At 66.0% G+C, this 219,293-nt stretch carries 231 protein-coding genes, 7 tRNA genes and 1 pseudogene (2 of these 239 only partly in view); 116 read left to right on the top strand and 123 right to left on the bottom strand.

Translation table 11 applies throughout. The features are described 5' to 3' along the window. Positions 1 to 542, top strand: the 3' portion of a protein-coding gene (locus tag NF616_RS01685) for a glutathione S-transferase family protein (RefSeq protein ID WP_252271307.1). The gene continues 196 nt to the left of window position 1, outside the view; only the last 542 of its 738 coding nucleotides appear in the window; the start codon falls outside the window, past its left edge; its stop codon occupies positions 540 to 542. A gap of 8 nt (positions 543 to 550) precedes the next feature. On the opposite strand, the gene NF616_RS01680 is transcribed toward NF616_RS01685, so the two are convergent. Together NF616_RS01680 and grxD are read right to left on the bottom strand one after the other, a co-directional pair. Continuing rightward, positions 551 to 1,039 carry a hypothetical protein gene (locus NF616_RS01680; protein WP_252271306.1) on the bottom strand — a complete coding sequence of 163 codons (489 nt, stop codon included), beginning with the start codon at positions 1,037 to 1,039 and terminating at the stop codon, positions 551 to 553. A 63-nt stretch (positions 1,040 to 1,102) separates the two neighbouring features. Continuing rightward, the gene (grxD, locus tag NF616_RS01675; protein WP_252271305.1) at positions 1,103 to 1,432 is read right to left on the bottom strand and encodes a Grx4 family monothiol glutaredoxin; all 330 of its coding nucleotides are present in this window, start codon (positions 1,430 to 1,432) and stop codon (positions 1,103 to 1,105) included. Positions 1,433 to 1,577: 145 nt separating this feature from the next. Here grxD and NF616_RS01670 point away from each other — a divergent pair, with 145 nt between their 5' ends. Then, positions 1,578 to 2,318: a substrate-binding periplasmic protein gene (locus tag NF616_RS01670; RefSeq protein WP_252271304.1), complete on the top strand. Its 741-nt coding sequence runs from the start codon at positions 1,578 to 1,580 to the stop codon at positions 2,316 to 2,318. 28 nt (positions 2,319 to 2,346) lie between these two features. Here NF616_RS01670 and NF616_RS01665 read toward each other — a convergent pair whose 3' ends face one another. Continuing rightward, on the bottom strand, positions 2,347 to 4,452 hold the full coding sequence (locus tag NF616_RS01665) for a molybdopterin oxidoreductase family protein (protein ID WP_252271303.1): 2,106 nt from the start codon (positions 4,450 to 4,452) through the stop codon (positions 2,347 to 2,349). A gap of 319 nt (positions 4,453 to 4,771) precedes the next feature. On the opposite strand from NF616_RS01665, the gene argF reads away from it, so the two are divergent. Beyond that, complete coding sequence (gene argF, locus NF616_RS01660; RefSeq protein WP_252271302.1) at positions 4,772 to 5,692, top strand: ornithine carbamoyltransferase; 921 nt, start codon at positions 4,772 to 4,774, stop codon at positions 5,690 to 5,692. Next, on the top strand, positions 5,689 to 6,792 hold the full coding sequence (locus tag NF616_RS01655; RefSeq protein WP_252271301.1) for an ABC transporter ATP-binding protein: 1,104 nt from the start codon (positions 5,689 to 5,691) through the stop codon (positions 6,790 to 6,792). Before argF ends, NF616_RS01655 begins: the two co-directional genes overlap by 4 nt. Positions 6,793 to 7,052: 260 nt before the next feature. On the opposite strand, the gene NF616_RS01650 is transcribed toward NF616_RS01655, so the two are convergent. The 4 genes from NF616_RS01650 to ybaK all read right to left on the bottom strand — a co-directional run bounded on the left by NF616_RS01650 (position 7,053) and on the right by ybaK (position 10,760). Next, positions 7,053 to 7,832, bottom strand: coding sequence for a PhzF family phenazine biosynthesis protein (locus tag NF616_RS01650; protein WP_252271300.1), 780 nt, complete (start codon positions 7,830 to 7,832; stop codon positions 7,053 to 7,055). A gap of 103 nt (positions 7,833 to 7,935) precedes the next feature. Beyond that, the gene (locus NF616_RS01645) at positions 7,936 to 8,715 is read right to left on the bottom strand and encodes a substrate-binding periplasmic protein (protein ID WP_252271296.1); all 780 of its coding nucleotides are present in this window, start codon (positions 8,713 to 8,715) and stop codon (positions 7,936 to 7,938) included. A gap of 40 nt (positions 8,716 to 8,755) precedes the next feature. Continuing rightward, positions 8,756 to 10,243 (bottom strand): glycerol kinase GlpK, encoded by a 1,488-nt coding sequence (gene glpK, locus NF616_RS01640; RefSeq protein ID WP_252271294.1) that lies wholly within the window; start codon positions 10,241 to 10,243, stop codon positions 8,756 to 8,758. Between the two features lie 31 nt (positions 10,244 to 10,274). Then, positions 10,275 to 10,760, bottom strand: coding sequence for a Cys-tRNA(Pro) deacylase (ybaK, locus tag NF616_RS01635; RefSeq protein ID WP_252271291.1), 486 nt, complete (start codon positions 10,758 to 10,760; stop codon positions 10,275 to 10,277). A 175-nt stretch (positions 10,761 to 10,935) separates the two neighbouring features. Between ybaK and NF616_RS01630 the strand changes: the two genes are divergently transcribed. Then, positions 10,936 to 11,694: a DeoR/GlpR family DNA-binding transcription regulator gene (locus NF616_RS01630; RefSeq protein ID WP_252271288.1), complete on the top strand. Its 759-nt coding sequence runs from the start codon at positions 10,936 to 10,938 to the stop codon at positions 11,692 to 11,694. 260 nt (positions 11,695 to 11,954) lie between these two features. Continuing rightward, positions 11,955 to 13,481 carry a glycerol-3-phosphate dehydrogenase gene (gene glpD / locus NF616_RS01625; RefSeq protein WP_252271286.1) on the top strand — a complete coding sequence of 509 codons (1,527 nt, stop codon included), beginning with the start codon at positions 11,955 to 11,957 and terminating at the stop codon, positions 13,479 to 13,481. A 290-nt stretch (positions 13,482 to 13,771) separates the two neighbouring features. On the opposite strand, the gene NF616_RS01620 is transcribed toward glpD, so the two are convergent. From NF616_RS01620 to NF616_RS01610, 3 genes are all read right to left on the bottom strand, one after another. Beyond that, entirely contained in the window at positions 13,772 to 14,794 is a 1,023-nt protein-coding gene (locus tag NF616_RS01620; protein WP_252271285.1) for an alpha/beta fold hydrolase, read from the bottom strand. 170 nt (positions 14,795 to 14,964) lie between these two features. Continuing rightward, on the bottom strand, positions 14,965 to 16,578 hold the full coding sequence (locus tag NF616_RS01615) for an ATP-binding protein (protein WP_252271284.1): 1,614 nt from the start codon (positions 16,576 to 16,578) through the stop codon (positions 14,965 to 14,967). Continuing rightward, complete coding sequence (locus NF616_RS01610; RefSeq protein WP_252271281.1) at positions 16,575 to 17,294, bottom strand: response regulator; 720 nt, start codon at positions 17,292 to 17,294, stop codon at positions 16,575 to 16,577. The genes NF616_RS01615 and NF616_RS01610 overlap by 4 nt, the downstream gene beginning before the upstream one ends. A 642-nt stretch (positions 17,295 to 17,936) precedes the next feature. Between NF616_RS01610 and NF616_RS01605 the strand changes: the two genes are divergently transcribed. The 4 genes from NF616_RS01605 (at position 17,937) to NF616_RS01590 (ending at position 24,982) form a co-directional block, all read left to right on the top strand. Then, a complete protein-coding gene (locus NF616_RS01605) occupies positions 17,937 to 20,816 on the top strand; it encodes a ribonucleoside-diphosphate reductase subunit alpha (protein ID WP_252271276.1) in 2,880 nt (959 codons plus the stop codon). A 325-nt stretch (positions 20,817 to 21,141) separates the two neighbouring features. Continuing rightward, a complete protein-coding gene (locus NF616_RS01600) occupies positions 21,142 to 22,386 on the top strand; it encodes a ribonucleotide-diphosphate reductase subunit beta (protein WP_252271275.1) in 1,245 nt (414 codons plus the stop codon). Positions 22,387 to 22,506: 120 nt separating this feature from the next. Then, complete coding sequence (locus NF616_RS01595) at positions 22,507 to 23,532, top strand: hypothetical protein (protein WP_252271274.1); 1,026 nt, start codon at positions 22,507 to 22,509, stop codon at positions 23,530 to 23,532. A gap of 916 nt (positions 23,533 to 24,448) precedes the next feature. After that, positions 24,449 to 24,982, top strand: a complete 534-nt coding sequence (locus NF616_RS01590; RefSeq protein ID WP_252271273.1) for an REP-associated tyrosine transposase — start codon at positions 24,449 to 24,451, stop codon at positions 24,980 to 24,982. A 208-nt stretch (positions 24,983 to 25,190) separates the two neighbouring features. Here NF616_RS01590 and NF616_RS01585 read toward each other — a convergent pair whose 3' ends face one another. Then, on the bottom strand, positions 25,191 to 25,919 hold the full coding sequence (locus NF616_RS01585) for a substrate-binding periplasmic protein (protein WP_252271272.1): 729 nt from the start codon (positions 25,917 to 25,919) through the stop codon (positions 25,191 to 25,193). Positions 25,920 to 26,550: 631 nt separating this feature from the next. Here NF616_RS01585 and NF616_RS01580 point away from each other — a divergent pair. From NF616_RS01580 to NF616_RS01560, 5 genes are all read left to right on the top strand, one after another. Then, positions 26,551 to 27,447: a crotonase/enoyl-CoA hydratase family protein gene (locus NF616_RS01580; RefSeq protein WP_252271271.1), complete on the top strand. Its 897-nt coding sequence runs from the start codon at positions 26,551 to 26,553 to the stop codon at positions 27,445 to 27,447. A gap of 132 nt (positions 27,448 to 27,579) precedes the next feature. Continuing rightward, positions 27,580 to 28,272: a GNAT family N-acetyltransferase gene (locus NF616_RS01575; RefSeq protein WP_252271270.1), complete on the top strand. Its 693-nt coding sequence runs from the start codon at positions 27,580 to 27,582 to the stop codon at positions 28,270 to 28,272. Positions 28,273 to 28,399: 127 nt separating this feature from the next. Then, positions 28,400 to 28,840 carry a DUF2846 domain-containing protein gene (locus tag NF616_RS01570; protein ID WP_252271269.1) on the top strand — a complete coding sequence of 147 codons (441 nt, stop codon included), beginning with the start codon at positions 28,400 to 28,402 and terminating at the stop codon, positions 28,838 to 28,840. 80 nt (positions 28,841 to 28,920) lie between these two features. Beyond that, a complete protein-coding gene (locus tag NF616_RS01565) occupies positions 28,921 to 29,538 on the top strand; it encodes a hypothetical protein (protein ID WP_252271268.1) in 618 nt (205 codons plus the stop codon). Positions 29,539 to 29,642: 104 nt separating this feature from the next. Continuing rightward, positions 29,643 to 31,658, top strand: a complete 2,016-nt coding sequence (locus NF616_RS01560; RefSeq protein WP_252271267.1) for a peptidase U32 family protein — start codon at positions 29,643 to 29,645, stop codon at positions 31,656 to 31,658. A gap of 191 nt (positions 31,659 to 31,849) precedes the next feature. Here the strand turns inward: NF616_RS01560 and NF616_RS01555 are convergent, their stop codons facing one another. Continuing rightward, positions 31,850 to 32,338 carry a DUF2938 domain-containing protein gene (locus NF616_RS01555; RefSeq protein WP_252271266.1) on the bottom strand — a complete coding sequence of 163 codons (489 nt, stop codon included), beginning with the start codon at positions 32,336 to 32,338 and terminating at the stop codon, positions 31,850 to 31,852. A 73-nt stretch (positions 32,339 to 32,411) separates the two neighbouring features. Here NF616_RS01555 and NF616_RS01550 point away from each other — a divergent pair, with 73 nt between their 5' ends. Continuing rightward, on the top strand, positions 32,412 to 32,846 hold the full coding sequence (locus NF616_RS01550) for a helix-turn-helix domain-containing protein (protein WP_252271265.1): 435 nt from the start codon (positions 32,412 to 32,414) through the stop codon (positions 32,844 to 32,846). On the opposite strand, the gene NF616_RS01545 is transcribed toward NF616_RS01550, so the two are convergent. After that, the gene (locus NF616_RS01545; protein WP_252271264.1) at positions 32,843 to 33,133 is read right to left on the bottom strand and encodes a putative quinol monooxygenase; all 291 of its coding nucleotides are present in this window, start codon (positions 33,131 to 33,133) and stop codon (positions 32,843 to 32,845) included. The genes NF616_RS01550 and NF616_RS01545 overlap by 4 nt on opposite strands. Before the next feature lie 153 nt (positions 33,134 to 33,286). Between NF616_RS01545 and mdaB the strand changes: the two genes are divergently transcribed. Together mdaB and NF616_RS01535 are read left to right on the top strand one after the other, a co-directional pair. Beyond that, positions 33,287 to 33,874 carry an NADPH:quinone oxidoreductase MdaB gene (gene mdaB, locus NF616_RS01540; RefSeq protein WP_252271263.1) on the top strand — a complete coding sequence of 196 codons (588 nt, stop codon included), beginning with the start codon at positions 33,287 to 33,289 and terminating at the stop codon, positions 33,872 to 33,874. Positions 33,875 to 33,971: 97 nt separating this feature from the next. Beyond that, a complete protein-coding gene (locus NF616_RS01535; protein WP_252271262.1) occupies positions 33,972 to 34,583 on the top strand; it encodes a hypothetical protein in 612 nt (203 codons plus the stop codon). Here the strand turns inward: NF616_RS01535 and NF616_RS01530 are convergent. After that, positions 34,553 to 35,401, bottom strand: coding sequence for a CAP domain-containing protein (locus NF616_RS01530; RefSeq protein ID WP_252271261.1), 849 nt, complete (start codon positions 35,399 to 35,401; stop codon positions 34,553 to 34,555). The genes NF616_RS01535 and NF616_RS01530 overlap by 31 nt on opposite strands. 120 nt (positions 35,402 to 35,521) lie before the next feature. On the opposite strand from NF616_RS01530, the gene NF616_RS01525 reads away from it, so the two are divergent. Then, positions 35,522 to 36,346, top strand: a complete 825-nt coding sequence (locus NF616_RS01525) for a class I SAM-dependent methyltransferase (protein WP_252271260.1) — start codon at positions 35,522 to 35,524, stop codon at positions 36,344 to 36,346. Between the two features lie 110 nt (positions 36,347 to 36,456). On the opposite strand, the gene NF616_RS01520 is transcribed toward NF616_RS01525, so the two are convergent. The 4 genes from NF616_RS01520 to NF616_RS01505 all read right to left on the bottom strand — a co-directional run bounded on the left by NF616_RS01520 (position 36,457) and on the right by NF616_RS01505 (position 39,518). After that, positions 36,457 to 36,912: a hypothetical protein gene (locus tag NF616_RS01520; protein WP_252271259.1), complete on the bottom strand. Its 456-nt coding sequence runs from the start codon at positions 36,910 to 36,912 to the stop codon at positions 36,457 to 36,459. Positions 36,913 to 37,077: 165 nt separating this feature from the next. After that, positions 37,078 to 38,262, bottom strand: coding sequence for an NnrS family protein (locus NF616_RS01515; RefSeq protein WP_252271258.1), 1,185 nt, complete (start codon positions 38,260 to 38,262; stop codon positions 37,078 to 37,080). Next, the gene (locus NF616_RS01510) at positions 38,249 to 38,506 is read right to left on the bottom strand and encodes a transmembrane sensor/regulator PpyR (protein WP_252271257.1); all 258 of its coding nucleotides are present in this window, start codon (positions 38,504 to 38,506) and stop codon (positions 38,249 to 38,251) included. The genes NF616_RS01515 and NF616_RS01510 overlap by 14 nt, the downstream gene beginning before the upstream one ends. Positions 38,507 to 38,672: 166 nt before the next feature. Continuing rightward, positions 38,673 to 39,518 (bottom strand): hypothetical protein, encoded by an 846-nt coding sequence (locus tag NF616_RS01505; RefSeq protein ID WP_252271256.1) that lies wholly within the window; start codon positions 39,516 to 39,518, stop codon positions 38,673 to 38,675. Positions 39,519 to 39,629: 111 nt separating this feature from the next. Between NF616_RS01505 and NF616_RS01500 the strand changes: the two genes are divergently transcribed. The 11 genes from NF616_RS01500 to NF616_RS01455 all read left to right on the top strand — a co-directional run bounded on the left by NF616_RS01500 (position 39,630) and on the right by NF616_RS01455 (position 47,626). After that, positions 39,630 to 39,770: a hypothetical protein gene (locus NF616_RS01500; RefSeq protein WP_252271255.1), complete on the top strand. Its 141-nt coding sequence runs from the start codon at positions 39,630 to 39,632 to the stop codon at positions 39,768 to 39,770. Positions 39,771 to 40,063: 293 nt separating this feature from the next. Next, entirely contained in the window at positions 40,064 to 42,013 is a 1,950-nt protein-coding gene (locus tag NF616_RS01495) for an AAA family ATPase (protein WP_252271254.1), read from the top strand. Between the two features lie 73 nt (positions 42,014 to 42,086). After that, entirely contained in the window at positions 42,087 to 42,368 is a 282-nt protein-coding gene (locus NF616_RS01490; RefSeq protein ID WP_252271253.1) for a peptidylprolyl isomerase, read from the top strand. Between the two features lie 250 nt (positions 42,369 to 42,618). Next, complete coding sequence (locus NF616_RS01485) at positions 42,619 to 43,464, top strand: class I SAM-dependent methyltransferase (protein ID WP_252271252.1); 846 nt, start codon at positions 42,619 to 42,621, stop codon at positions 43,462 to 43,464. Between the two features lie 350 nt (positions 43,465 to 43,814). Next, on the top strand, positions 43,815 to 44,516 hold the full coding sequence (locus NF616_RS01480) for a YebC/PmpR family DNA-binding transcriptional regulator (protein WP_252271251.1): 702 nt from the start codon (positions 43,815 to 43,817) through the stop codon (positions 44,514 to 44,516). A 9-nt stretch (positions 44,517 to 44,525) separates the two neighbouring features. Further along, positions 44,526 to 44,714 (top strand): hypothetical protein, encoded by a 189-nt coding sequence (locus NF616_RS01475; protein WP_252271250.1) that lies wholly within the window; start codon positions 44,526 to 44,528, stop codon positions 44,712 to 44,714. Further along, complete coding sequence (locus tag NF616_RS01470; RefSeq protein WP_252271249.1) at positions 44,711 to 45,109, top strand: NUDIX hydrolase; 399 nt, start codon at positions 44,711 to 44,713, stop codon at positions 45,107 to 45,109. The genes NF616_RS01475 and NF616_RS01470 overlap by 4 nt, the downstream gene beginning before the upstream one ends. A gap of 113 nt (positions 45,110 to 45,222) precedes the next feature. After that, complete coding sequence (locus NF616_RS21195) at positions 45,223 to 45,348, top strand: hypothetical protein (RefSeq protein ID WP_286674865.1); 126 nt, start codon at positions 45,223 to 45,225, stop codon at positions 45,346 to 45,348. 161 nt (positions 45,349 to 45,509) lie between these two features. Further along, positions 45,510 to 46,205, top strand: a complete 696-nt coding sequence (locus tag NF616_RS01465) for a polysaccharide lyase family 7 protein (RefSeq protein ID WP_252271248.1) — start codon at positions 45,510 to 45,512, stop codon at positions 46,203 to 46,205. A gap of 111 nt (positions 46,206 to 46,316) precedes the next feature. Continuing rightward, positions 46,317 to 46,637, top strand: coding sequence for a DUF2025 family protein (locus NF616_RS01460; RefSeq protein ID WP_252271247.1), 321 nt, complete (start codon positions 46,317 to 46,319; stop codon positions 46,635 to 46,637). A gap of 137 nt (positions 46,638 to 46,774) precedes the next feature. After that, complete coding sequence (locus NF616_RS01455; RefSeq protein WP_252271246.1) at positions 46,775 to 47,626, top strand: substrate-binding periplasmic protein; 852 nt, start codon at positions 46,775 to 46,777, stop codon at positions 47,624 to 47,626. Positions 47,627 to 47,638: 12 nt separating this feature from the next. Here the strand turns inward: NF616_RS01455 and NF616_RS01450 are convergent, their stop codons facing one another. The 5 genes from NF616_RS01450 to NF616_RS01430 form a co-directional block, all read right to left on the bottom strand. Next, positions 47,639 to 48,880, bottom strand: a complete 1,242-nt coding sequence (locus NF616_RS01450; protein ID WP_252271592.1) for a phospholipase C/P1 nuclease family protein — start codon at positions 48,878 to 48,880, stop codon at positions 47,639 to 47,641. A 156-nt stretch (positions 48,881 to 49,036) separates the two neighbouring features. Further along, the gene (locus NF616_RS01445; RefSeq protein ID WP_252271245.1) at positions 49,037 to 49,888 is read right to left on the bottom strand and encodes an FHA domain-containing protein; all 852 of its coding nucleotides are present in this window, start codon (positions 49,886 to 49,888) and stop codon (positions 49,037 to 49,039) included. 9 nt (positions 49,889 to 49,897) lie between these two features. Beyond that, entirely contained in the window at positions 49,898 to 51,586 is a 1,689-nt protein-coding gene (locus tag NF616_RS01440; protein WP_252271244.1) for a serine/threonine-protein kinase, read from the bottom strand. Then, positions 51,583 to 52,383: a PP2C family protein-serine/threonine phosphatase gene (locus NF616_RS01435; RefSeq protein ID WP_252271243.1), complete on the bottom strand. Its 801-nt coding sequence runs from the start codon at positions 52,381 to 52,383 to the stop codon at positions 51,583 to 51,585. The genes NF616_RS01440 and NF616_RS01435 overlap by 4 nt, the downstream gene beginning before the upstream one ends. A gap of 93 nt (positions 52,384 to 52,476) precedes the next feature. Continuing rightward, positions 52,477 to 52,800 carry a hypothetical protein gene (locus tag NF616_RS01430; protein WP_252271242.1) on the bottom strand — a complete coding sequence of 108 codons (324 nt, stop codon included), beginning with the start codon at positions 52,798 to 52,800 and terminating at the stop codon, positions 52,477 to 52,479. A gap of 131 nt (positions 52,801 to 52,931) precedes the next feature. Here NF616_RS01430 and NF616_RS01425 point away from each other — a divergent pair, with 131 nt between their 5' ends. The 6 genes from NF616_RS01425 (at position 52,932) to NF616_RS01400 (ending at position 56,893) form a co-directional block, all read left to right on the top strand. After that, complete coding sequence (locus NF616_RS01425) at positions 52,932 to 53,651, top strand: endonuclease (protein WP_252271241.1); 720 nt, start codon at positions 52,932 to 52,934, stop codon at positions 53,649 to 53,651. A gap of 154 nt (positions 53,652 to 53,805) precedes the next feature. Continuing rightward, positions 53,806 to 54,015, top strand: coding sequence for a cold-shock protein (locus NF616_RS01420; RefSeq protein WP_021699263.1), 210 nt, complete (start codon positions 53,806 to 53,808; stop codon positions 54,013 to 54,015). Between the two features lie 66 nt (positions 54,016 to 54,081). Then, positions 54,082 to 54,264 carry a PFL_1563 family small protein gene (locus NF616_RS01415; protein ID WP_252271240.1) on the top strand — a complete coding sequence of 61 codons (183 nt, stop codon included), beginning with the start codon at positions 54,082 to 54,084 and terminating at the stop codon, positions 54,262 to 54,264. 116 nt (positions 54,265 to 54,380) lie between these two features. Then, the gene (locus NF616_RS01410) at positions 54,381 to 55,400 is read left to right on the top strand and encodes a GGDEF domain-containing protein (RefSeq protein ID WP_252271239.1); all 1,020 of its coding nucleotides are present in this window, start codon (positions 54,381 to 54,383) and stop codon (positions 55,398 to 55,400) included. 77 nt (positions 55,401 to 55,477) lie between these two features. Next, a complete protein-coding gene (locus NF616_RS01405; RefSeq protein WP_252271238.1) occupies positions 55,478 to 56,035 on the top strand; it encodes a magnesium transporter in 558 nt (185 codons plus the stop codon). 96 nt (positions 56,036 to 56,131) lie between these two features. Then, entirely contained in the window at positions 56,132 to 56,893 is a 762-nt protein-coding gene (locus tag NF616_RS01400) for a substrate-binding periplasmic protein (protein WP_252271237.1), read from the top strand. A 2-nt stretch (positions 56,894 to 56,895) separates the two neighbouring features. Here the strand turns inward: NF616_RS01400 and pdxJ are convergent, their stop codons facing one another. The 11 genes from pdxJ to rpoE all read right to left on the bottom strand — a co-directional run bounded on the left by pdxJ (position 56,896) and on the right by rpoE (position 67,001). Continuing rightward, a complete protein-coding gene (gene pdxJ, locus NF616_RS01395; protein WP_252271236.1) occupies positions 56,896 to 57,642 on the bottom strand; it encodes a pyridoxine 5'-phosphate synthase in 747 nt (248 codons plus the stop codon). After that, positions 57,635 to 58,333 (bottom strand): DNA repair protein RecO, encoded by a 699-nt coding sequence (gene recO, locus NF616_RS01390; protein WP_252271235.1) that lies wholly within the window; start codon positions 58,331 to 58,333, stop codon positions 57,635 to 57,637. Before recO ends, pdxJ begins: the two co-directional genes overlap by 8 nt. A gap of 154 nt (positions 58,334 to 58,487) precedes the next feature. Continuing rightward, the gene (gene era / locus NF616_RS01385; RefSeq protein WP_252271234.1) at positions 58,488 to 59,390 is read right to left on the bottom strand and encodes a GTPase Era; all 903 of its coding nucleotides are present in this window, start codon (positions 59,388 to 59,390) and stop codon (positions 58,488 to 58,490) included. After that, positions 59,383 to 60,072: a ribonuclease III gene (gene rnc / locus NF616_RS01380; protein ID WP_252271233.1), complete on the bottom strand. Its 690-nt coding sequence runs from the start codon at positions 60,070 to 60,072 to the stop codon at positions 59,383 to 59,385. The genes era and rnc overlap by 8 nt, the downstream gene beginning before the upstream one ends. Next, positions 60,069 to 60,446 (bottom strand): DUF4845 domain-containing protein, encoded by a 378-nt coding sequence (locus NF616_RS01375; protein ID WP_252271232.1) that lies wholly within the window; start codon positions 60,444 to 60,446, stop codon positions 60,069 to 60,071. The genes rnc and NF616_RS01375 overlap by 4 nt, the downstream gene beginning before the upstream one ends. Positions 60,447 to 60,538: 92 nt before the next feature. Next, on the bottom strand, positions 60,539 to 61,390 hold the full coding sequence (lepB, locus tag NF616_RS01370; RefSeq protein ID WP_252271231.1) for a signal peptidase I: 852 nt from the start codon (positions 61,388 to 61,390) through the stop codon (positions 60,539 to 60,541). A 5-nt stretch (positions 61,391 to 61,395) separates the two neighbouring features. After that, the gene (gene lepA / locus NF616_RS01365) at positions 61,396 to 63,195 is read right to left on the bottom strand and encodes a translation elongation factor 4 (RefSeq protein ID WP_252271230.1); all 1,800 of its coding nucleotides are present in this window, start codon (positions 63,193 to 63,195) and stop codon (positions 61,396 to 61,398) included. 130 nt (positions 63,196 to 63,325) lie between these two features. After that, complete coding sequence (locus tag NF616_RS01360; protein WP_252271229.1) at positions 63,326 to 64,753, bottom strand: DegQ family serine endoprotease; 1,428 nt, start codon at positions 64,751 to 64,753, stop codon at positions 63,326 to 63,328. A gap of 100 nt (positions 64,754 to 64,853) precedes the next feature. Next, positions 64,854 to 65,795, bottom strand: coding sequence for a MucB/RseB C-terminal domain-containing protein (locus NF616_RS01355; protein ID WP_252271228.1), 942 nt, complete (start codon positions 65,793 to 65,795; stop codon positions 64,854 to 64,856). An 8-nt stretch (positions 65,796 to 65,803) separates the two neighbouring features. Then, the gene (locus NF616_RS01350) at positions 65,804 to 66,382 is read right to left on the bottom strand and encodes a sigma-E factor negative regulatory protein (protein ID WP_252271227.1); all 579 of its coding nucleotides are present in this window, start codon (positions 66,380 to 66,382) and stop codon (positions 65,804 to 65,806) included. A 37-nt stretch (positions 66,383 to 66,419) separates the two neighbouring features. Beyond that, positions 66,420 to 67,001 (bottom strand): RNA polymerase sigma factor RpoE/AlgU, encoded by a 582-nt coding sequence (rpoE, locus tag NF616_RS01345; protein WP_252271226.1) that lies wholly within the window; start codon positions 66,999 to 67,001, stop codon positions 66,420 to 66,422. A 337-nt stretch (positions 67,002 to 67,338) separates the two neighbouring features. Here rpoE and nadB point away from each other — a divergent pair, with 337 nt between their 5' ends. Then, entirely contained in the window at positions 67,339 to 68,955 is a 1,617-nt protein-coding gene (gene nadB / locus NF616_RS01340; protein ID WP_252271225.1) for an L-aspartate oxidase, read from the top strand. Here the strand turns inward: nadB and NF616_RS01335 are convergent. Then, entirely contained in the window at positions 68,924 to 69,376 is a 453-nt protein-coding gene (locus tag NF616_RS01335; protein ID WP_252271224.1) for a protein YgfX, read from the bottom strand. The two genes, nadB and NF616_RS01335, sit on opposite strands and share 32 nt — an antisense overlap. Then, entirely contained in the window at positions 69,360 to 69,614 is a 255-nt protein-coding gene (locus tag NF616_RS01330; RefSeq protein ID WP_021699280.1) for an FAD assembly factor SdhE, read from the bottom strand. The genes NF616_RS01335 and NF616_RS01330 overlap by 17 nt, the downstream gene beginning before the upstream one ends. 119 nt (positions 69,615 to 69,733) lie before the next feature. Between NF616_RS01330 and ygfZ the strand changes: the two genes are divergently transcribed. The 3 genes from ygfZ (at position 69,734) to NF616_RS01315 (ending at position 72,522) form a co-directional block, all read left to right on the top strand. Next, the gene (gene ygfZ, locus NF616_RS01325) at positions 69,734 to 70,675 is read left to right on the top strand and encodes a CAF17-like 4Fe-4S cluster assembly/insertion protein YgfZ (RefSeq protein WP_252271223.1); all 942 of its coding nucleotides are present in this window, start codon (positions 69,734 to 69,736) and stop codon (positions 70,673 to 70,675) included. A 110-nt stretch (positions 70,676 to 70,785) separates the two neighbouring features. After that, positions 70,786 to 71,622, top strand: a complete 837-nt coding sequence (locus NF616_RS01320; RefSeq protein ID WP_252271222.1) for an HDOD domain-containing protein — start codon at positions 70,786 to 70,788, stop codon at positions 71,620 to 71,622. A gap of 144 nt (positions 71,623 to 71,766) precedes the next feature. Beyond that, entirely contained in the window at positions 71,767 to 72,522 is a 756-nt protein-coding gene (locus tag NF616_RS01315; RefSeq protein WP_252271221.1) for a substrate-binding periplasmic protein, read from the top strand. Between the two features lie 40 nt (positions 72,523 to 72,562). Here NF616_RS01315 and NF616_RS01310 read toward each other — a convergent pair whose 3' ends face one another. Together NF616_RS01310 and NF616_RS01305 are read right to left on the bottom strand one after the other, a co-directional pair. Continuing rightward, entirely contained in the window at positions 72,563 to 73,951 is a 1,389-nt protein-coding gene (locus tag NF616_RS01310) for a sensor histidine kinase (RefSeq protein ID WP_252271220.1), read from the bottom strand. Then, positions 73,944 to 74,615: a response regulator gene (locus NF616_RS01305; protein WP_252271219.1), complete on the bottom strand. Its 672-nt coding sequence runs from the start codon at positions 74,613 to 74,615 to the stop codon at positions 73,944 to 73,946. The genes NF616_RS01310 and NF616_RS01305 overlap by 8 nt, the downstream gene beginning before the upstream one ends. Positions 74,616 to 74,824: 209 nt before the next feature. Between NF616_RS01305 and NF616_RS01300 the strand changes: the two genes are divergently transcribed. From NF616_RS01300 to NF616_RS01280, 5 genes are all read left to right on the top strand, one after another. Further along, positions 74,825 to 76,075 carry an OprD family porin gene (locus NF616_RS01300; protein ID WP_252271218.1) on the top strand — a complete coding sequence of 417 codons (1,251 nt, stop codon included), beginning with the start codon at positions 74,825 to 74,827 and terminating at the stop codon, positions 76,073 to 76,075. Positions 76,076 to 76,105: 30 nt separating this feature from the next. After that, positions 76,106 to 77,080: a Bug family tripartite tricarboxylate transporter substrate binding protein gene (locus NF616_RS01295; RefSeq protein ID WP_252271217.1), complete on the top strand. Its 975-nt coding sequence runs from the start codon at positions 76,106 to 76,108 to the stop codon at positions 77,078 to 77,080. 142 nt (positions 77,081 to 77,222) lie between these two features. Further along, positions 77,223 to 77,663 (top strand): tripartite tricarboxylate transporter TctB family protein, encoded by a 441-nt coding sequence (locus tag NF616_RS01290; RefSeq protein ID WP_252271216.1) that lies wholly within the window; start codon positions 77,223 to 77,225, stop codon positions 77,661 to 77,663. A 4-nt stretch (positions 77,664 to 77,667) separates the two neighbouring features. After that, positions 77,668 to 79,176 carry a tripartite tricarboxylate transporter permease gene (locus tag NF616_RS01285; protein WP_252271215.1) on the top strand — a complete coding sequence of 503 codons (1,509 nt, stop codon included), beginning with the start codon at positions 77,668 to 77,670 and terminating at the stop codon, positions 79,174 to 79,176. Continuing rightward, positions 79,169 to 80,185 carry an AbrB family transcriptional regulator gene (locus NF616_RS01280; RefSeq protein WP_252271214.1) on the top strand — a complete coding sequence of 339 codons (1,017 nt, stop codon included), beginning with the start codon at positions 79,169 to 79,171 and terminating at the stop codon, positions 80,183 to 80,185. The genes NF616_RS01285 and NF616_RS01280 overlap by 8 nt, the downstream gene beginning before the upstream one ends. Before the next feature lie 102 nt (positions 80,186 to 80,287). Here NF616_RS01280 and ccoM read toward each other — a convergent pair whose 3' ends face one another. The 4 genes from ccoM to NF616_RS01265 all read right to left on the bottom strand — a co-directional run bounded on the left by ccoM (position 80,288) and on the right by NF616_RS01265 (position 81,604). Then, a complete protein-coding gene (ccoM, locus tag NF616_RS21190) occupies positions 80,288 to 80,419 on the bottom strand; it encodes a cytochrome c oxidase subunit CcoM (protein WP_286674863.1) in 132 nt (43 codons plus the stop codon). Between the two features lie 122 nt (positions 80,420 to 80,541). Further along, the gene (locus NF616_RS01275; RefSeq protein ID WP_252271213.1) at positions 80,542 to 80,697 is read right to left on the bottom strand and encodes a hypothetical protein; all 156 of its coding nucleotides are present in this window, start codon (positions 80,695 to 80,697) and stop codon (positions 80,542 to 80,544) included. Next, positions 80,694 to 81,296 (bottom strand): alpha-ketoglutarate-dependent dioxygenase AlkB family protein, encoded by a 603-nt coding sequence (locus tag NF616_RS01270; protein WP_252271212.1) that lies wholly within the window; start codon positions 81,294 to 81,296, stop codon positions 80,694 to 80,696. Before NF616_RS01270 ends, NF616_RS01275 begins: the two co-directional genes overlap by 4 nt. 8 nt (positions 81,297 to 81,304) lie before the next feature. Further along, positions 81,305 to 81,604, bottom strand: a complete 300-nt coding sequence (locus tag NF616_RS01265; RefSeq protein ID WP_252271211.1) for an aspartate-semialdehyde dehydrogenase — start codon at positions 81,602 to 81,604, stop codon at positions 81,305 to 81,307. Between the two features lie 161 nt (positions 81,605 to 81,765). Between NF616_RS01265 and rapA the strand changes: the two genes are divergently transcribed. Then, positions 81,766 to 84,621 (top strand): RNA polymerase-associated protein RapA, encoded by a 2,856-nt coding sequence (gene rapA, locus NF616_RS01260; RefSeq protein WP_252271210.1) that lies wholly within the window; start codon positions 81,766 to 81,768, stop codon positions 84,619 to 84,621. A gap of 181 nt (positions 84,622 to 84,802) precedes the next feature. Here rapA and NF616_RS01255 read toward each other — a convergent pair whose 3' ends face one another. Continuing rightward, positions 84,803 to 85,612, bottom strand: a complete 810-nt coding sequence (locus NF616_RS01255; RefSeq protein WP_252271209.1) for an SDR family oxidoreductase — start codon at positions 85,610 to 85,612, stop codon at positions 84,803 to 84,805. Positions 85,613 to 85,714: 102 nt separating this feature from the next. Beyond that, entirely contained in the window at positions 85,715 to 86,080 is a 366-nt protein-coding gene (locus NF616_RS01250) for a DUF2784 domain-containing protein (RefSeq protein ID WP_252271208.1), read from the bottom strand. 237 nt (positions 86,081 to 86,317) lie between these two features. Here NF616_RS01250 and bfr point away from each other — a divergent pair, with 237 nt between their 5' ends. Further along, a complete protein-coding gene (gene bfr / locus NF616_RS01245; RefSeq protein ID WP_252271207.1) occupies positions 86,318 to 86,788 on the top strand; it encodes a bacterioferritin in 471 nt (156 codons plus the stop codon). Positions 86,789 to 86,836: 48 nt separating this feature from the next. Here bfr and NF616_RS01240 read toward each other — a convergent pair whose 3' ends face one another. The 3 genes from NF616_RS01240 to NF616_RS01230 form a co-directional block, all read right to left on the bottom strand. Continuing rightward, positions 86,837 to 87,367 carry an RBBP9/YdeN family alpha/beta hydrolase gene (locus NF616_RS01240; protein WP_252271206.1) on the bottom strand — a complete coding sequence of 177 codons (531 nt, stop codon included), beginning with the start codon at positions 87,365 to 87,367 and terminating at the stop codon, positions 86,837 to 86,839. A 156-nt stretch (positions 87,368 to 87,523) separates the two neighbouring features. Further along, a complete protein-coding gene (locus NF616_RS01235) occupies positions 87,524 to 89,182 on the bottom strand; it encodes a cation acetate symporter (RefSeq protein WP_252271205.1) in 1,659 nt (552 codons plus the stop codon). Next, entirely contained in the window at positions 89,179 to 89,490 is a 312-nt protein-coding gene (locus NF616_RS01230) for a DUF485 domain-containing protein (protein WP_252271204.1), read from the bottom strand. The genes NF616_RS01235 and NF616_RS01230 overlap by 4 nt, the downstream gene beginning before the upstream one ends. Before the next feature lie 202 nt (positions 89,491 to 89,692). Here NF616_RS01230 and NF616_RS01225 point away from each other — a divergent pair, with 202 nt between their 5' ends. The 4 genes from NF616_RS01225 (at position 89,693) to NF616_RS01210 (ending at position 94,281) form a co-directional block, all read left to right on the top strand. Beyond that, positions 89,693 to 91,915, top strand: a complete 2,223-nt coding sequence (locus tag NF616_RS01225) for a putative bifunctional diguanylate cyclase/phosphodiesterase (RefSeq protein ID WP_252271203.1) — start codon at positions 89,693 to 89,695, stop codon at positions 91,913 to 91,915. A 101-nt stretch (positions 91,916 to 92,016) separates the two neighbouring features. Further along, a complete protein-coding gene (locus NF616_RS01220) occupies positions 92,017 to 92,238 on the top strand; it encodes a DUF2061 domain-containing protein (protein ID WP_252271202.1) in 222 nt (73 codons plus the stop codon). A 67-nt stretch (positions 92,239 to 92,305) separates the two neighbouring features. After that, positions 92,306 to 93,859 carry a glycoside hydrolase family 17 protein gene (locus NF616_RS01215; RefSeq protein WP_252271201.1) on the top strand — a complete coding sequence of 518 codons (1,554 nt, stop codon included), beginning with the start codon at positions 92,306 to 92,308 and terminating at the stop codon, positions 93,857 to 93,859. A gap of 23 nt (positions 93,860 to 93,882) precedes the next feature. Beyond that, positions 93,883 to 94,281, top strand: a complete 399-nt coding sequence (locus tag NF616_RS01210) for a carboxypeptidase-like regulatory domain-containing protein (RefSeq protein ID WP_252271200.1) — start codon at positions 93,883 to 93,885, stop codon at positions 94,279 to 94,281. 7 nt (positions 94,282 to 94,288) lie between these two features. Here the strand turns inward: NF616_RS01210 and NF616_RS01205 are convergent, their stop codons facing one another. Then, positions 94,289 to 94,657: a hypothetical protein gene (locus NF616_RS01205; protein ID WP_252271199.1), complete on the bottom strand. Its 369-nt coding sequence runs from the start codon at positions 94,655 to 94,657 to the stop codon at positions 94,289 to 94,291. Positions 94,658 to 94,829: 172 nt separating this feature from the next. Here NF616_RS01205 and NF616_RS01200 point away from each other — a divergent pair, with 172 nt between their 5' ends. The 3 genes from NF616_RS01200 (at position 94,830) to NF616_RS01190 (ending at position 97,828) form a co-directional block, all read left to right on the top strand. Then, positions 94,830 to 96,128 (top strand): alpha/beta fold hydrolase family protein, encoded by a 1,299-nt coding sequence (locus NF616_RS01200; protein ID WP_252271198.1) that lies wholly within the window; start codon positions 94,830 to 94,832, stop codon positions 96,126 to 96,128. Between the two features lie 4 nt (positions 96,129 to 96,132). Beyond that, positions 96,133 to 96,888, top strand: coding sequence for an MlaA family lipoprotein (locus NF616_RS01195; RefSeq protein ID WP_434091847.1), 756 nt, complete (start codon positions 96,133 to 96,135; stop codon positions 96,886 to 96,888). A 91-nt stretch (positions 96,889 to 96,979) separates the two neighbouring features. Beyond that, positions 96,980 to 97,828, top strand: a complete 849-nt coding sequence (locus tag NF616_RS01190) for a pirin family protein (protein WP_252271196.1) — start codon at positions 96,980 to 96,982, stop codon at positions 97,826 to 97,828. Positions 97,829 to 97,831: 3 nt separating this feature from the next. Here the strand turns inward: NF616_RS01190 and NF616_RS01185 are convergent, their stop codons facing one another. Further along, positions 97,832 to 99,037 carry a patatin-like phospholipase family protein gene (locus NF616_RS01185; RefSeq protein WP_252271195.1) on the bottom strand — a complete coding sequence of 402 codons (1,206 nt, stop codon included), beginning with the start codon at positions 99,035 to 99,037 and terminating at the stop codon, positions 97,832 to 97,834. 76 nt (positions 99,038 to 99,113) lie between these two features. Beyond that, on the bottom strand, positions 99,114 to 100,043 hold the full coding sequence (locus NF616_RS01180) for a lipid A biosynthesis lauroyl acyltransferase (protein ID WP_252271194.1): 930 nt from the start codon (positions 100,041 to 100,043) through the stop codon (positions 99,114 to 99,116). A 110-nt stretch (positions 100,044 to 100,153) separates the two neighbouring features. On the opposite strand from NF616_RS01180, the gene minC reads away from it, so the two are divergent. From minC to NF616_RS01155, 5 genes are all read left to right on the top strand, one after another. After that, positions 100,154 to 100,885: a septum site-determining protein MinC gene (minC, locus tag NF616_RS01175; RefSeq protein WP_252271193.1), complete on the top strand. Its 732-nt coding sequence runs from the start codon at positions 100,154 to 100,156 to the stop codon at positions 100,883 to 100,885. 101 nt (positions 100,886 to 100,986) lie between these two features. Beyond that, a complete protein-coding gene (gene minD / locus NF616_RS01170) occupies positions 100,987 to 101,802 on the top strand; it encodes a septum site-determining protein MinD (protein ID WP_252271192.1) in 816 nt (271 codons plus the stop codon). Then, positions 101,799 to 102,053 (top strand): cell division topological specificity factor MinE, encoded by a 255-nt coding sequence (gene minE, locus NF616_RS01165; RefSeq protein WP_021701941.1) that lies wholly within the window; start codon positions 101,799 to 101,801, stop codon positions 102,051 to 102,053. Before minD ends, minE begins: the two co-directional genes overlap by 4 nt. 81 nt (positions 102,054 to 102,134) lie before the next feature. After that, positions 102,135 to 102,770, top strand: a complete 636-nt coding sequence (locus NF616_RS01160) for an RluA family pseudouridine synthase (protein ID WP_252271191.1) — start codon at positions 102,135 to 102,137, stop codon at positions 102,768 to 102,770. 272 nt (positions 102,771 to 103,042) lie between these two features. Beyond that, entirely contained in the window at positions 103,043 to 104,332 is a 1,290-nt protein-coding gene (locus tag NF616_RS01155) for a M18 family aminopeptidase (RefSeq protein WP_252271190.1), read from the top strand. Between the two features lie 9 nt (positions 104,333 to 104,341). Here the strand turns inward: NF616_RS01155 and NF616_RS01150 are convergent, their stop codons facing one another. Further along, positions 104,342 to 105,304 (bottom strand): GlxA family transcriptional regulator, encoded by a 963-nt coding sequence (locus NF616_RS01150; protein ID WP_252271186.1) that lies wholly within the window; start codon positions 105,302 to 105,304, stop codon positions 104,342 to 104,344. A gap of 57 nt (positions 105,305 to 105,361) precedes the next feature. Between NF616_RS01150 and NF616_RS01145 the strand changes: the two genes are divergently transcribed. Continuing rightward, on the top strand, positions 105,362 to 106,189 hold the full coding sequence (locus NF616_RS01145) for an MBL fold metallo-hydrolase (RefSeq protein WP_252271185.1): 828 nt from the start codon (positions 105,362 to 105,364) through the stop codon (positions 106,187 to 106,189). Position 106,190: 1 nt separating this feature from the next. Here the strand turns inward: NF616_RS01145 and NF616_RS01140 are convergent, their stop codons facing one another. Then, positions 106,191 to 106,907, bottom strand: coding sequence for a UTRA domain-containing protein (locus tag NF616_RS01140; protein ID WP_252271184.1), 717 nt, complete (start codon positions 106,905 to 106,907; stop codon positions 106,191 to 106,193). 291 nt (positions 106,908 to 107,198) lie between these two features. Between NF616_RS01140 and NF616_RS01135 the strand changes: the two genes are divergently transcribed. The 6 genes from NF616_RS01135 to NF616_RS01110 all read left to right on the top strand — a co-directional run bounded on the left by NF616_RS01135 (position 107,199) and on the right by NF616_RS01110 (position 112,515). Continuing rightward, positions 107,199 to 108,254 (top strand): ABC transporter substrate-binding protein, encoded by a 1,056-nt coding sequence (locus NF616_RS01135; RefSeq protein WP_252271183.1) that lies wholly within the window; start codon positions 107,199 to 107,201, stop codon positions 108,252 to 108,254. 147 nt (positions 108,255 to 108,401) lie between these two features. Next, on the top strand, positions 108,402 to 109,208 hold the full coding sequence (locus NF616_RS01130) for an alkaline phosphatase family protein (RefSeq protein ID WP_252271181.1): 807 nt from the start codon (positions 108,402 to 108,404) through the stop codon (positions 109,206 to 109,208). Beyond that, positions 109,205 to 110,044, top strand: coding sequence for an ABC transporter permease (locus tag NF616_RS01125; RefSeq protein ID WP_252271180.1), 840 nt, complete (start codon positions 109,205 to 109,207; stop codon positions 110,042 to 110,044). Before NF616_RS01130 ends, NF616_RS01125 begins: the two co-directional genes overlap by 4 nt. Then, complete coding sequence (locus tag NF616_RS01120) at positions 110,034 to 110,828, top strand: ABC transporter permease (RefSeq protein ID WP_252271179.1); 795 nt, start codon at positions 110,034 to 110,036, stop codon at positions 110,826 to 110,828. The genes NF616_RS01125 and NF616_RS01120 overlap by 11 nt, the downstream gene beginning before the upstream one ends. 44 nt (positions 110,829 to 110,872) lie before the next feature. Next, positions 110,873 to 111,862, top strand: coding sequence for an ABC transporter ATP-binding protein (locus NF616_RS01115; protein WP_252271178.1), 990 nt, complete (start codon positions 110,873 to 110,875; stop codon positions 111,860 to 111,862). Continuing rightward, positions 111,862 to 112,515, top strand: a complete 654-nt coding sequence (locus NF616_RS01110) for an HAD family hydrolase (protein ID WP_252271177.1) — start codon at positions 111,862 to 111,864, stop codon at positions 112,513 to 112,515. The genes NF616_RS01115 and NF616_RS01110 overlap by 1 nt, the downstream gene beginning before the upstream one ends. Positions 112,516 to 112,601: 86 nt before the next feature. On the opposite strand, the gene NF616_RS01105 is transcribed toward NF616_RS01110, so the two are convergent. Beyond that, positions 112,602 to 113,564, bottom strand: coding sequence for an NAD(P)H-quinone oxidoreductase (locus NF616_RS01105; RefSeq protein ID WP_252271176.1), 963 nt, complete (start codon positions 113,562 to 113,564; stop codon positions 112,602 to 112,604). 140 nt (positions 113,565 to 113,704) lie between these two features. On the opposite strand from NF616_RS01105, the gene NF616_RS01100 reads away from it, so the two are divergent. Both NF616_RS01100 and NF616_RS01095 read left to right on the top strand, forming a co-directional pair. Further along, positions 113,705 to 115,783, top strand: coding sequence for a carboxy terminal-processing peptidase (locus NF616_RS01100; protein WP_252271175.1), 2,079 nt, complete (start codon positions 113,705 to 113,707; stop codon positions 115,781 to 115,783). An 84-nt stretch (positions 115,784 to 115,867) separates the two neighbouring features. Then, a complete protein-coding gene (locus NF616_RS01095; RefSeq protein WP_252271174.1) occupies positions 115,868 to 117,628 on the top strand; it encodes a bifunctional diguanylate cyclase/phosphodiesterase in 1,761 nt (586 codons plus the stop codon). Here the strand turns inward: NF616_RS01095 and NF616_RS01090 are convergent. The 7 genes from NF616_RS01090 to NF616_RS01060 form a co-directional block, all read right to left on the bottom strand. Next, the gene (locus tag NF616_RS01090) at positions 117,612 to 118,091 is read right to left on the bottom strand and encodes an SEL1-like repeat protein (protein WP_252271173.1); all 480 of its coding nucleotides are present in this window, start codon (positions 118,089 to 118,091) and stop codon (positions 117,612 to 117,614) included. The two genes, NF616_RS01095 and NF616_RS01090, sit on opposite strands and share 17 nt — an antisense overlap. After that, positions 118,091 to 118,456 (bottom strand): hypothetical protein, encoded by a 366-nt coding sequence (locus tag NF616_RS01085; RefSeq protein ID WP_252271172.1) that lies wholly within the window; start codon positions 118,454 to 118,456, stop codon positions 118,091 to 118,093. Before NF616_RS01085 ends, NF616_RS01090 begins: the two co-directional genes overlap by 1 nt. After that, positions 118,453 to 118,773 (bottom strand): helix-turn-helix transcriptional regulator, encoded by a 321-nt coding sequence (locus tag NF616_RS01080; protein WP_252271171.1) that lies wholly within the window; start codon positions 118,771 to 118,773, stop codon positions 118,453 to 118,455. The genes NF616_RS01085 and NF616_RS01080 overlap by 4 nt, the downstream gene beginning before the upstream one ends. A 185-nt stretch (positions 118,774 to 118,958) precedes the next feature. Beyond that, complete coding sequence (locus NF616_RS01075; protein WP_252271170.1) at positions 118,959 to 119,390, bottom strand: YkvA family protein; 432 nt, start codon at positions 119,388 to 119,390, stop codon at positions 118,959 to 118,961. A 353-nt stretch (positions 119,391 to 119,743) separates the two neighbouring features. Then, positions 119,744 to 120,457: a BamJ family beta-barrel-assembly machinery protein gene (gene bamJ / locus NF616_RS01070; RefSeq protein ID WP_252271169.1), complete on the bottom strand. Its 714-nt coding sequence runs from the start codon at positions 120,455 to 120,457 to the stop codon at positions 119,744 to 119,746. Between the two features lie 207 nt (positions 120,458 to 120,664). Further along, positions 120,665 to 120,741, bottom strand: a tRNA-Asp gene (locus NF616_RS01065). A gap of 20 nt (positions 120,742 to 120,761) precedes the next feature. Beyond that, positions 120,762 to 120,837, bottom strand: a tRNA-Val gene (locus NF616_RS01060). 160 nt (positions 120,838 to 120,997) lie between these two features. Here NF616_RS01060 and rdgC point away from each other — a divergent pair. Together rdgC and sugE are read left to right on the top strand one after the other, a co-directional pair. Beyond that, positions 120,998 to 121,918: a recombination-associated protein RdgC gene (rdgC, locus tag NF616_RS01055; RefSeq protein WP_252271168.1), complete on the top strand. Its 921-nt coding sequence runs from the start codon at positions 120,998 to 121,000 to the stop codon at positions 121,916 to 121,918. Between the two features lie 164 nt (positions 121,919 to 122,082). After that, positions 122,083 to 122,397 (top strand): quaternary ammonium compound efflux SMR transporter SugE, encoded by a 315-nt coding sequence (gene sugE, locus NF616_RS01050; protein WP_043309964.1) that lies wholly within the window; start codon positions 122,083 to 122,085, stop codon positions 122,395 to 122,397. Positions 122,398 to 122,521: 124 nt separating this feature from the next. Here sugE and NF616_RS01045 read toward each other — a convergent pair whose 3' ends face one another. The 5 genes from NF616_RS01045 to NF616_RS01020 form a co-directional block, all read right to left on the bottom strand. Then, positions 122,522 to 124,393 (bottom strand): MFS transporter, encoded by a 1,872-nt coding sequence (locus NF616_RS01045; protein ID WP_252271167.1) that lies wholly within the window; start codon positions 124,391 to 124,393, stop codon positions 122,522 to 122,524. A gap of 399 nt (positions 124,394 to 124,792) precedes the next feature. Beyond that, entirely contained in the window at positions 124,793 to 125,122 is a 330-nt protein-coding gene (locus NF616_RS01035; protein WP_252271166.1) for an AzlD domain-containing protein, read from the bottom strand. Next, the gene (locus NF616_RS01030; protein ID WP_252271165.1) at positions 125,122 to 125,832 is read right to left on the bottom strand and encodes an AzlC family ABC transporter permease; all 711 of its coding nucleotides are present in this window, start codon (positions 125,830 to 125,832) and stop codon (positions 125,122 to 125,124) included. Before NF616_RS01030 ends, NF616_RS01035 begins: the two co-directional genes overlap by 1 nt. A 23-nt stretch (positions 125,833 to 125,855) precedes the next feature. Further along, positions 125,856 to 126,734 carry an AraC family transcriptional regulator gene (locus NF616_RS01025; RefSeq protein ID WP_252271164.1) on the bottom strand — a complete coding sequence of 293 codons (879 nt, stop codon included), beginning with the start codon at positions 126,732 to 126,734 and terminating at the stop codon, positions 125,856 to 125,858. Continuing rightward, on the bottom strand, positions 126,727 to 127,296 hold the full coding sequence (locus NF616_RS01020) for a GNAT family N-acetyltransferase (protein WP_252271163.1): 570 nt from the start codon (positions 127,294 to 127,296) through the stop codon (positions 126,727 to 126,729). Before NF616_RS01020 ends, NF616_RS01025 begins: the two co-directional genes overlap by 8 nt. A gap of 164 nt (positions 127,297 to 127,460) precedes the next feature. Between NF616_RS01020 and NF616_RS01015 the strand changes: the two genes are divergently transcribed. Next, positions 127,461 to 130,928, top strand: a complete 3,468-nt coding sequence (locus NF616_RS01015; protein WP_252271162.1) for a hybrid sensor histidine kinase/response regulator — start codon at positions 127,461 to 127,463, stop codon at positions 130,926 to 130,928. Positions 130,929 to 131,116: 188 nt separating this feature from the next. Continuing rightward, the gene (locus NF616_RS01010) at positions 131,117 to 131,815 is read left to right on the top strand and encodes a pirin family protein (protein WP_252271161.1); all 699 of its coding nucleotides are present in this window, start codon (positions 131,117 to 131,119) and stop codon (positions 131,813 to 131,815) included. A gap of 178 nt (positions 131,816 to 131,993) precedes the next feature. Here the strand turns inward: NF616_RS01010 and NF616_RS01005 are convergent, their stop codons facing one another. From NF616_RS01005 to ycaC, 6 genes are all read right to left on the bottom strand, one after another. After that, positions 131,994 to 133,355 carry a DNA recombination protein RmuC gene (locus NF616_RS01005; protein WP_252271591.1) on the bottom strand — a complete coding sequence of 454 codons (1,362 nt, stop codon included), beginning with the start codon at positions 133,353 to 133,355 and terminating at the stop codon, positions 131,994 to 131,996. 178 nt (positions 133,356 to 133,533) lie between these two features. After that, on the bottom strand, positions 133,534 to 133,944 hold the full coding sequence (locus tag NF616_RS01000; RefSeq protein WP_252271160.1) for a tetratricopeptide repeat protein: 411 nt from the start codon (positions 133,942 to 133,944) through the stop codon (positions 133,534 to 133,536). 364 nt (positions 133,945 to 134,308) lie between these two features. Further along, on the bottom strand, positions 134,309 to 135,061 hold the full coding sequence (locus NF616_RS00995) for an RES family NAD+ phosphorylase (RefSeq protein WP_252271159.1): 753 nt from the start codon (positions 135,059 to 135,061) through the stop codon (positions 134,309 to 134,311). Between the two features lie 47 nt (positions 135,062 to 135,108). Beyond that, complete coding sequence (locus NF616_RS00990; RefSeq protein ID WP_252271158.1) at positions 135,109 to 135,480, bottom strand: antitoxin Xre/MbcA/ParS toxin-binding domain-containing protein; 372 nt, start codon at positions 135,478 to 135,480, stop codon at positions 135,109 to 135,111. An 86-nt stretch (positions 135,481 to 135,566) separates the two neighbouring features. Further along, a complete protein-coding gene (locus tag NF616_RS00985) occupies positions 135,567 to 135,842 on the bottom strand; it encodes a hypothetical protein (protein ID WP_252271157.1) in 276 nt (91 codons plus the stop codon). 522 nt (positions 135,843 to 136,364) lie between these two features. Beyond that, the gene (gene ycaC / locus NF616_RS00980; protein WP_252271156.1) at positions 136,365 to 136,994 is read right to left on the bottom strand and encodes an isochorismate family cysteine hydrolase YcaC; all 630 of its coding nucleotides are present in this window, start codon (positions 136,992 to 136,994) and stop codon (positions 136,365 to 136,367) included. Positions 136,995 to 137,152: 158 nt separating this feature from the next. Here ycaC and NF616_RS00975 point away from each other — a divergent pair, with 158 nt between their 5' ends. The 3 genes from NF616_RS00975 to NF616_RS00965 all read left to right on the top strand — a co-directional run bounded on the left by NF616_RS00975 (position 137,153) and on the right by NF616_RS00965 (position 140,338). Then, positions 137,153 to 138,058 carry a LysR substrate-binding domain-containing protein gene (locus tag NF616_RS00975; protein WP_252271155.1) on the top strand — a complete coding sequence of 302 codons (906 nt, stop codon included), beginning with the start codon at positions 137,153 to 137,155 and terminating at the stop codon, positions 138,056 to 138,058. 110 nt (positions 138,059 to 138,168) lie between these two features. Further along, positions 138,169 to 139,374 (top strand): MFS transporter, encoded by a 1,206-nt coding sequence (locus tag NF616_RS00970; RefSeq protein WP_252271154.1) that lies wholly within the window; start codon positions 138,169 to 138,171, stop codon positions 139,372 to 139,374. Positions 139,375 to 139,438: 64 nt separating this feature from the next. After that, entirely contained in the window at positions 139,439 to 140,338 is a 900-nt protein-coding gene (locus NF616_RS00965; RefSeq protein WP_252271153.1) for a LysR family transcriptional regulator, read from the top strand. Positions 140,339 to 140,570: 232 nt separating this feature from the next. On the opposite strand, the gene NF616_RS00960 is transcribed toward NF616_RS00965, so the two are convergent. The 4 genes from NF616_RS00960 to dapA all read right to left on the bottom strand — a co-directional run bounded on the left by NF616_RS00960 (position 140,571) and on the right by dapA (position 143,762). Further along, positions 140,571 to 140,660 (bottom strand) — tRNA-Ser (locus NF616_RS00960). A gap of 124 nt (positions 140,661 to 140,784) precedes the next feature. Then, positions 140,785 to 141,654, bottom strand: a complete 870-nt coding sequence (locus NF616_RS00955; RefSeq protein ID WP_252271152.1) for a phosphoribosylaminoimidazolesuccinocarboxamide synthase — start codon at positions 141,652 to 141,654, stop codon at positions 140,785 to 140,787. A gap of 93 nt (positions 141,655 to 141,747) precedes the next feature. Continuing rightward, the gene (gene bamC / locus NF616_RS00950; protein ID WP_252271151.1) at positions 141,748 to 142,866 is read right to left on the bottom strand and encodes an NlpB/DapX family lipoprotein; all 1,119 of its coding nucleotides are present in this window, start codon (positions 142,864 to 142,866) and stop codon (positions 141,748 to 141,750) included. A gap of 17 nt (positions 142,867 to 142,883) precedes the next feature. Continuing rightward, positions 142,884 to 143,762 carry a 4-hydroxy-tetrahydrodipicolinate synthase gene (dapA, locus tag NF616_RS00945; RefSeq protein WP_252271150.1) on the bottom strand — a complete coding sequence of 293 codons (879 nt, stop codon included), beginning with the start codon at positions 143,760 to 143,762 and terminating at the stop codon, positions 142,884 to 142,886. Positions 143,763 to 143,926: 164 nt separating this feature from the next. Between dapA and NF616_RS00940 the strand changes: the two genes are divergently transcribed. Further along, complete coding sequence (locus NF616_RS00940) at positions 143,927 to 144,484, top strand: glycine cleavage system transcriptional repressor (RefSeq protein ID WP_252271149.1); 558 nt, start codon at positions 143,927 to 143,929, stop codon at positions 144,482 to 144,484. 10 nt (positions 144,485 to 144,494) lie between these two features. Then, positions 144,495 to 144,968, top strand: coding sequence for a peroxiredoxin (locus tag NF616_RS00935; RefSeq protein ID WP_252271148.1), 474 nt, complete (start codon positions 144,495 to 144,497; stop codon positions 144,966 to 144,968). A gap of 51 nt (positions 144,969 to 145,019) precedes the next feature. On the opposite strand, the gene NF616_RS00930 is transcribed toward NF616_RS00935, so the two are convergent. Continuing rightward, complete coding sequence (locus NF616_RS00930; protein WP_252271147.1) at positions 145,020 to 145,259, bottom strand: sulfurtransferase TusA family protein; 240 nt, start codon at positions 145,257 to 145,259, stop codon at positions 145,020 to 145,022. Between the two features lie 100 nt (positions 145,260 to 145,359). Here NF616_RS00930 and NF616_RS00925 point away from each other — a divergent pair, with 100 nt between their 5' ends. Beyond that, on the top strand, positions 145,360 to 146,790 hold the full coding sequence (locus NF616_RS00925) for a M48 family metalloprotease (RefSeq protein ID WP_252271146.1): 1,431 nt from the start codon (positions 145,360 to 145,362) through the stop codon (positions 146,788 to 146,790). Positions 146,791 to 146,845: 55 nt separating this feature from the next. Here the strand turns inward: NF616_RS00925 and nadA are convergent, their stop codons facing one another. Next, complete coding sequence (gene nadA / locus NF616_RS00920) at positions 146,846 to 147,904, bottom strand: quinolinate synthase NadA (RefSeq protein WP_252271145.1); 1,059 nt, start codon at positions 147,902 to 147,904, stop codon at positions 146,846 to 146,848. Positions 147,905 to 148,146: 242 nt separating this feature from the next. Here nadA and NF616_RS00915 point away from each other — a divergent pair, with 242 nt between their 5' ends. Then, positions 148,147 to 148,767, top strand: coding sequence for a LuxR C-terminal-related transcriptional regulator (locus NF616_RS00915; protein ID WP_252271144.1), 621 nt, complete (start codon positions 148,147 to 148,149; stop codon positions 148,765 to 148,767). Here NF616_RS00915 and NF616_RS00910 read toward each other — a convergent pair. After that, positions 148,764 to 150,404, bottom strand: coding sequence for an ATP-binding response regulator (locus NF616_RS00910; RefSeq protein ID WP_252271143.1), 1,641 nt, complete (start codon positions 150,402 to 150,404; stop codon positions 148,764 to 148,766). The genes NF616_RS00915 and NF616_RS00910 overlap by 4 nt on opposite strands. A 208-nt stretch (positions 150,405 to 150,612) precedes the next feature. Here NF616_RS00910 and NF616_RS00905 point away from each other — a divergent pair, with 208 nt between their 5' ends. Next, entirely contained in the window at positions 150,613 to 150,963 is a 351-nt protein-coding gene (locus NF616_RS00905; RefSeq protein WP_252271142.1) for a hypothetical protein, read from the top strand. A gap of 72 nt (positions 150,964 to 151,035) precedes the next feature. Here the strand turns inward: NF616_RS00905 and NF616_RS00900 are convergent. From NF616_RS00900 to aspS, 15 genes are all read right to left on the bottom strand, one after another. Further along, positions 151,036 to 151,111 (bottom strand) — tRNA-Lys (locus NF616_RS00900). 58 nt (positions 151,112 to 151,169) lie between these two features. Further along, entirely contained in the window at positions 151,170 to 151,844 is a 675-nt protein-coding gene (gene queC / locus NF616_RS00895; RefSeq protein ID WP_252271141.1) for a 7-cyano-7-deazaguanine synthase QueC, read from the bottom strand. Between the two features lie 13 nt (positions 151,845 to 151,857). Beyond that, on the bottom strand, positions 151,858 to 152,505 hold the full coding sequence (gene queE, locus NF616_RS00890; RefSeq protein WP_252271140.1) for a 7-carboxy-7-deazaguanine synthase QueE: 648 nt from the start codon (positions 152,503 to 152,505) through the stop codon (positions 151,858 to 151,860). 192 nt (positions 152,506 to 152,697) lie between these two features. Further along, positions 152,698 to 153,510 carry a tol-pal system protein YbgF gene (gene ybgF, locus NF616_RS00885; protein ID WP_252271139.1) on the bottom strand — a complete coding sequence of 271 codons (813 nt, stop codon included), beginning with the start codon at positions 153,508 to 153,510 and terminating at the stop codon, positions 152,698 to 152,700. A 6-nt stretch (positions 153,511 to 153,516) separates the two neighbouring features. After that, entirely contained in the window at positions 153,517 to 154,014 is a 498-nt protein-coding gene (gene pal / locus NF616_RS00880) for a peptidoglycan-associated lipoprotein Pal (protein WP_252271138.1), read from the bottom strand. Between the two features lie 60 nt (positions 154,015 to 154,074). Beyond that, complete coding sequence (tolB, locus tag NF616_RS00875; protein ID WP_252271137.1) at positions 154,075 to 155,373, bottom strand: Tol-Pal system beta propeller repeat protein TolB; 1,299 nt, start codon at positions 155,371 to 155,373, stop codon at positions 154,075 to 154,077. Beyond that, positions 155,370 to 156,323, bottom strand: coding sequence for a cell envelope integrity protein TolA (gene tolA / locus NF616_RS00870; protein WP_252271136.1), 954 nt, complete (start codon positions 156,321 to 156,323; stop codon positions 155,370 to 155,372). The genes tolB and tolA overlap by 4 nt, the downstream gene beginning before the upstream one ends. Next, positions 156,323 to 156,781 (bottom strand): protein TolR, encoded by a 459-nt coding sequence (tolR, locus tag NF616_RS00865; RefSeq protein WP_252271135.1) that lies wholly within the window; start codon positions 156,779 to 156,781, stop codon positions 156,323 to 156,325. Before tolR ends, tolA begins: the two co-directional genes overlap by 1 nt. A gap of 10 nt (positions 156,782 to 156,791) precedes the next feature. Beyond that, positions 156,792 to 157,463 (bottom strand): protein TolQ, encoded by a 672-nt coding sequence (gene tolQ, locus NF616_RS00860; RefSeq protein ID WP_252271590.1) that lies wholly within the window; start codon positions 157,461 to 157,463, stop codon positions 156,792 to 156,794. Positions 157,464 to 157,494: 31 nt separating this feature from the next. Next, the gene (ybgC, locus tag NF616_RS00855) at positions 157,495 to 157,950 is read right to left on the bottom strand and encodes a tol-pal system-associated acyl-CoA thioesterase (RefSeq protein WP_252271134.1); all 456 of its coding nucleotides are present in this window, start codon (positions 157,948 to 157,950) and stop codon (positions 157,495 to 157,497) included. A gap of 53 nt (positions 157,951 to 158,003) precedes the next feature. Continuing rightward, the gene (gene ruvB, locus NF616_RS00850) at positions 158,004 to 159,053 is read right to left on the bottom strand and encodes a Holliday junction branch migration DNA helicase RuvB (RefSeq protein WP_252271133.1); all 1,050 of its coding nucleotides are present in this window, start codon (positions 159,051 to 159,053) and stop codon (positions 158,004 to 158,006) included. 3 nt (positions 159,054 to 159,056) lie between these two features. Next, positions 159,057 to 159,662 carry a Holliday junction branch migration protein RuvA gene (ruvA, locus tag NF616_RS00845; protein ID WP_252271132.1) on the bottom strand — a complete coding sequence of 202 codons (606 nt, stop codon included), beginning with the start codon at positions 159,660 to 159,662 and terminating at the stop codon, positions 159,057 to 159,059. Positions 159,663 to 159,679: 17 nt separating this feature from the next. Then, positions 159,680 to 160,204 (bottom strand): crossover junction endodeoxyribonuclease RuvC, encoded by a 525-nt coding sequence (gene ruvC / locus NF616_RS00840; protein WP_252271131.1) that lies wholly within the window; start codon positions 160,202 to 160,204, stop codon positions 159,680 to 159,682. A 138-nt stretch (positions 160,205 to 160,342) separates the two neighbouring features. Then, complete coding sequence (locus NF616_RS00835) at positions 160,343 to 161,092, bottom strand: YebC/PmpR family DNA-binding transcriptional regulator (RefSeq protein WP_252271130.1); 750 nt, start codon at positions 161,090 to 161,092, stop codon at positions 160,343 to 160,345. 108 nt (positions 161,093 to 161,200) lie between these two features. After that, positions 161,201 to 162,976 (bottom strand): aspartate--tRNA ligase, encoded by a 1,776-nt coding sequence (gene aspS / locus NF616_RS00830; RefSeq protein ID WP_252271129.1) that lies wholly within the window; start codon positions 162,974 to 162,976, stop codon positions 161,201 to 161,203. A gap of 418 nt (positions 162,977 to 163,394) precedes the next feature. Here aspS and NF616_RS00825 point away from each other — a divergent pair, with 418 nt between their 5' ends. The 4 genes and pseudogenes from NF616_RS00825 (at position 163,395) to NF616_RS00815 (ending at position 165,772) form a co-directional block, all read left to right on the top strand. Next, a complete protein-coding gene (locus NF616_RS00825; RefSeq protein ID WP_252271128.1) occupies positions 163,395 to 163,865 on the top strand; it encodes a Dps family protein in 471 nt (156 codons plus the stop codon). Between the two features lie 107 nt (positions 163,866 to 163,972). Further along, positions 163,973 to 165,040: a GGDEF domain-containing protein gene (locus tag NF616_RS00820; RefSeq protein WP_252271127.1), complete on the top strand. Its 1,068-nt coding sequence runs from the start codon at positions 163,973 to 163,975 to the stop codon at positions 165,038 to 165,040. Positions 165,041 to 165,169: 129 nt separating this feature from the next. Next, positions 165,170 to 165,493: pseudogene (locus NF616_RS21185) on the top strand (cold shock domain-containing protein membrane protein); the annotation flags it as partial. 27 nt (positions 165,494 to 165,520) lie between these two features. Continuing rightward, positions 165,521 to 165,772 carry a cold-shock protein gene (locus NF616_RS00815; protein ID WP_252271589.1) on the top strand — a complete coding sequence of 84 codons (252 nt, stop codon included), beginning with the start codon at positions 165,521 to 165,523 and terminating at the stop codon, positions 165,770 to 165,772. 48 nt (positions 165,773 to 165,820) lie between these two features. Here the strand turns inward: NF616_RS00815 and NF616_RS00810 are convergent, their stop codons facing one another. Then, positions 165,821 to 166,027 (bottom strand): SlyX family protein, encoded by a 207-nt coding sequence (locus tag NF616_RS00810; RefSeq protein ID WP_252271126.1) that lies wholly within the window; start codon positions 166,025 to 166,027, stop codon positions 165,821 to 165,823. A 5-nt stretch (positions 166,028 to 166,032) separates the two neighbouring features. Next, on the bottom strand, positions 166,033 to 166,458 hold the full coding sequence (locus NF616_RS00805) for an HIT family protein (protein WP_252271125.1): 426 nt from the start codon (positions 166,456 to 166,458) through the stop codon (positions 166,033 to 166,035). Positions 166,459 to 167,152: 694 nt separating this feature from the next. Between NF616_RS00805 and NF616_RS00800 the strand changes: the two genes are divergently transcribed. Continuing rightward, positions 167,153 to 168,436, top strand: a complete 1,284-nt coding sequence (locus tag NF616_RS00800; protein ID WP_252271124.1) for an OprD family porin — start codon at positions 167,153 to 167,155, stop codon at positions 168,434 to 168,436. Between the two features lie 71 nt (positions 168,437 to 168,507). On the opposite strand, the gene NF616_RS00795 is transcribed toward NF616_RS00800, so the two are convergent. Beyond that, positions 168,508 to 168,915, bottom strand: a complete 408-nt coding sequence (locus tag NF616_RS00795; protein ID WP_252271588.1) for a PaaI family thioesterase — start codon at positions 168,913 to 168,915, stop codon at positions 168,508 to 168,510. 101 nt (positions 168,916 to 169,016) lie between these two features. On the opposite strand from NF616_RS00795, the gene NF616_RS00790 reads away from it, so the two are divergent. Together NF616_RS00790 and NF616_RS00785 are read left to right on the top strand one after the other, a co-directional pair. After that, a complete protein-coding gene (locus NF616_RS00790; RefSeq protein ID WP_252271123.1) occupies positions 169,017 to 170,732 on the top strand; it encodes a proline--tRNA ligase in 1,716 nt (571 codons plus the stop codon). A gap of 19 nt (positions 170,733 to 170,751) precedes the next feature. Next, positions 170,752 to 171,702 (top strand): hypothetical protein, encoded by a 951-nt coding sequence (locus tag NF616_RS00785; RefSeq protein WP_252271122.1) that lies wholly within the window; start codon positions 170,752 to 170,754, stop codon positions 171,700 to 171,702. Here the strand turns inward: NF616_RS00785 and NF616_RS00780 are convergent, their stop codons facing one another. Together NF616_RS00780 and NF616_RS00775 are read right to left on the bottom strand one after the other, a co-directional pair. Then, on the bottom strand, positions 171,703 to 171,975 hold the full coding sequence (locus NF616_RS00780) for an acylphosphatase (RefSeq protein WP_252271121.1): 273 nt from the start codon (positions 171,973 to 171,975) through the stop codon (positions 171,703 to 171,705). 5 nt (positions 171,976 to 171,980) lie between these two features. After that, on the bottom strand, positions 171,981 to 172,448 hold the full coding sequence (locus NF616_RS00775) for a TlpA disulfide reductase family protein (protein WP_252271120.1): 468 nt from the start codon (positions 172,446 to 172,448) through the stop codon (positions 171,981 to 171,983). A 30-nt stretch (positions 172,449 to 172,478) separates the two neighbouring features. Here NF616_RS00775 and NF616_RS00770 point away from each other — a divergent pair, with 30 nt between their 5' ends. Then, entirely contained in the window at positions 172,479 to 173,888 is a 1,410-nt protein-coding gene (locus NF616_RS00770) for a PilZ domain-containing protein (RefSeq protein ID WP_252271119.1), read from the top strand. A gap of 204 nt (positions 173,889 to 174,092) precedes the next feature. Then, complete coding sequence (locus tag NF616_RS00765; protein WP_252271118.1) at positions 174,093 to 174,485, top strand: hypothetical protein; 393 nt, start codon at positions 174,093 to 174,095, stop codon at positions 174,483 to 174,485. 53 nt (positions 174,486 to 174,538) lie between these two features. Here the strand turns inward: NF616_RS00765 and NF616_RS00760 are convergent, their stop codons facing one another. Together NF616_RS00760 and NF616_RS00755 are read right to left on the bottom strand one after the other, a co-directional pair. Beyond that, complete coding sequence (locus NF616_RS00760) at positions 174,539 to 174,730, bottom strand: hypothetical protein (protein ID WP_252271117.1); 192 nt, start codon at positions 174,728 to 174,730, stop codon at positions 174,539 to 174,541. Between the two features lie 179 nt (positions 174,731 to 174,909). Continuing rightward, positions 174,910 to 176,127, bottom strand: a complete 1,218-nt coding sequence (locus tag NF616_RS00755; protein ID WP_252271116.1) for a YihY family inner membrane protein — start codon at positions 176,125 to 176,127, stop codon at positions 174,910 to 174,912. Positions 176,128 to 176,197: 70 nt separating this feature from the next. Here NF616_RS00755 and arsC point away from each other — a divergent pair, with 70 nt between their 5' ends. The 3 genes from arsC to NF616_RS00740 are packed head-to-tail and all read left to right on the top strand — an operon-like array spanning position 176,198 to position 177,553. After that, positions 176,198 to 176,551 (top strand): arsenate reductase (glutaredoxin), encoded by a 354-nt coding sequence (gene arsC, locus NF616_RS00750; RefSeq protein ID WP_252271115.1) that lies wholly within the window; start codon positions 176,198 to 176,200, stop codon positions 176,549 to 176,551. Further along, positions 176,548 to 177,153, top strand: a complete 606-nt coding sequence (gene wrbA / locus NF616_RS00745; RefSeq protein WP_252271114.1) for an NAD(P)H:quinone oxidoreductase — start codon at positions 176,548 to 176,550, stop codon at positions 177,151 to 177,153. Before arsC ends, wrbA begins: the two co-directional genes overlap by 4 nt. Beyond that, on the top strand, positions 177,146 to 177,553 hold the full coding sequence (locus NF616_RS00740; RefSeq protein ID WP_252271113.1) for a DUF2069 domain-containing protein: 408 nt from the start codon (positions 177,146 to 177,148) through the stop codon (positions 177,551 to 177,553). Before wrbA ends, NF616_RS00740 begins: the two co-directional genes overlap by 8 nt. A gap of 15 nt (positions 177,554 to 177,568) precedes the next feature. Here the strand turns inward: NF616_RS00740 and hda are convergent, their stop codons facing one another. From hda to NF616_RS00725, 3 genes are all read right to left on the bottom strand, one after another. Then, entirely contained in the window at positions 177,569 to 178,273 is a 705-nt protein-coding gene (gene hda, locus NF616_RS00735; RefSeq protein ID WP_252271112.1) for a DnaA regulatory inactivator Hda, read from the bottom strand. After that, entirely contained in the window at positions 178,270 to 179,364 is a 1,095-nt protein-coding gene (locus NF616_RS00730; RefSeq protein WP_252271111.1) for an AI-2E family transporter, read from the bottom strand. The genes hda and NF616_RS00730 overlap by 4 nt, the downstream gene beginning before the upstream one ends. Positions 179,365 to 179,450: 86 nt before the next feature. Next, complete coding sequence (locus tag NF616_RS00725; protein ID WP_252271110.1) at positions 179,451 to 180,476, bottom strand: DUF2066 domain-containing protein; 1,026 nt, start codon at positions 180,474 to 180,476, stop codon at positions 179,451 to 179,453. Between the two features lie 197 nt (positions 180,477 to 180,673). Here NF616_RS00725 and purM point away from each other — a divergent pair, with 197 nt between their 5' ends. The 4 genes from purM (at position 180,674) to NF616_RS00705 (ending at position 183,471) form a co-directional block, all read left to right on the top strand. Further along, positions 180,674 to 181,732, top strand: coding sequence for a phosphoribosylformylglycinamidine cyclo-ligase (gene purM / locus NF616_RS00720; RefSeq protein ID WP_252271109.1), 1,059 nt, complete (start codon positions 180,674 to 180,676; stop codon positions 181,730 to 181,732). Continuing rightward, positions 181,732 to 182,376, top strand: a complete 645-nt coding sequence (gene purN, locus NF616_RS00715; protein ID WP_252271108.1) for a phosphoribosylglycinamide formyltransferase — start codon at positions 181,732 to 181,734, stop codon at positions 182,374 to 182,376. The genes purM and purN overlap by 1 nt, the downstream gene beginning before the upstream one ends. Before the next feature lie 8 nt (positions 182,377 to 182,384). Next, the gene (locus tag NF616_RS00710) at positions 182,385 to 183,101 is read left to right on the top strand and encodes a DUF3108 domain-containing protein (RefSeq protein ID WP_252271107.1); all 717 of its coding nucleotides are present in this window, start codon (positions 182,385 to 182,387) and stop codon (positions 183,099 to 183,101) included. A 91-nt stretch (positions 183,102 to 183,192) separates the two neighbouring features. Then, positions 183,193 to 183,471 carry a Rho-binding antiterminator gene (locus tag NF616_RS00705; protein ID WP_252271106.1) on the top strand — a complete coding sequence of 93 codons (279 nt, stop codon included), beginning with the start codon at positions 183,193 to 183,195 and terminating at the stop codon, positions 183,469 to 183,471. Positions 183,472 to 183,510: 39 nt separating this feature from the next. Here NF616_RS00705 and NF616_RS00700 read toward each other — a convergent pair whose 3' ends face one another. The 12 genes from NF616_RS00700 to NF616_RS00645 all read right to left on the bottom strand — a co-directional run bounded on the left by NF616_RS00700 (position 183,511) and on the right by NF616_RS00645 (position 197,349). After that, entirely contained in the window at positions 183,511 to 184,050 is a 540-nt protein-coding gene (locus NF616_RS00700; RefSeq protein WP_252271105.1) for a DUF2058 domain-containing protein, read from the bottom strand. A 20-nt stretch (positions 184,051 to 184,070) separates the two neighbouring features. Then, positions 184,071 to 184,910, bottom strand: a complete 840-nt coding sequence (mazG, locus tag NF616_RS00695; RefSeq protein WP_252271104.1) for a nucleoside triphosphate pyrophosphohydrolase — start codon at positions 184,908 to 184,910, stop codon at positions 184,071 to 184,073. A 58-nt stretch (positions 184,911 to 184,968) separates the two neighbouring features. Beyond that, positions 184,969 to 187,215, bottom strand: a complete 2,247-nt coding sequence (relA, locus tag NF616_RS00690) for a GTP diphosphokinase (protein WP_252271100.1) — start codon at positions 187,213 to 187,215, stop codon at positions 184,969 to 184,971. Positions 187,216 to 187,296: 81 nt separating this feature from the next. After that, on the bottom strand, positions 187,297 to 188,664 hold the full coding sequence (gene rlmD, locus NF616_RS00685) for a 23S rRNA (uracil(1939)-C(5))-methyltransferase RlmD (RefSeq protein ID WP_252271098.1): 1,368 nt from the start codon (positions 188,662 to 188,664) through the stop codon (positions 187,297 to 187,299). A 49-nt stretch (positions 188,665 to 188,713) separates the two neighbouring features. After that, positions 188,714 to 189,616, bottom strand: a complete 903-nt coding sequence (cysM, locus tag NF616_RS00680; protein WP_252271068.1) for a cysteine synthase CysM — start codon at positions 189,614 to 189,616, stop codon at positions 188,714 to 188,716. 114 nt (positions 189,617 to 189,730) lie between these two features. Continuing rightward, positions 189,731 to 190,066, bottom strand: a complete 336-nt coding sequence (locus NF616_RS00675; protein ID WP_252271058.1) for a DUF3325 domain-containing protein — start codon at positions 190,064 to 190,066, stop codon at positions 189,731 to 189,733. Between the two features lies 1 nt (position 190,067). Next, a complete protein-coding gene (locus NF616_RS00670; protein ID WP_252271056.1) occupies positions 190,068 to 191,606 on the bottom strand; it encodes a PepSY-associated TM helix domain-containing protein in 1,539 nt (512 codons plus the stop codon). Further along, on the bottom strand, positions 191,603 to 191,872 hold the full coding sequence (locus tag NF616_RS00665; RefSeq protein ID WP_252271053.1) for a DUF3649 domain-containing protein: 270 nt from the start codon (positions 191,870 to 191,872) through the stop codon (positions 191,603 to 191,605). Before NF616_RS00665 ends, NF616_RS00670 begins: the two co-directional genes overlap by 4 nt. Continuing rightward, positions 191,869 to 192,816: an alpha/beta hydrolase gene (locus NF616_RS00660; RefSeq protein ID WP_252271048.1), complete on the bottom strand. Its 948-nt coding sequence runs from the start codon at positions 192,814 to 192,816 to the stop codon at positions 191,869 to 191,871. Before NF616_RS00660 ends, NF616_RS00665 begins: the two co-directional genes overlap by 4 nt. An 88-nt stretch (positions 192,817 to 192,904) precedes the next feature. Then, positions 192,905 to 195,172: a TonB-dependent siderophore receptor gene (locus tag NF616_RS00655; RefSeq protein ID WP_252271037.1), complete on the bottom strand. Its 2,268-nt coding sequence runs from the start codon at positions 195,170 to 195,172 to the stop codon at positions 192,905 to 192,907. A gap of 135 nt (positions 195,173 to 195,307) precedes the next feature. Continuing rightward, positions 195,308 to 196,651, bottom strand: coding sequence for a HAMP domain-containing sensor histidine kinase (locus NF616_RS00650; protein ID WP_434091838.1), 1,344 nt, complete (start codon positions 196,649 to 196,651; stop codon positions 195,308 to 195,310). Then, positions 196,648 to 197,349: a response regulator transcription factor gene (locus NF616_RS00645; RefSeq protein WP_252271034.1), complete on the bottom strand. Its 702-nt coding sequence runs from the start codon at positions 197,347 to 197,349 to the stop codon at positions 196,648 to 196,650. Before NF616_RS00645 ends, NF616_RS00650 begins: the two co-directional genes overlap by 4 nt. 109 nt (positions 197,350 to 197,458) lie before the next feature. On the opposite strand from NF616_RS00645, the gene NF616_RS00640 reads away from it, so the two are divergent. The 4 genes from NF616_RS00640 to NF616_RS00625 are packed head-to-tail and all read left to right on the top strand — an operon-like array spanning position 197,459 to position 202,108. Next, positions 197,459 to 200,209 carry a response regulator gene (locus NF616_RS00640; protein WP_252271032.1) on the top strand — a complete coding sequence of 917 codons (2,751 nt, stop codon included), beginning with the start codon at positions 197,459 to 197,461 and terminating at the stop codon, positions 200,207 to 200,209. Positions 200,210 to 200,245: 36 nt separating this feature from the next. Then, entirely contained in the window at positions 200,246 to 201,241 is a 996-nt protein-coding gene (locus NF616_RS00635) for a 2-hydroxyacid dehydrogenase (RefSeq protein ID WP_252271029.1), read from the top strand. Between the two features lie 28 nt (positions 201,242 to 201,269). Further along, positions 201,270 to 201,707, top strand: a complete 438-nt coding sequence (locus tag NF616_RS00630) for a hypothetical protein (protein WP_252271023.1) — start codon at positions 201,270 to 201,272, stop codon at positions 201,705 to 201,707. After that, positions 201,704 to 202,108 (top strand): META domain-containing protein, encoded by a 405-nt coding sequence (locus NF616_RS00625; protein WP_252271021.1) that lies wholly within the window; start codon positions 201,704 to 201,706, stop codon positions 202,106 to 202,108. Before NF616_RS00630 ends, NF616_RS00625 begins: the two co-directional genes overlap by 4 nt. A 361-nt stretch (positions 202,109 to 202,469) precedes the next feature. On the opposite strand, the gene dinB is transcribed toward NF616_RS00625, so the two are convergent. Next, positions 202,470 to 203,522: a DNA polymerase IV gene (gene dinB / locus NF616_RS00620; RefSeq protein ID WP_252271019.1), complete on the bottom strand. Its 1,053-nt coding sequence runs from the start codon at positions 203,520 to 203,522 to the stop codon at positions 202,470 to 202,472. Between the two features lie 128 nt (positions 203,523 to 203,650). Here dinB and NF616_RS00615 point away from each other — a divergent pair. The 7 genes from NF616_RS00615 (at position 203,651) to tcyN (ending at position 207,547) form a co-directional block, all read left to right on the top strand. After that, a tRNA-Met gene (locus NF616_RS00615) sits at positions 203,651 to 203,727 on the top strand. Positions 203,728 to 203,841: 114 nt separating this feature from the next. Beyond that, positions 203,842 to 203,918: transfer RNA gene (locus tag NF616_RS00610), tRNA-Met, on the top strand. Between the two features lie 114 nt (positions 203,919 to 204,032). Beyond that, positions 204,033 to 204,109, top strand: a tRNA-Met gene (locus NF616_RS00605). 118 nt (positions 204,110 to 204,227) lie between these two features. Continuing rightward, entirely contained in the window at positions 204,228 to 205,226 is a 999-nt protein-coding gene (locus tag NF616_RS00600; protein WP_252271013.1) for a D-cysteine desulfhydrase, read from the top strand. A gap of 109 nt (positions 205,227 to 205,335) precedes the next feature. After that, on the top strand, positions 205,336 to 206,133 hold the full coding sequence (tcyJ, locus tag NF616_RS00595; RefSeq protein ID WP_252271008.1) for a cystine ABC transporter substrate-binding protein: 798 nt from the start codon (positions 205,336 to 205,338) through the stop codon (positions 206,131 to 206,133). After that, positions 206,130 to 206,798, top strand: coding sequence for a cystine ABC transporter permease (tcyL, locus tag NF616_RS00590; protein WP_252271004.1), 669 nt, complete (start codon positions 206,130 to 206,132; stop codon positions 206,796 to 206,798). The genes tcyJ and tcyL overlap by 4 nt, the downstream gene beginning before the upstream one ends. After that, positions 206,798 to 207,547 carry an L-cystine ABC transporter ATP-binding protein TcyN gene (tcyN, locus tag NF616_RS00585; protein WP_252271002.1) on the top strand — a complete coding sequence of 250 codons (750 nt, stop codon included), beginning with the start codon at positions 206,798 to 206,800 and terminating at the stop codon, positions 207,545 to 207,547. Before tcyL ends, tcyN begins: the two co-directional genes overlap by 1 nt. Before the next feature lie 19 nt (positions 207,548 to 207,566). On the opposite strand, the gene NF616_RS00580 is transcribed toward tcyN, so the two are convergent. After that, positions 207,567 to 209,465: a potassium transporter Kup gene (locus NF616_RS00580; protein WP_252271000.1), complete on the bottom strand. Its 1,899-nt coding sequence runs from the start codon at positions 209,463 to 209,465 to the stop codon at positions 207,567 to 207,569. Between the two features lie 203 nt (positions 209,466 to 209,668). On the opposite strand from NF616_RS00580, the gene rimO reads away from it, so the two are divergent. Continuing rightward, positions 209,669 to 210,991, top strand: a complete 1,323-nt coding sequence (rimO, locus tag NF616_RS00575) for a 30S ribosomal protein S12 methylthiotransferase RimO (protein WP_252270996.1) — start codon at positions 209,669 to 209,671, stop codon at positions 210,989 to 210,991. Between the two features lie 224 nt (positions 210,992 to 211,215). Here the strand turns inward: rimO and NF616_RS00570 are convergent, their stop codons facing one another. After that, on the bottom strand, positions 211,216 to 212,181 hold the full coding sequence (locus NF616_RS00570; RefSeq protein ID WP_252270991.1) for an integron integrase: 966 nt from the start codon (positions 212,179 to 212,181) through the stop codon (positions 211,216 to 211,218). Between the two features lie 146 nt (positions 212,182 to 212,327). Between NF616_RS00570 and NF616_RS00565 the strand changes: the two genes are divergently transcribed. From NF616_RS00565 to NF616_RS00555, 3 genes are all read left to right on the top strand, one after another. Further along, positions 212,328 to 212,615 carry a hypothetical protein gene (locus tag NF616_RS00565; RefSeq protein ID WP_252270987.1) on the top strand — a complete coding sequence of 96 codons (288 nt, stop codon included), beginning with the start codon at positions 212,328 to 212,330 and terminating at the stop codon, positions 212,613 to 212,615. 95 nt (positions 212,616 to 212,710) lie between these two features. Then, positions 212,711 to 213,169: a hypothetical protein gene (locus NF616_RS00560; protein WP_252270986.1), complete on the top strand. Its 459-nt coding sequence runs from the start codon at positions 212,711 to 212,713 to the stop codon at positions 213,167 to 213,169. A gap of 100 nt (positions 213,170 to 213,269) precedes the next feature. Then, a complete protein-coding gene (locus NF616_RS00555) occupies positions 213,270 to 213,743 on the top strand; it encodes a hypothetical protein (protein WP_252270984.1) in 474 nt (157 codons plus the stop codon). A 247-nt stretch (positions 213,744 to 213,990) separates the two neighbouring features. On the opposite strand, the gene NF616_RS21180 is transcribed toward NF616_RS00555, so the two are convergent. Next, positions 213,991 to 214,122, bottom strand: coding sequence for a hypothetical protein (locus tag NF616_RS21180; protein WP_286674862.1), 132 nt, complete (start codon positions 214,120 to 214,122; stop codon positions 213,991 to 213,993). An 81-nt stretch (positions 214,123 to 214,203) separates the two neighbouring features. Here NF616_RS21180 and NF616_RS00550 point away from each other — a divergent pair, with 81 nt between their 5' ends. The 4 genes from NF616_RS00550 to tsaA all read left to right on the top strand — a co-directional run bounded on the left by NF616_RS00550 (position 214,204) and on the right by tsaA (position 216,140). Next, on the top strand, positions 214,204 to 214,461 hold the full coding sequence (locus tag NF616_RS00550; protein WP_252270981.1) for a hypothetical protein: 258 nt from the start codon (positions 214,204 to 214,206) through the stop codon (positions 214,459 to 214,461). Positions 214,462 to 214,613: 152 nt separating this feature from the next. After that, positions 214,614 to 214,934: a hypothetical protein gene (locus tag NF616_RS00545; RefSeq protein ID WP_252270979.1), complete on the top strand. Its 321-nt coding sequence runs from the start codon at positions 214,614 to 214,616 to the stop codon at positions 214,932 to 214,934. A 55-nt stretch (positions 214,935 to 214,989) separates the two neighbouring features. Further along, entirely contained in the window at positions 214,990 to 215,400 is a 411-nt protein-coding gene (locus tag NF616_RS00540; RefSeq protein ID WP_252270977.1) for a VOC family protein, read from the top strand. Between the two features lie 47 nt (positions 215,401 to 215,447). Then, complete coding sequence (tsaA, locus tag NF616_RS00535) at positions 215,448 to 216,140, top strand: tRNA (N6-threonylcarbamoyladenosine(37)-N6)-methyltransferase TrmO (RefSeq protein ID WP_252270973.1); 693 nt, start codon at positions 215,448 to 215,450, stop codon at positions 216,138 to 216,140. Between the two features lie 145 nt (positions 216,141 to 216,285). Here the strand turns inward: tsaA and fpr are convergent, their stop codons facing one another. After that, positions 216,286 to 217,065 (bottom strand): ferredoxin-NADP reductase, encoded by a 780-nt coding sequence (fpr, locus tag NF616_RS00530; RefSeq protein WP_252270966.1) that lies wholly within the window; start codon positions 217,063 to 217,065, stop codon positions 216,286 to 216,288. A 170-nt stretch (positions 217,066 to 217,235) separates the two neighbouring features. On the opposite strand from fpr, the gene NF616_RS00525 reads away from it, so the two are divergent. Next, positions 217,236 to 218,162, top strand: coding sequence for a LysR family transcriptional regulator (locus NF616_RS00525; protein WP_252270959.1), 927 nt, complete (start codon positions 217,236 to 217,238; stop codon positions 218,160 to 218,162). A gap of 26 nt (positions 218,163 to 218,188) precedes the next feature. On the opposite strand, the gene NF616_RS00520 is transcribed toward NF616_RS00525, so the two are convergent. The 3 genes in view from NF616_RS00520 to NF616_RS00510 are tightly spaced (at most 60 nt apart) and all read right to left on the bottom strand, a layout consistent with a single transcriptional unit that may run on beyond the window. Next, positions 218,189 to 218,548, bottom strand: coding sequence for a PilZ domain-containing protein (locus NF616_RS00520; protein WP_252270956.1), 360 nt, complete (start codon positions 218,546 to 218,548; stop codon positions 218,189 to 218,191). Positions 218,549 to 218,608: 60 nt separating this feature from the next. After that, on the bottom strand, positions 218,609 to 219,034 hold the full coding sequence (locus NF616_RS00515) for a DUF4124 domain-containing protein (protein ID WP_252270952.1): 426 nt from the start codon (positions 219,032 to 219,034) through the stop codon (positions 218,609 to 218,611). 56 nt (positions 219,035 to 219,090) lie between these two features. Next, positions 219,091 to 219,293 carry the 3' portion of a tetratricopeptide repeat protein gene (locus NF616_RS00510; protein WP_252270950.1) on the bottom strand. 172 nt of this gene lie beyond the right edge of the window, so only the last 203 of its 375 coding nucleotides appear in the window; its start codon lies off the right edge, out of view — the gene reads right to left on this strand; it ends in the stop codon at positions 219,091 to 219,093.

Raw genomic sequence — 219,293 nt, 5'->3', positions numbered from 1 at the left:
TCGCCCTGCACCTGGAACAGCGCTATCCGCAGGCGCCGCTGCTGCCGGAAGACGCCGAGCAGCGCGCGCGCATCCTCGAACTGGAAGAGCGCTTCGACCGCCTGGGCGTGCATGTGCGGCGCTGGCTGTACGGCCAGATCGAGGACTGGAGCACGGTGATGCACGCCATGCTCAAGGTCTACCGCCCCTGGTTCGGCCTGCGCGACCGCATGCGTCCGCTGCTGATCGACGGGGTGAAGAAGCTGTACGGCATTCGCCCCGACCGGGTGGCGAAGTCACGCGAGGAGCTGCTGGCCGGGCTGGACCTGATCGAGGAGCTGACCGGAGGCGATCCGGCGCGCTACCTGGTGGGCGATCGCCTGAGCCTGGCCGACGTGGCCGCCGCCTCGCTCTACGGCCCGCTGTTCACCCCCGCCGGCACGCCCTGGGAGCACATCGCCGGGCACGGCGTAGAGACCCAGGCTTTCCTCGACCAGCTGTTCGCCCGCCCTGCCGGGCAATGGGTGCTGCGCCGCTACGCCGAGGATCGCCGCCCCGCCTGAAGCCGGGCTCAGCGCGGCAGGCAGCGCTCGTCCAGCACGTGGACATCGCGCGCCGCGCAGCCGGCGATGCCTTCGCCGGCGCACTGGCGGCCGACCAGCAACCGCTCGCCGTCCAGGGCCCAGCGTCCCTCCGGCAGGTAGACGCGGCTCAGTTCCGCGCAGTTGCCGGTGTCGTAGAGGCTGAGCTCGCCGCCGGAGCCGCTGAAGCTCTGCACCAGCAGGCGTCTCTCCGCCGCGTCCAGGTAAACGCCGTCGCGCAGCCAGATGCCACCGTCCACCCGGCAGGAAACGCCGCCCTGGCGGATGCGCATCGGCGGCTCGGGGAAACGGTCCACGTCGCCATCCAGGCGGTAGTTGTCGAACTCGACCTGGACGCGCTTGCCGGCGCCGACATAGAGCGCGGGGGTCTCGGCCTCGACGGCCAGGGCGCGGTAGCCGCATTCGGCATGGGCGGTGGAGGCCAGCAGGGCCAGGCCCAGCAGCAGGGTAGTCTTCATCCATGAATCCTCGTCAAACGAAAAAGCCGATGCGCGGGCATCGGCTTTCGGGTGTCGCGGGGCTTATTCGGCCTTGGCTTTCTCGGCGGCGTCCTTGATCAGGCTCTGCAGCTCGCCCTTCTCGAACATCTCGATGAGGATGTCGCTGCCGCCGACCAGTTCGCCACCGACCCACAGTTGCGGGAAGGTAGGCCAGTTGGCGTAGGTGGGCAGGTTGGCGCGGATTTCCGGGTTCTGCAGGATGTCCACGTAGGCGAACTTCTCGCCGCAGGCCATCACCACCTGGGCGGCGCGGGCCGAGAAGCCGCACTGCGGCGCGTTGGGCGAGCCTTTCATGTACAGCAGGATGGTGTTGTTGGCGATCTGCTCTTTGATGGTATCGATAATATCCACGACTCACCTCATCTGAACTTTCCCGGACCTGGGCCGGGCGCGGTGCGGCGATTGTACACGAAAGACCCAGCGGCGGGCTCGGGATGGGCATTCCGGCCGCCACGGAGACTAGACTGTCGGAAGGTGACGGCGGGAGTCGGGGACGATGCGGTGGAAGTGGCTGATCAAGGCGGCGAGCGCGCTCTGTCTCTGGACGGCGGCACAGGCCAGCCTCGCCGAGACCTTCGAGGTGGGTTTCTACAACTACCCGCCGATGATGATCGAGGACGGCCGGCGCGGCATCTACCAGGACATCCTCGACGAACTGGCCGAGCTCACCGGTGATCGCTTCGACGTGCAGTACCTGCCCTACCCGCGCATCGGCCTGCTGTTCGAGGATGGCCAGCTGGATATCGAACCCGGCGTCTATCCCGGCTGGACCCAGGGCCGGGCGACGCCGGGGCTGTTCTCCGCGCCGTTCGGCAAGGTGGTCGACGTGCTGGTGTTCGCCCCGGACAAGGCCTTTCCGGTCAGGGAGCCGGAGGACCTGCGCGGCAAATCGGTGGGCATGGTGCGCGGCTACGCCTATCCCGAACTGGCGCCGCTGATCGAGTCCGGCCAGCTGGACCGACGCAACGGCCTCAACGAACAGCAGCTGCTGAGCATGCTGGCCCGGTCGCGCTTCGACCAGATCATCGTCAACAAGGCCGTCGCCCAGTACAACCTGATGGCAATTCCCGAATACAAGCGGCTGCAGATCGGCGACGTGATCAGCTCCTACGACGTGAGCATGCGCGTCCATCCGCGGCACGCGGCCTGGCTGGAGCGCCTGGACGAGGCGATCATGCAGCTCAAGCAGCAGGGCGTCATCGACCGGATCTACGCCCGCTACGGCGTGCACCTCTGAGCCGGCCCAAAGACCGGCTCACTCTCCCTCAAGCCGCCTCGACCCGCACCGGCACGCCGTTCAGCGCGGCGTTGCCGGATACCGCGTCGAGCTGACGGTCATCGGTCAGGTCGTTGGCGCTGGCGCCCGGCTGGGCGCTGGCGATGCCCATCTGCACACCCGGCCGGGCATGCCCCCAGCCGTGCGGCAGGCTGACCACGCCAGGCATCATCTCGTCGCTGGCCACGGCCTCCACCTCGATCTCGCCGACCCGCGACTGCACACGCACGCGCTGGCCGTCACTCAGCCCTCTGCCGGCCATATCCTGCGGGTGCATCAGCAGCTGATGCCGCGGTTTGCCCTTCACCAGGCGCTGGTAGTTGTGCATCCACGAGTTGTTGCTGCGCACATGACGCCGGCCGATCAGCACCAGCTCGCCCTCGGCCGGCAGCGGCTCGGCGGCGAAGCGCGCCAGGTCGGCGACCAGCAGCTCCGGCGCGGCCTCGATGGCCTTGGACTCGGTCTTCAGCCGCGCCGCCAGGTTCGGCTGCAGCGGCCCCAGGTCGATGCCATGGGGGGCGTCGCGCAGCGCCGCCAGGCTGAGCTTGTGTTCGGACTTGTCGCCATAGGGACCGAAGCGCAGGCCCATGTCGATCATCTGCTGCGGCGGCATGGTCGGCTTGAGCTCGGTGCCGTTCTTGGCGGCGAAGGCCTTGGCCAGGCCAACGAAGATCTCCCAGTCGTCCAGCGCGCCTTCCGGCTTGGCCAGCACCGGCTCGTTGAAGCGAGTGACGTTGCGCACGGCGAACACGTTGAAGGTGGTGTCGTAGTGGTCGTGTTCCAGCGGCGCGGTGGGCGGCAGGATCAGGTCGGCGTGGCGGGTGGTCTCGTTGATGTAGAGGTCGACCGAGACCATGAAGTCCAGCCCGTCCAGCGCCTGCTCCAGCTGGCGGCCATTGGGCGTGGACAGCACCGGATTGCCGGCCACCGTGACCAGCGCGCGGATCTGCCCCTCGCCGGGGGTGAGCATTTCCTCGGCCAGCGCCGCCACCGGCAGCTCGCCGCCGTATTCCGGCAGGCCGGAGACGCGGCTCTGCCAGACATTGAAATGACCGCCAGAGGTGCTCGCCACCAGGTCCAGCGCGGGGCTGGTGCACAGGGTGCCGCCGACCCGGTCGAGGTTACCGGTGACAAGGTTGATCAGCTGGATCAGCCAGTGGCACAGGCTGCCGTATGCCTGGGTGGACACGCCCATGCGCCCGTAGCACACCGCCGACTCGGCGGCGGCGAAGTCGCGGGCCAGCTGGCGGATCTCCTCGGCCGGCACGCCGCAGCGGGAGCTCATGACTTCGGCGGTAAATGGGGCCACGGCCTCCTTCACCTGATCCAGACCATTGACCGGCAACGGGCCCTCACGGGTCAGGCCCTCGTCGAACAGGGTGTTGAGCAGGCCGAGCAGCAGCGCCGCGTCGTTACCCGGGCGCACGAAGATGTGCTGGTCGGCCATCGCCGCCGTCTCACTGCGCCGCGGGTCGACCACCACCAGCTTGCCGCCGCGAGCCTTGAGCGCCTTCAGGCGCTTCTCCACGTCCGGCACGGTCATGATGCTGCCGTTGGAGGCCAGCGGGTTGCCGCCGAGGATCAGCATGAACTGGGTATGGTCGATGTCCGGGATCGGCAGCAGCAGGCCGTGGCCGTACATCAGGTAGCTGGTCAGGTGATGCGGCAGCTGGTCCACCGAGGTGGCGGAGAAGCGGTTGCGCGTCTTCAGCTGACCGAGGAAGTAGTTGCTGTGGGTCATCAGCCCGTAGTTGTGCACGCTGGGATTGCCCTGGTACACGGCCACGGCATTCTTGCCGTGCTCGGCCTGGATCGCCGCGAAGCGCTCGGCGACCAGCTCGAAGGCCTCGTCCCAGCCGATCGGCTGCCACTGGCCGGCGACCTTGCGCAGCGGCTGACGCACGCGATCCGGGTCGTTCTGGATGTCCTGCAGCGCCACGGCTTTCGGGCAGATATGGCCGCGACTGAAGCTGTCCAGGGCATCGCCCTTGATCGACAGGATGTGGCGACCGTCGTCGCGGTCCTCGGTTTCGATGGTCAGGCCGCAGATGGCCTCGCACAGGTGACAGGCACGGTGATGGAGGGTCTTGGTCATGGCCTAGCCTCTATTGTTCTGGTCGAGACGACCGGTCTAGTCGTCGAGACTCGACTATGGCCGTAGCCGCAGGGCTTGGCCAGCGGCCTTTATCGCGTGAATCGGCGGGCATCATGGCCGCCGATGCGCCGCATCGGGCCCGCCATGTGCCCTGGGCCGGCGTCGCTCGACCGGTGCTCATTTGCTCCAATGCGTCGTTTGCTTATAAGATCCGGCCTCCCCATTTGTCGCCCGATCGCGGCTCAAGCCGTTGTGTGGGCTGCTTTTTCCCCTGAAAAACGGGGCTGCGACAGTTGTCGAAACCAAGGTAGTGAACAAGATGAGCGCCAGGCACTTTCTCTCGTTGATGGACTTCAGCCCGCAAGAACTGAGCGGCCTGATCTGTCGAGCCATCGAGCTGAAGGATCTGCGCCAGCGAGGCATCGCCCCCGAGCCGCTGAAGGGCCGCGTGCTGGGCATGATCTTCGAGAAGGCCTCGACCCGCACCCGCCTGTCCTTCGAGGCCGGCATGATCCAGCTCGGCGGCCAGGCCATCTTCCTCTCCCCGCGCGACACCCAGCTGGGCCGCGGCGAACCGATCGGCGACACCGCCATCGTCATGTCGAGCATGCTCGACGTAGTCATGATCCGCACCTACGCCCACAGCACCCTCACCGAGTTCGCCGCGCGCAGCACGGTGCCGGTGATCAACGGCCTGTCCGACGACCTGCACCCCTGCCAGCTGCTGGCCGACATGCAGACCTTCGAGGAGGCCCGCGGCAGCATCCAGGGCAAGACCGTGGCCTGGATCGGCGATGGCAACAACATGTGCAACACCTACCTGGAGGCGGCCGTGCAGTTCGACTTCCAGCTGCGCATCGCCTGCCCCGAGGGCTACGAGCCCAAGGCCGAATTCATCAAGGCCGCCGGCGACCGGGTGCGCATCGTCCGCGATCCGAAGGAAGCCGTGGCCGGCGCCCATCTGGTGAGCACCGACGTGTGGACCTCCATGGGCCAGGAAGAGGAAAGCGCCAAGCGCCTCGCCCTGTTCGCGCCCTACCAGGTCAACCGTGCCCTGCTCGATGCCGCCGACCCGGCCGTGATCTTCCTGCACTGCCTGCCCGCCCACCGCGGCGAGGAAATCAGCGACGACCTGCTCGACGACCCACGTTCTCTGGCCTGGCAGCAGGCCGAGAACCGCCTGCACGCACAGAAGGCGCTGATGGAGCTGCTGGTCGCTCCGGGCCTGCGCAGCGCATGAGCCAGTTGCTGCTGTCCCTGCGCGATCTGGCCTGCGGCTACCAGGGCCAGCGCATCGTGCAGACGCTCAACCTGCACCTGAACGCCGGCGATATCGGCTGCCTGCTCGGCCCGTCCGGCTGCGGCAAGACCACTACCCTGCGCGCCATCGCCGGTTTCGAGCCGGTGCAGGAAGGCGAGATCGAGCTGGGCGGCGAGGTGATCTCCCGCGCCGGCTTCACCCTGGCGCCGGAGAAGCGCCGCATCGGCATGGTATTCCAGGACTACGCCCTGTTCCCTCACCTCAACGTGGCGGACAACGTGGCCTTCGGCATCCGCAAGCATCCGCAGCGCGACAAGATCACCGCCGAGCTGCTGGAGCTGGTCAAGCTGGGCCACCTGGGCAAGCGCTTTCCCCACGAGCTGTCCGGCGGCCAGCAGCAGCGCGTGTCGCTGGCCCGCGCGCTGGCGCCGGAGCCGCAGCTGCTGCTGCTCGACGAGCCCTTCTCCAACCTCGACGGCGAGCTGCGCCGGCGCCTCAGCCACGAGGTGCGCGACATCCTCAAGGCGCGCGGCACCAGCGCCATCCTGGTCACCCATGACCAGGAAGAGGCCTTCGCCGTCAGCGACCACGTCGGCGTGTTCAACAAGGGCCGCCTGGAACAGTGGGACACGCCCTACAACCTCTACCACGAGCCGCTGACGCCCTTCGTCGCCAGCTTCGTCGGCCAGGGTTACTTCATCCGCGGCCAGCTGCAGAGCCCGGACACGGTGCAGACCGAACTCGGTGTGATCCGCGGCAACCGCGCCTACACCCTGCCGGCCGGCAGCGCGGTGGACGTGCTGCTGCGCCCGGACGACATCGTCCCCGCGCCGGACGCCGACCTGCAGGCGCAGATCGTCGGCAAGACCTTCCTCGGCGCCGCCACCTTGTACCGCCTGCAACTGCCGACCGGCACCCAGCTGGAGGCGATCTTCCCCAGCCACGCCGACCACCTGCCGGGCCAGCAGGTAGGCATCCGCATCGCCGCCGATCACCTGGTGGTATTCGCCGCCCAGGGCAGCGTGGCCGCCCAGGTCAACCTCCCGGAATCCGGCGTGCGCCGCTACAGCGGCAGCTGACACACAATCCACGACCTCACCGCCACGCGAGCACACCCTACAGCGGCACCGCCGACCTGACGTAGGGCGGCCTCGCCGCGCAGCGGCAGCCCGCCATTGCCTCACGCCACGGCCAACGGGCCCCCACCTAACGGTTCAATCCGCTACCCCACCGCCACCCAGCGGTGCACTGCCCTGCGGCCGAGCACACCAAGCACCCGCCGAACCGACCGTAGGGCGGCCTCGCAGCAACGCGGCAGCCCGCCATCACCCGGCACGACTCACAGGTGCAACGTACCGCTGGCCACCAGCACCGCCTGGCCGGCGATCTTCACCCGCTCGCCTTCCAGCCGGCAGTGCAGCTCGCCGCCGCGGGCGGAACACTGGTAGGCGCTCAGATCATGCTTGCTCAGGCGCTCGGCCCAATAGGGCGTGAGGATGCAGTGGGTGGAACCCGTCACCGGGTCCTCGTCGATGCCGATGCCCGGGGCGAAGTAGCGCGAGACGAAGTCGTGCCGCACGCCCGGCGCGGTGACGATCACACCCAGCCCCGGCAGCTTCGCCAGTGCCGCCAGGTCCGGCTCGCAGTCGCGCACCGCCTGCTCCGACTCCAGCACCGCCAGCAGCTCTTTGCCGGCCCGCACCTCCAGCACCCGCTGACCGAGGATGGCAGCGACCTGCTCCGCCAGTGGCGCGGGCTCCAGCCACATGGCCGGGAAGTCCAGCACCAGCCGGCCATTCTCGCGCGCCACCGCCAGGGCGCCGGACAGGCAGACGAAGTCCAGGCGCTCGCCCGGCTCGCCATATAGATCGAACAGCGCATGGGCGGTGGCCAGGGTCGCGTGGCCGCACAGCGGCACCTCGCACGCCGGGGTGAACCAACGGATACGCCAACCGTCGCCCTCACGCACGGTGAAGGCGGTCTCGGCCTGGTTGTGCTCGGCGGCGATGCGCTGCATCAGCTCGTCGTCCAGCCAGGCGTCGAGCCGGTAGACCACGGCCGGATTGCCGCGAAACGGCTGGTCGGTGAAAGCGTCGATCTGATGGAATTCGAGTGGCATGCCCTGCTCCCTGGGGACGTTCAATGACCCACCAGCATGCCGCCACCCGCGCTTGGCAGCCCGGTACAGTCGCCGTCGATTGCGACGTTACAGCCGCGCGACGCTATCGCTCGCTGACGCCATAGGCCTCGAGCAGCACCCGTAGCCGGCCATCCGCGCGATAGCGCAGCAGGCCCTGCTCGAACAGCTCGACGTAGCGGGCGCTGTCCGCCCGTGCCGGCGAGAAGGCCAGGTAGATCGGCACATCCGGCTGGCGACAGCCCGCCTCGCGCAGCTCGCCGCTGCGCCCCAGGGCGGCCAGTCGCGTCTGCAGCACCCAGCGGTTTTCCAACACCGCGTCCAGGCGGCCGCGGGCCAGCTTGCTCAGGTTGATGTCCAGCGCGGTGCTACCGGCGGCCACCTGCACCCGATCGCCCGGGCGCGCCGCGATGTAGGCGTTGAGCAGCTCGCCGTAGCTGTAGTCGTTGATCACGCCGAGCCGCACCGCCTTCAGCGACTCGATGCCGGTGAAAAGCCACTGCGACTCCCGAAGGGTGTAGAAACAATTGCGCGACATGGCCACCGGGGTATCGGTGAACAGGAAATCCGGCGCATCCGCGCGGCCGGCCCCGACCGCGGCATTGATCTCGCCACGGCGCACCTCGCGCAGCACCCGCGCCCAGTTGCGCGTCTCGTAGCGCACGGCGATGCCGTGTTCGGCGAAGATGTCCCGCGCCAACTCGACCAGGATGCCCGGCCTGGGCGCGTCGGCCGCGCAGTTGATCGGGCACCAGGGATCGGCGGCGATGACCAGCGTTTCGCCATGCGCCTGGCCCGCCGTGGCCAGACAGGCAAGCAGCGTCAGGAGGGGAGAAAGGAGCGGCAGGCGACGGCGCGGCTGCATGCGACGAACTCGGCGAAGAACTCGCGCCGTTGTATCACCTTCAGCCTTCGCTGCGTACCCTCTTCACCGCATCCAGCCAGCCGGCGTAGAGCTTGCCGCGGTGGGCGTCGGCCATGCGCGGGGCGAAGCGCTGCTGGCGGTGCCAGTGGCTGGCGATCTCGTCCAGGTCGCGGTACAGCCCGGCCTGCAGGCCGGCCAGGTAGGCTACGCCCAGCGCCGTGGTTTCGGTCACTACCGGACGCTCCACCGGCACGCCGAGGATGTCGGCGAGGAACTGCATGACCCAGTTGTTCACCACCATGCCGCCGTCCACCCGCAGCGCGCTGGGCTCGGCGGCGCCGTCCTGGCGCATCGCCTCGAGCAGGTCGCGAGTCTGGTAGCACACCGACTGCAGGCCGGCGGTGACGATCTCCTTGATCCCGGTGTCGCGGGTCAGGCCGAAGATGGCGCCGCGCGCCTTGGGGTCCCAGTACGGCGCGCCGAGGCCGGTGAACGCCGGCACCAGGTACACGCCGCAGGTGTCGCCGGTCTGCTCGGCCAGGGACTCGGTGTCGCGGGCATCGCTGATCAGCTTGATGCCGTCGCGCAGCCACTGCACCGCGGCGCCGGCGACGAAGATGCTGCCCTCCACCGCATAGGTGACTTTGCCGTTCAGGCGGTAGCCCACGGTGGTCAGCAGGCGGTTCTTCGACACCACCGGCGTGGCGCCGGTGTTCTGGATCATGAAGCAGCCGGTGCCGTAGGTGCTCTTGACCATGCCGGCGTTGAAGCAGGCCTGGCCGATCAGCGCGGCCTGCTGGTCGCCGGCCATGCCCAGCACCGGGATGCCCGCGCCGAGCAGCGCCGGTTCGGTGGTGCCGAAGTCGGCGGCGCAGTCCAGCACCTCCGGCAGCAGGCTGCGCGGGATGTCGAACAGCCCGAGCAGTTCTTCATCCCACTGCTGGGTGTGGATGTTGAACAGCAGCGTGCGCGAGGCGTTGCTGGCGTCGGTACGGTGCGACTTGCCGCCGGTCAGGCGCCACAGCAGGAAGCAGTCGACGGTGCCGAAGCGCAGCTCGCCACGCTCGGCGCGCTCGCGGGCACCGGGCACGCTGTCGAGAATCCAGCGCAGCTTGGTGGCGGAGAAGTAGGGATCGATCAGCAGGCCGGTGCGCTCGCTCACCAGGGCCTCGTGGCCCTCGGCCTTGAGCCCGGCGCAATAGTCGGCGGTGCGACGGTCCTGCCAGACGATGGCCGGGTGGATCGGCGTGCCGGTGGCGGCATCCCACACCACGGCGGTCTCGCGCTGGTTGGTGATACCGATGGCGAGCACCTCGCTGGCCTTCAGGCCCTTGCTGGCGAGGGCCTCGCGGCAGACCTTGAGGGTGGTCAGCCAGATCTCTTCGGCGTCATGCTCGACCCAGCCGTCCTTCGGGAAATACTGCTTGAACTCCTGCTGGGCGCTGGCCAGTGGCAACCCCTGGGCACTGAAGACGATGGCGCGGGAACTGGTGGTGCCCTGGTCGATGGCAAGCAGGTATTGGGACATGCGCGTTTTCCTTGTTGTTATGCGGGCGGGGTCATTCCCTGCCGATGGCGGTGCGCCCTATGGCGGCGAAGCTGCCCTGGGTGTGCTGGGCCAGGACCTCGGCCGCCAGCTCCACTTCCAGGCCGCGGCGGCCGGCGCTGACATGGATGGTCGGGTGCTGGCGTGCGGATTCGTCGATGAAGGTGCGCAGGCGCTTCTTCTGCCCCAGGGGGCTGATACCGCCGACCAGGTAGCCGGTGCTGCGCTGGGCCTGCTGCGGGTCGGCCATGTCGGCCTTCTTCGCCCCGGCAGCGTGGGCCAGGGCCTTGAGGTCGAGCGTGCCGACCACCGGCACCACGGCCACCAGCAGCTCGCCCTTCTCGGTGGTGGCGAGCAGCGTCTTGAACACCCGGGCCGGGTCCAGATTGAGCTTATCCGCAGCCTCCAGACCGTAGGACGGCGCCTTGGGGTCGTGCTGGTAGCTGAGCACCTTGTGTTCGGCCTTGGCCTTCTTCAACAGATCGATGGCAGGAGTCATGTTCGAATGTGAAAATCCCTGACGGAAGCGCGTACCTTAGCGGAAAAAATCGCCGCGAGCAGTTTTTAACGTCACGCCGCGGCGGCCGGCAAGCGGCCCGGCCGGATCGGCGCCACGACAGTCGCCAGTCGGCAACGCCCCGCTATAATCCGCCGGCCCATAAAAAGGAAAGCCCATGAGCCTCCCGCCCCGCCAGCAGAGCATCCTCGAACGCGCCCGCGAGCGCGGCTACGTCAGCATCGACGAGCTGGCCCAGGCCTTCGCCGTCACCCCGCAGACCATCCGCCGCGACATCAACCAGCTGGCCGAGCAGGGCCTGCTGCGGCGCACCCACGGCGGCGCGGCCAGCGAGGCTTCGAGCATCCAGAACACCGCCTATGCCATGCGCGCCGGGCAGATGCGCGACGAGAAACAGCGCATTGCCGAGACTATCGCCGCCAGCATTCCCGACTACGCCTCGCTGTTCATCAGCATCGGCACCACCACCGAAGCCATCGCCCGCGCCCTGCTCGGCCACAAGCATCTCAAGGTGATCACCAACAACCTGCACGTGGCCGCCACCCTGGCGGACAAGGCCGACTTCGAGGTGCTGGTGGCCGGCGGCAGCGTGCGCAGCGACGGCGGCGTGGTCGGCCAGGCAGCAGCCGACTTCATCCAGCAGTTCAAGGTCGACTTCGCCGTGATGGGCATCAGCGGCATCGACGAGGACGGCAGCCTGCTCGATTTCGACTACCAGGAAGTGCGGGTTTCCCAGGCCATCATCGACAACGCCCGCCAGGTGCTGCTGGCCGCCGACTCCAGCAAGTTCGGCCGCAATGCAGTGGTGCGCCTGGGCTCCATCGCCCTGGTCGACCACATCTACACCGACGCCCCACCCGCCCCCGGCCTGGCCCGTCTGCTGGCCGAGCAGAAGATCCAGCTGCACGTCGTCTGATTCCGCAACGCGCGTCTTGGCGCTGGTAGCCCGGATGCAATCCGGGTCCTGATTCGCCTGCTTCCCGGATTGCATCCGGGCTACGCCTGAGCGCCGCGCCGCGCCGCGCCCCGCTGGATCGCGCCCCGGACTGCGTGCGGCCCTTTCCCCTTTCTGATGACCGGACCGCCCATGGGGTGGCGGAAGCGATCACGCTCGGCTAGCATATTTTCGAATTCGAACATCATAACGTTCACATTACAACGAAACGGTGCCTTGCCATGCCGCTCACCCAGACGCCTCCCCTCGCCGAAATCTATGACCTGGCCGTGGTCGGCGGCGGCATCAACGGTGTCGGCATCGCCGCCGACGCCGCCGGCCGCGGGCTCTCGGTGTTCCTTTGCGAACGCGACGACCTGGCCCAGCACACCTCGTCGGCCAGCAGCAAACTGATTCATGGCGGCCTGCGCTATCTCGAACACTACGAGTTCCGCCTGGTGCGCGAGGCACTCGCCGAGCGCGAGGTGCTGCTGGCCAAGGCACCGCACATCGTCAAGCCGATGCGTTTCGTCCTGCCGCACCGCCCGCACCTGCGTCCGGCCTGGATGATCCGCGCCGGCCTGTTCCTCTACGACCATCTGGGCAAGCGCGAGAAGCTGCCGGGCTCGCACGGCGTGCGCTTCGGCATCGGCAGTCCGCTCAAGCCCGAGATGACACGCGGCTTCGAATACTCCGACTGCTGGGTGGACGATGCGCGCCTGGTGGTGCTCAACGCCATGGCCGCCCGCGAGCGCCACGCGCATATCCACACCCGCACCCGCTGCGTCAGCGCGCGGCGCAGCAAGGGCCTGTGGCACCTGCACCTGGAGCGCGCCGACGGCAGCCTGTTCTCGATCCGCGCCCGCGCGCTGGTCAACGCCGCCGGCCCCTGGGTGGCGCGCTTCCTCCAGGACGATCTGAAGCAGAAGACGCCCTACGGCATCCGCCTGATCCAGGGCAGCCACATCGTCGTGCCGCGCCTGCACGACGCCGACCACGCCTACATCCTGCAGAACGAAGACCAGCGCATCGTCTTCGTCATCCCCTGGCTGGACCGCTTCAGCCTGATCGGCACCACCGACCGCGAGTACCAGGGCGACCCGGCCCAGGTGCGCATCAGCGAGGAAGAGACCGACTACGTGCTGCAGGTGGTCAACGCCCACTTCAAGCAGCAGCTGTCGCGCGACGACATCCTGCACACCTATTCCGGCGTGCGTCCGCTGTGCGACGACGAGTCCGACCAGCCCTCGGCGATCACCCGCGACTACACCCTGTCGCTGTCCGGCACGCCGGGCGAGGCTCCGCTGCTGTCGGTGTTCGGCGGCAAGCTGACCACCTACCGCAAGCTGGCCGAGTCGGCCATGGAGTTGCTGGCGCCGAGCTTCCCCCACCTGTGCCCGGCGTGGACCGCCAAGGCGCCGCTGCCCGGCGGCGAGAACATGGACAGCCGCGATGCGCTGGTGGACAAGCTGATCGCCCGCTTCGGCTGGCTCGACCGCGAGCTGGCCCGGCGCTGGGCCAGCACCTACGGCAGCCGCACCTGGCAGCTGCTGGACGGCGTGCAGCGACAGAGCCAACTGGGCGACCACCTGGGCGCCGGCCTCTACACCCGCGAGGTGGATTACCTGCGCCGCGAGGAATGGGCAATGGAGGCGGACGACATCCTCTGGCGCCGCACCAAGCTCGGCCTGTTTATGACGCCGGGCCAGCAGGCGCGCCTGCGCGACTACCTGAGCGATCACCCGCAGGCGTTGCCGGCCAGCGCCTGACGCCCAGCCGTGCGGGTGGGCGTGCGACATCCATGGAGTGCCACTGTGCCGCTTGGTTGGCGGGCGACATGCGGAGTGCCACGGTGCGCGCGGCGCACCCTACTGGGTTCGCGGGTATCGATGGTGCGGTGGAAAGACCTGCGCCCGATGGGCGGGAAAGTACGGACATGTGGGGCGGCATGGTGCGCATGGCGCACCCTACATGCATGATCCAGTAGGGTGCGCCGCGCGCACCTAGCTCAGCACACCTAACTCAGCAAACCTGCTCCAGCCCACACCCTTCGCGCCGACTAGAGCGGCTGCTCCCCTGCTCCCTCCATCTGCTGCGCCAGCTGCTGCTCGCCCTCCAGACGATGGGCGCGCAGGTGCGGCAGCACGGCGGCCAGCAGCGGTTCCTTGTAGGCCGACTGGAAGCGATGGGCCAGGCCCGGGATCAGCCGCAGCTCGCTACCCTTTATATGGGCGGCCACGTGCACGCCATGCATCACCGGCAGCAGAGGATCGGCGGTGCCGTGTACCACCAGGGTCGGCACCTTCAGGCGGTTGAGCAGCTCCACCCGGCTCGGCTCGGCCAGTATCGCCAGGATCTGCCGCTGCACACCCAGGGGATTGAACGCGCGGTCGTAGCTGAGCTCCGCCTCGGCCAGCAGCTGCGCGCGGTCCACGGCCAGGCTGGGGTTGCCGAGGGCGGCCAGCAGATCGGCCTGCTGCTCGATGGCACCGGCACGGTCCGGTGCCTCGCGCCGCGCCAGCTGGTGCAGCAGACGCGGGTCCGGCGCCGGCAGGCCCGGCGCGCTGGAGCTGGTCATCACCAGTGTCAGGCTCTCCACCCGCCGCGGCGCCAGGTCCGCCATGTGCTGGGCGATCATCCCGCCCATGCTGGCGCCGAGCACGTGGAACTGGCGGATGCCGAGCGTATCCATCAGGCCCAGCGCGTCGCCGGCCATGTCACGCAACGTATAAGGAGCGCTGGCGCCCAGGCCGAGCTGGTAGCTGAGCAGTTCGTAGCTCATGTTCACCGACGGCGCCTCGCCGCTCCAGGCGGAGAGACCGACGTCGCGATTGTCGAAGCGGATCACCCGAAAGCCCTGCTCGCACAGGCTGGCGACCACCTCGTCCGGCCAGTGGATCAGTTGGCCACCGAGGCCCATCACCAGCAGCAGGGCCGGGTCGTCGGTGCGACCGATGCTCTGGTAGGCCAGGCGCACCTCGCCCAGATCCGCCGTGGCGGTCGGCACCTGAACGTCGCATCGATTCGCCGCCATAGACGGCATGCCGCACACGAGCGCGGCGAGGAAGAGAAAAACTCGCATCGCAATATCCGAAAAACGCAAAACCCCAGTGGTACGCGAGTCTGCGGACATTCGTTCGCGGGCGCTGCCACAACTCGATGACAATTTGATGAAGGGCGCCGAACGGTTGTGACCCGTCGGCTCGTTGCCGCTTCGCCTGTGCCGACTCGCCAGGTTTCGACCGGCGAACCTCAGCCGACGTTCGACTCTTGTCGCCGCGGCCAGACCAGGCTGAAGCGCGCCCCGCCCAGCTGCTCGCTGCGGCCGATGTGCGCCCGGCCGGCGTGCCAGTAGATGATGCGACGCACGATGGACAGGCCCAGGCCGTGGCCGCCCGAGGCGCGGGTGCGGCTGTCGTCCAGGCGCAGGAAGGGCGTGAAGATGCGCTCCCAGGCTTCTTCGGGCACGCCGGGGCCGTCGTCCTCCACGTCCACCCGGCAGCGCTCCGGGCCAATGCTGTAGGTCAGACGCACCCGCGACTCGGCGTGGCGCATGGCGTTGCTCACCAGGTTCTGCAGGGCCCGGTGCAGATAGCGCGGCTCGGCCTCGACCAGCACGCCGCCATCCGGTGCGTCGCGGCACTGGCCGCGCTCGACGCGGATGGCCGCGCGCAGCGGCGCCAGCTCGCCGATCACCTGATCGAGCAGCGCGCGCAGGTCCACCCGCTGGTAGATCAGCTCCGGCGAGCCCTGCTCCAGGCGGGCGTAGACCAGCATCTCGTCGACCAGCTTGTCGAGTTCCTGGATGTCGCCGTCCATGCCTTCCATGTACTTGTGCCGCGCCTCGTCGCTGCCGGCATCGCCGATCATCTCCAGGCCGAAGCGCAGACGCGCCACCGGCGTGCGCAGCTCGTGGGACACGGCGCGGACCATCTCGCGCTGCACGTTGAGCAGGCGCTGCAGTTGCTCGGCCATGGCATTGAAGGTGGCGGCCAGGCGCCCCACCGAGTCGGCGCTCTGGGTGGGCGCGCGGGCATCCAGGCGGCCGCTGGCCAGTTTGACGGCGACGTTCTCCAGCGCCTGCAGGCGACGCTCCAGGCGGCGCACCAGCAGATAAAGGATGAGCCCGGTGAGCGTCAGGCCGAGCACGCCGATCAGCACGAGCAACTCGGTGGGATAGGGGTTCATCTGGTAGATCGGGCCGACCTCCAGCACCCAGGGCGTGCCGACCATGCCGGCGATCACCCGGATCGAGTCGCCGCCCTTGCCCAGGGCCAGCACGGTGTCGCCCTCGTCCACCCGGCGCTGCTGGTCCTCGTCCAGGTCGACCTTCTCCAATGTGACCAGGCGCAGGTCGAAGCCGAACCGCTTCTCCTCCTTGAGCGCTGCCAGCCGCTTGGGCTGCTCGACGATGGGGTAGCGCACCAGCTCGTCCATCAGCAGGAACACGGTGGCGCGCGCCAGCTGCTCGCTGATCTGCTCCACTCCTGTGGTCAGCACCAGCCGCTCCTCGGCGCTGACCAGCGCGTAGACCTGCGCCGCATGCGGGCCGGTCTGCTCGACCAGCACCTGGCCGCGCAGCAGGCGGCCCTGGGTGCGGCCGTCCAGCCTGCCGGCGGCCAGGTCCTGCAGCTCCAGCGACACCCCGAGCAGGCGGCTCCAGGTGGCCAGGGCGCGGCGCCGGTCCACCTCTTCCATCGGTTGCAGGTTGTCCGCCATCAGGCGGAAGGTGCCGCGCGCCAGTTGCTCGCGGTACTGGTCGCTGCGCACCTCGTTGGTCAGCTGCAGGGCGCCGACGCCGAGCAGTGCAACCAACACCAGGGCGGCGATGATGCCGCCGTAGATGCGCAGGAAGATGCTGTTCATTGCAGGGCGCTGGCGGCCTCGGCGACGAACAGGTAGCCCTTGCTGCGCACCGTCTTGATCAGGCGCGGGTGCATCGGGTCGTCGCCGATCTTCGGGCGGATGCGCGAGATGCGCACGTCGATGGAACGGTCCTGGCCGTCGTACTCGATGCCGCGCAGGGCGGTGAAGATCTCCTCGCGGGACAGGATACGCCCGGCGTTGGCCGCCAGCAGCCAGAGCAGGTCGAACTCGGCGCTGGTCAGCTCGATGCTCGCATCGCGCAGCCAGGCCTCGCGCAGGGCGCTGTCGATCACCAGAGGGCCGAATTCCAGGCGGCGCTGGCTCTCGTTCGGCACCTCGCCGCCCTCGCTGCGCCGCAACAGGGCACGAATGCGCGCCAGCAGCACGCGCGGGCGCACCGGTTTGCACACGTAGTCGTCGGCGCCCATCTCCAGGCCCAGCACCTCGTCCATGTCGTCGGTGCGCGCGGTGAGCATCAGGATCGGGCCCGGGTACTGGCCACGCACCTTGCGGCAGATGGAGAGACCGTCCTCGCCCGGCAGCATCAGATCCAGCACCACCAGGTCCGGCTGCTCCTTGAGAATACGCGCCGCGGCGAGGGCACCATCCGATTCGATTGCCACCTGCAGGCCATTGCTCTGCAGGTATTCCTGGGTCAGCTCCGCCAACCGCTGATCGTCCTCGACGATCAGGATCTGCCAGGCCTCTTGTTCCACGACTTCTCTCCAGCGGAAGCGCCATAGGTGGCGGCATTGTAACAACCGAAACCGGTTAGCACAGCGCATGCCAGAAACACTACATATTGTGTTAGCGTCGCGGCGTCACGCGCGCTCGAAAGCCCTCGCCAGGGTCGACGAACGGTAGGAGCCAGGCGGTTCGCGGGCTGCGCCGCGTTGCGGTGAAAAGACCCACAATTCACCCACAAGTTATCCACAGAAACAGCCTCGTCGCGTCCCTTGCAAAGGCCCGGATAGCGCATTATCTTGTACCCCCATCGCGCCTCACCCCAACATGTAGTGGGTCATTCGAGGCCAGGGACACTAAAAAGAAAGAATGCAGAGGGGCCCGATCCACGCGCTACCGTTAGCATTTCAGCTCAGCCGCCACCGCCGCGACTGAAGACAGCACGGACCGCGCGACACCCTTCCCCTGCATTCACAGATCGACCGCGAAGTCGCGGATCTCGACCACTACAGGTTGTGGTCGTGTCAAGCGTCTTCCGCAGCCAGGACGGCCCCAGCCTGCCCTGTACTGCCGTTTCCCGATGTCTGGCCGGACCGCCGGATATCGCGACGTTTTGCAATGGAATGAACACAAGGCACCCCCGGTGTCCAAACCAATTACAAGTGGAGAAACTCATGCATACCGATACCACTCGCGAGAACCCGCAGGCCGTGGCGCCGCAGGCAGCCGAATCCAGTCAGGATCTGGCCGCCACCGCCCCGGGCCAGCTGCGTGTGATCAAGCGCAACGGTACCGTCGTCCCCTACACCGACGACAAGATCACCGTCGCCATCACCAAGGCGTTCCTCGCAGTGGAAGGCGGCAATGCCGCCGCCTCGTCGCGTATCCATGAAACCGTCGCGCGCCTGACCGAGCAGGTCACCGCCACCTTCAAGCGCCGCATGCCGTCCGGCGGCACCATCCACATCGAAGAGATCCAGGACCAGGTCGAACTGTCGCTGATGCGCGCCGGCGAGCAGAAGGTCGCCCGCGACTACGTGATCTACCGCGAAGCCCGCGCCAACGAGCGCAAGAGCAGCAGCGCTGATGTCGCCCAGCCGCACCCGAGCATCCGCGTCACCAAGGCCGACGGCAGTGTGCAGCCGCTGGACATGGGCCGCCTGCAGACCATCATCCGCGAGGCCTGCGAAGGCCTGGCCGAAGTCGACGGCTCGCTGATCGAAGCCGAGACCCTGAAGAACCTGTACGACGGCGTGGCCGAGAAGGACGTCAACACCGCCCTGGTGATGACCGCCCGTACCCTGGTCGAGCGCGAGCCGAACTACTCCTACGTCACCGCCCGCCTGCTGATGGACAACATCCGCGCCGAGGCCCTGAGCTTCCTCGATATCGCCAGCAGCGCCACTCACCACGAGATGGCCGACCTCTACGCCAAGGCCCTGCCGGCGTACGTGGAAAAAGGCAGCGAGTTCGAGCTGATCGACTCCAAGCTCAAGCAGTACGACCTGGAGAAACTGGGCCGCGCCATCAACCACGAGCGCGACCAGCAGTTCACCTACCTGGGCCTGCAGACCCTGTACGACCGCTACTTCATTCACAAGGACGGCATCCGCTTCGAACTGCCGCAGGTATTCTTCATGCGCGTGGCCATGGGCCTGGCCATCGAAGAGCCGCAGAAGGAAGAGCGCGCCATCGAGTTCTACAACCTGCTGTCCTCGTTCGACTACATGGCGTCGACCCCGACCCTGTTCAACGCCGGCACCCTGCGTCCGCAGCTGTCCTCGTGCTACCTGACCACCGTGCCGGACGACCTGTCGGGCATCTACCAGGCCATCCACGACAACGCCATGCTGTCCAAATTCGCCGGCGGCCTGGGCAACGACTGGACCCCGGTGCGCGCGCTGGGCTCCTACATCAAGGGCACCAACGGCAAATCCCAGGGCGTCGTGCCCTTCCTGAAAGTGGTCAACGACACCGCCGTGGCCGTGAACCAGGGTGGCAAGCGCAAGGGCGCCGTCTGCGCCTACCTGGAAACCTGGCACCTGGACATCGAGGAATTCCTCGAGCTGCGCAAGAACACCGGTGACGACCGCCGCCGCACCCACGACATGAACACCGCGAACTGGATTCCGGACCTGTTCATGAAGCGCGTGTTCGACGACGGCCAGTGGACCCTGTTCTCCCCGTCCGAAGTACCGGACCTGCACGACCTGACCGGCAAGGCCTTCGAAGAGCGCTACGAGTACTACGAAGCCCTGACCCAGTACGGCAAGATCAAGGTCTTCAAGACCATCGCCGCCAAGGACCTGTGGCGCAAGATGCTGTCCATGCTGTTCGAAACCGGCCACCCGTGGCTGACCTTCAAGGACCCGTGCAACCTGCGCAGCCCGCAGCAGCACGTGGGCGTGGTCCATAGCTCCAACCTGTGCACCGAGATCACCCTGAACACCAACAAGGACGAGATCGCGGTCTGCAACCTGGGCTCGATCAACCTAGTCAACCACATCGTCGACGGCAAGCTGGACGTCGAGAAGCTCGGCCGCACCGTGAAGACCGCCGTGCGCATGCTCGATAACGTCATCGACATCAACTACTACTCGGTACCGCAGGCGCGCAACTCCAACCTCAAGCACCGTCCGGTCGGCCTCGGCCTGATGGGCTTCCAGGACGCCCTGTACCTGCAGCACATCGCCTACGGCTCGGACGCGGCCATCGAGTTCGCCGACAAGTCCATGGAAGCGATCAGCTACTACGCGATCCAGGCTTCCTGTGACCTGGCCGACGAGCGCGGCAGCTACTCCACCTTCGACGGCTCGCTGTGGTCCAAGGGCATCCTGCCGCTGGATTCCCAGCAGATCCTCATCGAGGCCCGTGGCCAGAAGTACATCGACGTCGACCTGTCCGAGTCGCTGGACTGGGCCCCGATCCGCGAGCGCGTGAAGAAAGGCATCCGTAACTCCAACATCATGGCCATCGCGCCGACCGCGACCATCTCCAACATCATTGGCGTGTCGCAGTCGATCGAACCGACCTACCAGAACCTGTACGTGAAATCGAACCTCTCCGGCGAGTTCACCGTGATCAACCCCTACCTGGTTCGCGACCTGAAGAACCGCGGCCTGTGGGACAGCGTCATGGTCAACGACCTGAAGTACTACGACGGCTCCGTACAGCAGATCGAGCGCATCCCGCAGGACCTCAAGGACCTGTACGCCACCGCGTTCGAAGTGGAAACCAAGTGGATCGTCGACGCGGCCAGCCGCCGCCAGAAGTGGATCGACCAGGCCCAGTCGCTGAACCTGTACATCGCCGGCGCCTCGGGCAAGAAGCTGGACGTGACCTACCGCATGGCCTGGTTCCGTGGCCTGAAAACCACCTACTACCTCCGTGCCCTGGCCGCCACCAGCACCGAGAAGTCCACCATCAACACCGGCAAGCTCAACGCCGTGTCCAGCGGTGCGATCGACGAGGGCAACTTCGCCGCACCGGCCGGTCCGGCGCCAGTGCCGAAGGCGTGCTCCATCGACAACCCCGACTGCGAAGCTTGCCAATAAGGGAAGGCGCGCGAATCTGAGCGGCGCCCGCGTTGTTGCCCGGCAGGTCCGCCCCCATCACGTGCACCAGCACGCTCAGGGGCTCGAACCTGCCAGGCGCCTAGCGCTCACTCGCTCAGCTTCGCGCTCGCATCGAGTGGCCTGGTAAAGCCACAAGCCACTCAGACGGCTGTTTCCCTCTCCCCTCGCCCGCCACGCGGGCCTGGGCGTCACCTCGGTGACACGATCAACCCTTGCGTGCAGATCGCAACGGACATAATCAGAACGACTGAACATTCATACTGGCCGCCACGCCGCGGTCATGAGAACCAAGCAGGAGACCACCATGCTCAGCTGGGACGAATTCGATAAGGAAGACGCCGCCGAAGCGGCCGCCAAGCCCGCCGCTCCCGTAGTCGGCACCACCATCGACAAACTGGACGACGAAGCCGCCGGCTCCGTGGAAGACGCCCGCGCCGTATCGGCCGACGACTCCGACGCCGTCGCCCGCGCCAAAAAGGCCCTGAACGACCTGGACATCCAGGAAGGCCTGGACGATCTGGAAGGCGCCAGCGCCCGCGTACACGTCGGCGACAAGCAGATGATCAACGCCCGCGCCGATCTCAACCAGCTCGTACCCTTCAAGTACGACTGGGCCTGGCAGAAGTATCTGGATGGTTGCGCCAACCACTGGATGCCGCAGGAAGTGAACATGAACGCCGACATCGCTCTGTGGAAGAGCAAGGACGGCCTCAGCGACGACGAGCGCCGCATCGTCATGCGCAACCTCGGCTTCTTCTCCACCGCCGACAGCCTGGTTGCCAACAACCTGGTGCTGGCCGTGTACCGCCTGATCACCAACCCCGAGTGCCGCCAGTACATCCTGCGCCAGGCCTTCGAGGAAGCGATCCACACCCACGCCTACCAGTACTGCATCGAGTCGCTGGGCATGGATGAAGGCGAGATCTTCAACATGTACCACGAGATCCCGAGCGTCGCGAAGAAGGCCTCCTGGGGCCTCAAGTACACCCGCTCGATCTCCGACCCGCAGTTCCAGACCGGCACCCCGGAGACGGACCGCCAGTTCCTGCGCAACCTGATTGCCTACTACTGCGTGCTGGAAGGCATCTTCTTCTACTGCGGCTTCACCCAGATCCTCTCCATGGGCCGCCGCAACAAGATGACCGGCACCGCCGAGCAGTTCCAGTACATCCTGCGCGACGAGTCCATGCACCTGAACTTCGGTATCGACGTGATCAACCAGATCAAGATCGAGAACCCGCATCTGTGGGACGCCCAGATGAAGGACGAAGCGACCCAGATGATCCTGCAGGGCACCCAGCTGGAGATCGAATACGCGCGTGACACCATGCCGCGCGGCGTACTGGGCATGAACGCGGCCATGATGGAGGACTACCTCAAGTTCATCGCCAACCGCCGCCTGACCCAGATCGGCCTGAAAGAGGAATACCCGGGCACCAGCAACCCCTTCCCGTGGATGAGCGAGATCATGGACCTGAAGAAGGAGAAGAACTTCTTCGAGACTCGTGTGATCGAGTACCAGACGGGTGGTGCGTTGAGCTGGGATTAAGCAACAATTACCTTAGTTTCTCTAAGCAACAATGCATGAATAACAAAAAGCCCCGTATCTCGGGGCTTTTTTGTTCCAGTTGACCTCATACATCTCCTGAACCGATTATCGGAGTAGTGCATGACCAACTTTCAGACAGATATTCGTGAATACAAATCCATTACTGAGATCGAATCAATAGATGGTTTCATTCCAAACGAGCCATTTGAGAAATCCGAATACGAAAGCATCATCGGCGACTATCACCTCACTCATACAGTGAAGTGCTGTCTACTAAAGGTGAATTCCGCCTGCGCAAAAGAGCACAACTACGGTTTTGTCATTCGCTTAAAAAATGGCCGAGCCACCATAATTGGAAACTCCTGCGCAAACGCAAACTTTGATGCAGCCACAACGCTTCAAAAAGACATGCGCACCTTTAATGCCGCAAAAATTAGAAAGCAAAAACTTGAACTAATTAGAAGCTCAACCCTAGCAGAGGGTGAGTTTTACAAAATTCTAGAAACTGCAGATCTAGCACTCAGAAAAATCCAGATTACCGTTTCAACCATCTCAAGAGATATCGGAAGCGAAACTGCTCGCAAGCTCCGTGAAATGGCGTCGACCCAAAATAACGCAGTACAAATATCTCTATCAAAAACCAAAATATCACTTAACAAAGAGACCAAGAAAGAAGAGAAAGAAACAACAAAATTCAACGCAACAATTGGCCACATTTCAGGCTATCAAATTTTCAACCCATCATACTGGAGCACATTACAGACAAGCATGAAAAAGCTGCAAGAATCACTCATCGCAGCAAAGGCTATTGTAGAAAACCCAGAGTCCTTTTCTAACGCCAAAATCTCCTCCATATCTTTAAAACTAAACGAAAAAGCAAATCTAGAGCAACTAAATCATAAGCTCTCGGAAGAACTACAGGCATTCGAGAGCAACAATCATCTACTACTGAGTTATCTAACCGAAAGCAAGTCAGAGAAAATAAACTCTGCGCAATATCACTTGAAACAAGAGGGGAAGCTTTCAGGAAAGAACCAGGCGAAACATCTCCTAGAAACCTTCGAAGCCGAGATTAAAGCAAAATACAACGCAGACCGAATCACCCCCATGAGTTCCATATACGGCAAAAGCAAAGCGTTTGGATAACACTAAAGCTAAGGGGCACCTTCACCATATCTGCGACCATAACTTTTGATTTCGCCCTTACGGCGAGTTACTTTCTCTTGCGTGCCCAAGAGAAAGTAACCAAAGAGAAGGGCACCCCGGCATCCGGGTTTCGCTGCGCGAAACTTCCCTCCCTCCGGTGCCGCTCCGGGGGCCGGCTTACAAGGGCCGTCCCTGGCCCTTTAAGCCTCTCGCCGCATCCATGCGGCTCGTCCCCCTGCGCAACACCTCCACTCGGCCTTCTGACGGGGCCTCGCGCTCCGAGTTGCCTGATGGTTTCTCTGAGCGCTGCGCGCCCTAATGAGTTCGCAGGAATTGCTTTCGTAGGGTGGTCTCGCCGCAGGCAGCCCACCACACCGGAACGGTGTAATGCCCTTCGGGCGAGTACACCCTACCCGCCTCCACCAAGCCGTCAGGCAACGCCAAACGCCCCTTCAGGAGGGTGAGCGGAATCGTTGTGTAGAGGGATGAGCCGCATGGATGCGGCGAAAGGCTTAAAGGGCCATGGATGGCTCTTGTAAGCCGACCCTCGGAGCGACGATGTAGCGAACGAACCCGGAGCGAAGCGCAGGGCCGGATGGCGGGGCAAGCGTTTTTGGTTACTTTTTCCGCGACTGGAAAAAGTGACCCGCCCAGCAGGGCGGAACTGATGCCGCAGCCAACACGAAAACAAGCAGCGGCACGAAAAGCTCCAGCAGCGAAGATTTGATCGTTCCCACGCTCCGCGTGGGAATGCAGCCCTCGACGCTCTGCGTCCACCTGAGCTACTTCGCACACTCAACCTCGTAGCGACGCGGAGCGTCACGGGCTAGGCTCCCACGCGGAGCGTGGGAGCCATCAGTCCGGGAAGGAGAGAGGCTGGCACGCATATCAGCCAACCGATTCACGGACGAATCCCATGGGCCGCAGCCGCTACGTCATTATTGATCCCGCACAGCCGCACTTCCTCACCTGTACGGTCATAGAGTGGCTGCCGCTGTTCACCCGCCCTGCCCTGGTCGACATTCTGTTCGACTGCTGGCGCTACCAGCAGGCTAACCAAGGGCTAAAGCTGTACGGCTATGTGGTACTGGAAAACCATCTGCACTACCTCGCCCAAGCTCCCGACCTGGCCAGATGCGTCAGCAGCTTCAAGTCCTACACCGCCCGCCAGATGCTCGATCATCTGGAACAACGCGGCGCGGACTCCACACTGCAGCGTCTGAGCTTTGCCAAACGCGCGCACAAGCAGGATCGGGAGCATCAACTCTGGCAGGAAGGCAGCCATGCCGAGCTGGTCTGCAGCGCTGAGGTCATGAGGCAGAAGCTCGATTACATCCACATGAATCCGGTATGGCGCGGCTATGTGGATTTGCCTGAGCACTGGCGCTACTCCAGTGCCCGCAACTATCTGGGGCAGCCGGGGCTGATCGAAGTAGACCGCTGGATGTGAGTGGACGCGGAGCGTCGAGGGCGGCATTCCCACGCGGAGCGTGGGAACGATCAACTGGGGAGGCAACTCTGGATTCTTGTGAAAGCGGACTCGAACTTTCAGGCAACGCCAAACGCCCCTTCAGGAGGGTGAGCGGAATCGATCGCTCCCACGCTGCGAGCAGGAAAGACCGTTTGCAAAGCGCGCCGGTCCGTGAAACCCGACGCGGCTATGGCAGCTGCATATCCTCGCCATCGGCCTGCATCCGATCAAACACCTCATCCAGCCGCTGCAACAGCAGCGGCGCGTTGGCGCTTTTGCGGGAAACGATCAGGCGAATGGGCAGACTCTCGACGGTGACATACGGCAACGGGGGCCGCCCTGCCTCCTCGAGCAGTTGTTCGATCGGCAGTTGGTAGTCCAGCAGATAGTCGCCGCGCTGGCGGCGAAGCAGCTCCAGCGCCGACGCGCGATGATGGGTACGCAGCTGAATGATCTCGCGATCCGGATCGAGCAGCAGCTCACGTGTATGCGGCCAGTAGCTGTAGCCGCTGAGCATGATCATGACCTTGCCGGCCAGGTCTTCCGGCACTCTGGGCGCGGGGGTGTCGGGGCGGTGATACAGGTTGAGCCTGACTTCGGCCAGCGGCCGGTCCGACTCCAGGACGTGGCCCCTGAGCTCCTGCTTGTTGGGTGCTCCGGCCCACAGGTCGACACGCCCCTCACGCAGCTCGTTGTATAGCCGCGCGATAGGCATGCTGCGGAACTCTGCCGTATAGCCACCGCGCTGCAGCATGCGCGTCAGCAGATCGCGCAGCGGGCCCTCCGTGCGACCGTCAGGGGTGGTGTAGATGGACGGCGGGAAATCGTAGTAACCCACGGTCACCAAGGGCAGATCGGCACGACAAAAGCCGCTGAGCAAAGCAAGCAGCAGCACTGAACATCTGAGTATCAACATACGTCCCGCGCTTTGTTGTAGGTCTTGTTTTCAGGGGAGTATCGAACAGGTACTTCAACAACCTGCCCCCGCTGGTGCGAGCAGCGAGCATTTTTGATCCTCCCACAAGTCGCCGGAGCCGGCTACTCGATGGAATGCACCAGCACTCTTGCGCGCCAGACTCCAGCACCTGGCAAGCGAATGCCATCCTCCACCCAGCCTTCTACGAAACAGCCCCCATGATGAGCGACTGCGGCTTCTTGATTCGCGCCCGCGCTACCTGACTGCCGCCGCCATTCGTCCTGGGCCACCGCTACTAGCGGATCACCAGCGATCTTATTCGCCGGCGTTGCGCTGCCCGCAGTGAGCTACGCCACAGGCCAGGCGCACCGGGAAATGCTGGAGGCGTCACTCTTCACGCGGGAGCCCAGCATGCTGCGAAAGGTGGGTTACTACCGAGCGAGATACCCGCTCGCCACCCCTGGAAATACTCGCCGATTCACCACACGAAGCGTCGGAACGGGCGGTACCTCGACGCTGCCCCACGTGCTATATCAGATCGGCCATCGCGCGCTGCCAGCCGAGAGCGCCTGTCATCCCTCACGCAACGCAGTCGCGCCCGCCCGCGAGCCGAACGACAAGGACCTAGCAGATGAACTACTCCACGCTGGATTGGCAGGTCGACAACGGCCTGCTGAAGCTGACCCTCAACCGCCCCGAGCAGATGAACGCCTTCACCGTCGAAATGGCTAACGAGCTGGAGCACGCCTTCAACCGTGCCAGTCTGGATGACGAGGTGCGCGTCATCCTGGTGACGGGCGCGGGCCGCGCGTTCTGCGCGGGCATGGATCTGTCGAAGGAAGGCAACGTCTTCGGCCTGGATGAATCTCTCTCCCCCAGCCTCGCCGACCTACACGAGCGCTTCGCTGCCCCGGAAATCCATGACGGCGTGCGCGACACAGGAGGCCGGGTGACCCTCGCCATCCAGGCCTGCCGCAAACCGATGGTGGCAGCCATCAACGGCGCCGCGGTCGGCATCGGCGCGACCATGACCCTAGCCATGGACTTTCGCCTGGCCTCGGAAAAGGCCCGCTTCGGCTTCGTGTTCGGCCGCCTGGGCATCGTTCCCGAGGCCTGTTCGAGCTGGTTCCTGCCGCGCATCGTCGGCCTGCAGCAGGCGCTGGAATGGGTCTATACCGCCGACATCTTCGATGCCCAGGAAGCCCTGCGCGGCCGCCTGGTGCGCTCGGTTCACTCGCCGGAAAGCCTGCTGGAAGAAGCAGAAGCCTTCGCCCGCCGCCTGGTACAGGATCGCTCGCCAGCCGCCATCGCCCTCAGCCGCCAGATGCTCTATCGCAACAGCGCGCAGGCGCACCCACTGGAGGCGCACCGTATCGAATCGCTGGCGATGTTCTACACCAGCATCGGCGACGGCAAGGAAGGCGTGGCCGCCTTTCGCGAGAAACGCCCCGCGCAGTTCAGCGGCAAGGCCTCCCGCCTACCGGCCTTCTATGACGAGTGGACGGCTGGCCCGGCGCAACAGGAATAGCAGATCGTGCGGAAACCACCGCGCACCCTGCCGTGCCGGCATTTCCAGGCAGCGCCTGCGGCTGATTGATGAGGCGGCGGTACAATGCCGTCCTATCGATTCCCCAGCGGCATGCCCCGGAGCCCTCTTCCGATGTTCACCCTCACCCACCTCACCACCCCGCCACCCGAGTCGCTGAAGAGCCAGGTGCTGCAGATGGTGGTCGACCATTTCAGCGACATCAGCCCCGCCCCGCTGACGCCCAGCAACCCGCTGTACCAGCTGTACCAGTACGTCATCGGCTTCGAGGTGCACCTGTATCTGCAGGCCATGGGCGGCGAGGAAGGCGGCGGTGCGCGGTTGATCCTCGCCCTCGATGACCAGGACCCGTCCCGCGTGCTGGGTTTCGCCCTGTACCTGCCGAGCCCGGACGATGCCGAGGCCTGCACCCTGGTCTATCTGGCGGTACAGGCCGACCGTCGTCGCCATGGCATCGCCCGCGCCATGCTGCAGCAGATGCTGACGCTCCACCCGCACGCCGCGCTGGCCTGCGTAGCGAGCCGGGTGCCGACCTTCGAGACCCTGGGCTTCCGGGTGCTGGGCGCGCGTGGCCCGCAGGTGCTGATGAACACCCGCGACCACGCCTCGGACGGCCTGGTCGCGGTGCAGGACCTGGCGCCGATCTTCCAGTCCAAGGAAGTCCGGCAGATCCACAGCTATCTGGTCAAGAAACACGGCGAGAAGGCCCTGCGCGACGCCGAGAAACAGCGCGACCGCCTGCTCGACCAGCTGGCCCGCCAGGCCGAGGCGGTGGTCGAGGAACGTCGCAGCGCGCGCCTGCACTGAGCGGCCGGTCTGCCGACCCTGCGGTCAGCCTTTGCGCTTGCATTGCGAGTGTGCGCCGTTAAGGTAGCGCCTGCTGGCACATTGATAGCGTGCCGGTCATTACCAACACTCAGGAACGAGTAAATCCATGTCCAAGAAAATGATGTGTGCAGCGGCGCTCGGCGTGGCGCTGCTGTCGGGCTGTGCATCCGTACCGATGGAATCCTCCGAGAAGGATCAAGCGCTCAAGGCCTTCCCCACACCGCCCCAGGACCAGGCCGGCCTCTACATCTTCCGCGACTCGTCGCTCGGCCCGGTGCTGAAGAAGACGGTCAAGGTCGACGGCGAAGTGATCGGCGAAACGGCGATCAACACCTACTTCTACCGCACCGTCACCCCGGGCGAGCACGTGCTGGCGACCGAGTCCGAATTCGGCGACAACACCCTCACCCTGAATGCCGAAGCCGGCAAGAACCACTTCGTGCGCCAGTACATCAAGTTCGGCGTGTTCGTCGGTGGCGCCAACCTGGAGCAGGTCTCCGAAGCCGAAGGCCGCAAGGGCGTGTCGGAAACCGAGCTGGCGCAGTAAGCGCACAAGCGACTTTCGCGCTTCGCCATGGCCTGGAGCTTCGGCCGTCCGAACTCCAGGCCCATCGACAAGGATGCCCGATGCCCCCGCCCCGTCAGCTCATGAGGATCGCCCTGGTCCTGCTGTTCAAGCTCCTGCTACTAGCGCTCATTGCGCCCTTCATCGTGCTGTCGAGCTTCGTATTCGTTTCCCCCTTTCTCAAGCTGGGATTCAGCTGGCCGCCGTTCCTCATGGCGAGCGCGGCGTGGATCGCCTGCAGTGCCCTGATCGCCTATCGTCGGCGCGACTGGGGCCCCGTCGCCATGAGCCTCGCGACCATCGCCACCGCCGGCGTCATCTATCTGCATGGCCCGGCAACACTGGGCAACGGCGCCCAATGGGTACTCGCCGCCTTCGCGGTGCCGGCGGCGATCAGCTTCGTCTACCGCAACCGGTTCACGGAGCCGATGCTGGTGTTCCCGGCGCTGATCGTCCTGAGCGCCATCCTGACCGATATTTTCTTCCCCGCCGCGCTGCTGTTATGGGCCCACTTCGCCGCCGACTATCCGCTGGGCCTGAAGGATGTCGTGACCACCCTCGAGAGCCTGGGCAGCCTGCTCGTCGTGGCGCCCACCGCCCTGCTCTATTGGCTCGGCAAGCACGGCTACGCGCCCTGGATGGATCGGCTACGGATGCTGTGGCCACGCCGCCCGACGTAGGCACAATCGACCGGGCGCGGACCGCTAGGCACCTCGGGGTGCCACCCTCCCCTCACCCCGCTACAATGCGCGCCTTGCCGTGCCACGCCTAAAGAAGAAACACCATGTCCCTGCCCAAGAACCATCTGGAACTGCTCAGCCCTGCCCGCGATGTGACCATCGCCCGGGAGGCCATCCTGCATGGAGCCGATGCCATCTATATCGGCGGGCCGAGCTTCGGCGCGCGGCACAATGCCTGCAACGAGGTCAGCGATATTGCCGAGCTGGTGAAGTTCGCCCGCCGCTATCACGCGCGGGTGTTCACCACCCTCAACACCATCTTCCACGACGACGAGCTGGAGCAGGTGCGCACGCTGATCCACCAGCTCTACGACGCCGGCGTCGATGCGCTGATCGTGCAGGACATGGGTGTGATGGAGCTGGATATTCCGCCGATCGAGCTGCATGCCAGCACCCAGACCGATATCCGCACCCTGGACCGGGCCAAGTTCCTCGACCAGGCCGGTTTCTCCCAGCTGGTGCTGGCGCGCGAGCTGAACCTGCAGGAAATCCGCGCCATCGCCGATGCCACCGACGCCTCCATCGAGTTCTTCATCCACGGCGCGCTGTGCGTAGCTTTCTCCGGCCAGTGCAACATCTCCCACGCGCAGACCGGGCGCAGCGCCAACCGTGGCGACTGCTCACAGGCCTGCCGCCTGCCGTACACCCTGAAGGACGACCAGGGCCGCGTGGTGGCCTTCGAGAAGCACCTGCTGTCGATGAAGGACAACAACCAGAGCGCCAACCTGCGTGCCCTGGTCGAGGCCGGCGTGCGCTCGTTCAAGATCGAGGGGCGCTACAAGGACATGGGCTACGTGAAGAACATCACCGCCCACTACCGCAAGGAACTCGACGCCATCCTCGAAGACCGCCCAGACCTGGCCCGCGCCTCCAGCGGCCGCACCGCGCACTTCTTCCTGCCCGATCCGGACAAGACTTTCCACCGCGGCAGCACCGACTACTTCGTCACCGACCGCAAGGTCGACATCGGCGCCTTCGACTCGCCGACCTTCACCGGTCTGGCTGTCGGCAATGTGGAAAAGGTCAACAAGCGCGACCTGATCGCCGTCACCCACGAGCCACTGTCCAACGGCGACGGCCTCAACGTGCTGGTCAAGCGCGAGGTGGTGGGCTTCCGCGCCAACATCGCCGAGCTGAAGAATGAATTCGAGGAAGACGGCGAGAAGCGCTACCGCTACCGCGTCGAGCCCAACGAGATGCCCGAGGGCCTGTTCCGCCTGCGCCCCAACCATCCGCTCTCGCGCAACCTCGACCACAACTGGCAGCAGGCGCTGCTCAAAACCTCCGCCGAGCGCCGCATCGGCGTGAGCTGGAAGGCCGAGCTGCGCGAGGAAAATCTCAAGCTGACCGCCACCAGCGAGGAAGGTATCAGCGCCCAGGCGGAGCTGCCCGGCCCGTTCGGCGTGGCGCAAAAGCCTGCGCAGGCGCTCGACGGCCTGCGCGACCTGCTGACCCAGCTCGGCACCACCGAATACCACGCGCTGGACGTGGCGCTGGATGCCCCGCAGGCATTCTTCGTGCCCAACTCGCAGCTCAAGGCGCTGCGTCGCGAGGCCATCGAGAAGCTCACCGAGGCGCGCGTCGCCGCCCACCCGCGCGGCAGCCGCAAGGCCGAGACCAGCCCGCCGCCGGTGTACCCGGAATCACACCTGAGTTTCCTGGCCAACGTCTACAACCAGAAGGCCCGCGACTTCTACCACCGCCACGGTGTGCAGCTGATCGACGCAGCCTACGAGGCCCACGAGGAAGAAGGCGAAGTGCCGGTGATGATCACCAAGCACTGCCTGCGCTTCTCCTTCAACCTCTGCCCCAAGCAGGCCAAGGGCGTCACCGGCGTGCGCACCAAAGTCGCGCCGATGCAGCTGATCCAGGGCGACGAGGTGCTGACCCTGAAGTTCGACTGCAAGCCGTGCGAGATGCACATCATCGGCAAGATGAAGGGCCATATCCTCAATCAGCCGCAACCGGGCAGCGCGGCCCACAGCAAGCTGGTCGCCAGCATCAGCCCGGAAGACCTGCTGAAGACCATCCGCAACAAGCCGACCGGCTACAGCCACTAGACCGCGGCAGCCCGGATGCAATCGGGGCTACAACTGAGCCATTAGCCCGCCCATCAGCGGTAGCCCGGATGCAATCCGGGAAATGCTCTGCCCCGGATTGCATCCGGGCTACGACAGCCAGCTCCCGCGCCGCGCGGCATCTGGCGTAGGGAGGGTCACGCTTCATCGACCCACCAGGCACAACACCTGCGCTAGAACAGCACCAGCACCCAGCCCGTCAGGTACAGGCCCAAGCCGAATACCAGGTGGGTGAGCAGCGCCCTCAAGCGAACCTGCCAAGGGTTCGCCGTGCGCACCGCGGCGATGCCCATGCCGAACGCCGGCTGCATCAGCAGCAGCGGCGCCGCCACGGTAAGCGCACCGAACGCCAGCGCCGGCCATAGCGTCGGCCGCCGCAGCCATTCGCCGCCCACAACTGCCAGGAACGCCCCGGCGAAGGCCAGCCCGGTCACATAGTGAAAGGCCCAGCCCATCGCCCGCTCGCCGCGTACCGACGGCGCCTTGCCGATGGCCGCATGGTGAAACTGGCCGTGACGCATATGCCCCAGCCAACGCCCGACCAGCCCATAGTCCAGCGCGGGCACGCCGAAGAAGCGTTTGCGCGCCAGCGCCCACAGGTCCATCACCAGCGTCGCGCCAATACCCAGAACGATTGCCTGCACGATCATCTCGACTGCCATACCCACCTCCATCTACCCTGTCTGAAAGCCTGCAAAGCAAGGCTGCCAGTTGAAGTCGACTTGAGGTCAAGCGATGAAAGAGATGGATATCGGCAAGGTCGCACGCTGGTCCGGCTTGCCGGCCTCGACCCTGCGCTACTACGAGGAAAAGGGACTGATCCGCTCCATCGGCCGCAATGGCTTGAAGCGGGTGTTCGGCGAGTCGGTGCTGCAGCGTCTGTTGCTGATCGCCCTGGGCCGCACGGCCGGGTTCTCGCTGGACGATATCGCCGAGATGCTGGCGGCCGAGAACGGCCCGGCCATCGACCGGCAGTTACTGGAAGACAAGGCCGATCAGCTGGACCTGACGATCAGGCGGCTGTCCGCCATTCGCGATGGCCTGCGTCACGCCGCAGTCTGCCCGGCCGAGAATCACCTGGCCTGCCCCAAGTTCCAGCGCCTGATGGGCATCGCTGCCAAGCAGGCGGCGAAGAGCAAGCACGCGCCCACGCCGCCGGAGAAAAGTTAGGCGCTGAGCATCTCGATCTCGCGGATCTCGAAGTCGCGGCGCAGGTAGTCCATGCGCCGCTCGCTGAACTCGCGCATATGCGGCAGGGCCGTGTGCTCGGCGAAGGCCTCTCGCGATGCCCACACCTCGAAGAAGATGAACAGCGTTGGATCGGCCGCATCGCGTAGCATGTGGTACTGCACGCAGCCGGCCTCGGCGCGGCTGGGCTCGACATAGGCGCGGAACAGCCGCTCGAAGGCTTCGGCCTGCTCGGGTTGGGTATGGGCGTGAAGGATGAAGCCGTACATGGTGCGCTCCTGGGCGAGTGATGGGCACACCCTAGCGCAAGAGCGCCCTCGGTATTTTTGACTTTCCAGCAACAATCATTTGCCCGGGAGCGGCTGTTTCCAGCGGGAGCGCCTGCGTAATCTGCCGGCCATTCGATATGCCCGGAGGCTCCCATGAAAAAGATCCTGCTCCTCAACGGCGGCAAGCAGTTCGCCCATTCCGACGGCCGCTACAACGCCACCCTGCACGACGCCGCCGTGGCCTACCTCGACCGCGCCGGCTTCGACGTGAAGACCACCTTCATCGACGCCGGCTACGACGCCGAAGAGGAAGTGCAGAAGATCCTCTGGGCCGACGTGGTGATCTACCAGATGCCCGGCTGGTGGATGGGCGCGCCCTGGACCGTGAAGAAATACCTCGACGAGGTGTTCACCGCCGGCCACGGCAGCCTCTACGCCAACGACGGCCGCACCCGTTCGGACGCCTCGCAGAAATACGGCAGCGGCGGCCTGATCCACGGCAAGCAGTACATGCTGTCGCTGACCTGGAACGCCCCGCAACAGGCCTTCGACGACCCCACCGACTTCTTCGAGGCCGAGGGCGTGGACGCGGTGTACTTCCCCTTCCACAAGGCCAACCAGTTCCTCGGCATGACCGGCCTGCCGACCTTCCTCTGCACCGACGTGATGAAGATGCCGAACATCGAGCGCGACGTAGCGCGCTACGAGCAGCATCTGGCCGAGGTGTTTAAGACCGCCTGAGCCTGTATGAGCAGCGCCTATTCAGGGCGCTGCTCCGCTTCACGCCCCGTACCGCGTTGCGATAGCCTTGCCGCCACCTACCCGCAAGGACGCTCTCATGTCGCAGGAACTGCAGCCCCATCCTCTCGCCAAGCCCATTCGCCGCCTGACCATTGCCGTGTGGGTAACGGCTGCTGCGCTGATCTTCAGCACAGTGGCGCCGTACGTCGTCATGCTGTTCCCACAGTTCTACGCCGCTCAGATGACAAGAATTGAAGAGTCACTCGACAAGCAGCTAGGTAACGCGGAGCTCAGCGTAAGTACCAAACCCGTCGCTGAGAAACAAAAATTCAGCACCATCCCGGAAGGACAGTTCCATGCCATGTCATTGGACGAACGGATCAAACACGCCAGCGCGATAGCACTGACTCGTATTGAAATGACCGACGATGGCAAGCAGCGCCAGGTTATCCAGGAATTTCTGAAAAAGGCCCCTGGCGTAACTGTCTACAACGAGGTCGGCAGCGAGTTCCAGAGCCGCTATGTCAGCGGCGATGACATGGACTACGGCGACGGTGCCATCGTCTTCTTTCTAGGCTCACCAGCCCGCGCAACCTCCTGGTCCTACTTCCGTGGCGACCGCGTCGATAGCCTCGAAGGCATCCCTCTCGCTCTGCTGCGCGAAAAGTGCAAACAGGCTCAGGGCGAACCGAACACCGCCGTCCAGTAGATGCCCGCGTCGCTCTTCGGGTCCACTGCGTAGGCGGCGCCCAGTTCGCTGAATTGCGGGCCCATCAGGTTGGCGCAGTGGCCGGGGCTGGCCAGCCAGCCGGCGACCACCTTCTGCGCAGTGTCCAGGCCGGCGGCGATGTTCTCGCCGATGTTCAGGCCCGCGTAGCCGGCCAGTTCGGCGCGGTCGCCCGGTGTGCGGCCGTCGCGGTCGCGGTGATCGAAGAAGTTGCCGTTGGCCATGGCGCGGCTGTGCGCCTCGGCCGTACCGGCCAGGGTGGCGTTCCAGGCCAGCGGCGCGGCGGCGGCGAAGGCCTTGTCGCCGCACTGGCGAGCCTGGCCGCGGGCCACGTTGATCTCCTGCATCAGCTTGTTGCCCTCGGCCTGCCAGTCACCCAGGCGCCCGCCGAGCAGCGGCCGCGCCAGCACGATGCGCCAGTCGCGGTCGGCGCGGCTCACGCCGACATCGACGAACTGCGGGTCTAGCAGCACCTGGCAGAAACTCTCCTGCAGCGCCTGCATGGCCGCCGTCGCGTCACGCGGGCCGGACAGGCTGATCGCCTGCACGTTGACCATGGGGTAGCCGGCGCGCGCCAGGGAATCCTGCAGGTCGGCGCTGCCGCTGGCCGGCAGCACCAGGCGGATGTCGGCGGTCAGCGGCGGCAATTCGGGCGAGGCCTGTTCCGCGCACCGCTGCACCTGGCTGCGATAGGCGTTGATCGACTCGATCAGCTCGGCTTCGTCGGCGGCCTGCGCGGTGGCGGCGAACAGGCCGAGCGCGAGAAGAGCGGAGCGCAGTAAGGTCGGCGTCGATTGCATTGGAGTCCCCCCTGGTTCTTGTGGCCCCATCATGCCGCGTCTGGCGGCGGCAGGAAATGCCGGGCTTGCCGGCTGAAGACCCGCGAGGCTACCGTCTCGTTCCCGCAACGGAGTGCCGCCATGGATGAATCCTTCGAGCTGAACAGGGCCAACTGGGACGACCGCGCCGATCTTCACGCCGCCTCGCCGGACTACCAGGCCGAGATCTTCGTCGCCGCCCCCGACCACCTCTCCGCCGTGGTGCGCTTCGACCAACCGCGCCTGGGCGACATCGCCGGACTGCGCGCCGTGCACCTGCAGTGCCATATCGGCACCGACACGCTGTCGCTGGCGCGCCTGGGTGCGCGGATGACCGGCCTGGACTTCTCCGGCGCCTCGCTGGCCCAAGCGCGCCGGCTGGCGCAGCGCTGCGACGTGGCCATCGAGTACGTGGAGTCGCCGGTCTACGACGCCGCCGAGGCGCTCGCGTCGGGCGGCTTCGACCTGGTCTACACCGGCATCGGCGCGCTGAACTGGCTGCCACGCATCGACGACTGGGCGCGCAATGTCGCCGCCCTGCTCAAGCCGGGCGGGCGCCTGTTCCTGCGTGAGGGCCATCCGTTGCTGTTCGCCCTGGACGAGGAGCGCCGCGACGAGCTGGTGATCCGCCACCCCTACTTCGAGCACGCGCAACCGATGGTCTGGGACGACGACAGCACCTACGTGCAGACCGAACGGACGCTGACGGCCACCATCACCCACGAGTGGAATCACGGGCTCGGCGAGATCGTCTCCGCCCTGTTGCGCCATGGGATGGAGATCGCCGCGCTGGAAGAGCACGACTGCATTCCCTGGGAGGCCCTGCCCGGCCAGATGGAGGTGGGCGACGACGAGGAGTGGCGCCTGCGCAGCGGGCGCGAGCGAGTGCCGCTGAGTTATACGCTGCAGGCGAGGAAACCGGTTTAAGGCCCCCTGAATAAGGGCCAGACAACGCTGCGCAGCTACGAGCGGCAAATGAGCAGCCGATGCCGCTTTAACGCGGTCTGGCCGACGGTCAGGAGAGCCTGAACAGCTTTTCAGACGTAGATGCTGATGCCGCCCTTCTCCTGCAGCCAGTCGCGGTAAGCGGCCAGCGAGTCGGTCTGCTTGTCGCCGTTGCTGCCGGAGAAACGGGTGCTCTCGGCCAGGCCCGAGTCCAGCAGCTTCTCCACCTGCGGCAGCAGCCGTGCCGCTTCGTCGCGATCCAGGCGGGAGACGTCCGGCAGCGCGATCTTGCCACTGGCGCTGTGGCTCTCTTCGCTCGGCGCGGTGTGCTGGCTAGCCAGCGATACCTGGCCGCCGCCGTTGAGGGCGCGCAGCAGGCCGCCCTCGCTGCGGGCGATCATCTGCCGGGCCAGGCTGCGCAGCTCCGCGATGGGGTCCTTGGTGCTCTCGGCGGGCTTTTCCTGACTGCTGCCCGAGGCGGCCGGGGTGGCCTTGCCGGCACTGGCGAGATAGCTGGCCAGCGGCGATTGGGTGTTGATGGTGGTCATGGCGGTTCCCTGCTGAGTCCGTTGCCCCCGTTCGTTTGCAGAATGCGGGCCAGACCGCCGAAAGGCCCGTGGTTGGCGGGGTCAGCTATTTCCTAGAGGGTTCGGGCAGGAAAGACCTTGCCGGCCGGGGCAAGGCCTTGCCGCCGAAGCGAGGCGCGAAACGGGCTAGCCCGGATGGCCGTCGACCCGGGCGCGCCAGAACATCGGTGCGTAGTGGCGCAGGAAGATGGCGAAGGCCAGGCACCAGCCGGCGGCCGCCAGCCACAGGCCGTAGACGCTGATGCCGGCCAGCAGCACGCGGCAGAGCGTGGCGCCGTGCAGCAGGGCGAAGGCCCATGCCATGGCGCGCGGCGGTGTCAGCGGGCGGCCCGTATGGCCGAGGCTGACCCGCGCCAGCATGGCCAGGATTAACCCACCCATCGCCCCCACCGCCAGCGCGTGGCTGGCCAGGCTCGGCTGTTGCAGCAGGCCCAGGTGCCAGGCGGCCATGCCCAGCGCCGCCAAGGCCATCCAGGCATAGGCCAGGTGCAGCGACCAGAGCAGCGGCACGCGCCAGATGTCGGCGTGGTACCACAGGCGCAGGCGCAGCCCATGCAAAGTGGCCACCAGCAGAAACAGCGGCGCCAGCAGCGGCAAGGGGCGCTGGTTGAAGCCGGCGGCCGTCAGCACAGCAATGGCCAGCGAGCCGCCGAGCAGGCTCCACATCAGCCAGGGCTTGGCCGGCGCCTGGCTGGCCAGTCCCAGGCCGCGCTGGGTGAAGAACGGAATCACCCGGCCGCCGATGATGCCCATCAACGCCGCCACCAGCCACAGCGCGGCCAGCGTACCGCGGCGCTGCAGGTCGTCGTCGGCCTGGCCGACGCCGTACAGCGCCAGCGCCTGGCAGGCGCCGAGCAGGCCGAGTACCACCACGATGGGCGCGTTGTGTTTTTGCCGTGCCTTGACGATCAAACGGCCGAAGGCCAGGACCAGCGCCACGGCGAAGGCCAGCTCGACCAGCGCCAGGACAGCCCAGGGCAACGGCACGAACCAGACCAGGCGCCCGGCCGCCCAGACGGCGAACAGCGCGGCCAGCGGACGCCCGGAAAGGCTGGGCTGGCCGGTCCAGGTCTGCACCGCGGTGAGCAGGAAGCCGGCGATGATCGCCAGGCCGAAGCCGAACAGCATCTCGTGGCGATGCCAGGCCAGCAGGCCGCCGTGCGGCTGCAGGCTGGCGTGGCCGGCCAGCGCGGCGCCCCACAGGGCGACCGCGATCAGGGCGAACAGCGCGCCGCCGAGAAAGAACGGGCGAAAGCCTAGGCGCCAGATCGGCGCGATGGCCAGCGCCGCGCCGCGATCAAGCAACTGCACAGCCAGCCTCCCCGCCCTCTTTGCGCATGTAATGCTGGGCGATCAGGCGCATCACGTAGCCGATCTTCAACAGCGTCGGCCCGACCACCACGCCGGCGTGGGCGAACACCAGCGCCGGAATGCTCAGCTGGCCCTCGAGCCCGTAGCCGGCGCCGATACCGGCCAGCAGCATCAGCATGCCGACGATCAGCAGGTGCGTGGACACATTGAGGACGTTCTTCGGGCAGCTCAGGAACTCGATCATGACGGCGTCTCCCTTTGAGGTGGGGCGAAAGGCCCTTTGCCCTTACTGCATCAGGAAACGTGCCAAGTGAATTTCCATTGAATATCAGGTACTTGCGAATAAAGAGTCGTAATGACACTGCACCATATGCTGTCTCATTAACAGCAAGCTGTTGATATGACTACAGTCAGATCGCCACTCCCGGCGCCTGCTGTCTCTGCTCGCCGAGAAGCCCGCGGGCCTTGAGGAAGTCCAGGATTTCCAGGCTGAGGCTCTGCAGGTGGGCGTCGATCAGTTGCATCGCCGCCGGGCTGGCGGCGCCCTCGGTGCCCTGATCGAGGGGCAGCGGCACGTTGATGCCGAAACCGTAGCCGCCCACATAGCGCATGCGGGCCAGATCGATCAGCTCGACCCGGCCCCGCAACAGCGCCCGCGGCGCCTCGCACGTCTGGTAGGTGCGCTCGCACTTGAGGTAGTAGCCATAGCTGTTGAGGATGCGCCGGTCGGAGCCCGCCTTCGAGTCCGGGTCCGCCACCTGGGGCAGCTGGCGCAGCAGCACCAGGTACTGGTAGCCGGCGCTCTTCATCGCCTCGTACTCCACGCCGAACACCTGCCGCAGGTTGCTCTCCAGCGGCGGGCTGGCGAACGCCAGCATGGTCGGGTTGGTCATCGCCCTGGGCAGGGTGATGTAGCCCTCCGCGGTGCCGCCCTCGACCCGCCGCTTGATCACCAGGCCGAGACCGGCGATAGGGCGGATGTCGTAGCCGCGCCGGTCCCGCGCCAGGCTCTGCAGCAGGGGCTTGCCCAGCTTGTTCAGCAGGTCCCATCCCGGTTGCTCGGCCGTCTTGATGTTCTCGTGCATGAAGGCGTTGCCGATCCACATGGTGCGGCTGCTCCTGTCGAAATCGATCATCACGGCCACCTTGCTGCCGACCGCGGGAGATACGGTCGCCTGTTCGCCACGCTCGGGCGAGGCGGCGCAACCGGCCAGCAGGGTCAGAGTCGTCAGCAGGAAGAAAGTACGGGCGCGCATGCTCAGTCCTTTGAGATGTTGGGGCGCGCGACTATACAGGCCAATCGCCACCTGCCCAAGGCTGAAACTTTCCGCCAGCACCGGCCACCAAATCGTTGGAGGAGACGCGCCATGCCCGATCCCGAACAGCCAGACAGCCCCGAGCAGCCGAACGTGGTCGACGACCTGCCCGAGGAAGTGGTGGAGAACCTCGAAGAGGTCGCCCCGCTGCCGCCTCCGGTGCCCGATCCCGGCCCGATGCTGCCGCGCTAGCCACTTCGCTGAGCCCATTTCGCCGCTTCGCTAGAGCGACCGACGGTAGTCCCGTTCGTCCCTCCTCCCTGAATCCCGCCCTGTCGATGCCGATAATCCGCTCGCGTGCCGAATCGCTGCCGGCGCGCTGCCACGCGGGTCGCGACCCGCCGGCGACGCTGGCCAATTCGGCATGGCGCTCCCGGCTCGCACACCTGCGCGGCAGCCTGCTCGGCAGCGGCCCCTCGCGAGCGGAGCCTCGATGCCGCCTGGATTCGCCCTCAGGGCGCTGTACAACGAATTCCGGGATCACCATGACCAAGCCATTCTTCACCCGCCATCGACGCCTGTTGGGCGTTGCCTCCCTCTGCCTGGCCCTGCTGGCCGCCGCTGCCGGCTACGGGTTCGCCCAGCGACCGCAACCGGTGCCGGCCGGCGACGCCTCGGCCGCGATGCTGGCCGAGCTGCGCCGCGACACCAGCCCCTGGACTGCGCACCGCGCCGACCTCTCGACCCTGGTCGGCGACATGCGCGACGGCCGCATCAGCAGCGCCGCGCTGAGCGACGAGGCGGTCTACGTCAGCACCGGTGACGGCCGCCGCTACTGGCTGGCCGACCAGTCCGGCCGCGTCGGCGAGATGATCCTGCGCGACTACGGCAACGGCGCCGCGCTGTTCCCGGTCAGCCTGTTCGACACCGATGGCGAGGCGCCCTGGTACCGCGAACTGCAGGCCCAGTGGCCGTTCCTGATGCTGCTGGTGCTCGGCGCCGGCCTGGCCTGGTGGAAGCTGCGCCCGCACACCCGCCTCAAGCACCGCACCGGCGTGACCTTCGCCGACGTGGTGGGCGCCGCCGAGGCCAAGCAGGCCCTGAGCGACGTGGTCGGCTACCTGCGCGCACCCGCCGCCTTCACCAAGCTCGGCGCGCGGCCGCCGCGCGGCGTGCTGCTCACCGGCGATCCCGGCACCGGCAAGACCCAGCTGGCCCGCGCCCTGGCCGGCGAGTGCGGCGCGCACTTCATCCAGGTCACCGGCAGCGACTTCTCCTCCATGTACTTCGGCGTCGGCATCCACAAGGTCAAGACGTTGTTCCGCACGGCCCGCGAGAACGCGCCGTGCATCCTGTTCATCGACGAGATCGACGGCATCGGCCGACGCGGCGAGCAGAGCCGCGCCAGCGACGCCGAGGCCAACCGCATCGTCAACCAGTTCCTCACCGAGATGGACGGCTTCGCCGCCGACAGCGGCGTGCTGGTGCTCGGCGCCACCAACTTCCCCAACTCGCTCGACCCGGCGCTGCTGCGCGAGGGCCGCTTCGACCGCAGCATAGCGGTCGGTCTGCCGACCCCGTCCGAGCGCGAGCAGCTGTTCCACCTCTACTGCGCCAAGGTGCGCGCCGGTGCGGACATCGACCACGCCCTGCTCGCCCGCAACAGCGTCGGCCTGACCCCGGCGGCCATCGCCAGCATCGTCAACCAGGCCGCGCTGCTCGCCGCCCGTGACAGCAGCGCCGAGGTGGGCATGCAGCACTTCGTCGACGCCCTGGAAACCTGCCGCATCGGCGAGCAGCCGATCGGCGCCAGCGCGCTGTCCGAGACCGAGCGCACGCGCATCGCCGTGCACGAGGCCGGCCACGCGCTGGTGGCCGCCGCCCTGGGCTGTGGCCGGGTGGAAAAGGTCACCATCCTGCCGCGCGGCCAGGCGCTGGGCGTGACGCTGGTGACGCCGACCGAGGACAAGCGCCTGCACCTGGAGTCCGAGCTGCGTGCACGCATCCAGATGCTGCTGGCCGGTCGCGGCGCCGAGCGCCTGCATTTCTCCGAGGTCTCTTCGGGCGCCGGGCAGGACCTGCACGAGGCGAGCAAGCTGGCGCTGTCCATGGTCGGCACCCTGGGCATGGGCCCCAGCGGCTCGCTGCTGAGCCTGCAGGCGGTGCGCGAGGCGCACCTGGACAGCGACCCGCACGAGGCGCTGCAGGCTGCCGACCAGTTGCTGCAACAGCTGGACCGTGAGTGCCTGGCCCTGCTGCAGCGCCTGCGCCCGGCCCTGGAGCTGATCACCCGGCGCCTGCTGGAAGACGAGACCGTACCCGGCGAGGAAGTGCAGGCGGCGGTGCGCGCCCTGCTCGGCGAGTCCGCCGGCGTGCCGCGTCAGGCCCGCGCCTGCCATCTGGAGCGCGTGGCGGCCAGCCCGCTGGCCAACTTCGATCCGCTGTTCGACCTGGCGGTGGACGACCTCCCGGACTACGGCCCGGGCATGGCCTGAGTCGACCAGGCGGGCCTGCCATGCAGGCCCGCTTTGCGCTAGGCTTCGTCCCTTTCCCACCGGAGGTACTCCCATGGCCCGAGCCACTGCCCGCCACATCCTGGTTTCCAGCGAAGCCAAGTGCAACGAACTGAAAGCTGCCATCGAAGGCGGCGCCGATTTCGCCCAGATCGCCAAGGAGAACTCCTCCTGCCCGTCCAGCCGCGACGGCGGCAACCTCGGTTCCTTCGGCCCCGGCCAGATGGTCCGCGAATTCGACCAGGTGGTGTTTAGCGCCCCCGTCGGCGAAGTCCAGGGCCCGGTGAAGACCCAGTTCGGCTACCACCTGGTGGAAGTCACCAGCCGCCAGGACTGACTGCTCTCGGCGGGGGTTCTGCTCCCGCCACCTTCCCTTCCGCCAACGGCGCTTCCGCCGCCAGGCGATCCGCTCCGTGTTCACCCCGCTCGCTCGTTAGGCCTCCCCCGTTCCTCCCGCTCGCACCTGGCGAACCCTCGCGCCAGAGGCCTCGCCGTGCCTGACGCAGCGTCGTCGGCGAAATCAGATTGAGCGTTCCGGCGCTTCGCCGGTCGCAACTACATGAGCTCGCCACGGAGGAAAACGCCCGATGAACAGCCGTCGACTGCCCTGCCTGACCGCCCTTCTGCTCGCCGTCAGCCTGCCGCTGCAGGCCGCCGACGAGCCCCTCGACCGCACCGGCCAGATCAAGGATGACGCCTACAATGCCGTGCTGGCCGGCGAATGGCGCTCTTCCGAGAACCAGCTGCGCGACCCCGAGCGGCGCCCAATGGAGACGCTGCGCTTCTTCGACCTGTCGCCCACCCAGACGGTGATCGAGATCAGCCCCGACGATGGCTGGTACAGCGAGATCCTCGCTCCGCTGCTGCGCGACCAGGGCCAGTACATCGCCGCGGTGCGCAGTAGCGACGATCCGCAGCAGCGTGAGCGGGCCGATGCGCTGCGCGCCAAGCTGAAAGGCGATCCGGCACGCTACGACAAGGCGCGGATCATCGAGCTGGATCCCAAGTCGCCCAAGCTGGGCGAGGCGGAATCGGCGGATCTGGTACTGAGCTTCGACGACCTGCACAACTGGGAAGAGGCCGGCAGCGAGGAATCCATGTTCAAGGCCATCTACGCCGTGCTCAAGCCGGGCGGCAAGCTGGGCGTGACCGCCTTCCGCGCGGCCAAGGGCGATACCTTGGAGGCCGTGCGCGGCAGCGGCTACCTGCCCACCGACCATGTGGTCGAGCGTGCCAAGGCCGCCGGCTTCGTGCTGGCCACCATGGAGCAGATGCACTCCAACCCGCGCGATGACCACGACCACCCGCAGGGCGTCTGGTCGCTGCCGCCCTTCTATGCCGAAGGCGAAAAGGACCGCAAGGACTACGAGGCCGTCGGCGAACCCGACCGCATGACCCTGTTGTTCGTCAAACCCAGCGCTCCGCGGCCGTAAACGAAGGCCTAGGAGAGGGTTCGATTCCTAGGATGTAATTCGCCCTCGTAGGTGTCAGGCCTTGTAGGGTGCCCTCGCCGAAGGCAGTGCACCAGCCCGGCAGCACCGGGCATCGAGCCAGCTCCGGCCCCCGCCTGGTGGGCTGTCGCTGCGCTCCGAGACCACCCTACGGGCGCTTCGAGGCAACCTTGGCCAAATACTGGCTACAGGCATTTGCCCTGGCCATACCTGCCGCGAGCGACTCTTCCTGCCTTGCCATCGCCCTCTCAGGGCGAAGCCGTTAGAATCTGCGCCTTCAGTTCGCCCCGCGTCGCGGGGCTTCCGTCAGACGCAACCCGCGAGAACACGTCATGGGCGCACAGTGGAAAGCCAAACCTAAAGAAGCCGCAGCCAACGCCAGGGGCAAGATCTTCGGTCGCCTGGTCAAGGAGATCATGGTCGCCGCCCGTAACGGCGCCGATCCGGACACCAACGCCAAGCTGCGCGTCGCCGTCCATGCGGCCAAGAAGGCCTCGATGCCCAAGGACACCCTGGAGCGCGCGATCAAGAAGGGCGCCGGCCTGCTCGGTGAGACCGTCAACTTCGAGCGCACCACCTACGAAGGCTTCGCCCCGCATCAGGTGCCGGTGGTCGTCGAGTGCCTGACCGACAACCTGAACCGCACCGTGGCGGAAATCCGCGTGCTGTTCCGCAAGGGCCAGATGGGCGCTTCCGGTTCGGTGACCTGGGACTTCAGCCACGTCGGCATGATCGAAGCCTCCACCGACAGCGGCGCCGACCCCGAACTGGCTGCCATCGAAGCCGGTGCCCAGGACTTCGAGCCGGCCGAGGAAGGCGACACCCTGTTCATCACCGAGATGACCGACCTCGACGCCGTGTGCAAGGCGCTGCCGGAGCATGGTTTCACCGTCAACTCGGCAAAAATCGGCTACATCCCGAAGAACCCGGTCAGCGGCCTGAGCGACGCGCAGATGGAAGAAGTTGAAGCCTTCCTCGAAGCCCTCGACAACCACGACGACGTGCAGAACGTCTACGTCGGCCTCGCCGGCTGATCGCCGCGCGTGAACCGCAGCCAGTTCCACCAGCAACACGCTGCGCGCGCCGAGGCCGAGGCCCGGCGCCTGCTGCTGCAGCGCGTCGAGCTCGGCGCGCGCTGGCTGGACTGGGTGGCCGCCGAGCTGTACCGCCTCACCCCGCCCGAATACGCGGCCATGGTGCGCCGTGAGCTGCAGCGCCTGAACCACGCATGAGGCTGCTGCACATCGCCGCCGCCTGCCTGCTGGACGAGCACGGCCGCCTGCTGCTGGTGCGCAAGCGCGACACCCGCGCCTTCATGCTGCCCGGTGGCAAGATCGAAGCCGCCGAGACGCCGCTTGCCACCCTGCGCCGCGAGCTGCGCGAAGAACTGCAGCTGGAGATCGACGAGGCCACACTCGTCCCGCTTGGGCAGTTCCGTGCCCCGGCCGCCAACGAGGCCGACACCGAGATCGAGGCACGCATCTACCGCGCCCGCCTGCCGCACCCGGTCCGCCCCGCAGCCGAACTGGAGGCGCTGCGCTGGCATGCCCTCGATGCCCCGGAAGGCAACGACCTGGCGCCGCTGCTGCGCCTGCACGTGCTGCCGGCCCTGCGCCGACACCCCTGAACGGCCGGCCCGTTCGGGGCTATGCTCAAGACATCGCATGGGCAGGCTGGCGCAGCCTGGGAGGTGGCAATTCGCATTGTTCGCACTGTCCGCCCCTTACGGAGGAATCCACCATGAGCAAAGGTCTCGACAGGCACAAGGAGGCGAAGAAGAAGCCTCTGAAGTCCGCCCAGGAAAAACGCCTGGCCAAGCGCGGCAAGAAATCCGGCAGCACACTGCTGGGTAGCCATACCTCCTGATCCACCCCGCACCCGGCGCTCGCCGGGTGCTTCGTTTCCTCCCCTCGCGAATGCCCTGGCCAGGCGCCAGTACCCATTCGTCCAGAACCGAGCGCAACGCTGAACTTCCCGAGGCAGACGGGTCGGAACCCCACCGTTACGTTTACCCGAGGAGGATGCCGATGCTTGACCTGACCACCTGGAACCTGACCGTTCCCGCCACCGAATCCGCCACGCTGATCAGCACCGAACGCCTGAACAAGGGCTACAGCAGCCAGTACTTTCGCCCGCAGAGCAGCAGCGTGCGCTTCTGGGTGCCGGTCACCGGCTCCTCTACCGAGAACTCCCGCTATCCACGCAGCGAACTGCGCGAAACCTGGCCGAACGGCGAGCTGCGCAACTGGTACCACGGCGACGCGGACAACCTGCTCAGCGCCGTGCTGACGGTCAACCAGGTGCCGAGCAAGAACAAGCTGGTGATCGGCCAGATCCACAGCATCAACCGCCCCGGCGATGTCGGCGAGCCGCTGGTGAAGCTGCAGTACCACTACCGTCCCGAGCTCAACAGCGGGCGCATCGAGGCCCTGGTGCGCAAGCATCCCGATGACAAGAAGGTGCAGAACATCGCCCTGATCAACGACGTGACCCTCGACGAGCGCTTCGCCTACCAGCTGCGACTGACCGCCAGCGGGCGGCTGGGCATCACCGTCTACAGCGACGACGACAACGGCGCCTACTACCGCAAGATCGCCTCCGGCTGGAGCCGCCAGCAGCTCTACTTCAAGGCCGGCGCCTACGCCCAGGATAACTACGGCGGCAGCGCCGAGGGCGGCCGGGCCACCTTCTACCACCTCAACACCGAGCACCGCCGGCCCTGAGCCGCGAACTTGATCCAAAGCAATGCGCGGCGCCGGCCATCGCCTAGGATGGCCGGCAAAAAGCATCCGCCTGCCCTGTGTGCGAACCCCGATCAACGACAGGAGGTTTGCATGAGCATCACATCATCCACCATCTGCTCCGCCGCCGAAGCCCTGCAGGGCCTGGTCGGCTTCAACGCCAAGACCGGCCTGCACATCGTGCGCTTCAGCGAGGATTCCTTCGGCCTCGATGTCACCGAAGACAGCATCCAGCCCTGCGCCGAATTCGTCTGGCAGCCGCTCAAGGGGGCGCTAATGACGCTGAGCCGCGAACGCCTGGGCATGCTTCTGGAGCAGCGCATCGACGAGCGCCTGAACATCTCCGAACCACTGCGCCTGTACCTGCGCCGCAGCGATTTGCCGGAAATCATCGCCGAGCGTCGCAAGGCCTGATGCGGGCGCCGCGCACCGCCGGTGCGCTTCGTCGCCTGCCTCGACGGGTCGGAGTCCAGAAACCGCATCGGCTGGCATAATGCGCGCTCGCCGATGCGCAGCCGCATCGCCCACCGACCGGAAAAGGATTGCCGTTGATGCCGACAAGGCGTCTGTCCTGGCTGCTGGCCCTGCTGCTGAGCGCCCCGCCCTGCCTGGCCGCGGACGGCGTGCTGCGCTACCCGCGCGCCAGCGTCGGCGAGGAATTCCGTCCCGTCTACCCGCTGGCCCAGCTGCAGCTGGCCCTGGACAAGGCCGGCAGTTCGCTGCGCATCGTCCCCTCGGACCAGCCCATGGAACAGCAACGCGCCCTGCTCGGTCTGGAGCATGGCGAGTCGGTGGACGTGGTCTGGACCATGACCAGCATCGAGCGGGAGCGGCGCCTGCTGCCGGTGCGCATCCCGCTCGACAAGGGCCTGTTCGGCTGGCGCCTGGCCCTGGTGCGAGCGGATCGGCCGCAGCTGCTAGGCGAGGTACGCACCCTGGCCGACCTGCGGCACCTGAGCGCGGGCCAGGGCCACGACTGGCCGGATACCCAGATCCTGCGCAGCCTGGGCCTGCCGGTGGAAACCAGCTCCAGCTACGACAGCCTGTTCCTCATGCTGCACGCCGGCCGCTTCGACTACTTCCCGCGCTCCGTGCTGGAGATCGACGCCGAGCTGCAACACCCCAACGCCGCCGGCCTGGCGGTGGACCGACACCTGGTGCTGCACTATCCCACCGCGCTGTATTTCTTCTTCTCGCCAGACGATCCGCAATTGGCGGAAACCGTGCGCCAGGGCCTGGAGCTGGCCATCGCCGACGGCTCCTTCGAGCGCCTGTTCCGCCAGTACCACGGCGCCGACCTGGCGCGCGCCGGGCTCGAACGGCGACACATCATCGCGCTGGACAACGCCCTGCTGCCGGCGCAGACACCGCTGCAACGGCGCGAGCTGTGGTATCGCCCCTAGGCGCCGCTCGCCTCATTTTCCGGCGGCGGGCAGCGTGCCCTTCAGCGCATTGCGGCTGTGCGCGCCGAAGTGGCGGAACAGCTCGACCAGCAGCTTTTCCAGCGCTGGGTCGGGCTGCACGGCCTGCAACTGGTTGCCATCGCTGAAGCCCTTGGCCGCCGCGCCGCGCGCCATCCACTCGCCGATCAGCGCGTCGAACTCGTCCGCACGCGCGTGGGATTCGGCCGCCACCACCTGGGCCGCGTAGTCCACATCGAATGCCGGATAGTCGCCGTCCAGCGCGCGCTCGCCATAGGCCGCCAGCAGCGGCTGCTCGAAGCGCTTCTCGGCGAGCAGCCCCTGCATGCGGTCGAACTGGTACTGCTCGATGGCGGTGTGACGGTCCGCCACGCGCTGGATCGCCGCCTCACGGTCCTCGGGAAAGCCCGCCTCGGCCTTCGCCGCGATCAGCACCATGCCGGCGGTATCCACCCCCGGCAGCACGCTGGCGTGGTACGGCTGGGTGAGGTCCTGCAGGTAGTGCATGGCCCAACCGAGGAAGCGGTAGCCCCAGTACGGATGATCGCTGGCGAAGGCCAGCCGGGCCAGGCCGCTGTACTGGTAAACGCGCCAGTGCGGCAGGGTCTGCCCCAGATAGGGCGCGGCGGCGAAGATCAGCGCCGACTCGTGGTAGTAGCCGATATGGAACGGCGCCTGGGAGGAATACTCGAAGCGCGCGTCGCCGAACGGCTGCGGGCCGAAGTTGTAGCGCTGGCCGGCGGCGCCTGGGTTGTTGCTGAACAGGTTGATGTCGTGGCCGTAGTCCGGCTCGTCCGCCGCGCTGGCCAGCACCTGCAGCGCGCTCACCCGCTCGCCGTTCTTCAGCGCCAGGTAGCGCCAGTGGGTCCAGGGCCCGACCTTGTGGAACACCAGCACGTCCTCGCCACGCAGCAGCGGCCGGCCGCCGGCGTCCTGGCCCGGCAGCTGCTGGACGAAGCTCGCCAGCTTGATCTGCGGATTGATGCGCAGGGCCTGGAAGAATGCCGTACGGCGGTCGCCAGCGGCATCGGCCCGCCAGCGTAGTTCGTCGGGCCGCGCCGGGTAATAGGAGAAGTGCGCGCGGGCGTATGCCTCCTGCTCGTCCAGCAGCCGCTCGATGGCCGGTGCCTGATCGGCGAGGAACACCTCCAGCGGCTCGACCATGACCGCCTCGTGCAGCGCCGGCTCTTCACGTAAGGCCAGCAGGCTGCCCAGCGCATGGTTGGACCAGGCCATGGCGTGGTTGCACAGGCCGGTCAGCAAAGCGGCGAACAACAGCGGGACGAGTGACTTCACGGCGACTCCGATGCGTGAGGTTAGGCCGCAGAGGCTAACCCCGCCGGCGCGCGCCGACACTGTCGAGGCGCGACATCGTCACTCACCGATCGGGCATCAGAACAGGAACGCGAACGACACCCCGACAGCCACCAGAATCGCCACCACCGTCAGGCCGATCCCCAGCGCCGAACCGCCGGACCTGGCCGGCGCCGGCGCGGCCTGGGCCTGGGCGGCGGCGCGCAGCGGGTTGATGGTCGCCGTGCCGGCGGTGGCCGGCCGGGTCTTGGGCGCCGGTTTGGGCAGGTCGACGGCGCGCACGAACAGGGTCGCGTCCTCGCCCTCCTCCGCCGTCACCGGGGTGACGACCTTGGGACCGATCACCAGCAGCACCACCGAGCCCATGCGCACCTGGTCGCCAGGCTTGAGCACGGCGGCGGCGGTCTTCTCGCCATTGACCAGCACGCCGTTGGCCGAGGCCAGATCCTTGACCTCCAGCCCGTCGTCGCGCAGGAAGAATTCGCAGTGGCGGCGCGACAGCTGGGCGTCGCTGAAACACAGCTCGCACTTGACCGAGCGGCCGAAGGTCATCGAGCCACCGACGTGGAATTTCTTGCCCTCATGCTCGCCCTGGATGACCTGGAGGAACCAGCGCTGCGCCGCCTCGACGTGCGCCCGGGTCTTGTTCGGGTCGGTGAGCAGCAGCTCCACCTCGCCGAGGCGCAGACGGTCCTCGGAACGCAGCTGGTAGCGCGTGGCGATGCGCTCGTCGTTGACGAAGGTGCCCAGCTCGCTGTCGCAATCGCTGAGGTAGTAGAGGCCGTTCTCCCGGCGGATCTCGGCGTGGAAGGCGCTGATGCCGGCATCCTCCAGCACCAGGTCGTTGCGCCTGTCCTGGCCGATGGTGAAGCGTTCGTCCACCAGCCAGAGGGGGGCCTGACGGCCGTCCTTGAAATGCAGCTTGAACATGGATGGATCCTACTGACCGAAGAGGTTGTTCCAGGCACGTTTGATCGGGTTGGCGTTGCGCTCGCGCTCGCGCTCGGCCTGGGAGGCCGCGGCCCGGGTGCGCGCGGAGCGCGCCTCGTCGAGCAGTTGCTGATGGTCGCCGCGCATCTGCAGCAGCTCGGGGTTCTCCGGCTCGGCCTGCAGGCCGCGGTCGATCATGGCCAGGGCGGCGGGGAAGTCGCCGCGACGATAGGCGGAACCGGCGAGATCGCGGTATTGCAGGGCCACATGGCTGAGGCCGGTGAGCGCGTCGGGGTTGTCCGGCGCCCAGCCGAGGATCTGCCGGTAGTAGTACACCGCGCTGTCTTCCTCGGGCAGCAGCAGGCGCTTGTCGGCGATGCTCTGCTCGGCCAGCTGCAGATAGCGCGCGATGCGAGCCTCCAGCACCTTCTGCAGGCCGGCGAGCGCACCGGCGTGCTGCGGCTCGATGGCCAGTGCCTGGCGGTAGTAATGATCGGCGTTGTCCTCGGCCGGCTCGGTGAGCAGGCCGTCGGCCAGGCGCTGCTCGGCCAGGTCGGTGAACACCTTGATCCGCGCCTCGCGGATGCGCTGCAGCCCGGCCAGCGCCTCGTCGTTGTCGGCGTCGACGGTGAGAGCCTGCTTGAAGAAATGCTCGGCGCTGTCCTGCGCCGGCTCGATCAGCTGGCCGGCGGCGAAGCGCTGCTCGGCCTGGGCCAGCAGCGCTTCGATCTGCCGTTGCTCGCGCAGGTACAGGCCGGCGGAGGTCAGGGTGCCGATCAGCACCAGCACGCTCAATGCGACCAGCAGCGGCATGGCCGAGCGACGCTTGCGCGGCGCCGCGGCGAGCGGTTCGACGGGCGGCAGCGCGGTGCGCACCTGGGTCTCTTCCAGGTCGCTGAACTCCACTTCGTCCAGGGCCGCGAGCAGCGCCCGACAATCGGCGAAGCGGTCGTCCGGCTTCTTCGCCAGCATCCGCGCCAGCAGTCCGCGAAAGGCGCCGAGGCTGTCCGGCAGCGGCGGCGGCTCCATCTGCACGTGGTTGACCACCGTCTGGGTGTAGTTGCCGCCACGGTACGGATTGCTGCCGGTGAGCAGCTCGAGCAGGATCACGCCGAGGCTGTAGATGTCGCTGCGCGCATCCAGCGGCAGGCACTGGGCCTGCTCCGGACTGCTGTAGGCCGGGCTGCCGACGGCCACGCCGAACTGGGTCAGCTCGCTGTCGATATCCAGGTCCTTGGCCACGCCGAAGTCGGTGAGCACGGCGGTGCCGTCGCCGCGGAACAGCACGTTGGCCGGCTTCACGTCGCGGTGCACCAGGCCCTTGTCGTGAACCACGGCCAGGCCGCTGGCGATCTGCCGGACGATACGCAGGGCGCGCTCGGGCGCGAACAGCTCGCCCTTGTGCCGCGCCAGGTCGCCGCCGGGGAGAAACTCCATGGCCAGGTAGTAGCGACCGTCCTGCAGACGGTCGATGTCGTGGATGGTGATGATGGAGGGGTGATTGAGCGAGGCGACCATGTGCGCTTCCTTGACGAAGCGCTTGCTGAAGGTCTCGTCCTGCACGCTGCGCAGCACCTTGATCGCCACCTTGCGGCTCAGCGACTCCTGGGTGGCCAGGAACACTTCGGCCATGCCGCCCTTGCCCAGCTGGCCATGCACCCGGTAGCCGGGAATCTCAAGCAATGTGGTGGTGCTCATGAAAGTGCGTCGTTCGCTCGATGCTTACGGGAATGGAGCCAACGGCTGAAGAAATTGCGCGGTCCGGCTTCGATCTTCGTCGATTCGGCCATGCTCCGCCCCAGCACGATGCAGGAGATATTGTCTCTGCCGCCCATCCGGTTGGCCAGCCCCACTAGCTCGTCGACCAGCGCGTCGAGGGTGGCTGCATCGGCACAGACCTCCTGGATCTGCTCGTCGTTCAATTCGCCGGTCAGGCCGTCGCTGCACAGCAACAGCAATTCGCCCGGCGCCAGGCGCCCCCGAACGCGCCCGACCAGCAGCGGCTGGCCGGCCTGGCCCAGGCACTGGGTGACGATGTTGCGCCGCGGATGCCGGCGGGCTTCATCGGCGCTCATCTCGCCGGCATCGATCATCGCCTGTACCCAGCTGTGGTCGTGGGTGAGCCGCGCGATGCCATCGAGGCTGAGATGATAGGCGCGGCTGTCGCCGATCCAGGCGATCTCGAAGTCGGCATCGACAACACGGGCGGCGACCACGGTGCTGCCCATGCGCCGGCCGCTCTCTTCCTGCACCGCGTCGAGAATCGCCTGATGCGCCGCGTGGATCGCCGCCTCGAGGTCGCCACCGTCGGCGACCGCATTGCGCAGAACCTCCAACGCCAGGGCGCTGGCCACCTCGCCACACTGGTGCCCGCCCATGCCGTCCGCCACCGCCCACAGGCTCAGCTCGGGCAGGCACAGGAGCGCATCCTCGTTGTGCCTACGAATCCGTCCCGCCACGCTCTGCGCCGCGAACCCCAGGGACTGCATGGACATGTCTGCTGCTTACCTCTGACTGCGTACCGCCGTGCATGATGCTGCGCCGCGCCGGGGCTGTCAGCCCGGGCGGCGCGAACTGTTAAACAGTCGTCAGCGGTTGCGCTGCACCTCGTAGCTGTTGCGTCCCGGATAGCGCTGCACTTCGATGCCGCCGGGATACTCGATGCTCTGACGGATACCGCCGCGCTGCTGCACGCTGGAGCCACCCTGGATCTCCACGCGATTGCGGCCGTAACCCTCGCTCGGTATGGCGTGGCCGCCGTAGACATCGTAGCGCTGGCTGCGGCTCGACTCGCTGACGCTGCCGGAGGCGCCGGGGCTGACGTATTCGATGGGAATGCCGCGGCGCACCGGTTCGTCGGCCAGAGCCGCTCCGGTGGCCAGCAGGCCGAGCAGCAGAATCAGACTGCGCATGACGGATCTCCTCTGTACTTCACAAACACCATGCTACCCGCATGTGGACCGCGCGATGGCGTGGCCAGCTGCCACGATTGGCAAGCGCACGACCGCCGGTATGATGCGGCGCTTTTCGGATCGCCGTCTCCATGCCCATGCGCTGTGCCCTGCTGTTGCTCTGCTGCTTCACCCTTCACGCGTTCGCCGACCCACCCCGCACCTTTGCCGAAGCCAAGAAAGTCGCCTGGCAGCTCTATGCCCGTCAGTCGGTGGAGTTCTATTGCGGTTGCCGCTACAGCGGCAAGCGGGTCGACCTGCAGAGTTGCGGCTACCGCCCACGCAAGAGCCCCCGGCGCGCCGCGCGCATCGAATGGGAGCATCTGGTGCCGGCCTGGGTGATCGGTCATCAGCGGCGCTGCTGGCAGCAAGGCGGGCGCAGGCACTGCTCGCGCCACGACGAAACTTTCCGCCGCGCCGAGGCGGACCTGTTCAATCTGGTGCCGAGCATCGGCGAGCTGAACGGCGACCGCAGCAACCTGCCCTTCGCCTGGCTGCCGCAGTCGCCCAGCCAATACGGCGCCTGCCCGATGGTGGTGGACTTCAAGGCCGGCAAGGCAATGCCCCGGGCCAAGGTGCGCGGGATGATCGCCCGCACCTACTTCTACATGAGCCAGCGTTACGGCCTGCGTCTGTCGAAACAGGAACGCCGGTTATTCGAGACGTGGAGCCGGCACTATCCCGTCGAACCGTGGGAGAGCCAGCGCAACCGTCGCATTGCCTGCGTGATGGGCTGGAGCAACCCCTTCGTCGGCCCCGTCGACCTGCGTCAGTGCCCCGCTCCACTCGCCAGAAAAGACAGAAATGACTAGGTAAAAAGGCGTTTTCCCTGTAGGGTGGCCGCACTGTGCTGCATGTGCCATCGCAAATCGTCCCGGTTTACTCCCTTCGGTTTCTGTTCTTTGCACTCAGTCGCGATCTGGGCGTTTCCAGTGTCGTGTCCACTTTGTTCAAGGAGCAATCCCCATGTCCGTACGTCAAACCGGCACCGTCAAATGGTTCAACGATGAAAAAGGCTTCGGCTTCATCACTCCGGAAAGCGGCGCCGACCTGTTCGTGCACTACCGCTCGATCCAGAGCGCCGGCTTCAAGAGCCTGAAGGAAGGCCAGCAGGTCTCCTTCATCGCCGTGCAGGGCCAGAAAGGCATGCAGGCCGACGAAGTCCAGGTCATCTGATCTAGCCGCGTCGCCAAGAACCGGCCCTAGGGCCGGTTTTTTTATCTGCCCACATCGAGGAATTCCATGAGCGCCAAGAAGACCATTCAGCAACCGAAACCGGCCGCCGCAGTCGCGAGCCGCGAGTCCATCGAAGCTCAGGTTTCCGCCTTCCTCAAATCCGGCGGCGAGATCCAGCAGATCGCCAAGGGCGTCAGCGGCCAATCCTGGAGCACGCCGAGCCGACATATCGTCATCAGCAAGAAGTAGGTCACTCCTCCGGCAAGGTACTGGCACTTCGCCAAAGACTTCCTTGCCGACATGAACAAAGCCCTGCATCCTTGGCTCATAACAACGATAAGAGCCAAGAGCAGAGAGCCGCGCTGATGTTCAAGCGACTGCGCAACGACTTCCAGCTGTCCATCATCACCCTGATGGGCATCATCGGGGTGCTGGGCATCACACCTTACGCGGCCTACCGGCTGCTCCACGGGAACCTGCTGGTCGGCATCGCCGATTGCGTGATCGTGCTCTCCACCCTCGCCGCCGTGATCTACGCCTGGCGCACCGGTGATACCGAGAAGCCCGGCCTGTATCTGGCCGCCGTGTTCTCCGTCGGCGCCACGCTGATCGCCATCAACCTGGGCGTCAACGGCCTGTTCTGGATCTATCCGCTGATCCTCTTCAACTTCTTCATGGTGTCGCCCGGCAAGGCCATCGCAGCCACCCTGCTGGTGCTGGCGAGCCTGGTGGGCCACGCGCTGTGGGTGCCCGGCAGCGTGTTCGACAGCCATTATCAGATGGTCTCGTTCCTGGTCACCAACGCCATGGCGGGCGTGCTGACCTTCATCTTCGCCTACCGCACCCGCACTCAGCGCGAACAGCTGCAGCTGCTCGCCATCCAGGACCCGCTGACCGGCGCGCGCAACCGCCGGGCCATGAACGAAGAGCTGAAGATTGCCGTCTCCAGCAAGCGCCGCCATGGCCGCAGCTATGGCGTGCTGGCCATGGACCTGGATCATTTCAAGCTGGTCAACGACCGCTACGGCCACCAGGCCGGCGACCAGGTACTGATCGACTACGTGAAGCTGATCAGAAACTGCTCACGGCAGGAAGACCGCCTGTTTCGTTTCGGCGGTGAGGAATTCCTCCTGCTCCTCCCGGATACCGACACCCTGGGCCTGGAGGCCGCCGCGCAGAATCTGCTTGAAACAGTGCGCGACAACCTGCGCGGCCCCGGCGGACCGGTCACGGTCTCCATCGGCGGCGCCATGCTGCGCAGCGGCGAGCCGTGGGGGCAATGGTTGCAGCGCGCCGACCAGTGCCTGTACCGCGCCAAAAGCGAGGGACGCAACCGCACCATAATCGACCGTCCGGCGGTAAACGACCTCGCGCCCAGCCACTGATTAAAATATAACCAGGTCAACGTCGGCCTGATCCGCCCGGCTCGGGGAACCGGCGCGCAGAAGATGGGAGGTATGCCATGAACCGGCATTACTACATCAGCGACAACCTGGACGAACTCGAACGGCTGGAAGACGAGCTGGAGGCCAGGGGCATCCATACCGAGCAGATCCATGTGCTCAGCGAGCGGGACGCCGAGGTGGAGCGCCACCGACACTTGCACCAGGTACCCTCGATTCTCAAGCGCGACCTGGTGCATTCAGGATCGATCGGAAGCCTCATCGGCCTTGCCCTGGCGGTACTGGTCCTGCTGCTGGCCTGGCTGAACGATTGGGCGGCGACGCCGGCTGGCTGGATTCCTTTCGTGTTTCTTGCGGTGGTGCTGATCGGCTTCAGCATCTGGGAGGGCAGCCTGTTCGGCGCGCAGCAGCCCAGCGACACGTTCCGCCGCTTCGCCGAGCGCCTGCGCGAGGGCAAGCACCTGTTCTTCGTCGATGTCAGCCAGGCCCAGGAACCCATCCTCAGCCAGGTGGTGGCTCACCACCCGCGACTGGAGCAGGCCGGTACCGGCGCAGCGAGCCCCGAGTGGGCCCTCGGCCTGCAGCATCAATGGAACCGTTTCCGCCGCATGATGTGAGGCGAAACGGGAACGAGCATGGACGCTCGCCCCGTCTTGCTGGGCTAGACTGAGCGCACTACCGTTGCGCTTTTCCGGTCAAGGTCCTTCCCCTCCATGAGGATTCGTCCGCTCCTGCCCCTGGCCGTCGGCCTGCTCATCGGCGGCCTGGCACACGCCGCGCCGGTCCGACTGGTGACCGGCGACGAATATGCCCCCTACACCGGTCGCGCCCTGCCCGAAGGCGGCATGCTGACCGAGCTGGTTCTGCGTGTTTTGAAAGAAGCGGGCCACCAGTCGAGCCTGACCTGGCTGCCCTGGAAACGCGGCTACCGTGCCGCGCTCAAGGGAAGCTTCGACGCCACCTACCCCTACCTACCCACCGACGAGCGCGAGGCCGATTACCTGTTCTCGGCGCCACTCTACGAGACCAGCCAGCGCCTGTTCAGCCGCACCGGCGACGCGCTGGAGCCGGACGCACCGGAGCGGCTCTCCGGCAAGCGCATGTGCCTGCCGCTGGGCTGGCAGCCACCGCCACGCTTCGCCGCGCTGCTGGCGGATGGACGCATCGGGTTGCACGAGCCTCCGGATCTGACGGCCTGCGCCCGGCTGATCGACCTCGGCCGCGATGACTTCTTCGTCGCCGACAGTCTGCTCGGTGAACGCGCCCTCCGCCGCTCGGGCATCGATGCGTCACGGGTCATCGCCTCTCGTGGCCGGGTCGACAGCAACACGCTGCACCTGCTGGTACCGCGCAATCGTGCCGGCGGCCAGCAGTTGATCGACGAGTTCAACGACGCACTGCGTCGCCTGCGGGACAGCGGCGATTATCGGCGAATAGTCGACGCCCACCGCGAACATGCATTGGGCATCGATTAGACTCAGCCGCGATTGGCGGCGGCGACGATCAGCTGCTTCATCTCCGCGACCGCGCCCTTGAAGCCAACGAACAGGGCATGGGCGACGATAGCGTGGCCGATGTTCAGCTCGTGCACACCGGCAATCGCCGCCACCGGCTCGACGTTGTGGTAGTGCAGGCCATGACCGGCATTGACGATCAGGCCATAGGCCAGACCGCAAGCGACACCGTCGCGGATGCGCGCCAGTTCGCGGACGGCCTCTTCCGGCGTATGGGCGTCGGCATAGCGGCCGGTGTGCAGTTCGATGGCCGGCGCGCCGATGCGCCGGGCTGCCTCGATCTGCCGCTCCTCGGCGTCGATGAACAGTGATACCTCGCAGCCCAGCTTGGCCAGGCGCTGTACCGCTGCCCTGATCCGCTCCTCCTGGCCGGCCACGTCGAGGCCACCCTCGGTGGTCAGCTCCTGACGGGTCTCGGGCACCAGGCAGATATGCTCCGGGCGGATCTGCTCGGCGAAGTCGAGCATGAAGTCGGTGACGCCCATCTCGAAGTTCATGCGCGTCTGCAGCACCTCCTTGAGCAGGCGCACGTCGCGCTCCTGGATGTGCCGGCGGTCCTCGCGCAGGTGCACGGTAATGCCGTCGGCACCGGCCTCCTCGGCATCCAGGGCGGCCTTGACCGGGTCCGGGTAGCGGGTGCCGCGGGCCTGACGCAGGGTGGCAACGTGGTCGATGTTGACGCCGAGCAGAATGCGGTTAGCTTCAGTCACGGGCAGGTTCCTTGAGGGTCATGAAGAGTTCGCGGCTGACCAGCGGTCGACCGCCCAGATGAGGTGCCAGGGCCTGGCGCATCAGGCGCTTGGCGGCGGCCAGAGCGCCGGGGGCGGACCAGTCGGCCTCGGCCATGGCCAGCAGATCGACTCCTTGGAACAGGCCGGGCTGCAGCTGCCCCACCAGCTCCAGGCCGGCGTCCGGCTGCAAACGGTAGAGGCCGTCGGCGGTGATGGGCTGGCCGGCGATATCGATATCCAGGGCGAAACCATAGCCCAGCTCGTCCAGCAGGCGCCATTCGAAGGCGCGCAGCAGCGGTTCCAGCGGCGGGTTGGCGGCCAGGGCCTGGAGCGTCAGGGCGTAATGTTCGAACAGTGCGGGATGCGGGTCTTCGGCGGGCAGCAGACGCAGGAGGAGCTCATTGAGGTACATGCCGCTGTAGAGCGTCTGCCCCTGCAGCCAGTGCGCAATGCCACTGGCTTCGAGGCGGCCGACATTCTTCAGCTCACCCCGCCCGCGCAACTCCAGCTCCAGCGGCGCGAACGGTCGCGCCAGGCTGCCGGCCTTGCCGCGGGCGCCACGCAGCACCGCGCGCAGACGGCCTTCGGGCGTGAGGAAATCGACCAGCGCGCTGGTTTCCTTGTAGGGCCGACTGTGCAGCACGAAGGCCGGAAGCGCGCCGGAGAGCATGGGTCAGATCCTGTCGCGGCTCGCGAACCGAGGCCTGGCTGGCAGGAAGCGCGCGAGAAAACGCAAGGTACGCGCGGTAACAAGCATTATGAGACGCCCCGTGCGGGCTTGTTTCCAAGACTTGGCCGACGCGCAACGGACCATGAGCGGGATCTCAGAAGTCGGTGTAGCCCAGCGAGCGTAGCGCGCGCTCATCGTCCGACCAGCCGCCCTTTACCTTGACCCAGAGGTTGAGCATCACCTTGGAATCGAACATGGTTTCCATGTCCTTGCGCGCGTCCTGGCCGATGCGTTTGATGCGCTCGCCCTTGTCGCCGATGATGATCTTCTTCTGCCCGTCGCGCTCCACCAGGATCAGGCCGTGGATGTGCAGGATGCGACCCTCCTGCTTGAACTCCTCGATTTCCACGGTGATCTGGTACGGCAGCTCGGCGCCCAGCTGGCGCATGATCTTCTCGCGGATCAGCTCGGCGGCGAGGAAGCGGCTGGAGCGGTCGGTGATCTGGTCTTCCGGGTAGAAGTGCTCGGATTCCGGCAAATGCTCGCCGACCAGGCGCTCCAGGGTGTCGAGGTTCTGTCCGTGCAACGCGGAGATCGGCACCACTTCCGCCTGCGGCAATTGGGTGGCCAGCCACTCCAGATGGGGCAGCAGCTCGCTCTTGTCCTCGAGGCGGTCTGCCTTGTTCACCGCCAGCAGAATCGGGCACTTCACGTGCTGGACCTTCTCCAGCACCATCTGGTCCTCGTCGGTCCAGCGGGTACGGTCGACCACGAATACCACCACGTCGACGTCCTTCAGGGCGGTGGACGCACTGCGATTCATATAGCGGTTGAGCGCCTTGTCGTTGTGCTTGTGCAGGCCGGGAGTATCGACGTACACGGCCTGCACTTCGCCCTCGGTCTTGATGCCGAGCATGTTGTGGCGAGTAGTCTGCGGCTTGCGCGAGGTGATCGCCAGCTTCTGCCCGAGGATATGGTTGAGCAGGGTCGATTTGCCCACATTGGGGCGACCGACGATGGCGACGTAGCCACAACGGGTCACGGGTGCATCAGTCATGGCTGTTCTCCACGCCCAGGGCAACCAGCGCGGCCGCAGCGGCCACCTGTTCGGCGATGCGCCGGCTGGCGCCCTGCCCCTGGGTCTTGTCGGTGAGCAGCGCGACCTCGCACTGCACGAAGAAGGTCCGGCAATGCGGCTCGCCCTGGATATCCACTACCTCGTAGCGCGGCAGCTCCGCGGCACGCGACTGGAGGAACTCCTGCAGGCGGGTCTTCGGGTCTTTGTTGGTGTCCACCAGGGTCAGGCTGTCCAGTTCGCCGGCCAGCCAGTCCAGCACCCGGGCTCGCGCCACGTCCATGCCGGCATCCAGGTAGATGGCGCCGATCAACGCCTCGAGCGCATCGGCGAGGATCGATTCACGGCGAAAGCCGCCGCTCTTCAGCTCGCCCGAGCCCAGGCGCAGGTATTCGCCTAACTCGAAACCACGAGCCAGCACCGCCAGGGTCTCGCCCTTGACCAGCCGCGCACGCAGGCGCGACAGCTGACCCTCGCGGGCCTGTGGGAAGCGCTCGTACAGCGCTTCGCCTGCCACGAAATTGAGGATGGCATCGCCGAGAAATTCCAGGCGCTCGTTGTTGCGCCCGGCGAAGCTGCGGTGGGTCAGCGCCAGGAGCATCAGCTCCTGGTTCTGGAAGGTATGTCCGAGCTTGCGCTCGAGGCGGGCTAAAGATTGGCTCACTGGGATCTGATTCGGAATTCTTTATCGAATTTGGCGACGAGATCGAGGTTCTCGATAAGCGGCTCTCGCTTCTCATATTGCAAGTGAACCAGGAAATCCTCGCCTTCAAGATTGATATCAAGTATTTCCTTTGAGTCCAGCTCGCGAACACCGTTGATCTGCATAGATTTCTCGACGTGATTATAAAAATCAGCCACCGTGACGACGCCCAGCGCACGATCATTCTCTACTGACTCAATGGCTTTCTCTAAGGACCAAAAGTCCATGTAATGCGGGAGCATTTTGAATGCGGTGCTGGCAAAAAATGCCACTATTGTCAGCACTACCACCCAGCCCAGCAGCGACATCCCCTTCTGCGAACGCGCAAACGTCATGATCGACTCCGATTCTGAGAGTTATTTTGAAGCCCGTGACTATATATAAGCAGGCGCGGTTCCGTTGAACAGCGCCTCGCAGTTTCGGCGAGTCAGCGAATCAGGCCGACCCGGGAGAAGTTGGGCAAGCTGCGCAGCTTGGGATCCGGCCAGCTCATCCATACGGCGAACGCCTTGCCGACGATATTCTGGTCGGGAACCATGCCCCAGAGCTCCTGAGGGATGGCCGCGTCCTGCCAGTAGCGGCTGTCATTCGAATCGTCGCGGTTGTCACCCATCATGAAGTAGTGGCCCTGCGGTACCACCCACTCATCACCGGGCCGCACATTGCGGTGCAGCTGCTTGCGGATCATGTGCTCGGCCTCGCCCAGCTTCTCCCGATATTCCAGGGTGCGCCCCAGGGAGCCCGGCTCCTCGCCGAGGAATTCTTCGGCGACAGGCTTGCCATTCACCAGCAGACGCTTGTCGACGGTATAGCCGATCTTGTCTCCCGGCAGACCCACCACGCGCTTGATGTAGTTGATGCTCGGATTGCTGGGGTAGCGGAACACCATCACATCGCCGCGCTGCGGGTTGCCCACTTCGACGATCTTGGTGTCGATCACCGGCAAGCGGATGCCGTAGGCGAACTTGTTGACCAAGATGAAATCGCCGACTTCCAGGGTCGGCTTCATCGAGCCGGAAGGAATCTGGAACGGCTCCAGCAGGAATGAGCGCAGCACCAGCACGATGGCCAGCACCGGAAAGAACGACTTGCCGTACTCAACCAGCAGCGGCTCCTTGTTCAGGCGCTGGAGAATCTGCTCGTCGGGCTCGCCGACACGGCCCTCGTAAGCAGCGATGGCAGCACGCCGACGCGGGGCCAGCACCATGAGATCGAGCAGAGCCAGGGCGCCGCAAATGGCGACGGCGATGACCAGAATCAGCGGGAAGTTGAACGACATGGGGATTAACTGTCCACCTTGAGTACGGCGAGGAAGGCTTCCTGCGGGATTTCCACACTGCCGACCTGCTTCATCCTTTTCTTACCGGCCTTCTGCTTCTCCAGCAGTTTCTTCTTACGGCTGACGTCACCGCCGTAGCACTTGGCCAATACGTTCTTGCGCAGCGCCTTGACCGTGGTCCGGGCGATGATCTGGCCGCCGATGGCCGCCTGGATCGCCACGTCGAACATCTGCCGCGGGATCAGCTCTTTCATCTTCTCGGTCAACACGCGACCCTTCTGGTGAGCACGATCACGATGCACGATGAGCGCCAGGGCATCGACTTTCTCACCATTGATCATCACGTCCAGACGCACGAGGTTGGCCGACTGGAAACGATCGAAGCTGTAGTCCAGCGAGGCGTAACCGCGACTCACCGACTTCAGACGATCGAAGAAATCCAGCACCACTTCGTTCATCGGCAGATCGTAGGAAACCTGAACCTGACTGCTGAGGAACTGCAGGTCGCGCTGCACACCGCGCTTCTCGATGCACAGCGTGATGACGTTGCCCAGATGTTCCTGCGGCACCAGGATGTTGGCGCGCACGATCGGCTCACGCATATCGAGAATGCCGGCGGGGTCGGGCAACTTGGACGGGTTGTCGACGTACAGCGTCTCGCCGTTCTTCATCTCGACTTCGAAGACCACGGTCGGCGCCGTGGTGATCAGGTCCAGGTCGTACTCGCGCTCGAGGCGCTCCTGGATGATCTCCATATGCAGCATGCCTAGGAAACCGATGCGGAAGCCGAAGCCCAGGGCGTCGGAGCTTTCCGGCTCGTACTGCAGGGCGGCGTCGTTCAGGGTCAGCTTCTGCAGGGCTTCGCGGAAGTCCTCGAAGTCGTCGGAGCTGACCGGGAACAGGCCGGCATAGACCTGCGGCTTGACGCGCTTGAAGCCCGGCAGCACGCCGACATCCGGCGTGGTGGACAGGGTCAGGGTGTCGCCCACCGGCGCACCGTGAATGTCCTTGATGCCGGCGATGATAAAGCCCACCTCACCGGCCTTGAGATCGACGGTCTCGGTGTGCTTCGGCGTGAACACGCCCACGCTGTCCACCTGGTGCATCTTGCCGGTCGACTTGACCAGAATCTTGTCGCCCTTCTTGACCCGGCCGTGCTTGACCCGCACCAGCGAGACCACGCCCAAGTAGTTGTCGAACCAGGAGTCGATGATCAGCGCCTGTAGGGGCGCCTCGATCTCGCCTTCCGGCGACGGAATGACCTTGACCAGGCGCTCGAGCACGTCGATCACGCCCATGCCGCTCTTGGCGCTGCAAGGCACGGCGTCGGTGGCGTCGATGCCGATGATGTGCTCGATTTCTTCCTTGACCCGTTCCGGCTCGGCCTGGGGCAGGTCCATCTTGTTCAGCACCGGCATGACCTCGAGGCCCTGCTCGATGGCGGTGTAGCAGTTGGCGACCGACTGCGCTTCAACGCCCTGACCGGCATCCACGACCAGGATCGCACCCTCGCAGGCGGCCAGCGAACGGCTGACTTCATAGGTAAAGTCGACGTGGCCGGGGGTATCGATGAAGTTCAGCTGATAGGTCTTACCGTCCTGCGCCGGGTAGTGCAGGGTCACGCTATGCGCCTTGATGGTGATCCCGCGCTCGCGCTCCAGGTCCATGGAGTCGAGGACCTGGGCCTCCATCTCGCGATCGGACAGGCCGCCACAGAGCTGGATGAAGCGGTCGGCCAGGGTCGATTTGCCATGGTCGATGTGGGCGATGATGGAGAAATTGCGGATATGACTCAGGTCACTCACGGATCAACACTCAAAAAGCCGCGGGCAGGCTGCCCACCGAAAAATAGCCGGGGATTCTACCCGATCGGCGACACCGCCGCCACGCGCGCATAGAAAAGGGCGGCCGAAGCCGCCCTTTCCACAACTCGCCTTACTCGGCCAGCTTGAAGGTGATGAAGCTGGCCCGACCTTGACGCAATACGCGCATGGACACCGAGCGATTGACCGGCAGGTCCTTGGCGACCTGGGTGAAGGTATCGGTTGAATCGATGGCCTGGTTGTTCAGGTGAGTAATCACATCCCCGGGGCGGAGGCCGATCAGCGCCGCGGGGCCGTTTTGAATTTCCTTGATCACCACACCACCGCGCAGATCGAAGGCCTTCTTCTGCTCGGCAGTGAGATCCACGACCGAGACACCCAGACGGTTGCTGCTGCGCTCAACGCCGGCATCGCCAACGACCGGAGTGCCCTCTTCCTCTTCCGGCAGTGCGCCGATGCTCAGCTGGATACGCTTGCGGTCACCCTCGCGCACCACTTCGAGTTCGGCCTTGCTGCCCGGCTTGAGCACGCCAACCAGATGAGGCAGATCGGCGGACATGACGATCGGCTGGCCGTTCAGGCTGAGAATCACATCACCCACCTGCAGGCCGCCCTTGGCCGCAGGGCCGTCGTCCAGCACCTGAGCCACCAGCGCACCCGCCGGCTTGTCGAGCCCGAAGGATTCGGCCAGATCCTTGTTCACCTCCTGGATCACCACACCCAGCCAGCCGCGGCTGACCTTGCCGTCGTTCTTCAGCTGATTGGCCACATCCATGGCCACATCGATCGGAATGGCGAACGACAGACCCATGAAGCCGCCGGAGCGGGTGAAAATCTGCGAATTGATGCCCACCACCTCGCCATCCAGGTTGAACAGCGGGCCGCCGGAGTTGCCGGGGTTGATCGCCACATCGGTCTGAATGAACGGCACGTAGCTCTCGTTCGGCAGACTACGCCCCTTGGCGGAGACGATACCGGCGGTCACCGAATGATCGAAGCCGAACGGCGAACCAATGGCCAGCACCCACTCGCCCACCTTCAGGGCTTGGGACTTGCCCAGCCTGACGGTCGGCAGATCCTTGCCTTCGACCTTGAGCAGCGCCACGTCGGTACGCGGGTCGGCACCGATAAGCTTGGCCTCGAGTTCGCTGCGATCCGACAGGCGCACGATAATCTCATCGGCGTCCGCCACCACGTGATTGTTGGTCAGCACGTAGCCGTCGGCCGAGATGATGAAGCCCGAACCGAGGGATTGCGCCTCGCGCTGGCGACCCCCGCCCGGACCGCGAGGAACCTGGGGAATATTGCGTTCGAAAAATTCGCGAAACATCGGCGGCAGGCCTTCGAGATCGGGCATCTGCCCTCCCGGAATCGCCACGTTTCGTTGCGGCATATTCTGCCGGGTACTGATGTTCACCACGGCCGGCGAGGCCTCCTCCACCAATTCGGTGAACTCGGGCAGTTCGGCACGCGCCAGGGACATTTGCCCCAGAAGCAGCAATGCGCACAGACCGGACAACGAGGACTTCAGGCTAAGCATCGACTTCAGCTCCATCCACTCAGAAAAGGAATTGATTCAGATACGACAAAGCCGGCTCGAGGCAACGCATGCCAAAAGCCGGCTCACGCAAAACCACGACTCACTGAGCCGTGCTCTCGACGGTCGCAGCCGTTTGCATCGACAGGGCCACCCGCTCCGCGGTACCCAAAGGGATCTCTCCGACCACGGTCACCATCATGTCGCCATCAGCCGTACTCATGCGGCGCGACACGACTGCAGTCGGGCCCAGCTGGCTGCGCGCGTCTTCGGCGAGAACATCGCCGCGCAGCGGTTCGAGGAACACGGTGAAACGGGCCAGACCGTCGCCATAAAGCAGACATGCCACCTGTTCTTCAGACGAAGGACTTCCGCGGCGCAGGGCTTGATCCAGCTCGAAGCCTGGCGGCACCCAGCCGGCCTGCCAGGATGCCGGCAGTTCCGCCAGTTGAGTGAAATTGACCGATTTGCAGGCATCGCTCGGTTGCAGATCGGCGGCAGCGAACTGATCTACCGGCTCGAAATTCACAAACTGGAAACGCTCGAGCAGTTGCCCCTTCTCACTGATCAGCAGCGACTTCAGAGGAAGCGCGGTCTCATCATCGAGGTGAAGCTCAAAGGCGTATCGATGTTGATCACGAGGGATTAAAGCAAGAACAGTGGCAGCACGCCCCGCGACACGTGAATGCCCGAGGACGCGAAGGTCATAGCGCTGTTCGAGCTGCTTGGCGTCCAGCTCCCTGGCGGGCCATTTGGCATCGATCGCCTGCTCGGCAAACACACCACTCATGCATTGAGGCTTGCCATTGACCCTGAGCACTTCCTGCTCCGGTCCGTCGAGCTGCAACAGGCGCTCCGTCACGCCCTCCTCACCACCCCGGTGCCAGACACCATGGGTGGAGAAACTGCCATTGCGCTCATAAATGAAGGTGCCTTGAAAGCTCTGGCGATCGGCCTGGGCCAATCGCTGCAGCCAGCTCTCGGCAGCTTGGGCGGGAACCGCCAGGCAGCTGCCGAGCAATACGACAAGGGGGATAACGCGCATGTACCCTCTCAGCGATTTTCCAGGCTAGCGGCTCGCGCGTAAGGCAGTGCGGAATCCACGCCGGTAGCGGCACCCTGCTGGGCGTGCTGGCGCAGATAGGACGGCAGACGTTGCTCATGCCACTTCGAACCAGCTTGCTCGGCACTCTGCTGCAGCGGGGCAGCGGGTTCGGTATAGCCAGCCAGCACGGCCGGACCTTGAACCTGCGGCAGGGTCAGCTCGGGCTGGCCATCCTGCTGCGCCAGCTGAGTGGCAGACAACTCGTCCTGATTGTAGAAACGCACGCCGGCAAGCACGGCCAGGGTGACCGAGGCGGCTACCGCCACGCGGCTGACCATACGCCACGGGCTGCGGGCCTGCGTCGGCAGAGCTTCACTAGCCAGTGCAGCGGAGACCGCAGCCGCGATATCGAGGCGGGGTTCCAGCAGTTCCTTATGCATCACTGCACGGGCAATCTGGTAACGGGACCACGTGGCACGCAGTTCCTCGTCGCTGCCGGCGGAGGCCAGCACTCGACGCAGTTCCATTTCGTCCGCTTCGTTATCCATCACCGCGGACAGCGATTCCTGCAGGGTTTCACGACTCATGGTGTTTCCTCTCTTGGCTGTAGCCGCTGTCTCACATTCATACCCCCTGCAGCAGTGGCTGCAGGGCCTTGTCGATGGCTTCGCGCGCCCGGAAAATCCGCGATCGCACCGTGCCAACCGGACACTGCATGACGCTGGCAATGTCCTCGTAACTCAATCCATCGAATTCACGCAGGGTCAAGGCCGTACGCAGATCCTCCGGCAGTTGCTGGATGGTCCGATGCACAGTGGCCTCGATCTCATCCCGCAGCATCGAACGCTCCGGCGACTCGATGTCCTTGAGCGCATGATCTCCATCGTAGAACTCCGCATCCTCTGCGCTGACATCGCTGTCCGGCGGTCGCCGGCCCCGCGAGACCAGGTAGTTCTTCGCCGTGTTGATGGCGATGCGGTACAGCCAGGTATAGAACGCACTGTCACCGCGGAAATTCCCCAATGCACGGTAGGCCTTGATGAACGCTTCCTGGGCAACATCCTGAGCCTCATGGCTGTCATGAACGAAACGCACCACCAGGCCGAGAATCTTGTGCTGATACTTGAGCACCAGCAGGTCGAATGCACGCTTGTCGCCGCGCTGCACCCGCTCGACCAATTGCTGATCGTCTTCCTGGGCTAACATGAATACTCCTCGTTAGTGCTGGAGGAGATCCGAGCTAGCCAGTCTGTCGGTCTGCCAAGATAGACTCGGGCTTTATGCAAAAGTTCTCCCCTCCAATAAGTCTCGCGCCATCCACTGGGGTTTTCGCGAGACACTGCAGTACTGCGACCGCCGCTCCGAATGATCTGAGCCCTGTTGCTGCCGCACCTATACGACCGGCAGCTCGGGCAACTGTCGTTGGAACTTGATTGACTAAGAAAGTTCCAGAGCGCTTTGCTACGTCATAAGGCCGCTATTGTGCCGCCCACCCCCTCTATATACTAGGCGCGCCATATCGGTCCCGCGGAATCAGCAGTAGATGAGCCGACACTACCAACACGATGTCCTGGTCATAGGCAGCGGCGCAGCCGGTCTGACGTTGGCGCTGACACTGCCCGCGCACCTGCGCATCGCCATTCTGAGCAAGGGCGACCTGGCCAACGGTTCCACCTACTGGGCCCAGGGCGGCGTGGCTGCGGTACTGGACGATGCGGACACTGTCGAATCCCACGTCGCCGACACCCTCAACGCTGGTGGCGGCCTATGTCGCGAGGATGCCGTGCGCTTCACCGTGGAGCACAGCCGCGAGGCCATCGAGTGGCTGATCGAGCAAGGCGTGCCCTTCACCCGCGAGGACAAACCAGATCGCGAGGAAGGCAGTTTCGAGTTCCACCTGACCCGCGAGGGCGGCCACAGCCACCGCCGCATCATCCATGCCGCGGACGCCACCGGCGCCGCCATCTTCAACACCCTGCTCGAGCAGACGCGTAAGCGGGCCAACATCGAGCTGCTGGAGCAGCGCGTGGCGGTGGACCTGATCACCGAGCGCAAACTCGGCCTGCCCGGCCAGCGCTGCGTCGGCGCCTATGTGCTGGATCGCAACAGCGGCGAAGTGGACACCCATTGCGCGCGATTCGTAGTGCTGGCCACCGGCGGCGCCGCCAAGGTCTACCTCTATACCAGCAATCCGGACGGCGCCAGCGGCGACGGCATCGCCATGGCCTGGCGCGCCGGCTGTCGTGTCGGCAATCTGGAATTCAACCAGTTCCACCCCACCTGCCTGTACCACCCGCAGGCCAAGAGCTTCCTCATCACCGAGGCGCTGCGTGGCGAGGGCGCACATCTCAAGCTGCCCAACGGCGAGCGTTTCATGGAACGCTTCGACGAGCGCGCGGAGCTGGCGCCGCGCGATATCGTCGCCCGCGCCATCGACCATGAAATGAAGCGGCTGGGCGTCGACTGCGTCTACCTCGACATCAGCCACAAGCCGGCGGAATTCGTGAAGGCGCACTTCCCCACCGTATACGAGCGCTGCCTGCAGTACGGCATCGACATCACCCGCCAACCCATCCCGGTGGTGCCGGCCGCCCACTACACCTGCGGCGGCGTGCTGGTCGACCGGCACGGCCGTACCGACGTGCCGGGCCTCTACGCCATCGGCGAAACCAGCTTCACCGGCCTGCACGGCGCCAACCGCATGGCCAGCAATTCGCTGCTGGAGTGCTTCGTTTACGCCCGCTCTGCGGTCGAGGACATCCTCGAGCACCTGGATCAGGTCGCGACCCCGCAGAGCCTGCCGGCCTGGGACGCGAGCCAGGTGACCGACTCGGACGAGGACGTGATCATCGCCCACAACTGGGACGAGTTGCGGCATTTCATGTGGGACTACGTGGGCATCGTGCGTACCAACAAGCGCCTGCAGCGCGCCCAGCACCGGGTGCGCCTGCTGCTGGACGAGATCGACGAGTTTTACTCCAACTACCGGGTCAGCCGCGACCTGATCGAGCTGCGCAATCTCGCGCTGGTCGCCGAGCTGATGATCGAATCGGCGATGCGCCGCCAGGAGAGCCGGGGCCTGCATTACACCCTGGACTATCCCGAGCTGCTGCCCGAGGCGCACGACACTATTCTGGTGCCGCCCACCTTCGCCGGCTGAACTTCAGACGCACCCGCAGGCGCCGGTGCAGCTCTCGCGGCAACGCATCCATGGGCACGCACAGGCCGCGAGCACGGCGCTCGCCGGCCAGACGAAAGCGCAACACCACGACCATCGGCAGCGCCAGGCTGTCCGGCCGTAGCTGCACCGGCATCCAGCCGTGGCGCCGACTGAACAGCTGCCAGCCCTCCTCATCCCGGCGCAGACCGGTGACGGCACCGGGATGGCTCAACAGTATCTGCCGCGGCAACACCCAGGCGGCATGCAGCAGACAGGCAAGCACGCCGAGCGCGGCAGCCCAGTGCGGCAGATCGATGAGCGACAGGGTCAGCAGCGCCAGGGCCAGCGCCGCCAGGTAGACCGCCAGCAGCAGGCGCGAGGCCTGCCAGCGGCATTCGAAGTGCTTACTTGGGCTGGACACGATCCAGAATCATGCGAACCATGCGGCGCAGATCGGCGTCTTCCGGCTCGCCGCGCTGCATGAACCAGCCAAACATGTCCTGGTCCTCGCACTCCAGCAGCTTGCGGTAGCGCGCCTGGTCCTCGGCATCCAGGCTGGGATAAACCTCTTTGACGAAGGGCACCAGCAACACGTCCAGCTCCAGCATGCCGCGGCGGCTGTGCCAGAAGAGTCGGTTCAGTTCGGTAGCGTCGGCCATGCAGCGGCTCCTGTACTAAAGGCGCGCAGTATAGCGGCGCGGCGCGCGCTCGGCACCGGCTGACAAGGCGCCGGGCGGCCTCTATGATGACGCCCTGACTTTTTGACCAGCGAGCGCCCATGGCCGACTCCGCCTTCTTCACCCTTCTGAGCCACGAAGCCCTGCTCGCCGTACGCGGCGCCGATGCCGCCAAGTTCCTCCAGGGCCAGCTCACCTGCAACCTCAACTACCTCGACGAGCACACCTCCAGCCTCGGCGCGCGCTGCACGCCCAAGGGCCGCATGACGTCCAGCTTCCGCATCGTCCGGGACGGCGACGGCTACCTGCTGGCCATGGCCACCGAGCTATTGGAGGCGCAGCTGGCGGACCTGAAGAAATACGCGGTGTTCTCCAAATCGGCCCTCGCCGACGAATCCGCCGCCTGGGTGCGCTTCGGCCTGAGCGGCGGCGACGGCGCCCTGCTCGCCCTGGGCATGGACCTGCCCCAGCAAGCCGATGCAGTCACCCGCGCCAACGGCCTGACCGCCATCCGCCTGCCCGGCGGCCGCGCCGAACTCTGGGCCCCGGCCGAGCAGGCCGATAGTTTGCAGACCCGTCTACGCGCCCAGCTGCGCGAGGCGCCACTCGACGACTGGCTGCTCGGCCAGGTCCGCGCCGGCATCGGCCAGGTGTTCGGCGCCACCCGCGAGCTGTTCATCCCGCAGATGATCAACCTGCAGGCGGTCGGCGGCGTCAGCTTCAAGAAGGGTTGCTACACCGGCCAGGAAATCGTCGCGCGCATGCAATACCTCGGCAAGCTCAAGCGCCGCCTGCAGCGCCTGAGCCTGGCCCACGGCGAAGTGCCGGAGCCGGGCGTCGAGCTGTTCTCGCCCGTGCATGGCTCAAGTGTCGGCGAAGTGGTGCTGGCGGCTCGCTCCGACGACGGCGCCGAGCTGCTCGCCGTGCTGCAGGAAGACGCCGTCGCCGACGGCCGCATCCACCTCGGCAGCACCGACGGCCCCGCACTGCGCCTGCTCGATTTGCCTTACGAACTCGACGCGGATCGCGAAATCCAGCGCTAGTCGAAAAAGCTGATGCATGACCCCGGGCAAACGCGGTACAACCCGGGCATACCTGAACGAAGTCCGCTGCAGCACCTAAACTGAAGCGGCCGAGCGACCCGAGAACCGAAATGAGCAAGCTTGCCGAAAAAGTCCAAGATGAACTGATCCACGCCATCGAGAACGATGAGCTGGTGCTGCCGACCCTGCCCGAAGTGGCGCTCAAGGTGCGCGAGGCGGCGGAAGATCCGAACATCAGCATTCCGGTGCTGAGCAAGGTGATCGGCAACGACGCGGCCCTGACCGCGCGCATCATCAAGGTGGTGAACAGCCCGCTGCTGCGCACCAGCAAGGAAATCACCGACCTGCAGATGGCGGTCAGCCGCCTCGGCATCAACTACACCTGCAACCTGGCCACCGGCCTGGCCATGGAGCAGATGTTCCAGGCCACCAGCGACGTGGTCGACCGCAAGATGCGCGAGGTGTGGAACAAGAGCACCGAGATCGCCGGTATCTGCCACGTGCTGTGCCGCCACTACACCCGACTGATGCCCGATCAGGCCACCCTGGCCGGCCTGGTGCACCAGATTGGCGTGCTGCCGATCCTGACCTACGCCGAAGAGAACAATGCCCTGCTGGCCGACTCCATCAGCCTCAACTACGTGATCGAGAAGATTCACCCGATCATCGGCGACAAGATCCTGCGCGCCTGGGAATTCCCCGAGCCGATCGCCATCGTCCCGGCCCAGCATCTGGACTTCAGCCGCAACTCGCCCAAGGTGGATTACGTGGACATCGTCCAGGTCGCCACGCTGCAGAGCTACCTGGGCAGCGAGCACCCCTATACCCAGCTGGACTGGAGCCAGGTCCCGGCATTCGCCAAGCTCGGCCTGGATCCGAACGTCGACATGCAGGCCGACGAAGACCTTTCCGCCGCCATGGAAGCCGCCACCAGCATGTTGCAGTGACGCTGTCGCCATCCCGACACGCAACGCGTATATCCTGACTAGACTGCACGCATGCCCGGCCTGGCCGGGCGGCGATCAAGACGTACGCCACGGGACCGAAGGCCCCTGTGCCGTCCCGCTCAGCACAGGGTAAGGAAACGCGCCATGCATCTGCTGTCGTTGCTGTTCGCCCTCCTCCTTCCATTCGCCGCCACGGCCGACGAGATCCGCCTGACCAACGGCGAATGGGCCCCCTACCTCGGCCGCAGCCTGCCCCACCACGGCGTCGCCTCGCGCATCGTCGAGGAAGCCTTCGCCCTGCAGGGCGTGCGCGTGCAGTGGGAGTTCTACCCCTGGGCCCGCGCCCTGCACAGCGCCGAGCGTGGCAAGAGCGCCGGCAGCGCCGTCTGGCTGCGCAGCCCGGAGCGAGAACAAGCCTTCTTCATCAGCGAGCCGGTGGTGGAAACCAGCTACTACCTGTTCCACCACAAGGACCTTTCCCTGGAGTGGCGCGACATCGCCGATCTCCAGTCGCTGCGCATCGGCGGCGCCATCGATTACGACTACGGCGCCGCCTTCCAGCAGGCGGAGCGTGACGGCACGATCAAGGTCAAGCGCCTGAGCAACGAGGAACTGGGGCTGCGCATGCTACTGGCCGGCCGCCTGGACGTGTTCCTGATGGACAAGGTGGTGGCCTTCGACATGCTGCACAGCCAGTTCAGCCGCGAAGACCGCGCCCGGTTGTCCTTCCATCCCCAGGCGCTGCGCAGCGACACCCTGCACCTCTTGCTGTCGAGGCAGGTGCCCGGCAATGCCGAGCGCATGGATCGCTTCAACCGCGGACTGAAGACGCTGCAGGACAGCGGCAAGGTCAGCCAGTACCTGCTGGAGATACAGCAGCCGCTGAGCCTCGCCTACTGAGGGCGAGCGTCATCTGGGGCACGGCCAGGCGGCGACGGCCCTAGGCCGGCGAGAAGCTCACCCGCACCAGCAGCCCGCCCAATCCGCCCTGCGCCAGTTCGATCTTGGCGCGATGGGCCTGGCAGATCTCGCCGACGATCGCCAGCCCCAAGCCCGCCCCACCGCCCTGTGGGTTGCGTCGGTAGAAGCGCTCGAACACCCGCTCACGCTCCTCCGCCGGGATCCCCGGCCCATCGTCTTCCACCTCGAGCCGCGCCGGCGCCAGCACCCGCACCACCACATTGCCGCCAGGGGCATGGGCCAGCGCGTTGTCGACCAGGTTGTAGATCAGCTCATGCAGCAGCATCGGCTCGCCGCGCAGCCACACCTCGGTCTCCGCCTCCAGCGCCAGGGCGATACCACGCTGATGTGCCAGCGGCGCCAGGGCCATACCCAGCTCGCGGGCCAGCTGGGTCAGTTCGAGCCGCTCGGCGCCGCCCTCGGCGACGGCGCGGGCGGCACGCTCGATGCGCGCCAGCGACAGCAGCTGGTTGGCCAGGTGGGTCAGCCGGTCGGTGCTCTGCGCCGCCTTTTCCAGGGTGCTGCGCCACAGCCCCGGCTCGCGCTCGCGCAGGCCCAGTTCGATGCGCGCCTTGAGCGCCGCCAGCGGCGTACGCAGCTCGTGGGAAGCATCGCCGATGAATTGCGCCTGGCGCTCGAACTGCTGGCGCAGACGCTCGGTGAAGTGGTTGAGCGAGGCCACCAGCGGGCGCAGCTCGTCCTGCACCTGGACCATCGGCAGCGGCATCAGGTCGTCCGGCTGGCGCTCCTCCACCGCCGACCGCAGGCGTTCCAGCGGGCGCAGCGCGGCGCTCACCGCGAGCCACACCAGGGCCAGGGTGATCAGCGCCAGCAGGCCCATGCGCCACAGGGTATCGAGCAGCATTCCGCGAGCCATGCGCACGCGGGCCACATCGGTCTCGGCCACGCGGATCTCCGCCATGCCGTTCATCCCCGGCTCGGACACCGGCTGCAGCAGGCTTACCAGGCGCACGCCGACGCCATCGAACTCGCCGTCGTAGAAACGCGCCAGGGCCGGATAGTCGTCGGTGCGCAGGGTGCCCGCCGGCGGCGCCGGCAGGCCGTCGTAGCCGGATACCAGGCGTCCCTCGAGATCGCTGACCTGGTAGAAGATGCGCCCCTCCAGGTCGTAGGCGAAGGGGTCCAGCGCCACATAGGGCACGTCGGCGCGCAGCCGGCCCTCCTCGGTATAGAGACCGTCGGCGATGGCCCGGGCCGAGGCCAGCAGGGTGCGGTCGTAGGCCTCGTCGGCCGCTACCCGGGCATTCCAGTAGGCGCTCAGGCTGCCGAGCAGCAGCGGGATGACCAGAAGCGCCGCCAGGCGCCGCAGCAAGCGGCCGCGCAGGCTGCCGGCGCCGACCTCAGTCACCGGTGGATTCCAGCAGGTAACCCAGGCCGCGGAAGGTAACGATGCGCACGCTGTCGCCCTCCAGCTTCTTGCGCAGACGGTGGATGTAGATCTCGATGGCGTCCGGGCTGGCCTCCTCGTCCAGGCCGAACACTTGGTCGGCCAACTGCTCCTTGCTCATCACCCGGCCGGGGCGGGCGATCAATGCCTCCAGCACCGCCTGCTCGCGAGAGGTCAGGCTGAGCAACTGCTCGCGCAGGCTGAAGCGCCGGGTGCCGAGGTCGTAGACCAGTTCGCCGCAGCGCTGCTGCTGTTCGCCGCCGAGCACGCTGCGCCGCAGCAGGGCCTTGACCCGCGCCTCCAGCTCGGACAGTTCGAACGGCTTGGCCAGGTAGTCGTCGGCGCCCAGGTTGAGGCCGTGGACCCGATCCTTCACCTCGCCACGGGCGGTGAGCATCAGCACCGGCAGGGTCCTGCCCTTGCCGCGCAGATGCGCCAGCACCTCGAAGCCGTCGCGCCGCGGTAGGCCCACGTCGAGCACCGCCAGGGCGTAGTCCTCGCTGGCCAGGGCGTGCTCCGCGGCCACGCCGTCGTGCAGCACATCGACGGTCAGACCGGCGCCGCGCAGGGCCTGGGCCACGCTCTCGGCCAGGGGCAGATGGTCCTCGACCAGCAGGATTCGCACGGCAGCACACTCCAAAAACCTTGTCGTTATGCGCCGAGTTTAACCAGCGCGGCCGGCCTGTGAAGGGCAGCGCGGGTTTCTTTCAGGCTGAAAGGCTGGCGAAAGCTTCGACTCCTAGGATCGCGGACAGGGTGGCTCGATCCACCCGTAAAACGCCGGGAGCGTGGTTGCCCCGGTGTGACAAGAACAACAATTGGAGACCACCCCGCATGCGCATCGCACTGCCTGCGACCCGCCTCGCCCTGGCCATTCTCGTCAGCTCTGCCGCCACGGCCGGCCACGCCGCCTTCCTCGAAGACAGCAGCGCCACCCTTACCGCTACCAACATCTACCTGAATCGCGACTTCCGTGAAGGCGATGGCCAAAACAAGCGCGAGGAATGGGGCCAGGGCCTCCTGCTCGACGTCCGCTCCGGCTACACCGAAGGCACTGTCGGCTTCGGCCTCGACGCCCTCGGCCAGCTTGGCGTCAAGCTCGACTCCGGCAAGGGCCGCGCCGGCACCGACCTGCTGCCGGTGCAGGACGACGGCGGCACCCCGGATACTTTCGGCCGCCTGGGCCTGATCGCCAAGGTCAAGGTATCGGAAACCGAATTCCGCTACGGCTCGCACATCCCCGAGCTGCCGGTGGCCAAGGCCAGCGACAGCCGCCTGCTGCCCCAGGTGTTCGAGGGCGGTCTGCTGACTTCCAGCGAGATAGAGAACCTGAGCTTCACCGGCGGGCGCCTGGACAAGGTGATCGACCGCGCCTCGACCAACTCCGAAGACCTGATCCTCAACAGCAAGAACGGCCGCTTCGCCGGCGGCGTGACGGCCGAGCACATGGACCTGGCCGGCCTCGACTGGACCTTCGCCAAGGGCATGACGGCGCGCTACTACTACGCCGACGTCGAAGACATCTACCGCCAGCACTTCCTCGGCCTGCTGGCCAGCCAGCCGCTGGGCGGCGGCACGCTGAGCGCCGACCTGCGCCTGTCGGTCAGCGACGACAGCGGCTCCGCCAGGGCCGGCGAGGTCGACAACCGCGCCTGGAACGGCCTAGTTACCTATGCCCACAGCGGCCACAAGGTCGGCCTCGGCTACCAGCAGATGGAAGGCGATACCGGCTTCGCCTACGTCGATGGCAGCGATCCCTTCCTGGTCAACTTCGTGCAGATTAACGACTTCGCCAACGCCGAGGAGCGCTCCTGGCAGGCCCGCTACGACTTCGACTTCGCCACTCTCGGCGTACCCGGCCTGAGCTTCATGACCCGCTACATCAAGGGCGACAACGCCGAAGTGGCCGGCAGCACGGAAGAAGGCCGCGAGTGGGAACGCGACATCGAGTTCAAGTACGTGGTGCAGAGCGGCCCGCTCGAAGACCTCTACGTACGCCTGCGCAATGCCAGCTTCCGCTCCAGCTTCGCCCGCGACGCGGACGAGAACCGCGTGATCGTCGGCTACGCCCTGCCCATCTGGTAAGCCACAATAAAACTCCACAGGAGAAAGATGATGAAGACAGCCCTGTCCCGTATCGCCCTGGCGTGCGCCACCCTGGCCCTTTCCAGCCAACTGCTGGCCGAGCCCAAGCGCCCCGAGTGCATCGCCCCGGCCAAGCCCGGCGGCGGTTTCGACCTGACCTGCAAACTGGCCCAGAGCGGCCTGAAAGACAGCGGCCTGCTCGAGGCACCGATGCGCGTCACCTACATGCCCGGTGGCGTCGGCGCGGTGGCCTACAACGCCGTGGTCGCCCAGCGCCCGAAGGAAGCCGGCACCATCACCGCCTTCTCCTCCGGCTCGCTGCTCAACCTGGCCCAGGGCAAGTTCGGCCGCTACGACGAGAACGCCGTGCGCTGGCTGGCCGGCATCGGCACCGACTACGGCGCCATCAGCGTGCGCGCCGACTCACCCTACCAGACCCTCGACGACCTGGTGCAGGCGCTGAAGAAGGAGCCGGGCAAGATCGTCTTCGGCGCCGGCGCCACCATCGGCGGCCAGGACTGGATGCAGACCGCGCTGATCGCCCGCGCCGCCGGCATCCAGCCGCAGAAGCTGCGCTACGTGGCCTTCGAAGGCGGCGGCGAAACCCTCACCGCGATGCTCGGCGGCCACGTGCAGGTCACCTCGAGCGGCCTGGGCGAGGTCACTCCGCAGCTGGCGGCCGGCAAGATCCGCGTGCTGGCGGTGCTCTCCGACGAGCGCCTGCCGGGCAAGCTGGCCAACCTGCCGACGGCCAAGGAGCAGGGTTACGACATCAGCTGGCCGGTGATCCGCGGCTTCTACATGGGCCCGGAGGTCAGCGACGAGGACTTCGCCTGGTGGAAGGCCCAGTTCGACACCCTGCTGGCCAGCCCCGAGTTCGCCAAGCTGCGCGAGCAGCGCGACCTGTTCCCCCTGAGCATGACCGGCGACGAACTGAAGGCCTTCGTGCTCAAGCAGGTGCAGGAGTACAAGGCGCTGGCCGGCGAATTCGGCCTGATGCAATAGGGAAGTTGCAGGGCCAGGCAAGGCGCTGTTGGCAGGCGGCTCGGCTCGGTAGTTGATTGATCGACTCCCTCGCCTCGCCGCCTCCCGCCTTGCCTTTCCGTCGACCGCGACGCTTCCCGCCCCATCTTCGAGGACTTCCATCATGTACGACCGCCTGTTCGGCGCGGTCTGGCTGCTGCTGTGCGCCGGACTGGCCGTCATCGCCTGGGGTTTCCAGGCACCCTTTTCCTACGACCCGGTCGGCCCGCGCGCCTACCCGCTGCTGCTGCTGGCACTGATGGCCGCCGGTTCCCTGTGGCTGATCCTGCGACCCAGCCACCTCGAGCACCTGCTGAGCCGCCACCAGAGCTTGCGCGCCCTGCTCTGCGTGCTGGTCCTGCTGGCGTATGCCCTGCTCTTCGAACCGCTCGGCTTCGTGCTCAGCACCGCCCTGGCCGCGGCCGTCCTCGGCCTGCTATTCGGCGGCCGGCCGCTGGCCTGCGCCATTTCCGGGGTGTTGATGGGCGTGCTGCTGTACGTGCTGTTCGACCTTCTGCTCGACGTGCCGCTGCCGCTGGGCGTCCTCACTTTCCTGGTGGAGTAACGACATGGAAACCTTGAATTTCCTCGCCCAGGGCTTCGATGTCGCCCTGCGCCCGGTCAACCTGCTGATGGCCCTGTTCGGCGCGTTCGTCGGCACCATCGTCGGCATGCTGCCGGGCCTCGGCCCCATCAACGGCGTGGCGCTGCTGCTGCCGCTGGCTTTCGCCCTCGGGCTGCCGCCAGAGACCGCTCTGATCCTGCTGGCCGCCGTGTACCTCGGCTGCGAATACGGCGGGCGCATCTCCGCCATCCTGCTCAACGTGCCGGGCGACGCCGCGGCGATCATGACCTCCCTCGACGGCTACCCGCTGGCCCGCCAGGGCAAGGCCGGCATCGCCCTGTCGCTGTCCGCCGTGTGCTCCTTCATCGGCAGCACCATCGCCACCATCGGCGTGGTGCTGTTCGCGCCGCTGCTGGCGAAATGGGCGGTGGCCTTCGGCCCGGCCGAGTACTTCGTGCTGATGGTGTTCGCCATCACCTGCCTGGGCGGCATGGTCGGCGACAAACCGGTCAAGACGCTGATGGCGGCGCTGATGGGCCTGGCCCTGGCCACCGTCGGCGTGGACGCCACCACCGGCGTGTACCGCTTCACCTTCGACAGCGTCAGCCTGTCCGACGGCATCCAGTTCGTCATCGTGGTGATCGGCCTGTTCAGCGTCAGCGAGATCCTGCTGATGCTGGAGAAGACCGCCACCGGCCAGCAGGCGATCAAGGCCAGCGGCCGCCTGCTGTTCAACTTCAAGGAATTCTGCTCGGTCGGCTGGACCGCGGTGCGCAGCGCCCTCACCGGCTTCGTCATCGGCACCCTGCCCGGTGCCGGCGCAACCATCGCCAGCGCCATGACCTACATGACCGAGAAGCGCCTTGCCGGCGCCAAGGGCCGCTTCGGCGAGGGCGACCTGCGCGGCCTGGCCGCCCCGGAAGCGGCCAACAACGCCTCGGCCTGCGGCTCGCTGATCCCCATGCTGACCCTCGGCGTGCCGGGCTCCGGCACCACCGCAGTGATGATCGGCGCGTTGACCCTGTACAACATCACTCCCGGCCCGCTGCTGTTCGAGCAGCAGCCGGACGTGGTGTGGGGCCTGATCGCCTCGCTGTTCATCGGCAACATCATCCTGCTGGTGATGAACATCCCGCTGGTCGGCCTGTTCTCGCGCATGCTCAGCGTGCCCAACTGGGTGCTGGTGCCGGCCATCATCATCGTCAGCCTGGTCGGGGTGTATGCGGTGCACAGCACCACCTTCGACCTGGTGCTGATGATCGGCCTCGGCGTGTTCGGCTACCTGCTGCGCAAGACGGACTTCCCGCTGTCTGCACTGATCCTCGGCTTCGTCCTCGGCGAACTGATGGAGGACAACCTGCGCCGCGCCCTGTCCATCTCCAACGGCGAGCTGGGCATCCTCTGGTCCAGCCCGATCAGCCTGGTGCTGTGGGCGCTGGCCGCGCTGATGCTGGCCCTGCCGGGCCTGCGCTGGTGGCGCAATCGCCGGCGCCCGCAGGCGGCCCATGCCTAACTGGCTGCTCACCCCGGTCGTCGGCGCCGCCGGCGGCTACCTGGCCAGCCTGATCGGCTGGCCGCTGCCGTGGATGGTCGGCTCGTTGCTGGCGGTGATCCTGCTGCGCTGCCTGGCCGGACTCGATCTGCGTGAAGTGCCCGGTGGCCGCAAGACCGGGCAGTGGCTGGTCGGTACCGGCATCGGATTGCACTTCAGCCCGGCCGTGGTCGAGCAGGTCGCCGCCCATGCCGGCCTGCTCATGGCCGGCGCCCTGCTCACCAGCCTGACCTGCCTGATCGGCATCGCGCTGCTGCGCAGCAGCGGCCATGACCGAGCCACCGCCTTCTTCGCCAGCATGCCCGGCGGCGCCAGTGAAATGGTCAACCTGGGCCTGCGCAACGGCGCCAATCCCGGCCAGGTGGCCGCCGCCCAGAGCCTGCGCCTGCTCCTGGTGGTGCTCTGCGTGCCGGCGCTGTTCCAGTGGTGGCTGGACGTACCGCCCACCCTGGCTCACAGCGCCGGCGCGAGCGACCTGCCACTGCTGGCCGCGCTGCTGATCGGCGGCGCGCTGTTCGCCCTGCTCTGGCAGCGCCTGCGCCAGCCGAACCCCTGGCTGCTCGGCCCGCTGCTGTTCAGCGCCGCGGCCGTGGTGCTGCTCGAGCGCTCACCGAGCCTGCCGGCGGGCACCAGCGAGCTGGGTCAATGGCTGATCGGCAGCGCCCTGGGCTGCCACTTCAGCCGGGATTTCTTCCGCGGCGCGCCGCGCTTCGTCGCCCTGGTGGTGCTGGCCACCGCGCTGGCGATGCTGGCCGCCGCCCTGGCCGCCGAGGGCCTGAGCTGGCTCGGGGCGCTCGATCCGCGCTCGCTGATGCTGGGCATGATGCCCGGCGGCATCGCCGAGCTGAGCCTGACCGCCGAGGCGCTGGCCCTGTCGGTGCCGCTGATCACCGGGCTGCAGGTACTGCGGCTGATGTGCGTGCTGTTCCTCGCCGAGCCGACCTTCCGCCTCTGGCAGCGACGACGCTGAACCCACGTTTAGGCCCGCCATGTGCGGGCCTCTTTTTATGCGGGCAAAAAAATGGGCGACCGAAGTCGCCCCAAATGCCTTGCGTGCACTGTTTCGGAGGGATCACTCGGCCTTGGCTGTCGCCTTGGCCTTCTTGTGCGAATCCTTCCAGATGAAGAGACCGACGCCGCCGAAGAAGGCGACCATCAGCGCGACCGTACCGATACCGGCGAGAACTACTGTGTCGATGAACATGGCTGCCTCCTTGTGCTGCACCCTGTTTTGATGGGTTCAGATTAGAGGAGGCGTGGCGGCGGGAATTGATCCGGATCAATGTCCGGTGGGGTGGGCGCCGCGACAGGGCGCCGCAGGCGGGATCAGCGCTTCTTCTTCGGCTTGGACTTCTTCTTGTCCTTGGGCAGCGGCAGCGCCTGCTCGAAGGCCTGGCGCAGCTCGCCCAGCTTCTTGTCGTGCAGGTCGTGTATGCGCTTGCTGCGCTCGGCGCCAAAGTCGATCAGCTTGTCGTCACTCATGGTCTGGACCGGATCAGGCGAAAGGTGAGGTTGATGCGTGGCGCCACCGGCTTGCGGGTCTTCGCCACCTGATGCTGCCAATGATGCTGCGTTGCGCCGCGCATGACCAGCAGCGATCCGTTATCCAGCTGCAGCGAATGTTCGATGCGCCCACTGCCCTTGCGCCGCAGGTCGAAGCGCCGCGGCCCGCCGAGGTTGAGCGAGGCGACCAGCGGATCGGGCCCCAGCGCCGGCTCGTCATCGCTGTGCCAGCCCATGGAGTCGTTGCCGTCGCGGTAATAGTTGAGCAGCACGCCGTTGAGCGGCTGGCCGGCGACCTCCTGCACGCGGGCGCGGATCTCGGCCAGCAGCGGCGTCCAGGGCAGTGGCCGATGCAGCAGGCCGGAATAGCGGTAGCTCGCCTCGGGGTCGCCGTACCACGCCAATAACCGCGGCACCGGAAAGCGCTGGCCGTGGATCAGCAGCTGCGGCTGCTCCCATGGCGTTTGTTCTGCCAATTGACGAAACCAGGCATCGGCGGTAGCAGGATCGACCCAGTGCGGGCGGTAGTCCAGCTCGGCGCCGGGCAACTCGAGGGGTTGGGAAGCGAACAGGTCCACGGGGCGCTCTAGACTTCCACGTCCACCCACAGGCCCTGGCGCGGCAGTTCTTCGAGCAGCTTTTCCTCTTCGGGGCTGTGCGCTTCCATCGCGGCCAGCTCCTCCGGGGTGTAGCCACGGCGCTGGCGGCGGCGCTGTTCTTCGCGCAACAGCTCCTCGGCTTCCTGCGGGTGGCGCTTGTCCAGACCCACCTCGCTCTCGTTGGCACTCTCGTTGGTCGGCGTGACCGGCGGAATGTCCGGGCGCGGCTTCATCACGTCCTGCTGGGCGGTGACGGGGGCCAGACTGTGAGGAATGGGCGGTAGCATTGGAGTATCCCTGGTTAACCCTGCTGTCGGCCGGAACCTCTCCGACTTGAACGACCGCTACACTTTGGACAGGCTGCGCACGTAGAGATTCAGCGGCAGGCGTCGCTCTGGGCGCGACCTTCCGTTAACATACGCGGCTTTTTTCGCAGCTGGGGCTTTTCATGGCAAGTAGTGGCATTGTGCAGTATCAACCGGGGCAACGCTGGATCAGCGACAGCGAGGCGGAGCTCGGTCTCGGCACCATCCTCACTTCCGACGGCCGCCTGCTCACGGTGCTCTACCCGGCCACCGGCGAAACCCGCCAGTATTCGCTGCGCAATGCGCCGCTGACCCGCGTGCGCTTCGCCCCGGGCGACGAGATCACCCACTTCGAAGGCTGGAAGCTCACCGTCCAGGAGGTCGAGGACGTCGACGGCCTGCTGGTCTACCACGGCTTCGATGCCCAGCACGCGCCCTACAGCCTGCCGGAAACCCAGCTCTCCAACTTCATCCAGTTCCGCCTGGCCAGCGACCGCCTGTTCGCCGGGCAGATCGACCCGCTGAACTGGTTCGCCCTGCGCTACCACACCCTGGAGCACCGCTCGCGCCTGCTGCAATCGAGCCTCTGGGGCCTGGGCGGCGCCCGTGCCCAACCCATCGCCCACCAGTTGCACATTGCCCGCGAAGTGGCTGACCGAATCGCCCCGCGCGTTCTGCTGGCCGACGAAGTGGGCCTGGGCAAGACCATCGAGGCCGGCCTGGTGATCCACCGCCAGCTGCTCTCCGGCCGCGCCGGCCGGGTGCTGATCCTGGTGCCGGAGAACCTGCAGCACCAGTGGCTGGTGGAGATGCGCCGCCGCTTCAATCTGCAGGTCGCCCTGTACGACGCCGAGCGCTTCGCCGAGAGCGATGCCAGCAACCCCTTCGAGGACACCCAGCTGGCGCTGGTCTCGCTGGAATGGCTGAAGGACAGCGAGAAGGCCCAGGACGCCGCCTTCGCCGCGGGCTGGGACCTGCTGGTGGTCGACGAGGCCCACCATCTGGTCTGGCACCCGGAAAAGGCCAGCGACGAGTACCGCCTGGTGGAGCAGTTGGCCGAGATCATCCCCGGCGTGCTGCTGCTCACCGCCACCCCCGAGCAGCTCGGTCTGGAAAGCCACTTCGCCCGCCTGCGCCTGCTCGACCCGGACCGCTTCCATGATCTGGAAGCCTTCCGCGCCGAGAGCGCCCACTACCGACCGGTGGCCGAGGCGGTGCAGGAGCTGCTGGACGACGGCCGCCTGTCCGAACAGGGCCACGCGACCATCGCCCGTTTCCTCGGCGCCGAGGGCGAGGCCCTGCTGGCCGCCGTCACCGATGGCGACAGCGAAGCCGCGGCGCGGCTGATCCGCGAGCTGCTCGACCGACATGGCACCGGACGCCTGCTGTTCCGCAACACCCGCGCCGCCGTGCAGGGCTTCCCGGAGCGCGAACTGCACCCCTACCCGCTGGCCAACCCGGTGGAATACATGGAGTTGCCGGTGGGCGAGCACGCCGACCTGTATCCGGAAGTCAGCTATCAGGCACAGGACGGTAGCGAAGAAGCCCGCTGGTGGAAATTCGACCCGCGCGTGGACTGGCTGATCGACACCCTGAAGATGCTCAAGCGCGTGAAGGTGCTGGTGATCTGCGCCCACGCCGAAACCGCGATGGACCTGGAAGACGCCCTGCGTGTGCGCTCCGGCATCCCAGCCACGGTGTTCCACGAGGGCATGAACATCCTCGAGCGCGACCGCGCCGCCGCCTACTTCGCCGACGAGGAATTCGGCGCCCAGGTGCTGATCTGCTCCGAGATCGGCTCCGAGGGCCGCAACTTCCAGTTCAGCCACCACCTGGTGCTGTTCGACCTGCCGGCGCACCCGGACCTGCTCGAACAGCGCATCGGCCGCCTCGACCGCATCGGCCAGAAGCACGTCATCCAGCTGCACGTGCCGTACCTGGAGAACAGCCCGCAGGAGCGCCTGTTCCAGTGGTACCACCAGGCGCTGAACGCCTTCCTCAGCACCTGCCCGACCGGCAACGCACTGCAGCACCAGTTCGGCCCGCGCCTGTTGCCCCTGCTGGAAGACACTGACGACAGCGTCTGGCAGGCCCTGCTGAACGAGGCCAAGGCAGAGCGCGAGCGTCTGGAGGGCGAGCTGCACAGCGGTCGCGACCGCCTGCTGGAGCTCAATTCCGGTGGTGCCGGCAATGGCCAGCAACTGGTCGATGACATCCACGAGCAGGACGACCAGTTCGCCCTGCCGATCTTCATGGAAGAGCTGTTCGACGCCTTCGGCATCGACAGCGAGGACCACTCCGAGAACGCCCTGGTGCTGCGCCCCAGCGAGAAGATGCTGGATGCCAGCTTCCCGCTCGGCGACGACGAGGCGGTGACCGTCACCTACGACCGCAACCAGGCCCTGGCCCGCGAAGACATGCAGTTCCTCACCTGGGAACACCCCATGGTGCAGGGCGGCATGGACCTGGTGCTGTCCGGCTCCATGGGCAACACCGCGGTGGCGCTGATCAAGAACAAGGCGCTCAAGCCCGGCACCGTGCTACTGGAGCTGATCTACGTCAGCGAAGTGGTGGCGCCGCGGGCGCTGCAGCTCGGCCGCTACGTGCCGCCGGTGGCGCTGCGCTGCCTGCTCGATGGCAATGGCAACGACCTCGCTTCCAAGGTGGCCTTCGACACCCTCAACGACCAGCTGGAGAGCGTGCCGCGCGCCAGCGCCAACAAGTTCGTGCAGGCCCAGCGTGACGTGCTGGCCAAGCAGATCGGCGCCGCCGAGGCCAAGGTGCAGCCGCGCCATGCCGCGCGTATCGAGGAAGCGCGCCGGCGCTTCACCGCCTCGCTGGATGAGGAGATCGCGCGCATGACGGCCTTGCAGGCGGTCAATCCGACGGTGCGCCCGGCCGAGATCGACGCTCTGCGCAAGCAGCGCGAGAGCGGCCTGGGCTTCCTCGACAAGGCGGCCCTGCGGCTGGAGGCGATCCGCGTACTGGTGGCGGGCTGATAACCGCTAGCCCGGATGAAATCCGGAAATGGAGTGGGCGGACCCGGATTTCATCCGGGCTACGCGCCAGACAGTGGGAACGGGCTCGGCCGCGATTGACAGCTCGCGGCTAGCCGCTCCCACAAACAGCACGCAATAAAAAGGGGCAGCCTCGGCTGCCCCTTTTTCATACCCACTGCAATCAGGCGGCGCCCATCTTGGCGCGCATCTTCTCGCACATCTTGGTCATCTCGTCGTAGATGATCTGCGGGTTCTGCCGCTTGATCGCCCAGGCCATGCGCCCCTGCTCGTGGGGCAGGATCATGAACTCGCCCTTGGCCACTTCGTCGTAGATGTAGCCGGCGATGTCGCTGGCGCTGATCGGGCTGCCCTCCAACAGCTTGCCGACCTGCTGCTTCATCTCCGGGGTCGGGCCGCGGAAGGAGTCCAGCAGGTTGGTCTGGAAGAACGACGGGCAGACCACGTGCACGCCCACGCCTTCGGGCTTGAGCTCGATCAGCAGGCTCTCGGAGAGCGCCACCACGCCGGCCTTGGCGACGTTGTAGTTGCTCATCGCCGGGCCCTGCATCAGCGCCGCCATGGAGGCGATGTTGATGACCTTGCCCTTGCTCGCGCGCAGCAACGGCAGGAAGGCCTTGCAGCCCTTGATCACGCCCATCAGGTTGATCGACAGCTGCCAGTCCCAGTCTTCCAGGCTGAGGTCGGCGAACATGCCGCCGGCGGCCACGCCGGCGTTGTTGACCAACACGTCGAGGCCGCCGAAGCGCTCCTCGCAGGCCTGAGCCACGGCGGTCAGTTGGCTGTAGTCACGCACGTCGCAGCGCAGGGTGAAGCCATCGCCGCCGGCCTCGCGCACCAGCTTCAGGGTTTCGGCCAGACCGGCCTCGTTCACGTCGCACAGCGCCAGGCGCCAGCCCTCACGGGCCCAACGCAGGGCGATCTCGCGTCCCAGACCGGAACCGGCGCCGGTAATCATCATGCGGTTTTGCATACTGCTTGCCTTTGTTCTGTGGTGAGGTTGCGGCGAGTGTAGCCAAGCCAACCTCACCGGCGGCGCTGCATCAGGCGGCTGAATGACGGGGCAGAAGAACGCCTAGCGTCGCCACAGGCGCAGCAGCAGCCAGCCATAGACCAGGGCATTCACCACCATCACCACGCCGCCCAGCCACAACTGGATCTGCGGAGTCAGCCCGGCCGGGTAGATCAGCGGAATCAGGTAATGCTCGATGAAGCCACCGTCATAACCCGCCTGTCCGGCGGCTAGGCGCAGCTGGTTCTCCAGCGGAGTCAGCGGGCAATACAGGTGCAGGAACTCAACCGCCATGCCCCAGGCCGCTGCCGGCAAATGCACCAGCGCCAGGCGCGGCCAGCGCAGCACCAGCAAGCCGCCCAGCAGCACGAACAGGATGAACAGCAGGTGGATCAGCACCACCGTGTCGGCGGCCAGACGCAGCAGCATGGCGTGTTCTCTTGGCGATGAAAAAAGTTTGATGGCCGGTTTGGGAGAAGTGTGTCGGCGCCGTAAGTTTTTATTCTCTCAATTCAACTATTTAGCGATAAAACGCACTAGATAAACACTCTCATTAATATTCAATTTTGCTTGAAATTCAATAACTTATATTTGACCGAGCGTTGTCGCTGGCGCAAACTTCGCCGCATCGATCTTTTCCCTCTCACCGTTACGAGGATCCCCATCATGAAAGGCGACAAGGCGGTCATTCAGCACCTGAACAAGATCCTCGGCAACGAGCTGGTCGCGATCAACCAGTACTTCCTTCACGCCCGCATGTACGAGGACTGGGGCCTGAAGAAACTCGGCGACCACGAGTACCACGAGTCGATCGACGAGATGAAGCATGCCGACAAGCTGATCAAGCGCATCCTCTTCCTCGAAGGCATCCCCAACCTGCAGGACCTGGGCAAGCTGATGATCGGCGAAAACACCCAGGAGATGCTGGCCAGCGACTTGGCCCTGGAACAGGCCGCGGTTCCCGATCTCAAGGCCGCCATTGCCTTTTGCGAGAGCGTCGGCGACTACGGTACCCGCGAGCTGCTGGAAGACATCCTGGAATCCGAGGAAGAGCACATCGACTGGCTGGAAACCCAACTGGGCCTGATCGGCAAGGTCGGCCTGGAGAACTACCTGCAGTCGCAGATGGAAGGCTGAACGCCGCCTTCCCCGCCATGAAAAAGCCCCGCCGATGCGGGGCTTTTTTCATTCCAGCAAAGACGCCAGTAACGCCCTCCCCTCCGCCCAATTCTCCAGACCACTTTCGCTGTTGATATGCCCGCGCGCGCCCAGGTTGTGCCAGCGACTGCCCCAGCGGGTGGCCGCCGAGCGGGCATGTTCCAGGCTGCTGTAGGGGTCGTCGCTGCTGGCCACGACCAGGCTGGGAAAGGCCAGCGGCAGATCGGGCACGGGGACGAAGCCCTGGATGTTCAGCTCCGCCGCCGGGCCTTCCGGGTCGGGCGGGGCCACCAGCATCGCGGCGCGAATGGGCTGGCGGGTCTGCGCCGCCCAGTGCGCCACCAGGCCGCAGCCCAGGCTGTGGGCCACCAGCACGGTATGCGGACCGCTGGCGGCCACGGCCCGCTCCAGGGTCTCGACCCATTCGCCACAGTCTGGATTCCACCAGTCGCGCTGCTCGACCCGGCGAAAGCGCGGGTCTAGCGCCTGCCATCGGCTCTGCCAGTGCTCGGGGCCCGAGCCGCCATAGCCGGGGATGATCAGAAACGTGCTGTCCATGGCGTCGCCTGCTTCGCAAGGATCGGTGCTCTACCTTGCCTCAGGCGGGCTGGCCGCCTCAAGCCCGCTGGACCAGGGCGGCGCCCGCAGCACAGATCCGATTGGCAAAAAAAAAAGGGCAGCCCGAGGGCTGCCCAGTTCACACGGAGCTATCGATCAGTGGGCCGCGGCACCGCTGGCGCCCAGACCGGTCTGCGAGCGCACGAACTGCGGGTAGAAGCGCGCGCGTTCCTCGTCGGCGGCGGTGGACTTGTCGGTGATCGAGAAGAACCAGATACCGACGAAGGCAACCAGGATGGAGAACAGCGCCGGGTACTCGTAGGGGTAGATCGGCGTCGCGTTGCCGAGGATCTGCACCCAGATGGTCGGGCCGAGGATCATCAGGCCCACCGCGGTGATCAGGCCCAGCCAGCCGCCGATCATGGCGCCGCGGGTGGTCAGCTTCTTCCAGTACATGGAGAGGATCAGCACCGGGAAGTTGCAGCTGGCGGCGATGGAGAAGGCCAGGCCGACCATGAAGGCGATGTTCTGCTTCTCGAAGGCGATGCCCAGGCCGATGGCCAGCACACCGAGGATCACGGTGGTGATCTTCGACACGCGCAGCTCATCCTTCTCGTTGGCGTTGCCCTTCTTGATCACGCTGGCGTACAGGTCGTGGGACACCGCCGAGGCGCCGGACAGGGTCAGGCCGGCAACCACCGCGAGGATGGTGGCGAAGGCCACGGCCGAGATGAAGCCGAGGAACAGGCTGCCACCCACGGCATCGGCCAGGTGCACGGCCGCCATGTTGTTGCCGCCGATCAGGGCGCCGGCGGCGTCCTTGAAGTCCGGGTTGGTGCCGACCAGCAGGATCGCGCCGAAGCCGATGATGAAGGTCAGGATGTAGAAGTAGCCGATGAAGCCGGTGGCGTAGAACACCGATTTGCGGGCTTCCTTGGCGTCGGAGACGGTGAAGAAGCGCATCAGGATGTGCGGCAGGCCGGCGGTACCGAACATCAGCGCCAGGCCGAGGGAGATGGCCGAGATCGGGTCCTTCACCAGGCCGCCGGGGCTCATGATGGCCTCGCCTTTCGGATGCGCCTTCACGGCTTCGGTGAACAGGGTGCCGAAGTCGAAGCCGACGTGCTTCATCACCATCAGCGCCATGAACGAGGCACCGGACAGCAGCAGCACGGCCTTGATGATCTGTACCCAGGTGGTGGCCAGCATGCCGCCGAACAGCACGTAGCAGACCATCAGGATACCGACCAGGATCACCGCGACGTGGTAGTCCAGGCCGAACAGCAGCTCGATCAGCTTGCCGGCGCCAACCATCTGCGCGATCAGGTAGAAGGCCACCACCACCAGCGAACCGCAGGCGGACAGGGTGCGGATTTCCTTCTGCTTGAGGCGGAACGAGGCGACGTCGGCGAAGGTGTACTTGCCGAGGTTGCGCAGGCGCTCCGCGATCAGGAAGAGGATGATCGGCCAGCCGACCAGGAAGCCGATCGAGTAGATCAGGCCGTCGTAGCCGGAGGCGAATACCAGGGCGGAAATACCCAGGAAGGACGCCGCCGACATGTAGTCACCGGCGATCGCCAGGCCGTTCTGGAAGCCGGTGATGCCGCCGCCGGCGGTGTAGAAGTCGGCCGCCGACTTGCTGCGTTTGGAGGCCCAGTAGGTGATGTAGAGGGTGAAGCCGACGAAGGCGACGAACATGACGATGGCGGCCATGTTCAGCGGCTGGCGCTGTACCTCGCCCTCGAGAGCGCCGGCGGCCCACAGGGTCGGGGCGAGCGCCATCAGGCCGATGGCGGAAAGGATGCGTGCGATCATTTCTGCACCTCGTCCAGGATTTCCTGGTTCATGCGGTCGAATTCGCCGTTGGCGCGCTTGACGTAGATGCCGGTCAGCACGAAGGCCGAGAGGATCAGGCCGACGCCCAGCGGAATGCCCAGGGTCATCGGCGAATCGGCGCTGATGCGGGTGCCGAGCACCTGCGGTTCGAAGGCGATGAGCAGGATGAACGCCACGTACAGGGCGAGCATGATCGCGGAGAGTGTCCAGGCGAAGCGGTCGCGTTTGGCGACCAGCTCCTTGAAGCGCGGATTCTGCTCGATCCGCTGGTACAGGCTGTCGTTCATTGTTGTTGTCCTCCACAGCACGAGTTACGGGTGAAGGCCACTCTGCGAGCGACAAGGCAGGCGAGACAGACGACCTTAGTCGTAACCGCGACCAAAGTCTTAGGCACCGCGGCGGGCCTGAACTTGCTGTTGGTACGGCCGTCTATACTCAGGTTTTTCCTGAGCCTGAAGTCCCTGCACTCTGCCCCCGAGGTCACCTGCTATGGATTGGCTGGGTCTGCGTTTTTTCACTGCCGTGCCCGACGGCGCACAACTGCTGCTGGACTGCAGCCACTCGCTCGAGCTGGTCGTACTGTCCTATCTCGTCGCCTGCGTCGCCGGCTACGCCACCCTCAGCTTCGCCGAGCGCGCCGGCCACGCGGAGCGCCCCGCGGCACGGCGCAACTGGTGCGCGGTCGGCGCGCTGAGCCTGGGCGTTGGCGTCTGGGGCATGCACTTCATCGCGATGCTCGCCTTCCAGGCGCCGGTGGCGATCCGCTACGACCTGCCGACCACGGTGGCCTCGCTGCTGGTGGTCATCCTCGCCGCCCTGCTGGCCATGCCCGGCCTCGCCGAATCCAACCCTTCCCTGCGCCAGCGCCTGCTGTCGGCGCTGTGCATCGGCCTCGGCATCGCGCTGATGCACTACAGCGGCATGGCCGCGATGCGCTCCGAGGCGCAGATCTACTATCGCCCCGGGCTGTTCGCCCTGTCGGTGGTCATCGCCATCGTCGCCAGTCTCGCCGCACTGCAGCTGTCGCTGTTCTTCCGCGGCCGCGAAGGCCTGCTGCATCAACTGTTGCGTATCGCCGCCAGCCTGGTGATGGGTGGGGCCATCGTCTCCATGCACTTCACCGGCATGTGGGCGATGGAGCTGATAGTGCCGCTGGGCACGCCGCTGGAGCTGCAGAGCCCCGGCAACCCCAAGCAGCTCGGCGTGAGCATCGGCCTGATCGCCCTGCTCGCCATCGGCGGCGGCCTCGGTGCGGCCTGGGCCGATCGCAAGTTGCAGCACAAGGAGCGCGACCTGCTGCGAGTCAATTCGCTGCTCAACCAGCTCAACCAGGCGCGCGCCTCGCTGCAGCAAGCGGCCCACTACGACCCGCTGACCAACCTGCTCAACCGCCGCTCGTTCAACGAAGTGTTCGCCGAGAAGCTGCGCAGCCATGCCCAGCAAGGCCAGGCGCTGGCACTGATGTTCCTCGACATCGATCACTTCAAGCGCATCAACGACAGCCTCGGCCACGACGCCGGCGATCAGTTGCTCAAGGAAGTGGCCGAGCGCATCCGCCACACCCTGCGCGACCAGGACGTGATCGCGCGCTTCGGCGGCGACGAGTTCTGCATCCTGCTCAGCCTCGGCCGCATCGAGGAGGCCCGTCACCTGGCCCAGCGCATCATGGCGCGCATGAAGAAGCCGATCACGCTGGCCCGCCGGCAGATGGTGATGACCACCAGCGTCGGTATCGCCATCTACCCGCGCGACGGCGAGACCTGCGAGGAGCTGCTCAAGCATGCCGACCTGGCGCTGTACCAGTCCAAGGGCAGCGGTCGTAACGCCGTGCACTTCTTCAGCGAGCACCTGCGCAACAAGGCGAGCATGGAGCTGGAATTGGAGGAAGAGCTGCGCCAGGCGCTGAAGAAAGACCGTGGCCTGGTGCTGCACTACCAGCCGATCCTCGACCTGGCGGGCGGCCGCATCGGCAAGCTGGAGGCGCTGGTGCGCTGGGAGCATCCGCGCCTCGGCCTGCTCGCTCCGGATCGCTTCATCGGCATCGCCGAAGCCAACGGTTTCATCGGCGAGCTGGACGCCTGGGTGCTGCGCCGCGCCTGCCACGACCTGCGTCAGCTCACCGCCAAGCACGCCCACCCGGACTTGCGCGTCGCGGTGAACTGCTCGGCGCTCAACCTCAGCCACGACGACCTGCCCGACGAGGTCGCCCGCGCGCTCAAGTCTTCCGGCCTGCGCGCCCAGCGCCTGGAGCTGGAAGTCACCGAGAACGCCCTGATGAGCAACGTCAACCAGGCCCTGACGCTGCTGCAACGCATCCGCGAGTTGGGCGTGGGCATCTCCATCGATGACTTCGGCACGGGTTATTCGTCCCTCGCCTACCTCAAGCGCCTGCCGCTGGACACCCTGAAGATCGATCGCTCCTTCATGCTCGAACTGCCCGAGGCCAACGCCGACCGGCAGATCGTCCAGGCCATCGTCGGCATGGCCCACACGCTCAATCTGCGGGTCGTGGCCGAGGGCGTGGAGAATGCCGAGCAGCTGGGCTTTCTCCAGGAGCTCGGTTGCGACTTCATCCAGGGCTATCTGCTCAGCAAGCCCTTGCCGCTAGAAGCGCTCGCCACGTTCCTTGACGACTTCGCCGCCGGGCGCGCCGGCATCGACGCACTGGCCAAGCAACAAAGGCCAGAAATCGATTACCTGAAATCGATATAGCTTGGCTATCAACCTCATGAGCAACCGCCATTTCCGGCCGAACGCGCACACGGCTACCTTGCACACCAAGAAAGAACAATTCTCATTTATCGAGGTGCGCCATGCTCAAGACAGTGACCTTCACCCTCATGCACTTCTGCATTGCCTTCAGCGTCGCCTACGCCCTGACCGGCAGCATCGCGGTCGGCGGTCTGGTGGCGGCGGTCGAACCACTGTGCAACTCGGTGGGCTTCTACTTCCACGAGAAAATCTGGCAGCGCTTCGAGAAGCCGGGCAAGCAGGCCGCCATTCCCAAGCACGCCTGGTTGCATCACCACGCCTGAGCGCTGTCCGTCGGCGCTTGGCTTCCGCTAAGATGCGCGGCCTTGCCCCTTCGCCATCGCAGCCGACATGACCTCTAGCCCGCGCGCCTATCTCCTGCCCTACCTGTTCGCCCTCCTGCTCGCCTGCTCGGCGCTCGGCGCCGTCTGGTACGGAATCGGCCGCCCCGTGGAATTGGGCGACGTCGCCAGCGCCACGCACAAGCTGCAGTGCGCCTCCTACACGCCTTTCGGCAAGGACCAGTCGCCTTTCGACCAGCCGCTGCAGATCCGCCGCGAGCAGGTGGAGATCGACTTCGCCCAGCTGGCCAAGCGCTTCGAATGCGTGCGCACCTATTCGCAGATCGGCCTCGAGGCACTGCCGGAACTGGCCCGCAAGCACGGCCTGAAGCTGCTCGCCGGCGCCTGGGTGAGCAGCAACCCGGTGGACACCGAGCTCGAGATCGAGGCGCTGATCGCCAACGCCAAGGCCAACCCGGACGTGATCGAGGCGGTGATCGTCGGCAACGAGGCACTGCTGCGCAAGGAAGTCACCGGCGGCCAGCTGGTCAAGCTGATCGAGCGGGTCCAGGCCGAGGTCGAGCAGCCGGTGACCTACGCCGACGTCTGGGAATTCTGGCTGCAATACCCCGAGGTAGCGCCGGCGGTGGACTTCATTACCATCCACCTGCTGCCCTATTGGGAAGACGATCCCACCGGCATCGACGCCGCACTTAACCAGGTCGCCAATGTGCGCCGCACCTTCGGCAACGCCTACGCGCCCAAGGACATCCTGATCGGCGAAACCGGCTGGCCCAGCGAGGGCCGCCAGCGCGAGACGGCGCTGCCGAGCCGGGTCAACGAAGCGCTGTTCATTCGCGGTTTCGTCCGGATGGCCGAGGAGAACGGCTGGCGCTACAACCTGATCGAGGCCTTCGACCAGCCGTGGAAGCGCGACAGCGAAGGCGCGGTCGGCGGCTACTGGGGCCTGTTCGATGCCGACCGCCAGGACAAGGGCATCCTCGCCGGCCCGGTCTCCAACCTGCCGCACTGGCCACTGTGGCTGGGCGCCAGCGGCCTGCTGCTGCTCGCTGCGCTGATTCTCGCCGGCCGCCCGGCCTCTACCCGCGCCGCCCTGCTGCTGCCGCTCACCACCGCCTTCGGTGCCGCCTGCGCCCTGGGCTGGAGCGAGCTGGCGCTGATCACCAGCCGCTACTGGAGCGAGTGGCTGTGGGCGGCGGCGCTGCTCGGTCTCAACCTGCTGGTGCTGGCGCATGCCGTGCTGGTCCTGTCGGCACGCAGTGGCTGGAGCGAGCGCGCCTTCGCCTGGCTGGAAGCCCGCGGCGGCTGGTGGCTGGCCGCGGCCGGCTTCGCCGGCGCGGTGCTGATGCTCGGCCTGGTGTTCGACTCGCGCTACCGCAGCTTCCCCAGCCTCGCCCTGCTGCTGCCAGCCGTGGTCTACCTCTGCCGCCCGGTACGCGGTCCGCGCCGCGAGATCGCGCTGCTGACCATCATCATCAGCGCCGGCATCGCCCCGCAGCTGTACCAGGAAGGCCTGCACAACCTGCAGGCCATCGGCTGGGCGCTGACCAGCGCGCTGCTGGTCGCCGCCCTCTGGCGCAGCCTGCGCCGTTCGCGCGGCTGAGCGATCGGGCAAGGATGCCCGGCGTGAGACTACTCACACTCGCCGCGCTCGGCCTGGGTCTGGTCGGCTGCGCGCCCTACCCCGCCTATCGCACCGTGCAGCCCGAGGCCGAATTAAGGGTGCTGGACGCACAGGGCCGGCCGCTGGCCGGCGCCACGGTGACGCTGATCGCCCACGCCCACCCGACACCCTTCGAGCAGTCGCGTGAAACCCGAACGACCGATGCCGACGGCATCGCCCGCTTCGACAGTCGCCACGAATGGCAGGCCGAGGTGCTGTTCCTGCACGGCCGCCTGGACTACTACTGGGAATGGTGCGTGACGGCGCCGGGACGGATCACCGCCCTGCTGTCGTTCGCCACGCCGATGCAACTGCGCCTGTTACCGGGAGCGTCCGAGCCCTGCCCGGCACCCCGGCGCTAGAAGAGGATCAGGCGGCGCGCTCGGCCCGCACCAGGCGCAGCCCGGCCAGCACCAGGGCGAATACCGCCAGGCTGGCGCTGTACAGCACCAGGGCCGGGATACCGAAGAACAGCGCCAGGCCGGCCAGTACCCGACCGGCCTTGCCCGGCACAACGAAGGCCAGCACGGCCAGCACCAGCGCGGTCCAGGAAATCACCCGGAAATGGATCAGATAGCCCAGCCCGGCGCGGGCCTGGCATTCCCAGCGTGCGGCCTGCTCCACGCAGACGCCCACCCACTGGCTGTCCTCCATCAGCGCGAAACGCACGCCATAGCTGGCCGCCAGCCAGAGCGACAATACCAGCAACAGCAGTACAACGGGCAAGTGACGGGACATGGGGTGGCGCTCCGGCGATCCGAAAAGGCGCCCAGCTTAATGCGCCCGCGCCAGAGCGCAAGACCGAATCACAGTCGCCGGACGCCCTCTCGATGCAAGTGAAACGAGACGGCACTTGCGCTTGTCATAAGCCGGGTATTCACTTTCTCGGTCTCTGCCAAGGAATCCGGCCATGTCCCGTCTCGCCCCTTGTGCCGCCCTGCTCTGCGGCCTGCTGTTCGGCGCGCCCGCGCTGGCGGCCGACATCGATGTCGCCAGCTACGGTTATCCGCTGGCGAACCCCTTCGAAGCGACTATCGCCACCACGCCACCCGAGCTGCGCTCCAAGGTGCCCAGCGACGATGACATCGACCAGGCCGACTACGACCTCAAACTCCGCCCCGAACGCGAATTCGAGCTGCCGGACAACTTCTGGCCGGTGAAGAAGCTGCGCTACCGGCTGGCCGAGCAGAGTGGCCGCGCGCCGCTGATCTTCATCATCTCCGGCACCGGCGCCAGCTACGCCAGCGGCAAGACCGAGGACCTCAAGCGTCTGTTCTACGGCGCCGGCTATCACGTGGTGCAACTGTCCTCGCCGACCAGCTACGACTTCATGAGCGCCGCCTCGCGCACCGCCACGCCGGGGCTCTCCGGGCCGGACGCCGAGGACCTGTACCGGGTGATGATCGCCGTGCGCGCCCAGCACCCGGAGCTGGATGTCAGCGATTTCCACCTCACCGGCTACAGCCTCGGCGCGCTCAATGCGGCTTTCGTCGCCGAGCTGGACGACCGCCTGCGCAGCTTCAACTTCAAGCGCGTGCTGCTGCTCAACCCACCGGTCAACCTCTACACCTCGGTAAGCAACCTCGACCGTCTGGTGCAGACGCGGGTCAAGGGCATCGACAACCGCACCACCTATTTCGAGCTGGTGCTGAACAAGCTGACCCGCTACTTCGAGGAACAGGGCTACGTCGATCTGAACGAGGCCTTGCTCTACGACTTCCAGCAGTCCGGACAGAAGCTCAGTGACGAGCAACTGGCCATGCTGATCGGCAGCTCGTTCCGCTTCTCCGTCTCGGACATGGCCTTCACCGCCGACCTGATCAACCGCCGCGGCCTGATCGTGCCGCCGAACTACCCGATCAGCGAGAGCACCAGCCTCACCCCCTTCTTCAAGCGCGCGCTGCAGTGCGACTTCGACTGCTACATCGTCGACCAGCTGATGCCGTTCTGGCGCGACAAGTTCAACGGCGGCAGCCTGCCGCAGCTGGTCGACCAAGTCAGCCTGTACGCCCTGGAGGACTACCTGAAGAAGAGCCCGAAGGTGGCGGTGATGCACAACGCCGATGATCTGATTCTCGGCCCGGGCGACCTCGGCTTCCTGCGCCGCACCTTCGGCGAGCGGCTGACCGTTTACCCGCGTGGCGGGCATTGCGGCAACCTCAACTACAGCGTCAACGGCGACGCCATGCTGGAGTTCTTCCGTGGCTAAGTACCTGATCCCGCTCACCCTGCTGCTCGCCGCCGGCCTCGCCCAGGCCGCCCCCGCCGTCGAGGACGACGGCTTCACCAATCCGATGGAACAGCTGCAGTTCAACCCCTACCTGGACCAGCGCGAATTCGAGCGTTCGACCCTCGGCGCGCTGAATGTCTACGACCCGTGGGAGTCGTGGAACCGACGCGTGTATCACTTCAACTACCGGGCCGACGAGTGGGTCCTGCTGCCGGTGGTACGCGGCTACCGCTACGTCACCCCGGGCTTCGTGCGCAGTGGCGTGAGCAATTTCTTCAGCAACCTGGGCGACATCCCCAACCTGCTCAACAGCCTGCTGCAATTCAAGGGCAAGCGCTCGCTGCAGACCACCGGGCGCCTGCTGGTCAACACCACCATCGGCATCGCCGGCCTGTGGGACCCGGCCACGCGCATGGGCCTGCCCAAGCAGAATGAAGACTTCGGCCAGACCCTGGGCTTCTACGGCGTGCCGGACGGCCCCTACGTGGTGCTGCCGCTGCTCGGCCCGTCCAACCTGCGCGACACCGGCGGACGGGTCGTCGACTTCGTCGCCGACAGCCAGATCAATTACCTCAACGTGCCCGAGGTCAGCCGCGACCATCCGGAGATCTTCGCCCTGCGCGTGGTGGATACGCGCCACACCACCAACTTCCGCTATGGCCAGCTGAACAGCCCGTTCGAGTACGAGAAGGTGCGCTACGTCTACCATGAGGCGCGCAAGCTGCAGATCGCAGAATGATCTATATGATCGATAGATAAGCCGCAAAACTCGCAACCATCAATTCAATAAACAGGAATAGCATGGGCACATTCCCATACGGAGGTGCCCCATGACCCAGTTCCGCCAAGTTCTCTCCCAGCATATCGGCCAGAGCGCCTCGGACGGCGCCGGCGTGCGCCTGACCCGCGTGTTCGGCGGCGCCGGCATCGAGCGTTTCGATCCCTTCCTGATGCTCGACGAATTCGGCTCGGATAACCCGGACGACTACATCGCCGGCTTCCCGCCACACCCGCACCGCGGCTTCGAGACCATCACCTACATGATCGAGGGGCGCATGCGCCACGAGGATCACCTGGGCAACGTCGGCCTGCTGGAAAGCGGCGGCGTGCAGTGGATGACCGCCGCCCGCGGCATCATCCACAGCGAGATGCCGGAGCAGGAGGAAGGCGTGATGCGCGGCTTCCAGCTGTGGCTCAATCTGCCGGCCAAGGACAAGCTCGGCGAGGCCGGCTACCGCGACTACGCGCCGGCGGAGATTCCGCGCCTGACCACCGCCGAAGGTGTCGCGGCGACGGTGATCGCCGGCCGCTTCGACGATGGCCTGGTGCAGCAGGACGGCGCCGTGCAGCGTCCGCACACCACGCCACAGCTGTTCGACCTGCACCTGCCGGCCGGCAGCCGTGTCGCGCCGCGCCTGGCCGACGGCCAGCGGGTGATGCTCTATGTCTACGAGGGCGAGCTGGCGGTCAACGGCCATACCGTCGGCCAGAGCCGCCTGGCGCGGCTGTCGGAGGCCGGTGCCATCGAGATGGGCAGCGTCGGCGGCGCACGGGTATTGCTCATCGCCGGCACGCCGCTCAACGAGCCGATCGTGCAGTACGGGCCCTTCGTAATGAACAGTCGCGAGGAAATCGAGCAGGCGCTGCGCGACCTGCGTGACGATCGTCTGACCGCCTAAGCCTCAGCGCGCGGAAAGCACCGGCGCCTCTTCGCTCGCCTCTTCGGCGTGGCCGAGGAAGCGGCACAGGGCGCCCTTCTGCGCCATGGCGTCCTGGTAGCCCAGCTCGATCAGCTCGTTGCAGTAGCCGGGCTCGAACAGCAGGTAGCTGAGCACGCCGGCGCCGCTGGCGCGGGTGGCGCCCGGCCCGCGCAGGAAGAAGCGCATGGACCGCGGCATTTCGTGGCGATGGCGCGCAGCGATCTGGTCCAGTGGCTGGCTCGGCGAGATCACCAGCACATCCACCGGTTTCAGGCCCAGGCCACGCGGATGCAGCCCCGACGGTACCAGACGGCTCATGTGATTGAGCCGCTCGAGCAGTTCGATGTCGCCCTCCAGGCTGTCGATGAAGGTGCTGTTGAGCATGTGCCCGCTGATCTGCGCCAGGGTCGGCGGCAGGCCGCTGCGTGGGCGCACCACCGGCGGGGTGGCGCCGCCGCTCAACGGGTTGCCGCTCACCCCCACCACCAACACGCGGCTGGCGCCCAGGTGCAGCGCCGGGCTGATCGGCGCCGACTGACGCACCGCGCCGTCGCCGAAGTACTCGCGGTTGACCTTGACCGGCGGGAAGATCAGCGGGATGGCCGCGCTGGCCAGCAGATGTTCGAGATTCAGGCGGGTCGGCACGCCGACGCGGCGGTGGCGGAACCAGGGGTCGATGGTCGCGCGGCCCTGGTAGAAGGTGACCGCCTGGCCGCTCTCGTAGCCGAACGCGGTGACCGCCACCGCGCGCAACTGACGCATGCGCACCGCCGCGGCGATGCCCGAGAAGTCCAGTTCGCGGGCCAGCAGGCGGCCCAGCGGCGAGCTGTCGAGCAGTGCCACCGGCAGGTCCTTGCCCATGCCCAGCAGGCTGTGGCCGAAAAAGCGGCCGGCCTGGCGCAACACGCCGGGCCAGTCGCTGCGATACACGTCGCCGCAATGGAAGGCCTGCCAGACCTCGGTCAGCCGGCGCACCGCCCCGGCGAAGTGCAGCGCACCGCAGGCCAGGCCAACGGCGTTGATGGCGCCGGCCGAGGTGCCGACGATGACGGGGAATGGATTGCGGCAGGACTCGCCGAGCAGATCGGCGATCGCCGCCAGCACCCCCACCTGATAGGCCGCCCGCGCGCCGCCGCCGGAGAGGATCAGCCCGGTGACGGGCCTGGCAACTGCTACTGCATCGGTCATGGGCGCCTTCCGCTTTTTTTCAGCGAGTATAGGGGCCGTGCAGAGGGTTGAAAAAGTGCCGGCGCGTGCGCCGGGCTCAGGCCTTGCGATACAGGTGCGGCTCGCCCTCGGGGCGGGTTTTGAAGCGCCGGTGTGCCCACAGGTACTGCTCGGGATGCCGGCTCACGGACTGCTCGATCCAGCGATTGATGCGCAGGCAATCGGCCTCCTCGCTCTCGCCGGGGAAGTTTTCCAGCGGCGGATGGATCACCAGGCGATAGCCGGAGCCGTCGGCCAGGCGCTCCTGGGTGAACGGCACCACGCGTGCCTTGCACAGGCGGGCGAACTTCGTAGTGGCGGTGACGGTGGCGGCGCTGATGCCGAACAGCGGCACGAAGATGCTCTGCTTGGGGCCGTAGTCCTGGTCCGGCGCGTACCAGATGGCGCGGCCGGCCCGCAGCACCTTGAGCATGGCGCGGATGTCCTCGCGCTCGATGGCGGTGGCGTCCGGGTTGTGGCGCTCGCGGCCGCGGCGCTGGATATAGTCGAACAGCGCGTTCTTGTGCTCGCGGTACATGCCGTCGATGGTCTGACGCTGGCCGAGCAGCGCGGCACCGATTTCCAGGGTGGTGAAGTGCAGCGCCATGAGGATCGCGCCCTGCCCTTCGGCCTGGACCCGGCGCAGATGCTCCAGGCCCTCGATGTGCGCCAGCCTGGCTAGACGCTCCCGCGGCCACCACCAGCTCATGGCCATCTCGAAGAAGGCGATGCCGGTGGAGGCGAAGTTTTCCTTCAGCAGCTTCTGCCGCTCCGCGACCGACAGCTGCGGGAAGCACAGCTCCAGATTGCGCCCGGCGATGGCCCGGCGCGAGCCGGCCACGCGGTACATCACCGCGCCCAGGCCACGGCCCAGCGAGAGCAGGACGCGATACGGCAACTGCACCACCAGCCACAGCAGTGCCAGGCCCAGCCACAGGGGCCAGAAGCGCGGATGAAGGAAGTAAGCGCGAAATTGCGGGCGGTCCATGGAGATTCCGGGCAGGCGGCAAAGCCGGGCATTTTACAGAAGTCCGCTCGGCTTGCGGCGCTGCGACCTTCTCGTTATAAGTCGTGCCCATTCAATGCAGTGGGCAGACCATGAGCCAAGCCGATCTCCTCGACCAAGACCCCGTGTTCCAGCTCAAGGGCAGCATGCTCGCCATCACCGTGCTGGAGCTGGCGCACAACGACCTGGAGCGCCTGGACCGGCAACTGGCCGACAAAGTGGCGCAGGCGCCCAATTTCTTCCAGAACACCCCGCTGGTGCTGGCGCTGGACAAGCTGCCGGAAGGCGAAGGCGAGCTCGACCTGGCCAAGCTGATGGAGCTCTGCCGCCAGCACGGCCTGCGCACCCTCGCCATTCGCGCCAACCGCGACGACGACATCGCCGCCGCCGATGCCCTCGACATCCCCGTGCTGCCGCCGTCCGGCGCGCGGGAGAAACTGGTCGAGCCGGTGGAGGCGCGCAAGAAGGAAGAGAAACCGGCCGAACCGCAATACAGGCCGACCAAGATCATCACCAGCCCGGTGCGCGGCGGCCAGCAAATCTATGCCCAGGGCGGCGACCTGGTGGTGATGGCGCCGGTCAGTGCCGGTGCGGAACTTCTCGCCGACGGCAACATCCATGTGTACGGTCCGCTGCGCGGGCGGGCCCTGGCCGGCGTCAAGGGCGATGCCAAGGCCCGCATTTTCTGCCAGCAGATGGGCGCCGAGATGCTCTCCGTGGCCGGCCAATACAAGACCGCGGAAGAGCTGCGCCGCGACCCGCTATGGGGCCAATCCGTACAGGTCGGCCTGTCGGGGGACGTGTTGAACATCACCCGCCTTTAACGGATACTGCGGCCCAATTTCAGGGACCAAAAAGGGGCATTCGGAAGCCAGTTTACCGGCGCCGGATTTCCCGAATTTTCATATATTTGGGGTAAATCACCTTGGCCAAGATCCTCGTAGTCACTTCCGGCAAGGGCGGCGTGGGCAAAACCACCACCAGCGCCGCCATCGGCACCGGCCTCGCCCTGCGCGGCCACAAGACCGTGATCGTCGACTTCGACGTCGGTCTGCGTAACCTGGACCTGATCATGGGTTGCGAGCGCCGCGTGGTGTACGACTTCGTCAACGTCATCAACGGCGAAGCGACCCTGACCCAGGCCCTGATCAAGGACAAGCGCCTCGAGAACCTCTACGTGCTGGCCGCCAGCCAGACCCGTGACAAGGACGCGCTGACCAAGGAAGGCGTGGGCAAGGTCATCGACGAGCTGTCGCAGAACTTCGAATACGTGATCTGCGACTCCCCCGCCGGCATCGAGACCGGCGCGCACATGGCCATGTACTTCGCCGACGAAGCCATCGTCGTGACCAATCCGGAAGTCTCCTCGGTACGCGACTCCGACCGCATGCTCGGCCTGCTGGCCAGCAAGTCGCGCCGCGCCGAACAGGGCCTGGAGCCGATCCGCGAGCGCCTGCTGCTGACCCGCTACAACCCCGAGCGCGTCACCAAGGGCGAGATGCTCGGCGTGGAAGACGTCGAGGAGATCCTCGCCATCAACCTGCTGGGTGTGATCCCCGAGTCCCAGGCGGTGCTCAAGGCCTCCAACCAGGGCGTACCGGTGATCCTCGATGACCAGAGCGACGCCGGCCAGGCGTACAGCGACGCCGTCGACCGCCTGCTGGGCAAGGAGATGCCGCACCGCTTCCTCGACGTGCAGAAGAAAGGCCTGCTGCAACGCCTGTTCGGGGGACGTGAATGAACATTTTCGATTTCTTCCGCGAGCGCAAGAAGGAAACCCCGGCGTCGATCGCCAAGGAACGCCTGTCGATCATCGTCGCCCACGAGCGCGGCCAGCGCAGCCAGCCGGACTACCTGCCGGCCCTGCAGAAGGAGCTGGTCGAGGTGATCCGCAAGTACGTCAACATCGAACAGGATCAGGTTCAGGTCGCGCTGGAAAACCAGGGCAGCTGCTCGATTCTGGAACTGAACATCACCCTGCCGGATCGCTGAGATCCGCCCTCTTCCAACGGGAGAGGGTCGAGGTGAAGAAAACGGCGGCCCCAGGCCGCCGTTGCCATTTGTGGAACGCCCATGCCGCTGTCGAACATCGAGATACTCCACCAGGACGACGCCCTGCTGGTGATCAACAAGCCCACCCTGCTGCTCTCGGTGCCCGGCCGCGCGGAGGACAACCGCGACTGTCTGGTGACCCGCCTGCAGGAGAACGGCTACCCCGAGGCGCTGATCGTCCATCGCCTGGACTGGGAGACCAGCGGCATCATCGTCCTGGCCCGCGACCCGGACAGCCACCGCGAGCTGTCGCGGCAGTTCCACGACCGCGAGACCGAGAAGGCCTACACCGCCCTGTGCTGGGGCCAGCCGGAGCTGAACAGCGACAGCATCGACCTGCCCCTGCGCTACGACCCGCCGACCAAGCCACGCCATGTGGTCGACCATGAACAGGGCAAGCACGCGCTGACCTTCTGGCGCGTGGTCGAGCGCTGCGGCCACTACTGCCGGGTGGAGCTCACGCCCATCACCGGCCGCTCGCACCAGCTGCGCGTGCACATGCTGTCCATCGGTCATCCGCTGCTCGGCGACCGCCTCTACGCCCACGCAGAGGCCCTGGCCGCGCATGAACGCCTGTGCCTGCACGCCAGCATGCTCGGCCTGACCCACCCGCGCTCCGGCGAGCGCCTGCGCTTCGAGTGCCCGGCGCCGTTCTGACATCTTCCGCTCTTCTCCCGTAGCCCGGATGCAACCCGGGAAGCAGGCAGCTCCGCTCTCCCGGATTGCATCCGGGCTACAACTGACCTCTGCCACCTGAGAGAGCTCGTAGGGTAGATGACGCTTTCTTCACCCACCACAACGCCGCTCGGTGGATCGATGGAGCGCGATCCACCCTACGGGCTGAAGATCTGTCGCGCATCCTTGGCAGCCGCCTGCCAATCCGCCAGTCGAATCCGATAAACTCGGGCCATCGCTGTCCGGAGTCCGTTATGCGCGCAGAGCTGAACCAGGGCCTGATCGATTTTCTCAAGGCCTCGCCCACCCCCTTCCATGCCACCCGCAGCCTGGCCCAGCGCCTGCAGGCTGCCGGCTTCCGTCCGCTGGACGAGCGCGAGCCATGGCACACCGAGGCCGGCGGACGCTACTACGTCACCCGCAACGACTCCTCGATCATCGCCTTCCGCCTGGGTAATCGCGCGCCGCTGGACGGCGGTATGCGCCTGGTCGGCGCCCACACCGACAGCCCCTGCCTGCGCGTCAAGCCGCAACCGGAGCTGCAGCGTCAGGGCTTCTTCCAGCTCGGCGTCGAGGTCTACGGCGGCGCCCTGCTCGCGCCCTGGTTCGACCGCGACCTGTCGCTTGCCGGCCGCGTGACCTTCCGCGAGGGCGGCAAGGTGCAGAGCCAGCTGATCGACTTCCAGCAGCCGATCGCCGTAGTACCCAACCTGGCCATCCACCTCAACCGCGAGGCCAACCAGGGCTGGGCGATCAACGCACAGAACGAGCTGCCGCCGATCCTCGCCCAGCTCAGCGGCGACGAGCGCGCCGATTTCCGCGCCCTGCTCGCCGATCGCCTGGCCGAGGAGCACGGCATCAGCGCCGACGCGGTGCTGGATTACGAACTGAGCTTCTACGACACCCAGGGCGCCGCGGTAATCGGCCTCAACCAGGACTTTATCGCCGGCGCGCGCCTGGACAACCTGCTGTCCTGCTACGCCGGCCTGCAGGCGCTGATCGAGGCCGAGGGCGACGAGACTTGCGTGCTGGTGTGCACCGATCACGAGGAGATCGGCTCCTGCTCCGCCTGCGGCGCCGACGGCCCGTTCCTCGAGCAGGTGCTGCGCCGCGTGCTGCCGGAGGGCGACGGCTTCGTGCGGGTCATCCAGAAGTCGCTGCTGGTGTCGGCCGACAACGCCCACGGCGTGCACCCCAACTACGCGGAACGCCACGACGGCAACCACGGCCCGAAGCTCAACGCTGGCCCGGTGATCAAGGTCAACAGCAACCAGCGTTACGCCACCAACAGCGAGACCGCCGGTTTCTTCCGCCACCTGTGCCTGGCCGAGGAAGTGCCGGTGCAGAGCTTCGTGGTGCGCAGCGACATGGGCTGCGGCTCCACCATCGGCCCCATCACCGCCAGCCAGCTGGGCGTGCGCACCGTGGACATCGGCCTGCCGACCTTCGCCATGCACTCCATCCGCGAGCTGGCCGGCAGCCACGACCTGGCGCACCTGGTCAAGGTGCTGGCCGCCTTCTACGCCAGCGCCGAGCTGGCCTGAACCTGCCGGCTAGAGCCTGAAGCTCTGCCGGTAGGCCAGCGGCGTCATCCCGGTGACCCGCTTGAAGGTGCGACGAAAGCTGGACTCATCGCCGAAGCCCAGCGCCTCGCTGATCTGCGCGACCGATTCCGAGGTCAGGATCAGCCGCTCGCCGGCCTGATTGAGCTTGATGAGCCGCACATGGTCGGCCAGCGCGTGGCCGGTCAGCGCCTTGACCTTGCGCGCCAGGGTACGGGCACTCACCGCCAGTTCCTGCGCCAGCGGCTCGGCCACCAGCAGACGCGCAGGCTGGCGTTCCACCAGCAGCTGCAGCCGGCGCAGCAGCGGATCGCTCTGCTCCGCCACGCCCAACGTGCGGAAGACCGGCGCGGCCGGCTCGGGCCGCGGCAGCACCATCACCCGCGCCAGCTCGCGATAGGCCTCGGCGCCCAGTTGTTCCTCGATCAGCGCCCGGGCAATCGGCAGATGGCCGCTGACGCCCGAGGCCGTGGCGACCCGCGGGCCGAACAGCTGGGTGCGCTGGAATTGCCAGCCGACCTTGGGAAAGCGCGCCCGCAGGCTGTCCGCCAGCCACCAGGTGGCCGTCGCCTCTTCGCCGTCCAGCCGGCCGCTGCCCGCCAGCAGGCAGACGCCGGTGCAGTAGCTCCAAAGCCGCGTCTTGCGGTTCAGGCGGGCCAAGGCGTGCAGCAGCGAGCGGTTCTGCTCCAGCGCCTGGGCCATCCGCGCCTCGCTGTCCGCCCACAGTCCGGGGATGAGCATGGCGTCGCAGCGCGCCTCGGCCAGCGTGATCTCGGGCTGCAGGCGCAGCCCCTGGGCACACTCGACCGCCTGCGGGTCGAGGCCGACCCAGCGCAGCTCGAAGTGGCGCGTGCCGGCCTGCCGATTGGCGGCCGCCAGCAGATCGGCGAAGGCGAACAGGCCGGCCGGCATGCAACCGGGATAGAGCAACAGGCCGATGACTCGAGTTGGCATGAAATGTCCGCTTTATGGCAATTCACGCCATGCTCGCCCGGCCGAGGAATTTTCACAATGGCCGCACCTGAATCGGAGGCCGCCATGAAGATCACCCAGTTGCGCAACGCCACCCTCATCGTCCAGTTCGGCGAGATCCACCTGCTGGTCGACCCCATGCTGGCCCAGCGCGGCCAGTTGCCGTCGCTCAAGTTCGTCACCCGCTCGCGCCGGCGCAACCCGCTGGTCGAGTTGCCGGACGCTGCCGCCGAACACCTGGAGCGGGTGACCCATTGCCTGATCACCCATTGCCAGAAGGGCCACTTCGACCACCTCGACCGCGCCGCCGTGCGCTGGCTGCGCGAACGCGGCACGCCGGTGCTGTGCATGGACGAAGACGCCGACTATCTGCGCCGCCTGCGACTGAATGTGCAGGTGCTGGCGCCCGACGAGGGCGGCACCTTCTTCGGCGGCAGCGTGCGCGCCATTCCCTGCCTGCACGGCGAGGGTTTCGTCGGCCGGCTGATGGCCCACGGCTACGGCTACTTCATGCGCATTCCCGGCGAGCCCAGCCTGTACCTGGCCGGCGATACCCTGCTGACCGACGAGGTACGCAAATGCCTGCAGGAACTGCAGCCGGAGATCAGCGTGCTGCCGGCCGGCGGCGCCGAATTCGATATCGGCGGCCCGATCATCATGGGCCAGGCTGACATCCTTGCGGCGTTGCGCCTGAGCCGCGGCGTGGTCGTGGCCAACCATCTGGAAGCGCTCGACCACTGCCCGGTGACCCGCGCCGGCCTGCTGGAGGCGGCAGCGAGCGGCCAGCTGAGCGAGCGGCTGCGTGTACCGCTGGACGGCGAGACGCTGGAGTTCCACGCCGACGCCGAGGGGGCGGTCGCCGCCTAGCTCAGTCCGGCACCTCGACGCTGACCCGCACGGCGTCGTGGCGCCAGTACTCCATGTCGCAATCGATGATCCGTCCGTACTGGTCGCGATTGACCCGGGTGATGCACAGCGCCGGGCTGCCCGGCGCCGCCTTGAGGCTGAGCGCGGCATCGGTCGGCAGGGCGGTCGGCAGAATGTCGAAACCCACCCGGCCGTAGCGGATGTCGTAGCGACTGGCATACAGCTCGGTCAGCGATGCGGTCAGGTCGCAGTCGAGGATGCCGGGAAAATAGACCGGATTGAGATAGTGCTCGACGTAGAGCACCAGGCGGCCGTCGATGCGCCGCGCCCGACGGATCTGCAGCACCGCCGACAGCGCCGGCAGCTCGAGGCGACCGCAGATGTCCACCGGCGCCGGCATCAGACGCGCGCTGAGCACCTCGGTCGACGGCACCCTGCCCTGCTCGCGCACCATGGCGTGGAAGTGACTGCGCACCAGCGGGTTGTAAGCCAGGCGGCGCGGTGAGACGAACCAGCCGCGGCGCTCCTCGCGGTAGATCAGCCCCTCGGCCTCGAGCTGCCCCAAGGCCTCGCGCAGGGTGATGCGTGTAGTCTCGAACAGCTCGCTCAGGCGACGCTCGGCAGGCAACTTGCCGCCGCGGGGCAGCAGGCCATGGTCGATCTGCTCCAGCAAGGCGCGGCAGATGGCGGTAACGGTGCGGGGCGCTTCTTCGCGCATGCATTTCTCCAATCTGGCATAGACCAGCACCATTCGAGTGCAGGCGCCGGCCATGCTAGGCAGCCTAGATGACTGTCGGATGACAGCCCGCCGTGCTCGCCGATGGCCTGCACACCGCATGCCACCTGCCTTTGCGCCTCGCCAGAAAAATCAGCCACTTAGCCATGGTCTACGCTCTCCAACGCTGCCCGGCTGCGCTGGCAGCGCCATAAAAGCGTCATAGAAAGCCTCTAGATTTGGCCTGGGTCTTGCTGATCTAGACCACACTTTCACCCTGACAAGGAGCTCCACATGAAACGCCTGCTGCTGGCTTCACTGCTGGGATCGGCCATCGTTCTGGGCAACCACGCCATGGCCAACGAGGACTTGAAAGCACTGGAACAAGCCGCCCGCGCCGAGGGCGAAGTCAACAGCGTCGGCATGCCCGACAGCTGGGCCAACTGGAAGGACACCTGGGCCGACCTGAACAAGCTGTACGGCCTCAAACACATGGACACCGACATGAGCTCCGCCCAGGAGATCGCCAAGTTCGATGCCGAGAAGGACAACGCCACCGCCGACATCGGCGACGTCGGCGCCGCCTTCGGCCCCATCGCCGTGCAGAAGGGCGTGACCCAGCCCTACAAGCCAAGCACCTGGGAGCAGATCCCGGCCTGGGCCAAGGATCAGGACGGCCACTGGATGCTGGCCTACACCGGCTCCATCGCCTTCATCGTCAACAAGCAGCTGGTCAAGGAAACGCCCAAGTCCTGGGCCGACCTGAAGCAGGGCGAGTACAAGGTCGCCATCGGTGACGTCAGCGCCGCCGCCCAGGCAGTCAACGGCGTGCTGGCCGCCGCCATCGCCAATGGCGGTAACGAGACCAACATCCAGCCGGGCCTGGACTTCTTCGCCGAGATCGCCAAGCAGGGCCGCCTGTCGCTGTCCAACCCAACCATCCAGACCCTGGAGAAGGGCGAAGTGGAAGTCGGCGTGGTGTGGGACTTCAACGGTCTGTCCTACCGCGACCAGATCGACCCGAACCGCTTCGAGGTGCTGATCCCGTCCGACGGTTCGGTGATCTCCGGCTACACCACCATCATCAACAAGTACGCCAAGCACCCCAACGCCGCCAAGCTGACCCGTGAGTACATCCTCTCCGACGCCGGCCAGATCAACCTGGCCAAGGGCAACGCCCGGCCGATCCGCGCCGAGCACCTGACCCTGCCGGCCGAGGTCAAGGCCAAGCTGCTGCCCAACGAGCAGTACGCCAAGGTCCAGCCGATCAAGGACGCCACCGCCTGGGAAGCCACCTCGAAGGCCCTGCCGCAGCTGTGGCAGGAAAACGTGATCATCGAAATGCAGTGATGCGATACGGCGCTGTGCTTTTACTCCCTCTCCCGTTTACGGGAGAGGGCTGGGGAGAGGGTGGCAAGGCTGGCCCTCTCCCCCGGCCCCTCTCCCACACGTGGGCGAGGGGAGCACAACACCCCGTTTTCGCTGAGGACTATCGCGATGAAACACAAAGTCATCCTGGTGCTGCTCGACGGCCTCAACTACGAGGTCGCCCGGCATGCCCTGGGCCATCTGCAGGCCTACTGCGCCGCCGGCCGCGCCGCGCTGTACAAGCTCGAATGCGAGCTGCCGGCGCTGTCGCGCCCGCTCTACGAATGCATCCTTACCGGGGTGCCGCCGATCGACAGCGGCGTGGTGCACAACGACGTGGTGCGCCTGTCGAAGGAGCGCAGCATCTTCCACTACGCCCGTGACGCCGGCCTCTCCACCGCCGCCGCGGCCTACCACTGGATGAGCGAGCTGTACAACCACGCGCCCTTCGTCGCCGCCCGCGACCGCCACACCAGTGACGCGGCCCTGCCGATCCAGCATGGCCACTTCTATTACGCCGACCACTACCCGGACTCGCACCTGTTCGCCGACGCCGAGAGCCTGCGTCTGAAATACGCGCCGGACTTCCTGCTGGTGCATCCGATGAACATCGACGACGCCGGCCACCGCTACGGCCTGGATTCGCCGCAGTACCGCAACGCCGCGCGCCGCGCCGACGTGATCCTCGCCGACTACCTGCAAGGCTGGCTCGATGCCGGCTACCAGGTGCTGGTGACCGCCGACCACGGCATGAACAACGACCGCTCGCACAACGGGCTGCTGGCCGAGGAACGCGAGGTGCCGCTGCTGGTGCTGGGTGGTGCGTTCAGTCTCGACCCCAACGCCCGCCCGCGGCAGACAGAGCTGTGCGGCACCGTCTGTACCCTGCTCGGCGCCGCCCACGACAAACCCCTGTGCAAGGAACTGCTCACGTGAGAGCCGCACTCCGCAAGTGGCCGGCACTCCTGTGCCTGGTGCCCTTCGCCGTGTTCTTCTTCGCCTTCCAGATCGCCCCGCTGCTGTGGGTCGCCATCAACAGCCTGATCGTCGGCGACAGCTGGAGCCTGGCCAACTTCGCCAAGATCTTCTCCTCCAAGTTCTACCTGCAGTCGATCAAGCACAGCCTGCAGATTGCCTTCTGGTCGAGCCTGTTCGGCATCGTCATCGCCATCCTCGGCAGCTACTCGCTGCGCCAGGTGGACTCGAAGCTGCGCGACTTCGTCATGGCCTTCTCCAACATGACCAGCAACTTCGCCGGCGTGCCGCTGGCCTTCGCCTTCATCATCCTGCTCGGCTTCAACGGCGCGCTGACCCTGATGCTCAAGCAGGCCGGGCTGATCGAGGACTTCAACCTCTACTCCAAGACCGGCCTGATCGTGCTCTACACCTATTTCCAGATTCCCCTGGGCGTGCTGCTGCTCTACCCGGCCTTCGACGCCCTGCGTCAAGACTGGCGCGAGTCGGCCCAGCTGCTCGGCGCCAACACCTGGGACTTCTGGCGGCACATCGGGCTGCCGGTGCTGACCCCGGCGCTGCTCGGCACCTTCGTCATCCTGCTGGCCAACGCCCTCGGCGCCTACGCCACCGTCTATTACCTGACCACCGGCAACTTCAACGTGATGCCGATCCGCATCGCCGGCCTGGTGGCTGGCGACATCAGCCTCGACCCCAACCTGGCCAGCGCCCTGGCCATGGTGCTGGTCGGCCTGATGGCGCTGATCACCGTGGTGCACCAGTGGCTGCTGCGCAGGAGCCATCGCCATGCGCGCTGATGCCAAGCCCGCCGCCCTCTACCACCGCGTGGTGGTCTGGCTGCTGTTCCTGATCCTGCTGCTGCCGCTGGCGGCCACCCTGCTCTACTCGCTGTCCACCAGTTGGTCCGCGACCATCCTGCCGGACGGCCTGACCATCAAGTGGTACCTGGCGCTGTGGAGCGACAGCCGCTTCCTCGCCGCCTTCGGCCAGTCGCTGCTGGTGTGCTTCGGCGCGCTGCTGCTGGCGGTCCTGCTGATCCTGCCGCTGCTGTTCGTGGTGCACTACCACTTCCCCAGGCTCGACGGGCTGATGAACATCCTCATCCTGCTGCCCTTCGCCGTGCCGCCGGTGGTGTCCTCGGTGGGCCTGCTGCAGGTCTACGGCTCCGGGCCGCTGGCGATGGTCGGCACGCCGTGGATCCTGATCGGCTGCTACTTCACCGTGGCCCTGCCGTTCATGTACCGCGCCATCACCAACAACCTGCAGGCGATCAACCTGCGCGACCTGATGGACGCCGCCCACCTGCTCGGCGCCAGCACCTGGAAGGCCGCCTTCCTGGTGGTGCTGCCCAACCTGCGCAACGGCCTGATGGTCTCGCTGTTCCTCTCCTTCAGCTTCCTGTTCGGCGAGTTCGTGTTCGCCAACCTGCTGGTCGGCACGCGCTACGAGACCCTGCAGGTGTACCTGAACAACATGCGCAACAGCAGCGGCCACTTCAACAGCGCACTGGTCATTTCCTACTTCTTCTTCGTACTGGTCTTCACCTGGGCGGCCACCCGCCTGAACAAGGACAAACCGTAGGCTGCGCGCGAGCGCAGCGAGTCGAAGCCTACAAGGACACCTTCATGAGTTACCTGAGCATCCGCAGCCTGCACAAAAGCTACGGCGACACGTCGATCTTCAGCGACATCCACTGCGAGATCGAGCGAGGCGAGTTCGTCACCCTGCTCGGCCCTTCCGGCTGCGGCAAGTCCACCCTGCTGCGCTGCATCGCCGGCCTCACCGAGGTAGACGGCGGGCAGATCCTCCTCGACGGTCAGGACCTGGTGCCGCTGGCGCCGCAGAAACGCGGCATCGGCATGGTGTTCCAGAGCTACGCGCTGTTCCCCAACATGACCGTGGCGCAGAACGTCGCCTTTGGCCTGCGCATGCAGAAGGTCGGCAAGGACGAGAGCGCCCAGCGCGTCGACGAGGTGCTGCGCCTGGTGGAGCTGCAGGACTTCGCCGGGCGCTACCCGCACCAGCTCTCCGGCGGCCAGTGCCAGCGTGTGGCCCTGGCCCGCTCGCTGGTCACCCGCCCGCGCCTGCTGCTGCTCGACGAGCCGCTGTCGGCGCTGGACGCACGCATCCGCAAGCACCTGCGCGAGCAGATCCGCGCCATTCAGCAGGAGCTGGGCCTGACCACCGTCTTCGTCACCCACGACCAGGAGGAGGCGCTGACCATGAGCGACCGCATCTTCCTGATGAACACCGGCAAGATCGTCCAGAGCGGCGACGCCGAATCCCTCTATACCGCGCCTGTGGATGCCTTCGCCGCAGGTTTCATCGGCAACTACAACCTGCTCGACGCCGACACCGCCAGCCGGCTTTTGCTGCGCCCGGTCAACAGTCGCATCGCCATTCGCCCCGAGGCGATCCAGCTGCACGACAGCGGCGCCATTGCCGCCGAGGTGCTCGGTCACAGCCTGCTCGGCAACGTCATCCGCTACCGGGTGCAGGCCAACGGCGTGGAGCTGCTGGTGGACGTGCTCAACCGCTCCGAGCGCGACCTGATCGGCAAGGGCCAGTGCATCGGCCTGTCCATCGATGCCGACGCGATCCGGGAGGTGGCGTGATGGCCCTGGCGATCTTCGACCTCGACGAGACCCTGATCCACGGCGATTGCGCCTCGCTGTGGGCCCAGCGCATGGCCGACCTGCAGTGGGTCGACCGCGACTCCTTCGTACCCCGCGAACAGGAGCTCATGACCCTCTACTCTCGCGGCGAACTGGCGATGGAGGACTACATGACCTTCACCCTGGCGCCGTTGGTGGGGCGCACGCCGGAAGAAGTCGAGTTCGTCGTCGGGCCCTATGTGGAAGACGTGATCGAACCGATCATCTTCGGCGACGCCATGCGCTGCCTGGCCGCCCACCGCGCCGCCGGCGACCGCCTGCTGCTGATCTCCGCCTCGGCGCACTTCCTGGTCAGCGCCATCGCCGAGCGGCTGGGCGTGGACGAGGTGCTGGCCATCGACTGCGAATTCCAGCATGGCTGCTACAGCGGCAAGACCTCCGGCGTGCTGACCTACCGCGAGGGCAAGGTCACCCGCCTCGAGGCCTGGCTGGCCGCCGAGGGCGAGACGCTCGAGGGTGCGCACTTCTATTCGGATTCGCGCAACGACCTGCCGCTGCTGCAGCGGGTACCGCATCCGCACGCGGTCAATCCCGATCCAACCCTGCGCGCCCATGCCGAGCAGGCCGGCTGGGAAATCCTCGACTGGAAGTAGCGCGCTCTCGCTTCGCCGGACCGGAGGGTGCGCGGTGCGCACCACGGAGACATTTGGTGCGCACGGCGCACCCTACGGATCACCGATCAGTTCAGGGTCTCGTCGATCAGCAGCACCAGTTTGCCGGCCACGTGGTTGCTGGCCAGCTCGGCGAAGGCCGCATCCGCATCCCTGGCCGTATAGGTACGCTCCAGCTGCGGCTTCAACCGCCCCTCGGCGAACAGCGGCCAGACGTTGCGCTGCAGGTCGGCCAGTAGCTCGGCCTTGAACTGGTCGTCGCGGTTGCGCAGAGTCGAGCCGGTCAGCTGAATGCGCTTGCCTAGCAGCAGCGCCATGTCCAGCTGCGCCTTGCTGCCACCCATCAGGCCGATATTCACCCAGCGCCCGTCGCGGGCCAGCAGCTGCAGGTTGAGCTCCGCGTAGCTGGCGCCCACCGGATCGAGGATCACGTCGAACGGGCCGAGGTCATGCAGGCTCTCCAGGCCCTCGCCGCGCAGCGCGCCGCCCTGGGCGCCGAGGTCCTCGCAGTAGGCCAGCCGCTCGGCCGAGCCGACACTGACCCAGCACGGATTGCCGAAGGCCCGGCACAGCTGGATCGCCGCCGAGCCCACGCCACTGGCGCCAGCGTGCAGCAGCACCTTTTCGCCAGGCTTGAGCGCGGCCAGCTGGAATAGATTGAGCCAGGCGGTGGCATACACCTCCGGCAGCGCCGCCGCCTCGGCCAGCGACAAGCCCTCCGGCACCGGCAGCGCGTGGCGGGCGTCGATCACCACCTCTTCGGCCATGCCGCCGCCGGCCAGCAGTGCGCAGACCCGCTCGCCCACCTGCCAGTGACTACCGGCACCGGCCTCCACCACCACACCGGAACATTCCAGGCCGAGAATGTCGCTGGCACCCGGCGGCGGCGGATAGTGCCCGGCGCGCTGCAGCAGGTCGGCGCGGTTCAGACCGGCTGCCGCCACGCGAATGCGGACCTGGCCCACATCGCAGGCAGGAACAGGCCTCTCGCCCCACTCCAACTGCCCTTCGACGCCTTGCAATGCCTTCATGCTGCCTCCATAGTGAGTGAGCCCCGCGCGCCCCACGTCTGTTGCGGGGCTTTCGCCTTTTGCCGCCGGAATCAAACGGAACCCGGCGCTCTACCAGACGGCCTAATATGCGTTATCACTTGCCCTCGCGTCGAACCTACATGCAGCGTTTTCTCCCCGCTACCGCCCTGGCCCTGTGCCTCGGCCTGCACGCCCTGCCCGCCGCCGCCAAGGCCGCCGCGGAAAACTGGGCCTACCTGCAGCCGGACCGCGATCAGGTGATCGCCAGTCTCAACGTGGTGGAGCTGCTCAAGCGCCACCACTACAACAAGCCACCGCTGGACGACGCCCGCTCGGCGAAGGTCTACGAGGGCTACCTGAAAATGCTCGACCCGGCGCGCAGCTATTTCACCGCCGCCGACATCGCCCAGTTCGACCGCTGGAAGAACAAGTTCGACGACCTGCTCAAGAGCGGCGAACTGGAGCCTGGCTTCATCATCTACCGCACCTACCTGCAGCGCGCCGAAGAGCGCCTCGACCATGTCGACGAGCTGCTCAAGGCCGGCGTCGACAAGCTCGACTTCAGCCGCGACGAGAGCCTGCTGATCGATCGCGAGAAGGCGTCCTGGCCGAAGAACCGTGCGGAGCTCGACGACCTCTGGCGCAAGCGCTTGAAGGACGAGGTGCTGCGCCTGAAGATCGCCGGCAAGGAAACCAAGGACATCCAGGAGCTGCTGCAGAAGCGCTACAAGAACCAGCGCACCCGTCTGGAGCAGACCCGCGGCGAGGACGTGTTCCAGGCCTACATCAACGCCTTCTCGCAGACCTACGACCCGCACACCAACTACCTCTCCCCGGACAACGCGGAGAACTTCGACATCAACATGAGTCTGTCGCTGGAAGGCATCGGCGCCGTCCTGCAGAGCGACAACGAATACGTCAAAGTGGTGCGCCTGGTGCCGGCCGGCCCGGCCGAGAAGAGCAAGCAGATCGCCCCCGCCGACAAGATCGTCGGCGTTGCCCAGGGCGACAAGGACATGGTCGACGTGGTCGGCTGGCGCCTGGACGAGGTGGTCAAGCTGATCCGCGGACCGAAGGGCTCCAAGGTCCGCCTGGAAGTGATCCCCGCCAGCAACGCGCCGAGCGACCAGACCAGCAAGATGGTCACCATCGTCCGCGAGGCGGTGAAGCTGGAAGAACAGGCCGCACAGAAGTCGGTGCTGAAGCTGCAGCACGACGGCCGCGACTACAAGCTCGGGGTGATCAAGGTCCCGGCCTTCTACCTCGACTTCAAGGCCTACCGCGCCCAGGACCCGAACTACAAGAGCACCACCCGCGACGTGAAGCGTCTGCTCGGTGAGCTGAAGCAGGAGAAGGTCGACGGCGTGGTCATCGACCTGCGCGACAACGGTGGCGGCTCCCTGCAGGAGGCCACCGAGCTGACCGGCCTGTTCATCGACCAGGGCCCGACCGTGCTGGTGCGCAACAGCGACGGCCGCGTCGACGTGCTGGCCGACGAGGAGCCCGGCGTGTTCTACGACGGCCCGCTGGCCGTGCTGGTCGATCGCCTGTCCGCCTCCGCCTCGGAAATCTTCGCCGGCGCCATGCAGGACTATCACCGCGCGCTGATCCTCGGCGGCCAGACCTTCGGCAAGGGCACGGTGCAGACCATCCAGCCGCTCAACCACGGCGAGCTGAAACTGACCCTGGCCAAGTTCTACCGCGTCTCGGGGCAGAGCACCCAGCACCAGGGCGTGCTGCCGGACATCGCCTACCCGGACATCGTCGACACCCAGGAGATCGGTGAAAGCGCCCTGCCCGAGGCCATGCCGTGGGACAGCATCAACCCGGCGCTGAAACCGGACAGCAACCCCTACAAGCCCTTCCTCGCCGAGCTGAAGTCGCGCCACGAGTCGCGCACCGCGAACCATCCGGACTTCGTCTTCACCCGCGAGCGCCTGGCCCTGGCACAGAAGCTGATGGCCGAGACCAGCGTCAGCCTCAACGAGCAGGCACGCCGCGCGCAGCACGCCGAGATCGAGGCCAAGCAGCTGGCGCTGGAGAACGCCAAGCGCAAGGCCAAGGGCGAGGAACTGCTCAAGGAAATCAAGGAAGAGGACGAAGATGCGCCGCCGGTCGAGCCCGAGAAGACCAAGCCCGAGGACGACGCCTATCTCACCGAGAGCGGCCACATCCTGCTCGACTACCTCGGCCTCGAAGCCACGGTGGCCAAGCATTAAGCCGTAATCAAAGCGTCATCGTTCTGTCGTGAAATAGGGCCGGTAGCGATACCGGCCCTTTTCTTTTGGCACACGAGACACCCCATGACCGCCACCGAGCAGTTGAGCGCACTGGACTCCATCCTCGCTCACGGCGATTTGCACAGTCTGTTCCAGCCCATCATCAGCCTCTCCGAGCGTCGCGTGCTCGGTTACGAGGCGCTCACCCGCGGGCCTTCCAATAGTTCGCTACACGCCCCCATCGCCCTGTTCAGCGTGGCGCGCAATGCCGGCCGCCTGAGTGAACTCGAACTCGCCGCGCGCAAGTGCGCGTTCGGCCGCTTCCGCGACCAGCAGCTCGACGGCAAGCTGTTCCTCAACGTCTCGCCCGAGTCGCTGCTGGAGGCCAGCCACCAGCCGGGGCGCACCCTGCGCCTGCTGCAGGAGTTCGGCATCAGTCCCGATCGGGTGGTGATCGAACTCACCGAGCAGGCGCCCATCGAAGACTTCGAGCTGCTCGACACCGCCCTGCACCACTACCGCGCCATGGGCTTCTCCATCGCCCTGGACGACCTCGGCGCCGGCTATTCCAGCCTGCGTTTGTGGTCCGAGCTGCGCCCGGACTATGTGAAGATCGACCGCCACTTCATCGACGGCATCCACCAGGACGCGGTCAAGCGCGAGTTCGTCGATTCGATTCTGAAGATGGCCAAGGCCTCCCGCGCCCAGGTGATCGCCGAGGGCATCGAGCTCGCCGAAGAACTGTCGACCCTGATTGAAATGGGCGTCGACCTGGTACAGGGTTACCTGCTTTGCCGCCCCCAGGAACAGCCGCCACGCGATGCGGCGAAACTGCTGCCTCGGCTGGACGCCCCCAGTGCGCCGCTCGGCGAGGAAGGCGGCGACCTCTCCGCCCTGCTCAACGAACAGCAGGCCGTCTCCAGCGACACGCCCATCGCCGTGGTGCTGGAAGCCTTCCGCGCCCAGGCCAACCTCAATTCGCTGGCGGTCCTGGATGGCGAGGAGCAGCCGGTCGGTATCGTGCATCGCCATTCGCTGTCCGATGCGCTGCTCAAGCCGTTCGCCACCGACCTGTTCGCGCGCAAGCCGATCAGTCGCCTGATGATCACCGACTTTCTCGCCGTGGATGTCGGCCATTCCCTGCAGCAGGTCAGCCGCCTGCTCACCAGCCGCGCGCGGCAACGCATGGAGGAAGACTTCATCATCACCCGCCAGGGCCGCTATCGCGGCCTCGGCCGGGTCATCGACGTGCTCAAGCTGATCACCGAGCTGAAGATCCAGCAGGCCCGCCACGCCAACCCGCTGACCCTGCTGCCGGGCAACGTGCCGATCCAGCAGTGCCTCGGCCGCCTGCTGCAGCAAGGCCGCGAGGCGATGGTGTGCTACGTGGATATCGACAGCTTCAAGCCGTTCAACGATCTCTACGGCTACGCCCGCGGCGACGAGGTTCTGCTCTGCCTGGCGCAATGCCTGAACGAGCGGGTCGACCCCAGCCGCGACTTCGTCGGCCATATCGGCGGCGACGACTTCCTGTTGGTGCTGGGTCCCGACAACTGGCGCGAAAGACTCAATCAATTGCTTGAGGATTTCCAGGCCCAGTGCCGGCGCTTCTACCGCGAGGAACACCTGCAGGCCGGCTGTTTCATCAGCCACAACCGCCAGGGTCGCCGCGAACAGTTTCCGCTGCTGTCACTGTCGATCGGCGTGGTACGTCTGCATCCGCAGAACTGCGCGCAGCTGGATGCCGCGCAGCTGGCCGGCCTGGCCTCGGAGGCTAAGCGCCACGCCAAGGCGGTGCCGGGCTACAGTCTGCACATCCTCGACACGCTCAGCCTTTCCGCCTGAAGCCCAGCTGCTCGGCGAGACGAGCGAAGCGCTCGGCCGCGGCCTCATCCGCTGCCAGGCCGGGGCCGCCGTCGCGGTACAGCTGGCTCACGCGCTGTGCCGCCAGCGGGTGGCCGGCCGCGGCCGCCATCTGCCACCAGCGCGCCGCCTCGCCAGCGTCCGGCGCCTGGCGGCTGTCGCCGGCCAGGCACTGCACGCCGACCTGATAGGCAGCCTTGCCGTCGCCACCCTGGGCGGCCAGGCGCAACAGGCGCAGCCCCTCCTCGCGGGCGCCGAAGCCCTGGCCGCGGAACAGCAGGATGTGTCCGTAGAAACTCTGCGCCGGCACATGGCCCAGGGCGGCCATGCGTGCGAACTGTCCCTGCATCCAGGCCCAGGCGCGCGGCTGCTTCATCAGCCAGGGCCAGTGGAACATGCGCCGTGCCAGCCAGTAAGTGGCTCGGGCGCGCAGTCGCCAGAGCATCAGGGCTCCTCGGGGTAGCTGAACTCGAAGACCCGGGCGACCTCGGCCGCGTGCCAGGAGGCGGCAGCGATGCCGTCCGAGGGGCCGGAAAAGCGCCCGAGCCGCGTCACGCACTCGAAAAATCCTGTGCGCGGCAACCGGCTCGCGCCCTGGCTGATCACCAGCGCGCTGCGCAGCGGGCGCTCGGCGCGTGCGTCCAATGCGGCCAGGTGCTCCAGCGCCGCGGTCAGCGTCTGCATCGCCGGGCTCGGCAACTGCAGTCGCTCGACCAGCGCACGGTAGGTCAGCAGGTGCCGCTGGCGGCGGGCATCCTCCAGCTCGCCGAGCAGCGCCTGCCAGTGCTGGCGGTGGATGCGCACGCTCACGACGGCTGCTCCCACTCGCCCACCTCCAGCACCCGCGCCAGCGAACGCAGGATGGCGCCGTCGGGCTCGCGCTCGCCGGTCTCGATCAGGTTCAGATAATGCGGGCTGATGCCCACGGTGCGCGCCAGATCGGCCTGGGACAGGCCCTTGGCTTCACGCAGGCTGGCCAGCTGGCCGAGCCCGGAACGGGTTTGCGGGGCCTGCGGTACAGCTGCGGCTGGCGCCCGGCCGGCAGCTTCGAGCAAGGCCTGGTAGTCCGCCCAAGGCAACACCGCGTACTCGGCCTCGCCATCGCGCATGATCACTTGAACACTCATTACAGCTCTCCGTAGAGCAGTGCCGACACGCTCGGCACTTCCTTGCAGGTGCTCATCTTAACAATCCGGTCAGCGCCAGAGCGTGACCTATCGTGCCCTGTCAGACAAGAGTCGGCAGCGCAGCAGAGGATGATGGAGCTCAGGAGAACTGCGATCGGCACATATGCGCCTGCGCGAGGGCGAATTCAGTCGGCGCTCCGATCCGCCGGCGGCAACGCCTCCACGCGCTGCAGCACCTCGGGCGCCTGCGCCTCGCGCCACGCGCGATAGGCTGCGAGCTCGCCGTCCCAGGTCCGCAGCACCCAGGCCAGTACCGCAAGATCGTCGAGCAGGCCAACGCCGAGCAGCCAGTCCGGCACCATGTCCAGCGGCATCAGGAAGTACACCAGCGCCGCGACGACCGAGACCAGCGCCTGACTACTGATCGCCCGATACTCGCCGCGCCACCAGGCGGCGCACAGCCCCTGCAGCAGACGCAGATCGCCGCGCAGGCGGGCAAAACGGTCGCCTCCCTCCCCCTTACGGGCGACAGCCATCAGCAACGAAGGCAGTCGTCCGCGAGCCAGAACGCGCTGCGCCAGACGAAGGTAACGGGTGTAGTTCCAGGGAAAATTCATGACTCGAACTCCACGAGGCCCATGCCTGCTGGGCTGCAACCGGTTATCCACCAATATTGTGGATAACCCTGTGAACAGTTGTTTGATGACTCGATCAAACGCCCGTACCACGCGGCCTCGCTACAGATCGGGCACTTTTTGCTCAAGGATAAAAAACCATATAAATCAGCCAGTTATCTATTGAGCACTGCTCAGGAAAGGTGTAACACCGCGCACACTGGGAGTAACCGGAAACAATGTGCATAACCGTAACACCGCCTCCGTCATCCCTCATGTTCAGACCGACGGGTCGCCTGCCGGTTCTGCAAATGAAAACGCCCCGGCTGGCGGGGCGTTTTGCATGACGGCAGGTGTTACTGTGCGGGTGCGGCGGCCGGGTCCTTGATGCCGAGCAGCTCGAGCTCGAACACCAGTACCGAGTTGGCCGGGATCGCTGGGCTCGGGCTCTGGGCGCCGTAAGCCAGCTCGCTGGGGATGTACAGCTTGTATTTCTCGCCCACGTGCATCAGTTGCAGGCCTTCGACCCAACCCGGGATCACGCCGCTGACTGGCAGATCGATGGGGCTGCCACGCTCGATGGAACTGTCGAACACAGTGCCGTCGGTCAGCTTGCCTTCGTAGTGAACGGTCACCACGTCGGTGGCCTTCGGCTGCGCGCCGTCGGCCTTCTTGATCACTTCGTACTGCAGGCCGGAGGCGGTAGTGACCACGCCATCCTTCTTGCCGTTCTCCTCGAGGAATTTCTTGCCGGCCTGAGCCGATTCCTCGTTGAGCTTGGCCATGCGCTCTTCCGCGCGCTTCTGCAGGAAGGCGAAGGCCTCGGCCAGCTCTTCGTCCTTCAGCTTCTGCTCCTTCTTGCCGATGGCGTCTTCGATGCCCATGGCCACGGCCTTGGAATCCAGATCGGCCAGGCCTTCCTGGGACAGGCTCTTGCCCATGTTCAGGCCGATGCCATAGGAAGCCTTCTGCGCCGGCGTCTTGAGTTCCACTTCGCTGGTCTGCGCATCGCAACCGGCCAGTACCAGGCCGACCAGGGCAACCGCCGCCGCAAGACGATGTTGTTTCATGCTTGTTCCTTGTAGAGGCCACGAGGGCAAAAGAGAGCGCGAGCTTAGCAGCCTGCGGCGAGCACTGGCTACGGCACTGTAGGAACGGCGAAATGCGGATAAGTTCAGCCGGGCGGGGAACGCGGCGGGAAAAACGCGGGCAAAAAAAACGACCTCTCGGTCGTTTTCTTCAAGCCTCGGTCTTCAGTCTAACCAAGGCTTTATGTATGGCGCAGCGGACGGGACTCGAACCCGCGACCCCCGGCGTGACAGGCCGGTATTCTAACCGACTGAACTACCGCTGCGCGTAACCTCTTGAGCGAGATGGTGGGTGATGACGGGATCGAACCGCCGACCCTCTGCTTGTAAGGCAGATGCTCTCCCGGCTGAGCTAATCACCCTTCACTCTCGAAGTGGGGCGCATTCTAGGGATGCACTTTCACATTGGCAAGCCTTTTTTGAAAAAAATTTTCGAGCAGTTCCAAAGGCTTAGCTGCGGGTTGGCCAATCGGCCCCGGCGGAGAATAATGCACGCTTCGTGTTCAAGGAGTGTTCATTCCCATGTGGTTCCGCAACCTGCTCGTTTATCGCCTGACCCAGGATGTGCCCTTCGACGCCGAAGCCCTGGAAGCGGCACTGGCCGCCAAGGCCGCGCGCCCCTGCGCCAGCCAGGAGCTGACCACCTACGGTTTCATGGCGCCGTTCGGCAAGGGCGGCGATGCCCCGCTGGTGCATGTCAGCGGCGACTTCCTGCTGATCGCCGCGCGCAAGGAGGAACGCATCCTCCCCGGCAGCGTGGTGCGTGACGCGCTGAAGGACAAGGTCGACGAGATCGAGGCGCAGCAGATGCGCAAGGTCTACAAGAAGGAGCGCGACCAGCTCAAGGACGAGATCGTCATGAGCTTCCTGCCGCGCGCCTTTATCCGCCGCTCCAGCACCTTCGCCGCCATCGCGCCCAAGCTCGGCCTGATCCTGGTCGACAGCGCCAGCGCGAAGAAGGCCGAAGACCTGCTGTCCACCCTGCGCGAGGCCATCGGCTCGCTGCCGGTACGCCCGCTGACCGTGAAGATGGCGCCGACCGCCACCCTCACCGACTGGGTCAAGACTCAGGCTGCCGCGCAGGACTTCTTCGTACTGGACGAATGCGAGCTGCGCGACACCAGCGAGGACGGCGGCGTGGTGCGTTGCAAGCGCCAGGACCTGACCAGCGAGGAAATCCAGCTGCACCTGTCCTCGGGCAAGCTGGTCACCCAGCTGTCCCTGGCCTGGCAGGACAAGCTGTCGTTCGTGCTGGACGACAAGCTGACCGTCAAGCGCCTGCGCTTCGAAGACCTGCTGCAGGACCAGGCCGCTCAGGACGGCGGCGACGAGGCCCTCGGCCAGCTGGACGCCAGCTTCACCCTGATGATGCTGACCTTCACCGACTTTCTGCCGGCGCTGTTCGAGGCCTTTGGCGGCGAAGAGATACCGAAAGGCATCTAGCTTCCGGACAACTTCCGCAACACCTGCACGGGGCCCGTTCGTCCTTTCGGACTTGCCCTGTGCAACCCTCTGTGCAGAATAGCGAACAACGCGAGGACGACCTCGCCGCTCCATCCGAGTGATCTCCCGGGACGGCCCGTTCATCAGTAGTAAGGAGCCATCCCATGTCCTGGATCATTCTGTTGTTCGCCGGCCTGTTCGAGGTCTGCTGGGCCGTCGGCCTCAAGTACACCGACGGTTTCACCCGCCCCATCCCCACCCTGCTCACCGTCGGCGCCATGATCGTCAGCATCGGCCTGCTCGGCCTGGCCATGAAGGAGCTGCCGCTGGGCACCGCCTATGCGATCTGGACCGGCGTCGGCGCGGTCGGCACGGTGATCGCCGGGATCTTCCTGTTCGGCGAATCCATGGCCCTGGTGCGCCTGCTCAGCGTCGGCCTGATCGTCGCCGGGCTGGTCGGCCTCAAGCTCAGCCACTGAACCTGCGCCCATGAAAAAACGGCAGGACAGCCGTTTTTCACAGCGAAGCTGCCCGAAGGGTGACGCACAGGGATGTGCGCCATGAAAAAGCCCGCCAATCGGCGGGCTTATTTGTTGCAGCGATCTAGCGCTGATCGCCACGCAGCAGGCTTACCTGCTCCTGCAGCACCAGGCGCCCGGTATCCGCCGGCAGCGGCTGGCCGGCGACCAGATTGACCCGCGACCAGAGGCGCTTGAACAGGCCCTTGTGCGGTGCACGGCTGAAGAAGCTGCCCCACAGCCCCTGCAGCGCCATGGGGATCACCGGCACCGGATTGGCTTCGAGGATGCGCTCGACCCCGGCTTTGAACTCGTCGATGTCGCCACTGGTGGTCAGCTTGCCCTCGGGAAAGATGCATACCACCTCGCCCTCGGCCAGGTACTGGGCGATGCGGGCGAAGGCGCGCTCGAACACTTCCGGGTCCTCGCTGCGCCCGGCAATCGGCACGGTACCGGCGGTGCGGAAGATGAAGTTCAGCACCGGCAGGTTGTAGATCTTGTAGTACATGACGAAACGCACCGGCCGGCGCACCGCGCCACCGATCAGCAACGCGTCGACGAAGGACACGTGGTTGCACACCAGCACCGCCGCGCCCTCCTCCGGGATCACCTGCAGGTTCTGGTGCTGCACCCGATACATCGAATGGCTGAGCATCCAGATGAGGAAGCGCATGGTGAACTCGGGGACGATCTTGAAGATGTACAGGTTCACCGCGATGTTCATCAGCGAGATGGCCAGGAACAGCTGCGGGATGCTCAGCTCGGCGACGCTGAGGAAAAGGATCGATACCAGCGCCGCTGCGACCATGAACAGCGCGTTGAGGATGTTGTTGGCGGCAATCACCCGCGCCCGCTCGTGCTCCTCGGTACGCGACTGGATCAGCGCGTACAGCGGCACGATATAGAAGCCGCCGAACACGCCCAGGCCGAGGATCGAGCCGAGCACCCACCACGCCTCGCCCATGCCCAGCAGGCCCAGCCAGTCATGCGTAGCAGCCGCCTGCGGAAAGCTGCTGGACGTGGCCCACAGCAGGATGCCGAACAGCGACAGGCCGAAGGAGCCGAACGGCACCAGGCCAATCTCCACCTTGTGTCCGCTCATGCGCTCGCAGAGCATCGAGCCCAGCGCGATGCCCACCGAGAACACGGTGAGGATCAGCGTTACCACGCTCTCGTCGCCGTGCAGCAGGTCCTTGGCGAAGGTCGGGATCTGCGTCAGGTAGATCGCACCGAGGAACCAGAACCACGAGCTGCCGATCAGCGAGCGCGACACCGCCGGGCGCTGACCGAGGCCCAGGCGCATGATCTGCCAGGACTGGCGGAAGATGTTCCAGTCCAGCTCCAGCTGCGGCAGCGCCGCGGCGAAGCGCGGAATGCTGCGGCTGGAGACGTAGCCCGCCACCGCAGTCGCGACGATGGCGACGCCCACCGCCATGCGGTAGCCCTCGCCGGACATCAGCAGCCCTGCACCGATGGTGCCGGCCAGAATGGCGAGGAAGGTGCCCATCTCCACCAGCGCGTTGCCGCCCACCAGTTCCTGCTCGCGCAGCGCCGCCGGCAGGATCGAGTATTTCACCGGGCCGAACAGCGCCGAGTGGGTGCCCATGGCGAACAGCGCGGCAAGCATCAGGTAGAGGTTGTCGAACAGGAAGCCGACCGCGCCGACCGCCATGATCACGATCTCGGCCAGCTTGATCATGCGGATCAGCGCGTCCTTGGCGAATTTCTCGCCGAACTGGCCGCCGAGGGCGGAGAACAGAAAGAACGGCAGGATGAACAGCAGCGCGCAGAGGTTGACCAGCAGATCGCGCTCGGCGCTGACGCTGAGCTTGAACAGGATGGCGAGGATCAGCGACTGCTTGAAAATGTTGTCGTTGAACGCGCCGAGCAGCTGGGTGATGAAGAACGGCAGGAAGCGCCGGGTGCCGAGCAGGGCGAATTGCGAATTCGGGGTCATCGTCCTTGTACCTGTGAGAGGCCGAGCGGGCCGTCCGATATTGGACCGCATCTGCCCTCGGCAAAGCCACACCCGCGTGTGGCTTTCGCGATGCGCCGCGCCAGCGGGCTGCTTTACGCAGATCCGTAGCCCGACTTCAGTCCGGGGCTGGCCGAGGTGCCCCGGACTGAAGTCCGGGCACCGGCTAGATCGGCATCTGCCCCAGCCACCAGCGCAGCAGGAAGAACACCAGCATCCCGCCGCCAATGGTCGCCAGCAGGTGGCGGGTGACCGCGGCAATCGCGATGGCGATCAGCCCGCCAGCAGACAGGCACTGTCCAGACTCACTGCCATAGCGCCGTAGCCCGGACTTCAGTCCGGGGCTGGCCGAGGTGCTCCGAACTGAAGTCCGGCTACCGGCTAGATCGGCATCTGCCCCAGCCACAAGCGCAGCAGGAAGAACGCCAGCATCCCGCCGCCAATGGTCGCCAGCAGGTGGCGGGTGACCGCGGCAATCGCGATGGTGATCAGCCCCGCCAGCAGGTAGGCGTTGTCCGGGCTCAGGGCCCAGGTCTTGCCGTCCGGCAGCAGCATGCCGGGCACCACGATGGCGGTGAGCACCGCGGTGGGCACGTAGTGCAGGCCCTGGCGCACCAGCGGCGGAAAGCGCAGGTCGGGGAAGGCGAACAGGCTGTAGCGGGTGGCGAAGGTGATCGCCAGCATGCCGAGGATCAGGATCCAGTTTTCCATCAGAACACCTCGTCCTGCAGCAGGCGGTAGCGACGTTCCAGCACCACGCCGACGACGATGCCGGCGAAGGCCGCGGCCATCAGGCCGAGCTTGTAAGGCAGATCATGGCAGGCCACCGCCACGCCGGCCGCGACCAGCGCCGCCGCCACCTGCGGGCGGTTGCGCAGCATGGGCACGACGATGCCAATGAAGGTGGCGAGCATGGCGAAGTCCAGCCCCCATTCACCGATGTTCGGCACTGCCTGGCCGAACACCAGGCCGATCAGCGTGCAGGCCAGCCAGTTGCCATACATGGCCAGCCCGGCCCCGAGAAAGTACCAGTGCTTGTGCGGCGAGGCGTCCGTCTCGGCATAGCGGTGCTGGACCACGGCGAAGGCCTCGTCGGTGAGCCAGAACGCCAGCGGCACGCGCCAGCGCTTGGGCAGGTGGCGCACGAAGGGCTGCAGGGTGGCGCTGTACAGGGCGTGGCGCAGATTGACCACCAGCGTGGTCAGCCACACCACGGCCAGGGTGGCGCCGCCGCCGAGCAGGCTGATGGCGATGAACTGCGCCGAGCCGGCGAACACCAGCACCGACATGCCGAGGGTCTGCCAGGGGGTGAGGCCGGCGGCGCCGGCCAGGCTGCCGTAGATGATGCCGAACGGCATGGCGCCGAGCAGCATCGGCAGCATGTCGCGCAGACCTTGGAAGAGTTCGTGTTGACGGGACATGGAGCCTCCTTGAATCCGGGAGGCTAATCGAGAGAAGTGCTCCGCGTCTTGAACGATATTGCGCAGTGGCCCGCGCACGCGCGGCGGTATTCGCCGGGGCTGACGCCGTAGCTCTGCTTGAACTGCCGGTTCAGGTGGCTCTGGTCGGCGAAGCCCAGCTGCACGGCGACCTGCAGCGGCGCGCAGCCGGAACGCAGCAGCGCCCGCGCCTGCTCCAGGCGGCGCTGCTTGAGCCAGGCGTGCGGCGGCAGGCCGGTGGCGTGGCGGAACACCCGGGCAAAGTGGAAAGGCGAGAGATTCACCCGCGCCGCCAGCACTTCCAGCGATGGCGGTTCGGCCAGGCTGGAGGCCAGCAGGTCCTTGGCCAGGGCTACGGCCCGCGGCTCGCGGCCGGGTGCCGGGGCCTGGGGAATGCGCGCATGGCGCTGGAACAGCAGCAGGATCGCCTCGCGCCAGGCGGTCTGTTGCTGCAACGCATGGACATCGCCGTCGAGAAGGCGGTGCAGTTCGCCGAAGGCCCGGTGCAGCTCGACGTCCTGCAGCACGCTCACACCGAACGACGGCATGCCGCCGCTCGCCAGCCCCAGTTCCTCGAGCACACCCTGCACCTGCGTCGGCGCCGGGTAGAAACCGCGGTACCACCAGCCCTGCTCATGGGCCTTGGAGCCGGTGTGCACCTCGTCCGGGTTGATCAGCACCATGCTGCCGACCGGCGCCAGGTGGTCGCTGCCACGGTGACGGAAGCGCTGGGCGCCGCCCTCGATCACGGTGAAGACGAAGCCCTCGTGCACATGCGGCGAGAAGCGCTGCTCGATGTAGCGCGCGTGCAGCAGCTCGACGCCGGCCAGCGCCGGGCTTTCCCAGAAGCGCGTGCGCTCGCCGCCGGCCAGGGGCTCAGGCACCGAAGTGCGCTTCCAGGCCGGCTTTGACCTGCGGCCACTCGCTGTCGGTGATGCTGTACATCACGGTGTGATCGAGGCGGCCATCGGCCAGGCGCCGGTGATTGCGCAGCAGCCCCTCGCGCTGGGCACCGAGCTTCTCGATGGCGCGCTGGGCGCGCAGGTTGCTGGCGGCGGTCTTCAGCTGCACGCGCACCAGCTGCCACTCCTCGAAGGCGTGGCGCAGCATCAGGTACTTGATCGTGCGATTGAGGCCGGTGCCGTGCTGGCGCGCGTCGAGCCAGGTGGCGCCGATCTCGGCGGCCGGCAGTACCGGATTGAAGTCGAAGAAGCTGGTGGTGCCGACCAGCTCGCCGGCCAGGCGGATGGCGAACACCACCTCGCGCCCCTCGCGCTGCTCGGCCAGTGCATTGCGGTACCAGTCCGGGCGCGTGGTGCCGCTCATGTATTGCTGGGACTCGCGATTGGCCTCGGCCAGCTGCAGCAGGCCCGGCAGGTCGCTCTCGACCAGCGGATCGAGGCGCAGGGCGCCCTGCTGCAGGGCCACGGGTTGGGGCTTGAACATGACGCGAACTCCGGTAAGGCGACCACGGCCGGCCACGCTATCAGGGGGACCGCCGCCGCTCAAGCCGGTTGCGACCATGGTCGGCCTGACGAAGCGGGCGCCGCGTGCGAGACTAAATCCCTAGCCAATGGTCCTGCTGACCATGCCCCACACGCGGAGTTCGCATGTCGCTGTCCGGCGGATTGATCGCCTTCGTCGCCCTGGTCTACATGGCCATCCTGTTCGCCATCGCCTTCTATGGCGATCGCCGCCGCACGCCGCTCAAGCCGCGCACCCGCGCCTGGGTCTACAGCCTGTCGCTGGCGGTGTACTGCACCAGCTGGACCTTCTTCGGCGCGGTCGGCCAGGCCGCCGGCGAGTTGTGGTCGTTCCTGCCCATCTATCTGGGCCCGATGATCGTCCTGCTGTTCGCGCCCTGGGTGGTGGAGAAGATGGTGGCGATCAGCAAGCAGGAGAACATCACCTCCATCGCCGACTTCATCGCCGCCCGCTACGGCAAGTCGCAGAGCCTGGCGGTGGTGGTGGCGCTGATCTGCCTGGTCGGCGTGCTGCCCTACATCGCCCTGCAGCTCAAGGGCATCGTGCTCGGCGTCAACCTGCTGGTCGGCACCACGCCCAGCCCCACGCGCGGTCAGGACACGGCCTTGATCGTGTCGCTGATCCTCGCCCTGTTCACCGTATTGTTCGGCACCCGCAGCCTGGACGTCACCGAGCACCACCGCGGCATGGTGCTGGCCATCGCCTTCGAGTCGCTGGTCAAGCTGCTGGCCTTCCTCGCCGTCGGCGCCTTCGTCACCTGGGGCCTGTTCGGCGGCTTCGGCGACCTGTTCCAGCGCGCCAGCCAGGCGCCTGCCCTCGAGGACTTCTGGTCGCAGACCGTGAGCTGGCCGGCCATGCTGGTGCAGACCGGCCTGGCCATGACCGCCATCATCTGCCTGCCGCGGCAGTTCCACGTCAGCGTGGTGGAGAACATCGAACCGCGGGACCTGCGCCTAGCGCGCTGGGTGTTCCCCGCCTACCTGCTGCTGGCCGCGGCCTTCGTGGTGCCCATCGCCCTGGCCGGCCAGCTGATCCTGCCGCAGGGCGTGCAGCCGGACTCCTTCGTCATCAACCTGCCGCTGGCCGAGGCGCACCCGGCGCTAGCCCTGCTGGCCTTTATCGGCGGCGCCTCGGCGGCGACCGGCATGGTGATCGTCGAGGCGGTGGCGCTGTCGACCATGGTCTCCAACGACATGCTGCTGCCGGCCCTGCTGCGCCGGCAGAGCGCCGAGCGGCCGTTCGAGGCCTTCCGCCACTGGATGCTCAGCGCGCGGCGCGTCAGCATCGTGGTGATCCTGCTGCTGGCCTATGTCTGCTACCGCCTGCTGGGCACCAACGCCAGCCTCGCCACCATCGGCCAGCTGTCGTTCGCCGCCATCGGCCAGCTGGCGCCTGCCATGTTCGGCGCGCTGGTGTGGAAGCAGGCCAACCGCCGCGGCGTGTTCGCCGGCCTCGCCGCCGGCTGCGCCCTGTGGTTCTACACCCTGGTGCTGCCACTGGTGGCCGGCGGCCTGCGCTGGTCGCTGGACAGCTTCCCGCTGCTGCCGGAGCTACTCTACTACCCGGTCGGTTTCGAGATCGATCCGCTGACCCGCGGCGTGGTGCTGTCGCTGGCCGGCAACTGGCTGCTGTTCGCCCTGGTCTCCTGGTTCTCGCGCACCCGCGTCTCCGAGCACTGGCAGGCAGGCCGCTTCATCGGCCTGGACACCGGCGCCAAGTCCGGCAGCCGCAACCTGCTGGCCGTGCAGGTGGCCGACCTGATGGCCCTGGCCGCGCGCTTCGTCGGCGAGGAGCGGGCGCGGCAGAGCTTCGTGCGCTTCTCCTACCAGCAGGACAAGCCCTTCAACCCCAGCCAGAACGCCGACAGCGACTGGATCGCCCACACCGAACGCCTGCTGGCCGGCGTGCTCGGCGCCTCCTCGACCCGCGCCGTGGTGCGCGCGGCCATCGAGGGCCGGGAGATGCAGGTCGAGGACGTGGTGCGCATCGTCGACGAAGCCTCCGAGGTGCTGCAGTTCAACCGCGCCCTGCTGCAGGGTGCGATCGAGAACATCACCCAGGGCATCAGCGTGGTCGACCAGAACCTGCGCCTGGTGGCCTGGAACCACCGCTACCTGGAGCTGTTCGAGTACCCCGAGGGGCTGATCGGCGTCGGCCGGCCGATCGCCGACATCATCCGCTACAACGCCGAGCGCGGCCTGTGCGGCCCCGGCGATGTCGAGGAACACGTGGCCAAGCGCCTGTTCTGGATGCGTCAGGGCAAGGCGCACACCTCCGAGCGGCTGTTCCCCAACGGCCGGGTCATCGAGCTTATCGGCAACCCCATGCCCGGCGGAGGCTTCGTCATGAGCTTCACCGACATCACCGCGTTCCGTCAGGCCGAGCACGATATGCTGGCGGCCAACGAGGGCCTCGAGCAGCGCGTGGAGGAGCGTACCCGCGAGCTGTCGCAGCTGAACCAGGCCCTCGGCGAGGCCAAGGGCAATGCCGAGAGCGCCAACCAGTCGAAGACCCGCTTCCTCGCCGCGGTCAGCCACGACCTGATGCAGCCGCTCAACGCCGCGCGGCTGTTCTCCGCCGCCCTCGCTCACCAGCAAGAGGCCCTGCCCAGCGAGGCCCAGGAACTGGTGCGCCACCTGGACAGCTCGCTGCGCTCGGCCGAAGACCTGATCACCGACCTGCTCGACATCTCGCGCCTGGAGAGCGGGCGCATCACCCCCGAACGCAGCCAGTTCCCCCTGGCCCAGCTGTTCGAGGCCCTGGGCGCCGAGTTCAAGGTGCTGGCCCAGGAACAGGGCGTGGACTTCCGCCTGGTGCCCAGCCGCCTGCGCATCGACAGCGACCCCAAGCTGCTGCGCCGGGTACTGCAGAACTTCCTCACCAACGCCTTCCGCTACGCCCGCGGCCACGTGCTGCTGGGCGCGCGGCGCGAGGGCGAGCATCTGCGCCTGGAGGTCTGGGACCGTGGCCCGGGCATTCCCGAGGACAAGCGCAAGGTGATCTTCGAGGAGTTCAAGCGCCTGGACAGCCACCAGACCCGCGCCGAGAAGGGCCTGGGCCTGGGCCTGGCGATCGCCGACGGCCTGTGCCGGGTGCTCGATCACCGCCTGGAGGTACGCTCCTGGCCGGGCAAGGGCAGCGTGTTCAGCGTCAGCGTGCCGCTGGTGCGCGGCGCCGCGCCGCAGGCCTCGACGCCGCTGGCCGAACATGGCCGCACCCTGGGCGGCGCCCAGGTGCTGTGCATCGACAACGAGGACAGCATCCTCGCCGGCATGCACAGCCTGCTGTCGCGCTGGGGCTGCCAGGTGTGGACGGCGCGCAACCGCCTGGAATGCGAGCACCTGCTGGACGAGGCGGTGCAGCCACAGCTGGCGCTGGTCGACTACCACCTGGACGAGGGCGACACCGGCACCGAGCTGATGGCCTGGCTACGCACGCGCCTGGGCCAGCCGCTGCCGGGCGTGGTGATCAGCGCCGACGGCCGCCCGGAATTGGTGGCCGCGGTGCATGCCGCCGGGCTGGACTACCTGCCCAAGCCGGTTAAACCCGCGGCCCTGCGCGCGCTGATCAGCCGGCATCTGCCGTTGTCCTGAGGCGGCTGCAACGCAGGCATCGCGGCGTCGCGATCCCGCGGTGGCCGGCTTGGTTTGGCGCCAAGAACCATCGAGACCGTCGATAGCAAGTAACGGTCTTTTGCGCTTTTTATCGGCACATCCTCGATAGATCATGCACTCCATCCCCGGTGGCGCAATCTGGCATCACCGGCCACGGAGTCATCACCATGATCGAAGTACGCCCGTTCGCCTCCCTCGGCCACGCCCATCACGGCTGGCTGAACGCCCGTCACCACTTCTCCTTCGCCGAGTACCACGACCCGCAGCGCGTCAACTGGGGCCACCTGCGCGTCTGGAACGACGACGAGATCGCCGCTGGCGCGGGCTTCCCGCCGCACCCGCACCACGACATGGAGATCATCACCTACGTCCGCGAAGGCGCCATCACCCACCGCGACAACCTGGGCAACCAGGGCCGCACCGAGGCCGGCGACGTACAGGTGATGAGTGCAGGCACCGGCATCGCCCACTCCGAGTACAACCTGGAGGACGTCACCACCAAGATCTTCCAGATCTGGATCATCCCGGACCAGCAGGGCGAAGCGCCGTCCTGGGGCGCCAAGCCCTTCCCGAGGGGCGAGCGCACCGGCCAGTTCGTGGTCCTGGCCAGCGGCCACGACGATGACGAGGAGGCCCTGCGCATCCGCGCCAATGCCCGCCTCGCCGCCGCCACCCTGGCCGCCGGGCAGAGCGCCGAGTACCCGCTGGGCCGCCTGCGCAAGGGCTACCTGGTGGCCGCCAAGGGCCGCATCGAGGTCAATGGCGTGGAAGCCGCCGAACGCGACGGCGTGGCCATCGCCGAGGAGGAAGTGGTGCGCGTCACCGCCCTGGAAGACAGCGAGGTGATCCTGGTCGACGTCGCCTGATCCGGCGCAGTCGCGGCGCCGGCGCCGCGTTCCAGACCGGGCTCGTTCCCGTCCCGGGAATGCGCGATGCCGGCGGCCGCGGAACCAGCTTCAACCTCGCCACCGCGCTCGGCGCCGGTCTGCCGATCGACGCCGAGCGCGGTTGGCCTGCGCGGGGCGACGACGACACCCGGCGGTTCTAGTCGCCGGCCTCGTCCAGCAGCGGCAGACCGGCGGCGCGCTCGATCAGATCCGGCGCCAGGCTCTTGCTGGCACGGGCGCCGAGCAGCTTGAGATTCTCGACCCGGTTGATCAGGTTGCCGCGTCCGTCGCACAGCTTGTTGCGCGCGGCGTCGTAGGCCTTGTCCAGCTGTTTGAGGCGGCTGCCGACCTCGTCCAGGTCCTGGATGAAGGCGACGAACTTGTCGTACAGCTGCCCTGCCCGCTCGGCGATCTCCAGGGCGTTCTGGCTCTGCCGCTCCTGGCGCCAGAGGCTGTCGATCACCCGCAGGGTCGCCAGCAGCGTGGTCGGGCTGACGATCACGATGTGCTGCTCGAAGGCCTCCTGGAACAGCCCCGGATCCGCCTGCAGCGCGGCGGCGAAGGCCGCCTCGATGGGCACGAAGAGCAGCACGAAATCCAGGCTGTGCAGGCCCTCGAGGCGCTTGTAGTCCTTCACCGAGAGGCCCTTGAGGTGGGCGCGCAGGCTCAGCACGTGCTGCTTCAGCGCATGGGTCCGCGCTGCCTCGTCCTCGGCGACGATCATCGCCTGGTAGGCGGTGAGGCTGACCTTGGCATCGACGATCACCTGCTTGTCACCGGGCAGCTGGATCAGCACATCCGGCTGGAAGCGCTCGCCCTCGGCTCCTTTGAGGCTGACCTGGGTGTGGTACTCGCGGCCCTTCTCCAGGCCGGCGTGCTCCAGCACCCGTTCCAGCACCAGCTCGCCCCAGTTGCCCTGGGTCTTCTGGCCCTTGAGCGCGCGGGTCAGGTTGGTGGCCTCGTCGCCCAGGCGCTGGTTGAGCAGCTGCAGGCGCTCCAGTTCCTTGGCCAGGGAGAAGCGCTCGCGGGCCTCGTTCTGGTAGCTCTCCTCCACGCGCTTCTCGAAGGCCTGGATGCGCTCCTTGAGCGGGTCGAGCAACTGGCCCAGGCGCTGCTGGCTGGTCTCGGCGAAACGCTGCTCGCGCTCGTCGAAGATCTTCCCGGCCAGCTCGGCGAACTGCGCGCGCAGCTCGTCGCGGGCGCCCTGCAGGTCGGCGAAGCGCTGCTGGTGGCTGTCCTGCTGCTCGCGCAGCTCGGCGGCCAGGGCGGCGCGCTGGCTCTCCAGCTGGCGCAGCTGTCCTTCCTTCTGCTCGCGTTCACGGCTCCAGTCCTGCGCGGCCTGCTGCGCGGCCTCGCGCTCGCGGCCGAGTAGCTCGCTTTCGCGGCGCAGGGCGGCCAGCTCGGCCTGCTGGTCGCTGTTGTGCTGCTGCACACCGCGCAGGTCGTCGAGGGCGCCATCGAGCTGGGCGCTCAGGCCCTCCTGGGCCAGTCGCGCCTGGTTCAGGCGTTCCTCCAGCAGCAGTCGCTCGGCCGCCTGCGTCGCCTGAGCGCGTTGCAGGCGCCACGCCAGCACGGCCAGCGGAACGGCGCCGAGCAGCAGGCCGAGCAACAGGTTGGAGGGTTCGAGGACGAAGGAGAAAGGCACGGGCGGGCTCGCTGTCGGGTTCGCAATGCCCGGCAGTATACCCGCGCGGGAATCAGGGGTTGAGGCGCTGCAGCAGCCGCTTGGCCTCGTGAGAGCCGTGCCCGGCGGCGAGTTCCAGCCAGTGACGGGCCTGCTGCGGCTCGCGCTGGCGCGGCTGGCAATAGAGGCGGCCGAGCTCCAGCTGGGCGCACGAATCACCGGCGCGGGCGGCCTGGCGCAACAGCTCGAAGCCGATGCGGCGATCACGGGTGTTGCCGCAGTCGCGGCACAGCAGTTGGCCCAGGCGGCTCTGGGCCGCGACCACGCCCTGGCGGGCCGGACGCTTGAGCAGGCGGCCGGCGAAGCGCTTGACCCCGGAGTGGCGGGCCAGTCGGGCATTGTCGAGCAGCCAGAAGGCCAGGCGGATCGGCAGACGGTGGCCGCTATCGGAACGAGACTGAGCGGGCAGAACGCGAGACTTCATGTAAGCAAAGGCTGACTGCGGGGCGCGCCACTCTACTCTCTTTTTCCGCTCGGTAAAGACTTGCCAAAACCGCCGAACCGCGCTCTAGAGCAACTGCTCGGGAAATCCACAGAAGCTGTGGATAACTCCGTGGACAACATGGTGGAAACCTTTCTCATCCCCTACTGTCCGCGGCTTCGACTCAAACTGATGCTTTTTTCACCAATGAAAAAAATCCTTATTTTTCAGCTAGTTGAAAAATGGCCATGGAGAATCAAGCGGTTACGGCGCTTTGTGACAGAAGCTTGACAAGCCGCCTCGCCGTTGTGCACAAGTGCGCCGCTCTGGGGCGCGCCCCTGCGCGTTTTCGACGCATTGCGTTCGCTCAGGCCGGCTGCGGCAGGCGCCCGTCGACCAGGTAAAGCTCGAGGCCGAACAGGCGTGGCGTGTCCGGTGCCTGTGCACTCTTGAAGGCCACATAGGCCGCCGTGGTTTCGCACAGCCAGGGCTGCAGATTGCGCGGGCGCTTCTCGCTGAAGGCGCCTGGTGCATACAGGGCGACATTGAGACCGCCCTGTGGACAGCGCGCCGACGGGTACTCGAAGGCCTCGACCCCCGCCTCGCGCATGGCACTGCCGAGGGCGTGGGTGGCGCGGTAGTCGCTGCGGTGGGTCAGCACCTCGCGATGCCGCTCGAAGGGCGGCAGTTGCAGGCGCACGCCACGCTGCACTTGGTAGCGCGCCTCGAAGGAGGAATGCTCGGAGAGGATGCGCCCGCTGGGCGGCGGCTCGACCATGCCGTGCCACAGCACGAAGCGGTAAAAGGCGGTCTCGACCATCGCCGTTTCCAGCCGGCAGGCGGCGTAGAACAGGCTCGGCTCGTGACGCCGGCCGAAGCGCGAGCCCCAGCGCAGCGGCGGATAGCGGAACGGCGTGCGCAGCAGATAGTGCAACGGCTCATCGGCGGGCGGCAGTGGCGGCTTGCTGGCCTCCAGCAACTGCTCGAGCAGGGCCTGCTCCTCCAGCGTGTCGACCAGCTGCAGCGTGGCGACCTGGCCCTGGTTCTCCACCAGACGCACCAGGCGGCCACGCAAAGGGATGATCTGTTGTGCGCCGGCGCAGGCCTGCCAGATGTCCATATCGGAACTCGCTTGGCCCGCCACGGCGGGGCCTTCAGGGAAGAGGATCAGACCTTGCCGCGAATGGCGTCGAGGTATTCCACCACCTGCACCAGGCCCTGTACCTGGGCCATCTGCTCCAGCGGCACGCCGGCCAGGTGGCGGTTCTCGGTGCGCAGGAAGTGGCGCATGTCATCGAGGTTGCCGCCGAACAGGGCGAATAGCGCCCGGTAGGCGCGGATCAGCAGCAGCGCCAGCTCGCCGGTCTTGCTCTGCGGCCGCAGCCCGCCGCTGTCGCCCCAGCGACTGATGGCGGAACGGTTGACCCCGACGATGCCGGCCAGCTCCTGCTGGGTCAGCCCCAGTTGCTCGCGGGTATTGAGCAACGCCTTGAGCAGGACGGCCTCGGCGTTCGCATCCGGCTTGGAGAGTGCGCTCATGGAGAGCCCTCGCTGATGTTCGTTTGATACAAAACTAGCAGATAAAACTCGAAACGAACACCACTGAAAGTGCCGCCGCCTGGGCGCTATCCCGCGCCCCGCGTGGAGCCGATATGTCGGGCGGCGGTATCGATCAGCAGGAAGGCCGCTATCGGCAGCACGATCACCAGCAGCACCGGGCTCCAGAACAGGCTGGCGGCCAGCCAGGGCATCAGGTCGAAAGGCGCGGCCGCGCAATGCACCTGCTGCTTGAGGCTGCCCTCGCAGTGGAAATGGGTGAGTGAATAGACGCCGAGCCGCCACACGCCGAAGAGCACGGCAGGTGGCAACAGGGCCAGGGTGTATCGGCTCGTCCATGACATGGCGACATTCGTTTCGAGCGTGGGCGGGACGGGCAGCATCGCGCGAATCCTCTCGCCCTCCCAGCCCTGGGACGAAAAATCTCCGTCCCGAGACGCTTCTGGGCGCTTGGCCTAGCAGCAGCCCAACCGTTTGAAAGCACGGTCGGCTTGAAGGTATCTGCGGCGGCAGTGCCTTGGGAGAGGCCATCACCTGCTGTTGGCCCTGCCCTACCCCGTGGTTGTCGAGGACGACGGCGCCTTGCGTTGACTTCCGATCAACCCGGTTGTTCACCGGCGCCATTCTTGAGCAGAACGCCTCTAGAGAGCTCGCTACCGGGCGCACGGTAGAGTGGCAACAGCGGTGCTGCCTTTTTCCGCGGCCGCATTTGGTGGTACGCAGCGGCTGTAGACAAGCCGGTGCCGGTAAAGAGCTGCAATCCGAGCCATGTGGCACTAGCCGCACCGGGGGCAAAAGCGTTTTCGATCCGCGCAGGGCGAAAACCGGAGCCTGATCCAGGCTCCGGTTCTGTTCTCCCGGAAAAGTTACTTGCCCGCGGTCAGCGCGCTGTAGCTGGTGATCAGGTTGCGGTAGTCCGGGATGTGGTCGGAGCAGATCTTGGCCAGGCCTTCCACGTCGTTGCGCCAGTCGCGGTGCAGCTCGCAGGCCACGGCGAACCAGTTCATCAGCTGCGCGCCCGCCTGGGTCATGCGGCTCCAGGCCGAATCACGGGTGATCTGGTTGAAGGTGCCGGAGGCGTCGGTGACGACAAACACGTCGAACCCCTCTTCGATGGCCGACAGCGCCGGGAACGCCACGCAGACTTCGGTCACCACGCCGGCGATGATCAGCTGCTTCTTGCCGGTGGCCTTGATCGCCTTGACGAAGTCTTCGTTGTCCCAGGCGTTGATCTGGCCGGGGCGGGCGATGTAGGGCGCGTCCGGGAACATCTCCTTGAGTTCCGGCACCAGCGGGCCGTTGGGGCCGGTCTCGAAGCTGGTGGTGAGGATGGTCGGCAGGTTGAAGAACTTGGCGAGGTCGGCCAGGGCCAGGACGTTGTTCTTGAACTTGTCCGGCTCGATGTCGCGAACCAGGGACAGCAGGCCTGCCTGGTGGTCGACCAGCAGAACGACGGCGTTGTCTTTGTCCAGGCGGTTGTAGGCGGCGTTGGTCATGGTGGAATCCTCGATTTGTTTTCAATGGTGGCCGGCGGTGGCCGGTGAGTCGGTCTTGTTTTGCAGTGCATCACTGCATGGAAGAAAGATTAAATTCGAGGCATTTGACGCGCTAGACTGCGAAAATTGCCTCTAGCGTTCTATTTGGAGAACGACCCATGGAAGACCTCAACAGCCTCTACTACTTCACCCAGGTGGTGGAGCACGGCGGCTTCGCCCCCGCCGGGCGCGCGCTGGACATGCCCAAGTCCAAGCTCAGCCGGCGTATCGCGCAGCTCGAGGAGCGCCTCGGCGTGCGCCTGCTGCACCGCACCAGCCGGCACCTGTCGCTCACCGAGATCGGCCAGGCCTATTACCAGCGCTGCCTGGCCATGCGCGTGGAGGCCGAGGGCGCGGCAGAGGTGATCGAACGCAACCGCGCCGAGCCGCGCGGCCTGGTGCGCCTGGCCTGCCCCACAACGCTGCTGAATTCCTGGGTCGGGCCGATGCTGACCCGTTACATGCTCAAGTACCCGCTGGTGGAGCTGTACATCGAGAGCACCAACCGCCGGGTCGACCTGCTGCATGAAGGCTTCGACGTGGCCTTACGGGTACGTTTTCCCCCGCTGGAAAACACCGACATGGTGATGAAGGTGCTCGCCGCCAGCACCCAGTGCCTGGTCGGTCACCCGGATCTGCTGGCCTCGCTGCCGAAGGATTTCCAGCCCGAGGAGCTGGGCAACCTGCCGAGCCTGCACTGGGGCGGCGCGCAGCGCGACTACCAGTGGGAGCTGCTCGGCCCGAACGATGGCAAGCTGGTGATCCCGCATCAGCCACGGATGATCACCGATGACCTGCGCGCCCTGCGCGATGGCGCGCTGGCCGGCGTGGGTATCGTCCACTTGCCCTGTGTAGCAGTGCGCGAAGACGTGGCGGCCGGCAAGCTGGTGGAAATGCTGCCGGGCTGGGCGCCGAAGTGCGGCATCGTCCACGCCATCTTCCCCTCGCGCCGCGGCCTGCTGCCCTCGGTGCGCACCCTGATCGACTTCCTCGCCGACGAATTCAGCCAGAGCGACATGGCCTGAGACGCGCGGAGCGTTGCGCGGCGCGCACAGCAGTTGTGCCGCCGCGACCGATTCTGCGTGGGCGGTCGCCGGCTTAGTCTGGCGCCACCGATATCCCACAAGGAACCGCCATGAACGCCTCTTCGACCCTCCACGACACGGCGCCAGCGCAGAGCCTATCGCCCTGCCTCGTCGCCCTGCTCGCCTTCTGCTGCGGCGCCGTCGTCGCCAACCTCTACTACGCGCAGCCCATCGTCGAGCTGATCGCTCCGGCCATCGGGCTGTCGACCGAGCATGCGAGCCTCATCGTTGCGCTGACGCAACTCGGCTACGCCGCCGGCCTGCTGTTCCTGGTGCCGCTCGCCGACCTGCTCGAGAACCGCAGGTTGGTGGTCAGTTTCACCCTGGCCGCCGCACTGTGCCTGGCCAGCGCCGGAATCGCCGCCACACCCTCGGTGTTCCTGGCCTGCGCGCTGCTGATCGGCCTGACCTCCGTGGCGGTGCAGATTCTCGTGCCGCTGGCCGCGCACATGGCGCCGGAGGCGAGCCGCGGGCGCGTGGTGGGCAACATCATGAGCGGCCTGTTGCTCGGCATCCTGCTGTCGCGACCGATCGCCAGCACCGCCGCCGCGGTGTTCGGCTGGCGCGGCGTGTTTCTCGGTGCCGCGATCCTGATGGCCGTCATCGCGCTGATCATGGCCGTGGCGCTGTCACGCCGCGTACCGAGCCACAGCGCGAGCTACCGCCAGCTCATCGCCTCGGTGTTCGGCCTGGCGCGCCGCCATGCCGTGCTGCGCCAGCGCGCGCTGTACCAGGCCCTGCTGTTCGCCGCCTTCAGCGCCTTCTGGACCATCGCGCCCATCGAGCTGATCCGCCAGCACGGCTTCAGCCAGACGCAGGTGGCGTTGTTCGCCCTGGTCGGTGCGGTGGGCGCCATCGCCGCGCCCATCGCCGGGCGCCTGGCGGATGCCGGCCACACGCGCAACGGCACGCGGCTGGCCCTGCTGCTCGCGCCGCTGTCGCTGGCCATCGGCGCCCTGCCCGGCGCCGGCTACCTCTGGCTGGTGGTGTGCGCGGTGGCGCTGGACTTCGCCGTGCAGCTGAACATGGTGCTCGGCCAGCGCGAGGTGTACGCGCTGGACCCGCACAGCCGCGCGCGCATCAACGCCGTCTACATGACGAGCATCTTCGTTGGCGGCGCCCTCGGCTCGCTGGTGGCCAGCCCGCTCTACGAGGCCATCGGCTGGTCGTGGTTCGCCGTCGCCGCCGCGCTCATTCCGGCCACCGCCACGCTGCTCTTCCTGCTGCGCGACGAGGCAAACCGAGCACAGGCGTAAAAGGCGCGTGCCGCGCGATTGGGTACACTCGGGAGCCTCTATCCCTCGCGCCCCGGAGCCACCCATGGACAAGCTGCAGGCCCTGTCGATGTTCGTCGAAACGGTGCGCTGCGGCGGCTATTCGGCGGCGGCCCGCAAGCTCGGCGTAGCCACCTCCTCGGTGACCCGCCAGGTCGCAGCGCTGGAGGCCGAGCTGGGAGCCGCGCTGCTCAACCGCAGCACGCGCCACAGCAGCCCGACACCCGCCGGGCTGGCCTATTTCGAGAAGGCGGTGGCCATTATCGACGCCCTGGCCGAGGCGGACGGCATGGTCGGAGACCGCGGCGACGAGGCGCGAGGGCGCCTGCGTGTCAGCGTGCCGGTGGAGTTCGGCCGGCGAGTGATCGCGCCCCACCTGGGGCGCCTGCTGACACGTCACCCCGGGCTGGAAGTCATCCTCAACCTCAGCGACCAGCTGGCGGACCTGCCCCGCCAGCAGATCGACCTGGCCGTGCGCCTCGGCTCCACCCTGGCCAGCGACGACATCATCAGCCGCCCCATCGGCCACTTCGAGCGCTGGCTGGCGGCGAGCCCCGATTACCTGGCCCGCGCGGGCGCGCCGAATCATCCGCTGGAACTGACCGACCACAGCTGCCTGCGCTTCGATCACGGCGGCGCCCACGTTAGCTGGTGGTTCGACGATGCCGACGAACACTGGGTGATCGACGTTCGAGGCCGCCTGCAGAGCAATAACGCGGACATTCTTCGCGAGGCCGCCCTGAGCGGCCAGGGCATCGCGCTGCTCGCCGACTGGCTGGTGGCGGACGACGTGCGTGCCGGCCGCCTGGTCCGCCTGCTGCCGCAATTCGCCGCCAACACCGGCCGCGCCAGCTGCACCATCCACGCGCTGTATCCGCCTAGCCTGCGGGAGTCCAGCCGCATCCGTGCGTTTCTCGCCTTTCTGCAGGAAGTGCTGGCGGCCTAGGGGCGTTCTAGTCAGGCCGCGGATCGAGCGCCCGCCGGTGCATGGGTGTGAGGACGGCCCAACATTGACGATTTGCAGGCCCATGTTCCGAAAGGAGTCAGGAGATTAGGGAGCTTGTCTCGGGGTGACCTGAAGTCACTGGATGATGACCAATTTGCCCTGGACATTTTTTTGACCCCGACAAGGCAAAGAAAAAGCCCCGTGATCCAAAGAATCACGGGGCTTTTTTGTATGGCGGGAAGATAGGGATTTGAACCCTAGGTGCCATTGCTGACACAACGGATTTCGAATCCGTCCCGTTCGACCACTCCGGCATCTTCCCAAAGCGGTGCGCATGATACCAGTTGAGGGTCGTTAGTCCAGCGATTTTTCGTGTGCGATCAGGTGCTTGCGCAGCGGCAACGAAAAAGGGAGCCGCAGCTCCCGCTTCTTTTCGATGGCGCGTGTCACTGAGTCAGACGGGTCAGCGCCTCGCGGTACTTGTCGGCGGTCTTCTGCGCCACTTCGGCCGGTACGGCCGGGGCCGGCGGCTCTTTGTTCCAGCCGGTGGACTCCAGCCAGTCGCGCACGAACTGCTTGTCGAAGCTCGGCGGGTTGCTGCCTTCGGCATAGCTGTCGGCCGGCCAGAAGCGGCTGGAATCCGGGGTCAGCACTTCGTCCATCAGGGTCAGGGTGCCGTCTTCGTCCAGACCGAACTCGAACTTGGTGTCGGCGATGATGATGCCGCGGGTGGCGGCGTACTCGACCGCCGCGCTGTACAGGGCGATGGCGGTGTCGCGCACCTTGGCCGCCAGCTCGGCACCGATGATGGCCTCGCACTGCTCGAAGCTGATGTTCTCGTCATGGTCGCCGACGGCGGCCTTGGTCGAGGGGGTGAAGATCGGCTGCGGCAGCTTGGCCGCTTCCTTCAGGCCGGCCGGCAGCTGGATGCCGCAAACGGTGCCGCTCTTCTGATACTCCTTCCAGCCGGAACCGACGATGTAGCCGCGCACGATGGCCTCGACGGCAACTGGCTTGAGTCGCTTGGCCACCACGGCGCGCCCTTCCACCAGCGGCAGCTCGGCGGCCGGCACCACGTCCTCCACCTTGTCGCCGGTGAAGTGGTTGGGCACCAGGTCCTTGAGCTTGTCGAACCAGAAGTTGGAGATGGCGGTGAGGATCTTGCCCTTCTCCGGAATCGGCTGCTCGAGGATTACGTCGAACGCCGACAGGCGATCGGTCGCGACCATCAGCATGCGCTTCTCGTCGATCTCGTAGAGGTCGCGGACTTTGCCGGAGTAGATCTTCTTCAGGCTCAGGGTGGTGGGAGTGGTCATGTCGAATATTCCGCCTGGTTCAAAACGAAACAGGCGAAACCCTGGGGTTTCGCCTATCGGTTCGCTGCGGCTCCGGCCGAGGCCGGAGCGGATTCAGCCGAGGTTTTCCTGGATCAGGGTCAGCACGCGGCGGGATACGTCTTCCGGCGCCACGGTGTTGATGTCCTTCTCCACGGTCACCTGCACGTCGCCACCGGCGCTGCTGGTCAGGCGCACCTGATAGCGCTCGGCACGCGCGTCGATCTCTTCCTGGGTCGGCTCGCTGCCGAACAGGCCGCTGATGAAGCCCTTCTCTTCTTCCGGCTTCTTCGCGCCCTCGGCGAGGTTGACGTAGTACACGCCCAGGCTGCGGTTGATGTCGTCGACGCGCACGTCGCCCAGCTCCAGGGCGCGGCCGACGCTCGACCAGGCGCGGTCGAAGTCGGTGCTGAGGCTGAGCACCGGATTGCCGGCGCCGTCCTGGGACAGGCTGACGCGGCTCGGCGCGTCATAACTGCGCGCGGCCAGCAGCGATACGGAGCCGTGCTCGGCGGTGCTGCTCAGGTCGGCGAGCATGCCGTCGAGCAGCGAGGCTTCCAGGCCGGCATTGCCACTACGGGCCGGGAAGGCCACGTCGGCGCTGCTGCCCTCTTCGCGCTCGGCGATGACCACGAACACCTCGCTGGTATTGCGCACCACACCCGGCTCGACGCGCACACGCACGCGCACCTGGTTGTCCTCGTCGCTCATCAGGCTGGCGACGCGGTGCCCCATGGACGGCGCCAGATCCTGGCTGCCCTGCCACTCGGTAACGAATTCGCCGGTCTGCGGGCGCTCTTCGGCGATGCGGAAACCATTGTTCTCGAAATAGGAACGCGCCACCGGCCAGACTTCGGCAGGCGTGCGCTGAGCCACCAGCCAGCGCGAGTCGCCGCTCTTCTGCAGGCTGAATTCGCTGGCGCGGTCGCCCGTGGCACCCAGTGCCTGCGGACGCGGCACCTCGAAGCTCTGCGGAGTCTCGCTGCTGCTGGCCACATGGGCGGGCACCGGCAGCAGCGGGTCGAGCCGCTTGGCGTCGACGCTCGGCGGCACCTGCATGGGCGCGCTCTGACGCGCGTCCAGGTAGTCGGTGGAGCGGTCACGGAAGTAGCCTTCGTCGCCCCACAGCCAGCCGCAGCCGCTGGTACTGGAAATGATCAGGGCAAGGGCAGAGAGTCCAGCCAGTCGCTTCATGCGCAAATATTCCTCGATTAAGCCAGGACGCCGGACTGGCGCATGGCCTGACGCAGCGGTTCGTGACAGCGCGGGCTGAGCCAGGTCAGCGGCAGACGGATGCCGTCCTGCATCAGGCCCATCTCGTTCAGGGCCCACTTCACCGGAATTGGGTTGGACTCGATGAACAGGTTCTTGTGCAGCGGCATCAGACGCTCATTGATGGCGCGGGCGGTGGCGGCATCGCCGGCCATGGCGGCGGCGCACAGCTCGGCCATGGCGCGCGGGGCGACGTTGGCGGTCACCGAGATATTGCCCTTGCCGCCCATCAGCATCAGCTCGACGGCGGTGGCGTCGTCACCGGAATAGACGAGGAAATCGGCGCCGACGCGATCGAGGATTTCCTGGCCGCGTTGCAGGTCGCCGGTGGCTTCCTTGATGCCGATGATGTTGGCCACCTTGGACAGGCGCTCGACGGTTTCCGGCAGCATGTCGCAGGCGGTACGGCCCGGCACGTTGTAGAGGATCTGCGGAATGGCCACCGCCTCGGCGATGTGGCGGAAGTGCTGGAACAGGCCTTCCTGGGTCGGCTTGTTGTAGTAGGGGGTCACCAGCAGGCAGGCATCGGCGCCGACGCTCTGGGCGTTCTGGGTCAGCTCGATGGCTTCGCGGGTGCTGTTGGCGCCGGTGCCAGCGATCACCGGGATGCGGCCGGCGACCTGATCGACCACCCGGCGGATGACCTCCACGTGCTCGTGGACATCCAGGGTGGCGGACTCGCCGGTGGTACCGACGGCGACGATGGCATTGGTGCCTTCCTGCAGGTGGAAGTCGACCAGCTTGCTCAGAGCGTCCCAGTCAAGACCGCCTTGTGCGTCCATGGGCGTGACCAGAGCCACCATACTGCCGGAAATCATGCAACCGCTCCTGCCGGAAAAAGAGAGCGGTAATGGTACTGGCGCCACCTGTGTTGCACAAGCGAACGCAGGGTCGCCAGCATTCCCCTGAGCGGCGCTTTTCGCTACCCTTCCCCCTTTGCTCCGCCAGCCAGCGCCGAGCCCCATCGTTTCAGGAAAGCTGCATGTCCACCGCCCCGGTTCGCGAACAATTCCTCGTCATCAGTGCCCTCGGCGCCAACCCCATGGAGCTGACCAGCGTGCTCTGCCGGGCCAGCCAGGAAAACCGCTGCGGCGTCGTCAGCAGCCGCCTCACCCGCCATGGGGAATACAGCGCCCTGGTGCTCCAGGTCAGCGGCAGCTGGGATGCCCTCGCCCGCCTGGAAACTGCACTGCCGGCCCTGGCCAAGCGCCACGACTTCAGCGTCAACATGGTGCGCAGCGGCGCCCTCGACGTACGCCCCAATGCCCTGCCCTATGTGGCCTATGTCAGCTGCGCCTACCGTCCGGACATCCTCAACGAGCTGTGCCAGTTCTTCAGCGATCATCGCGTGGAGCTGGAGAACATCACCTGCGACACCCACCAGGCGCCGCAGACCGGCGGCACGCTGCTCAACGCCACGCTGACCGTGACCCTGCCGCCGGGCACCCAGATCAGCTGGCTGCGCGACCAGTTCCTCGACTTCGCCGACGCGCTGAACCTGGACGCGCTGATCGAACCCTGGCGCCCGCAGAACCCGTAAGGAAGCAACCATGGCCGTAACCCTCGACCAATCCGTCGCCGATTTCAGCGCCGCCGCCACCAGCGGCCAGCAGGTCTCGCTGAGCGCCCTCAAGGGCAAGCAAGTAGTGATCTACTTCTATCCCAAGGACAGCACGCCGGGCTGCACCACCGAAGGATTGGACTTCCGCGCCCGCTACGCCGACTTCCAGGCCGCCAATACCCAGATTTTTGGCGTATCGATGGACAGCCTGAAGAAGCATGAAAGCTTCAAGTGCAAGCAGGATTTCCCCTTCGAGCTGATCAGCGACCCGGAGCACGAGCTGTGCGACCTCTTCGGCGTCTATCAGCTGAAAAAGAACTACGGCAAGGAGTACATGGGCATCGTGCGCAGCACCTTCCTGCTCGACGCCCATGGCGTTCTCCGCCAGGAATGGCGCAACCTACGGGTTGCCGGCCATGTCGATGCAGTCCTGGCTGCGGCACAGGCCCTGCACAAGGGCTGAGCCGAATGAATGAAAAGGGCCGCGATGCGGCCCTTTTTCATTGCATGGCCGTCAGGCCTTCTTCAACCAATAGCGGAACACGCCGCCGCCCTCTTCCTCGCGCAGCAGTTCGTGCCCCGCCAGACGGGCGAAGGCGCGGAAGTCGCGCTGCGAACCGGCGTCGGTGGCGATGACCTTGAGCACCGCGCCACTGGCCAGGCGATTGAGTTCCAGCTTGGCCTTGAGCAGCGGCAGCGGGCAGTTCAGGCCGCGGGCGTCCAGTTCGGCGTCGCAGGCGGGAATATCGGTCATGGCGCTCTCCTCGAAGGCGGGCAAGGATACCGCACAACCCTGGCCAGGTGGCCAAGCGGCCGGCTAGAGTAGCGGCTCAGTCCAAGCCAGAGCCCCGTGCATGAATTTTCTGCGCCCCACCCTGCTTGCCCTCGCCTGCCTGGCGCTGCCCGTCGGCGCCAACGATCTGCCTTCGCTGGGCGACGCCAGCTCATCCATCGTCTCGCCGGAACAGGAACACCGCCTCGGCCGCGCCTGGCTCAGCGTGCTGCGTGGCCAGGTCGACCAGCTGTCCGACCCGCTGCTCAAGGACTACGTGGAGACCAGCGTCTACCGCCTGGCGGAGACCAGCCAGCTGGAAGACCGTCGACTGGAATTCGTCCTGCTCAACAGCCCGCAGATCAACGCCTTCGCCGCGCCCGGCGGCATCGTCGGGGTCAACGGTGGCCTGTTGCTGCACGCCAAGACCGAGGCCGAATACGCCTCGGTGATGGCCCACGAACTGGCGCACCTGTCGCAACGCCACTTCGCCCGCGGCCTCGAGGCCCAGCAGCGCATGCAGCTGCCGGTGATGGCCGCCATGCTCGCCGGCATCGTCGCCGCCGCGGCCGGTGCCGGCGATGCGGGCATCGCCACCGTCATGGGCGCGCAGGCAGCCGCCATCCAGGAGCAGCGCCGCTTCTCCCGGCAGAACGAGCAGGAGGCCGACCGCATCGGCCTGCTCAACCTGGAGAAGGCCGGCTACGATCCGCGCGCCATGCCAAGCATGTTCGAGCGCCTGATGCGCCAATACCGCTACGACTCCAAGCCCCCGGAATTCCTGCTGACGCACCCGGTGACCGAGTCGCGCATCGCCGACACCCGCAACCGCGCCGAGCAATACCCGCCCCAGGGCAAGGAAGACAGTCTGCACTATCAGCTGATGCGCGCCCGCACCCAGCTGATGTTCGAGGAAACCCCGGGCATCGCCGCCAAGCGCTTCCGCGACATGCTCGACAAGAACCCCAAGCTGGACGCCGCGCGCTATGGCTTGGCCCTCGCCCAGATCAAGGCCGGCCGACGCGAAGATGCACGCAAGATCCTCACCGAATTGCTGACCAAGGAGCCCGACGACCTCGTCTACAACCTGGCCATGGTCGACCTGGACGAGAACGCCAATCGCCTGGCCGACGCCAGCAAGCGCGTCGAGCGGCTGCGCAGCCTGTACCCGGATAGCTATCCGCTGGAACAGGCGCGCATCGACCTGATGCTCAAGCTGAACCAGCAGCAACAGGCCGAGGCCGCGCTGGACGAGCTGCTCAAGCAACGCGGCAACGACCCGGACGTCTGGTATCAGGTGGCCGAAGTACGCGGCCTGACCGGCAACATCATCGGCCTGCATCAGGCCCGCGCCGAGTTCTTCGCCCTGGTCGGCGACTACGACCAGGCCCTGGAACAGCTCGACCTGGCCAAGCGCCGCGCCAGCAGCAACTTCCCCATGGCCTCGCGCATCGACGCGCGCCAGCAGGAGCTGATTGAAGAGAAACGCGCGCTAGAGAAGATGATGCGCTGAACTTGGCCATGAAAAAGCCCGGCAATCACCGGGCTTTTTTCTGCATACCGAAAACTCAGGCGTTGCCGGCCAACTTCAGCCGCGCCTCCTGGGTGAAGTCCAGCATGCGCTTGAGCGGCTTGATCGCTCGCGGGATCAGCGCCGGCTCGACGAGGATCTCGTTGCTGCCCTCGCGCAGGCACTGCAGGGTGCGCTGCAGGGTGTTCATGGCCATCCACGGGCAGTGGGCACAGCTGCGACAGGCGGCGCCGTTGCCGGCGGTGGGCGCCTCGACGAAGACCTTGTCCGGGCACAGCTGCTGCATCTTGTAGAAGATGCCGCGGTCGGTGGCGACGATGAAGGTCTTGTTCGGCAGGGTTTGCGCCGCCTTGATCAGCTGGCTGGTGGAGCCCACCGCGTCGGCCAGCTCGATCACCGCCTCGGGCGACTCCGGATGGACCAGGATGGCGGCCTCCGGATGCAGCGCCTTCATGTCTTCCAGCTGCTTGGCCTTGAACTCCTCGTGGACGATGCAGGCGCCGTCCCACAGCAGCATGTCGGCGCCCGTTTCGCGCTGGACGTAGCGCCCCAGGTGCTGGTCCGGCGCCCAGAGGATCTTCTCGCCGTTATCCATCAGGCTCTCGACGATCTCCAGCGCGCAGCTGGATGTCACGACCCAGTCGGCGCGCGCCTTCACCGCTGCCGAGGTGTTGGCATACACCACCACGGTGCGGTCCGGGTGCTGGTCGCAGAAGGCCGAGAACTCATCCACCGGGCAACCCAGGTCGAGCGAACAGGTGGCCTCCAGGGTCGGCATCAGCACGCGCTTTTCCGGGTTGAGGATCTTCGCCGTCTCGCCCATGAACTTGACCCCGGCCACCACCACGGTCTGCGCCTCGTGCTGGTTGCCGAAGCGGGCCATCTCCAGGGAGTCGGAGACGCAGCCGCCGGTTTCTTCGGCCAGCGCCTGGATCACCGGATCGCAGTAGTAATGGGCCACCAGCACGGCATTCTGCTTCTTCAGCTCGGCGGCGATCTCGCTGCGGTAAAAGGCTTCCTCGTCGGCGGTCAGCGGCTTGGGCTGCTTGGCGGCGAGGTGGGCCTGGACCAGCAGGCGCTCGGAAATCTGGGTCATGTCATCAGGCTCTGAATATGCTTTCAGTGCGGCGATTATACGCACCGCCCTCGGCCTGTGGCATCGCGGTTGCAGCCGCGTGCGCGATGGCGGGACGATCGGCTCGACGCATTGTGAATCCGGCCATCGACGCGATCAGCCGGTCAGGAGTGCGAACCGCGCGCTGTCATCGTCCGCCATAAGCCCGTAGTCTCTGTTCCACCGCGGACTCGCTCCACCGATAACCACACAAGATCAAGCGGATGCCTGCAGAACACCATCAGGAACGCGTGATAGTTGCCGACGACCACCCCGTGTTCAGGGATGGCCTGGCCCGCATCGTTCAACGCATCATGCCGCACGCTGAGATCGACGAGGCCGGCGACATGGACGCCGTCCTGGAGCTGGCCAGGCAGGGCGTGCCACCGACGCTGCTGATCCTCGACCTGCTCTTCCCCGGCCAGTCTTCGGAAGCCATCGGCGCGTTGCGCCAGGAGTTCAAGCGCTGCTCGATCGTCATCGTCTCGATGGTCGACAACCGCGCCCTGATCGACGAGGCCATGGCCGCAGGCGCGGACGGCTTCATCGGCAAGTCGGTACCGCCGGACGATATGGCCGAGGCGATTCTGGCGATTCGCGCCGGCGACTTCGTGGTCACCGTCGGCCCCACCGCCCTGCCTCATGACAATGGGCTGGATCAGCTCACCCCGCGCCAGCAGGACGTGCTGCGCCTGATCGCCCGGGGCCTGTCCAACAAGGAAATCGCCCGCCAGCTGGCCATCTCGCCCTTCACCGTGCGCATCCACGTTTCGTCGCTGCTGCGCGTGCTCAACGTCGGCTCCCGGGCCGCGGCCGCCGCCATCGCCGCCAAGTTCGGCATCTAGGCACCTTGCGCCAGCCCCCTCTTCAGCGCCACCAGCGTGGAGCGCAGCTCAGCCGGATGGAGCGGCTTGGATAGCACCGGAATATCCGCATCGCCGACCGCCTCCCGAACCCGCTTGACCTCGTGGCCGGTGATCACCACCGCCGGAATGTGCCGGCCGCTCAGCTCGCGCAGATATCGAATGCAGTCGGCCCCCGAAGCCTCGCGCCCCAGGTCGAAATCGGTGATGACCAGATCGATATCGCCATGCCCCTCTACCGGAATCGACGGGCTGGCCTGCACCTCGCAGCCCCATTTGCGCAGCAGGGTCGCGGTCGCGAGCAGCACGCTGCGGTCGTCTTCGATCAGGCTCACGCGCAGGCCGTCGAGCATGCGCGGCGTGGTCGAAGACTGGCGCAGCGCGGCTACCGGCGAGCTGACCTCCGCGCGCACCGCGACCAGCCCCTCGATCGCCACCGAGGTGCCCCGTCCGACCCGGGACCGCATGCGCACCTGCAGCCCCATCAGATTCGCCAGGCGACGGATGATGGCCAGGCCCAGGCCGACGCCCTCGATGTCGTTGTCACGTACCTCGCGCACCCGGTAGAACTCGTCGAACACGCTGGCCAGGTGCTGCGGCTCGATGCCCCGCCCCTTGTCGTAGACCTCGATGGCGAAGCCGCCGCCACGGCGCCGGCAACCGACCAGCACCGGATGGCCCGCGGCGTACTTCAGCGCGTTGGAGAGCAGGTTCTGCACCATGGTGGTCAGCAGGCCAGGGTCGACCAGCACCCGCTGGTGCGGCGCATGCACCCGGATGTCGACGCCGGCCCAGCGCGCGGCTTCGGCATTCTGTTGCGCGATGCCCTGCAGCAGCTCGTCGAGCGCCACCGCCTCCGCGCGCGGCGTCACCCGCCCGCCGTCCTGGGTGTACATGTCGAGGATCGAGCGAAACAGCTGCGCCACGCTGTGCAGCGACTTGTCGATGCTATCGACCATCTGCCGCTGCGCCGGCTCCAGGTTGCCGTCGCGCAGGCAGGCGGTGAACAGGCCGATGGAATGGATGGGCTGGCGCAGGTCGTGGCTGGCCTGGGCGAGGAACTGCGACTTGGCCTGGTTGGCGGCGTGCTCCGCCTCGTTGGCTCGCCGGCTCTGGGCCAGCAGGGTGTTCACATAGGCGGGCACCACCAGCGTGGCGATGACCAGGGTGATCGCCAGATACGGCTGGCTGCGCCAATAGGGCGAGAATTGCGCGAGGGCCAGCAGGCAGATCAGCGCCATCGCCGTGGCAATCGCCAGGTAACGCGGGCCATAGCGCACGCCGTTGCCCACCGTGACCCAGAGGATGGCGCCATACACCGGCAGCAGGGCCTCACCACCGAGGTACATGCACACGGCAATGGACACGTAATCCAGCGCCATGGCCATCACCCGCCGCAGCGGCCGCACACCCGGACGACGGATGATGTCGACCAGCAGCACCACCGATACGGCCATGAACACCGGGATGTAATGGAGGATCAGCTCGATGGCGCCGGACGTGGAGCGGGCGGTGAGAAACACCGTCAGCACGTAGACCATCGCCGCACCCGACACCAGCAGACGCACCCAGGCCTGGCTGCGCTCCGTGTCGTAGCCCTTGTTCACCCCAGTCTTCATTCAGTCCCCCGATCGGCCCGAAAAGTCGTGGCATCCGCACGGCCACGACCTCTGTAAGGGCATCTACCAGAAAAACGGCGAGCGCACAGTAGCGCAAATGACCTAGTACAGCAGGCCTATTCATGAGACCCGGCGGGATTCCTAGACTGGCCGAACTCCCCTGGCGAGCCGTTCCGCCGCCCCCGACCGCTCTGCGAAGGACAAGAACATGAAACTCACAGGCACCGCTGCACTGCTCGCTTTGCCCCTTCTGTTCGCCCTGGCCGGCTGCGCGGCGCCGAATGGCCAGCACCGGCTCGGCGCCGGAAACCAGCTGGCGGATGCCGGGACTTCGCCGTGCACGCCCGGGGCCACCAGTGACCTGATCGCCACGGGGCGCAACCTGCTGGCAATCACCAACAACGTGCTGGCGACCCACCAGGATCTGCAGGGCATCAACGACTCGAGCTATGCCCAGGCGGTTAAGGGTGCGGAGAACATGCGCAAGGTCAACCAGGGCCAGGAGGTGCTCGACAACGTCGAAACCCTCGCCGGAAGCGCCGGTACGCCCTGTAGCTGAAAAAAGGGGACAAACGAAAAGGCCTGGCCATCTCTCGATGGCCAGGCCTTTCTGCTTCCTTAGAAGCTCGTATGGTGGGTCGTGTAGGATTCGAACCTACGACCAATTGGTTAAAAGCCAACTGCTCTACCGACTGAGCTAACGACCCAATGCGGAGCGCATGATACTGATTTGATTCAGAAAATCAACACTCCGAAGAAAAAAACTCAGGCGTAGCGAGTTGGGTCCGCCACGCCGGCCGCGGCGAAGCCGGCGGCGCGCAGACGGCAACTGTCGCATTTACCGCAGGCGCGGCCGTCCTCATCCGCCTGGTAACAGGACACCGTCAAGCCATAGTCCACGCCATGGCGTACGCCGATCTGCACGATCTGCGCCTTCGACAGATTTTGCAGTGGCGCCTGAATGCGAAAGCCCCTGCCCTCCACGCCCTCACGGGTCGCCAGATTGGCCACGCGCTCGAACGCCTCGATGAACGCGGGCCGGCAGTCCGGGTAGCCGGAATAGTCCACCGCATTGACCCCGATGAAGATGTCTCGGGCGCCCAGCACCTCGGCCCAGCCCAGCGCCAGCGAGAGAAAAACGGTATTGCGCGCCGGCACGTAGGTGACCGGGATGCCCTCGGTCGGGCTTTCGGGCACGGCAATCGCGCTGTCGGTCAGGGCCGAGCCGCCGATGCCGTCGAGATTGAGGCCGATCACCTTGTGCTCGACCACGCCCAGCTCGCGGGCCACGCGCTCGGCGGCCCGCAGTTCGGCCCGGTGGCGCTGGCCATAGTCGAAACTCATGCTGTAGCAGGCGAACCCCGCCGCTCTGGCCTGGGCCAGGATGGTGGCGGAGTCCAGGCCACCGGAGAGCAATATCACGGCTTTCTTGTCGGTCATATCAGTGCCTCCTTCAGTGGCCGGGTTCGTCGTTCCAGAGGATCTTGTGCAGTTGCAGCTGGAAGCGTACCGGCAGGTTGTCGGCGATGATCCAGTCGGCCAGCGCGCGGGCTTCCACCTGCCCATGGCTGGGCGAGAACAGCACCTCGCCGGCGCGCTCGTCCAGGCGGTATTCGATCAGCTTGCTGACGGCCCAGTCGTAGTCCTCGCGCGAGCAGATGACGAATTTGACCTGGTCGTTGCCGGTCAGCTCGTCGAGGTTGCCGTAGAGATTGCGCGCGACTTCCCCGGAGCCAGGGGTCTTCAGGTCGACCACCCGGCTGACGCGCCTGTCGGTTGCCGCGATGTCGAGGGCGCCGCTGGTCTCCAGCGAAACGCGGTAGCCGGCATCGCACAGACGCTCGAGCAGCGGCACGCAGTTGGGCTGGGCCAGCGGCTCGCCACCGGTGACACAGACGTAGCGGGGTCGGTAACCGGCCACACGATCGAGGATGGCGTCGAGGCTCATGATCTCGCCGCCGCTGAAGGCATAAGCGGTGTCGCAGTACCGGCAGCGCAATGGGCAGCCGGTCAGGCGGACGAACACCGTGGGCAAACCACTGGTGAATGTCTCGCCCTGCAACGAGTAAAAAATTTCGGTAATGCGCAGGGTAGTTTGCATATCGGCACCGGGCGTGACGGCGAAACAGGCCATCCGCCTCCGTTGCGGGTGAATCGGGGCGCCGATTCTAAACAGAAAAATTTCCGGGAGACATTTTTAAAGCCACCCGCCGCCGGGCGGAGCCGGTCTCGGCAGGAAACGGCGGCCACAAAAAAGCCCGCGATGAGCGCGGGCTTTGGGACAGCGGGATCCTCAGAGGCGCTGCAGGTCGCGTTGCGCCAACTGCGCGGCCGACGAGCCGGGGTATTGGCTGATCAGCTGCTGGAGGATGCCACGGGCCTTGTCGGTGTTGCCCAGGCGCTTCTCCACATCGGCCAGTTTGAAAAGCGAGTCCGGCACCTTGGCGTGGGTCGGATAGGTGGCGGCAACCTGGGCGAAGGCCTTGCCGGCGCCCTGCAGGTTGCCCTGCGCCAGATTCACTTCACCCAGCCAGTACTGGGCATTGCCGGCGTACTGGCTCTGCGGGAACTTGCGCAGGAAACCTTCGAAGGCCTGGCTGGCCTTGGCGAAGTCCTTGGCCTTGATCAGGTCGAAGGCAGCGTCGTAGTAAAGCTTTTCCTTCGCCGGATCGGCCGGCTCGTTGCTGGCGGCCGGAGCTGGCTGCTGAGCGGGAGCCGAAGGGGTGCCGGCGGCGTCGATCGCGCCGTCAGCCGGGGGATTCTGTGCGGGTGCCTGTTGTGCACCGGCGGCACCGCCTTGCAGGCGGCTGTCGAGATCCTGGTAGCGCGCTTGGCTCTCTTGCTTGAGGCGCTCGATCTCGTTCTGCTGTTCTTCGAGCAACCCACGCAGCTGGGCGATCTCGCCCTGCATCTGCTGCAGTTGCATGAACAGCTGGCCCTGCGCCGAAGTCGGGGCTTGTGCCCCGGCTCCGGCGTAGGCGCCGCTCGTACCGTAGCCCGCTGGCGGGTAGCTGCCGGAGCCGCCATCCACCACGGGAACTTCGGCCATCGCCATCAGCGGCGTGGCCATCACCAGTGCGGTCAGGATACGAGGGCACTTACGCATGGCAAATTACTTGCGCAGCTCGACGCGACGGTTCTGGGCCCAGGACTGCTCGTCGGTGCCAGTGGCAACCGGACGCTCTTCGCCGTAGGAAACCAGTTCCAGCTGAGCGGGGGAAACGCCCTGCAGTACCAGGTAGCGCTGAACGGCCTTGGAACGACGCTCGCCCAGAGCCATGTTGTACTCGCGGGTGCCGCGCTCGTCGGTGTGGCCTTCCAGCACGACGCGAGCGCCGTTGCCTTTCAGGTCCTTGGCGTGGACGTCCAGAGCACGCATGGCTTCCGGCTTCAGGTCGGAGCTGTCGTACTCGAAGTAGAAGGTGGTGATGGCGCGCAGAGCGGCTTCTTCGCTCAGGGAACCGTCAACGGCACCGGAGTTGGCGTCGTAGCCCGCGTTCGGGTCGACAGCGCCTTCGCCGGAGGCGTCGCCGCCCTTGGAAGAACAGCCAACAGCGACGGCCAGAGCCAGGCTCAGAGCAGCAAACTTGCCGAATTTCAGCATTTCCATGATGGACTCCAAAATGATCCCAGGGGTGTTGTACAAAGTATTGATTTTCTGATTACCGCATCAGTTCAGGTAAGGGGACCACGAAGGCTCTCGGACATCGCCTTGAGCGGTAGGAATTGGGAGCCTAACGCGCCCATTGGTGGACACGAGCATCAAGACTCCCCGGCCCTGCTGGCGGGTGGCGTAGATTAGCATGGTGCCATTGGGCGCAACAGTGGGCGAGTCGTCCAGACTGGTCTCCGAAAGAATGCGCAGGCGGCTGGTCACCAGGTCCTGAGCGGCCACCTTGAAGTTGGTGAAACCGTCCTGGCGATGGATCATCACCAGGGTCTTCTCGTCGGCCGAGAGCTTCGGGTTGGCGTTGTAGTTGCCAGTAAAGGTCACGCGCTGGGCAGACCCACCGTTGATGCTCTGCTTGTAGATCTGCGGCTTGCCGGCGCGGTCGCTGGTGAAGTAAAGGCTCTGCCCGTCCTTGCCCCAGAACGGCTCGGTCTCGATCGAACCGGAATTGGTCACGCGCCGGATCTGCCGCGAGCCCAGGTCCATCACATAGATCTCCGGGTTGCCGTCCTTGGACAGCACGAAGGCCAGGCGATTGCCATCCGGCGAGAAGGCCGGGGCGCCATTGAGGCCCTCGAAATTGGTCAGCTGCTCGCGGCGGCCGGTGTCGATGTGCTGCATGAAAATGCGCGGGCGACGCTGCTCGAAGGACACATAGGCGATACGGCGACCGTCCGGCGCATAGCGCGGCGAGAGGATCGGCTCGCGCGATTGCAGCAGGGTCACGCCACGCGCGCCGTCGTAGTCGGAGCGCTGCAGGGTGTAGCGGGTGTTGTTCACGCCGAAACGCTCGGCGGTGACGTAGAGCATCTTGGTGGAGAAGGCACCCTTGATGCCGGTCAGCTTCTCGAAGGCCTGATCGGCAATGTGGTGGGCCATGTCACGCAGCTGGTCGTTGGTGCCACCGACGGTGCCGGCCACCACCTGCTGCTGGGTCGCCACGTTGAACAGGGCGAACTGCACCTGCAGGCGACCGCCGTTCGGCACGATGCTGCCGACCATGACGTACTGGGCGCCCAGGGCCTGCCAGTCGCGGTAGATGATTTCGGCGGCCGAGGTCGGCAGGCTGATCATGTTCTGCCGCGGAATCGGCTCGTACATGCCGCTGTTGCGCAGGTCATTGCCGATGATGGTGGACATGTCCTCGGGCAGCACGGTGCCGCCCTGCCAGCCGAACGGCACCACAGCGATCGGAATGGCGCGGTCGCTACCGGTGGTCACCACCAGCGGGTCCGCGGCCTGCACCGAGCCGACCAGCATGGCCAGACCGAGCAGGGCAATACGAATCAAGGTATTCACAGAGACAAATCCTCCGGTTTGAAAATCATCCGCCGCTGTCGGTACATGGCGTTGAAGGTTGCACTATCCAGCTGTTGCATTTCCGGGATACGTACGACGTTCTTCACGGCCGCCACGGCGGAGTTGTCGAAAGGCGCGTCGCCGCTGGAACGAGTGACCGAGGCGTTGACGATGGTGCCATCGGGCAGCATCTGGATCAGCACCTCGACGCTCATGCCGTTGCGCGCGGACGGTGGACGCTGCCACTGCTCGCTGACCAGCTTGATGATCAGGTCATCAAGGCTGCCGGCTACTTTGTCGCCCACCTCGTCGGCCAGCGCCTGCTGCCGCTCGGTAGTGTCGCCCAGCAGCTCGGCGAGGGCCTGTGCCTTCTTGTCCTCAGCAGCCTTGCGCGCGGCTTCCTGGGCCTTTTTCTTCGCAGCCTCGGCAGCGGCCTTTTTCTTGGCGTCCTCCGCGGCTTTCTTCTTCGCCTGCTCGGCCGCTTTCTTGCGGGCCTCTTCGGCGGCAGCTTTCTTCTTCTCTTCCTCGGACTTCTTCTTGGCGATGTCGGCCTGCTTCTTCTGCTCGGCCGCCTTCTTCGCCTCTTCGGCCTTCTTGGCCTCGGCCTGCTTCTTCGCTTCAGCCTGTTTGGCCGCTTCGGCTTTCTTTTGTTCCGCCGCTTCCTGCTTCTGCTGCTCTTCCTTCTTGGTCTCCAGCTGCTCAACCTCGTACTGGCGGGCCTTGGTCTTCTCGGCTTCGCCGGCGATCTTCTGCGTGGTCTGGGTCGTCGCCTGACTCTGCGACTTCAGCTGGTACAACGTAGCCTGGACGATGGGACGCGCCGGCGGCAGCTCGGGGGCGAAGTGGAAGCTGACGAACAGCATGGCGAACAGCAGGGCGTGGATGGCCACGGCCCAGACGGTCGGCCAGAAATAGCTTTCCGAGGAGGAGCGCACGCTCTTCTGCTGCATCAGGGCGCCTCGGTGATCAGCCCGACGTTGCCGACGCCGGCTTCCTGCAGGCCGCCCATGACGGCCATGACCGAGCCGTAATCGACCGCCTTGTCGCCGCGCACGAACACCTGGACTTTCTTACCCTGCCCGGCGTTCTGACTCATGATCGCCGAGACGGTCTTCACCAGCTCCGGCAGTGCGGTGGCGGTTTCGCTGGCCTTGCCCTGGTCCGGGTCGACTTCCTCGCCCATGTTCCAGTAGTAGGTTTTGTCGGCCTTGATCGAAATGGTCAGCACGCGGGAGTCGTTGTCCTGCGGCAGCACCTCGCTGGAGACCTTGGGCAGGTCGACCTTGACGCCCTGGTTGAGCATGGGCGCGGTCACCATGAAGATCACCAGCAGCACGAGCATCACGTCGATGTAGGGCACGACGTTCATCTCGGCGACTGGCTTGCGTCTGTTGCGGATTCTGGCCATTGGCTGAGCCTCACTCGTCCGAGGTGTGGACCTTGCGGTGCAGGATGGCCTGGAACTCGTCGGCGAAGGTGTAGTAACGGCCGATCAGCATCTCGCCACGGGCGGAGAAGCGGTTGTAGGCGATCACCGCCGGAATCGCGGCGAACAGGCCGATGGCGGTGGCGATCAGCGCCTCGGCGATGCCCGGAGCCACGGTAGCCAGCGTCGCCTGCTGCACCTGGGCGAGACCGCGGAAGGAGTTCATGATGCCCCACACGGTGCCGAACAGGCCGATGTAGGGGCTGGTGGAGCCGACGGTGGCGAGGAACGGCAGGCTCTGCTCGAGCTTCTCTTCCTCGCGGGAGATGGCCACGCGCATGGCACGAGCCACGCCGTCCATCACCGCATCCGGGTCGACGCCCGGCTGCTGGCGCAGGCGGGAGAATTCCTTGAAGCCGGCGCGGAAGATCTGCTCGACGCCGCAATCCGGGTCCGGGTTGCTGCCCGCCTGGCGATACAGCTTGGACAGGTCGATGCCGGACCAGAAGCGCTCCTCGAACACCTCCAGGGACTTCTTCGCCGCTCGCAGCATGGTGCTGCGCTGGAAGATCATGATCCAGGAGGTGACCGATGCGGCCACCAGGGTCAGCATGACCAGTTGCACCACCAGGCTGGCGTTGCTGATCAGGCTCCACATCGACATATGGTCAACGGCGTTGGCTGTTGCTTCCACGCTACTCTCCTACCGGTCCTGCTGTGACTAGACCCATGCCCGCGGCGAAGGCTGCGCGCAGCGCTTCGGGGATGGCACGGGGTTTCAAATTGTCGGCCCGCACACAGGCCACCACGAACCGCCCTTCGCAGAGCAGTGCCTCATCCGATGCCCGCCGTACCTGTTGACGAAAGCGCAGGCTGGCTCGGTTCAACTCCACCACCTCGGCGGTAACGAAAAGTTCGTCGTCCAACCGGGCCGGCGCGTGGTAGCGCGCTTCGGCGGAATGCACGACGAACAGAGTGTTCTCGTCCGCCAGCTGCGACTGGGCGAAACCCAGGCTGCGCAGGCATTCGGTACGAGCACGCTCCATGAACTTGAGGTAGTTGACGTAGTAGACGATGCCGCCGGCGTCGGTGTCCTCGTAGTACACCCGACATGGGAAGGCGAAAGGCTGGGCCTCGTTTGGCGCGCGCATACTCTAGTGCTTACTCCTGACCTTGCCAATCCGGGCGAGGCGCTGTTTTTCATCTATTCGTTGCCGTCGAAAAGATCCGCCACCGGCGGCTCGTTCAGGCGTTTGGGCAGATTCAGCCCGAAATGCAGATAGGCATGGCGGGTGACCACCCTGCCCCGCGGCGTGCGCATGATGTAGCCCTGCTGGATCAGATAAGGCTCCAGCACGTCCTCGATGGTTCCACGTTCCTCGCCGATGGCCGCGGCAAGGTTGTCGATACCCACCGGGCCGCCGTCGAACTTGTCGATCATGGCCAGCAATAGCCGCCGGTCCTGATGGTCGAAGCCACGTTCGTCGACGTCCAGCATGTTCAGCGCCTGGTCGGCGATGCCGCGGCTGATCTGCCCCCCGGCGCGCACCTCGGCGAAGTCGCGCACTCGACGCAGCAGGCGGTTGGCGATACGCGGCGTACCGCGGGCGCGACGGGCGATCTCGAAGGCGCCCTCGGGCTCGATGGCCAGACCGAGAATGCCGGCCGAGCGACCGACGATGGTGGCCAGATCCTCGCTGGAATAGAACTCCAGGCGCTGGACGATACCGAAGCGGTCACGCAACGGGTTGGTCAGCATGCCGGCGCGGGTGGTGGCGCCAACCAGGGTGAACGGCGGCAGGTCGAGCTTGATCGAACGTGCGGCCGGGCCCTCGCCGATCATGATGTCGAGCTGGAAGTCCTCCATGGCCGGGTAGAGCACCTCTTCCACCACCGGCGAGAGCCGATGGATCTCGTCGACGAACAGGACATCGCCCGGTTCCAGATTGGTCAGCAACGCCGCCAGGTCACCGGGGCGCTCCAGCACCGGGCCGGAGGTGCTCTTGATCGACACGCCCATCTCCTGGGCAATGATGTTCGCCAGAGTGGTTTTGCCCAGGCCGGGCGGGCCGAAGATCAGCGTGTGGTCGAGGGCTTCCTGGCGGTTCTTGGCGGCCTGAATGAACAGTTCCATCTGCTCGCGCACCACCGGCTGGCCGATGTAGTCGGACAGCGCCAGCGGGCGAATCGCGCGGTCCAGCTGCTCGTCGCGGTCGCGACTGCTGGCGGTGATCAGGCGGTCGGCGTCTATCACTTCTTACACCATTCCTTTCAGGGCACGGCGGATCAGCTCTTCGCTGGACAGCCCTTCTTCCTGTACGGCCGCCACGGCCTTGCTGGCCTCCTGCGGCTTGAAGCCGAGCGAGATCAGCGCGCTCACGGCGTCGCTCTCCGCGCTTGAGACTGCCACGCCGGCGCGGGGTTCCACCACCAGCGGCGCGATGGACGGCATGGTCTCCCAGGCCTTTAAGCGATCCTTGAGTTCCACCAGCAGGCGCTCGGCGGTCTTCTTGCCGACGCCAGGGATTTTCACCAGGGTCGAGGTGTCCTGGGCCTGCACGCAGCGCACCAGCTCGTCCACTTCCAGGCCGGACATCAGCGCCAGAGCCAGCTTGGGGCCGACGCCGTTGAGGCGGATCAGCTCGCGGAACAGCTCGCGCTCGCGCTTCTCGGCGAAGCCATAGAGCAGATGCGCATCTTCTCGTACCACCAGGTGGGTGTGCAGGGTGACCGGCTGCCCTACGGCGGGCAGCCGATAGAGCGTAGTCATCGGCACTTCCACTTCGTAGCCGACGCCATTGACGTCGAGGATCATGTGCGGCGGCTGCTTCTCCGCCAGGGTGCCCTTGAGGCGTCCGATCACAATTCGCTTCCTTCTGTTTACAGGCGCAGGCGCCCGCTGCGGCGCTTGGCACCGAGCAGGTTATGGGGAATCAGGCTCTGCCGGTGATGGGCGTGACAGAGGGCGATGGCCAGGGCATCGGAGGCATCGATCTGCGGCTTCTGCACCAGCTTGAGCAGGTGCATCACCATCATCTGCACCTGTTGCTTGTCGGCGCCACCGGTGCCGGCGATGGCCTGCTTGACCTGGCTGGCGGTGTACTCGTTGACGTCCAGCCCGGCCTCGATGCTGGCGACGATGGCGGCACCGCGGGCCTGGCCGAGCTTGAGCGCCGAATCGGCATTCTTGGCCATGAACACCTGCTCGATGCCCATGGTGACCGGCCCATGCTGACGGATCACCTCGCTGACTCCGCGAAACACCACCTGCAACCGGCTGGCCAGGTCGCCGTCGCCGGTGCGGATGCAGCCGGAGGCGACATACTCGCAGCCGCGCCCGGTGTCGCGCACCACGCCGTAGCCGGTGATGCGCGAGCCGGGGTCGATGCCAAGAATCAGGGTCATGCCGCCGCTTGCTCCAACGCCAACCCGAGGGCCGGCACACTGTCTATTTATCCAGCCGCGAGTATACGGAGCGCCGCGCCTATAAAAAAGCCGGAAGCGCGCGAGGCGACTTCCGGCTTTTCTGCCTACGAGCAGGGATCAGTCGAGCTGCTCCATGATCTCGTCGGGAATTTCCGCGTTGTGGTAGACGTTCTGCACGTCGTCCAGGTCTTCGAGCATGTCGATCAGCTTGAGCACCTTCTTGGCGGTCTCCAGGTCGGCAATCGGCGCCATGGTCGAGGGAATCATCGCCACTTCGGCCTCCTCGCCCTTGAAGCCGGCCGCGGTCAGCGCCTCGTTGACCGCGAGGAAGTCGGCGAAGCTGGTCGAGACCATGGCCGAGCCATCCTCGCCCATCTCTACATCATCGGCGCCGGCCTCCAGGGCGGCCTCCATCAACGCATCTTCATCGACGCCCGGAGCGAAGCTGATCTGCCCCTTGCGCTCGAACATGTAGGCCACCGAACCATCGGTACCCAGGTTGCCGCCGCACTTGGTGAAGGCGTGGCGCACGTCGGCGGCGGTGCGGTTGCGGTTGTCGGTCATGGCCTCAATGATGATCGCCACGCCGCTCGGCGCGTAGCCCTCGTAGCTCAGCTCGATCATGTTGTCGGCTTCGGTGTTGCCGGCGCCGCGGGCGATGGCGCGGTCGATCACGTCACGCGACATGTTGGCGGTCAGCGCCTTGTCCACCGCCAGGCGCAGGCGGGGATTGTCCGCCGGCACGCCGCCGCCATGCTTGGCGGCCACGGTCAGCTCACGAATCAGCTTGGTGAAGATCTTGCCGCGCTTGGCGTCCTGGCGCCCCTTGCGGTGCTTGATGTTGGCCCATTTGGAATGACCGGCCATAACTCACTCCGTTTCTTTAGCACTTGAGATTGCAGAGGTGTGAGAGTTCGAGTCTCTCCGCCCACCCCATAACGAAGAAGCCTGGAAATCCAGGCTTCTTGTTTCGACTTACTCAGCCTTGGGCTGTTCGCGCAGGCGGATATGCAGCTCGCGCAGGGCCTTGGCGTCGACCACGCCGGGCGCCTGGGTCATCACGTCGGCGGCGCTCTGGGTCTTCGGGAAGGCGATCACTTCGCGAATCGAGCTGGCGCCGGTCATCAGCATCACCAGGCGGTCCAGGCCGAAGGCCAGGCCACCGTGGGGCGGCGCACCGAACTTCAGTGCGTCGAGGAGGAAGCCGAACTTCTCTTCCTGCTCCGCCTCGCTGATGCCGAGAACCTCGAACACGGCCTGCTGCATCTTCTTGTCGTGGATACGAATGGAGCCGCCACCCAGTTCGGTGCCGTTGAGCACCATGTCATAGGCACGGGACAGCGCCGCGGCCGGGTTGGCCTTGAGCTCTTCCGGGCTGCACTTGGGCGAAGTGAACGGGTGGTGCATGGCGGTCAGGCTGCCATCGTCGTTCTCTTCGAACATCGGGAAATCGACGACCCACAGCGGCGCCCACTCGCAGGTGAGCAGGTTCAGATCGTGGCCGACCTTGATGCGCAGCGCGCCCAGGGCATCGCAGACCACCTTGGCGCGGTCGGCGCCGAAGAACACGATGTCGCCATCGACGGCGCCGACGCGATCGAGGATGACCTTGAGGTTGTCTTCCGGAATGAATTTGACGATCGGCGACTGCAGGCCTTCGACGCCCTTGGCGCGCTCGTTGACTTTGATGTAGGCCAGGCCCTTGGCGCCGTAGTTGCCGACGAACTTGGTGTAGTCGTCGATCTGGCTGCGCGGCATGGAGGCGGCGCCCGGCACGCGCAGGGCGGCGACGCGGCCCTTGGCATCGTTGGCCGGGCCGGAGAACACCTTGAACTCGACGTCCTTGAGCTGATCGGCGACGTCCACCAGCTCCAGCGGAATACGCAGGTCCGGCTTGTCGGAACCGAAGCGACGCATCGCTTCGGCCAGAGTCATGTGCGGCAGATCGCCGAACTCCAGATCCAGCACTTCCTTGAACAGGTTGCGGATCATGGTCTCGGTGATGCCCATGATGTCGTCTTCGTCGAGGAAGCTGGTCTCGATGTCGATCTGGGTGAATTCCGGCTGACGATCGGCACGCAGGTCTTCGTCCCGGAAGCACTTCGCGATCTGGTAGTAGCGGTCGAAGCCGGCGACCATCAGCAGCTGCTTGAACAGCTGCGGCGACTGCGGCAGGGCGAAGAAGCTGCCGGCATGGGTGCGGCTCGGCACCAGATAGTCGCGCGCGCCTTCCGGGGTGGCGCGGGTCAGGATCGGGGTTTCGACGTCGAGGAAGCCGTTTTCGTCGAGGTAGCGGCGGATGCTGCTGGTGATGCGCGAACGCAGCTTCAGCTTCTCGGCCATTTCCGGGCGGCGCAGGTCGATGAAGCGGTAACGCAGACGGGTTTCTTCGCCGACGTCGGTGTATTCGTTGAGCGGGAACGGCGGGGTTTCCGCCTCGTTGAGCACCTGCAGCTCGTAGCCCAGTACCTCGATGGCACCGGACGCCATGTTGGCGTTGCGCGCACCCTCGGGGCGCAGGCGCACCTTGCCGGTGATCTTCACCACGTACTCGCTGCGGACGCGGTCGGCCTTGGCGAAGGTCTCGGCGCGATCCGGGTCGAACACCACCTGGGCCAGGCCTTCACGGTCGCGGATGTCGAGGAAGATCACGCCACCATGGTCGCGACGGCGGTGTACCCAGCCGCAAAGGGTGATTTCCTGGCCGTCCAGGCTCTCGTTCAACTGGCCGCAATAGTGGCTGCGCATCATGGTCGTGTTCGCTTCTCTAGATCAGTCTTGAATTCGCACCCGGCCGGCCCGGGCTCGCCCCGCTGCGGAGAGCGGGCATTTTCCAGCGGGGCGGGAAAGGGCCGATGGCGACTGACGCCAAGGCCGTTGCCCGCGGACAAGGGCGGGATTATATCGAGTTAATCGCCCAGACGCAGCCGGCCTTTGCGCATTCGTGGCGCACCCTGCCGGCACACACCTGCGCGCTATGACAGCCCGCGTCGCACTCGAAAATGGCACATCGGTGATAGACGGAACCGGCGAACCCGCAATAGCCTCCAAGCATCGCTTCCATTAAGAGAGATCGGGCGGGAGCGGCGCATGCACTGTGATAGGCTCGAAGCCATCGCGGGGAAGCGTCTACCCCGGCCACCTGAGAGCCCGAAGAGGAGTACGAGGTATGGAAATCAACATCGGCATCGCCGAACAGGATCGCGCCGCCATCGCCGAAGGATTGTCGCGCCTGCTGGCGGACACCTACACCCTGTATCTGAAGACCCACAACTTCCACTGGAACGTGACCGGTCCGATGTTTAACACCCTGCACCTGATGTTCGAGGCGCAGTACACCGAGCTGGCCCTGGCCGTCGATGCCATCGCCGAGCGCATCCGCGCCCTGGGCTTCCCGGCACCCGGCACCTATGCCGCCTATGCCCGCCTGTCCTCGATCAAGGAAGAGGAAGGCGTGCCTTCCGCGGACGAGATGATCAAGCTGCTGGTCCAGGGCCAGGAAGCCGTTGTGCGCACCGCTCGCGGCATCTTCCCGCTGCTGGACAAGGTTTCCGACGAGCCGACCGCCGACCTGCTGACCCAGCGCATGCAGGTGCACGAGAAGACCGCGTGGATGCTGCGCAGCCTGCTCGCCGCCTGACGGCAGCAGCTCGACGACACGAGGCCCGGCTAGTCCGGGCCTTTTACTAGGCGAAGCCCCTGCCGCTAATCTATCCTTTGCAAAATTTCTCCCGCCTAGTGACACGCATGAGCCAGCCGCCGAAAGCCCCTTCCCTTCTCGATCTCTACCCCGAAGAGACGCGTGAGGCCGCTGATCTGCTCAAGCAGGCGGTGCCACACATGGTGCGCCACGATATTCCGCCGAACCCGGTGCATTACGCACTCTGGTACAGCTACTGCAAAGGCACCGAGCCCGAGCTGAACCGCCGCCTTGACAAGATCGTCAGCGATTTCTCCAGCTTCCCGCCCGAAAGCGCCACCAAACTGTTCCGCGACTACATCATTCGCGGCGAGCTCGACGAGGCGCGCGCGGGCCAGCAGCAGGTGATCGAGCTGGTGGACGACATCGAGGGCGACGTGCAACGCAGCGTGACCGGCAGCCAGCACTACCAGGCCAGTCTGTCGCACGGCCTCGCCGCTCTGCAGGAACCGATCGTCGACGACCTGCCCAGCGTGCTCAACGACCTGCAGCTGAGCACTCAGCAGATGCAGGAGCAACAGGAGAAATTTCTCTACCGCCTGCGCTCGGCGCAGTCCGAGATCCAGAATCTGCGCAGCCAGCTCGAACGCGCCCAGGCTGCGGCCACCCTGGACAGCCTGACCCACGTGTTCAATCGCCACGCTTTCACCCGCCTTCTCGAGCAGGCACTCGCCGGTGACACCAAAGGCTTGGCCCTGGTGATGCTGGATATCGACCACTTCAAGCAGTTCAACGACCAATACGGCCATCCGCTGGGTGATCGCGTACTTCAGCATGTTGGACAGTTGCTTCGCGAACTGCTTCCCGCCCGCGGCGTCGCCGCCCGGTATGGCGGCGAGGAGTTCTGCGTGATCCTGCACGACTGTTTCGATCTGGAGACCGCCGGCGAATTCGCCGAACGGCTTCGCCAGAAGATCCAGGCCCTGCGCGTGAAGGTGCGCAGCACCGACAAGGTGCTGGACACCATCACCGCGTCGTTCGGCCTGGCCCTGGCCAAGCCCGGCGACACCTTCGACAGCCTGGTCACCCGCGCCGACGATGCGCTTTATCAGGCCAAACGCAACGGCCGCAACCAGATTCACCCGCCTGCGCCGGAAACCGCGCTAACCGCTTGATTTGAGTAGACATCCCCTTTGCTGTTAAATAGCGCCCGGTGTCGCATTGTTGCGGCATAGGCGGAGCCGAGCCCAATCATCGGGCAGCCCGCTCATTGACAGCCTTTCTCGAACAAGTGAGTCCCTGACATGTTGAAGATCGTTCACCTGATCACAGGCGGCGGCGCTCTGCTGCTGTCCTTCGCACCCACCCTGCGCAGCGAGGCCATGCCTTATCTGCAGCAACCCGATGCCATCTACCTGGCCCTGTTCGGCCTGCTCAATCTGCTGATCGCCCCGCTGCTGCCGGTTCGCCACGAGGGCGTTCGCAGCCAGCTGCAAGCCCTGGTCTCCGCTCTGCTGGTCTTCGCCAGCGTCCTGCAGGCGCTAATCCTGCTCGCGCCGCTGGCGCAGATTGGCAGCCAGCCGGCCGTCGCCTTGAGCCTCGCCACATTACTGATCGCCGCCGCGCTGCACCTGGCCATCAATCTCGGCAAGCGCATTCCGAGCGCCCCTGCCGTTCGCCGCGACAACGACGACAGCCGCGAGACCGGTACCGTCAAGTGGTTCAATACGTCCAAGGGCTTCGGCTTCATCTCGCGAGACAGCGGCGACGACATCTTCGTGCACTTCCGCGCCATCCGCGGCGAGGGCCATCGCGTCCTGGTGGAAGGCCAGCGCGTAGAGTTCTCGGTAATGCAGCGTGACAAAGGCCTGCAGGCCGAAGACGTGATCATCGCTCTGCCCCGCTGATTCCATCGCGATTAAAAAAGCCCGCTGATGCGGGCTTTTTTATGGATATCAATAATGCGGCGGCGGCGCTTCGTCCTCGGCAATACCGAACTGCCCCGCCATTTCCTCCTGCCGACGAGCCAGCACCGCAACCTGCAACTGCAAGCGCTCGATCGCCCGCTGCTGCTCGACCACCACGTCGTTTAGCGCGGCAATGGTGTCATCCTGAAAGGCCAGCCGACTTTCCAGCTCGATGATGCGAGATTCCATATCCATCACCCTCATTCCTCGACGAACCGGAAGTCGCCCGTCAGCACCGGGCGCAGTCGCGCACGAATGGCAGCGATCTCTTCCTCTATATAGGGCCGAGCAGGATGCCTGCCCCAGACCGGCCCCGGCCAGGCCGGATCCTGCTGCGCACGCGCGATGACATGCATGTGCAGCTGGCTCACGACGTTACCCAGGGTAGCGACATTCATCTTGTCCGCGGCGAACGCACCCTTGAGCCATTCCGCCAGGCGCGTAGTTTCCCGCCATAGTTGCTGCTGATCGGACTCATCCAGCTGGAACAGCTCACTGATGGCTTCACGACGCGGCACCAGAATGAACCAGGGATAGTTGGCGTCGTTCATCAGCAGCAAGCGGCAGAGCGGAAAATCTCCCAATACGATGCAGTCCTGCTGCAAGCGTGGGTCAAGGCTGAACATCATCGTCTCCTACGAATGGGCACCGGCCGGCAGCATAACGACGGGATGCGCCTACTGCACCCAAACGCTTCACCCAATCACGCGCATCAGCCATCCGGGCGACCCCTTAGACGACCGCAACGGAGTGATGACGCCAAGTCCTGGAGACGCACCAAAAAGAGCCGCGCCGCGCGCCCCAACGCCCACAAATTGAACAACCTCACAGGAAAAAGCGTTACCGACGGGTAAATTCCACCGCCAGCCGCAGCACCGGTAACGCGCCGCCGCGCATCCCGGGCTCGCGCATGCCATGTACCCGCCGTGCCGCAATCGCGAATTCAGCGACACGCCGGTCTGGCCAAGAAAAATTGAGCAGACTGCCGAAGCGGACAGCATTTGTGCACGAAAGTTGCTTTGCCAGATATACCGTCGACGCCAGCACACCGAAATTCGTCCTGCAAGCCCCTAAATAGTTGGATTGCAAGGTTTTTCGGAAAATGGACTACAACGGGGAACTGACCGGCGACAACCTACAGGATTGCGACACCGAACATGCATTTTTGCGACGTGCACGTAAATAACCCGTAGGGAATCAATGATATCTGTCGCCAACTTAAGGCCCCGTGCTATAAGTTAGCGCCGACACAAAAAGAAAGAGTTGCCCACAACACAACAATGGGCAGCACAAATCTTCTAAACCAAAGGAGCAATCACAATGCAAGTGATGAAGTGGAGCGCACTGGCTCTGGCCGTGACCGCCGGTACCACCCAACTGGCTTTCGCCAGCGCACAGTCCGAGTCCAAGGGCTTTGTTGAAGACAGCAGCTTCGACATCTTCAACCGCGTTCTGTACATGAACCGCGATTTCAAAAATGGTGCCGCCAACGGCAACAGCACCTCGGCCAACCCGGCCGGCTATCGCGAAGAGACCGGCCTGGGCATTCGCCTGCTGTTCGAATCCGGTTTCACCCAAGGTACCGTCGGTGTTGGTGTTGATGCTCATTCCCTTTCCAGCATCAAGCTCGACAGCGGCCGTGGTAAATTCGGCAACGGCCTATTTGACCAGACCAGTGACGGTCGCGGCGATGACACCCAGACCGAAGTGGGCGGCGCTGTTAAATTCCGTATCTCTGACACCGTCCTGAAGTACGGTAATCAGTTCGTCGGCAGCCCGGTATTCTCCACCGACGACAGCCGCATCCTGCCGGAAGTCGCTACTGGTACCTACCTGGTCAGCAACGAAATCGAAGGTCTGGAGCTGAGCGCCGGTCGCTTTACCGCCCTGAGCAGCCAGGCCTCCACCGACCGCGACACCTTCGGCATCGAAACTGCTGATATCGTTGGCGCCAGCTATGCGTTCACTGAAAACTTCAGCGGCTCCGTTCACGCTTCCGACGTCGAAGACTACTGGAAAAAGTACTACGGCAACCTGAACTACACCCTGCCGCTGGCTGAAGAGCAGGCCCTGAACTTCGACTTCAACATCTACAAAACCGATTACGAAGACGAGTACTCCAACGGCGAGTTCGACGACAACACCATTTGGAGCTTGGCAACCGCCTACAGCATTGGCGCCCACAAGTTCACACTGGCCTATCAGCGTTCCTCTGGCGACCACGGCTATGACTACGGTGTTGATGGCAATGGCACCGTATGGCTGAACAACTCCGTTCAATACTCGGACTTCTACGGCGAAGACGAACGTTCCTGGCAGGTTCGCTACGACCTCGACATGGCTTCCTATGGCGTCCCGGGCTTGAGCTTCATGACCCGCTACGTTACTGGCGACAACGCCAAGGTTGACGGCTTCGAGGAGGAAGGCAAAGAGCACGAGTGGAACTTCGAGACCAAGTACGTCATTCAAGAAGGCGCTGCTAAAGACCTGTCGTTCCGAGTTCGCCACGCCATCTGGCGCGCCAACGATGCCTACAACGCCTACAACGGTGCAGACAACAATGACTTCCGCGTGATTGTTGACTACCCGCTGGACGTGCTGTAAGTCCTAGCGACCTGCACTCAGCGTAAAAGAACCCGGCCTAGGCCGGGTTCTTTTTTATCCACCCTTCCGACTCAGAGCGGCAGCGCATAGGTCCCGGTGACATGCGCCACCAGCTCGCCCTCCTCGCCTTGCGAATAGAGCTGGACCTCGCACACGGCCTGGCGCTTCGATAAACGAAGGATGCGTGCCTCAGCGATCAGGTCCACCGGTTTCGGCCGGGCCAGAAAGTTGATATTGAGGTTGGCCGTCACCGCCATCTCGACTCGCCCCAGCCTGCCCAACACAACCGCATACATGGCCGCATCGGCCAGCGACATGATGGTCGGCCCCGACAGGGTTCCACCCGGCCGCACCAGCTTGGAGTGAAAGGGCACCCGGGCCACCGCCAGATCGGCCTCGAGGCGGTCGATGCGCAGGTCGATATCCTCCGCCATCGGCACGCCCGCGCGAATCAGCGCCTGCACCTGTTCAGCGGTCAGTTCCGCCATGTTCAACTCCCGCTCTATCCTGTACGCCACATGGCTGGCACCGTACAATGCCGAGTCATTATTTGCCCTCGCAACCGACATAACGGCCAAACATGCGTACCAGTCAGTACCTGCTCTCGACCCTCAAGGAAACCCCCTCCGATGCCGTAGTGATCAGCCACCAGCTGATGCTGCGCGCCGGCATGATCCGCAAGCTGGCCTCCGGCATGTACACCTGGATGCCCATGGGCTTGCGTGTACTGCGCAAGGCCGAGGCCGTGGTACGCCAGGAGATGGTCGCCGCCGGGGCACTGGAAGTACTGATGCCGGCCGTGCAGCCGGCCGAGCTGTGGCAGGAATCGGGACGCTGGGAGCAATACGGTCCAGAGCTGCTGCGCATCAAGGACCGCCATGACCGCGCCTTCTGCCTCGGCCCGACCCACGAGGAAGTCATTACCGATCTGGCCCGCAACGAGCTGAACAGCTACAAGCAGCTGCCGATCAACATGTTCCAGATCCAGACCAAATTCCGCGACGAGATCCGCCCGCGCTTCGGCCTGATGCGTGGCCGCGAGTTCATCATGAAGGACGCCTACTCCTTCCACCTGGACCAGGCCTCGCTGCAGGAAACCTACGACCGCATGCACCAGGCCTACTGCAATGTATTCACCCGCCTGGGCCTGAACTTCCGCCCGGTGCAGGCCGACACCGGTTCCATCGGCGGCACCGGCTCCCACGAATTCCATGTATTGGCCGAGTCCGGTGAAGACGACATTGCCTTCAGCGACAGCTCCGACTACGCCGCCAACATCGAGAAGGCCGAAGCCATTCCGCGCGAGACCGCGCGAGACGCCGCCTGCGAAGAGCTGCGCCTGGTCGACACGCCGAATGCCAAGACCATCGACGAATTGGTTGCCCAGTTCGGCCTGGCCATCGAGAAGACCGTCAAGACCCTGGTCGTGCACGCGGCCGAAGAAGGCAAGCTGATCGCCCTGATCGTCCGCGGCGACCACGAGCTGAACGAGATCAAGGCCGCCAATCACGAGCTGGTCGCCAGCCCGCTGGCATTCGCCTCCGAGGCCGAGATCCGCGCCGCCATCGGTGCGGGCCCGGGGTCCCTCGGCCCGCTGAACCTGCCGATCCCCTGCGTGATCGACCGCAGCGTGGCACTGATGAGCGACTTCGGCGCCGGCGCCAACGTCGACGACAAGCACTATTTCGGCCTCAACTGGGAACGCGACCTGCCGCTGCCGGCCATCGCCGACCTGCGCAACGTGGTGGCTGGCGACCCCAGCCCGGACGGCCAAGGTACCCTGGTGATCAAACGCGGCATCGAAGTGGGCCACATCTTCCAGCTCGGCACCAAGTACAGCGAAGCCATGGGTTGCAAGGTGCTGGGCGAAAGCGGCAAGCCGGTCACCCTGACCATGGGCTGCTACGGCATCGGCGTCTCCCGCGTCGTGGCTGCCGCCATCGAGCAGAACTACGACGAGCGCGGCATTCTCTGGACCGACGCCCTGGCGCCGTTCCAGATCGCTATCGTGCCGATGAAATACGAGAACGAGGCCGTGCGCGCAGCCACCGACAAGCTCTACGCCGAGCTGACCGCCGCCGGCTACGAGGTGCTGCTGGACGACCGCGACAAAAAGACCAGCCCCGGCGTGAAGTTCGCCGACATGGAGCTGATCGGCATCCCGCACCGCCTTGTGGTCGGCGAGCGCGGCCTGGCCGACGGCACTTTCGAATACAAGAACCGCCGTGACAGCGACGCTCAGCAGGTGGCTGCCGCCGACCTGCCGAGCTTCCTCGCCTCGCGCATCGCCCGCTGAACCCGAGCCAGAAGCCTGAATGTTCCAGCGTCATACCCTTCGCACCGGCGCCGCCCTGCTCGGCGCCTTCCTGCTGGTCGGCTGTGCCAACCATCTGCCGCAACGCAGCGAGCACGAGGAGCGCTTCGAGCGCCGCCTGCTCGACCACAGCCTGCAGATCGACGTGGGCGAGCCACGGGTACTGGAGCTGCCGCAACGGCGCGTGCGCATCCACGAGCAGAAGACCTTCGAAGTCACCGAGTTCGAGGTCACCCGCCACTATGATCGCTACACCCCCTACCAGCCCTGGCGCGAGCTTTACGAAGCGCCGCTGGGCGCGGTAGCGGTAGTGGCCGGTATCGGCGCGAACGTGCTCAATGTGGTACTGCTCGGTCGCCTCCCGGACAGCGTTACCAAAGACTGGATCAGCTATGGCGTCGCCGGGCTCAACCCGGCGATGAACGTGGAATCCAATGGCCGCTCCCAACAAAACCTGGCGGCCATCAACGAGAAACAGCACGACAAGCGCATGGAGTACTCGAGCCTGCCCTGGGCCGAACGCCCGGTGCAGGTCAAGGCCGGCGGGGAAAACCACGAGCTGACCACCGACCGCGGTGGCGTGCTGCGCCTCAATCTGCTCGACGGCCCGTTCGCCGACCACGATGCCAGCAAGGTCGGCACCCTGTTATTGAGCGTGGAAGATCCGCAGGACGGCACCCGAGCCGAGGCCACCCTGCTGGTCAGCCGCGATCTGCGTGGCAAGCTGGGCGAGGCGCATGCGCTGATCTATGACGACCTCGAAGACGACGATGTCAGTCAGTGGGTCTACCGGGTCAAGCGCCTGTCCGACCTTGGGCTGGAAGAGGAAGCCAGCGAGCTGGAGCAGAGCCTGATCGAACTGACCCGCAACGATCCGGAGCTACAGGAAGCGTTCCTCGAATCGCTGATGAAGGATGCCGGCCGCCTGGCCGCCGACCCCGGCGAGGACTGATCAGCGTCGGATGATGAAGCCGGCGACGCCCTGCATCGGCTGCGGCTCGAGTTCCAGCGAGTCCACTCGAGCCTGAGCCGGCCCATGCTCCAGCCAGGCCGCCAATTCGCGAACGGCGGCCTCTTCGCCCTCGACCAGCACCTCGACGCGGCCATCGGCGAGGTTGCGCACCCATCCGTTCAAATCGAGGCGCTCCGCCTCTTCCAGTGTGTGCTGGCGAAAGCTCACACCTTGAACCTTGCCACTGACGAACCCGTGTAAACAGATCTGCATCTGCGTTACTCCTCAGCCTGCCAATGGGCCAGTCGTGCCTGCAGGCCGGCGGCGGTCTGCTCGCCGACGAGGCGCTCGCGCAGTCTGCCATTGGCGTCGATGATGTAGGTCACCGGCAACACGTCGTTGCGCGGCAGGTCCAGGCGCGGAGCCGGATCCTGCGCCAGCACGGTGAAGCGGATGTCGAAGGCGTCCGCGGCCTTGCCGAGCTTCTCGCCCTGCAGGGCATCGAAATTCACCCCGATCACCCGCGTGCCCTTGCCCTGCAACTCCGCCTCCAGCCGGTTGAGCTGGGGAATTTCGGTGCGGCACGGCTTGCACCACTCGGCCCAGTAATTGATCACCAACCACTGGCCTTCCAGCTGCTCAGCCGTTACCTTTCGTCCATGCTGATCGACGCCCCAGTCGTCGGCGCAGCCGGCCAGCAGAAGACCGGCGCAGAGCCCCATCACCATCCGGAGTGGTCTTCCCATGCAATCGCTCCTCGTACCCGCAGGGTTGGTATGACGCTGGATGCCCTGCGCCTCGAAGTGCCGGACATCCTTGAAGAGGATGCCACGCCGCTGGCCGACCTCAACGCCAGGCTCGCGGACGCCCGTCGCCAGCCGGGTGATGACGGCCTGTCACAGGCGCTGGACCTGCTGTTCCGCCTCAACCGCAGCGCCATGACCTTACTGGAAAGGCAGCGCGCCCTGCAAAGCTTCTGCGAGGAATACCGCCACTACTGCACCGCGCGGCGCAGCGGCATTGCACCTTCGAGTCTGTTCGTGCAGCTGTGTGAAGAATTGGCCGCCGGCTTCAAGCGCCTGCTGCTGCAGATTCTGCAGGGTCGCCAGCCATCGCGCCCGCACCTGGCCTGGTGCCTGTACATGGCCGAGCATTTCCTGGCCCAGAGCCTGATGCGCCACTATCAGCTGTATCAGGAGCCGCCCGCCTCGCTATGGAGCGACAGTCACCTGCTGTACTGGATCGGCGAGCACCAGGGCTGTCTCGACGAGCATGTCGCCGCTTCCTTTCAGCCGGCCCCGGCCAATTCCCTGCGTGGCCTTTACCAACAGACCCTGATGCTCGCCCTCAGCAACCCGTTTCATCTGGCCGAGGGCGAATGCGAGCTGCTGTTCGGCGCGCTCACGCCGCTGGCCGAACTGGCTCGCCTGCTGCCCTGGGACGAAGACGAGGAAGGCGAAGGCCCGCTGATCGACCTGCGCCAGTCGCAGCCCTGCCTGCCTTACGATGCCGAACCTCAGGGCGAGATCGAATACCTGCGGCGCCTGGAGCTGGGCGCCCTGCTGGTCGCGCTCCACGAACCGGCGCCGCTGCAGGGCAGCCATCAACGCGAGTTGCTGGAGCGGGTGCGTCCGCATTGGCTGGGTCGCCAGCAACGCCGCCATCCGCGCGCCGACTTCAGCGCCGACTGCAGCCTGGTGATCGGGTTGCTGGCGGTACATGCCCAGTTGCTGGAGAAGCGGCCGCCGAACAGCTCGGCTCAGATGCTCGACGCCAGCCCCGGCGGCGCTCGCCTGATCTGCCAGGTCGAGTTCGCCCAGCAGCTGCCGGTCGGCCAACTGGTCCTGGTGCTGACCCACAGCGGCACTCCGACCCTGGCCCTGGTGCGCTGGCGTCATCTCAACCGTGAAGGACTGCATCTCGGGCTGCGCTATCTCAAGGGCCTGCCGCGCGCCGTATGGCTGCGCCGGGCGCCCAGCGCACAGACCCACCCCGGCGTGCTGCAGAGCACGCCCGAACCGGGTGCGGGTTGGCACCACGGCCTGTGGCTGCCGTGCGGCCAGTTCGTGGAGGGCGAAAACCTCTGGCTGCAACTGGCCAACGTCAACAACCAGGCCGTGCTGCCACTGCCGGCAGCCAACCTCAGTACGCCCTCGGTGATCCGCCACCCGCTGCGCCTGGCCTAATGGCTGCCGAGGCGCTTCGAGGGATGTCTGTCGGGCAAGAAGCCGGTTCAACCCCGCCGCGCCAGACACCGAAAAGCCCCTGAACATTCAGCCGGGTTCTGCGACACAGGTCTCGCCGGCCGAAGCCTCAGTGCACAGTTTCCGGCCAAAGCCCCCGCCTATAATCCGCCCATTCCTATACCAATGAGTTCTGCCGGAGCCTTCATGTCCCAAGCCAACGACAAGCTGATCGGTCCAGTTCCTGCCAGCATCGTCAACAGCGCTCGCCTGAGCGTGACGCCCTACGAAGGGCGTGTCGGCGAGTTCAACGTGGCGGTCTGGCTGCATCTGCCGGGGCTGGCGAATCTGCCGGTATCGCTGATGGTGCGCTACCGTGACGGCAGCCAGGTCCGCGACGTGGCGGTCGACCACGGCAAGGTCAACGTGCACAACAAGGTGATGCTCTCCGGCATCGCCCGTCTGCCGATGAAGACCAAGATCGAGGACATGCAGATTCGCCTGCGCTCGGCGGTACCGGCGCAGACGCTGATCGTCGAGGAATTGTTCGTCCAGGCTGTGGAGCTGCTGGACAGCGCGTCGCGCCAGGCCATGGCCTGAGTCGTCACCCCCGTTTCCCGGCCCCCGCTTCGGCGGGGGTTTTGTTTTGGGGGTCAGAACACGCCGAAGCGCACCACGCTGCTGGGCTTGGATGGTTCGCTCTCTTCGGCGGCCTGTCGGGCCAGGGAGGCCAACGATTCCGGCCAGCGGGAGAAACGCAGGCCGGTGATGCGGTTGAGGCGTTCCAGCGCCTCCTCGGAATCCCGCGGTTGCAACGGCACTATCTTGTTCTTGCTACTGCTCATCCACTCGACTTCCCTGAGTCATTCAGGCCGCTAGCAGTCTGCCAGCATGTTGCTGGGTAATTGCCAGAAGCGTGCCAGCCTTCCCGGGCCGGTAGTTTGTCGCGCCTGAGCGCGCCCGCAGCCGTTCAGCCAGCTGCGCCTCGCCTTAAACTGACTTTTTTCGTCACTTCTGACAAGCCCTATTCCCGGGCCTTGAGCCAATGCGCCAGGCTTCCGCCAAACAGCGCCTCTTGCTCCATGTGCATCTGCTCCAAGGCCTGGCGCAGCGCTGGATACCAGGCCGCGTCCAGCCGCTCCGGCAACTGGTTGAGCCGCGGCAACGGCCAGGGATTGTGGGCGATCAGGCGCTGCAGGCTGTAGTGCTCCAAGTCGCGGCAGAGCACCCAGGCGCCCTCGCTGGTCCGGCAGATCAGCTGTTCCTGCTCGAGGAATTCGACCAGCTCGGCCCATTCATCCTCCGGCATCGACCAGCCCTGGCGCTGCACGTCGCGATGGCGCACCGAACGCCCGCGCTGTTGACGCTCGTGAAACACCTCCAGCACACCGAGCAGCACCAGCAGACGCGGCAGTGCCCGGCGCCGCCAGCTGCGCGACGAAGAGAGATTGCACACCAGCTCCGCGCCGAACAGCACGATCAGCCAGGACAGGTAGATCCACAGCAGGAACAGCGGCACCGTGGCGAACGCGCCGTAGATCAGCTGGTAGCCGGGAAACCAGCTGACGAACAGCCCGAAGACGTTCTTGGCGACCTCTACCAGCGCCGAGGTGAACAGGCCGCCGGCTAGCGCGTGACGCAGCGGCACGCGGGTATTGGGCACCGCCGAATAGATCAGGGTGAAGGCCGCGGTGCTGAACAGCAGCGGCGCGAAGCGCAGCAGCGTCTGCACTCCCGCCAACGACTCGGGCCCCGACAGCAGCATCAGCGAGGTGATGTAGGTGGTCACCGCGAAACCCGCACCAAGCAGCAACGGGCCGAGGCTGAGGATGGCCCAGTACAGCAGGAAGCTGGAGATCCCGCGGCGCGGCTGGCGCACCCGCCAGATGGCGTTGAAAGCCTTCTCGATGGTCAGCAGCATGAAGAACGCGGTGATCGCCAGCAGCACCACGCCCGCCCAGGTCAGCTGGCGCGCCTGGGCGGTGAACTCGCGCAGGTACTCCTGCACCATTTCACCCGACGACGGCACGAAGTTGTGAAAGATGAAGTACTGGATCTGCTCGCCGGTGCCCTGGAAGGCCGGCACCGCCGAGAGGATGGCGAAGGTCACGGTCATCACCGGCACCACGGCGAACAGCGTGGTGTAGGTCAGCGCGGCGGCGCTGTTGATGGCGCGATCGACGAGAAAGCGATGCCACACGAAGCGCCAGAACTCCAACCAGTCCACCAGCCGCTGTCGCATGCCTACTCCTTAGCCCGTTATGCCTTCTAGCCGGCTAGAATAGCGCCCTCAATCGCCAATGGGCACTGCCATGACCGACCTCACTCTCTATCACAACCCGCGCTGTTCCAAGTCCCGCGGCGCGCTGGAGCTGCTCGAAGCGCGCGGCCTGACTCCGACCGTGGTGCGTTATCTGGAGACCCCGCCGAGCGCGGAAGAGTTGCGCGCGCTGCTGGCCAAGCTCGGCATCGGCCCGCGCGATCTGCTGCGCACCGGCGAGGACGAGTACAAGGCGCTCAACCTGGCCGACACCAGCCTCGGCGACGAGCGACTGATCGCCGCCATGGTCGCCCACCCCAAGCTGATCGAGCGCCCCATCCTCGTCGCCGGCGACCGCGCCGTGATCGGCCGTCCGCCGGAAAAAGTGCTGGAGCTGCTGGCATGAGTGCGCCCTATATCCTGGTGCTCTACTACAGCCGCCACGGCGCCACCGCCGAGATGGCCCGGCAGATCGCCCGCGGCGTCGAGATGGCAGGCCTGGAGGCGCGCCTGCGCACCGTGCCACCGGTGTCCAGCGACTGCGAGGCGACCGCCTCGGCGATTCCCGAAGACGGCGCGCTCTATGCCGAGCTGGACGACCTGCGCAACTGCGCTGGCCTGGCGCTGGGCAGTCCGACCCGCTTCGGCAACATGGCCGCCCCGCTCAAATACTTCATCGATGGCACCAGCAGCCTGTGGCTGACCGGCGAGCTGGTCGGCAAACCGGCGGGCGTGTTCACCTCCACCTCCAGCCTGCACGGCGGCCAGGAGAGCACCCTACTGTCCATGCTGCTGCCGCTGCTGCACCACGGCATGCTGGTCTGCGGCCTGCCCTACAGCGAAGGCGCCTTGCTCGACACCCGCGGCGGCGGCACCCCCTACGGTCCCAGCCACCACGCCGGCGCGGACGGTAAACGCAAGCTCGACGAACACGAAATCGCCCTGTGCCGCGCCCTCGGCCAGCGCCTGGCGGCCACCGCCGCGAAACTGGAGACACCCCGTGGCTAGAACGCCCAAGCCCCTGCCCAGCCTCGAGTGGCTGGCGCCACGCATGAAGCTCAGCCGCGCGCTGGCGCTGTTCAGTTTCTTCGCACTGCTCGCCCTGCTGCTGGTGTGGAATCTGCTGTTCGCCGACCTGCACGGCGCACGCACCTGGGTGGTGCTGAGCATCCAGCTGCTGCCGCTGTTGCTGCTCGCACCCGGCCTGCTGCTGGGCAACGCCCGCGCCCACGCCTGGGCGTGCTTCGTGGTGAACATCTACTTCATCCAAGGCGTGCTGGCCGCCATCGACCCCGCGCGCGCCCTGTTCGGCGCCCTGGAGACGGTGATCAGTCTGAGTCTGTTCTGCAGCGCCCTACTCTACGTGCGCTGGCGCTTCCAGTACGACCGCAAGCTGGCGGGCGAGTGAGGCGCCCCTTGGGCTCTACCAGCCCAGGGTTTCCTTGAGGAAGGGAATGGTCAGCTTGCGCTGGGCCTGTAGCGAGGCCTGGTCGAGACGTTCGAGCAGTTCGAACAGCGCGCTCATGCTACGCTCGCCGCGGGTGAGGATGAAGCGGCCGACCTCGTCGGTCAGGTGCAGGCCGCGGCGCGAGGCGCGTAGCTGCAGGGCGCGCAGCTTGTCTTCGTCGGACAACGCGTGGAGCTGGAACACCAGAGCCAGGGTCAGACGCGATTGCAGGTCCGGGAGCTGTACAGGCAGCTCGCGTGGCGACACGGTGGCGGCCAGCAGCAGCTTGCGGCCGGCATCGCGCAGGCGATTGAACAGATGAAACAGCGCCTCCTCCCAGTCCGAGCGGCCGGCCACGGCGTCCAGTTCGTCCAGGCAGACCAGTTCGCACTGCTCCAGGCCGTCGAGCAACTCCGGGCCGTGTTCCACCACTTCCGACAACGGCAGATACACCGCTGGCTCGCCGCGCTGCTCGAAGCGCAGGCAGGCCGCCTGCAGCAAATGGCTGCGCCCCACGCCCTCGCCGCCCCACAGGTAGATCAGACTCTCGGTCCAGCCGGCGTCTGCCTCGCACAGGCGCTCGACATAGCCGAGCGCCGCGGCGTTGGCGCCGGGGTAGTAGTTGGCGAAGGTGGCATCGTCACGCAGACGGATGCCGAGGGGCAGCTGAACAGGTTTCATGCACTGGCCGGCGGTTCTTGCGAATCGCCGGGAGACTCTCCGTAAAGGGCGGAAAGTTTATAGAAATCATGGGCATGACGCAGCAGAACCATGATCACTGCCGCCACTGGCAGGGCCAAAAGCACACCGGTGAAGCCAAACAGCTGGCCGCCGGCGAGGATGGCGAAGATCACGGCCACCGGGTGCAGGCCGATGCGATCGCCCACCAGCATGGGGGTCAGCACCATGCCCTCCAGCAGTTGGCCGATGCTGAACACGACGACGATGCCGATCAGCGGATAGAGCTCGAAGCCGCCGTACTGGAACAGCGCGGCCACCACGGCGGCGCCGAAACCGACGATGAAGCCCATGTAGGGCACGATGCTGGCCAGACCGGCGAGCAGGCCGATCAGCAGGCCCAGCTCGAGGCCGACCACCATGAGGCCGATCGAGTAGATGGCGGCCAGGGCCAGCATCACCAGCAACTGGCCACGCATGAAGGCGCCGAGCACCTCGTGGCATTCGCCGACCAGCCGCACCACTATGCCTTCGCGTGCGCGCGGCAGCAGGTTGCGCAGCTTGGCCATCATCAGGTCCCAGTCGCGCAGCAGGTAGAAGGCCACCACGGGGATCAACAGCAGGTTGCCCAGCCAGGCCAGCAGCGCCAGGCTGGAGGCGGTTGCCTGGGCCAGCAGACCGCCGACGATGTCGGTGGTCTTGCCGAGATGGCCGGACAACGCCTGCTTGACCTGATCGAAGCGCCAGAAACCGTCGGCCAGACCGAACTGCGCCTGCACCCACGGCAGCGCCTGGTGCTGGGCCCAGTCCAGACCCTGCGGCGCCAGCTCGTAGAGCCGCACCAGCTGGCGGCCGAGCATGGGGATCAGCACCAGCAGCATGACTAGCAACACCAGGCTGAACAGGCTGAAGACGATCACCACGCCCCAGGTGCGCGACATGCCGCGCCGCTCCAGGCGGTCCACCAGCGGGTCGCCCATGTAGGCGAGCAGCATCGCCACCAGGAAGGGCGACAGAATGGGGGTGAGCAGGTAGATCAGCCAGCCGCACAGAAACAGTCCGGCCAACCACATCCAGCGCCGCGAATCGGTCATTTCAGGCACTCCGCCTCTGGTGATGAAATCGGCAAGCCACGCATCGGGCGGCTACCGCATCGGTCCTTGAACAACGAACCGCCGGCTTACCAGCGGAACCGCATGACATTGGCTGGCGCCGGAGCGGGCGTGGCTTGGGGCTCCGCACCGGCATCCAGCGGCGCGGCGTCGGCCGGTACTTCCTGCAGGCCGGCCAGGCCCAGCTGGGCGCGCAGTTGCTCGGCGCTGGCATTGACCTGCCAGACCAGCTGATCGCCCTTGACCCGCTGCAGGCGAGCGGCGAACGGCTCGAGCAGACGCTCCAGCTCGGCGTAGCGGGCGAGGTCGGCGCCCTGGACTTCCAGGGTCAGGGCGCCGGCCGCGCCGGGCTTGACCACAAAGCGCGGCGCCAGGCGCTCGCTGACCGCCAGCAACACGGCGTCGGCCAGGGCCTGCTGATCGGCGCCCTGGGCCTTGCCCTGCTCGCGGGAGTCGCCGAGCCACAGACGCCATTCGGCCTGCCACTGGCCGCCCTCTTCACGGGCCTGCACGGCCAGCAGGGCATCGGCACCGTAGCGCTCGGAGGCCGGTTGCAGCGCATCCGGCTGGCTGGCGGCAAGGTTCTCCGGCGTGGCCACCAGTTGCTCCTGCAGGTCGGCCAGGGGCAGACGCAACGGCAGGCCGCGGTGCTGGGCGGCCTGACGCAGCGGCGCGGCGGCCTCCTGGCCATCGCCGATCAGGGTCGCGCCTTCGACTCCGCTGTTCAGCCACCAGGTCAGGATCGCCGGGCGATTGGCGCCCCACATCGGCAGGCCGGCCTGGCGCAGCTTGTTCTCGGTGGTCAGCGGATCGAAGTCCGCCACCAGGCTATCGCCCTCGTAGACGTACTGGCTGACCAGCTGCTGCGGGTCCTGGCGCACGCCCTCCAGCGCCGGGCTCTGCACCGCCTTGGCGTCACCGGTCAGGCGCAACACCAGGGTCTCCAGGGCGCGATTGAGGGCCGCGCCGCGCTCCTCCGGCTGCTGGCTGGTGACCGGCTCGCGCACCTGATAGAGGTCGTCCACCGTCTCGCCCAGCACCGGCAGGCTGAACAAGGGAAGACAAAGGGCAAGCAGGCGGGCGGACAGGCGCATCGGTAGGGTCTCGGCTCAAGGGAAGGTGCCGGCGCGGCACGCGAAGGGCTATACCTTAAACAGCCGCCTGCCCCCCGGCAACCGTCGCGCCCGGTGGTCGCTGGCGGGCAAGCCTGATAAAATCGCGCGCCTTCGCGGGTCGGCCCTGGCGTGCCGGCCGCCCCCTGCATTTCCCCCTTTTCAAAGGCCTGAAACCCATGAGCAAGCAACCCTCCATCAGCTACAAGGATGCGGGTGTCGACATCGACGCCGGCGAAGCCCTGGTCGAGCGCATCAAAGGCGTGGCCAAGCGCACCGCGCGTCCGGAGGTCATGGGTGGCCTGGGCGGCTTCGGCGCCCTCTGCGAGATCCCGGCCGGCTACAAGCAGCCGGTACTGGTCAGCGGCACCGACGGCGTCGGCACCAAGCTGCGCCTGGCGCTGAACCTGAACAAGCACGACAGCATCGGCCAGGACCTGGTCGCCATGTGCGTCAACGACCTGGTCGTGTGCGGCGCCGAGCCGCTGTTCTTCCTCGACTACTACGCCACCGGCAAGCTCAATGTCGACGTGGCCGCCACCGTGGTCACCGGCATCGGTGCCGGCTGCGAACTGGCCGGCTGCTCCCTGGTCGGTGGCGAGACCGCCGAGATGCCGGGCATGTACGAAGGCGAAGACTACGACCTGGCCGGCTTCTGCGTCGGCGTGGTCGAAAAGAGCGAGATCATCGACGGCTCGAAAGTGGTCACCGGCGACGCGCTGATCGCCCTGCCCTCCTCCGGCCCGCACTCCAACGGCTACTCGCTGATCCGCAAGATCCTCGAGGTCTCCGGCGTAGACATCGAAGCCACCGAGCTGAACGGCCAGAAGCTCGCCGACCTGCTGATGGCGCCGACGCGCATCTACGTCAAACCGCTGCTCAAGCTGATCAAGGACACCGGCGCCGTGAAGGCCATGGCCCACATCACCGGTGGCGGCCTGCTCGACAACATCCCGCGCGTGCTGCCGCAAGGCGCCCAGGCGGTGATCGACGTGGCCAGCTGGACCCGCCCGGCGGTGTTCGACTTCCTGCAGGAAAAAGGCAACGTCGACGAGCACGAGATGCACCGTGTGCTCAACTGCGGCGTCGGCATGGTCATCTGCGTCGCCCAGGATCAGGTCGAGGCCACCCTCGCCAGCCTGCGCGCCTCGGGCGAAGCTCCGTGGGTGATCGGCCAGATCGCCCAGGCCGCCGAAGGTGCCGAACTGGTCGTGCTGAACAACCTGAAAGCCCACTGATGGCCTGCAACGTCGTCGTCCTGATCTCCGGGTCGGGCAGCAATCTGCAGGCCCTGATCGACAGCATCGCCCACGACGGCAATCCGGCCCGCATCGCCGCGGTGATCTCCAACCGCGGCGATGCCTACGGGTTGGTCCGCGCGCAGAATGCCGGCATCGCCACGCGGGTGCTGGACCACAAGCAGTTCGACGGGCGCGAGGCCTTCGACGCCGCGCTGATCGAGGCCATCGACGGCTTCGACCCGCAGCTGGTGGTGCTGGCCGGCTTCATGCGCATCCTCACCCCCGGGTTCGTCAACCACTACACGGGGCGCCTGCTGAACATCCATCCCTCGCTGCTGCCCAAGCACAAGGGCCTGCACACCCACCAGCGCGCGCTGGAGGCCGGCGACAGCGAGCACGGCTGCAGCGTGCACTTCGTTACCGAGGAACTGGACGGCGGGCCTCTGGTCGTACAGGCGGTAGTGCCGGTAGAGTCTGGCGATACGCCGGAACGTCTGGCCCAGCGCGTGCACACTCAGGAACACCGCATCTATCCTCTGGCGATGCGCTGGTTCGCCGAGGGTCGCCTGAAACTGGGCACGTCCGGCGCACAACTGGACGGCAAGGACCTGCCGGCCGCCGGTCATCTGATTCGCACATAGGAGATTCCATGTCCCGCGTTCTGCTGATGCTGCTCGCCGTGCTGGCCCTGCCGGCTCAGGCCCTGGAGCTCAAGCCCTTCTCCGCCAGCTACACCGCCGACTGGAAGCAGGTGCCGATCAGCGGCACCGCCGGCCGCAGCCTCACGGCCCTGGACAACGGCCGCTGGGAGCTGAGCTTCGAGGCTTCCATGCTGGTCGCCAGCCTCAAGGAAACCAGCACCTTCCGCATGGAAAACACCGCGTTCCTGCCGCTGACCTACCGCTTCGAGCGCAGCGGCCTGGGCAAGAGCAAGCAGATCGAACTGGACTTCGACTGGACCGAGAAGCAGGTGCTGGGCAACGACCGCGGCGACCCGGTGCGCTTCCCCCTCAACCGCGGCATCCAGGACAAGTCCACCTACCAGCTGGTGCTGCAGCACGATGTCGCTGCCGGCAAGCAGAGCATGAGCTACCAGGTGGTGGACGGCGACGAGATCGAGACCTACGACTTCCGCGTACTGGGCGAGGAGCGCGTGCGCACCAAGGCCGGACTGATCGACGCGATCAAGGTCGAGCGCGTGCGCGATCCGACCCAGAGCAGCCGCAAGACCGTGCTGTGGTTCGCCAAGGACTGGAACTACCTGCTGGTGCGCCTGCACCAGGTCGAGAAGGACGGCAAGGAATACCAGATCATGCTCAAGGACGGCGAGGTCGACGGCCGCACCGTCACCGGCATCGCCGAGTAAACGCCTTGGCAGCGAACGAGCCGGGCAATGCCCGGCTTTTTCATGCCTGTGGCAAGGAATAGGATGCGCCTATCCACTTGGAGTCATCTCGATGAACGATGCCTACCGCCCACTCGCCTGCGCCCTGTACGACCATCTCGAAGTCGCCTGCCTGCACCGCTACCGGCTGCGCATCGAATGGGTGGACGGCGGCGAACTCGAGGCCCAGGCCATGACCACCGAGACCTCGGCGGCCAAGGAAGAATTCCTCGTGGTGCGCGACACCCAGGGCGAGCGGCGCCTACGTCTGGACCGGCTGCTGGCGATCACCCCGCTCGACCCCGGCGCCCGTTTCGGCCGCGTGCTACTGCACGATCGGCCGAGCTGCTGAGGCGACCAATAAAAAGCCGGGCGATTGCCCGGCTTTTCGTTACCACATCAGGTCGTCCGGCACCTGGTAGGCGGCATAGGGGTCGTCCTCGTCCGGCGCTTCGGTCGGCGTGTTGAGCAGCACGATGCGGCGCTCGTCGCGCTCCTGGATCTTCAGCGCGGCCTCGCGCGGGATCACCTCGTAGCCGCCGCCGTGACGGACGATGGCCAGCGAGCCGCGGCTCAGCTTGTCGCGCATCAGGTTATTCACCGACAGGCGCTTGACCTTCTTGTCGTCGACGAAGTTGTAGTAGTCCTCGGTGGTCAGCTTGGGCAGACGGGCGCTCTCGATGAGCTGCTTGATCTGCGCGGCGATGGCCTTCTGCTGCGCCTTTTCCTGCTGCTCGCGGTTCAGCTCCTGGTCCTTGGCCAGCTTCTCGGCCTTGGCCTGCTGCACCGCCTGCTGCTGGGAATCGTCCACCTCGACCTGGTTCTTCTTCTCCAGGCGTTGCTGTTTCTGTTTCTGCTTGGTGGCCTGCTTGGCCTGCTTTTCATTGACCAGGCCGGCTTTCAGCAACTGGTCACGGAGGGAAAGGCTCATGAACGGTTCAGTCTCTCGAGTTAACAGCCAAGGCTGAGTTTTTCCTGTTTCTTGGCTTCGCCCCACAGGGCATCCAGCTCTTCCAGGGTGCAATCTTCAATGGGACGCCCCGCATCGCGCAACGCCTGTTCGATGAAACGGAAGCGCCGCTCGAACTTGGCGTTGGCCGCGCGCAAGGCACTCTCCGGGTCGACCTTGAGGTGGCGCGCAAGGTTTACGCCGACGAAAAGCAGATCGCCGATCTCTTCGGCAACGGCCTCGGCGTCGTTCTCGCTCATCGCCTCCAGTACTTCGTCCAGCTCCTCGCGCAGCTTGTCCACCACCGGCAGCGCCTCCGGCCAGTCGAAGCCGACCTGGGCCGCGCGCTTCTGCAGCTTGGCGGCGCGACTCAGCGCCGGCAGGGCGTGGGGCACATCGTCGAGCAGCGACAGCTGCTCCGGCGCGGCGGCCTGCTCGGCGCGCTCCTCGGCCTTGATTTCTTCCCAGCGCTGCTTGATCGCCGCCTCCTCCAGCCGCGCCATGTCCGGTGCGCCGTACAGGTCACCATCGGGGAATACGTGGGGATGGCGGCGCACCAGTTTGCGGGTGATGGCGTCGACCACGGTGGCGAAGTCGAAGCGGCCTTCCTCCCGCGCAAGCTGGCTGTAGTAGACGACCTGGAACAGCAGGTCGCCCAGCTCGCCGGGCAGGTGGGCGAAGTCGCCGCGCTCGATGGCATCGGCCACCTCATAGGCCTCCTCGAGGGTGTGCGGCACGATGGTCGTGTAGCTCTGCTTCAGGTCCCAGGGGCAGCCGTGCTGCGGGTCGCGCAGGCGGGCCATCAGGTGCAGCAGGTCGTCGAGGGAATAGCGGTCGGGCATGAATCGGTCTCTGGGATGGCCCCAGCCCCTCTCACGGAATGGGGCTGGGGAGAGGGCGTCAGGTGCCGGAACGGTTGCGGCGGACCTCGATGATATTGGGCAGCTGGCTGATGCGCGCCAGCAACCGCGACAGGGCGTCCAGCCCCGGGATCTCGATGGTCAGCTGCATGGAGGCGGTGTTGTCCTCCTTGTTCGAGCGGGTGTTCACCGCCAGCACGTTGATGCGGTCGTTGAGCAGCACCTGGGACACGTCGCGCAACAGGCCGGAACGGTCGTAGGCCTTGATCACGATGTCCACCGGGTAGGTCAGTACCGGCACCGGGCCCCAGCTCACCTGGATGATCCGCTCCGGCTCGCGACCGGCCAGCTGCAGCACCGAGGCGCAGTCCTGGCGGTGGATGGACACGCCACGGCCCTGGGTGATGTAGCCGACGATCGGGTCGCCCGGCAGTGGCTGGCAGCAGCCGGCCATCTGCGTGAGCAGGTTGCCGACGCCCTCGATCTGGATGTCGCCGCGCTTGCCCAGGCGCTGACTCGGCATCCTGCGCGGGATCAGTTCGAGCTGCTCGCTGCCACGTTCCGGCTCCACCAGTTGCTGCGCTAGGTTCACCGCGTGGGCCAGACGCAGATCGCCGGCGCCGAGCGCCGCGTACATGTCCTCGGCGGTGCGCAGGTTGCACTTCTCGGCCAGCTTGGCGTAGTCCACCGCCGCCAGCGCCAGGCGCGCCAGGTCGCGCTCGAGCATGGCCTTGCCGGCGGCCACGTTCTGCTCGCGGTCCTGCAGCTTGAACCAGTGGACGATCTTGGCCCGCGCGCGGCTGGTGGTGACGTAGCCGAGGTTGGAGTTGAGCCAGTCGCGGCTCGGCGCGCCCTGCTTGGAGGTGATGATCTCCACCTGCTCGCCGGTCTGCAGGCTGTAAGTCAGCGGCACGATGCGGCCATTGACCTTGGCGCCGCGGCAGTTGTGGCCGATCTGCGTGTGCACGCGGTAAGCGAAGTCCAGCGGCGTGGCGCCCTTGGGCAGGTCGATGGCGTGGCCGTCGGGGGTGAACACGTAGACCCGGTCGGGTTCGATATCCACGCGCAGCTGCTCGGCCAGGCCGCCGATGTCGCCCAGCTCTTCGTGCCACTCCAGCACCTGGCGCAGCCAGGCCATCTTCTCTTCGTAGTGGTCGGAGCCGCCCTTGACGTCGGTGCCCTTGTACTTCCAGTGCGCGCACACGCCCAGCTCGGCTTCCTCGTGCATGGCGCTGGTGCGGATCTGCACCTCCAGCACCTTGCCGTCCGGGCCGATCACCGCGGTGTGCAGCGAGCGGTAGCCGTTCTCCTTGGGGTTGGCGATGTAGTCGTCGAATTCCTTGGGGATGTGCCGCCACAGGGTGTGCACGATGCCGAGCGCGGTGTAGCAGTCGCGTACCTCCGGCACCAGCACGCGTACGGCGCGCACGTCGTAGATCTGGCTGAACTGCAGGCCCTTGCGCTGCATCTTCCGCCAGATCGAATAGATGTGCTTGGCGCGGCCGCTGATGTCGGCCTTGATGCCGGTGGCGGTCAGTTCCTCGCGCAGCTGCTGCATCACGTCGGCGATGTACTGCTCGCGGTCCAGGCGGCGCTCATGCAGCAGCTTGGCGATCTGCTTGTACTGCTCCGGCTCCAGGTAGCGGAAGGAGATGTCCTCCAGCTCCCACTTGATGTGGCCTATCCCTAAGCGATGGGCCAGCGGCGCGTAGATGTCGAACACCTCGCGGGCGACGCGATGGCGCTTCTCGTCGTCGGCATGCTTGACCGCACGGATCGCGCAGGTGCGCTCGGCCAGCTTGATCAGGGCCACGCGCACGTCGTCGACCATGGCCACCAGCATCTTGCGCAGGTTCTCCACCTGGGCCTGGGAGCCGACCACCACCGATTCACGCGGGTTGACGCTGTTGCTGATGGCGGCCATGCGCAGCACGCCCTCGATCAGCTTGGCCACCACCGCGCCGAATTGCTCCGCCACCACCTTCAGGCTGGTCTTGCCCTCGCGCACGGCGCGGTAGATCACCGCGGCCACCAGGCTGTCCTGGTCGAGCTTGAGGTCGGCGAGGATCTCGGCGATCTCCAGCCCGATCTGGAAGCTCGAGGTGCCCTCAGCCCAGAGGTTCTGCGCCGCGTTGGCCTGCTGTTCCACCTCGCGGGCGAACTCGCACGCCTGCTTCAGCGCCTCGCGGTCCAGTGCCGCATCGACGCACAGAATATGGTCCAGCCAGGCCTCGAGATCGATGCTGCCATCGAGGTTGATCGGCTGGTGCGCTCTCACCTGTACCATCGCTACCTTCCCTACGGCGTTCCGTTCACTCGCCGAACTGTCGCCGGCCTTCTTCCGGACCGGTCGGATTGCATGGGCGTCCTAGCCCATCTCGAATAACGCCATCGCCTCCACATGCGCCGTCTGCGGGAACATGTCGAGAATGCCGGCCCGTTTCAGCCGGTAGCCCTGTCGCGCCAACTCGGCGCTGTCGCGCGCCAGGGTCGACGGGTTGCAGGACACGTAGATCAGACGCCGCGCGCCCAGCCGTCGCATGTCCTTCACCACCTCGAACGCGCCGTCGCGCGGCGGGTCCAGCAGGATAGCGTCGAAACCCCGGGCTGCCCACGCCGCCTCGGCCAGCGGCTTCGACAGGTCGGCCTGGTGAAAGTGCAGATTGTCCAGACCGCTGGCTTCTGCATTCGCCCGCGCCCGCTCGACCATGGCTTCCACGCCTTCCACCGCCACTACCTCGGCCACCCGCTGCGCCAGCGGCAGGGCGAAGTTGCCCAAGCCGCAGAACAGGTCCAGCACCCGTTCGCCAGTCTGCGGCGCCAGCCATTCTAGCGCCTGTTCGACCATGGCCTGATTGACCGCCCCGTTGACCTGGACGAAGTCGCCAGGGCGGTACTGCAGCTCCAGGCCGAAGGCGTCCAGGCGATAGCCCAGCGGCTCGCCCGCACCATCGGCGCCGGCCTGATCGGCCTCCGGCTCGCCGGCCCCGTGCAGCCACAGCTGCGCATCGTGATCGGCACAGAAAGCGCGCAGGCGCTGCAGGTCGGCCTCGCCCAGCGGCGCCATGTGGCGCAGCAGTACGGCCGAGCGGGTGCCATGGAACAGCTCGACATGGCCGAGGGCCTGGGGCTTGTCCAGGCCACGCAGCAGCGCCGGCAACGCCTGCAGGATCGGCTGCAAGGGCTGTACCAGCACTGGGCACTGGTCGATGGCGACGATGTCCTGGCTGGCGGCGGCGCGGAAACCGATGTCCAGGCGCCGGGCCTTGGCATCCCAGCGTACGGCGATGCGCGCGCGACGGCGGTAGGCGAATTCCGGGCCGGTCAGCGGGGCGACCCACATCTCCGGCTCCAGCCCGGCGAAGCGCTTCAGTTGCTCGGCCAGGGTGCGCTGTTTGAGGGCGAGCTGTTCGTCATGGGGCAGATGCTGCAGCGTGCAGCCGCCACAGCTGCCGGCATGAACGCAGTGCGGCGCGCGGCGCAGCTCGGCGGCGCGCAGCACGCGCTCGGCGCGCGCCTCCACCACCTGGGCACGGGCACTGAGCACACGGGCCTCGACCTCCTCGCCCGGCAGCGCGCCGGCGATGAACCAGCTGCGACCGTCCTGGAAGGCGATGCCGCGCCCGTCGTGCGCCATCCGCTCGACGAGCAGGCGCTGCTTCTTGCCTACCGGCACCTGCGCCTTGCGCTCGCCGCCGCTGGGCTGGAAACGCAAACCGCCGCTGCGCTTGGCCATCTTTCTCACCTGCTGAACTGCTGGCCGGGGCACGGGCCCCGGCGAAAAATCACTGGGGCTGCTGGTAGATACCGGTCGACAGATAGCGGTCGCCGCGGTCGCAGATGATCGCCACCATCACCGCGTTCTCCACCTCGCGCGACAGGCGCAGCATGCCGGCCACCGAACCGCCGGACGACACGCCGCAGAAGATGCCCTCCTCACGCGCCAGGCGCCGCATGGTGTCTTCGGCCTCGGCCTGGGACATGTCGATAACCCGGTCGACCCGCTCGGCCTGGTAGATCTTCGGCAGGTATTCCTCCGGCCAGCGGCGGATGCCGGGAATGGCCGAGCCCTCCTGGGGCTGCAGGCCGACGATCTGGATCGCCGGGTTCTGCTCCTTGAGGTAGCGCGAGGTGCCCATGATGGTCCCGGTGGTGCCCATGGAGCTGATGAAATGGGTGATGCCGCCCTGGGTCTGCTGCCAGATCTCAGGGCCGGTGCTCAGATAGTGGGCCTCCGGGTTGTCGCCGTTGGCGAACTGGTCCAGCACCTTGCCGCGGCCGTCGGCCTGCAGACGCTCGGCCAGGTCGCGGGCGCCCTCCATGCCCTCCTCGCGGCTGACCAGGATCAGCTCGGCGCCGTAGGCGGTCATCGCCCACTTGCGCTCGTCGGTGGAGTTGTCCGGCATGATCAGGATCATCTTGTAGCCCTTGATCGCCGCCGCCATCGCCAGGGCGATGCCGGTATTGCCGCTGGTGGCCTCGATCAGCGTGTCGCCGGGCTGGATGTCGCCGCGCAGTTCGGCGCGGGTGATCATCGACAGCGCCGGACGGTCCTTCACCGAGCCAGCCGGGTTGTTGCCCTCAAGCTTCACCAGCAGGGTGTTCGAGGTGTTGCCGGGCAGGCGCTGCAGGCGGACCAGCGGGGTGTTGCCGATGCAGTCGGCAATGGTGGGGTACTGCACGGTCATGGCGGTGTTCGGTCCAGACACGGAAGGGGCGCCTATGATAGCGGCAAACCCGCCGCGACCCTACTGCCGGGCGCCCGGGCGGCGCGCGCCAGGCCACCCGCCCGGTACACGCGGTTAGGCGATCAGCCAGGCCAGGCCCCAGGCGAACGCCCCCGCTGGTACCAGCAGTAGGCTCAGGCGTGGCGCATAGGGCAGCAGCATGACCAGGGCGAAGCCCGCCAGAGAAATCAGGCCGAACCAGCCCACAGGACCCATGGCCCACCCCCAGGCCGCCACGCTGGCGGCGAAGCTGGCCGCGAGACTAGCCCAGCCTGCCAGGCGCAGCCCACGGCGCAACACCGGTGCCGGCAAACGTTGCCACACCTGCTTGTAGTGACGCTCCAGGCCCTGACACAGGCCGACCATGCCGGCGTAGGCGAGCACCAGCCCGCCGAAGAAAGCGCTCAGCATCTCAGTTCACCTCCAGCGCGGCGCTCGCCTTGTGCCGCCGCGGTGCCGGCTGCTCGGCGCGTCGACCGATGCGCCAGGTGGTCCAGGCCAGCAGCGCGCCGCAGATCACGCTGGTCGCCTCCAGCAACAGCCGGGTGCGATCGTCCCAGGGGTGGTCGACGGTCAGCGCGCTGAGCAGCGGCAGGCCCAGGCACAACAGCGCGGCCAGCCCAAGCTGCTCCCTCCAGGCCTGCAGGTGCGGGCGCCACCAGCCGTGCAGCAGAGTGAGCGCCCAAAGCGCGAAGAACAGGCGCAGCTCCCAACCGGCACGCTGAGCCAGCTCCACCGGCAACACGCGGTTGATCCAGAACAGGCCGATGCAGGCCAGGGTCAGACCGGCGATCACGGCAACATTCAGGCCCTCGATCAGACGATGACCGAAGTCCCCTGCCCTACCCTCGACCAGATATTTGCGTCGACGCTTGACGGTGAACAGCACCAGCCCGCTGGCGATCATCGCGCTGCCCACCAGGCCACAGAAGAAGTACAGCCAGCGCATCGGGTAGCCGCCGAACTGGGCGAAGTGCAGGCCGAACATCACCCGCTGGGTCAACACGCTCGGCCGCAGTTCCGGCGGGCCGGCGAGCAGCTTGCCGCTGACGCCGTCGAACACCATGTTGTGGCCCTTGCTCAGGGCGATGCGATTGCCCAACACGCGGCGCACCTCGACCAGAGCGTCGGACCGGCCGGGATGGCTGATGCTCACTGCCGAGAGCGGCCCCATGCGTTCCTCCGCCTGCGCCAGCAACGGACCGAGGGCGACCAGCGTCGCTAGCGGCGCGCGGCTCGGTCCGTGATGATGGGGGGCCTCCCCGATGGCCTCCTGATAGAAGGCTTCGAAGTCGCCGTCATACAAGGCGTGCAGTGCGGCCGGCAGATAGATCAGGCCGAAGATGACCAGCCCGGTATAGACGATCATCAGGTGGAACGGCATCAACAGCACGCCACTGGCGTTGTGGAAGTCCAGCCAGGACCGCTGCCCCTTGTTCGGGCGGAAGGTGAAGAACTCCTTGAACAGCTTCTTGTGGATGATGATGCCGCTGACCAGCGTGGCCAGGGTCACCAGCGCCACCAGGCCAACCACCCAGATGCCGATCTGCCGCGGCAGGTTGAGGGTGTAGTGAAAATGGAAGAAGAAGCTGCCACCGGCGGCTTCGCGCACCTTCAGCGGCTCGCCGGTGCGCGGGTCGAGGTCGGTGCTGATGCCGCGGCGACGATCCCCGGCGGTTACCCGCAGGCCAGGATCGCGCTCGCTAGGCAAGGCGATGTTCCAGGCGCCGGCGTCGGCGTGGTGGCGCTGCAGGTAGGCCACGGCATGCTCGGCCGCCAGGGCGACGGGCACGTCCTGGCGCTGGACTTCCGGCTGCATCCAGTGGTCGATCTCCTGGTCGAACACCGCCAGGCTGCCGGTGAGAAAAATGGCGAACAACGGCCAGCCGAACAGCAGGCCGCTCCATGTATGCAGCCAGGCCATGGCCTGCGTCAGGGTCTGCTTTTTCATCCCAGATGCTCCAGCAGTTGCGGCCAAAAGCCGATCAGCGCCAGTGGCAGCGCCAGCGGCACACCAAGCCAGGCGCGCCAGGCGTCACGCGCCGCAAAGGCCCACAGCACCGCCAGGGCGTAAACGACGAACGCCGGCAGGCTGGCGACCAGCAACGAGTCGACTCGATCCAACGGCAGCAGACGCGCCAGGCAGGCGGTAAAGGCGTAGGTGAAGGCATAGCCGCCCAGCAGCGCAGCCATGGCGCGGGAAAACACGGCTCTCATGGAGTGGCCTCCCACGGTTCGAGACCGGCGAGCAGGCGCAGCGCCGGACGCAGCGATGCTGCCAGCATCGGCCCGTGGCCGAGGCCGGCGAACTGGCGGAACTCGGCGTGCATGCCCGGCAGCGCATCCAGACGCTCGGCAAGCCGCAGCGGCGCGTCCGCCGGCACCGCCGCCATGGCCCGCACCCGCGGCGAGTCCACCGCACCCGCACGATATGACGGGCGCTCCTCGCTGCCACGCAGGATCAGCAGGCGCGCCTGGGCCCCGGCGAAGTCGCGATGGCGCTCGAGCAGCAGGCCGGATTGCCACCAGAGCGAGGGGCTGGCGGCGATATAGAAGTGGAAGGCGGCCGGCATGGAAAACAGGCTGTCGAGTACGAACAGCCCGCCCAGCGAATGGCCCCAGATGCCCTGACGGCTCTCGTCCACGGCGACCCGCTTCAATACTTGCGGGCGGATCCGCTGCACCAGCAGTTCGCGAAACGCCTCCGCACCGCCGCTGGGGCGATCGCCCAGCGCCGGGTCCAAGGTGCCGGGACCGGCGGGTGGCGCGGGAGTGTAGTCGAGCATCCGCGCTTCGAGGTCCAGGCGGTTGTCGCTGGCCGGGCCGATCAGCACCAGCAACGGCGGCTGGCCCTGGCTCAGCTCAGCCAGCCAGTCCTCGCGCAGCGCTGCCAGCGCAGCGTTGCCGTCGAGCAAATAGAGCGCGGGGTAGCCGGCCGCCGGAGGCGCGCTACGCGGAATGCCCAGGCGCACCCGATAGTGGCGCTGGCCGTCGGCCGAGGCCAGCTCGAAGTGCTCGAAGCGGTAGTGCGCTGAGCCGCGTTCGACCAGGGTCTCGCCGAGGCGCTGCTGGGCATCGGGGCGGGCCGGCGCGGTCGACGCCAGCAGGCTCAGCAGCAGGCCGAGCAGGGAGGCAATGAGTCGGCGATCAAAGCGACGCATGCGAGTACCTCTCAAGGAAAGGCCCCGCCAGGCCGAAGCCGGGCGGAGCCGAGGGCCCGCCGGAGCGGCGGGCAGGAGCAAGGTTGAATCAGAACGAGGCGGTGACGGATGCGTAGTAGGCGCGTCCCGGCTCGTTGTAGGTGTTGGCACCGGCGTCGTTGGCGTTGCCTTCGCGGTAGATCTGCTTGTCGAACAGGTTGCTGATGCCGACCCGCAGGCTGTAGTTCTGGTTGAACTCGTAGCCACCGCTGACGCCCACCAGGCCGTAGGGATCGACGTCCTGCTGAGCCTGCGCATCGATTTCCTGGCCGGTGCGACGGTTCAGGCTCGGCGCCTCCTGCTTGCCGTAGTAGGTGCCGGTCAACTGGAACGACAGCTGCGCGGTGGCCTGCCAGTCGAGGCTGCTGTTGAGGGTGTACTCGGGGATGACGCTCAGCGGCTCGCCGGTTTCCTTGTCCTCGGACTCGAGCATGTAGGTGAAGTTGGTGTTCCAGTCCAGGCTCGGGGTCAGCTCGACGAACAAGTTGCCCTCCACGCCCTCGACCACCGCCTCGTCGGTGTTCTCCCACTGCAGCACGCGACGGCCGTTGGCCAGGCGGAAGATGTACTCGTTGCTGCCAACGATCTTGTTGCGGTAATCGTTGCGGAAGTAGGTCGCGCTGGTACGCCAGTTGCCCTTGTCGAAGGCCAGGCCGATTTCCTTGTTGACGCTGGTTTCCGGCTCCAGGTCCGGGTTGCCCACCAGGTAGCAGCCACTGCCGGTATTCGGCTCGCTGGCGTTGCAGCCGTTGCCGCGGCTGTACAGCAGATAGCCAGGGTTGGACTGGTACAGGTTGGGGGTCTTGTAGGCGAGGGCGATCCCGCCCTTGAGGGTCAGCTCGTCGGTCAGCTCGTGGGAGGCATTGAGGCTGGGGCTCCAGTTGCCGCCGAATTCCTCATGATCGTCGAAGCGCAGGCCGGGCGTGACGATGGTGCGCTCGCCGATCTCGATGTTGTCCTCGACGAACAGCGCATAGCTGTGCGCGGTGGTCTTGGTTTCGCCGCGGCTGAAGCCGGGGATGTCGCCCGGCACCGGGTCCCAGCCCGACTGGGTGCGCAGCGAGCCCGGGTCGTTGAGCGACTCGTAGAGGTACTCGCTGCCGAGAGTCAGCACCTGCTCGAAACCGGCACTGAGCGGCAGGTTCACTTCGGCATTGGCGCGGGTGTTGCGCAGGCGCGACATGAAGGCGCCGGCGCCCTCGCTCGGCGCACCCTCGGGGCCGCCGGCCAGGCCTTCGTTGAGGCGCCAGTTGCGGGTGTAGTCGTAGCCCAACGAGGCCTTGGACGTGCCCCAGTCGAAGTCGCCCTTGTGGGTCAGCGCATAGCTGGTGCGCTGCATCACGTTGGTTTCCCGGCCATACAGGCTGCTGATGAACTCGGGGTTGCCGCCACCGTTGTTGTTCATGGTGTCGCCGGCGTAGATGTTGCCCTGGCGGCTGTAGCCGGCCTCCAGGTCGAGGACCTGCTCGGGGTTCAGCTGCCAGCTGAGCAGGCCGTTGATGTCCTTGTTGCGCACGCCCTCGCGGCCGGAAACCATAGCGTCGGCGCTGGCCTGGTGGTCGGCATTGATGTCGGCGTCGTCGGCATCGGTGGTGCTGACACCGCCGTACAGGCGGAACGAGAAGGCGTCGCTGAGCGGGCCGCTGAGGCTGAAGTTGGTACGTTTGCTCATCCCCTCGGCGTCATCCTCGGGCAGCGAGGTGTAGGCTGTGACCGAACCGCTGAGCTTCTCGGTCGGGCGCTTGGTGATGATGTTGATCACCCCGCCCATGGCGCCGGAACCGTAGCGCGCGGCCGCTGGACCCCGCAGGATTTCGATGCGCTCGACCTGCTCCGCCGGTACCCAGTTGGTCTCACCGCGGGTGTCGCGATCGCCGTTCCAGCCATAGCGCACCGCGTTGCGCGAGGTGGATGGCTGGCCGTCGATGAGAATCAGGGTGTTCTCGGGGCCCATGCCGCGCAGGTCGACTTGGCGGTTGTTGCCGCGGCTGCCGCTGGTGCTGTTGCCGGTCAGGTTGACGCCCGGCTCACGGCGGATGATCTCGGACAGGTCGTTGGTCGGCGGCAGCTTCCGAATGTCCTCGGCGGTGATGATCGACACGCCCGGAGCCTGCTTCAGCTCTTCCTCGGCGGTGCCCAGCACGCGGGTCTCTTCCAGTTGCAGGGCCTGCTCGCTGCCCTCCACCGGCAGATCATCGGCCATGACCGGCACCTGGTCGGCCTGCGGGGCGGCCAGCAACGGCGTGGCGGGGGCAGCCACCGCCGTGGCGGCCAGCAAGGCCATGGACAGGTGACTCAAGTTGAATCGCGCGGACATCGATCTTCTCCTGAAGGCAGACAGGCGCGGAAACGATCGACGAATGAGCGGGAATGCCGACGCGACCACGCTCCGCGCGTGGAAATCGGCGCAAATGATAGAAATTCCTATTTGTCAGTAAAGTGCATTTACAATTTATACACTTGGCAGCCGTATATTCAGGCGCAAACCCTCGCGACCGTTCTCCGCCCACAGCTCGCCACCCTGCATACGCAACGCGCCGCGAGCGATGGCCAGCCCCAGTCCGAATCCTTCTCCCCCCGGGCGGGCGGCGCACAGGCGGGTGAAGGGGCGGAAGATGGTTTCCAGTTGCTGAGCCGCCACACCGCCGCCCTGGTCCTCGAGGTGCAGGTGCCAATGGTCGCCGTCGCGCTTGCCACCGAGGCGCACCACGCCATCCGCAGGCGAATGGCGGATGGCATTGCGCAGGATGTTCTCCAGAGCCTGGGCCAGGCCGTTGAGATGGCCACGCACCCTGCAGTCGGCAGGCAGCTCGCAACGCAGCCGCGCCGCCTCCCAGCCACTCTCGAAGCAGGCGTCTTCGCCAAGCACGCTCCACAGCGCCGGCACGTCGATCTCCTCCAGCTCCGGCTGGGGCCGCTCGGTGTCCAGCCAGACCAGTTCGAGAGTGTCGTCGACCAGCCGCTGCATGCATTCCACCTCGCGTTCCAGACGCTGGCGCAGCACTTCCACGTCGCTGGCGCATTCGCCGGCCACGCGCAGCCGTGACAACGGCGTGCGCAGCTCGTGGGACAGATCGCGCAGCAACTGGCGCTGATAGCTCACCGTGTATTCCAGCCGCTCGGCCATGTGATCGAAGGCGCGCCCCAATGCACCCAGTTCATCGTCGCGGCGACTGACCTGTGGCGCCACGCGGGTATTCAGGTGATCGCCCCGCAGGGCGTCGGCCTGTTCCCGCAGGTGTTTCAGCGGCGCGATGAGCAGGCGATAGATCAACAGGCACAACAGCAATGCCAACACCCCCGGCACCAGGCCATGCACCAGCAATTGAGTCGTCAGGGTGAAACCCGGTGGCAACATGCGCTCGGGCAATTCGATGGCCAGGCGCCCCTCATCGGGCACCCCGGGGAACGGCACCAGCAGGCAGGGCAGACCGATGCTGCGCTTGCTCATCGGCCAATCGATGCGCCGGACGAAGGTCAGCCGCTCCAGTTCGGCACCGCTCAGCTCGCGGCTCGATAACGAATGCAGGCCCGGGCCGAGCACGGCGACCCAGCCCGCCTCGCGCTGCCGCATCTGTTCGAGCCAGCGATCGACACCCCCGCGCCCGCCGCCGCGCCAGGCCTGCTCGGCCTCGGCCGCATATTCCAGCAACTGGCGTTGGGACTCCTCATTCAGGCGGTAGCCGACCTGCTCGACGCTCCCGCCCCAGTACCACACCAGCCAGACGATCAGCAGGCAGAAACTGATGAGCAACACCGCCAGGCGCCAGAACACCGAGTGCAGGGTGAGCATCATTGATTCTCGTCGCGCTGGAACAGGTAGCCCTTGCCCCAGGCCGTCTCCACGCGGCCGGCCTGGTAGCCGATGGCCTGCAGCTTGCGACGGATGTGGCTGACGTGCATGTCCAGCCCGCGGTCGTGCTGCGACCAGGGGCGGTGCAGCACCTGCTGGTAGAGAAACGCCTTGCTCAGCACCTCGCCGGCATGGCGCACCAGGAGTTCCAGCAATCGGAATTCGGTGCCGGTCAGCTGCGCCCACTGCCCGGCATGGCGCACATCCTGGTGCGCCTCATCCAGCTCCGGCAGCGCTGCGCTCGCGGGCTCCCGCTCGCGGCGTTCATAAGCCACGCGACGCAGGATGGCGTCGATACGCACCTCCATCTCGGCCATGGCGAAGGGCTTGGGCAGGTAGTCGTCGGCGCCCTGGCTGAAACCGGCGATGCGATCCTGTTCGGCGCCCAGGGCAGACATCAGGATAACCGGCACGCCACGGCGACGACGCAGTTCGGCCAGGGCGTCGAGGCCATTGCGACCGGGCAGCAGGATGTCCAGCAGCACCAGATCGAAGGGCTCGGTACAGGCCAGCGTCAGGCCGGCGTCGCCGTCGCCCCGCAGGGTCACGTCGAAGCCGCGGCGGCCGAGGTGCTCCTGCAGATGCGCGGCCAACACCGGGTCATCCTCGATGGCGAGGATACGGGCAGAGGCGGCAGACATGCGGATGAATCTCGAATGAGAATAATTATCGAGCATTCTGCCAAAAGCTCGGGCAGATTCCCACCCGGCGACTCGCTAAACTGCACCCATCACCTTGCTGGAGAACATCGTGTTCAAGGATCTCGGCATCAAGGGCCGCGTGCTGCTGCTCACCCTGCTACCCACCACGCTGCTGGCGCTGGTCTTGGGTGGCTATTTCACCTGGATGCAGCTGGCCGACCTGCGCAGCCAGCTGCAGCAGCGCGGCGAGCTGGTGGTCCAGCACCTGGCGCCGCTGGCAGCGCCGGCCCTGGCCCGGGGCGATGCAGCGCAGCTCGAGCGCCTCGCCGAACGCACGCTCAACCAGCAGGACGTACGCGCCGTCGGCTTTCTCTCCGCCGAGCGCGACGGCCTGGCCCAGGCCGGGCCGGACATGCTCAACCCGCCACCACAAACCACCGTCGAGCCGCTGGCCACCAGCACCAGCCAGGACGCCACGCGCTTCCTGATGCCGGTGTTCGGTCGCCACCAGGGCCTGGCCGGCGCCGAGGCGGAGAGCGCCGATCGCCTGCTCGGCTGGGTCGAACTTGAGCTCTCGCACCATCGCACCCTGCTGCAGGGCTACCGCAGCCTGTTCGCCAGCCTGCTGCTGATCGTCGCCGGGCTCACCGTCACCGCCCTGCTCGCCCTGCGCATGAGCCGGACGATCAACGATCCGCTGCGCACCATCCAGCAGGGCGTCAGCCAGTTGAAGGAAGGCCACCTGGAAACCCGTCTGCCACCCTTGGGCAGTCACGAGATGGACGAGCTGGCGGCGGGCATCAACCGCATGGCCGAGTCGTTGCAGAACGCCCAGGAAGAGCTGCAGCACAGCATCGACCAGGCCACTGAGGACGTGCGGCAGAACCTGGAGACCATCGAGATCCAGAACATCGAGCTGGACCTGGCGCGCAAGGAGGCCCTGGAGGCCAGCCGCATCAAGTCCGAGTTCCTGGCCAACATGAGCCACGAGATCCGCACCCCGCTCAACGGCATCCTCGGCTTCACCGGCCTGCTGCAGAAGAGCGACATGACGCCGCGCCAGCAGGACTACCTGGGCACCATCGAGAAGTCCGCCGAGAGCCTGCTGGGGATCATCAACGAGGTGCTCGACTTCTCCAAGATCGAGGCCGGCAAGCTGGTGCTCGAGAGCATCCCGTTCAACCTGCGCGACCTGATACAGGACTGCCTGACCATCCTCGCCCCCTCCGCCCACGACAAGCAGCTGGAGCTGGTCAGCCTGATCTACCGCGATACCCCGCTGGCACTGCAGGGCGATCCGCTGCGCCTGAAGCAGGTGCTGACCAACCTGGTGAGCAATGCCATCAAGTTCACCCGCGAGGGCACCATCGCCGTGCGCGCCATGGTCGAGGACGAGAGCGACGAACGCGCCCAGCTGCGCATCAGCGTGCAGGACACCGGCGTGGGCCTCTCCGACGACGACCTGCGCGCGCTGTTCCAGGCCTTCAGCCAGGCCGACAACTCGCTGAGCCGCCAGGCCGGCGGCACCGGGCTCGGCCTGGTCATCTCCAAGCGTCTGATCGAGCAGATGGGCGGCGAGATCGGCGTGGAGAGCAGCCCCGGCAGCGGCTCGGAGTTCTGGATCAGCCTGACCCTGCCCAAGGCTCGCGACGATGCCGACGATCTGCCCCGCGCGCCGCTGCAGGGCCGCCGTGTGGCCCTGCTGGAGAGCCACGAGATGGTCCGCCAGGCCCTGCATCACCAGCTGCAGGACTGCGGCCTGGAGGTGCTGGAATTCGCCAGCCTCGATGCCCTGCTCGAACAGGTGGCGCGAAGCCGCGAGGCCGGCCAGCTCATTGAGCTGGCGGTACTCGGGGTGAATCTGCAGGAGCTGCCGCCGGAGCGACTCGGCAAGCGCCTGTGGGACCTCGACCGCCTCGGCTGCAAGCCCCTGGTGCTCTGCCCCACCACCGAGCAGGCGCTCTACCACGAGGCCCTGCCGGACACCCAGGCGCAGCTGCAGGCCAAACCGGCCTGCACGCGCAAGCTGCTGCGCGCTCTCGGCGAGCTGGTCAGTCCGCGCCCGGCCAAGGTCGAGGCCCCGGCCCCGCTGACCAGCCGGCCGCCACGCCTGCTCTGTGTCGACGACAACCCGGCCAACCTGCTGCTGGTGCAGACCCTGCTCGGCGACATGGGCGCCGAGGTGGTGGCGGTGGACAGCGGCTACGCCGCGGTCGAGGCGGTGCAGCAGCACAGCTTCGACCTGGTGTTCATGGACGTGCAGATGCCCGGCATGGACGGCCGCCAGGCCACCGAGGCGATCCGCCAGTGGGAGCAGGAGCGCGAACGCAGCCCGCTGCCGATCGTCGCCCTCACCGCCCACGCCCTGGCCAACGAGAAACGCGCGCTGCTGCAAGGCGGCATGGACGACTACCTGACCAAGCCGATCAACGAACGCCAGCTGGTCCAGGTGGTGCTCAAGTGGACCGGCCTGGCGCTGCGCAACCATCCGCAGCCGTCCGCCGCCGAGGCGCCGGCCATCAGCGCCGACCTGCGCGTACTGGACCCCGAGGAAGGCCTGCGCCTGGCCGCCGGCAAGGCGGACCTGGCCAACGACATGCTCAGCATGCTACTGGCCGGCCTGCCCGCCGACCGCCAGGCCATTCGCCAGGCACGTGAGGCCAACGAGCGCAGCGCGCTGATCGAGCGGGTCCACCGCCTGCACGGCGCCACCCGCTACTGTGGCGTGCCGCAGCTGCGCGCCGCCTGCCAGCGCAGCGAGACCCTGCTCAAGCAGGACGACCCGGCGGCCCAGGTCGCCCTCGACGAGCTGGACGCGGCCATCGCCCGCCTGGCCGAGGAAGCCGCGGTCAGCGCCTGAGCCAGGGCGACGCCCGGCCGGCCCAAGGAGAACGCCATGCGCATCACCCTGTTCAGCAGCAAGCCCTACGACCGCGCCAGCTTCGAGACGCAGGCGCTGCCATCCGGCTGGCAGCTGCAGTTCCAGGACAGCCTTCTGACCCTGGATACCGTCGCCCTGGCCGAGGGCAGCGAGGTGGTGTGCGCCTTTATCAACGACGATCTTTCCGCGCCGGTGCTGGAGCGTCTGGCCGCCGGCGGCACGCGGCTGATTGCCCTGCGCTCGGCCGGCTACAACCACGTCGACCTGCCCGCCGCCGAGCGCCTGGGACTCGCCGTGGTGCGGGTGCCGGCCTATTCGCCGCATGCGGTGGCCGAGCACGCCGTGGCGCTGATCCTGGCGCTGAACCGGCGCATCCACCGCGCCTTCAACCGCACCCGCGAGGGCGACTTCAGCCTGCATGGCCTGACCGGCTTCGATCTGCACGGCAAGACGGTCGGCGTGATCGGCGGCGGGCAGATCGGCCTGGCCTTTGCGCGGATCATGGCCGGCTTCGGCTGCCGGCTGCTGATCAGCGACCCCTACCCCATTGCCGGCCTGGAGCAGATCGGCGCCCGCCAGGTCGGCCAGGACGAGCTGATCGCGCAAAGCGACGTGATCAGCCTGCATTGCCCGCTGACCGAGAGCAGCCGCCACCTGATCAATGCCGCAAGCCTGGCGCAGATGAAGCACGGCGCCATGCTGATCAACACCGGCCGCGGCGCCCTGGTCGACACCCCGGCGCTGATCGACGCGCTGAAGAGCGGCCAGCTCGGCTACCTGGGCCTGGATGTCTATGAAGAAGAGGCCGAGCTGTTCTTCGAGGACCGCTCCGACCAGCCGCTGCAAGACGACGTGCTGGCGCGCCTGCTGACCTTCCCCAACGTCATCGTCACCGCCCACCAGGCCTTCCTCACCCGCGAGGCGCTGGCCGCCATCGCCAGCACCACCCTGGACAACATCGCCGCCTGGGCCGCCGGCGCGCCGGTCAACCGGGTGACGCCGGCCGCGTGATAGCATCCGCGCAGCTTCAGGAGGCTTCATGACCACCCACGATTTCCGCTACACCCTGCTCAACCCGCAACACACCCTGACCGAGTGCCGCGCCCTGGCACCGGGCCGCTACCAGGTCACCGGCAACGGCGGCGCCATCCAGGCCGGCGACACCCTGCTGGTCACCCTCAAGGGCAGCCGCGAGCTGTCCATGAGCCTGGCCGTGGAGAAGGTCCGCCACCTGATCAACCCGCCCGGCCAGTGGATGGCAGTGGCCAGCGGCCCGGCCTTCCGCGAGCTGGCAATCCACAACTGGCAGGTGGATTGCGACGGCTGCGGCAAGCGCATCGACCTGGAATTCGCCGTCGACGCCTCGCTCGGTGCCAAGGCCCAGGCACCGGCCGCGGAACAGCGCCTGGTCGAACTGGGCTGGACCAGCCGCGCCGGCAAGCACTTCTGCCCCGCCTGCAAGGAACAACGCGCATGAAACACGCCCTCATCCCCGCCCTGCTCGCCGCCACCCTGGCCGGCTGCGCCGGCGACCCGGTGCAGCTGGAGAGCGACAAGACCTACCAGGTTGAGTGGATCGGCGAGCGCCCGCTGGTCGAGCGCAGCCACCTGACCATTACCCTCGGCGACGATGGTCGTGCGTACGGCAACGCCGGCTGCAACCACTGGTTCGCCAACTACAGCCGCGACGGCGACAAGCTGAACTTCGGCCAGGCCGGCGCCACCCGCAAGCTGTGCGCGCCGGAGCTGATGGAGCAGGAACAGCGCTTTCTCGAGGCCCTGGGCCAAGTGCAGCGCTGGGACGTGTCCGGCGTCGGCCAGCTGCGCCTGTGGCCGGCCGAGGGCAAGCCGATCCGCCTATCCCCGGAAGAAGGCTGAGCAGCCTTCCGCGGCCTCTTTCCGCGGTAGCCCGGATGCAATCCGGGGAAAACCGTGTCGCGCACTCGCAGCCGCGAGACTACTTAAGCCCCGACGCCACCGCCTCTCCCGCTCACGGAAGAGGATTAAGGAAGGCCGCGAACTTTTGCCCTCTCCCCTAACCCCTCTCCCACAAGTGGGAGAGGGGCATCGACGCCCGTAGCCCGGATGCAATCCGGGAAAACCGTGCCGCACACTCGCGGCCGCGGGACTACTCGAGCCTAACGCCACCGTCCCCTCTCCCGTTCACGGGAGAGGGCCAGGGAGAGGGCGCGGACCATAGCCCTTCCTGTGAGTAAGAGGCACGCAGCAGCCCGACCGGCTACTCGAACAACTCCAGCTGCTCATGCCCCCCGCGCAGATCCAGCAGCCGCACCCCCACTCCGAGCAGGCGCACTGGCTTGCCGCCTCGGGCGAAGGCGGCGCTCAACAGGCGCTGGTAGCTCTCCAGGTCTCGACGGGCGCCGGCCTGTTCCAGCGTGGTCTGGCTGAAGTCATGGAATTTGATCTTCACGAAGGGCTTGTCCGGCCGGTAGCTGGCATCCAGCCGTGCCATGCGCGTGTCGAGCTGCTGCAGCAGCTCCGGCAGCTGTTCCAGGCAGGCGGCCAGGTCCGGCAGGTCCTTGTCGAAGGTGTTCTCCACGCTCACCGACTGGCGTCGGCTGTCCACCTGCACCACGCGCTCGTCGATGCCGCGGGCCAAGTTCCACAGACGCTCGCCGAAGCTGCCGAATTCCCGGGCCAGCGCCAGCTTGCTCCAGTCGCGCAGGTCGAAGCAGCTGACGATGCCCAGCCGCTCCATCTTGCTCGCCGTGACCTTGCCCACCCCGTGCAGCTTGCTCACCGGCAGCGCGGCGACGAACTCTTCGACCTGATCCGGGGTGATGACGAACAGCCCGTTGGGCTTGCGCCAGTCGCTGGCGATCTTGGCCAGGAACTTGTTCGGCGCCACCCCGGCGGACACCGTAATGTGCAGCTCCTGCGATACCCGCCGGCGGATGTCCTGGGCGATGCGCGTGGCGCTGCCCTCGAAGTGCGGGCTGGCGGAGACGTCCAGGTAGGCCTCGTCCAGTGACAGCGGCTCGATGACCTCGGTGTAGTCGCGGAAGATCGCGTGGATCTCCCGCGACACCGCCTTGTAGGCGTCCATGCGCGGACGCACCACCTGCAGGTCCGGGCACAGTTTGAGCGCCTGGCCCATCGGCATGGCCGAGCGCACGCCCCAGGCCCGTGCCTCGTAATTGCAGGTGGCGACCACCCCGCGCCGGTCCGCGGCGCCGCCCACCGCCAGCGGGCGACCGGCCAAACGCGGGTCGTCGCGCATCTCGATGGCGGCGTAGAAGCAGTCGCAGTCGATGTGGATGATCTTTCGCACGCCAAGCCCCGTCCGGCCTGCCCTGGGCCCCGAATTCTACCATCCGCCCCGCGCTAAGCATCTGAAGGAAAAACAGTTTTTTCTGACCTAGCGGTTGACAGCCCGGCTTTCGCCAGTAGAATGGCCGCCGCGGGATGGAGCAGTCTGGTAGCTCGTCGGGCTCATAACCCGAAGGTCGTCGGTTCAAATCCGGCTCCCGCAACCAGATTCAGAAGAAGGCCACTCAAACGAGTGGCCTTTTTTCTTGCCTACGATTTATCTAATTGATTAAAAAGCAAAAATCGATTGACACAAACCCGTCCCTGAGTAGAATGGCCGCCGCGGGATGGAGCAGTCTGGTAGCTCGTCGGGCTCATAACCCGAAGGTCGTCGGTTCAAATCCGGCTCCCGCAACCAGATTCAGAAGAAGGCCACTCAAACGAGTGGCCTTTTTTCTTGCCTACGATTTATCTAATTGATTAAAAAGCAAAAATCGATTGACACAAACCCGTCCCTGAGTAGAATGGCCGCCGCGGGATGGAGCAGTCTGGTAGCTCGTCGGGCTCATAACCCGAAGGTCGTCGGTTCAAATCCGGCTCCCGCAACCAGATTCAAGAAACGCCTCGATGGGGAAACCGATCGAGGCGTTTTCTTTTGTGCGGCGTTAATTGCCGAGCAGCCGCGCAACTGACTAGAGTGACAGCTTTCCCATTCCGGTCCGCCTGCATGCTGCGTCAAGCTCTCGCCCGCTTTCCCCGCCTCGAACTGATCCCCACTGCCACGCCGCTGGAACACCTGCCGCGCCTCTCGCAGCACCTGGGCCGCGACATCTGGATCAAGCGCGACGACCTCACCCCGCTGGCCTTGGGCGGCAACAAGGCACGCAAACTGGAATTTCTCGCCGCCGACGCCCTGACCCAGGGCGCCGATGTGCTGGTCACCGCCGGCGCCATCCAGTCCAACCATGTGCGCCAGACCGCTGCCGTCGCCGCCAAACTCGGCCTGGGTTGCCTGGCCCTGCTGGAAAACCCGATCGGCACCGTCGACCGCAACTACCTCTCCAACGGCAACCGCCTGCTGCTCGAGCTGTTCGGCGCCGAAACCGAGCTGGTCGCCAACCTGGACAACGCCGAGCAGTTGCTCGACGACGCCTGCGAGCGCCTGCGTGCCGCCGGCCGCAAGCCCTACCTGGTGCCCATCGGCGGCTCCAACGCCCTCGGTGCGCTGGGCTACGTGCGTGCAGGTCTGGAGCTGGCCGAGCAGATCGAACGCAGCGGCCAGGCGTTCGCCGCCGTGGTGCTGGCCTCCGGCAGCGCCGGCACCCACAGCGGCTTGGCCTTGGCGCTGGAGGAGGCGCGCCCAGGCACGCGGGTGGTCGGCGTCACCGTGTCGCGCCCCGACGCCACCCAGCGACCCAAGGTGGAAGGTCTGCTGCAACGCACCGCCGAGCTGCTCGAGGTAGACGTGCCGGCCGCGCTGCAGATCGAACTCTGGGATGGCTACTTCGCGCCGCGCTACGGCGAGCCGAACGCTGCCACTCTGGAGGCGATCCGCCTGCTGGCCGGTCTGGAGGGCGTGCTGCTCGACCCGGTGTACACCGGCAAGGCCTTCGCCGGGCTGCTCGACGGGCTGGCCCGCGGCGCCTTCGCCGGCAGCGGGCCGCTGCTGTTCCTGCATACCGGCGGTGCGCCGGCATTGTTCGCCTATCATCCAGAAGCGATCTGAACACGCGGCTTATTCCGCAATCGAAGCCAAAGAGAAACTTTGATTATTTTGTGGAATAAAATTTAGCCCCTAAAGTGGCCCACCACAGCCCAACGACAAGAGGCATCCCATGACATTCTCCACACTGCGTCGCCATTTCCTCCTCGGCAGCCTGACCCTCATGCTCGGCGCCGGCCTGGCCACCCCGAGCTTCGCCGCCGACCTGCTAGACGAGATCAAGTCCGAGGGCGCGATCAAGGTCGGCCTTGAAGGCACCTATCCGCCCTTCAACTACCAGGACGAGAGCGGCAAGCTGACCGGCTTCGAGGTCGAGTTCGCCCAGGCCCTGGCCAAGGAGCTGGGCGTCAGCGCCGAATTCCAGCCGACCAAGTGGGACGGCATCCTCGCCGCCCTGGAGTCCAAGCGCCTCGACGTGGTGATCAACCAGGTGACCATCTCCGAAGAGCGCAAGCAGAAGTACGACTTCTCCACCCCTTACACCGTCTCCGGCATTCAGGCGCTGACCCGCAAGGCTGACGGCGACAGCATCAAGAGCGCCCAGGACCTGGCCGGCAAGAAGGTCGGCGTGGGCCTCGGTACCAACTACGAGCAGTGGCTGAAGGAAAACGTGCCGCAGGCCGACATCCGCACCTACGACGACGACCCGACTAAGTTCCAGGACCTGGCCGTGGGCCGCATCGACGTGATCCTGGTGGATCGCCTGGCCGCCTTCGAGATGGTCGAGAAGACCGGCGGCCGCCTGGCCGTGGCCGGCGACGCCTTCTCCCGCCAGGAGTCGGGCGTGGCGCTGCGCAAGGGCAACCCCGAGCTGCTGGCGGCCATCGACAAGGCCATCGCCAAGCTGAAGGCCGACGGCACCCTCAAGCAACTGTCGGAAAAGTGGTTCAAGGCTGACGTCACCCAATGATCGAAAGCAGCCTGCAGCTCGCGCTGGACTCCCTGCCCTTCCTGCTGAAGGGCACGATATGGACCGTGGTACTGAGCCTGGGCGGCATGTTCTTCGGACTGCTGCTCGGCTTCGCCCTGGCCCTGCTGCGGCTGTACGGCTACTGGCCGCTGCAGTGGCTGTCGCGGATCTACGTCTCGTTCTTCCGCGGCACGCCGCTGCTGGTCCAGCTGTTCATGATCTATTACGGCCTGCCCCAGCTGGGTCTCCAGCTGGAGCCGCTGACCGCCGCCCTGATCGGCTTCTCGCTGAACATGGGCGCGTATACCTCCGAGATTCTGCGCGCCGCCATCGCCTCCATCGACCGCGGTCAGTGGGAGGCGGCGGCGAGCATCGGAATGGGCAAGGCGCAGACCCTGTACCGCGCCATCCTGCCCCAGGCCGCGCGCACCGCGCTGCCGCCACTGGGCAACAGCTTCATCTCGCTGGTCAAGGACACCGCCCTGGCCGCCACCATCCAGGTACCGGAACTGTTCCGCCAGGCACAGCTGATCACCGCGCGCACCTTCGAGATCTTCACCATGTACCTAGCCGCCGCGCTGATCTACTGGGTGCTGGCCAGCATCCTCGCGCACTTCCAGTCGCGCCTGGAGGCGCGGGTCAACCGGCACGAGCAGGACTCCTGATGATTTCCGTCCGCAACCTGAGAAAGGCCTTCAAGGGCCAGGAAGTACTCAAGGGCATCGACCTGGACGTCGCGCCCGGCGAAGTGGTGGCCATCATCGGCCCCAGCGGCTCGGGCAAGACCACCCTGCTGCGCTGCCTCAACCTGCTGGAAGAGCCCAGCGGCGGGCAGATAACCGTCGGCAGTATCGCCATTGACGCGGACAAACCGCTCAAGGCCCAGCAGGGCCTGGTGCGCAAGCTGCGCCAGCACGTCGGCTTCGTGTTTCAGAACTTCAATCTGTTCCCCCACCGCACCGCCCTCGAGAACGTCATCGAGGGCCCGGTACAGGTGAAGAAGGAGCCGCGCGCCCAGGCCGTCGAGCGCGCCCGCGCGCTGCTCGCTAAGGTCGGCCTGAGCGGCAAGGAAGACGCCTACCCCAAGCGCCTCTCCGGCGGCCAGCAGCAACGCGTGGCCATCGCCCGCGCCCTGGCCATGCAGCCGGACGTGATCCTGTTCGACGAGCCCACCTCGGCCCTCGACCCGGAGCTAGTCGGCGAGGTGCTGGCGACCATCCGCGGCCTGGCTGAGGAGAAGCGCACCATGGTCATCGTCACCCACGAGATGAGCTTCGCCCGCGACGTGGCCAACCGCGCGGTGTTCATCGACCAGGGCGTGATCGTCGAACAGGGCGATGCCCGGACGCTGTTCAGCGCGCCGAAGGAAGAACGCACCCGCCAGTTCCTCAGCAAGTTCCTGGTCGAACGCTAGCGACGCACACTCACCCAGGTCAGATCTCGACCTGAGTCCCCAGCTCGATCACCCGGTTCAGCGGCAGCCTGAAGAAGCGCAGGTTGCTGTTGGCGTTGCGCAGCAGAAAGGCGAACAGCGCCTCGCGCCAGCGCGCCATGCCGAAGCGCTTGCTCGCCACCACCGTCTCGCGGCTGAGGAACCAGGTGGTGCTCATCGGGCTGAAGTCGAGTGCATCCAGATGGCACAGGCGCAGGGCCGCCGGCACGTCCGTTTCTTCCATGAAGCCGAAGTGCAGGATCACCCGGAAAAAGCCGTCGCCATAGGCCTCCACCTCGAAGCGCCGCTCCGGCGCCAGGCGCGGCTCGTCCTCGCTGACCACCGTCAACAGCACGATCTGCTCGTGCAGCACCTGGTTGTGCAGCAGGTTGTGCAGCAGCGCGTGGGGCACGGCGTCCGAGCGCGCGGTGAGGAACACCGCGGTGCCGCGCACCCGGTGCGGCGGCTGGCTGCGGATGCTGGAGATGAAGATCGGCAGCGGCAGCGCGTTGTCGTCCAGGCGTTCCACCAGCAGGTGGCGGCCGCGCTTCCAGGTGGTCATCAGCACGAACACCGCCAGCCCGGCGATCACCGGGAAGGCGCCGCCTTCGACGATCTTCGGCACGTTGGCGGCGAAGAACAGCGCGTCCACCAGGAAGAACGCCAGCAGCGCGGGGATGGCGATCCAGCGCGGCGCCTTCCACAACAGCAGCACCACGGCCGCCGACAGCAATGTAGTGATCAGCATGGTGCCGGTCACCGCCACGCCATAGGCGGCGGCCAGGGCGTCGGACGAGCCAAAGCCCAGTACCAGCAGCACCACCGCGGTCATCAGTGACCAGTTCACCGCCGGGATGTAGATCTGCCCCTGCTCGGCATCCGAGGTGTGCTGGATCTGCATGCGCGGGATGTAGCCGAGCTGGATGGCCTGGCGAGTCAGCGAGAACGCGCCGGAGATCACCGCCTGGGAGGCGATGATGGTGGCGCAGGTGGCCAGGCCCACCAGCGGCAGCAACGCCCAGCCCGGCGCCAATAGATAGAAGGGATTGCGCGCCGCCGCCGGGTTCTCCAGCAGCATCGCGCCCTGGCCGAAGTAGTTAAGCACCAGGCCCGGCAGCACCAGCAGGAACCAGGCGCGGGCGATCGGCTTGCGGCCGAAGTGGCCCATGTCTGCGTACAGCGCCTCGGCGCCGGTCAGCGCCAGCACCACCGCGCCGAGAATGGCCACGCCAATGCCCGGGTGGGCGATGAAGAAATGGATGCACCAGTACGGATTGAGCGCCTGCAGCACCTGCGGCTGGTGCAGGATGCCGTACACGCCCAGCGCGCCCAGCGCGGCGAACCAGAGCAGCATCACCGGGCCAAACAGAATGCCGATGCGCGCCGTGCCGTGCTTCTGGATCAGGAACAGGCCCACCAGCAGGATCAGCGCCAAGGGCACCACCCAGTGCTCCAGGCCGTCGAAGGCGATCTCCAGGCCCTCCACCGCCGAGAGCACGGAGATGGCCGGGGTGATCATGCTGTCGCCGTAGAACAGCCCGGCGCCGAACAGCCCGAGCAGCACCAGTACCAGTTTCAGCCGCGGATGCGCGGAGGCGGCGCGGCTGGCCAGCGCGGTGAGCGCCATCACCCCGCCCTCGCCCTGGTTGTCCGCGCGCAGCACGAACAGCACGTACTTGAGCGACACCACCCAGATCAGCGACCAGAAGATCAGCGACAGCACACCGAGCACGCCTTCGTGGTTGACCTGCACGCCGTAGCCGCCGTTGAACACCTCCTTGAGGGTGTACAGCGGGCTGGTGCCGATGTCGCCGTAGACCACGCCCACCGCGCCGACCAGCAGGCCGATGGCGGACGAGGCATGGGAGGATTTGGCGTGATCGGCGACGACTTCGCTCATGAAGGACTCCATCCGGACGAGTGGTGCGCATCCTGCCACCGTCGCGCGGCCCGAGCCAGGGCCATCGCAGAACCGCACAGGCCGCTCGGCACAGCTTAGATGAGTTGCCCGCCCAGGCTGTTCAAGTCCGCGACCTGCCGCTAGAATTGCGCACTTTTTGATCAGAGGCGCCCTCCCGAGCGCCCGTTTGAGGTTAGCCACCGATGTCCACCGCCACACCGAAAGTCGGATTCGTCAGCCTGGGTTGCCCGAAGGCCACCGTCGATTCCGAACGCATCCTCACCCAGCTGCGCCTGGAGGGTTACGAGATCGTGCCCACCTACGAGGACGCCGACGTGGTGGTGGTCAACACATGCGGCTTCATCGACAGCGCCAAGGCCGAGTCGCTGGACACCATCGGCGAGGCCATCGCCGAGAACGGCAAGGTGATCGTCACCGGCTGCATGGGCGTGTCCGAAAACGCCATCCGCGACGTGCATCCGAGCGTGCTGGCCGTCACCGGCCCGCAGCAGTACGAGCAGGTGGTCAATGCCGTGCACGAGGTGATCCCGCCCAGGGTCGACCACAACCCCTACGTCGACCTGGTGCCACCGCAGGGCATCAAGCTCACCCCGCGCCACTACGCCTACCTGAAGATTTCCGAGGGCTGCAATCACAGCTGCGCCTTCTGCATCATTCCGTCCATGCGCGGCAGGCTGGTCAGCCGCCCGGTGGGAGACGTGCTGTCCGAGGCCCAGCGCCTGGTCAAGGCCGGGGTCAAGGAGATCCTGGTGATCAGCCAGGACACCAGCGCCTACGGCGTAGACCTCAAGTACAAGACCGACTTCTGGGAAGGCCAGCCGGTCAAGACGCGCATGAAGGAGCTGTGCGAGGCGCTCTCCAGCATGGGCGTGTGGGTGCGCCTGCACTACGTCTACCCGTACCCGAACGTGGACGACGTGATCCCGCTGATGGCCGCCGGCAAGCTGCTGCCGTACCTGGACATCCCCTTCCAGCACGCCAGCCCGAAAGTGCTCAAGGCCATGAAGCGCCCGGCCTTCGAGGACAAGACCCTGGCGCGCATCAAGTCCTGGCGCGAGATCTGCCCGGAACTGACCATTCGCTCCACCTTCATCGTCGGCTTCCCCGGCGAGACCGAAGAAGACTTCCAGTACCTGCTGGACTGGCTGACCGAAGCCCAGCTCGACCGCGTCGGCTGTTTCCAGTACAGCCCGGTGGACGGCGCCCCGGCGAACGACCTGGGCCTGGAGCCGGTACCGGACGACGTGAAGCAGGACCGTTGGGAGCGCTTCATGGCGCATCAGCAGGCGATCTCCACCTCGCGCCTGCAGCGCAAGATCGGTACCGAGATCGAAGTGCTGGTCGATGAAGTCGACCACGAAGGCGCCGTCGCCCGCTCCTGGGCCGATGCCCCGGAAATTGACGGCAGCGTGTTCATCGACTCCACCACCGTGCAGCCGGGCGACAAGGTGCGCGTGCGCATCACCGACGCCGACGAGTACGACCTCTGGGCCGAGCTGGTCTAAGCGCTAAGGTATAAAAAGAAGCCCCGCGCAATGCGGGGCCTCTTGTTCAAGGGCTATCCCAGCCGCAGCTCTAGTGGGAACGGCTGGGCGGCATTCCGCTTCAGCCGCGATGCACCAGCTCGCTCCGTAGGAGGGGCCTTGGCCGCGACAGCAGTGCCCAGGGCCGGCCCATCCTATAGGAGTGGCTTCAGCCACGATAACGCCTCCACGCCCCCCACCCCAGCTCACACCCGATCCAACGGACTCAACACCCCCATGCCGCCACGATTGAGCACATGGGTGTAGATCTGCGTCGTCTTCACGTCCGAATGCCCCAGGAGCTCCTGCACGGTGCGGATATCCTGACCGCTCTCGAGCAGATGCGTGGCAAAGGAGTGGCGCAGCGTGTGCGGCGTGGCCGGCTTGTGCAGCCCTACCCGCCGCACCGCGTTGCGGATGGCTCGCTGTATGGTCTTCTCATGCAAATGATGGCGAAAGATTCCGCCTGAACGCGGGTCTGCAGAACGGTTGACCGAAGGAAACACGAACTGCCAGGCCCATTCGGCAGCTGCATTCGGATACTTGCGAGCCAATGCGTGTGGCAAGTTTGCCCGCCCGAACCCCTCCTGCAAATCCTGGGCGTGTAGCGCCCGCACCCGCTCCAGATGCAACTGCAAGGGCGCCACTAATTTGCGCGGCAACATGGTCACCCGATCCTTCTGTCCTTTACCGTCGCGAATCAGAATCTCGCAACGAGCAAACTCGACATCCTTGACCCGCAGACGCAGCACCTCCATCAACCGCATACCCGAGCCATACAACAGACTGGCCACCAGCCAAAGCGTCCCATCCAACTGCGCCAACACGCTCGCCACTTCCTCCCGCGTCAGCACCACCGGTAAACGCTGCGGCCTGCGCGCCCTAATCACCCCGTCCATCCAGGGCAATTCGACCTGCAGCACCTGCTTGTAAAGAAAGAGAATCGCCGACAGCGCCTGGTTCTGCGTGGATGCCGAGACATCCCGGCGCACCGCCAGATCACTCAGAAACGCCTCCACCTCGGCCGCGCCCATCTCCTGAGGATGGCGATATTTATGAAAGCGGATAAACCGCTTCACCCACTCCAGATAGACAGTTTCAGTGCGAATCGAATAGTGTCGCAGGCGAATTTGCTCGCGCACCTGATCGAGCAGTTTGGGCTTGTCATCCATGTCGCTATTGCTCCTTGACTGATATCGCATCTCCTGATGCGTTTTGTAGGCTAGACAAGGACTTGCCGGACGACAAGGAACGTTATGCGACACATGTGGCGTAAAAAATTACGCCACATGCGTCGTCTACTTATAGTTAGGTGTTTATGAAGATTAACTGTTACGCATTTGCAGCCTTAGCAATTCTTACCGGTTGCACAGCGGGAGAGGACGACGGCGTCAAAAACGCCAAAGGTGAAACGCCGGTGAAATATGTTATTTGCTCGCCTGGTGAGAAATCCTGCTTTGTTGCCGCCCGATTTAAAGATCTTGATTCGTGTCAGTCGCAAAAAGAATGGTCAGAGATGCTGTGTGATAAAAATTCCACGCCGGGAAAAATGGTTTGCACTAAAGACAACGGCTCCCAAGTTGCTTCAGCCTATTGCACGCTCTAAGCATGAGGCCAACACCTAACAATGCGCTCAAAGCGCTCACTCCGTTCGCTGGGACCGGCGAAGCCGGCCCCTTAGCTTAATCGTTAGGCAGATTAATGCTCGACATCATTGCAGGTTCCTACCCGCCAGAGCACGCGGAAGCGGGATATCCCGTGTTATGGATAAACGGGGAATATTTTGAGACCTGGATAAAAGGTTGGGTAAAGCACGAACTATGTGAGCCCCTAGCTTTTGTTCACGGCCACTTAACATCTAGGGCTGATATCGATTTAGCTTGGGAGCGCCTCTATAACTGGGAGCGTCTTGGTGAATCGGTAATTGTTCCGCTACTAGTATGCCCAGACGACATGGATTTCCACTGCACCGTACTCGTTGCCGAGCAGATATCAACTCAATCAGAAATAAAATGGGCTCGCTTTGGATTCACCAAAGATACTGAGTTGAGCCATGATGTTGACTGGATTCCAAATATATCAGTAGCCAGTTTTTGTCCGAGCGCCTTCAGGGAGGAGGTTTCAAAGCTATGGGTAGCACTAAATTATGAGCAACTCTAGCATTGGAGTGGAAGGCCTAACAACTGGTTCAAGCCACTCGCTTCGCTCGCTCGGGACCGCGTACCGCGGCCCCTTAACCAAACGTTAGAGCCTACTACCCATGCATGAGAACCCAGAGAGAACAACACCGATTGGTCTTGCTCGCTATGCTCATGAGTTTTATGGCGCAGCAAAAGCAGTTGAAGTGCAATCTGCAACTGAAAACCCCAGAAAACTAATCCCGTCGATCCCAAGCCTTTATTTGATAGGGCACTCTATTGAGCTAGGCCTTAAATCATACCTTCTTAATAAAGGTGTACAGCTTCGCGAGCTTCGCTCAAAAAAATACGGCCACGACCTGCATGCATGCCATAGAAAAGCCAAAGAGCTAGGCTTGCTGTCGCACGTAAAGTTCAAGCCAGAAGAGGAAGGAGCAATGGAGTTGCTAAACCAGCTCTACTCCACGAAGCAGCTTGAATATATTGTTACTGGAGCCAAAGCCCTACCCATTTTTGAGCAGGTAGAGTCCTTTGCCAGAACTCTTATAAATGGTGTATCTATTCAGGTTGGCTACAAAGCACTATGCGGCGAGTAACGGCTCTAACAATGCGCTCAACTGCCGCTCACTTCGCTCGCTGGACAGCCAAAAGCTGCGCTTTTGTCTGCCCATTAGCTTAATCGTTAGAAGGCACCAAATGGACTTCGTGCGCACCGCCCTATCATTCACAGCTCTGGCATCTATGGCAGGCTTCTTGGTCTGCTGGTGTGCTGCCTTTGTAGTTGAGCGCGAGAACAATCCATCACGCAAACTACTAGGCTCAGTAAGCCCGTGGTGGTTTCTGTCAGCCAAGCTTCTGCCAAAAAGCCAGCGCTATATTCAGCGCACAGGCGTAATATTTTTCATCGGCTTCGTCGCCAGTATCGCACTTGGCCAATACCTGCAGCGTGGAGGTGCCATCTAACAATGCGCTCAACTGTCGCTTACTTCGTTCGCTGGACGTCCAAAAGCTACGCTTTTGGCCGCTCGTTAGCTTAATCGTTAGGCCCTTTAAGTTATGCATATCAGCAATACGGAAGCAGAAGAAAAAGCGCTAGCACTAGCGAATTCGTTTCTGTCATCCCAAAGCACTCAGGGATGGGAATGGAAATGCGTAGGGGCCAAGCCTGATTTAACAGCAGAAAATAGCAAAGATCGAAAAATCTATATCAAATGGTCAGTGCTAGTTGAGTGGTCGAAGAGCGGCAGCATCCTCGATGGTCCAAGCATCGTGCTTGTAGACATAGAAAAAGAAGAATGCGCGATTTATGAGTAAACAAAACAAGTGCTGACCTAACAATACGCTCAACACCGTTCGCTTCGCTCACTGGACTCGCAAAAGCTGCGCTTTTGCTCGCCTTTTAGCTTAACCGTTAGGCGCTTATGATCTCGATCCGACAGCACGGAGATAACGAAGAGCTTTTCGATATGGTCGTATTCAAATGCGATATAGAAAAATTCTTCGCAATCGAAGAGTGGGAAATTCAAATAGATTGGTGCCTTGGGGAAATGGCCCAAGAAATTGAAAAAATCTCAACCGAGCCTGCTCGCATAAAAAACCTAGAATTCTGGCAGCTTTATGCAGGAATCCATCAAACAGTTGATGGATGCTTTTCTGGGCTAATAAATGGAATTGAGTGCTGTAGGCTGCAAGCCGTAGACTCGTCATTCTGGAATATCAGCGGGAGCATGGAGTTTGAAAAACACATGGAACGTATGTACGGCACTTATGTGAGGCCCAGCGCCTAACAATGCGCTCAACTGCCGCTTATAAAGAGTCACATATCCAGCACGAGCCCCAGCCATGACCGACCTGCTGATCAACCTCGACGTACCCGACCTGCAAGCAGGCCTGGCCTTCTATGAGCGGGCCATTGGGCTGCGTCTGCGGCGTTACCTGTTCGATGGCGGTGTGGCGGAGTTGGAGGGCGCGGCCGTGCCGGTCTACCTGCTGCATCAGGAGGCGGGTAGCCGACCGGTTGCCGAGAGCGAGCAGGGCCGGGATTACGGCCCGCATTGGACGCCGTTGCACCTGGACGTGGTCGTCGATGATCTGGATGTCGCGCTGGCCCGCGCGTTGGCGGCGGGCGCGACGCTGGAGCGCGGGCCCACGGACAGGCCGTACGGGCGCCTAGCGGTGCTGCGCGATCCCTTCGGTCATGGGCTGTGCTTGCTGCAGTGGCAAGGGCGCGGCTATGACGAGGTGGCCGACTGAGGCGGCCGCTCGCTACCATGGGCGGGTCTCTCGCCTCGCGTGCCGCCATGTCCTACTCCGTCGCTCCCATCGGCTATTTGCGCTCCTGCTTCAAGGAGAAGTTCGCCATTCCGCGCCAGCCGCAACTGGCCCCGGCCGCACGCGGTGTGCTGGAGCTGGCGGCGCCCTTCGACCGCGCCGAGGCCGTCGAGGGGTTGGAACAGGTCAGCCATGTGTGGCTGTTGTTCCTCTTTCATGAGGCGCTGGAGGACAAGCCGCGGCTCAAGGTGCGCCCGCCTCGGCTGGGCGGCAACGCGTCCATGGGCGTGTTCGCCACCCGGGCCACGCACCGGCCCAACGGCATTGGCCAGTCGGTAGTGAAGCTGGAAAATATCGAGCCGGGGCGGCTTTGGCTGTCGGGCATCGATCTGCTGGACGGCACCCCCGTGCTGGACATCAAACCCTACGTGCCCTACGCGGATCAGGTGCCCGATGCCTTCAATCGCATCGCCGATTCGCCGCCCGCGCGGATCGCCCTTGAGTGGGACGACGCGGCCCTGCACCAGGCCGGCGAGCACGCCCTGCGCCTGGGCGAGCCGCTGGTGGAGCTGATCGAGCAGTGCCTGGCCCAGGACCCGCGCCCGGCCTATCAGGTGCCCGAGCCGGAACGCCGCTACGGTGTGCTGCTGTGGGACGTGCAGGTGCGCTGGCATTACCCCGGGCCGGGGATCATTCGGGTGCTAGAGGTGGTGCCGGGGTAAACGGCGCGGTCCCGGATTGCATCCGGAACGACAGCACCTCGGTGGACGCCTCTGCCCTGCCCCTCTCATGAACGGGAGAGGGATTTGCCGAGGCCAGAAACGACAAACCCGCCGAGAGGCGGGTTTGCGGTGCGGCGACTGGCGCTTACTTCTCGACGAAGGCGCGCTCGATCAGGTAGTCGCCCGGCTCGCGCATACGCGCGGAGATCTTCAGGCCGAAGCTGTCGAGCACTTCGCTGGTTTCGTCGAGCATGCTCGGGCTGCCGCAGATCATCGCGCGGTCGTCCTGCGGATTGATCGGCGGCAGGCCGATGTCCTGGAACAGCTTGCCGCTGCGCATCAGGTCAGTCAGGCGGCCCTGGTTCTCGAAAGGCTCGCGGGTCACGGTCGGGTAGTAGATCAGCTTGTTCTTCAGCGCGTCGCCGAAGAACTCGTTCTGCGGCAGGTGCTCGGTGATGAACTCGCGGTAGGCGACTTCGTTCACGTAGCGCACGCCGTGGACCAGGATGACTTTCTCGAAGCGCTCGTAGGTTTCCGGGTCCTGGATCACGCTCATGAAGGGCGCGAGGCCAGTGCCGGTGCTGAGCAGGTACAGGTGCTTGCCGGGGTTGAGGTCATCGAGCACCAGGGTGCCGGTGGGCTTCTTGCTGATGATGATCTCGTCGCCTTCCTTGAGGTGCTGCAGCTGCGAGGTCAGCGGGCCGTCCGGTACCTTGATGCTGAAGAACTCCAGGTGCTCTTCCCAGTTCGGGCTGGCGATGGAGTAGGCGCGCATCAGCGGGCGGCCGTTGGGCTGTTGCAGGCCGATCATCACGAACTGGCCGTTCTCGAAGCGCAGGCCCGGGTCGCGGGTGCACTTGAAGCTGAACAGGGTGTCGTTCCAGTGGTGCACACTGAGTACGCGTTCCGAGTTCATGTTGCTCATGCGGGTGTCCTCAAAAGTCTCGGTATTCAGAATGCCGGAAAGTGCATCCGCTCTGGTTGAGCCAGATCAATGCGGGAAAAGGCGCACCGGCAACATTGCGCGCCATTCTAGTGACGACCACAATATCTGTTAAGCGAATTATCAAGATATCCAATATTGGTTATGTAGATATGCGATTCACACTCAGACAACTGCAAGTTTTCGTCGCCGTAGCCAAGCAGGAAAGCGTGTCCAGAGCCGCGGAATCGCTGGCGTTGTCGCAGTCGGCGGCCAGTACCTCACTCAGCGAACTGGAGCGGCAATCCGACTGCCAGCTGTTCGACCGGGCCGGCAAACGCCTGTCGCTCAACGCCCTCGGCCGCCAGCTGTTGCCCCAGGCGGTGGCGCTGCTGGACCAGGCCAAGGAAATCGAGCATCTGCTGAGCGGCAAGACCGGCTTCGGCTTGCTCGAAGTGGGCGCCACGCTCACCGTCGGCAACTACCTGGCCACCCTGCTGATCGGCAACTTCATGCAGCGCCACCCGGAATGCCGCCTCAAGCTGCATGTGCAGAACACCGCCAACGTGGTGCAGCAGGTGGCCCACTACGAGCTGGACCTGGGCCTGATCGAGGGCGACTGCCAGCACCCGGACATCGAGGTGCAGCCCTGGGTCGAGGACGAGCTGGTGGTGTTCTGCGCGCCGCGCCATCCGCTGGCCGAGCGCGGCAGCGCGACCCTGGAGGAGCTCGGCCGCGAGGCCTGGATCCTGCGTGAGCAGGGCTCGGGCACGCGCCTGACCTTCGACCAGGCCATGCGCCATCACCCTTCCCAGCTCAACATCCGCCTGGAGCTGGAACACACCGAGGCGATCAAGCGCGCCGTGGAGTCGGGCCTCGGCATCGGCTGCATCTCGCGCCTGGCCCTGCGCGACGCCTTCCGCCGCGGCAGCCTGGTTCCGGTGGAGACGCCGGAGCTGGACCTCACCCGCCAGTTCTATTTCATCTGGCACCGGCAGAAGTACCAAACCGCGGCAATGCGTGAGTTTCTCGAGCTGTGCCGGGAGATGACCGCGGGCATCCGTCGCAGCGACGAGATCGTGCTGCCGTCGATCGCCTGAGGGCGGTCAGCGAAGGTGGGGTTCAGTCAGGCCGAGGCGGCCAGGGGATGAAAGCTGAAGTAGCTGCGCAGGGCGTCGACCATCTCGACGTATTCGGTAGGCGGCGCCACCAGGGAGAACCCGGAGTCGTAGGTGCCGGGGGTGACGTCCTCGCGGCTCCAGTGGCAGGTCGCGGCGAAGTCCACGTTGTGGATGCGGCCGTCGCGGCCCGGCACCTTCAGGCGCATATCGAAGCGCGCGTTGACCAGCAGGGGGTATTGGCTGATCAGCATCAGCCCGTCCAGCGAGAGGTTGCCGATGTAGCCCATGGGCTTGTCGGTGATGCGGTTGAACACCTTCAGGTAGTAGGGCAGCTGGTGGCGTTCGATGCGGCGCTGGGTATGCATGGTGGCCAATCGCTATAGAAGAAGTTCGAGTATGCCTTGCCAGGGGCGGGTCGACCACCCTCAGCCACAACGCTCGGCGATGCGGGATGACAGACGGCTGCGGGCGGCCTCCACGTCGGCCTCGTCGATGTACTGGCGCTCGCCGGCGGCGTCCGTGGTGAAGTAGCGCCCGCCGCGCTGGATCTGCGCCAGGCTGTTGCGCAGCTCGCCGCATTCCTTGCTGCGCTCGGCGTGGACCTCGGCGGCGCGGGCATCGGCCGCCGCACGCTCGTCGCGACGGGCATCGAAATACTGTTGGGTGCGCTGCTCGCGCTGACGGGTAGCCTCGTCGCGCTCGACCACCTGGGGCTTCACCTGTACCTGTTCGGCACCATTGCCGCCGGGCTTTTCGCCGAAGTGGACGCGGCCCTGTGCGTCCGTCCAGCGATAGATCTCCGCGCCGGCCAGGCCTGGCACGAGCAGAGCGATGAAGATCAGATGACGCATGCGAATCCCTCCTGCGGCGAGCCTGGCGCTGCCCTTCCCGAGTGGGCAGCCCGGCGTCACAACGACGCCGGCGTGGCCTTGGCCGGTTCGGCCGCCCGATGATGCCCGAGCTGGCGCAATGTCTCCAGCCTGGCCCGGGCGCGGAACGCGTATTCGCTGCTGGGGTAGCGATTGACGATGAACTCGTAGGTCTGCGCCGCGTCGACGAACAGGTTCTGCCGTTCCAGGCACTGGCCGCGCAGCAGCGAAATCTCCGGCT

Source organism: Pseudomonas subflava, from assembly GCF_023823685.1.
Classification (GTDB): Bacteria; Pseudomonadota; Gammaproteobacteria; order Pseudomonadales; family Pseudomonadaceae; genus Aquipseudomonas; species Aquipseudomonas subflava.
This window is presented reverse-complemented; position numbering and strand designations above follow the sequence as displayed.

Bases quoted from the DNA above. Each gene is read 5' to 3' on its own strand.
- NF616_RS01680 (WP_252271306.1), bottom strand. From the start codon at position 1,039: ATGAAGACTACCCTGCTGCTGGGCCTGGCCCTGCTGGCCTCCACCGCC.
- NF616_RS01670 (WP_252271304.1), top strand. From the start codon at position 1,578: ATGCGGTGGAAGTGGCTGATCAAGGCGGCGAGCGCGCTCTGTCTCTGG.
- NF616_RS01665 (WP_252271303.1), bottom strand. From the start codon at position 4,452: ATGACCAAGACCCTCCATCACCGTGCCTGTCACCTGTGCGAGGCCATC.
- argF (WP_252271302.1), top strand. From the start codon at position 4,772: ATGAGCGCCAGGCACTTTCTCTCGTTGATGGACTTCAGCCCGCAAGAA.
- NF616_RS01655 (WP_252271301.1), top strand. From the start codon at position 5,689: ATGAGCCAGTTGCTGCTGTCCCTGCGCGATCTGGCCTGCGGCTACCAG.
- NF616_RS01650 (WP_252271300.1), bottom strand. From the start codon at position 7,832: ATGCCACTCGAATTCCATCAGATCGACGCTTTCACCGACCAGCCGTTT.
- NF616_RS01645 (WP_252271296.1), bottom strand. From the start codon at position 8,715: ATGCAGCCGCGCCGTCGCCTGCCGCTCCTTTCTCCCCTCCTGACGCTG.
- glpK (WP_252271294.1), bottom strand. From the start codon at position 10,243: ATGTCCCAATACCTGCTTGCCATCGACCAGGGCACCACCAGTTCCCGC.
- ybaK (WP_252271291.1), bottom strand. From the start codon at position 10,760: ATGACTCCTGCCATCGATCTGTTGAAGAAGGCCAAGGCCGAACACAAG.
- NF616_RS01630 (WP_252271288.1), top strand. From the start codon at position 10,936: ATGAGCCTCCCGCCCCGCCAGCAGAGCATCCTCGAACGCGCCCGCGAG.
- glpD (WP_252271286.1), top strand. From the start codon at position 11,955: ATGCCGCTCACCCAGACGCCTCCCCTCGCCGAAATCTATGACCTGGCC.
- NF616_RS01620 (WP_252271285.1), bottom strand. From the start codon at position 14,794: ATGCGAGTTTTTCTCTTCCTCGCCGCGCTCGTGTGCGGCATGCCGTCT.
- NF616_RS01615 (WP_252271284.1), bottom strand. From the start codon at position 16,578: ATGAACAGCATCTTCCTGCGCATCTACGGCGGCATCATCGCCGCCCTG.
- NF616_RS01605 (WP_252271276.1), top strand. From the start codon at position 17,937: ATGCATACCGATACCACTCGCGAGAACCCGCAGGCCGTGGCGCCGCAG.
- NF616_RS01600 (WP_252271275.1), top strand. From the start codon at position 21,142: ATGCTCAGCTGGGACGAATTCGATAAGGAAGACGCCGCCGAAGCGGCC.
- NF616_RS01595 (WP_252271274.1), top strand. From the start codon at position 22,507: ATGACCAACTTTCAGACAGATATTCGTGAATACAAATCCATTACTGAG.
- NF616_RS01590 (WP_252271273.1), top strand. From the start codon at position 24,449: ATGGGCCGCAGCCGCTACGTCATTATTGATCCCGCACAGCCGCACTTC.
- NF616_RS01585 (WP_252271272.1), bottom strand. From the start codon at position 25,919: ATGTTGATACTCAGATGTTCAGTGCTGCTGCTTGCTTTGCTCAGCGGC.
- NF616_RS01580 (WP_252271271.1), top strand. From the start codon at position 26,551: ATGAACTACTCCACGCTGGATTGGCAGGTCGACAACGGCCTGCTGAAG.
- NF616_RS01575 (WP_252271270.1), top strand. From the start codon at position 27,580: ATGTTCACCCTCACCCACCTCACCACCCCGCCACCCGAGTCGCTGAAG.
- NF616_RS01570 (WP_252271269.1), top strand. From the start codon at position 28,400: ATGTCCAAGAAAATGATGTGTGCAGCGGCGCTCGGCGTGGCGCTGCTG.
- NF616_RS01565 (WP_252271268.1), top strand. From the start codon at position 28,921: ATGCCCCCGCCCCGTCAGCTCATGAGGATCGCCCTGGTCCTGCTGTTC.
- NF616_RS01560 (WP_252271267.1), top strand. From the start codon at position 29,643: ATGTCCCTGCCCAAGAACCATCTGGAACTGCTCAGCCCTGCCCGCGAT.
- NF616_RS01555 (WP_252271266.1), bottom strand. From the start codon at position 32,338: ATGGCAGTCGAGATGATCGTGCAGGCAATCGTTCTGGGTATTGGCGCG.
- NF616_RS01550 (WP_252271265.1), top strand. From the start codon at position 32,412: ATGAAAGAGATGGATATCGGCAAGGTCGCACGCTGGTCCGGCTTGCCG.
- NF616_RS01545 (WP_252271264.1), bottom strand. From the start codon at position 33,133: ATGTACGGCTTCATCCTTCACGCCCATACCCAACCCGAGCAGGCCGAA.
- mdaB (WP_252271263.1), top strand. From the start codon at position 33,287: ATGAAAAAGATCCTGCTCCTCAACGGCGGCAAGCAGTTCGCCCATTCC.
- NF616_RS01535 (WP_252271262.1), top strand. From the start codon at position 33,972: ATGTCGCAGGAACTGCAGCCCCATCCTCTCGCCAAGCCCATTCGCCGC.
- NF616_RS01530 (WP_252271261.1), bottom strand. From the start codon at position 35,401: ATGCAATCGACGCCGACCTTACTGCGCTCCGCTCTTCTCGCGCTCGGC.
- NF616_RS01525 (WP_252271260.1), top strand. From the start codon at position 35,522: ATGGATGAATCCTTCGAGCTGAACAGGGCCAACTGGGACGACCGCGCC.
- NF616_RS01520 (WP_252271259.1), bottom strand. From the start codon at position 36,912: ATGACCACCATCAACACCCAATCGCCGCTGGCCAGCTATCTCGCCAGT.
- NF616_RS01510 (WP_252271257.1), bottom strand. From the start codon at position 38,506: ATGATCGAGTTCCTGAGCTGCCCGAAGAACGTCCTCAATGTGTCCACG.
- NF616_RS01505 (WP_252271256.1), bottom strand. From the start codon at position 39,518: ATGCGCGCCCGTACTTTCTTCCTGCTGACGACTCTGACCCTGCTGGCC.
- NF616_RS01500 (WP_252271255.1), top strand. From the start codon at position 39,630: ATGCCCGATCCCGAACAGCCAGACAGCCCCGAGCAGCCGAACGTGGTC.
- NF616_RS01495 (WP_252271254.1), top strand. From the start codon at position 40,064: ATGACCAAGCCATTCTTCACCCGCCATCGACGCCTGTTGGGCGTTGCC.
- NF616_RS01490 (WP_252271253.1), top strand. From the start codon at position 42,087: ATGGCCCGAGCCACTGCCCGCCACATCCTGGTTTCCAGCGAAGCCAAG.
- NF616_RS01485 (WP_252271252.1), top strand. From the start codon at position 42,619: ATGAACAGCCGTCGACTGCCCTGCCTGACCGCCCTTCTGCTCGCCGTC.
- NF616_RS01480 (WP_252271251.1), top strand. From the start codon at position 43,815: ATGGGCGCACAGTGGAAAGCCAAACCTAAAGAAGCCGCAGCCAACGCC.
- NF616_RS01470 (WP_252271249.1), top strand. From the start codon at position 44,711: ATGAGGCTGCTGCACATCGCCGCCGCCTGCCTGCTGGACGAGCACGGC.
- NF616_RS21195 (WP_286674865.1), top strand. From the start codon at position 45,223: ATGAGCAAAGGTCTCGACAGGCACAAGGAGGCGAAGAAGAAGCCTCTG.
- NF616_RS01465 (WP_252271248.1), top strand. From the start codon at position 45,510: ATGCTTGACCTGACCACCTGGAACCTGACCGTTCCCGCCACCGAATCC.
- NF616_RS01460 (WP_252271247.1), top strand. From the start codon at position 46,317: ATGAGCATCACATCATCCACCATCTGCTCCGCCGCCGAAGCCCTGCAG.
- NF616_RS01455 (WP_252271246.1), top strand. From the start codon at position 46,775: ATGCCGACAAGGCGTCTGTCCTGGCTGCTGGCCCTGCTGCTGAGCGCC.
- NF616_RS01450 (WP_252271592.1), bottom strand. From the start codon at position 48,880: ATGGCCTGGTCCAACCATGCGCTGGGCAGCCTGCTGGCCTTACGTGAA.
- NF616_RS01445 (WP_252271245.1), bottom strand. From the start codon at position 49,888: ATGTTCAAGCTGCATTTCAAGGACGGCCGTCAGGCCCCCCTCTGGCTG.
- NF616_RS01440 (WP_252271244.1), bottom strand. From the start codon at position 51,586: ATGAGCACCACCACATTGCTTGAGATTCCCGGCTACCGGGTGCATGGC.
- NF616_RS01435 (WP_252271243.1), bottom strand. From the start codon at position 52,383: ATGTCCATGCAGTCCCTGGGGTTCGCGGCGCAGAGCGTGGCGGGACGG.
- NF616_RS01430 (WP_252271242.1), bottom strand. From the start codon at position 52,800: ATGCGCAGTCTGATTCTGCTGCTCGGCCTGCTGGCCACCGGAGCGGCT.
- NF616_RS01425 (WP_252271241.1), top strand. From the start codon at position 52,932: ATGCCCATGCGCTGTGCCCTGCTGTTGCTCTGCTGCTTCACCCTTCAC.
- NF616_RS01420 (WP_021699263.1), top strand. From the start codon at position 53,806: ATGTCCGTACGTCAAACCGGCACCGTCAAATGGTTCAACGATGAAAAA.
- NF616_RS01415 (WP_252271240.1), top strand. From the start codon at position 54,082: ATGAGCGCCAAGAAGACCATTCAGCAACCGAAACCGGCCGCCGCAGTC.
- NF616_RS01410 (WP_252271239.1), top strand. From the start codon at position 54,381: ATGTTCAAGCGACTGCGCAACGACTTCCAGCTGTCCATCATCACCCTG.
- NF616_RS01405 (WP_252271238.1), top strand. From the start codon at position 55,478: ATGAACCGGCATTACTACATCAGCGACAACCTGGACGAACTCGAACGG.
- NF616_RS01400 (WP_252271237.1), top strand. From the start codon at position 56,132: ATGAGGATTCGTCCGCTCCTGCCCCTGGCCGTCGGCCTGCTCATCGGC.
- recO (WP_252271235.1), bottom strand. From the start codon at position 58,333: ATGCTCTCCGGCGCGCTTCCGGCCTTCGTGCTGCACAGTCGGCCCTAC.
- era (WP_252271234.1), bottom strand. From the start codon at position 59,390: ATGACTGATGCACCCGTGACCCGTTGTGGCTACGTCGCCATCGTCGGT.
- NF616_RS01375 (WP_252271232.1), bottom strand. From the start codon at position 60,446: ATGACGTTTGCGCGTTCGCAGAAGGGGATGTCGCTGCTGGGCTGGGTG.
- lepB (WP_252271231.1), bottom strand. From the start codon at position 61,390: ATGTCGTTCAACTTCCCGCTGATTCTGGTCATCGCCGTCGCCATTTGC.
- NF616_RS01360 (WP_252271229.1), bottom strand. From the start codon at position 64,753: ATGCTTAGCCTGAAGTCCTCGTTGTCCGGTCTGTGCGCATTGCTGCTT.
- NF616_RS01355 (WP_252271228.1), bottom strand. From the start codon at position 65,795: ATGCGCGTTATCCCCCTTGTCGTATTGCTCGGCAGCTGCCTGGCGGTT.
- NF616_RS01350 (WP_252271227.1), bottom strand. From the start codon at position 66,382: ATGAGTCGTGAAACCCTGCAGGAATCGCTGTCCGCGGTGATGGATAAC.
- rpoE (WP_252271226.1), bottom strand. From the start codon at position 67,001: ATGTTAGCCCAGGAAGACGATCAGCAATTGGTCGAGCGGGTGCAGCGC.
- nadB (WP_252271225.1), top strand. From the start codon at position 67,339: ATGAGCCGACACTACCAACACGATGTCCTGGTCATAGGCAGCGGCGCA.
- NF616_RS01330 (WP_021699280.1), bottom strand. From the start codon at position 69,614: ATGGCCGACGCTACCGAACTGAACCGACTCTTCTGGCACAGCCGCCGC.
- ygfZ (WP_252271223.1), top strand. From the start codon at position 69,734: ATGGCCGACTCCGCCTTCTTCACCCTTCTGAGCCACGAAGCCCTGCTC.
- NF616_RS01320 (WP_252271222.1), top strand. From the start codon at position 70,786: ATGAGCAAGCTTGCCGAAAAAGTCCAAGATGAACTGATCCACGCCATC.
- NF616_RS01315 (WP_252271221.1), top strand. From the start codon at position 71,767: ATGCATCTGCTGTCGTTGCTGTTCGCCCTCCTCCTTCCATTCGCCGCC.
- NF616_RS01300 (WP_252271218.1), top strand. From the start codon at position 74,825: ATGCGCATCGCACTGCCTGCGACCCGCCTCGCCCTGGCCATTCTCGTC.
- NF616_RS01295 (WP_252271217.1), top strand. From the start codon at position 76,106: ATGAAGACAGCCCTGTCCCGTATCGCCCTGGCGTGCGCCACCCTGGCC.
- NF616_RS01290 (WP_252271216.1), top strand. From the start codon at position 77,223: ATGTACGACCGCCTGTTCGGCGCGGTCTGGCTGCTGCTGTGCGCCGGA.
- NF616_RS01285 (WP_252271215.1), top strand. From the start codon at position 77,668: ATGGAAACCTTGAATTTCCTCGCCCAGGGCTTCGATGTCGCCCTGCGC.
- NF616_RS01280 (WP_252271214.1), top strand. From the start codon at position 79,169: ATGCCTAACTGGCTGCTCACCCCGGTCGTCGGCGCCGCCGGCGGCTAC.
- ccoM (WP_286674863.1), bottom strand. From the start codon at position 80,419: ATGTTCATCGACACAGTAGTTCTCGCCGGTATCGGTACGGTCGCGCTG.
- NF616_RS01275 (WP_252271213.1), bottom strand. From the start codon at position 80,697: ATGAGTGACGACAAGCTGATCGACTTTGGCGCCGAGCGCAGCAAGCGC.
- NF616_RS01265 (WP_252271211.1), bottom strand. From the start codon at position 81,604: ATGCTACCGCCCATTCCTCACAGTCTGGCCCCCGTCACCGCCCAGCAG.
- rapA (WP_252271210.1), top strand. From the start codon at position 81,766: ATGGCAAGTAGTGGCATTGTGCAGTATCAACCGGGGCAACGCTGGATC.
- NF616_RS01255 (WP_252271209.1), bottom strand. From the start codon at position 85,612: ATGCAAAACCGCATGATGATTACCGGCGCCGGTTCCGGTCTGGGACGC.
- NF616_RS01250 (WP_252271208.1), bottom strand. From the start codon at position 86,080: ATGCTGCTGCGTCTGGCCGCCGACACGGTGGTGCTGATCCACCTGCTG.
- bfr (WP_252271207.1), top strand. From the start codon at position 86,318: ATGAAAGGCGACAAGGCGGTCATTCAGCACCTGAACAAGATCCTCGGC.
- NF616_RS01240 (WP_252271206.1), bottom strand. From the start codon at position 87,367: ATGGACAGCACGTTTCTGATCATCCCCGGCTATGGCGGCTCGGGCCCC.
- NF616_RS01235 (WP_252271205.1), bottom strand. From the start codon at position 89,182: ATGATCGCACGCATCCTTTCCGCCATCGGCCTGATGGCGCTCGCCCCG.
- NF616_RS01230 (WP_252271204.1), bottom strand. From the start codon at position 89,490: ATGAACGACAGCCTGTACCAGCGGATCGAGCAGAATCCGCGCTTCAAG.
- NF616_RS01225 (WP_252271203.1), top strand. From the start codon at position 89,693: ATGGATTGGCTGGGTCTGCGTTTTTTCACTGCCGTGCCCGACGGCGCA.
- NF616_RS01220 (WP_252271202.1), top strand. From the start codon at position 92,017: ATGCTCAAGACAGTGACCTTCACCCTCATGCACTTCTGCATTGCCTTC.
- NF616_RS01215 (WP_252271201.1), top strand. From the start codon at position 92,306: ATGACCTCTAGCCCGCGCGCCTATCTCCTGCCCTACCTGTTCGCCCTC.
- NF616_RS01205 (WP_252271199.1), bottom strand. From the start codon at position 94,657: ATGTCCCGTCACTTGCCCGTTGTACTGCTGTTGCTGGTATTGTCGCTC.
- NF616_RS01200 (WP_252271198.1), top strand. From the start codon at position 94,830: ATGTCCCGTCTCGCCCCTTGTGCCGCCCTGCTCTGCGGCCTGCTGTTC.
- NF616_RS01190 (WP_252271196.1), top strand. From the start codon at position 96,980: ATGACCCAGTTCCGCCAAGTTCTCTCCCAGCATATCGGCCAGAGCGCC.
- NF616_RS01185 (WP_252271195.1), bottom strand. From the start codon at position 99,037: ATGACCGATGCAGTAGCAGTTGCCAGGCCCGTCACCGGGCTGATCCTC.
- NF616_RS01180 (WP_252271194.1), bottom strand. From the start codon at position 100,043: ATGGACCGCCCGCAATTTCGCGCTTACTTCCTTCATCCGCGCTTCTGG.
- minC (WP_252271193.1), top strand. From the start codon at position 100,154: ATGAGCCAAGCCGATCTCCTCGACCAAGACCCCGTGTTCCAGCTCAAG.
- minE (WP_021701941.1), top strand. From the start codon at position 101,799: ATGAACATTTTCGATTTCTTCCGCGAGCGCAAGAAGGAAACCCCGGCG.
- NF616_RS01160 (WP_252271191.1), top strand. From the start codon at position 102,135: ATGCCGCTGTCGAACATCGAGATACTCCACCAGGACGACGCCCTGCTG.
- NF616_RS01155 (WP_252271190.1), top strand. From the start codon at position 103,043: ATGCGCGCAGAGCTGAACCAGGGCCTGATCGATTTTCTCAAGGCCTCG.
- NF616_RS01150 (WP_252271186.1), bottom strand. From the start codon at position 105,304: ATGCCAACTCGAGTCATCGGCCTGTTGCTCTATCCCGGTTGCATGCCG.
- NF616_RS01145 (WP_252271185.1), top strand. From the start codon at position 105,362: ATGGCCGCACCTGAATCGGAGGCCGCCATGAAGATCACCCAGTTGCGC.
- NF616_RS01140 (WP_252271184.1), bottom strand. From the start codon at position 106,907: ATGCGCGAAGAAGCGCCCCGCACCGTTACCGCCATCTGCCGCGCCTTG.
- NF616_RS01135 (WP_252271183.1), top strand. From the start codon at position 107,199: ATGAAACGCCTGCTGCTGGCTTCACTGCTGGGATCGGCCATCGTTCTG.
- NF616_RS01130 (WP_252271181.1), top strand. From the start codon at position 108,402: ATGAAACACAAAGTCATCCTGGTGCTGCTCGACGGCCTCAACTACGAG.
- NF616_RS01120 (WP_252271179.1), top strand. From the start codon at position 110,034: ATGCGCGCTGATGCCAAGCCCGCCGCCCTCTACCACCGCGTGGTGGTC.
- NF616_RS01115 (WP_252271178.1), top strand. From the start codon at position 110,873: ATGAGTTACCTGAGCATCCGCAGCCTGCACAAAAGCTACGGCGACACG.
- NF616_RS01110 (WP_252271177.1), top strand. From the start codon at position 111,862: ATGGCCCTGGCGATCTTCGACCTCGACGAGACCCTGATCCACGGCGAT.
- NF616_RS01105 (WP_252271176.1), bottom strand. From the start codon at position 113,564: ATGAAGGCATTGCAAGGCGTCGAAGGGCAGTTGGAGTGGGGCGAGAGG.
- NF616_RS01100 (WP_252271175.1), top strand. From the start codon at position 113,705: ATGCAGCGTTTTCTCCCCGCTACCGCCCTGGCCCTGTGCCTCGGCCTG.
- NF616_RS01095 (WP_252271174.1), top strand. From the start codon at position 115,868: ATGACCGCCACCGAGCAGTTGAGCGCACTGGACTCCATCCTCGCTCAC.
- NF616_RS01090 (WP_252271173.1), bottom strand. From the start codon at position 118,091: ATGCTCTGGCGACTGCGCGCCCGAGCCACTTACTGGCTGGCACGGCGC.
- NF616_RS01080 (WP_252271171.1), bottom strand. From the start codon at position 118,773: ATGAGTGTTCAAGTGATCATGCGCGATGGCGAGGCCGAGTACGCGGTG.
- NF616_RS01075 (WP_252271170.1), bottom strand. From the start codon at position 119,390: ATGAATTTTCCCTGGAACTACACCCGTTACCTTCGTCTGGCGCAGCGC.
- bamJ (WP_252271169.1), bottom strand. From the start codon at position 120,457: ATGAAACAACATCGTCTTGCGGCGGCGGTTGCCCTGGTCGGCCTGGTA.
- rdgC (WP_252271168.1), top strand. From the start codon at position 120,998: ATGTGGTTCCGCAACCTGCTCGTTTATCGCCTGACCCAGGATGTGCCC.
- sugE (WP_043309964.1), top strand. From the start codon at position 122,083: ATGTCCTGGATCATTCTGTTGTTCGCCGGCCTGTTCGAGGTCTGCTGG.
- NF616_RS01045 (WP_252271167.1), bottom strand. From the start codon at position 124,393: ATGACCCCGAATTCGCAATTCGCCCTGCTCGGCACCCGGCGCTTCCTG.
- NF616_RS01035 (WP_252271166.1), bottom strand. From the start codon at position 125,122: ATGGAAAACTGGATCCTGATCCTCGGCATGCTGGCGATCACCTTCGCC.
- NF616_RS01030 (WP_252271165.1), bottom strand. From the start codon at position 125,832: ATGTCCCGTCAACACGAACTCTTCCAAGGTCTGCGCGACATGCTGCCG.
- NF616_RS01020 (WP_252271163.1), bottom strand. From the start codon at position 127,296: ATGTTCAAGCCCCAACCCGTGGCCCTGCAGCAGGGCGCCCTGCGCCTC.
- NF616_RS01015 (WP_252271162.1), top strand. From the start codon at position 127,461: ATGTCGCTGTCCGGCGGATTGATCGCCTTCGTCGCCCTGGTCTACATG.
- NF616_RS01010 (WP_252271161.1), top strand. From the start codon at position 131,117: ATGATCGAAGTACGCCCGTTCGCCTCCCTCGGCCACGCCCATCACGGC.
- NF616_RS01000 (WP_252271160.1), bottom strand. From the start codon at position 133,944: ATGAAGTCTCGCGTTCTGCCCGCTCAGTCTCGTTCCGATAGCGGCCAC.
- NF616_RS00995 (WP_252271159.1), bottom strand. From the start codon at position 135,061: ATGGACATCTGGCAGGCCTGCGCCGGCGCACAACAGATCATCCCTTTG.
- NF616_RS00990 (WP_252271158.1), bottom strand. From the start codon at position 135,480: ATGAGCGCACTCTCCAAGCCGGATGCGAACGCCGAGGCCGTCCTGCTC.
- NF616_RS00985 (WP_252271157.1), bottom strand. From the start codon at position 135,842: ATGTCATGGACGAGCCGATACACCCTGGCCCTGTTGCCACCTGCCGTG.
- ycaC (WP_252271156.1), bottom strand. From the start codon at position 136,994: ATGACCAACGCCGCCTACAACCGCCTGGACAAAGACAACGCCGTCGTT.
- NF616_RS00975 (WP_252271155.1), top strand. From the start codon at position 137,153: ATGGAAGACCTCAACAGCCTCTACTACTTCACCCAGGTGGTGGAGCAC.
- NF616_RS00970 (WP_252271154.1), top strand. From the start codon at position 138,169: ATGAACGCCTCTTCGACCCTCCACGACACGGCGCCAGCGCAGAGCCTA.
- NF616_RS00965 (WP_252271153.1), top strand. From the start codon at position 139,439: ATGGACAAGCTGCAGGCCCTGTCGATGTTCGTCGAAACGGTGCGCTGC.
- NF616_RS00955 (WP_252271152.1), bottom strand. From the start codon at position 141,654: ATGACCACTCCCACCACCCTGAGCCTGAAGAAGATCTACTCCGGCAAA.
- bamC (WP_252271151.1), bottom strand. From the start codon at position 142,866: ATGAAGCGACTGGCTGGACTCTCTGCCCTTGCCCTGATCATTTCCAGT.
- dapA (WP_252271150.1), bottom strand. From the start codon at position 143,762: ATGATTTCCGGCAGTATGGTGGCTCTGGTCACGCCCATGGACGCACAA.
- NF616_RS00940 (WP_252271149.1), top strand. From the start codon at position 143,927: ATGTCCACCGCCCCGGTTCGCGAACAATTCCTCGTCATCAGTGCCCTC.
- NF616_RS00935 (WP_252271148.1), top strand. From the start codon at position 144,495: ATGGCCGTAACCCTCGACCAATCCGTCGCCGATTTCAGCGCCGCCGCC.
- NF616_RS00930 (WP_252271147.1), bottom strand. From the start codon at position 145,259: ATGACCGATATTCCCGCCTGCGACGCCGAACTGGACGCCCGCGGCCTG.
- NF616_RS00925 (WP_252271146.1), top strand. From the start codon at position 145,360: ATGAATTTTCTGCGCCCCACCCTGCTTGCCCTCGCCTGCCTGGCGCTG.
- nadA (WP_252271145.1), bottom strand. From the start codon at position 147,904: ATGACCCAGATTTCCGAGCGCCTGCTGGTCCAGGCCCACCTCGCCGCC.
- NF616_RS00915 (WP_252271144.1), top strand. From the start codon at position 148,147: ATGCCTGCAGAACACCATCAGGAACGCGTGATAGTTGCCGACGACCAC.
- NF616_RS00910 (WP_252271143.1), bottom strand. From the start codon at position 150,404: ATGAAGACTGGGGTGAACAAGGGCTACGACACGGAGCGCAGCCAGGCC.
- NF616_RS00905 (WP_252271142.1), top strand. From the start codon at position 150,613: ATGAAACTCACAGGCACCGCTGCACTGCTCGCTTTGCCCCTTCTGTTC.
- queC (WP_252271141.1), bottom strand. From the start codon at position 151,844: ATGACCGACAAGAAAGCCGTGATATTGCTCTCCGGTGGCCTGGACTCC.
- queE (WP_252271140.1), bottom strand. From the start codon at position 152,505: ATGCAAACTACCCTGCGCATTACCGAAATTTTTTACTCGTTGCAGGGC.
- ybgF (WP_252271139.1), bottom strand. From the start codon at position 153,510: ATGCGTAAGTGCCCTCGTATCCTGACCGCACTGGTGATGGCCACGCCG.
- pal (WP_252271138.1), bottom strand. From the start codon at position 154,014: ATGGAAATGCTGAAATTCGGCAAGTTTGCTGCTCTGAGCCTGGCTCTG.
- tolA (WP_252271136.1), bottom strand. From the start codon at position 156,323: ATGCAGCAGAAGAGCGTGCGCTCCTCCTCGGAAAGCTATTTCTGGCCG.
- tolR (WP_252271135.1), bottom strand. From the start codon at position 156,781: ATGGCCAGAATCCGCAACAGACGCAAGCCAGTCGCCGAGATGAACGTC.
- tolQ (WP_252271590.1), bottom strand. From the start codon at position 157,463: ATGTCGATGTGGAGCCTGATCAGCAACGCCAGCCTGGTGGTGCAACTG.
- ybgC (WP_252271134.1), bottom strand. From the start codon at position 157,950: ATGCGCGCGCCAAACGAGGCCCAGCCTTTCGCCTTCCCATGTCGGGTG.
- ruvC (WP_252271131.1), bottom strand. From the start codon at position 160,204: ATGACCCTGATTCTTGGCATCGACCCCGGCTCGCGCATCACCGGCTAC.
- NF616_RS00835 (WP_252271130.1), bottom strand. From the start codon at position 161,092: ATGGCCGGTCATTCCAAATGGGCCAACATCAAGCACCGCAAGGGGCGC.
- aspS (WP_252271129.1), bottom strand. From the start codon at position 162,976: ATGATGCGCAGCCACTATTGCGGCCAGTTGAACGAGAGCCTGGACGGC.
- NF616_RS00825 (WP_252271128.1), top strand. From the start codon at position 163,395: ATGGAAATCAACATCGGCATCGCCGAACAGGATCGCGCCGCCATCGCC.
- NF616_RS00820 (WP_252271127.1), top strand. From the start codon at position 163,973: ATGAGCCAGCCGCCGAAAGCCCCTTCCCTTCTCGATCTCTACCCCGAA.
- NF616_RS00810 (WP_252271126.1), bottom strand. From the start codon at position 166,027: ATGGATATGGAATCTCGCATCATCGAGCTGGAAAGTCGGCTGGCCTTT.
- NF616_RS00805 (WP_252271125.1), bottom strand. From the start codon at position 166,458: ATGTTCAGCCTTGACCCACGCTTGCAGCAGGACTGCATCGTATTGGGA.
- NF616_RS00800 (WP_252271124.1), top strand. From the start codon at position 167,153: ATGCAAGTGATGAAGTGGAGCGCACTGGCTCTGGCCGTGACCGCCGGT.
- NF616_RS00790 (WP_252271123.1), top strand. From the start codon at position 169,017: ATGCGTACCAGTCAGTACCTGCTCTCGACCCTCAAGGAAACCCCCTCC.
- NF616_RS00785 (WP_252271122.1), top strand. From the start codon at position 170,752: ATGTTCCAGCGTCATACCCTTCGCACCGGCGCCGCCCTGCTCGGCGCC.
- NF616_RS00780 (WP_252271121.1), bottom strand. From the start codon at position 171,975: ATGCAGATCTGTTTACACGGGTTCGTCAGTGGCAAGGTTCAAGGTGTG.
- NF616_RS00775 (WP_252271120.1), bottom strand. From the start codon at position 172,448: ATGGGAAGACCACTCCGGATGGTGATGGGGCTCTGCGCCGGTCTTCTG.
- NF616_RS00770 (WP_252271119.1), top strand. From the start codon at position 172,479: ATGACGCTGGATGCCCTGCGCCTCGAAGTGCCGGACATCCTTGAAGAG.
- NF616_RS00765 (WP_252271118.1), top strand. From the start codon at position 174,093: ATGTCCCAAGCCAACGACAAGCTGATCGGTCCAGTTCCTGCCAGCATC.
- NF616_RS00760 (WP_252271117.1), bottom strand. From the start codon at position 174,730: ATGAGCAGTAGCAAGAACAAGATAGTGCCGTTGCAACCGCGGGATTCC.
- NF616_RS00755 (WP_252271116.1), bottom strand. From the start codon at position 176,127: ATGCGACAGCGGCTGGTGGACTGGTTGGAGTTCTGGCGCTTCGTGTGG.
- arsC (WP_252271115.1), top strand. From the start codon at position 176,198: ATGACCGACCTCACTCTCTATCACAACCCGCGCTGTTCCAAGTCCCGC.
- wrbA (WP_252271114.1), top strand. From the start codon at position 176,548: ATGAGTGCGCCCTATATCCTGGTGCTCTACTACAGCCGCCACGGCGCC.
- hda (WP_252271112.1), bottom strand. From the start codon at position 178,273: ATGAAACCTGTTCAGCTGCCCCTCGGCATCCGTCTGCGTGACGATGCC.
- NF616_RS00730 (WP_252271111.1), bottom strand. From the start codon at position 179,364: ATGACCGATTCGCGGCGCTGGATGTGGTTGGCCGGACTGTTTCTGTGC.
- NF616_RS00725 (WP_252271110.1), bottom strand. From the start codon at position 180,476: ATGCGCCTGTCCGCCCGCCTGCTTGCCCTTTGTCTTCCCTTGTTCAGC.
- purM (WP_252271109.1), top strand. From the start codon at position 180,674: ATGAGCAAGCAACCCTCCATCAGCTACAAGGATGCGGGTGTCGACATC.
- purN (WP_252271108.1), top strand. From the start codon at position 181,732: ATGGCCTGCAACGTCGTCGTCCTGATCTCCGGGTCGGGCAGCAATCTG.
- NF616_RS00710 (WP_252271107.1), top strand. From the start codon at position 182,385: ATGTCCCGCGTTCTGCTGATGCTGCTCGCCGTGCTGGCCCTGCCGGCT.
- NF616_RS00705 (WP_252271106.1), top strand. From the start codon at position 183,193: ATGAACGATGCCTACCGCCCACTCGCCTGCGCCCTGTACGACCATCTC.
- NF616_RS00700 (WP_252271105.1), bottom strand. From the start codon at position 184,050: ATGAGCCTTTCCCTCCGTGACCAGTTGCTGAAAGCCGGCCTGGTCAAT.
- mazG (WP_252271104.1), bottom strand. From the start codon at position 184,910: ATGCCCGACCGCTATTCCCTCGACGACCTGCTGCACCTGATGGCCCGC.
- relA (WP_252271100.1), bottom strand. From the start codon at position 187,215: ATGGTACAGGTGAGAGCGCACCAGCCGATCAACCTCGATGGCAGCATC.
- rlmD (WP_252271098.1), bottom strand. From the start codon at position 188,664: ATGGCCAAGCGCAGCGGCGGTTTGCGTTTCCAGCCCAGCGGCGGCGAG.
- cysM (WP_252271068.1), bottom strand. From the start codon at position 189,616: ATGACCGTGCAGTACCCCACCATTGCCGACTGCATCGGCAACACCCCG.
- NF616_RS00675 (WP_252271058.1), bottom strand. From the start codon at position 190,066: ATGCTGAGCGCTTTCTTCGGCGGGCTGGTGCTCGCCTACGCCGGCATG.
- NF616_RS00670 (WP_252271056.1), bottom strand. From the start codon at position 191,606: ATGAAAAAGCAGACCCTGACGCAGGCCATGGCCTGGCTGCATACATGG.
- NF616_RS00665 (WP_252271053.1), bottom strand. From the start codon at position 191,872: ATGAGAGCCGTGTTTTCCCGCGCCATGGCTGCGCTGCTGGGCGGCTAT.
- NF616_RS00660 (WP_252271048.1), bottom strand. From the start codon at position 192,816: ATGCGTCGCTTTGATCGCCGACTCATTGCCTCCCTGCTCGGCCTGCTG.
- NF616_RS00655 (WP_252271037.1), bottom strand. From the start codon at position 195,172: ATGTCCGCGCGATTCAACTTGAGTCACCTGTCCATGGCCTTGCTGGCC.
- NF616_RS00650 (WP_434091838.1), bottom strand. From the start codon at position 196,651: ATGATGCTCACCCTGCACTCGGTGTTCTGGCGCCTGGCGGTGTTGCTC.
- NF616_RS00645 (WP_252271034.1), bottom strand. From the start codon at position 197,349: ATGTCTGCCGCCTCTGCCCGTATCCTCGCCATCGAGGATGACCCGGTG.
- NF616_RS00635 (WP_252271029.1), top strand. From the start codon at position 200,246: ATGCGCATCACCCTGTTCAGCAGCAAGCCCTACGACCGCGCCAGCTTC.
- NF616_RS00630 (WP_252271023.1), top strand. From the start codon at position 201,270: ATGACCACCCACGATTTCCGCTACACCCTGCTCAACCCGCAACACACC.
- NF616_RS00625 (WP_252271021.1), top strand. From the start codon at position 201,704: ATGAAACACGCCCTCATCCCCGCCCTGCTCGCCGCCACCCTGGCCGGC.
- NF616_RS00600 (WP_252271013.1), top strand. From the start codon at position 204,228: ATGCTGCGTCAAGCTCTCGCCCGCTTTCCCCGCCTCGAACTGATCCCC.
- tcyJ (WP_252271008.1), top strand. From the start codon at position 205,336: ATGACATTCTCCACACTGCGTCGCCATTTCCTCCTCGGCAGCCTGACC.
- tcyL (WP_252271004.1), top strand. From the start codon at position 206,130: ATGATCGAAAGCAGCCTGCAGCTCGCGCTGGACTCCCTGCCCTTCCTG.
- tcyN (WP_252271002.1), top strand. From the start codon at position 206,798: ATGATTTCCGTCCGCAACCTGAGAAAGGCCTTCAAGGGCCAGGAAGTA.
- NF616_RS00580 (WP_252271000.1), bottom strand. From the start codon at position 209,465: ATGAGCGAAGTCGTCGCCGATCACGCCAAATCCTCCCATGCCTCGTCC.
- rimO (WP_252270996.1), top strand. From the start codon at position 209,669: ATGTCCACCGCCACACCGAAAGTCGGATTCGTCAGCCTGGGTTGCCCG.
- NF616_RS00570 (WP_252270991.1), bottom strand. From the start codon at position 212,181: ATGGATGACAAGCCCAAACTGCTCGATCAGGTGCGCGAGCAAATTCGC.
- NF616_RS00565 (WP_252270987.1), top strand. From the start codon at position 212,328: ATGAAGATTAACTGTTACGCATTTGCAGCCTTAGCAATTCTTACCGGT.
- NF616_RS00560 (WP_252270986.1), top strand. From the start codon at position 212,711: ATGCTCGACATCATTGCAGGTTCCTACCCGCCAGAGCACGCGGAAGCG.
- NF616_RS00555 (WP_252270984.1), top strand. From the start codon at position 213,270: ATGCATGAGAACCCAGAGAGAACAACACCGATTGGTCTTGCTCGCTAT.
- NF616_RS00550 (WP_252270981.1), top strand. From the start codon at position 214,204: ATGCATATCAGCAATACGGAAGCAGAAGAAAAAGCGCTAGCACTAGCG.
- NF616_RS00545 (WP_252270979.1), top strand. From the start codon at position 214,614: ATGGTCGTATTCAAATGCGATATAGAAAAATTCTTCGCAATCGAAGAG.
- NF616_RS00540 (WP_252270977.1), top strand. From the start codon at position 214,990: ATGACCGACCTGCTGATCAACCTCGACGTACCCGACCTGCAAGCAGGC.
- tsaA (WP_252270973.1), top strand. From the start codon at position 215,448: ATGTCCTACTCCGTCGCTCCCATCGGCTATTTGCGCTCCTGCTTCAAG.
- fpr (WP_252270966.1), bottom strand. From the start codon at position 217,065: ATGAGCAACATGAACTCGGAACGCGTACTCAGTGTGCACCACTGGAAC.
- NF616_RS00525 (WP_252270959.1), top strand. From the start codon at position 217,236: ATGCGATTCACACTCAGACAACTGCAAGTTTTCGTCGCCGTAGCCAAG.
- NF616_RS00520 (WP_252270956.1), bottom strand. From the start codon at position 218,548: ATGCATACCCAGCGCCGCATCGAACGCCACCAGCTGCCCTACTACCTG.
- NF616_RS00515 (WP_252270952.1), bottom strand. From the start codon at position 219,034: ATGCGTCATCTGATCTTCATCGCTCTGCTCGTGCCAGGCCTGGCCGGC.